This is a genomic window from Streptomyces fragilis (assembly GCF_003112515.1).
Taxonomy (GTDB): Bacteria; Actinomycetota; Actinomycetes; order Streptomycetales; family Streptomycetaceae; genus Streptomyces; species Streptomyces fragilis.
The window spans coordinates 57,672-283,375 of sequence record NZ_BEVZ01000005.1; the positions used below are offsets into that span (position 1 = coordinate 57,672).

Here is a 225,704-nt window from a genome sequence, read left to right on the forward strand (position 1 = left end):
GGCGGGTGTGGCCTCGGCCATCGGCAACGACGAGGTCGTCACCCAGGACACCGACGGCGGCACCTCCGAGGGTGGTGACAACGGTGGTGGCGACGCCGGCGGCGGTGACGTCGGCGGTGTCATCGCGGGCGGTGATGGCGGTGACGACGGCGGCGTGATCGCGGGCGTGATCGCCGGCGGCGACGGCGGTGGCGACGTCGGTGGCGGCGACGTCGGCGGTGGCGACGTGGGCGGCGGCGACGTCGGTGGCGGTGACGTCGGCGGTGGCGACGTGGGCGGCGGCGATGTCGGTGGCGGTGACGTCGGCGGTGGCGACGTGGGCGGCGGTGACGTCGGCGGTGGCGATGTCGGCGGCGGTGACGGCGGCAACGGCAACGGTGGCGGTAACGGTGGCAACGGCGGCGGCAACGGCAACGGTGGCGGCAACGGCGGCCCCGAGGGTCCCGGCCCCAACACCGGCGGCGAGGAGCCCCAGGGCGGCGACGGCAACCTCGTCGACACCGGCTCCGACTCCACCACCCCGCAGGGCGGCGGCGACGAGCTCGCCGAGACCGGCGCCGCGGAGACCTCGTTCCTGCTGATCGGCGCCGCGACGATGATCGCCGGCGGCATCGGCTTCCGGTTCCTCCCGCGCCTGATGGAGGGCCGCGGCGGCGCCGCCGCCTGAGCGGACCGGCCGGCCTGACGGGCTGACGAACGAAGGGCGGGGCGGGACGGCACCAGCCGTCCCGCCCCGCCCCTTGTCGTCCGCTCCAGGGAACGTCCCGCTCACGCCGGGCGCACAGGGCCCCGCAGGCCCTCTCAGCGCGCCAGCAGGGCCGCCGCCGTGGCCAGCACCACCAGGAGGACCAGCAGCGCCCCCGGCGTCAGTCCGCCGAACGGCTGCTGCTGCATCCGCTCGCGGTTGGCGCGGCAGACAGGGCAGCGCCCCTCGGCGACCGGCGCCGCGCAGTTGGCGCACACCAATCGGTCATAGGTCATGCGCTCGCCCTCCTCGCACCGCTTCCGCCTTGCCCAACGTTCACGGGAACGATGCTGTTCCCTCTTCCACTGTGCCAGGTCCGGGGCGAGAGGGCGCTGCCACTACCCCCGCATCCCCTCCACAAACCTTCCCCGCCCCGGCCCGGCGCGGGGGAGGTACCCCCACCAATGCGACGACAAAAGGGGCAAGGTGCGCGCAACCAGGTCCGGCGACTGCGGCCGGTACCCGCATTCGCGTATGGTCACGCACATCTACCCCCGGCGACTCGTGGTGTTTCCGTGATCCGATTCGACAACGTCACCAAGGTCTACCCCAAGCAGAACCGCCCCGCCCTGAGGGACATCACCCTCGAGGTCGAGCGCGGCGAGTTCGTGTTCCTGGTGGGCTCCTCAGGCTCCGGAAAGTCCACCTTCCTGAGGCTGATCCTCCGCGAGGAGCGGGCCACCCAGGGACAGGTCCACGTGCTGGGCAAGGACCTCGCACGGCTTTCCAACTGGAAGGTGCCCCAGATGCGCCGCCAGCTGGGGAACGTGTTCCAGGACTTCCGTCTCCTGCCGAACAAGACGGTCGGCGAGAACGTCGCCTTCGCACAGGAGGTGATCGGCAAGTCCCGCGGCGAGATCCGCAAGTCCGTCCCCCAGGTGCTCGACCTGGTCGGTCTGGGCGGCAAGGAGGACCGCATGCCGGGCGAGCTGTCCGGCGGTGAGCAGCAGCGTGTGGCGATCGCCAGGGCCTTCGTCAACCGGCCCAAGCTGCTCATCTGCGACGAGCCCACCGGCAACCTGGACCCGCAGACCTCCGTCGGCATCATGAAGCTGCTCGACCGGATCAACCGGACGGGCACCACCGTGGTCATGGCGACGCACGACCAGAACATCGTGGACCAGATGCGCAAGCGCGTCATCGAGCTGGAGAAGGGCCGCCTCGTGCGCGACCAGGCACGCGGCGTCTACGGATACCAGCACTGATCCCCGTCCACGGAAAGGCCTGACAAGAGCCATGCGGCTTCAGTTCGTCATGTCGGAGATCCGTGTGGGTCTCCGCCGCAACCTCACGATGACCTTCGCGGTCGTCGTGTCCGTCGCCCTCTCGCTCACCCTGCTCGGCGGCGCCATCCTGCTGCGCGACCAGGTGAGCGCCATGAAGGGCTACTGGTACGACAAGGTCAACGTCTCGATCTTCCTCTGCAACAAGAGCGACGCCGAGTCGGACCCGAACTGCGCCAAGGGCGCCGTCACCGCCGACCAGAAGAAGCAGATCGTCGCCGACCTCGACGAGATGAAGATCGTCGACGACGTGGTGCACGAGTCGCAGGACGACGCGTACAAGCACTACAAGGAGCAGTTCGGCGACTCCCCGCTGGCGGCCACCCTCACGCCGGACCAGATGCAGGAGTCCTACCGCATCAAGCTGACCGACCCGGAGAAGTACGAGGTCATCGCCACGGCCTTCGACGGGCGTGAGGGCGTGCAGTCGGTGCAGGACCAGAAGGGCATCCTGGACAACCTCTTCACCATGCTCGGCATGCTCTCCACGGCCGCGCTGGCGCTGATGGCCGTGATGCTGGTGGTCGCGATGCTGCTGATCGTCAACACGGTGCGCGTCTCGGCGTTCAGCCGCCGCCGCGAGACCGGGATCATGCGCCTGGTCGGCGCCTCCGGCTTCTACATCCAGGCGCCGTTCATCATGGAGGCCGCGGTCGCCGGTCTGATCGGCGGCGCGCTCGCCTGCGTCTTCCTGGTGCTCGGCCGGTTCTTCACCATCGACAGCGGCATGGCGCTCTCCGAGCGGCTCACGCTGATCAACTTCGTCGGCTGGGACGCCCTCCTGACGAAGCTTCCGCTGATCCTGGCCATCAGCTTCCTGATGCCCGCGCTGGCCGCCTTCTTCGCCCTGCGCAAGTACCTGAAGGTGTGACGCATCCCAAGAGGGCCGCAGGGGCAACCGCCCCTGCGGCCCTCTCGCGTTGTCCTAGACTCCCCCTCATGTCAGGCCCCGACCCGTTCTGTCAGACCCGCACCACCCGCCCCATTCGTCGCGGGGCGGCCCTGACGTCGCTGGCCCTCGCGGGCGTCCTGGTGACGTCCGCGGCCGGGGGGGCCTTCTCCGACGGGCAGGGCGAGGCGCAGGCCGCCACCCGGATCGGGGACCTCGCATCCCCGCGGGGCGACGCCGCCGACGCGGCCCGGGAGGCCGCCGCCGAGGCGCTGGTCGACGGCAAGTCCCCCGAGGAGGCCGCGGAGCGCGCCGTCAGCCGCAGCGGGGACCGCTGGGGGGCCGTGTACACGCCCGGGGAGTACCAGGAGTTCGAGGAGGCGCTGGACGGCCGTTACACCGGCATCGGCGTCTGGGCGGCCAGGGAGCGGGACGGCGACGTGACGCTCACCCGGGTACGCGACGGGTCGCCCGCCGACCGGGCCGGGCTGCGCGCCGGGGACCGGGTGCTGGCTGTCGACGGCAGGCCCACGGCGGGCGTGCCGGTCACCGAGGTGCTGGCCCGGCTGCGCGGCGCCACGCCCGGCGAGGAGCCGCAGGACGCCGGCAGCACGCTGCGGATCGGCCTCGAGCGCGACGGGCGGCGGTGGACGGAGACCCTGCGCCGGGCCCGCCTGTCCATCGACCCGGTCACCGTGCGGCGGACCGCCGGCGGGGCGACGCTGATCAGGGTGAGCGCCTTCACCAAGGGCGCCGGCGACAGGGTCCGCGCGGCCGCCGTGGAGTCCCCCGGCGGCATACTGCTCGACCTGCGGGGCAACTCCGGCGGCCTGGTCACCGAGGCCGTGGACGCCGCCTCCGCCTTCCTCGACGGGGGCCTGGTCGCCACCTACGACCTGCGGGGCGAGCAGCGGGCGCTGCACGCCGAGCGGGGCGGCAGCACCTCGCGTCCCCTGGTGGTGCTGGTCGACTCCGGGACCATGAGCGCCGCCGAGATGGTCACCGGGGCCCTGCAGGACCGGGGGCGCGCGGTGGTCGTCGGCTCCCGCACCTTCGGCAAGGGCGCCGTGCAGATGCCCACCGAGCTGCCCGGCGGCTCGGTGGCCGAGCTGACCGTGGGCCACTACCGCACGCCCTCGGGCCGCGGCGTGGACGGCGAGGGCATCGTGCCCGACCTGGCGGCCGGGCAGAACGCCGAGCAGCGGGCCGAGAAGGTATTGACTGGCCTCGGGGGCCCCTCGTAGTGCGAAAATGGGCGGCACTATGGCCAAGGAAAAAGGGCGCAAGCTCATCGCGCAGAACAAGAAGGCGCGGCACGACTACCTCGTCATCGACACCTACGAGGCCGGACTGGTCCTGACCGGGACGGAGGTGAAGTCGCTGCGCCAGGGGCGGGCGTCCCTGGTCGACGGCTTCGTCCAGCTCGACGGCGGCGAGGCGTGGCTGCACAACGTGCACGTGCCCGAGTACAGCCAGGGCACCTGGACCAACCACTCGGCGCGCCGCAAGCGGAAGCTGCTGCTGCACCGGGAGGAGATCGACAAGCTCGCCGCGAAGTCGCAGGAGACCGGTCACACGATCGTGCCGCTCGCCCTGTACTTCAAGGACGGCCGGGCGAAGGTCGAGATCGCACTGGCGAAGGGCAAGAAGGAGTACGACAAGCGCCAGACGCTGCGGGAGAAGCAGGACCGCCGCGAGACCGAGCGGGCGATCTCGGCGGTGCGCCGCAAGCAGCGGGCGTGACGCCGGCGTGACCTGGCTCTCCTCGCGGCGCCGCGTCGGCGTCGCCTCGCGGGGAACAAGGTGGCGTCCGGCGGCGTTGCTCAGTACGATGGCACTTGCCTCCCCACGCGGGGGGCGACGATTGAAAAAACAACATGGGGATGATCGGTTTCGACAGCGGCTGTCGAAGCAGGGGAAGCGTGTCGAGGAAGCGGCCATGATCTCGTAAACCACAGGCCGAAAAAAATAATCGCCAATTCCAAGCGCGATATCTCCCAGAGCCAGCTCGCTCTCGCCGCCTGATCTTCAGGTAGCGTGAAGCAGCTCTCTACTTAGGGGAGTGTCAGCCCGGGGGTGTTCCCGACCCGGATCCTGGCATCAGCTAGGGGACTAAACCTTGATCCCGGTCACGGGGTGAAGAGGGAAACCAAACAGTGACTGAGCCCGTCGGAGACTTGTCCGCGTGATCTCCGGGGCCGAGAAAAGCGAAGCGGACTGCACACGGAGAAGCCCTGGTTCCGCACCGTTGGACGCGGGTTCGATTCCCGCCATCTCCACCACCCCATGAGCGAGGCCCTCGACCGGACAAGGTCGGGGGCTTTCGTGCGTTCCGGCGCGTCGCCGTCAACCGGCGGTACGCTGCCCCACGTGAGGGGGGACCGCCGCGGATCCGCGGGCGCCGGCCGAACGCCGGCGACCAGCGTAGGACGCACACGCCGTCGGAAGGGATGCATCGTGAGTGCTCAGCCTGTCGAGTACTTCGCACCGGTCGACCCCTGGGCCATGTTGGCGCACCTCGATCGTGATCCTGCCCTGGAGTGCTGGCGTGCCGAGCTCGTCGAAGGGCAGATCTCCTTGACCCCGCCTCCTGTGCCGGAACATGAGCGCATCGTCACCGCGGTGACCAAGCAGCTGGCCCGGAACGATCCGGACGATGTGCTCACCTACTGGTCCGGCGGCACCGGTCTGCGTATCGGGCCCGGAACGGGCTTGAAGCCGGACATCGTCGTCACCGACGAGGACGCCTTCTGCGACAGTCGGGCCGAGTACAGCCCCGTCGAGGGTGAGCCGATCCATATGGTCATCGAGGTGACCTCACCGAGCACTCGGGAGCGGGACCACAGGGACAAGATGCGCGCCTACGCTGACGCCCGCATCCCGTACTACCTGATCATCGACCGCCAGGAGCGGATCTGCCGGCTGTACCGGCTGGCACCGGACGCGGACAGTTACGGGCCTCCGCACGGCAAGGCGGACTTCGGTGAGGCTCTGCCGTTGCCCGAACCGCTCGGGTTTCTCCTGGACACGTCACGGTTCGCGTGAGCATCGGCGAAAGGGCGGCGCCCCCGGCGTGGTGCCCGGGGCGCCGCCCTGGGTGCGGCCGGGGTCATCGCTGGGGATCCGCGTTGAACTTGGCGGTGGCCCAGAAGTAGCCGAGGACGGCGAGGCCGGCGCACCAGGCGACGGCGAGCCAGCCGTTGTGGCCGATCCCGGTGCCGAGGAGCGAGCATCGTCCGCGCGGCCGAGCAGGCCCGCGACATCCTCAACACGAAGCCCGGGACGACGGCCCCGGCGTCGCGGGGTGCGGAGGACTGAGCGCGCACGGGTGGGAGCGCACCGGCCGGGCGGGGGTCGGGTCGCCGCCCGGCCGGGCGCGGTCGGGGGCCGCCTAGGCCGCGGGCCAGGCCGGACCGGCCGGACCGGCCGGACCCGCCGGGTCGGTGTCGCGGCGGCCGGTGAGGAGCGCGTCCGCGGTGCGCCAGGCGGTGGGGGAGAGCAGGGGGCGCAACCGCAGCAGGAGCGCCATGAGTTCGGCCCCGCGTCGGGCGCGGATGAGCGGGTCCACCCAGGCGAGGTCGAGCTCGTCGGCGGCGATCAGTTCCGCCAGGTCCCGCCGCTGGGCGAGGGAGAGTGAGCGGGTCCGGCCGGTGAAGCGCTCGACGTAACGGCCCGAGGGATGGGTGAGCGTCGGGTAGGTCGCCGCCCGGTCGCAGACCCCGTAGAGGTGGACCAGGGACTCGGCCTCCGGGCCGATCACCAGGGCGAGTTCCGCACGCCGGGCCAGGCCCAGCACGGCCGGGGCGAACGCCTCGGTGCCGTAGGCGGCGTGGCACAGCCCCGCCAGCTGCAGCTCGGGCCGCGCGCCCCAGAGCACGAGCAGCGAGCGGACCCGGACCAGGTGCTGCAGGAGCGTGCCGCCCGGGTGGGCGATGGCGTCGGCGCCCAGGCGGCGTAACAGTACGACGGCCCGGTCGGCCGCCGGTGGGGGAGCGGGCACGGTGGCGTGTCCTTTCGGCGGGGAGGGTCGGGTCGGCACCCGCGCGCGTACACGAGGCTGCCCGCCGGCCGTCGTGGACCGGTCGGGTGCCGGAGGATGCGCGGGTTGCCGCCCGGGGCTGCCCTTCGCCACGATCGTGATGCCTGGGGGCGAGGCAGGTCAATCCTTGGGTTTGCTTCCCAAGTCCCAGTGCCCGCTTGGGGGTTGCTAGCGTGTCACGCGTGACTCTCGACGACCTGCGGGTGTTCGTGGCGGTGTGCCGGGCCGGTTCGCTCAGCGCGGTGGCCCGCGAACTGGGCTGTACGCAGTCCGCGGTGAGCCAGCACGTGAAGCGGCTGGAGAAGGAGACCCGCGTCAGCCTGCTGGAACGCCAGCCGCGCGGCGTGGTGCCCACCGCCGCCGGGCGCATCCTGTGGGACGCCGCCTCCGACGGTCTCGCCGGCCTGGACCTGGCGCTGCGCCGCCTGGGCGACCTGGTGGACGGGGAGAGCGGCGCGGTCCGGGTGACCACCGGCGGCACCACCGTGCGCCACTTCATGGCCGACGCCATCGTCGACTTCCGCCACCGCTACCCCCGCGTCAGCCTGGAGTTCCAGACCGAGACCTCCAGCCGCCGCTGCTTCGACGCGCTGCTGTCCAGCAACCTGGACCTGGCGTGGATCACCATCGGCGAACCGGTCCGCGGCATCGAGCAGCGGCCCGCGATCGACCTGCCCTGGGTGCTCGCGGTCCGGGAGGGCGACCCGCTGGCCGGGCGGGACAGCGTCCGCGTCGCGGACCTCGCCGACCTCCGCCTGGTGCGGCTGCCGCCCAACTCCACCTCCGGCGGGCAGCTCGACGTGGCGTTCGCCGGGTCGGGCCTGCGCGCCGGGCCGGGCACCAGCGTGGCCGACTGGGACACCGCGCTGCTGCTGGCCGAACTGGGGCTGGGGCACGCGGTGGTCCCCGAGCTGCCGGGCATGCGCGAGCCGGGTGCCGGCGGCGCGGGCGTCGACGGAGGCACCGGGGCGGGCGGGCCGCTGCGGCTGGTGCCGATACCCGAGCTGCCGCCGCTGCAGGTGGGCTGGGCGGTGCGGCGCTGGGACGCGTTGCCGCCACTGGCGCGGATCTTCGCCGACACGGTCGTCCGGGCGCTGACCGCCTGACCGCCAGATCGCCTGACGGCCAGATCGCCGGATCGCCTGACCGCCGGAGGGCACCCTCTCACCTCAACGGGTGAGGGGGTGGCCGGAGTGCCGTCGTGTCCTTCGCTGATCCGGGTGACGGGTGCGGTCGTCCGCGGCCCGTTTTCCACAGGCCAGTTCCGGCCTGATGACGAGATTCGAACGGCGGTCGACTCCGGTCGGATGGAGGGCGTGGAGCGGGTTCGCCGCCCGTCACGGAGCGTGATGCTGTCGCTACTAGGCCGGATGTGTTCGCGGGTGTCGTCTGCTGATCGGGGCGGCGCGAAGCGGTGCAGATCGTATGGCGGTTTTCGGACATCGAACGTCGTTCGAGTGGCCCGGCAACCCCCTGGGAGGTCAGTAATCTCCTGGTCCGGGAGCAGTGTGATAGAGGGGCGCGGGTCCGGAGGGGGTCGATTCCGGCCGGGGTAGCACCGATGCACCCGGGGACGTCTGCCCGGCCCGCCTGCCCTGGTTGGGGGGAAGTGCGTGCAACTCAGGAATTGGCGCGAGGACATCCGTGCCGGCCGCTCGGCGTTGCTGTCACGGCCGTGGGAGTCCGCGGACCGTGCCGGCCACACCCATGACCCGAACGAGGTCACCGTGCGGCTCGACGGCGTGGGCCGGGAGATCGAGGAGGAGCTCGAGGCGGTCGGGCCGCCGAACGGGGTGGCGGGCGCGGGCGAGGCGGCGGAGGGGCCGGTGTTCGTCGACGAGTCCGGCCGCCGCAGCCGGCGCTACCGGCGCATCGGCATCGGCGTCGGGGTGGCCTGCGCGGTGTACGCGGTGGTCATCGCGGCGACGCTGCTGTCCGGGAACTCCAACGCCCCGTGGATGCCGTTGCCCGGGCGCGAGCAGGGGCAGGGGAGCGGCGCGGACAGCGCGGTGACCGGGCCGCTGCCGGCCGACCGGGCGGGACAGCCGGGGGCGCCCGCGCGGATGCCCGGCGGGGGGCCGAGCGCGTCCGCGGCCACGGACGGGGCGTCGCCCTCCGCGGGCGGCGCGTCCGGGCAGCCGGTGGACGACCGCAAGGCCGCGGGGGACGACGCGGACGAGGAGGTCCGGGGGGCGGGCGGCGGGGGGACCAAGCCGACGCCGGCACAGCCGAGTTCGGTGCCGGATCCCGGGCCGGGGGATCAGCCGGAGCCCGATCCCGGGCCCACGGCGGGACCTGATCCGTCGCCCGCGGCGAGTGAGCCGCCGGTGCCGGACCCCACGGAGAGCGCGGCCCCGGGGGACACCACCACGGTCGCCGCGGCTCCGGCCGCGGACGCCCCCTACCCCCAGGCCTGACGCCTCGCCCACCCCGCACAGGAACCCGCACCGCGGCGCAGGGGTGGGCCCGGTGGACAGCACTGTTCATCCCCAGGGCCCGCCCCCTCCCCAAGGGCTCACGTCACGTTGAGCGCCCGTCCCGCGAGAACGTGCCGCCCTGCGCCCACCCGTGCCGCCCCAGCGGCACGGGTGGGCGGCAGGACCGCGGCGCCGTCGGCCTCGGGTCAGCCGCCCCGCGAGGAAGCGCAGCAGCCGCTCGTCGACCAGGCACCGCGGACGGACGCGAGGCGGAGCCCCCGCAGGCCTGTCGCGTGCAACAACGTCCCGGCACAGAGAAAGCCCCGTACACACCATGGCGACACCACCCGGCCCCCGCGCCGGCTCACCCGTCCGCGTCCCGTGCCCAGGAGGGGCGGACGGCGACCCGCCCACCCGCCCGGTGCCGGCGTACCACCCACCGGCCGACGCCGCGAGCGCCCCCGGCGGCCCCGGCGCCCTCGAGATATCCGGCGGCGAACCCGGCCCCGCCCCCCGCGGCGGGAAGCCCCGCCTGCCGAAACAGCCGCCGCAGAAGAAGAGGCGGCGGCCCCGCCGCCTCCCCCTGCGCTACCTGCTGCCGTCCCTGATCCTCGTCGCCCTGTCGGCGATGCTGATGCTCCGCGGGTACGTGAACAGCGAGATCCTCGCCGACCACCGCGTCCGCCCGCCCGGGGCCACCGGCGACGTGCCGCAGGACATCCTGTCGGGCGGCCCCGTCGTGGACACCCGCGACGGCCGCATCGGCACGCTGCGGGTGCCCGACCGCCGACTGGTGCTGACCTTCGACGACGGCCCGGACCCCGAGTGGACCCCGAAGGTCCTCGACGTGCTCAAGAAGCACGACGCCCACGCCGTCTTCTTCGTCACCGGCACGATGGCCTCCCGGCACCCCGACCTCGTCGCCCGCATGGTGGCCGAGGGCCACGAGATCGGCGTGCACACCTTCAACCACCCCGACCTCTCCTACCAGAGCCCCGAACGCATCGACTGGGAGCTGTCGCAGACCCAGACCGCGCTGGCCGGCGCCGCCGGCATCCGCACCTCGCTGTTCCGACCGCCGTACTCGTCGTTCGCCGACGCCATGGACGACAACAGCTGGCCGGTGACCCGGCACATCGGGGAACGCGGCTACCTGACCGTCCTCAACAACACCGACAGCGAGGACTGGAAGCGCCCCGGCGTCGACGAGATCGTCCGCCGGGCCACCCCGCAGCAGGGGGCGGGAGCCATCGTGCTGATGCACGACTCGGGCGGCGACCGCAGCCAGACGGTGGCCGCGCTGGACCGGATGCTCCCCGCGCTCGAGCGCGAGGGCTACGCGTTCCACAACCTCTCCGAGGCGCTGGACGGGCCGAGCGCCCACACCCGGGTCCTCGGCGCCGAGCTGTGGAAGGGCAAGGCATGGGTGTGGCTGGTGCAGGCCTCCGAGTCGGTCACCACCGTGCTGGTGGCCGGCCTGGTGGTGATCGGCGCCCTGGTCATCGGCCGGTTCGCGCTGATGCTGCTGCTGTCCGCGCTGCACGTCCGCCGGGTGCGCCGACGCGGCGGCCGGTGGGGCGAGCGGCCGGTGACCGAACCGGTGACGGTGCTGGTCCCGGCGTACAACGAGGCCAAGTGCATCGAGAACACGGTCCGTTCGCTGATGGAGAGCGAGCACCCCGTCGAGGTGCTCGTCATCGACGACGGCTCCTGCGACGGCACCGCCGACATCGTGGAGGCGATGGACCTGCCGGACGTCCGGGTGGTCCGGCAGGCCAACGCCGGCAAGCCCGCCGCGCTCAACCGCGGCATCGCGCACGCGAGCCACGACATCATCGTGATGATGGACGGCGACACCGTCTTCGAGGCGGCCACCGTGCGCGAGCTGGTCCAGCCGTTCGCCGACCCGGGTGTCGGGGCGGTGGCCGGCAACGCCAAGGTCGGCAACCGGGACTCGCTGATCGGGGCCTGGCAGCACATCGAGTACGTGATGGGGTTCAACCTGGACCGCCGCATGTACGACGTGCTGCGCTGCATGCCGACCATCCCCGGCGCGGTCGGGGCGTTCCGGCGCACCGCGCTGGAGCGGGTCGGCGGGATGAGCGAGGACACCCTCGCCGAGGACACCGACATCACCATGGCGATCCACCGCGACGGCTGGCGGGTCGTGTACGCGGAGAACGCGCGGGCGTGGACCGAGGCGCCCGAGTCGGTGCAGCAGCTGTGGTCGCAGCGCTACCGGTGGTCGTACGGGACCATGCAGGCCATCTGGAAGCACCGCGGCGCGATCCTCGACAAGGGTTCCTCCGGGCGGTTCGGCAGGGTCGGGCTGCCGCTGGTGTCGCTCTTCATGGTGCTGGCGCCGCTGCTGGCCCCGCTCTTCGACGTGTTCCTGGTCTACGGGCTCGTGTTCGGCCCGACCGGGGCGACGGTCGGCGCCTGGCTGGGCGTGCTGGGCGTCCAGGCGGTCTGCGCGGCCTACGCGTTCCGGCTGGACAAGGAACCCGTGCGGCACCTGGTCTCGCTGCCGCTGCAGCAGATCCTCTACCGGCAGCTGATGTACGTGGTCCTGCTGCAGTCCTGGATCACGGCGCTGACCGGCGGACGTCTGCGGTGGCAGAAGCTGCGCCGGACCGGCGCGGTCGAGGCGGCGCCCACGGCCGGCACGGGCGCACGGGGGGCGGCGGCATGAGCACCGGGACGACGGACGCCACGCCGTTCGAGGCGCCCCCCGCGGACAGCGGGACCGGGCCGTCCGGCGGCGCCCCGCGCGGCGGGGGCCGGGACCGCTACCTCGACCTGCTGCGGGCCCTGGCACTGCTGCGGGTGATGGTCTACCACGTCTTCGGGTGGGCCTGGCTGACGGTCCTGTTCCCCTCCATGGGCGTGATGTTCGCCCTGGCCGGCGCGCTGACCGCGCGGTCCCTGCAGCGGCCGGGCGGCTCGGCGCGCACGGTCGTCGGGTCACGCGTGCGCCGCCTGCTGCCGCCGCTGTGGGCCTTCTCCGCGGTCCTGCTCGGCGTGCTGTTCCTCGGCTTCGGCTGGCGCCCCGAGGGGGCGTGGGGCTGGGCCGGGATGCTCGACTACCTGGTGCCGGTGGGCGCCCCGCCCTACCCGGAGCAGGTGGGCTCGGAGTCCGGGCTGCTGGACGCGACCTGGGTGATGGAGGGCGCCGGCCCGCTCTGGTACCTCCGCGCCTACCTGTGGTTCGTGGTGGCCTCCCCGCTCCTGCTGCGGCTCTTCCGCCGCGCCCCCTGGCCCACGCTGCTCGCGCCGCTCGCCCTGACCGGCGTGTTCGGCACGGGACTCGTCGCGATCCCCGGCGAAACCGGGGAGGCGGTCAAGGACTTCTGCGTCTACGGCGGTTGCTGGATCCTCGGCTTCGCCCACGAGAACGGGGCACTCGCCCGGGTGCCGCGGTACGTCAGCGTCTCCGCCGCCTCCACGCTGATGGCCCTCGGCCTGTGGTGGGCCTCCGGGCACCAGGGCGAGGACCGCTGGGACCTCAACGACATCGCACCGGCGCAGGCGCTGTGGTCGTTCGGCTTCGTGGTGGTCCTGCTGGTGTACGCGCCGGTGTGGACGGAACTGCCCGGGCGGCTGCGGCGCTGGGACGGCCTGGTCACCCTCGCCAACAACCGCGCGGTCACTGTGTACCTCTGGCACAACCTGCTGATCACCCTGACCTTCCCCCTGCTCGGCCTGCTCGGGGTGGGCGACGCGTGGTCGCTGCCGGGGTCCTTCCTCCTGCTGCTGCCGCTGCTGGCCCTCACCGTCCTCGCCTTCGGCTGGGTCGAGGACGTCGCGGCGGGCCGCCGGGTCCGCCCCTGGCCGACGGGGCGGACCCGGCGCCGCTCGGCCGTGCCCTGAGGACCCGGCGCCCGGGAGGTCCGCGGCCCTCGCCCGCCCGCGGACCTCTCAGGCGTCGCGCCCGCGAGGTGAGTGCAACGTTCCACCGCGGTCACCGGCACGCGCCGGGGACCGAAACGCGCGCTGCCTAGCGTCGGTGACGTCAGTCGGTGAGCCACCGTGGAGGCGTCATGCGCACAGCCCCCGTCGCGGACAAGAGGTCCGGCAGCAAGAGGTCCGGTCGCTGGATCGAGCACTGGGACCCGGAGGACGAGACGTTCTGGAAGGAGAAGGGCGAGCGGGTCGCCCGGCGGAACCTCGCCTTCTCCGTGCTCTCCGAGCACATCGGGTTCTCCGTCTGGACGCTCTGGTCCGTGCTGGTCCTCTTCATGGGCCCGGAGTACGGCCTGACCCCGGCCGACAAGTTCCTGCTGACCTCGATGGTCACCCTGGTCGGTGCGGTCGTCCGGGTGCCGTACACCTTCGCGGTCGCCGTCTTCGGCGGGCGGAACTGGACGGTGATCTCCGCGAGCATGCTGCTGATCCCCACCGTCGCCGCCTTCACGGTGATGGAGCCGGGAACCTCCTTCTCCACCTTCCTCCTGGTCGGCCTGCTGGCCGGCGTCGGCGGCGGCAACTTCGCCTCCAGCATGACCAACATCAACGCCTTCTTCCCGCTCCGCAGGAAGGGCTGGGCGCTCGGCCTCAACGCGGGCGGCGGCAACATCGGCGTGCCGGTGATCCAGCTGGCCGCGCTCGCCGTCATCGGCGCGGGCGGCGGCCCCCGCCTGCTGCTGGGCGTCTACATCCCGCTGATCCTGGTCGCCGCGGCCCTCTCCTGGAGGTACATGGACAACATCGCCTCGGTCCGCAACGACACCGGCGCGGCCCTCGACGCGGCCAGGGACGGCCACACCTGGATCATGGCGGTCCTCTACATCGGCACCTTCGGCTCGTTCATCGGGTACAGCTTCGCCTTCGGCATGGTGCTGCAGACCCAGTTCGGCAGGACTCCGCTGGAGGCCGCCGGAGTGACCTTCATCGGCCCGCTGCTCGGCTCGCTGATCCGGCCCGTCGGCGGCCGGCTCGCCGACCGGTTCGGCGGGGCGCGCATCACCCTGTGGAACTTCGCCGCCATGGCCGCCGCCACCGTGGTCCTCGTGCTGGCCGGCCGGGCCGGCTCGCTCACCCCGTTCACCTGCGCCTTCGTGGTGCTGTTCGTGCTGACGGGACTGGGCAACGGATCGACGTTCAAGATGATCCCGGGCATCTTCCACCGCAAGGCGCTGGCCCGCGGGCTGCGCGGCGAGGCCGCGGACGCCTACGGCCGGCGGCTCTCCGGCGCCTCCATGGGACTGATCGGCGCGGTCGGCGCGCTCGGCGGCGTGGGCATCAACCTGGCGTTCCGCCAGTCGTTCATGACCTCCGGCTCGGGCACCGGAGCGTTCCTCGCCTTCCTCGCGGTCTACGCGGTGTGCATCCTCGTCACCTGGGCGGTATACCTTCGGCGTCCGGCCGCCTCCGCCCGGACGGAGGCCGGCACCCAGGTGGACGGCGAGGCGAAGCCGCAGCTCAGCTACGCCGAGGTGTGACGTAACGGCGCCGAAATGAGGAAGATCCGAGCCTGTCACGCACCGTTGACAGGCTCGGATCCGTGCGCGGCCCGTCGGCGGCGCCACGGGGACTCGACAGCGGGACGAGAGCGGGACGAGAGCCGGATGGAAGACCAGGAACAGCAGCAGCCCGAGGGCGCCCACGGCCCGCTGGCCGGCTTCACCGTCGGCGTGACGGCGGCCCGCCGCGCCGAGGAGCTCGGCGCGCTCCTCCAGCGCCGCGGGGCGAACGTGGTCCACGCCCCCGCCCTGCGCATCGTGCCGCTCTCCGACGACGGCGAACTCCTCGCGGCCACCAAGGAACTGCTGCGCCGCGCCCCCGACCTGGTGGTCGCCACCACCGCCATCGGCTTCCGCGGCTGGGTGGAGGCCGCCGAGGGCTGGGGCCTGGGCGGCGACCTGCTGGAGGTCCTCGGCACCGTCCGCATCCTGGCCCGCGGACCCAAGGTCAAGGGCGCCGTGCGGGCCGCCGGGCTCACCGAGGAGTGGTCGCCCGCCTCGGAGTCGATGGCCGAGGTCCTCGACCGGCTGCTGACCGAGGGCGTCGAGGGGCGCCGCGTCGGCATCCAGCTGCACGGCGAACCGCTGCCCGGCTTCGTCGAGGCGCTGCGGGAGGCCGGGGCCGAGGTGGTCGGGGTGCCCGTCTACCGGTGGATGCCGCCGGAGGACCTCGGCCCCGTCGACCGGCTGCTCGACGCCGCGCTGGCCCGCACCCTGGACGCCGTCACCTTCACCAGCGCGCCCGCCGCCGCGTCCCTGCTCGCCCGGGCCGAGGCGCGCGGGCAGCTCCCCGCCCTGCTCGAGGCGTTCGCCCACGACGTGCTGCCGGCATGCGTCGGCCCGGTCACCGCGCTGCCGCTGCACGCCCACGGCGTCGACACCGTCCAGCCCGAGCGGTTCCGGCTCGGCCCGCTGGTCCAGCTGCTGTGCCAGGACCTCCCGGCCCGCGCCCGCGTCCTGCCGCTCGCCGGGCACCGCGTCGAGATCCGCGGCCACGCCGTCCTGGTCGACGGCGAGCTGCGGCCCGTCCCCCCGGCCGGCATGGCGCTGCTGCGCGCGCTCTCCCGCCGCCCCGGCTGGGTGGTCTCCCGCGCGGACCTGCTGCGCGCGCTGCCGGGAGCGGGCCGCGACGAGCACGCCGTGGAGACCGCGATGGCCCGGCTGCGCACCGCCCTGGGCGCCCCCAAGCTCATCCAGACCGTCGTCAAGCGCGGCTACCGTCTCGCCCTGGACCCCGCGGCGGACACCAAGTACGCGAATTGATCCAGGTCGCGTACTGTTGACGGCCGCCAGTACGCATGAATGGGGACACCGGTGGCCGCTCAGGCACAAAAGGGGAACGCGGTCGACACGGCTCGCAGCACGACCAGCGAGAGTGACGGCGACGCGGCGGGGGACTCCGCCAGAGAACGCGAGATCGCCCTCGAGCAGGAACATCTCGACCGCGTGTACGTCCGCCTCGAGGAGAAGATCTCCGAGGCGGAGTTCCTCATGCGGGACGCCGCCCGCAAGGGGCACGTCGGCACGCCCGGCGCGCTCGCCGAGCGCGACGCACAGGTCTTCCGGGCCGGTGTCCACCTCAACCGGCTCAACAACGAGTACGAGGACTTCCTCTTCGGCCGCATCGACATGCTGCTGGGCAAGGACGGCAAGAAGGGCCCCGACGGCGCCTACACCTCCGTCGAGCCCGCCGACGAGGCGATCCGCGAGGACGACACCGCGGACATCGCCGAGACCCTGCACATCGGGCGGATCGGCGTCCTCGACGAGGACTACGCGCCGCTGGTCATCGACTGGCGCGCCCCGGCCGCGGCCCCGTTCTACCGCGCCACCCCCGTCGACCCGGGCCGGGTGGTGCGCCGCCGCGTCATCCGCTCCCGCAACCGCAAGGTGCTCGGCGTCGAGGACGACCTGATGCGCCCGCAGATCACCGCGTACCTCGACGGCCGCGAGCTGGCCGTCATCGGCGACGGCGCGCTGATGGCCGCGCTGGGCCGCTCCCGCGGGCACACCATGCGCGACATCGTCTCCTCCATCCAGGCCGAGCAGGACCAGGTGATCCGGGCCCCCGCCGCCTCCGTCACCTACGTGGAGGGCGGACCCGGCACCGGCAAGACCGCCGTCGCCCTGCACCGCGCCGCCTACCTGCTCTACCAGGACCGGCGGCGCTACGCGGGCGGCATCCTGATCGTCTCCCCGACGCCGCTGCTGGTCGCCTACACCGAGGGCGTGCTGCCCTCGCTGGGCGAGGAGGGCCAGGTCGCCGTCCGCGCGATCGGCTCGCTCGTCGACGGCGTCGAGGCCACCGCGCACGACTCCCCGTCCACCGCCCGCGTCAAGGGCTCCTACCGGATGCTCAAGGTGCTGCGGAAGGCCGCCCGCGGCGCCCTCGAACTGGGCCCCGGCGGCAACGGCGGGACCCCGTGCCCCGAGCGGCTGCGGGTGGTCGCCTTCAACCGCCGCCTGGAGCTGGAGGCCGGCGAGCTGGAACAGATCCGCCGCACCGCCCTCGGCGGCACCGCCCCGGTCAACCTGCTGCGCCCGCGCGCCCGCAAGCTGCTGCTCGACGCGCTCTGGCAGAAGTCCGGCGCCGGCTCCCGGCACAGCGACCCGGAGCTCGCCGCCGAACTGCGCTCCTCCTTCGACGAGGACGTCACCACCGAGGACCCGTTCGTCGAGTTCCTCGACGCCTGGTGGCCCGAGCTCACCCCGCGCGCGGTGCTCACCGCCATGGCCGACGAGCGGCGCCTGGGCCGCTGGGCGCGCCGCGTCCTGACCCCCGGCGAGGTGCGCAAGGTCGCCAGGTCGCTGCGCCGCGACGGGCTGACGGTCCACGACATCGCCCTGCTCGACGAGCTGGAGGCGGTGCTCGGCACGCCCGTGCGCCCGCGCCGCAAGCGCGAGCTCGACCCGCTGGACCAGCTCACCGGCCTCGAGGAGCTGATGCCGCAGCGCGAGGAGACCCAGCGCGAGCGGGCCGAACGGCTCGCCAAGGAGCGGGTGGAGTACGCGCACGTCATCGTCGACGAGGCCCAGGACCTGACGCCGCTGCAGTGGCGGATGGTGGGGCGGCGCGGGCGGCACGCGACCTGGACGGTGGTCGGGGACCCGGCGCAGTCCTCCTGGTCCGACCCCGACGAGGCCGCCCAGGCCCGCGACGAGGCGCTGGGCACCCGGCCCCGGCGGCGGTTCACCCTCACCGTCAACTACCGCAACCCCTCCGAGATCGCGGAGCTGGCCGCCCGGGTGCTGGCGCTGGCCATGCCCGGCGCCGAGGCGCCCACCGCCGTCCGCTCCACCGGGGTCCGGCCGCGGTTCGCGGTGGCCGACGGCGGCTTCGGCCCCACCGTGCGGGCCGAGGCGGAGCGGCAGCTGGCGCTGGTCGACGGCACGGTGGGCGTGGTCGTGGCGATGAACCGCCGGGAGGAGGCCGCCCGTTGGCTGCAGGGCCTGGGGGACCGGGTGGTCGCTCTGGGCAGCCTGGAGGCCAAGGGCCTGGAGTACGACGCCACCGTGGTCGTCTCCCCGGCGGAGATCGCCGACGAGTCGCCGGCCGGCCTGCGCGTCCTGTACGTGGCCCTCACCCGCGCCACCCAGCAGCTCACGGTCGTCTCGGGGGAACGCGACGACCCCGACGCGGACGGCGTCCCGGACCTCCTGCGCGACTGACCGCCCGCGCCGGGCGCGCGCGGTCCCGGCGAACGGCAGGAGGCCCGGACCGCGAGCGCGGTCCGGGCCTCCTGGCGTGTGCGGGCGTCAGCTGCCGGAGCCCGCGCGGCGGTTGCGGATCACGATCGCGCCGCCGGCCGCCAGCAGCAGCGCCGCGGCGAAGGCGAGGCCGACCGTCGAACCGGCGCCGGTCTCGGCCAGGTCGCCCTCGACGGGCGCGGGCGAGGCGGTCGCCTGCTCCGTCGGCTGCCCGGTCGGGGCCTCGGTCGGCTGCCCGGTGGCGCCGCCCTCGGTGCCGCCGCCCGGCTGCTCGTCGCAGCCCGCGTCCTCGTCGCCGTCCGTCCCGGTGCCCGTGCACGGCGGCGTCTGGCAGTCCTGCCCGTCACCCGAGCCGCCCTGCTGCTCCTCGCACGGCTGCTCCTCCCCGGGGTTCTCCTGCCCAGGGTTCTCCTCGCCCGGGTTCTCCTCGCCCGGGTTCTCCTCACCCGGGTTCTCCTCGCCCGGCTGCTCCGGGGCGGAGGAGGCGGGGCAGGTGTGGGAGAGGTTGAAGTACTTCACGTCCGCGCCCTCGGTCTCGGCGACGGCCGCGACCAGCTTCGCGCCCGGCTCGGAGGCGGCGTAGGCGTGCTTGTCGCTCGGCGGGCCGAAGTCGGTGATCACCTGCTCGCCACCGCGCTCGAAGGTGACCGTCAGCTTGGTGAAGACGGTGTCGTTGCCCGGCAGCACGAAGTGCCAGCCGTCCTTGTCGGCGGGAACGGTCCTGCATTCGCCGTTCTCGAAGCCCTTGGCGGTGACCGGCAGGTCCTGGCGGATCTGCTCGGTGTGGTTCTCCGCACCGGTGGCAGCGGCGGGGACGGCCGCGCCGGCGAGCAGGAGGGTCGCCGCGAGGGGAAGCGCGGAGGCCCAACGGGGAAGTGAGCGGTGAGACATGGGGGCACCTCTGGCACAGAAGCGGAATGAGTGTGGCCGAGAGGGTGAGCTTCCTGTTCGCAAGTGATCACGGTCAAGCAGCGAAAGGATCAGTTGACGGCATTGTCCCGCTTTGGTCCGTGCAACGATTGGGTAACGGTGGGTTTACGGGCCGTCCGATGATCGTTCGCCCTCGCGGCAGAAAACCGCCGCGGGGGAATGGCGTGGCCGGAAGGGTTTGTTAGCCTGGAACGTGACACCGGCCCGATCCAAGCCCCCGGGCCCAACCTTCGTCGCTACGAGCGACCACTTGCCGCGAGGCGAGCATGGCGGGTCGGTGTCACCTCTCCACTTCAGGGAATCAGGGACCCATGTCACCCACGGGCGGCATGGGTCCTCGTCGTTCCCGGACGCGGCCTTTCCGGCGCCTTCCGGGTGAACTGTGACGAACCTCCCCCGACTAACGCCTACTCGTCGGTAGGTGCGACGATCGGACGGCAGATTCGATTCCGCCACCGCCCGCCGCCCGCCTCCGGCGACGACGCCCGGCCCCGCGGCGGCAGCGGCGGCCGCACCTGCGGCGAACAGCGACAACAGCAGTACACGCAGTACACGCGAAAGCAGAGGAACTCCGCCATGGCAACGGCGCCCAGCGTCTCCTACTCGATGACCATCCGGCTGGAGGTGCCCGCGAGCGGAACCGCCGTGTCGCAGCTCACCACCGCCGTGGAGTCCTCCGGAGGCTCGGTCACCGGCCTCGACGTCACCGCCTCGGGCCACGAGAAGCTCCGGATCGACGTCACGATCGCCGCCACCTCCACCGCGCACGCCGACGAGATCGTCGAGAACCTGCGCACCATCGAGGGCGTCACGCTGGGCAAGGTCTCCGACCGTACGTTCCTCATGCACCTCGGCGGCAAGATCGAGATGGCGTCGAAGCACCCCATTCGCAACCGTGACGACCTGTCCATGGTGTACACGCCGGGCGTGGCCCGGGTGTGCATGGCCATCGCGGAGAACCCCGAGGACGCCCGCCGTCTGACCATCAAGCGCAACGCGGTCGCCGTGGTCACCGACGGCTCGGCCGTGCTGGGCCTCGGCAACATCGGCCCCAAGGCCGCCCTGCCGGTGATGGAGGGCAAGGCCGCCCTCTTCAAGCGCTTCGCGGGCATCGACGCCTGGCCGATCTGCCTGGACACCCAGGACTCCGACGCCATCGTCGAGATCGTCAAGGCGATCGCCCCCGGCTTCGCCGGCATCAACCTGGAGGACATCTCCGCCCCGCGCTGCTTCGAGATCGAGGCCCGCCTGCGCGAGGCGCTGGACATCCCGGTCTTCCACGACGACCAGCACGGCACCGCCATCGTCGTGCTGGCGGCGCTCACCAACGCGCTGCGGGTGGTCGGCAAGTCCATCGGCGACGTCCGCGTCGTCATGTCCGGCGCCGGCGCGGCCGGCACCGCCATCCTGAAGCTGCTGCTGGCGGCCGGCGTGAAGAACGCCGTGGTCGCCGACATCCACGGCGTGGTGCACGCCGGCCGGCACGACCTGGTCGACGCCGAGCCCGGCTCGGCCCTGCGCTGGATCGCCGACAACACCAACCCGGAGAACCTGACCGGCACCCTCAAGGAGGCCGTGCGCGGCGCGGACGTCTTCATCGGCGTCTCCGCCCCGAACGTCCTTGACGGCGCCGACGTGGCCGCGATGGCCGACGACGCGGTCGTCTTCGCGCTCGCGAACCCGGACCCGGAGGTCGACCCGGCGGTGGCCCGGCAGACCGCCGCGGTGGTCGCCACCGGCCGCTCCGACTTCCCGAACCAGATCAACAACGTGCTGGTCTTCCCCGGCGTCTTCCGCGGCCTGCTGGACGCGCAGTCCCGCACGGTCGACACCGGCATGATGCTGGCCGCCGCGACGGCGCTGGCCGACGTCGTCACCGAGGACGAGCTCAACGCGAACTACATCGTCCCGAGCGTCTTCAACGACAAGGTCGCCGGAGCGGTCGCCGGGGCGGTCCGCCGCGCCGCCGAGTCCGTCCAGGGCTGACCCGCCCGGGTCCCGCCGCGCCCTGCCGCGCCCGTCCGGCGGGGCGGGGCGGGCGCTGTCGGAGGCAGGACGTAACGTGAGGGGACATCGCGGCCGGAGCTGCCGCGTGCGGTGGCCACGCCACGCGTACGTGTGACTCCCCGCCGTGTTCGTCGGTGCCGGATTGGCTTTAGCGCCGCAGGTGGGGGCAGGATGCCTCTCTGGGCGCGAGGGTCCGACCATGGACCCGGGTGCATGGGGCTCTCCGGTGACCCTGGCAGCATCGGCTTCGCTGTGCCCGACATGCGGCCTGGCCGCGTGGCCCGCCTCAACGGCAAGAAGAAACACGGGAGTAAGAACATGAACCGCAGTGAGCTGGTGGCCGCGCTGGCCGACCGCGCCGAGGTGACCCGCAAGGACGCCGACGCCGTTCTGGCCGCGTTCGCCGAGGTTGTCGGCGACATCGTCGCCAAGGGCGACGAGAAGGTCACGATCCCCGGCTTCCTGACCTTCGAGCGCACCCACCGTGCCGCTCGCACCGCCCGCAACCCGCAGACCGGTGAGCCGATCCAGATTCCGGCCGGCTACAGCGTGAAGGTCTCCGCGGGCAGCAAGCTGAAGGAAGCCGCCAAGGGCAAGTGACCCGGCCGGCTCAGGCAGCGTGAAGGGCGGCCACCCCCGAGGGGGTGGCCGCCCTTCTGCGTGTGCGCAGGACCCCTGGGGGCCCGCCGGCTCAGCCGAGGGGCTTGCCGGGGAGCTCCACCTTGGCGCCCAGGGCGACGAGCTTGTCCATGAAGTTCTCGTAGCCGCGGTTGATCAGCTCGATGCCGTGGACCTTGGAGGTGCCCTCCGCGGCCAGCGCGGCGATCAGGTACGAGAACCCGCCCCGCAGGTCGGGGATCACCAGGTCGGCGCCCTGCAGCCGCGTCGGGCCCGAGACCACCGCGGAGTGCAGGAAGTTGCGCTGCCCGAACCGGCAGTGCGAGCCGCCCAGGCACTCGCGGTAGAGCTGGATGTGCGCGCCCATCTGGTTCAGGGCGGAGGTGAAGCCCAGACGGGACTCGTACACCGTCTCGTGGATGATCGACAGGCCCGTGGCCTGCGTCAGGGCGACCACCAGGGGCTGCTGCCAGTCGGTCTGGAAACCGGGGTGGACGTCCGTCTCGAGCGCGATCGACTTCAGCTCGCCGCCGGGGTGCCAGAAGCGGATGCCCTCGTCGTCGATCTCGAAGGCGCCGCCGACCTTCCGGTAGGTGTTGAGGAAGGTCATCATCGACCGCTGCTGCGCGCCGCGGACGTAGATGTTGCCGCGCGTGGCGAGCGCCGCCGAGGCCCAGGAGGCCGCTTCCAGACGGTCCGGCAGGGCGCGGTGGGTGTAGCCGCCCAGCTCGTCGACACCGGTGATCCGGATGGTCCGGTCGGTGTCCATCGCGATGATCGCGCCCATCTTCTGCAGCACGCAGATGAGGTCCTCGATCTCCGGCTCGACCGCCGCGTTGGAGAGCTCGGTCACGCCCTCGGCCAGCACGGCCGTCAGCAGCACCTGCTCGGTGGCGCCCACCGACGGGTAGGGCAGCCGGATCTTGGTGCCGCGCAGCCGCTGCGGGGCCTCCAGGTACTGGCCGTCGGCCCGCTTCTCGATGCGCGCGCCGAACTGCCGCAGCACCTCGAAGTGGAAGTCGATCGGCCGGCCGCCGATGTCGCAGCCGCCCAGGCCCGGGATGAACGCGTGGCCCAGGCGGTGCAGCAGGGGGCCGCACAGCAGGATCGGGATGCGGGAGGAGCCGGCGTGCGCGTCGATGTCGGCGACGTTCGCGCTCTCCACGTGGGACGGGTCCATGACCAGCTCGCCCGGCTCCTCGCCGGGACGGACCGTCACGCCGTGCAGCTGCAGCAGGCCCCGCACGACGCGGACGTCGCGGATGTCGGGGACGTTGCGCAGCCGGCTCGGGCCGGACCCGAGGAGGGCGGCGACCATGGCCTTCGGCACGAGGTTCTTCGCACCGCGGACACGGATCTCGCCCTCCAGCGGGGTGCCGCCATGGACAAGGAGTACGTCGTCAGAGCCGTTGACGGTCATGAATCTCGCGTTCCGATCGGATGGGCAGGGGGCCGGAAGGCCGTTTCTGGGGCGCGTCCGGAGAGCTAGCGTAATGGCCGTCCGCCGCGTTGACGGAAGTCACGGGCCCGGGAGCCCGCCCCGGCCCCCCGCCGGACGATCGGCCGCCGTCACACGGGTGAACGGTGGGGAACGGGGCGCGCACACGGCGTCACCGCGACGCGTCGTTCACCCTGGTACCCCCTGCGGAGCTTCCCAGGCCGGCCGGATGCGCCATCATGGCGGGCATGACCGAGGTGTCCTCGCTCACAGGCCGGCTGCTCGTCGCGACGCCCGCGCTGGCGGACCCCCACTTCGCGCGCGCCGTGGTGCTCCTGCTCGACCACGACGGCCAGGGCTCGCTGGGCGTGGTGCTCAACCGGCCGACGCCCCTCGGGGTGGCCGACGTCCTGGACGACTGGGCGCGGTACGCGGGGGAGCCGCCGGTCGTCTTCCAGGGCGGGCCGGTCCAGCTCGACTCCGCGCTGGGCGTCGCCGTGGTCCCCGGCGGCGAGGGCCCGCCGGGCTGGCGGCGGGTGCACGGCGCCATCGGCCTGGTCGACCTGGAGACGCCGCCCGAGGTGCTGGGCGCGGCGCTCGGCTCGCTGCGGATCTTCGCCGGGTACGCCGGGTGGGGCCCGGGGCAGCTGGAGGACGAACTGACCGAGGGCGCCTGGTACGTGGTCGAGTCCGAGCCGGGGGACGTCTCCGCGCCCGCCCCCGAGCGGCTGTGGCGCGACGTGCTGCGCCGCCAGCGGGGCGAGCTGGCGATGATCGCCACGTACCCGGACGACCCCTCGCTCAACTGACCGCCCCGGGCCCGCCCGCGGGCGGCGTCCGGCCCTGCCGCCACCGGCTCCCGTCCCGGTACTCTTGGCACCCATGAGCACTCTCGAGCCCGAGCGCGGCACCGGCACCGGCACGCTGGTCGAACCGACCCCGAAGACGTCGCACGGCGACGGCGACCACGAGCGCTTCGCCCACTACGTCCAGAAGGACAAGATCATGGCGAGCGCGCTGGACGGCACGCCCGTCGTGGCGCTCTGCGGCAAGGTCTGGGTACCGGGGCGCGACCCGAAGAAGTACCCGGTGTGCCCCATGTGCAAGGAGATCTACGAGTCCATGGGCGCCGGCGGCGACGACCAGGGCGGCAAGGGCGGCGGCAAGGGCGGCAAGTAGCCGGATCCCGTCGCGTCGGCCCCGCCGCATGACCACCGCCGGCCTCGTGCCGCTCCCCGTGACCGCCGGTCTCCCCGGCGGTCACGGCTGTGTGCTGGAGCAGGACACCACCCTGTGGGCGGCGCCCGGCACCGAGCACGTCGCCCACTGGCTGCGCTCCGTCCTGGGCGCCGTGTACGCGCTGCCCCTGCCGCCCGGACCCGCCGGCCGCGGCGTGCGCCTGCTGCTCGACGACGCCCTCGCGCCCGAGGCGTACCGGCTGCGGGCCGGCGCGGACACCGGCGTGGAGATCACCGGCGGCTCCCCGGCCGGCGTGTTCTGGGGCGCCCAGACGCTGCGCCAGCTGCTCGGGCCCGACGCCTTCCGCCGCGCCCCCGTGCACCCGGGCCGGGCCGCCGAGGTGCCGGCCGTGCGGATCGAGGACGCCCCCCGCTTCCGCTGGCGCGGGCTCCTGCTCGACGTGGCCCGGCACTTCATGCCCAAGGACGGCGTGCTGCGGATCGTCGACCTGATGGCCACCCACAAGCTGAACGTCCTGCACCTGCACCTCACCGACGACCAGGGCTGGCGGATCCAGATCCACCGCCACCCCCGGCTCACCGAGGCCGGCGCCTGGCGTCCGCGCACCAAGCTGGGCCACCGCGCCTCCCCGCTGTGGGACGAGCGCCCGCACGGCGGCTTCTACACCCAGGACGACCTGCGGGAGATCGTCGCCTACGCGGCGGCGCGGCACGTGAGCGTCGTGCCCGAGATCGACCTGCCCGGCCACTCGCAGGCCGCCATCGCCGCCTACCCCGAGCTGGGCAACACGGACGTGGTCGACACCGCCGCCCTCGGGGTGTGGGACACCTGGGGCATCAGCCCGAACGTCCTCGCCCCCACCGAACGGGTGCTGCGCTTCTACGAGGAGGTGCTGGAGGAGGTCCTGGAGATCTTCCCGTCGCCCTTCGTGCACCTCGGCGGCGACGAGTGCCCCAAGGAGCAGTGGCGCGCCTCCGCGGTGGCGCAGGCGCGGATCCGCGAGCTGGGCGTCGGCGACGAGGACGGCCTGCAGGCGTGGTTCATGGGCCACTTCGCGCGGTGGCTGGCCGCGCGGGGCCGGCGGATGACCGGCTGGGACGAGATCCTCGACGGCGGCCGCCCGCTGCCGCCCGGAGTCGTCGTGTCGTCCTGGCGGGGCTACGAGGGCGGTCTCGCGGCGGCCCGGGCCGGCCACGACGTGGTCGTCTGCCCCGAGCAGCACGTGTACCTCGACCACCGCCAGGCGCCGGGTGACGACGAACCGGTGCCGCTCGGGTTCGTCCGTACGGTGGAGGACGTCCACGCCTTCGACCCGGCGCCCGGCGAACTCGCCGCGTACCCGGAGCGGATCCTGGGGGCGCAGGCCAACCTGTGGACCGAGGTCGTCGAGGACGGCCGGCGGGCCGACTACCAGCTGTTCCCGCGGCTCGCGGCCTTCGCCGAGGTCGTCTGGTCCGCCGACCGGCCCGACTTCCCCGCGCGGCTCGCCGCCCACCTGCCCCGCCTGGCCGCCTTCGGCGTCGAACACCGCCCCGCCGCGGGCCCCCACCCCTGGCAGCGCCGGCCGGGCCTGGCCGGACGCCCCCTGCCGGGGCCGTGACCCGCCGCCCCACGGGCTGAACCCGCGCACCGCGCGCCCGCCGCCGCTTCCTCCCCCCGGGCGGCATGCCCGGCAAAGGAGCGGGGGGTGGCGACAGGTGGGCACGGGGATGTGCCAGAGTTGCCACGTCCGCCCTGTCAGCACGTACCGTACGGCCATACGCCGTGGAACAGGCACAAGGCGGTTCCAGGCCGGGGGAAGCGGGAAGGGGCAAGCCGGTTTGACCACGCACACACCGCACGCGCCGCAGGCGGTCACCCTGCCCGCGTCGCTGGACGAGGCCGTGGACGCGCTCGCCGCCACGCCCACCGCCGTCCCCGTCGCCGGCGGCACCGACCTGATGGCCGCGGTCAACTCCGGCCGCCTGCGTCCCTCCGCCCTCGTCGGCCTCGGGCGCATCGCCGAGATCCGCGGCTGGCAGTACCAGGACGGCCACGCGCTGCTCGGCGCCGGCCTCACCCACGCCCGCATGGGACGCCCCGACTTCGCCGCGCTGATCCCCGGCCTGGCCGCCGCCGCCCGCACGGCCGGACCGCCGCAGATCCGCAACGCCGGCACCCTCGGCGGCAACATCGCCTCCGCCGCGCCCACCGGCGACGCGCTGCCGGTGCTGGCCGCGCTGGAGGCCACGGTGATCGTCGCCGGCCCCGGCGGCGCCCGCCGCGAGGTGCCCGTCTCCCACCTGCTGGCCGGCGTGGAGATGCTCCGCGGCGGCGAACTGATCGGCTACGTCCGGGTCCCGCTGCTGCACGCCCCGCAGGTGTTCCTCAAGGCGACCGGGCGCACCGGCCCCGGCCGGGCCACCGCCTCCGTCGCCCTGGTCCTCGACCCGGCGCGCCGCTCGGTGCGCTGCGCGGTCGGGGCCGTCGCCCCGATGCCGCTGCGCCCGCTGGAGGCCGAGCAGTGGATCGCCGGCCTCATCGACTGGGACGACAACCGGGCCCTGGTCCCGGACGCCGTCACCGCCTTCGGCGACTACGTGGCAGCTGCCTGCATCCCCGACCCGGCACCCGCCGAGGACGGCTCCGTGCAGCAGCTGCCGCCCGCCGTCCTGCACCTGCGGCGCACCGTCGCCGCGCTGGCCCGGCGAGCACTGGGGAGGGCTCTGTCGTGACCGACGACCAGCACGAGGGGAACGGGGCCCAGAGCGGCCCGAGCCGCTGGGACCCGCTGCCCCAGGGCGAGTACGACGACGGCGCCACCGCCTTCGTGCAGCTGCCCGAGGGCGGCATCGACGCGCTGCTCGCCGCCCCCGGCCAGGGCTTCGTGCCGCCGCGCATAACGGCCGTCCCGCACGCCGCGGACACCGCCGACCCGGCCGCGCCGACGCCGCCCGCCGCCTGGCACCAGCCGGACGCCGCCGCGCCGCACCAGGCCGCCGCGGCGCCGCAGAGCCAGGAGATCCCCGCCCAGTGGTCCGACGCCGCGGGCTACCCGGACGCCGGCCACCAGTGGGGGCAGACCGAGAAGCCCTACGACACCGGCGCGTGGAACACCGCCCACGCCGCCGGCGCCTGGGAGTCCGACCACGCCCAGGCGTGGGTCCCGCCGCAGCACTCCGAGGACGCCTCGGAGCGGCTGCCGCAGGCCCCCGGGCACGAGGACGCCGGCGCCGCCCTGCCCGACGAGGTCCCCGGCGAGGCGCCCGGACCCGAGGGTCCCGAGGGCGGCGAGGACGCCGAGCCGGCCGGGGCCGTGGGCGTCGCCGAGCCCGTCCCGGCCGACGCGCCCGCCCAGGACACCGGCGCCGACGCCGAGCCGCCCCTGCACGCCCCGCTCCACGACGACCACCCCCTCGCCTCCTACGTGCTGCGCGTCAACGGCGTGGACCGCCCCGTCACCGACGCGTGGCTCGGCGAGTCGCTGCTCTACGTGCTGCGCGAGCGGCTCGGCCTGGCCGGCGCCAAGGACGGCTGCTCGCAGGGCGAGTGCGGCGCCTGCAACGTGCAGGTGGACGGCCGGCTGGTCGCCTCCTGCCTGGTGCCCGCCGTGACCACGGCCGGCAGCGAGGTGCGCACCGTCGAGGGACTGCCGGACGAGACCGGGCAGCCCTCCGACGTGCAGCGCGCGCTGGCCCGCTGCGGGGCCGTGCAGTGCGGGTTCTGCATCCCCGGCATGGCGATGACCGTGCACGACCTGCTCGAACGCAACCCCGCGCCGACCCGCCTGGACGCCCGCACCGCGCTCAGCGGCAACCTGTGCCGCTGCTCCGGCTACGGCGGCGTGCTGGACGCCGTGGAGGAGGTCGTGGCCGAGCGCCGCGCCCGGCAGGAGGCCGAGGAGACCGGTGAGGCGGGCGACGAGGCCCGTCACCACGACGGCGCGGCCGCCGCGCCCGCCGCCGTGTACGAGGACGCCGAGGACGGAGGCCACGCGTGAGCTACGACACCGTCGCCGTCGACGCCGACGGGGGAGCCCCCTTCCACGGCATCGGCGCGTCCGTGCCCCGTGACGACGTCGACGCCAAGACGGCCGGCACCTTCGCCTACGCCGCCGACCTGTGGGCCGAGGGCCTGCTGTGGGCCGCCGTGCTCCGCTCCCCGCACCCGCACGCGCGGATCCTGTCCGTCGACACCACGCACGCCCGCGAGATGCCCGGCGTGCACGCCGTGATCACCGCCGAGGACGTGCCCGGCGAGGCGCTGCACGGGCGGGGCAGGGGCGACCGCCCGGTCTTCGCCTCCGACGTCGTGCGCCACCACGGCGAGGCGATCGCCGCCGTCGCCGCCGACCACCCGGACACCGCGCGGATGGCCGCCGCCGCGGTGATCGTCGAGTACGAGCTCCTGGAACCGGTCACCGACCCCGAGCACGCCTTCGAGGCCGAGCCGCTGCACCCCGACGGCAACCTGCTGCGGCACATCCCGCTGCGCCGCGGCGACCCGGAGGCCACCGGGGAGATCGTCGTCGAGGGCACCTACCGGATCGGCCGTCAGGACCCCGCACCCATCGGTGCGGAGGCCGGTCTGGCCGTGCCGCGGCCGGACGGCGGCGTCGAGTTCTACGTCGGCTCCACCGACCCGCACGCCCACCGCGACGCGGCCGCCGCCTGCTTCGGCCTGGAGCCGGAGCGGGTCAGGGTCGTGGTCACCGGCGTGCCCGGCGCGGACGCCGACCGCGAGGACCCCGCCTTCCTGCTGCCGCTGGGCCTGCTCGCGCTGCGCACCGGCTGCCCGGTCAAGCTCGCGGCGAGCCGCGAGGACTCCTTCCTCGGCCACACCCACCGCCACCCGACGCTGCTGCGTTACCGGCACCACGCCGACGGGCAGGGGCGGCTGGTCAAGGTGGAGGCGCAGATCCTGCTGGACGGCGGCGCCTACGCGGACTCCTCCGCCGAGGCGCTGGCCGCCGCGGTCTCCTTCGCCTGCGGCCCGTACGTGGTGCCCAACGCGTTCGTCGAGGGCTGGGCGGTGCGCACCAACAACCCGCCGTCCGGGTACGTCCGCGGCGAGGGCGCGATGCAGGTGTGCGCCGCGTACGAGGCGCAGATGGACAAGGTGGCCCGCAAGCTGGGCGCCGACCCGGCCGAGGTGCGCGCCAGGAACGTGCTCGCCACCGGCGACGTGCTGCCCACCGGGCAGACCGTGACCTGCCCCGCGCCGGTCGCCGAGCTGCTGGCCGCGGTGCGGGAGGCGCCGATGCCGGAGCTGCCCAAGGACACCCCGGTCGAGGAGTGGCTGCTGCCGGGCGGCCCCGAGGGCCCCGGCGACCCGTCCGCGGTGCGGCGCGGGGTCGGCTACGGGCTCGGCATGGTGCACCTGCTGGGCGCGGAGGGCTCCGACGAGGTCGCCACCGCGACCGTGAAGATCAAGGACGGCGTGGGCACGGTGCTGTGCGCCGCGGTCGAGTACGGGCAGGGCTTCGCCACGCTGGCCCGGCAGATCGTGCAGGAGGTGCTGGGCCTGGAGGACGTGGTCGTCGCCCCCGTCGACACCGACCAGCCGCCGGCCGGCGCGGGCAGCCGGGGCCGCCACACCTGGGTCTCGGCGGGTGCCGTCGAGCGCGCCGCGAAGATGGTCCGCACCCAGCTGCTGCAGCCGCTGGCCGACACGTTCGGCATGTCCGCGGAGCTCCTGCAGATCGCCGAGGGGAAGATCACCTCCTACGACGGGCTGCTGTCGACCACGGTGGTCGAGGCGCTGGCGGGCAAGGAACTCTGGGCCACCGCCCAGTGCCGCCCCCACCCGACGGAGCCGCTGGACGCGGACGGGCAGGGCGACGCCTACGTCGGTCTTGCCTTCTGCGCGGTGCGGGCGGTCGTCGACGTGGACGTCGAGGTCGGCGCGGTGCGGGTGGTCGAGCTGGCGGTCGCGCAGGACGTGGGGCGGGTGCTGAACCCGGCGCAGGCGCGGGCCCGGATCGAGGCCGGCCTCACCCAGGGCGTGGGCATCGCCCTCACAGAGAACCTCCGCACCCAGCGGGGGCTGGTCCGCCACCCCGACCTCGGCGGGTACGCGCTGCCGACCGCGCTGGACGCGCCGGACGTCCGGCTGGTCCGGCTGGTCGAGGAACGGGACGTGGTCGCCCCGTTCGGCGCCAAGTCCGTCTCCACCGTCCCGGTGGTCACGGCCCCGGCGGCGATCGCCTCCGCCGTCCGCGCCGCCACCGGCCGCCTCGTCAACCGCCTCCCCATCCGCCCCCAGGCCGCCGTCGTCACGGGACAGTAGGGCCGGCGCCCTCCGGGGGCGGGGGGCTCACCCGGCCCCCTCACGGGGGGCGGACGCACCGCGCCCCGCCGGGCACGGGGCCGGGCGGGGCGCGAGCTGGTGGAGACCGCGGCGGGATTCGAACCCGCGTGCCTGGAGTTGCAGTCCAGTCCCTGAGCCACTCGGGCACGCGGTCCTGTGTGGCGACGGGTACGACGCTACGGCCCCCCGGGACGCGTCCTCAAGGCATCCGGCCCCGTGCAACACGACTGCCACACGGCGTTCATGAACCGCCGTCGCGGACGGCACGGCGGACGCGGGGGAGGTACAGGAGCCACTGTCGCCCGCGCCCCTTACAGTGGCGGCATGACCAGCCGTCCCCGCCCTCTCGGCCCGTCGCGCGGCAGCGGCGGCGACGCCGCCCAGGGCCCCGCCAAGGGCCGCCCCACGGAAGACGCCGGCGCCGCCCCGGACCCGCTCGACGCCCGGCCCGAGGAGTCGGTGCTCGGCCGCTCCCACCGCGCCCTCAGCATCGGCATCGTCTCCGTCGTCCTGCTGATCGCTTTCGAGGCGACCGCCGTCGGCACCGCGATGCCGGTCGCCGCGCGCGAGCTGGACGGCGTGGCGCTGTACGCCTTCGCGTTCTCCGCGTTCTTCACCACCAGCCTCTTCGGCATGGTGGTGTCCGGTCAGTGGGCCGACCGCCGCGGCCCGCTCGGCCCCGTGGCCCTCGGCATCGCCGCGTTCGGCGCGGGCCTGGTGGTGTCGGGGCTGGCCCGGACGATGTGGGTCTTCGTGCTCGGCCGCGCCGTGCAGGGCCTCGGCGGCGGCCTGGTGATCGTCGCGCTGTACGTGGTGATCCGCCGCGCCTACCCCGAGCGGCTGCGCCCCGCCATCATGGCGGCGTTCGCGGCGAGCTGGGTGGTCCCCTCGGTGGTCGGTCCGCTCGCCTCCGGCGCGGTCACCGAACACCTCGGCTGGCGCTACGTGTTCCTCGGCATCCCGGTGATCGTGCTGCTGCCGCTCGCGCTGGCGCTGCCGGAGATCCGCCGGCGCGCGTCGGGACCGGCCGGTGAGGAGACCACCGCGGACCCCCGCCGCATCCGCCTCGCCCTCGCCGTCTCCCTCGGCGCGGGCCTGTTCCAGTACGCGGCGCAGGACCTGCGGTGGATCTCCCTGCTGCCCGCCGCGCTGGGCGTGGCCCTGCTGGTACCGGCCGTGCGCGGACTGCTGCCGCCCGGCACCTGGCGTTCGGCGCGCGGCCTGCCCTCCGTGGTGCTGCTGCGGGGCGTGGCGTCCGGGGCGTTCATCGGCGCGGAGTCGTTCATCCCGCTGATGCTGGTCACCGAGCGGGGGCTGACGCCCACCTGGGCCGGGTACTCGCTGGCGGCCGGCGGCATCACCTGGGCCACCGGTTCCTGGGTACAGTCCCGGCCCCGCCTGCAGCCGCACCGCGAGCGGCTGGTGACCCTCGGCATGACGCTGGTCGTGCTCGCCATCGCCGGTGTGCCCGCCGTGCTGATCGACGCCGTGCCCGCCTGGACGGTGGCCGCGGTGTGGGCGGTCGGCTGCTTCGGCATGGGCCTGGTGATCGCCTCCACCAGCGTCCTGCTGCTGAAGCTGTCCCCGCCGCACGAGGCCGGCGTGAACTCCGCCGCCCTGCAGATCTCCGACGGTCTGGCCAACGCGCTGCTCCTCGCCGTGGCCGGCGCCGCCTTCGCCGCCCTCGGCGGCGGCTCCGTCGCCGCGCACGCCGCCTCGGCCTCCGGCGGCTCCCACCCGGCCGCGTTCGCCGTCGTCTTCGCCCTCGCCGCCCTGCTCGCCCTCGGCGGCATCCAGGTCACCCGCCGCCTGCGGACGGAGGGGTAGGCCGGGCAGGAGACGTGACAGGGATGATCCGCGCCCCGACATCGACGCGGGTGAACGCCTGGTCGTCGCGGTGTCGACCGGGCACATGGACGAGCTCAAGGACATCGCCCTGGCACTGGAGCACCTCAGGGACGAGGGCCCGGCCGCCGACGCGGTGTGAGGTCGGTCCCATCCGGGGTAGGCGCGGTGTGCTAGCGGCGGGGAGGCAGCCGCGCCGCCGATAAGGTTGCTCGGTCGTCCTCGCGTAACCGATCCCCTGAACCGGAGACCGTGACTACTTCCGCCGGATACAGCGTCCCCGCCCCTTCCCACCACCTGTCGCCCGCCTTCCCCGGCCGCGCCCCCTGGGGCACGGCGGGCAAGCTGCGCGCCTGGCAGCAGGGGGCTCTGCAGAAGTACATCGAGGAGCAGCCCCGCGACTTCCTCGCGGTGGCCACTCCCGGCGCGGGCAAGACGACCTTCGCGCTCACCCTCGCCTCCTGGCTGCTGCACCACCACGTGGTCCAGCAGGTCACCGTGGTGGCGCCCACCGAGCACCTGAAGAAGCAGTGGGCCGAGGCCGCCGCCCGGATAGGGATCAAGCTCGACCCCGAGTACAGCGCGGGCCCGCTGGGCCGCGAGTACCACGGCGTGGCCGTCACCTACGCCGGCGTCGGCGTGCGCCCCATGCTGCACCGCAACCGCGTCGAGCAGCGCAAGACCCTGGTGATCCTCGACGAGATCCACCACGCCGGCGACTCCAAGTCCTGGGGCGAGGCCTGCCTGGAGGCGTTCGAGCCGGCCACCCGCCGGCTCGCGCTGACCGGTACGCCCTTCCGGTCCGACACCAACCCCATCCCCTTCGTCACGTACGAGGAGGGCAACGACGGCATCCGCCGCTCCTCCGCCGACTACACCTACGGCTACGGGTCCGCCCTCGGCGACGGCGTCGTCCGTCCGGTGATCTTCCTGTCCTACAGCGGCAACATGCGCTGGCGGACCAAGGCCGGCGACGAGATCGAGGCGCGGCTCGGCGAGCCGATGACCAAGGACGCGGTCAGCCAGGCCTGGCGCACCGCGCTCGACCCCAAGGGCGAGTGGATGCCCGCCGTGCTGCGCGCCGCCGACCAGCGGCTCACCGAGGTCCGCAAGGGCATCCCCGACGCGGGCGCGCTGGTGATCGCCTCCGACCAGGAGTCGGCCCGCGCCTACGCCAAGCTGATCCGCGACATCACCGGCGAGAAGGCCACGCTGGTGCTGTCCGACGACAGCGGCGCCTCGCAGCGCATCGACGACTTCAGCGCGAGCGAGGAGAGGTGGATGGTCGCCGTCCGCATGGTGTCCGAGGGCGTCGACGTCCCGCGCCTGGCGGTCGGCGTGTACGCCACCACCATCTCCACTCCGCTGTTCTTCGCCCAGGCCGTGGGCCGCTTCGTGCGCTCCCGGCGCCGCGGCGAGACCGCGTCCGTCTTCCTGCCGACCGTGCCGGACCTGCTGACCTTCGCCAACGAGATGGAGAAGGAACGCGACCACGCCCTCGACCGGCCCAAGAAGCACGGCGAGGAGGACCCGTACGCGGAGTCCGAGAAGGAGATGGCCGAGGCCAACAAGGAGCAGGACGAGGACACCGGCGAGCAGGACATGCTGCCCTTCGAGGCGCTGGAGTCCGACGCGGTGTTCGACCGCGTGCTGTACGACGGGGCCGAGTTCGGGATGCAGGCGCACCCGGGCAGCGAGGAGGAGCAGGACTACCTCGGCATCCCCGGGCTGCTCGAGCCGGACCAGGTCCAGCTGCTCCTGCAGAAGCGGCAGCAGCGGCAGATCGCGCACAGCAAGCGCAAGCCGCCGGAGGAGGCGGACCTGCTGGAGCTGCCCGCGGACCGGCGGCCGGTGGTCAGCCACAAGGAGATGATGGAGCTGCGGCGGCAGCTCAACAACCTGGTCGGCGCCTACGTGCACCAGAGCGGGAAGCCGCACGGGGTGATCCACACGGAGCTGCGCCGGGTGTGCGGCGGGCCGCCGGCCGCGGAGGCCACGGCCGGTCAGCTCCACGCCCGCATCGCCAAGGTCCAGGAGTGGGCCACCCGCATGCGCTGACCGTGTTCAGCGGGTCCGGAGAGGACCGTGCCGCGAGGACGGGACGGTCAGCCCAGGGCCTCGGCCACTTCGCGGGCCGCCTCGACGACGCGGGGGCCCACGCGCTCGGGCACCGCGTCGGAGAGCATGACGACCCCGACGCTGCCCTCGACCCCCGTGACCCCCAGCAGCGGCGCCGCCGCCGCACACGCCCCGCCGTCGCCCTCGCCCCGCACGAGGGTGAACCCGGGGTCCGCCTCGTGGCGCGCGGCGAGGATCGCCCGGCCCGCGGCGCCCTGGTCGAGGCGGTGCCGGTGCCCGGGCCGGTGGGCCACGTGGAAGTCCGTCCAGGTCGGCTCCGCCACCGCGACGGTCAGCGCCTCCGCGCCGTCGACCAGGGTGAGGTGGGCGGTCGCCCCGATGTCCTCGGCGAGCGACCGCAGCGCCGGCAGCGCCGCCTCGCGGACCAGCGGGTGGACCTGGCGGCCCAGTCGCAGCACGCCCAGACCCACCCGGGCCCGCCCGCCGAGGTCACGGCGTATCAGCGAGTGCTGCTCGAGCGTGGCGAGCAGGCGGTACACCACCGTCCGGTTGACCCCGAGCCGCTGGGAGAGCTCGGTGACGGTCAGCCCGTGATCGGTGTCCGCGAGGAGCTTGAGGACACGCAGTCCTCTGTCGAGGGTCTGGGAGGTCTCCGCGGTCACGACACCCACTCCTTCGGTGGTGAGGTCGGCGGCCGGCGCCGGCAGGCGTGCATCACGCGCCGGGGCGACGCTGCCACGGGCCGTGTTCGTGGCGCGAGATTAGCGAAGGCGGTCCGCTGAGCGGAAGATGCCGTCCAGAATCCGGGCAGGACACGAAGCACCCTCCGGCGGCGCGAGGGTTCCCCGACCGGCGGGCCGCTGCGACCCTGGCCTCATGAGCCGTGACCCCCTGATCAGCGACCTGATCGCCCGACTACTGGACGGCCTTCCCGAGGACGCCGTCCTGACCGACCCCGACGTCACCGCCTCCTACTCGCACGACATGGCCAGCTTCTGCCCGGCGGGCGAACCCGCCGTCGTGGTCCTGCCGCGCACCACCGAACAGGTCCAGCACGTGATGCGCACCGCCACCGAGCTGCGCGTGCCCGTCGTGCCGCAGGGCGCCCGGTCCGGGCTGTCCGGCGCCGCCAACGCCAGCGACGGCTGCATCGTCCTGTCGCTGATCAGGATGGACCGCGTCCTGGAGATCAACGCCGTCGACCGCTACGCCGTCGTCGAGCCCGGCGTGATCAACGCCGACCTGTCCCGCGCGGTCGAGGAGAAGGGGCTGTGCTACCCGCCGGATCCGTCGAGTTGGGAGATGTGCACCATCGGCGGCAACATCGGCACCGCCTCCGGCGGCCTGTGCTGCGTCAAGTACGGCGTCACGGCCGAGTACGTCCTCGGGCTGAAGGTGGTCCTGGCCGATGGCCGGCTGCTCACCACCGGCCGCCGCACCGCCAAGGGGGTCGCCGGGTACGATCTGACCCGCCTGTTCGTCGGCTCCGAGGGATCGCTGGGCGTGGTGGTCGAGGCGGTCCTCGCGCTCAAACCCAAGCCGCCCCGGCAGCTGGTGCTGGCCGCCGAGTTCGGCTCGGCCGCGGCGGCCGGCGACGCCGTCTGCCGGATCATGGAGGGCGGCCACGTGCCCTCGCTGCTGGAGCTGATGGACCGCACCACCCTCAAGGCCGTCAACGACCTTGCCAGGATGGGCCTGCCGGAGGAGACCGAGGCGCTGCTGCTCGCCGCGTTCGACACCGCCGACCCCGCCGCCGACCTGGCCGCGGTCGGCGCCCTGTGCGAGGCGGCCGGCGCCACCCAGGTGATCCCCGCCGACACCCCCGCCGAGTCCGAACTCCTGCTCAAGGCACGCCGGTTGAGCCTGATCGCGCTGGAGGCGGTGAAGGGCGCCACGATGATCGACGACGTGTGCGTACCCCGCTCGCGGCTCACCGAGATGCTGGAGGGCGTCGAGCGGATCGCCGCCAAGTTCCAGCTGACCATCGGCGTCTGCGCCCACGCGGGCGACGGCAACACCCACCCCACCGTCTGCTTCGACGCCGCCGACCCCGAGGAGTCCCGGCGCGCCCGGGAGTCGTTCGACGAGATCATGGCCCTGGGCCTGGAACTGGGCGGCACCATCACCGGCGAGCACGGGGTCGGCATCCTCAAGAAGGAGTGGCTGGCCCGCGAGGCCGGGCCGGTGGCCATGGAACTCCAGCGGGCGGTGAAGGACGCCTTCGACCCGCTCGGGCTGCTGAACCCCGGCAAGCTGTTCTGACGCCGGCCGTTCCGATGCCGGCTGTTCTGATGCCGGCTGTTCCGGCACCGGGGCCGCCCGCTCCCGAAGCGCACGGCGCCTCACTCCAGGGCGAGCAGCTCGGCCAGCGGGCCGTCCAGGTCGAGCAGCTCGCCCTCCCGCCCACGGGGCACCATCCGCAGGGTGTGCGCCAGCCAGTCGGCCACCTCCCCGGCGGGCGCCTCCAGCAGCGCGTCCCCGCACGGCGAGGACAGCGCCAGCAGCATCACCGGCGCGCCGCCCTCCACGCCGTGCCCCGGCCACACCCGCACGTCCCCCGGCCCGCAGGCCCGGAACCGGCCCTCCACCAGCAGGTCACGGGCGAACGACCAGTGCACCGGCCGGTCGGCGCCGCAGTGGAAGTCGACGTGCACGGCGAACGGGTCGTCGGTGGCGTACCGCAGCCGCGCGGTGACCGGCGCGTGCCGCTCCGCCGACACGATCAGCTTCATGGTCAGCTCTCGTTCCACCACGGTCCGCATGATGGGGCTCCTCTCCAGGCGGCTGTGCGTCTTCGTGGAAGGAGAGGGCCGTGCGCCCCGGGCATTACGCGACTCGCGGAGGTTTTTTTCCGCCGTGCCCCCGCGGTGCCGCCTCCCCGCCCTTCCTCACGTCCCAAGGGACCACCGATCCGGGTGAACCCGCAGCGAAGATCAACCCGTTCGGGGCTCGTACGGCCGGACGGGCAGTGCCGGGTGCGCCGTTCTGGTATGTGTGGGGAACCCGATTCGAAATCCCGAGCAGATACCGGACACGACGGACATGAGTGCGCCCACCCCGGCCCCCGGTGACGACACGCCCCGCGAGGGTTACTACCCGGACCCGTCCATCCCCGGATACGTCCGGTACTGGAACGGCTCGGCCTGGGTGCCGGGCACCAGCCGCCCGGCCCCGACGGACGGACGGCCGCTGCCCCCGCCGCCCGGCGTGTCGCCCCAGGCGGCCGCCCGCCCCGCGGCGCCCGCTCCGGCGCCCGGCCCTGCTCCGGCCCCGCCCGCCTCGCCCGGCGCCGACCGGCCCTCCGGCGACTCCGGGCGGCCGGCCGCTCCCCTTCCGTCGCCGTCCCCGGCGCCCGCGCCCGCCGTCTCGCCGCCGGTGGTGCCGCAGTCGTTCGGGGCGGTGGACGAGACGGGGCCCCAGTTCCTGGACACGAGCGACGAAATCGTCACCGAGATGGCGCCCGAGACGGGCCGCACCCCGGTGGTCCCTTCGCCCACCCCGGCCCCCGGGCCGCCCCCGGCGCCCGTGACCTCGCAGCCGTCACAGCCGTCGCACCTGGACGGCGGCAACTCCGCGCCCCCGGCGGGCGGTTCGGGCTGGGACGCGGTGCGGGCCGGCTCGGCCGAGCGGCCGCGTCCGGTCTCGTGGGGCTCGGCCGGGCAGGAGACGCCCGACCCGCGCTCGGTCGCGGACCAGCAGTCCGAGCAGCGGCCCTCGCAGGAGGGCACCATGGTGTTCCGGACCCGCCCCGCGGCCGAGCAGTCGCCCGCCGGCCCCCAGGGCCCGCAGCAGGCGGCGGCCCCGGTGCCCGCCCCGGCCCCGGCCCCGGTTCCCGCACCCGCACCGGCACCCGCATCGGCTCCCATCCCGGCGTCGTCTCCGTGGCCGCAGCAGTCCGGGCACCTCGCGGGCGACCAGGCCGCCGCGCAGGCCGCCGCCGCGCAGGCCGCCGCGGCCCAGGCGGCGCTCGCCCGGGCGTCCGCCGCGCACGCCGCCGCGCAGGCGACTCCGCAGGCGGCCGCGCAGGGCCCGGCGGCCCCGTGGAAGCCCGTGCAGGAGGACCCGTTCACCGCCGCCGCCCGGCGTCAGGCCTCCGCCCGTCCCGCGCCGCTGGGCAGCCGGGTCGCGGCCCGGCTGATCGACCTGGTGCTGGTCGGCGCGGTCACGGCGGCCGCGGCGGTCCCGCTGGGCATGCGGGCGTGGGAGCACGTGCAGGACAAGCTGGAGGCGGCGCGGCTCTCCGGGGAGAAGGTCACCGTCTGGCTGGTCGACGGCACCACCGGCGTCCAGCTCGGCATCGTCCTCGCCGTGCTGGTGGTCGCGGGCGTGCTCCTGGAGGTGCTGCCGACCTCCCGGACCGGGCGTACGCCGGGCAAGAAGCTGCTCGGGCTCCAGGTCCGCGACATCGAGGGGCACGAGCCCCCGTCCTTCGGCACGGCACTGCTGCGCTGGGCGGTCGGGACGATCCCCACGCTGCTGGTCGTCGGTGTGATCGGCCACCTGTGGGCCCTCTTCGACCGTCCCTGGCGGCAGGCATGGCACGACAAGGCCGCGCACACCTTCGTCGCCGGCCGCTGACGCGGAAGGGGCGCCCCGCCGAATCGGCGGAGCGCCCCCTCGTCGGGCGGTGTGCGGCGGTCAGAGGTTGCCGCGGCGGGCCTGCTCGCGCTCGATGGCCTCGAAGAGAGCCTTGAAGTTGCCCTTGCCGAAGCCCATGGAGCCGTGCCGCTCGATCATCTCGAAGAAGACGGTCGGCTTGTCCTGCACCGGCTTGGTGAAGATCTGCAGCAGGTAGCCGTCCTCGTCGCGGTCCACCAGGATCTTCAGCTCGCGCAGCGTCTCCACCGGCACCCGGGTCTCGCCGGCCCACTCGCCGAGGGTGTCGTAGTAGGAGTCCGGGGTGTCGAGGAACTCGACGCCGGCCGCCCGCATGGTGCGCACGGTGCGCACGATGTCGTTGGTGTTGAGCGCGATGTGCTGGACGCCCGGACCGCCGTAGAACTCGAGGTACTCGTCGATCTGCGACTTCTTCTTCGCGATCGCCGGCTCGTTGATCGGGAACTTCACCTTCAGCGTGCCGTCCGCGACCACCTTGGACATCAGGGCGGAGTACTCGGTGGCGATGTCGTCGCCGATGAACTCCTTCATGTTGGTGAAGCCCATGACCCGGCGGTAGAACTCGGTCCACTCGTCCATCCGGCCGAGCTCCACGTTGCCCACGCAGTGGTCGATCGCCTGGAAGGTGCGCTCCGCCGGCGGCTCCACGATCGGCCGGGCCACCTGGTAGCCGGGCAGGTACGGGCCCTCGTAGCCGCGGCGCTCGACCAGCGTGTGGCGGGTCTCGCCGTAGGTGGCGATCGCGGCGATCACGACGGTGCCGTGCTCGTCCTTCATCTCGTACGGCTCGGCGACCGAACGGGCGCCGTGCTCGATGGCGTAGGCGTAGGCCGCCCGGGCGTCCGGGACCTCCAGGGCGAGGTCGACGACGCCGTCGCCGTGCTCGGCGACGTGGCGCTCCAGGAAGCGGCCCCAGTCGGTGGCCGGCTTGATCACCGAGGTGAACACGAAGCGGGCGGAGCCGTTCTCCAGGACGTAGCTGGCCGTCTCCCGGGAGCCGTTCTCCGGTCCGGAGTAGGCCACCAGGCGCATGCCGAAGGCGGTCGAGTAGTAGTGGGCGGCCTGCTTGGCGTTGCCCACCGCGAAGACGACCGCGTCCATTCCCTTGACCGGGAAGGGGTCGGCCTGCCGGGCGGTGTCAGGAACGTGGTGTGTGGTCTGCGTCATGTGGGCAGGGTCACCCGCGACCGCAAGGTGCGCAATCCATGGCTTTTTCGCTGCGCAGGTTGCACAGTCGTAGGGCCGTGACGGCGGCGTATCTGTACAGGATGACCATCGGTGGGGGCGTCCCATGGGGATCGACAGGCTGGACGGGCGGATCATCGCGCTGCTCGCGCGGGAGCCGCGGCTGGGCGTGCTGGAGATGTCGCGCCGGCTCGGTGTGGCCCGCGGCACCGTGCAGGCGCGGCTGGACCGGCTGCTGGCGCGGGGCGTGATCCGCGGCTTCGGGCCCGACGTGGACCCGGCCGCGCTGGGCTATCCGGTGACCGCGTTCGCCACGCTGCAGATCCGGCAGGGGAGCGGGGCGGCCGTGCGGGCGCACCTGGCCTCCGTCCCGGAGGTCCTGGAACTGCACACCACCACCGGCAGCGGCGACATGCTCTGCCGGCTGGTCGCACGGTCCAACGCGGACCTGCAGCGGGTGATCGACCTGGTCGTCGGCTTCGACGGCATCGTCCGCGCGTCCACCGCCATCGTCATGGAGAACGCGGTGCCGCTGCGGGTGATACCCCTCGTCGAACAGGCGGCCCAGCTGCCGCCCCCGGCCGCCACCGGGGCTCCCGCCGAGGCCCTGGTGTGACCGGACCGGACCGGGCCGGGCGACGGCGGATGCCGGCCCGGACGGGCCGGCGTCGGTGTCGGGCGGGCCGGGGCCGGCGGCGGGCGTCAGCCTGGAGCGGGCCGGGACCGGGGCCGGCGTCGGGGGCGCCGGCCCGGATGGGTCGAAACCGGCGGCGGGCGTCAGCAGGAGGGGACGGAGCCCTTGCCGGTGCGCAGCGCCTCGAGCGCGGTGATCGCGCCCTTCAGGCTGGTCACGGGTACCAGGCGCAGCCCCTCCGGGCGCTCGGCGAGGGCATCGCCGCACTCGGCCCGGGGCACCAGGAACACCGTCGCCCCGTCACGGACGGCCGCGCGGGTCTTCAGGGACACGCCGCCGACCGGGCCCACCGCGCCGTCGGGCGCGATGGTGCCGGTACCGGCGACCACCGTGTCGCCCGCCAGGTCGGTGCCCAGCTTCTCCACGATGCCCAGCGAGAACAGCAGCCCCGCGCTCGGCCCGCCGACGTCCGCGAGCCGCAGCGTCACCTTCACGTCCTTCGGGTCGCGCCCGAGGTACCCGAGGGCGGCCTCGGTCGCGTCGTCCTGGGACTGCCGCATCTGCTCGGTGTTGTACTTCTCGATCTCCTCGACGTCGTCCCCGCTCGGGTAGACGGCGTCGGTCGGCATCACGGCCTCGTCGGTGCGGAACCACCCGTCCACGACGTCCGCGAGCCGCACGTCGGCGTCCGGCCCGGTCGCCTCGATCGTCGTCATCCGCAGCTGTCCGTCCACCGGCACGGCGCGGACACCGGGGCCCTCGACGGTGATCACCGGTTTGCCGTCACGCTCGCCGAGCACGTTCGCGGTCAAGCCCGGCCGTGCCACCGTGAACGGAAGCGGGGCGAGCGCCGCGACCGCGACCAGCGCGGCGGCGGGCAGGGCGCAGAGGGCGACGGCCTGGGGGCGCGAGAGGCGAGAGAGCACGGGGTCAATCTAACGGTGCGCACCCCTCCCCCGGACGGACCCCTGCCGGATGCGAGCACCCCGCGGGCGCGGTCGACTCGCCCCATGAGCAGCGACGCCCCGCCCCCGCCGCCCCCGGACGACGACGACCCGTTCCGCAAGCGCCCGCCCTCCGGCGGCGGCGCCCCGGGCACGGGCGACGCCGCGGGCAACGCCGGCGCAGCGCCCGGCCCCGGCAGCCCGTACGGCCGGCCCGGCGGCCCGGAAGGTGCGGGAGGCCCCGGCGGCCCGGAAGGCCCCGGCGGGCCCCGCGGCCCGTACGACCCGCCCGGCGGCCCCGAGGGCCCCGGCGGCGCGCACCCGCAGGGCAACGCCGGCCCCGGCAGCCCGTACGACCCGGGCGGCCCCGCCTCACCCGGCGGCCCGCACGGCCAGTACGGGCCCACGGGCGCGTACGGCCCCGGCGGCCCGTACTCGGGAGGCACGGCCCCCGACCCGCTCGCCGGCATGCCGCCGCTGGCCGACAGCCTGCGCCGCGTCGCGGCCCGGATCATCGACCTGGTCCTCGTCGGCGTGGTCGTCGGCCTGCTGGCCTGGGCGTTCGACGTCGACGAGTACGAGTTCGACACCGACCGCGTGGACGCCGCCAAGTTCTGGATCCGCGACATCATCATCGCGGTTCTCTACGTCGCCTACGACACCATCATGATCGCGCGCAACGGGCAGACCCTCGGCAAGAAGCTGCTCAAGCTGCGCGTCGCCAACCTCGACGACGGCAGCACCCCCTCCATGGCCACCTCGCTGCTGCGCGCGGCCGTGCTCTGGGTGCCGTTCGCCTTCTGCTGCGCCTGCCTGTGGATCGCGATCACGGGCGGCTGGAGCTTCTTCGACAAGCCCTACAAGCAGGGCCTGCACGACAAGGCCGCCAAGACGGTGGTGGTCAGCACCGAACCGAACGGCTGACGCGAATCCGGTGACGGCCCGTCAGCGCCGCGCGGGCTCCCGCCGCGCGGCGTCCGCCGTGTCCGAGGTGGCCGGAACCCGCTCCTGACCGCCGCGCCCGGCCGGCCCGGAGGCCACCGCGGCGAGCACGCCCAGGGCGAGCGAGAGGATCGCGACCAGCGCGACGGCGAGGACCGAACTCGCACCGCTGAGCGCCAGCAGGGCGACCGTGCACAGCACCGCCGCGCCGGTGCCACGGACCAGCTGCGCGGTGGACGGGGTCACGGGGGGAGTCACGGGCGGACGGGCCATGGCAATCGTGTCCTCGGTGCGTAGGTGGGCGACGGTCTGTGCCGGGAACCGCGGAGACCGCGCCTCCCGAAGGGCAGGGCACGGCTTCTGTCCGGCACATGCCCGAGCCATCTGCCGGACAAGCGCGCCACCGTCCGGCGACGGGTGCACCGGGGGGCGCACGCAGGCACGCGCAGGGCACGGCAAGCGCCCCGCCCTTCCCGACCGAGCGACCGCTTACACGAAGTGCTCACGACAAGTCAAGGTCTGGTTTTTCCACGGAACCTCCGGTCAAATGTTCTCACTTGACACACGCGTATCTACGCGCGCAGCTCCTGCCTGCCTGGAATCGCAGGACCAGTACTTCCGTACTCAGGACATCTCTCATGTGCGCGCGGACGCGGGGGAGGAATTCAAGTGGCATCCAGATGGGCGCTTCGGGCGGCCGCTACTGCCGTCGTCATCACGACGGCCGGAGCCGGTCTCTCGACCTTCGCTGTGGCACAGCCCGCCGAGGGCACCGCTGTCACCGCGAAGACGGGCTCGCCGACCAAGGGCGAGAACCGGGAACACAACTTCGAAGGCCCCCTGACCGACAGTCAGGAGGCCAAGCGCGACGAGGCCATCAACCAGGTCCTCGCCGGCGAGGCCACGGCCGAGAAGAAGAACGGCTCCAAGGTCGTCGAGCTCAAGGGCAGGAACAAGCACCGCGGAAGCAAGTACGTCGAGCTGGGCCGGGAGAAGACCGACAAGATCTTCACCATCCTGGTCGAGTTCGGGGACCAGGTGGACCCCCGCTACGGCGGCACCCCCGGCCCGCTGCACAACAAGATCGCCCAGCCGGACCGGTCGAAGGACAACTCGACCGAGTGGCAGGCCGACTACAACCAGAAGCACTTCGAGGACCTGTACTTCGGTGAGGGCGAGTCCCTCAAGACGTACTACGAGAAGCAGTCCTCCGGTCGCTACTCGGTCGACGGCGAGGTCTCCGACTGGGTCAAGGTGCCCTACAACGAGGCCCGCTACGGCTCGAACCTCTGTGACCCCTGCGCGTGGAACGCGGTGCAGGACGGTCTGAACGCCTGGTTCGCGTCGGAGACCGCGAAGGGCGCCACGTCCGCCGAGCTCAAGTCCCGCCTGGCCGAGTACGACCAGTGGGACCGCTACGACTTCGACGGCGACGGCAACTTCAACGAGGCCGACGGCTACGTCGACCACTTCCAGATCGTGCACGCCGGTGAGGACGAGTCCGCCGGTGGCGGAGCCCAGGGCGAGGACGCCATCTGGGCCCACCGCTGGTACGCGTTCGGCACCGACGCCGGCCGCAGCGGCCCGGAGGGCAACAAGCTCGGCGGCACCCAGATCGGTGACACCGGCATCTGGGTCGGCGACTACACCATCCAGCCGGAGAACGGCGGCCTCGGTGTCTTCGCCCACGAGTACGGCCACGACCTCGGTCTGCCGGACCACTACGACACCCAGGGCGGCGAGAACTCCACGGGGTTCTGGACGCTGATGTCCTCGGGTTCGTGGCTGGGCACCGGTGACGGCCAGATCGGCAACCTCCCCGGCGACATGAACGCCTGGGACAAGCTGCAGCTGGGCTGGCTGGACTACAAGCTGGTCGACTCCAAGAAGGCCTCGTCGACCAAGCTGGGCGTGCAGTCCTACAACACCAAGGACAAGCAGGCGCTGATCGTCGAGCTGCCCGAGAAGAACGTCACCACCGAGGTCTTCACGCCCGCCCAGGGCGAGAAGCAGTGGTGGAGCGGCAAGGGCGACGACCTGCGCAACACGCTCACCCGTAGCGTCGACCTGACCGGCAAGACGTCGGCCAAGCTGTCCTTCGAGGGTCAGTACGACATCGAGCAGGACTACGACTACGGCTACGTCGAGGTCTCCACGGACGGCGGCGCCAACTTCACGGCGATCGACGGCACCGTCGAGGGCCAGCCGATCCCGCGTGACGGCAGCGGCGCCCCGGCGCTGACCGGTGTCGTCGACACGAACTCGACCTTCGAGTTCCCGCTGGACGCGTACGCCGGCAAGCAGATCCAGGTCCGCTTCCGCTACGCCACCGACGGTGGCCTGTCCCGTCCGGGTCTGGTCGCCGACAGCATCGTCATCACGGCGGACGGCGCGGCGGTCTTCTCCGACGACGCCGAGACCGAGGTGGCCGGCTGGACCGCCAACGGCTTCACCCGTGTGGGCTCCAGCTTCACCGACAGCTACCCGCAGTACTACATCGTCGAGAACCGTCGTCACGTCGGCTACGACAAGCAGCTGAAGACGGGCCCGTACAACTTCGGCTTCTCGACGACCCGTCCCGACTGGGTCGAGCACTACGCGTACCAGACCGGCATGCTGGTCTGGAAGTGGGACACCTCCCAGGCGGACAACAACACCAGCCAGCACCCGGGCACCGGCCTGATCCTCCCGATCGACGCCCACCCGGCCCCGCTGCGCTGGAAGGACGGCACCCTCATGCGGAACCGCATCCAGGCCTACGACTCTCCGTTCGGCCTGACGCGGACCACCGGCATGACCCTGCACAAGGCCGATGTCGCCACCGTCGTCCCGTCCCTGCCCGGCGTGCCGGTCTTCGACGACACCAAGGACGACTACTACGACGAGGCCAACAAGCTGGCGGGTGTCAAGGTCGACAGCACCAACACCCGGATCCAGCTCGTGAAGCAGTCCCACGACGGCTCCACGATCACGGTCCAGGTCGGTCCCGCGCGCCGGTAGTGCGTACCAAGTGATCTAGGCCACATCGCATCACCGCAGGTCGGACAGCGTTCGGCGGCGTTCCCCTGGCGGGGCGCCGCCGGACGTGTTCAGATGCCTCCCATCGAAATTTTCGACGTCGACGGGAGGCATCGTCATGTCCTCAGGATTCGTCCGGCTGCCGAGCGGCAGTGTGGTGGTCGCGCTGACGCTGCCCCGGCCCGACGAGCCGGGGGGCCGCGGGAGGGACCGGGACCGGGTGCGGGTGCTGGTGCACGCGCGGAACCGGGCGCGGGCGCTCACCCGGCTGCGCAACCTGGGGCTGCGGGCGGTGTACCTGCGGGGCAACGTGGCGCCGCCCACCCCCGACGAGGTGACGGCGGTCCTGCACCACCCCGACGGCCTCATATGGCGCGCGGCCCCGGCCCCCCGCGGCGGTCAGTACCACCCCTGGCACCCCATCCGCACCCTCGTGGGCCGCCCCGCGGCCTGGGCCTGACCCGCAGGCCCCGCACCCCTCGGGGCCCGCACCCCGCAGGGCCCGCCCCCCTCGGGGGCCGCGCCCCGCAGGCCCCCTGACCCGCAGGCCCCGCGCCCCGGCGGGCGTCAGCCGCCCGCGACGACCGGCTCGCCCGTGAGGTCCACCCCGGCCAGCCGGAGCTCCTCCAGGGCGCGGTCGGTGGTGGCGCGGGTGACACCCGCCGTCAGCGGGAGCAGGACACGGGTGCGCAGGCCCGCCTTCACCGCGTCCAGGGCCGTCGCCCGCACGCAGTGGTCGGTGGCGATGCCGACGACGTCGACCTCCTCGACGTCCCGTGCCCGCAGCCACTCCGCGAGCCCCACGCCGTTCTCGTCGGCCCCCTCGAACCCGCTGTACGCGGCCGCGTAGGCGCCCTTGTCGAAGACCGCGTCCACCGCCCCCGAGGCGACCGCGGGCGTGAAGTTCGGGTGGAAGCCCACGCCCTCGGTCCCCGCCACGCAGTGCGCCGGCCAGGAGTGCACGAAGTCCGGGTCGTCCGCGAAGTGCCCGCCCGGCGCGACGTGGTGGTCGCGCGTGGCCACCACGTGCTGGTACGCCCCCGCCTGGCCCGCCTGACCGATCAGCTCCGTGATCGCCGCGGCGACGTCCGCGCCGCCGGACACCGCGAGGCTGCCGCCCTCGCAGAAGTCGTTCTGCACGTCCACCACGATCAACGCTCGACGCATCGCCCCGTACCAACCCTTCGCCCTGCCAGAGGGAGACAACTGGAAACCATTGGAAAGAACCGGAAAAGCTTCACGCACCGACGGCTGCTGCATACCCGTCCACCGGCACCGCCGCACGTCGTCACACGGCGTACTCCGTCGGAATGACGGGTTCCCCCCGCGACAGCTGGGTCGCGGACATCGGCAGCGAGGCCCGGGCCGCCGCGTGCCGCTCGCGCGCCGCCTCCAGCGGCTCCCGCCCCACGACCTCGCCCCCGCGCACCAGCTCCACCAGCAGCTGCGAGGCGGCCAGCTCCTCGGGGACCTCCCCGGTGCCGATCACCTCCGCCTCCGCCACCCCGTACGCGTCGTAGCGGCGCGCGGCCCACTTGCGCCCGCCCAGCGTCTGCTTGCCGCCGCCGGAACGCTTCGCCACCGGCTCCAGCGGGGCGTCGGCGTCCGCGGAGGCCGCACGGGCCACCAGCTTGTAGACCATCGACGCCGTCGGGTGCCCCGACCCGGTGACCAGCTGCGTGCCCACGCCGTACGCGTCCACCGGCGCGGCGGCCAGCGAGGCGATGGCGTACTCGTCCAGGTCGGAGGTCACCACGATCCGGGTGCCCTCCGCGCCCAGCGTGTCCAGCTGCTGGCGCACCCGGTGCGCCACCAGGAGCAGGTCACCGGAGTCGATGCGCACCGCGCCCAGCTCAGGACCCGCCACCTCCACCGCCAGGGCGACCGCCTCGGCGACGTCGTAGGTGTCCACCAGCAGCGTGGTGCCCCGCCCCAGCGAGTCGACCTGCGCGGTGAAGGCGTCCCGCTCCGAGTCGTGGACCAGCGTGAAGGCGTGCGCGCTGGTGCCGATGGTGGGGATGTCGTAGCGGAAGCCGGCCGCCAGGTCCGAGGTGGAGGAGAAACCGCCGACGTAGGCCGCCCGCGAGGCGGCGACCGCCGCCAGCTCGTGCGTACGGCGCGCGCCCATCTCCATCAGCGGCCGGTCCCCGGCCGCCGAGGCCATCCGGGAGGCCGCGGCGGCGATCGCGGAGTCGTGGTTGAGGATCGACAGGATCACCGTCTCCAGCAGCACGCACTCGGCGAAGCTGCCCTCCACCCGCAGGATCGGGGAGCCGGGGAAGTAGACCTCGCCCTCGGGGTAGCCCCAGATGTCGCCCCCGAAGCGGTAGTCCGCCAGCCAGTCCAGCGTCGCGTCGTCGACCACCCGGCGCTCCCGCAGGAAGGCCAGCTGCGCCTCGTCGAAGCGGAAGTTGCGCACCGCGTCCAGCACCCGGCCGGTGCCGCAGACCACGCCGTAGCGGCGGCCCGAGGGCAGGCGGCGGGTGAAGACCTCGAAGACGGAACGCCGCTCGGCCGTCCCACCCTTCAGGGCCGCCTGCAGCATGGTCAGTTCGTAGTGGTCCGTGAAGAGCGCCGTCGACGGCACGTCGACCGGCAGCCCGAGCTCCGCTGTGTTCATGGGCCTGATGCTACCCCCATCTCGTCAATTTGACGATTAGTGTTCGGTGACGCCCTCGCGCCGCCCCGGGACCCGGTCCGTGCGGGTACCCAGCTGGGGTGGCAGCATGGTTCTTGTGACGTCACCCGCTCCCGCGCCCATGGAAACCGAACGCACCGAGTCGGCGGAGGAGACCTTCGCCGTACCCGAGCCGGACGTCCCCTGGGTCACGATCGTCCACAACGACCCGGTCAACCTGATGAGCTACGTGACCTACGTCTTCCAGACGTACTTCGGCTATTCGAAGGACAAGGCCACCAAGCTGATGATGGACGTCCACCACAAGGGCAGGGCGGTGGTCTCCAGCGGTTCCCGCGAGGAGATGGAGCGCGACGTGCAGGCCATGCACGGCTACGGTCTGTGGGCCACCCTCCAGCAGGACCGCCGGTAGCCCCCTGCCGCGCGACCGGACCGACCGCCCGCCGAGCCGAAAAGATCTGTCACCGACATGCCCGGAACCTTCGAACCGCTCCCCGGCGGCGGCGCGGCCGTCGCACTCGACGACGTCGAGATCTCGATCATCCGCTCGCTGGCCGCCCAGCTCCTGGAACTCATCGGCCCCGGCCCCGCCGAGGACGCCTCCGCCGACCCGCTCGCCGAACTCTTCGCCGACGGCCCCAGCGAGCCGCCCGCCGACCCGGTGCTGCGCCGCCTCTTCCCGGACGCCTACACAGACCCGGCCCGGTTCCCGGACACCGCCGAACAGGCCGAGGAGGCGAAGGCCTACTCCTCGGAGTTCCGCCGCTACACCGAGAACGACCTGCGGGCCGGCAAGCGCGAGGACGCCCTCGCGGTGATCCGCTCCCTCGACGAGCTGACGATCGGCGGCGGTGGTGGTGACGGCGACGGCGCGGGAGATGACGGCGCGGGCGGCGGTGTGCTGAAGCTGACGCCCGAGCGGTCGGTCCAGTGGCTGAGGACGCTCAACGACATCCGCCTCGCCATCGCCTCGCGCCTCGACATCACCGACGAGGAGGACAGCGACATCCTCTACCGCCTCCCGGACACCGACGAACGCAAGCCCCTGGTGATGGCCTACCTGTGGCTCGGCGGGCTGCAGGAGAGCCTCGTCGAGACCCTGATGCCCCAGTGAGCCCGCGGTGACCCGGCGCGGACGGTGTGTAGGGGAGCCGTAAGGATCGCGTAAGGAGTCTCGCGAGCCGTTGTCCGAGGTTCGGTAAACGGACAGCAAAATCCGATTTCCGGACACCGCAAATCGGTCATATCTGGAATATTTCACCGCCGCGTTGTGGAGTTGCCCACAGCGCGGCGGTCCGCTTCTCCGTACCTTTGAGCCAACTTTCTCGTTCCCGCGGGCCACACCCATGTCCGCCGGGAACGGCGCCACCAGGCCGACCGACCGTCGGCAGGCAGGAAAAAACTCCCCCATGCCCCCTCGGGGCACGTACTGCCCGGCCCGCCCACCGGCGTCGAAGACGACGCGCGACGGGCCGGTTTCTTGGAGAAAGGCGCACCAACATGACCTCTCCGCAGGTCGCGAAGACGAACGACAGCAGTGAGGCCGTGCACGGCGACGCCCCCGAGGAGGGGTACGAGCGAGGGCTCGGCAGCCGTCAGGTCCAGATGATCGCCATCGGCGGCGCCATCGGCGTCGGCCTGTTCCTGGGAGCCGGGGCGAACATCGCCAAGGCCGGCCCCTCCCTCATCCTGATGTACGCCCTCGCCGGCGTGATCATCTTCTTCATCATGCGGGCCCTCGGTGAGCTGCTGCTCTACCGTCCCGTCTCCGGCTCCTTCGCGGAGTACTCCCGCGAGTTCGTCGGCCCGTTCGCCGGCTACTTCACCGGCTGGACCTACTGGCTGATGTGGGTGGTCACCGGCATGGCCGAGCTCACGGCCGCCGCCATCTACATCCACTACTGGTTCCCCGGCATCCCGCAGTGGGTCTCGGCGCTGGTCTTCCTGGTCGTCCTCTTCGGCGCCAACCTGATCTCCGTCAAGCTCTTCGGCGAGATCGAGTTCTGGTTCTCCATGGTCAAGGTCACCGCCATCATCGGCATGATCGTGATCGGTCTCGGTGTGCTGACCTTCGGCTTCAGCGCCGCCGGCGACACCGCCCAGGTCTCCAACCTGTGGGCCTTCGACGGCTTCTTCCCCAACGGCATCGGCTCCTCGCTGATGACCCTGCAGGGCGTCATGTTCGCCTACCTGGCCGTCGAACTGGTCGGCGTCACCGCCGGTGAGTCGGAGAACCCCGAGAAGACGCTGCCCAAGGCGATCAACACCCTGCCCTGGCGCATCGCCCTCTTCTACGTGGGCGCCCTGACCGTCATCCTGTGCGTCGTCAAGTGGACCGAGTTCGCGCCCGACGTGAGCCCGTTCGTCGCCGCCTTCGCGAAGATCGGCATCCCGGCCGGCGCCGCCATCGTCAACTTCGTGGTGCTCACCGCGGCCCTGTCCTCCTGCAACTCCGGCATGTACTCCACCGGCCGCATGCTGCGCACCCTGGCGGACAACGGCGAGGCCCCCAAGGTCTTCAACAAGCTGTCCTCCACCAAGACCCCGGCCGTCGGCATCGCCGTCTCGGTGCTGCTGATGGGCATCGGCGTGGTCCTGAACTACGTCGTCCCCGAGAAGGCCTTCGGCTACGTCACCTCCGTCGCCACCGCGGCCGGCATCTGGACCTGGCTGATGATCTGCGTCAGCCACGTGCTCTACCGCCGCGCCGTCGCCGCGGGCCGGGTGCGCGCCTCCTCCTTCCCCGCCCCGGGCGGCTCGGTCTGCAGCTGGATCGCCATCGCCTTCCTGCTGATGGTGACCGTGATGATCGCGCTCAGCCCGGACTCCCGGATCTGCCTCTACGTGATGGCCGGCTGGGCCGTCGCGCTCGGCATCGGCTGGCTGGTCCTCAAGTCCCGCAACCCCGAGGTGACCCGCCGCGCCGAGCCCGTGCTCGACCAGGCCGGCTGACCCTCCGCACCACCGGGACGGCCCAGCCGCCCCACCGGCACCGGCACACCCGGTCCCGCATACCGGCCCCGCCGTCTCGCCACGCGAGAAGCGGGGCCGGTCCGCGTTCCAGTACGACATATCCTGCCGCCATGCTGACCATCACCCAGGCCCTCGTTGACCAGATCGTCGAGCACGCCCGCCGGGACCACCCCGACGAGGCGTGCGGCGTCGTCGCCGGCCCGGTGGGCTCCGGCCGGCCGGAGCGGTTCATCCCCATGCTCAACGCCGCCCGCTCGCCCACCTTCTACGAGTTCGACAGCCAGGACCTGCTGAAGCTGTACCGGGACATGGACGACCGCGACGAGGAACCGGTCGTCATCTACCACTCCCACACCGCCACCGAGGCCTACCCCTCGCGCACCGACATCTCCTACGCCAACGAGCCCGGCGCCCACTACGTGCTGGTCTCCACGGCCGACGCCGACGGCCTCGGCGACTTCCAGTTCCGGTCCTACCGGATCGTCGACGGCGAGGTCACCGAGGAGCCCGTCCAGGTCGTGGACGCCTACCCGGCCGCCTGACCTGCGAATTCGCCCGCACCGTCGCACGATGTCCGCATACTGGCCGGATCGACCGCACAGCGAGACGCGGCGTCGGTCCGCTCTCCGGGAATCGATACGATGACCGCATGGTTCTCCACGACGTGAGCGAGACGACGCCGGGCATCCTGCTCGTGGCGCGGCTGCACGTCGACCTGTGCCGCCTCAACAGCGCCCTCTGTCCGCGCTGACCGCGCGCGGCCGTCCCCGGGCGGCCAGGAAGGCCCCCGGCCCGGGGCGCCGCCCGACCAGCCACGGGCCGCCGCCCCCGACAGCCACCCGCAGCACAGCCATCCCGCCACACCACCACCGACAGGAGCCCTGACATGGCCATCGAGGTCCGCATCCCCACCATCCTCCGCCAGTACACCGACGGACAGAAGGCCGTCGAGGGCACCGGCGACACCCTCGGCGCCCTCATCACGGACCTCGAGTCCCGCCACCCCGGCATCCAGGCCCGCATCGTCGACGGCGAGCAGCTGCGCCGCTTCGTCAACGTCTACCTGAACGACGAGGACGTCCGCTTCCTCGAGGGCATCGACACCAAGCTCACCGACGGCGACAACGTCACCATCCTCCCGGCCGTGGCCGGCGGAATGGTCTGAGCGGCCGGGCCGGCGCAGACATGCGTTACGACTCCCCGATCGCCGCGGTGGGCAACACCCCCCTGGTGCGCCTGCCGCGGCTTTCCCCGTCCGAGAACGTCCGCATCTGGGCGAAGCTCGAGGACCGCAACCCGACCGGCTCGATCAAGGACCGCCCCGCGCTCCACATGATCGAACAGGCCGAGAAGGACGGACGCCTCACCCCCGGGTGCACCATCCTGGAGCCCACCTCGGGCAACACCGGCATCTCGCTCGCCATGGCGGCCAAGCTCAAGGGCTACCGCATGGTGTGCGTCATGCCGGAGAACACCTCCCAGGAACGCCGCGACCTGCTGGGCATGTGGGGCGCCGAGATCATCCCCAGCCCCGCCGCCGGCGGCTCCAACACGGCCGTGCGGATGGCCAAGGAACTCGCCGCCCAGCACCCCGACTGGGTGATGCTCTACCAGTACGGCAACCCGGACAACGCCGGCGCCCACTACGCGACCACCGGCCCGGAGATCCTCGACGACCTGCCGTCGATCACCCACTTCGTCGCCGGCCTCGGCACCACCGGAACCCTCATGGGCGTCGGCCGCTACCTGCGCGAACACAAGCCCGACGTGAAGATCGTCGCCGCCGAGCCGCGCTACGACGACCTGGTCTACGGCCTGCGCAACCTCGACGAGGGCTTCGTCCCCGAGCTCTACGACGCCTCCGTGCTCACCACCCGCTACTCGGTCGGCTCCGAGGACGCCGTCGTGCGCACCCGCGAGCTGCTCCAGTCCGAGGGCATCTTCGCCGGCGTCTCCACCGGAGCCGCCCTGCACGCCGCGATCGGCGTCGGCAGGAAGGCCCTCCAGGCCGGCGAGGACGCCGACATCGTCTTCGTCGTCGCCGACGGCGGCTGGAAGTACCTGTCGACCGGCGTCTACACCGCGGCCACCAGCGAAGAGGCCGTCGCCACCCTCCACGGGCAGCTCTGGGCCTGACCCCGGCGCACCCGTCCGCGGGCCCACCACGGCACTCGCGACGCACCTGTCACACGGCGGCCGGCGCCCCTCCCGAGGGGGCGCCGGCCGCCGTCGTGCGCCCCCACGCGCCCCACGTGCCCCACGACCAGCCGAACCGGTGACAAGGCAGGTGAGTTCCCCCACAACGGAGCCTCGGCGAGGAGCCAGGGACGCCCCGGCGGCTTAGTCTCGACGGACCGCGCGAGCCCTGTCGTCCCACCGCTCGCCCGACCCACGGCTCGTCCGTCCGCCCGTCCGCCAACGGAGGTTCCCGCTCCATGAAGCTCACCGTCGTCGGCTGCTCGGGGTCGTTCCCCTCCACGGAATCGGCCTGCTCGAGCTACCTCGTCGAGGCCGACGGCTTCCGGCTGCTCCTCGACATGGGCAACGGCGCCCTCGGCGAGCTGCAGCGACACATCGACCTCTACGACCTGGACGCCATCTTCCTCAGCCACCTGCACGCCGACCACTGCATCGACATGTGCGCCTACTTCGTCGTCCGGTACTACCGGCCCGACGGCGGCCGCTGCGCGCCCATCCCGGTCTTCGGCCCCGAGGGCACCGAACACCACCTCACCACCGCGCACGCCGACACTCCCTCGGCCAGCTCGATGAGCGAGGTCTTCGACTTCCACACCGTCAAGCCGGGCACCTTCGAGATCGGCCCCTTCACCGTCCACACCGAGCTGATGGCACACCCCGTCGAGGCGTACGGCATCCGCCTCGAGCACGACGGCAGGTCACTCACCTACTCCGGCGACACCGGACCCCTCCCCGCGCTCGAAGAGCTCGCCCGCGACACCGACCTCTTCCTCTGCGAGGCCGCCTTCGACGCCGACCGCGACCAGATCCCCGACCTGCACCTCAACGGCACCCAGGCCGGCGAGGTCGCCGCCCGCGCCGGCGCCCGCAGGCTCGTCCTCACCCACATCGCGCCCTGGACCGACCCGCAGTCCAACCTGGACTGCGCCGTCGCCGCCTACCGGGGCCCGGTCGAACTGGCCCGCGCCGGAGCGGTCTACGAGATCTGACCGCCCCGCCGCGGGCGACCGACGGCACGTCAGGGCGAGCAGACCTTCGCCAGCTCGCCGGACGCGTCGGTGATCGGAGAGACGTCCGGCGTCGCGTCACCCGACTCCACCGCCTTGCGGACCTCCGCGACCCCGGCCTGCAGGTCGTCCACCGCCTTCGCGACGTCCGCGTCACCCGTCGAGTCGTCCAGCTCGCCCAGGTTCTGGTCGATCGCGGTCAGCGACTCCTCCAGCTGCGTCGGATCGTTGCCCGCCGTCTCCACCGCCTGCTGCAGGTCGGCCACGCTGTCGGATATGGCCGCCGCCGTCCGCGCGCAGTCCACAGCTGTGGACAACGCGTCGCACCCCGTGGCCAGCAGCGCGGCAGCCGCCACCGCGGCCACTACCGCCGGAACCCTCTTCGCGGCACGCGCCGCCCGAGCAGACATGGAAACCGGTCCTCCTGTCGTGGGGGGCCGGAGCGCACGACGGCCGCCGTGCGTCCCCGAAAGGAAAGACGCACGGCGGCACGCCGGAGTTCCTTGCCAAGAAACCCTAAAGAGTGGTTTCGAGCGCTGCCCGCTGCGCCGTGGCCAGGTCGCCGCAGCCGGCCACCGCCAGGTCCAGCAGCGCGTTCAGCTCCTCACGGGCGAACGGCTCCGCCTCCGCGGTGCCCTGCACCTCGACGAAACGCCCGTCACCGGTGCACACCACGTTCATGTCCGTCTCGGCGCGCACGTCCTCCTCGTAACAGAGGTCCAGCAGCGGCACCCCGCCCACGATGCCCACCGACACCGCCGACACCGTCCCGGTCAGCGGCTGCCGCCCGGCCTTCACCAGCTTCCTGCCCTGCGCCCACGCCACCGCGTCCGCCAGCGCCACGTACGCACCCGTGATCGCCGCGGTCCGCGTGCCGCCGTCGGCCTGCAGCACGTCGCAGTCCAGCACGATCGTGTTCTCGCCCAGCGCCTTGTAGTCGATCACCGCGCGCAGCGAACGGCCGATCAGCCGGCTGATCTCGTGCGTCCGCCCGCCGATGCGACCCCGCACCGCCTCGCGGTCCCCACGGGTGTTCGTGGAACGCGGCAGCATCGAGTACTCGGCGGTGACCCAACCCTCGCCGCTGCCCTTGCGCCAGCGCGGCACGCCCTCGGTCACCGAGGCGGTGCAGAACACCTTCGTGTCGCCGAAGGAGACGAGGACGGAGCCCTCCGCGTGCTTGCTCCACCCCCGCTCGATGGTCACCGGGCGGAGCTGGTCGGGGGTACGGCCGTCGATACGAGACATGTGCCCGAGCCTATCCGCCCCGCGCCCGTGGCCCCGACGGACGGCGGGATACTGGACCCCATGACCCGCATCGTCCTCGCCACCCGCAACGCCGGGAAGATCACCGAACTCCGCGCCATCCTCGCCGAGGCGGGCCTCACCCACGAACTCGTCGGCGCCGAGGAGTTCCCCGAGGTCCCCGACGTCAAGGAGACCGGCGTCACCTTCGCCGAGAACGCCCTCCTCAAGGCCCACGCGCTGGCCCGGGCCACCGGTCTCCCCGCGGTCGCCGACGACTCCGGCCTCTGCGTCGACGTCCTCGGCGGCGCGCCCGGCATCTTCTCCGCCCGCTGGGCCGGCCGTCACGGCGACGACCTCGCGAACCTCGAGCTGCTGCTGGCCCAGCTCTCCGACATCGCCGAGGAGCACCGGGGGGCCCACTTCGCCTGCGCCGCCGCGCTCGCCCTCCCGGACGGCACCGAACGCGTCGTCGAGGGCCGCCTCGAGGGCACCCTCCGCCACACCCCGTCGGGCTCCCACGGCTTCGGCTACGACCCGATCCTCCAGCCCTTCGGCGAGACCCGCACCTGCGCGGAGCTGACCCCCGCGGAGAAGAACGCGATCAGCCACCGGGGCAAGGCGTTCCGGGAACTCGTACCGGTGGTCCGGGAGCTGCTGGGCTGAGGGCACGCCAGAGAGGGCGTCGCGCAGGTGGATGCGACGCCCTCTCGTCCAGTGGGCCCGGTGGGACTCGAACCCACGACACACCGGACCTAAACCGGCGCCCTCTTGCCAGCTGGGGTACGGGCCCACAGCCGCACACACTCTACTGCGTTTCGTTCCGCGTCGATCAGTCCGCTCCGCATCTGAGGCCCTTGCACCATGTCGGGGTCAACGCGTGGCAATTGGGGCACAGCAGCCGCAGATTCTCCCGACGGTCGTCACGTCGGTCGCCGTTGATGTGGTCGATCTCCAAGGTCATGGGTCTGCCTTGCCACTGGGCCCCGGTGCCGCACCGAGCGCACTGCCCAGGAACACCGATCTCCGCGAGGGCTCGGCGCAACATGCGAGTCTTCGTACGGTGTGCGTTGTCGTGCACCACCAGGACGTCCTCAGCCGATCGTCGAGCCCTCTGCTTGCCTCGTTGATGTGCCTGCCCCAGGAAGTGACCGGTGGACAGCTCCGCCTCCTGGATCCAGGTGCGGAGCCGCCGACGCGTGGTGGTGGAGTCGCGCAGACCGAGGCGGCGCAGCACATCCGCGACGGAGACTGCCCCGGCCACGGCGGCTGCCAGTGCTTCGGCTTCTGGTCGCACGATTGCCGCAGTCGGCGCAGCGCAAGTGCGAGGTGACGCCGAGCCGCCGCATGCGGACGCGTAGGTACTCGCGGCTTCCGCTCCGCCGGTCCACCCCCAGTCGCTCCAGCGCTTCCGTCAGCGTCCGCGACGCCCCCGCCGCCTCCCGCAGCGCCTCGTCACTGATCCTGGCCGTCGGCATGGCCGCCTCCTCCGTCCCGGCCGTGCGTTCGCACGGCTCGCACGGACCAACGAACCGGTTATCGGACGGTTACGTCCGATGGGCGAACATTCGTCACCCGGGCCGCCTACAGGCGGGCCGTGCCGTTGGTCTCCAGGGCCGTGAGGTCGAAGGTCTGGGCCATGCGGCGGTAGCCGGCGTCGTTGAGGTGGAGGTGGTCGCCGCTGTCGTACTGCTCGGCGAGGCGGCGCGGTGCGTAGGGGTCGCGCAGGGCCTTGTCGAAGTCGACGACCGCGTCGAAGACGCCGCCGGCGCGGATCTCGGTGTTGACCGCCTGACGGGCCGTCTCGCGGACCCCGTCGTAGCCCAGGTGGCCCTCGAACGGCATGAGCGTCGCCCCGACGACCGGGATGCCCCGGGCGTGCGCGCGGGAGACCAGGGTGCGCAGGCCCGCCGTGATGGCGGCGGGGTCGGGGGTGCCGTCGGGGTCGCGGAGGATGTCGTTGATGCCGAGGACGACGACGATCGCCTTGGTGTTGGGGCGGGAGAGCGCGTCGCGCTGGAAGCGGTTGAGGCCGCTGGGGCTGTCGGCGGGGCGGCCGACGCCGTCGGTGAGGAGCTGGTTGCCGCTGAGGCCCGCGTTGGCGATGCCGTAGCGGTCGCCGAGGCGGCCGGCCAGCACGTCGGTCCAGCGGCGGTCGGCGTCGGGGGTGGAGGTGACGCCGTCGGTGAGCGAGTCGCCGATGACCACGATCGTGCCCCGGGCGTCCTTGTCGAGGACGTCGAGGGCGGTGACGTACCGCCAGAAGGGGGTGCGCTCGGTGTAGGCGAGACCCTGCGGGTCGAGCGCGTGGTCGCCGGTGGCCAGGTAGGAGGTCTGGCGGGCGTGCCGGTGGTAGGTGACCGGGCCGGAGGGGGTGGGGGAGTACGTGGTGACGAGCAGGTCGGACGCGGCGGGCACGCGCAGGGCGACGGCGTCGCTGACGACCTGGCCGCCGGGCGGGACGGTGACCGCGCGGGCGCCGGAGAAGGTCAGCGGGCGCAGCGTCTCGGGGAGGGCTTCGGCGGTGTTGTCGTCGGCGGCCACGGCGACCGAGGCGGAGGTGATGTGCAGCGGCTGCTGCCCGTAGTAATTGGAGAGGGTCACCCGGGCGGCGGTACCGCCGACGCTGGTGTGCACGACATTGCGGATGGAGCGTCCGGCGAGTCCGGTGCGTTCGGTGCGGGGTTCGGCGCCGGAGGGCACGGCCGCCCAGCTGCCGACCCAGGCGCCGGTGGAGGCGGGGGCGGCCGGCTTGTGGGGGGTGCGGTCGGCGGGGAGGCTGGTGTCGCGGGCCTCGGTGCGGGCACTCGCCTCGCGTGCCGCGAGGTATATGCCGGTACTGACGGCGATTATCAGGGCGGTGAAGGCCGCCAGCAGGGCGCAAGCGTGACGCCTGGTCATGCGGGGCACGACTCCTCGGGCTGTGGAACGACGGAACGGTCGGGACGGCGGCGGGTGCGGGTCATCCCCGGCGGCTTTCCGCGCGTCCTCGTGAACAGGACGTCGGGAACGTTTGTTCCGTTCCCGGAGTCGGTCAGAAGGGACGTTTCTTTCCTGACGGGGCATGCGACACAGGTGGACGGGCGACGAATGGGACAGAAGGACGAGAACGGCGGGTACCCCGTTGACGCCGGTGACACCGGCGTCGTCGGCGGTGTCGGCGCCGGCGGCGACACGGGCGGTGACGACGGGCGGGGAACCGCGGGGCAGGGCGAGCATGCCCCGCCGCCGGAGGGCGGCAATCGCGGCGTCCCCCGTTCGGCCGCACGCCCCATGGATGGTTTCACCCTCGCCGACGAGGAGCGTCAGCGGGGGGTCCGTCGGATGAAGGCCCTGGCCACCGGGCTGTTGCTGCTGGTGGCGGTGATCTACGCGCTGGCCACCTGGGCGGAGCACCAGGGTGCGGGCGCCTGGGCGGGTTATGTCGCGGCGGCCGCCGAGGCGGGCATGGTGGGTGCGCTGGCCGACTGGTTCGCGGTGACCGCGCTGTTCCGGCATCCGCTGGGGCTGCCCATCCCGCACACCGCGATCATCCCGACCAAGAAGGACCAGCTCGGGGAGTCCCTGGGCGAGTTCGTGGGGGAGAACTTCCTCTCCGCGGACGTGGTGCGGACCCGGCTGCGCGCGGTGGGGATCGGCAACCGGCTGGGGACGTGGCTGGCGGAGCCGGAGCACGCCGACCGGGTGACGGCCGAACTGGCGACGGCGCTGCGGGGCGCACTGACGGTGCTGAAGGACCGTGACGTCCAGGACGTGGTGGGCGAGGCCGTCACCCGGCGGGCGGAGGCCGCCGAGGTGGCGCCGGTGCTGGGCCGGACGCTGGAGCGGGTGGTCGCGGCCCACGGCCACCGGCGGACGGTGGATCTGGTGGTGGCGCGGGCGCACGACTGGCTGGAGCTGCACAGCGACCGCGTGATGAACGCGGTGCAGGGCGGTGCGCCGGGCTGGACGCCGCGGTTCGTGGACCGGAAGGTCGGTGAGCGGGTCTTCAAGGAGCTGCTGCGGTTCGTGACCGAGATGCGGGACATGCCGACGCATCCGGCGCGTGACGCGCTGGACCGGTTCCTCGCCGATTTCGCCTCCGACCTGCAGTCGGACACCGGGACGCGGGCGCGGGTGGAGCGGCTGAAGTCGGAGGTGCTGGGCCGTGACGAGGTGCAGGACCTGATCGCCTCGGCCTGGTCGGCGGTGCGCCGGATGATGGTGGAGGCGTCGGAGGACGAGCAGAGCCGGCTGCGGCTGCGGGTGCGGGCGGGGCTGCTGTCGCTGGGTGCGCGGATGAAGGCGGACCGGCGGCTGCAGGAGAAGGTCGACGGCTGGGTGGAGGGCGCGGTGACCTATGTGGTCACCACCTACCGGAGCGAGATCACCGCGCTGATCACGGACACGGTGGCCGGCTGGGACGCGCAGCACACGACGCGGAAGATCGAGGCGCACATCGGCCGGGACCTCCAGTTCATCCGCATCAACGGCACGGTCGTCGGCTCGTTGGCCGGGCTGCTGATCCACACGGTTTCGCGCATGCTGGGGGCATAGCCGTAACGGGCGGGGCAACAGGGAGTGGGACCGCCGCTCGCTCGACGGAGAGGGAGACCACGCGATGGCAGTTTCCGCGACACCCGAGCCTTCGGAGATCCCGGAGGAGACAGGCACCGTCACGACGGCCGTTCCGGCGAGACTGGACCGGCTGCCGTGGTCCCGCTGGCACTGGATGATCGTCATCGGTCTCGGCACGGTGTGGATCCTGGACGGCCTCGAGGTCACCACGGTGGGCAACATCGCCGGCCGGCTGGCCGAGGAGGGCAGTGGACTGCCCATCAGTTCGGCCCAGGTCACCGGCATGGCGGCGGCGCTGTACGTCGCCGGCGCGTGCAGCGGTGCGCTGTTCTTCGGCTGGCTGACCGACCGGTTCGGCCGCAAGAAGCTGTTCATCACGACGCTCGCGGTGTATCTGGCGGCGACCGCCCTGACGGCTGTCTCGTTCGACGTGTGGTGGTTCTTCCTCTTCCGCTTCCTGACCGGTTTCGGCATCGGCGGCGAGTACGCGGCGATCAACTCGGCCATCGACGAGCTGATCCCGTCGGAGTACCGGGGCCGGGTCGACCTGATCATCAACGGCAGCTACTGGCTCGGCGCCATCGGCGGCGCGCTGCTGTCCATCGTGATGCTGGACACCGACATCTTCGCGGCCAACATCGGATGGCGTCTCACCTTCGCGCTCGGTGTGGTCCTGGGCCTGGTGATCCTGCTGGTGCGGCGGAACGTCCCGGAGAGTCCACGGTGGCAGTTCATCCACGGCCGCGGTGAGGAGGCGGAGAAACTCGTCTCCGACGTCGAGCGGCAGGTGGAGGAGGAGAAGGGCCGCAAGCTCCCGCCGCCGGCCGGTGAGATCACCATCCACCAGCGCAAGTCCATCGGCTTCGGTCTGATCGCGAAGACGGTGTTCACCAAGTACCCGCGGCGCACGGTGCTGGGCCTGGCCCTGTTCATCGGGCAGGCGTTCCTCTACAACGCGATCACCTTCGGCTTCGGCGCGATCCTCACCAAGTTCTTCGACGTGCAGGTCGGCCACACCGGTTACTACTTCGCGGTCATCGCGGCCGGCAACTTCCTCGGCCCGCTGCTGCTCGGCAAGCTGTTCGACACGGTCGGCCGCCGGATCATGATCTCGTCGACGTACATCCTGTCGGGCCTGCTGCTGTTCGTCACGGCGTGGCTGTTCAGCCAGGAGGTGCTGACGGCGACGACGCTGACGGCGTGCTGGTGCGTGGTGCTGTTCTTCGCCTCGGCGGGTGCGAGCAGCGCCTACCTGACGGTGTCGGAGATCTTCCCGATGGAGACGCGGGCGATGGCGATCGCCTTCTTCTACGCGGTGGGTACGGCGGCGGGCGGCATCGCCGGTCCGCTGATCTTCGCGGACCTCACGGAGTCCGGGGTGATCGGGGAGACGGTGCTGGCGTTCCAGATCGGTGCGGCGCTAATGTGCGCGGCGGGCCTCGTCGCGGTGTTCCTCGCGGTCAAGGCGGAGCGGCGGAGTCTGGAGGACATCGCCACGCCGCTCTCCTCCGTCAAGACGCCCACCCCCGCTCCCTGATCCCGCCTTCCTCCCGCTCCTCTCCCCCTCCCTCCCCGCAGCCGTGCCGCTGATCTCCTCGCGGCACGGCTGCGTCGTGTCGTGGGCGCCGGGACGCAGCGGATCGCCCCGCGGTACGGCTGCCGCAGGGGGGCGGGGGCGTGCGGGTTCAGGACGGGGGGAGCTGCCGCTTCCTGGCGCCCTTGGGCCGCTTGGTGCGGACGCCCACGCCGCCCCAGAAGGCGAAGCCGGTGACGACGACGCGGGGCGCGTCGGGGGAGTAGGAGCCGTCGTCGCCCCGGGCGTCGTGGTCGAAGCCGCCCATGAACCCGGTGCCGCGCATCACGACCTCGACCCCGGGCGGGACGATGATCTCCACCCCGCCCATCAGGGCGACGCAGTTGATGACGATCTCGTGGCCCGCGAAGTACGCCTCGCGGAGGTCGATGACGCCGCCGCCCATCACGGCCACCGCGTCGAACCGCCGTGGCGCGACCCAGTGACCCACCCGCTGGAAGCCGGCCATGACGGCGATCCCCCGGTCGGAGGAACCCCGTCCGCCGGTGATCCGCGACGACCAGTCCGGCTCCGCCCCGGCGGCCCGCGCGGGCGGCTTCGTCACGGGGACGGCCGGTCCGCCCGGTGCGGGCAGGTCCCGGGTGACCGGCTCCAGCTCGCCGTAGGTCTTCGCCGCGTACACGACGTCCAGCCGCTCCTGGAACTCGTCCATGTCCAGCCGCCCCTCGGCGAGGGCGTCCCGGAGCCGTTCCGCGACCCTCTCGCGGTCGGCGTCCCCCGCCCGGAGTTCGGGCAGCGGCACCTCCCGGCGCCCGCCCCGCCCTGCCTCGTCCCGCTCCACCCGCTCGTCCCGCTCGTTCGACGCGTCGGCCATGCCGCGCAGCATACGAGTTCGGGACGTCCCCGGTAACGCCGTCCCGGCAGGAGGTGCCGGGACCGGGTGGCTCAGCCGCACCGACACAGCCCAGTCCTGCGGGCGCACATCGGTCATACCGGTACATAGTGAGCACATGGGGTATCGGCTGAACGCGGAGGAACGGAGCCGGAGCACGCGATGAAGAACGACCGCAGGAAAAAGCCGGTGCAGGGCTGGCGGCATCCGGCAGCGCCCGCCGCACCATCGGGAGGCGCCGGGGGCGAGCCGGGTGCGGAGGGCGGCAGCGGTGACGCCCCGGGCCCCGCCGCCCCGGGACCCGCCGCTCCCGGCCGCGCCGCCCCCGGCCGCGCCGCCCCCGGGCGCAAGGGCTGGCGCCGTGCCCTCCCCACCTGGCGCTTCACCCTCCTCGGCATGGTCGCCGTCATCCTGCTCTGCGCGGGCGCCCTGACCGTCGGTTATTACCTGGTCAAGATCCCCCGCGCCAACGCCCTGGCCACCATGCAGAGCAACGTCTTCCTCTACGCGGACGGCTCACGGCTGGCCCGCGACGGCGACGTCAACCGGGAGAGCGTCCGGCTCTCGCAGGTGTCCTCGGCCGCGCGGCACGCCGTGCTCGCCGCCGAGGACCGCGACTTCTACGACGGCTCCGGGGTGGACCCGCAGGCGATGGTCCGCGGGGCCTGGAACACCGTCACCGGCAAGGGCCGGCAGTCCGGTTCCACCATCACCCAGCAGTACGTCAAGAACTACTACCTGGGCCAGGAGCAGACGCTCACCCGCAAGGCCAAGGAGTTCTTCATCGCGATCAAGCTGGACCGGGAGAAGGCGAAGGACGACATCCTCGAGGGCTACCTGAACACCAGCTACTTCGGCCGCAACACCTACGGCATCCAGGCCGCCGCCCAGGCCTACTACGGCATCGACGCCTCGGAGCTGAACGCCGCGCAGGGCGCCTACCTGGCCGCGCTGCTCAACTCCCCGAACGCCTACGACGTCGACGCCTACCCGGAGAACCGGAAGAAGGCCCTGGTGCGCTGGCGGTACGTGCTGGACGGCATGGTCAAGGAGGGCTGGCTGACCCCGAAGCAGCGCGCCTCCCTGGAGTTCCCCGCCCCCCGGCCCAACCGGATCAACACCGCCCTGTCGGGTCAGCGCGGCTACGTCGTCAACGCGGTGAAGGCGTACCTGGCGGAGCACGACATCCTCGACGAGGCCGCGCTCGACGGCGGCGGCTACCGGATCTGGACCACGCTGCGCAAGCCGGCCCAGGACGCCCTGGTGGAGGCGGTCGAGGAGGAGGTCCTGGAGAACCTGGAGCCGAAGGCCCGGGAAGCCGACCGGAACGTGCGGGCCGGGGCCGCGGCGATCGACCCGCGCACCGGGAAGGTCGTCGCCATGTACGGGGGCACCGACTACCTGAAGCAGTACACCAACAACGCCACCCGCCGGGACTTCCAGGTGGGTTCGACGTTCAAGCCGTTCGTGCTGGCCGCCGCCCTCGAACAGGGGGCGCGCACCCAGGACGGGCGGCCGATCACCCCGCAGACGATGTACGACGGCACCAGCAAGCGGGTGGTCGAGGGCTGGCCGGGGGCGCGGTACACCCCGGAGAACGAGGACGGGCAGGACTACGGGGAGATCACCGTCAGCGAGGCCACCGACAAGTCGGTGAACGCGGTGTACGCCCAGATGGCGGTGGACGTGGGCCCCGACCGCGTGCACCGCACGGCGGTGCGGCTGGGGCTCCCGGAGCGCACCCCGGACCTGATCGCCTCCCCGTCGATGGCGCTGGGCACGGCCACGGCGAGCGTGCTGGACATGACGCAGGCCTACGCGACCCTCGCGGACCACGGGCGGTACCGGCCGTACACGCTGATCGAGAAGATCACCCGCAACGGTTCGCAGACGCTCTCGCTGCCGGAGCGCGAGTCCTCGCAGGCGGTCAGCCGGGTCGCGGCGGACACGACGACGTCGGTGCTGCGGGGCGTGGTGTCCGGCGGCACCGCCACGGCCGCGCTGGCGGCGGGGCGGCCGGCGGCCGGCAAGACCGGCACGGCCGAGGAGGACACGGCGGCCTGGTTCGCCGGGTTCACGCCCGAACTGGCCGCGGTGGTCGCGGTGATGGGGCAGGACCCGGACACGGCGGCGCACAAGCCGCTGTACGGGGCGATGGGGCTCGGGCGGATCAACGGCGGCGGCGCGCCGGCGGAGGTGTGGGCGGCGTTCGTCAAGGACGCGCTGAAGGGGCGGAAGGCGACCGCCTTCGACCTGCAGGTGCGCACCGGCAGCGGCAACCTCAAGCTGCCCTACGCGGTGCCGAGCGACGGCGCGTCGGCCTCGCCGTCGGGAGAGCCTTCGGAGGAGGGGGCGTTCGAGTCCGAGGGCGACTTCGAGCAGGACGGTTCCTCCGAGGGCGGTGCGGAGGGCGCGGAGGGCGCGGAGCACGGCCCGCAGCAGGGCGTCGAGGGGGCGGGCGGCCCCGACGCGGAGCCAGGAGCCGACGGGGCGGGCGGCGGGGCGGTGCTGCCGTCGCCCGGGCGCGAGCCGCAGCCGGGGGAGTCAGCCTCCGCCGAGGACGCCCCCGTCGACGGCCGGCCGCCGGGCAGGCCCGCGCCGTGGCCGGGCGAAGGGCCGATCCCCCCGCCGCACGGTCAGTTCCCCTGGCCGCCGCGGTTCATGTCCTGAGCGGCCGCCCGCCGGCCGAACGGACCGGAGGGGCCGGACCGCGGTCACGGTCCGGCCCCTCCGGGTGGTGCGAGGCGACGCGCCTAGAGATACAGGCCCGTGGTGTCCTCCGTGCCCTCGAAGCGGTCCGCGGCGACCGCGTGCAGGTCGCGTTCCCGCATGAGCACGTAGGTCATGCCCCGGACCTCGACCTCGGCCCGGTCCTCCGGGTCGTACAGGACGCGGTCCCCCGGCTCGACGGTGCGGACGTTCTGCCCCACCGCGACGACCTCCGCCCACGCGAGGCGCCGGCCGACCGCCGCCGTCGCGGGGATCAGGATGCCGCCGCCCGAGCGGCGCTCACCCTCCGAGTTGTCCTGACGCACCAGCACGCGGTCGTGCAGCATCCGGATCGGAAGCTTGTCGTGCTCGGTGTCGCTCACAGTTCTGTTGACGCTCACGGTCCGAACCTACCTGGCCGGGGCCCCTCGCCTCTCGCGCGGGTGGCGCTCTCAGCGGCGGCGCCGGCCGCGCCTGCCGCGCGAGCCGCCGGAGCTCCGGGTGCCGCTGAGCACCAGCAGGCCGACCACGCCGACCGCGACGAGCGCCACCGGCACGATCCGGTCCATCCGCGGCGAGCCGTCCTCGTCGACGAAACGTCCCCGCACCTCGGTCATCGTCCGGTTGACGCTGACGTAGGCCCGTCCGAGGGTCTGGTCGACCTGGCTGCGCGCCTTGGCCTTGGCGTCGTCCACCATCGTCCTGGGGTGCATCCGCACCCCGATCTCCTCGAGCGTCTCCGCCAGCTGAGCGCGGCGGCGCTCGATGTCCGCCTTGATCTGCGCCGGTGTCCTGGTGTCCGGGCTGTCCGCCACCGTGCCGCCTCCGTGATCGTTTCGCCGTCGGATGTCCGTCGGGCGTACCGTACGTCGTCCTGCGTTCCGTGGTGCTGTGCACCAGTCTGTCAGCTCGGGGGCCGGCCGCACGGGCACGCCCCCCGGTTACGCTCGTACGCGCCCACCCGGTGACGAGTGACCAAGGAGCCCCACCCGATGTCCGAGCGACTTCAGCCCGGCGACACCGCCCCCGCCTTCACCCTTCCCGACGCCGACGGGAACGAGGTCTCGCTGGCCGACTACGCGGGCCGCAAGGTCATCGTGTACTTCTACCCCGCCGCGCTTACCCCCGGCTGTACCAAGCAGGCGTGCGACTTCACCGACAACCTCGAGCTGCTCGCCGGCGCGGGCTACGACGTCGTCGGCGTCTCGCCGGACAAGCCGGAGAAGCTGGCGAAGTTCCGCGACAAGGAGTCGCTGAAGGTCACCCTGCTGGCCGACCCGGACAAGAAGGTCCTGGAGGCGTACGGGGCGTTCGGCGAGAAGAAGCTGTACGGCAAGACGGTCGTCGGGGTCATCCGGTCCACGGTCGTGGTGGACGCCGACGGGACCGTCGAGCGGGCGCTGTACAACGTGAAGGCCACCGGGCACGTGGCCAAGATCATCCGCGACCTCGGCGTCTGAGGCGCCGGCAGCCGGGCAGCCCCGGGCGGCCGGGGGCGGTGATCCGCCCCCGGCCCCTCGGTGGACCCGGGCCGGTGGGGGTCCCGGCCCCGCGGAAGGGCGCCGACCGCCGCGGCGGGCTCAGGCCCCGCGCCGACCGCCGCGCCGGGCTCAGGCCCCGCGCCGGTCGGCGAGCGCGGGCTCAGGCCCCCCGCCGGTCGGCGAGCGCCCAGGAGGCCGCCGCGACGCCCGCCGACACCGTCAGCACGGACGGCCACGCGCCCAGTCGCCCGGCCAGGGGGTGCGAGCCCGCGAAGGCGGCCAGGTACGCCGTCGTCAGCCCCGCGGCCACCGGGCCGCCCGCCTGGCGCTTCCACCGGGCCGCCGCCGCGGCGCCGGCCGCGGCCAGCACCACCCCGCCCAGCTCGCGCCGCTTCGTGCCGCGGGCCACGCCGAACCCGCCGACCAGCCCGGCCGCCGCCACCAGTCCCGTGGGCACCTTCGCCGCCATCACGTCCTCCTCGCCTCGCCTTGCCGCGCCTTGTCGTGCCGCGCCGCGCCTCGCACGGACGGATCTCTCCCGCCCATCCTGTCACCGGCGGCCCAGGACCTCGCAGGACACCCGAAGTTGAGTCCAGGCTTGTCAATTTTCCGGACCGGAGCTATATAAGAAGACATCAGGGCATCGCACCCAGGAACCGCACGAAGGGAGTGACCGTGATGCTCATGCGCACCGATCCGTTCCGCGAGTTCGACCGCCTCACCCAGCAGGTCCTCGGGAACACGGGAGTGCTGAACCGGCCGGTCGCCATGCAGATGGACGCCTACCGCGTGGGCGACGACCTGGTCGTCCAGGTGGACCTCCCCGGGGTGGACCCGGAGACCGTCGACCTCGACGTCGAGCGCAACGTCCTCTCCATCCGCGCCGAGCGGCGCAGCCCCGCCCCGGAGGACGCCGAAGTGATCGTCGCCGAGCGCCAGTCCGGCACGTTCAGCAGGCAGCTCTTCCTCGGCGACACGCTGGACACCGAGCGGATCGACGCCTCCTACGACGCGGGCGTCCTCACGCTGCGCATCCCGGTGGCCGACCACGCCAAGCCGCGGAAGATCCGCATCAGCGGAGGCGACGGCGGCGGCCGCAAGGCCATCAGCCGCTGACCGCCCGCGGTGCCGCCGCCGTCACGCCATGCACACGGTGTGAACGGAGGTGTACGTGCCGCGAAGGCGGGCATACGAGCCGCAGCACCGGGCCGGGACAGGCCGCCCCGGCCCGGCAGTCATCTGACGGGAGCTGAAGAGGAGCAGTCCCCTTGACCATTCCCATGATCTCGAGCGACGCCACCACCGACGCCGCCACCGCACCCGCCGCCGTCAGCACCGCTCCCGTTCCCGAGCCCCGCCAGGAGCCGGCGACCGGAACGTCCTGGGACGACCTGGTCGCCAAGGTCCGCGAGGCCGGGCTCTACCCGACCGTGGAGCAGGCCGAGCGGGTCACCCGCGCCGTGCTCGCGGCGCTGGGAGAGCACGTCGTCGGTGACGAGCGGGTCGACCTGGCGCGGGCGCTGCCCGAGGAGGCGGCGCGCATCGTCGCCGCCCAGGTTCCCGCCCACCACGTCCCGGCCGCCGCGGAGTTCGTCAACGAGCTGTCCCGCCGGCTGCCGAACGCCACGCACGCCACGGCGCGTTGGGACACCACGTCGGTCCTCGGGGTGCTCCCCGAGCTGATCGGCGACGACCTGACGCACCGGCTCCTCGCCCAGCTCCCGTCCGGCTACGCCCTGCTGTTCGGCCAGGCGGAGCTCGTCCGCGCCGCCTGACGGTCCTCGCCGTGCCCGGGAGCCGCGTGGACGGCCAGGCTCCCGGCTCCTAGGCGAACCGGTAGTCCCGGGCCAGCACCCGCCGGTACGAGGTGCGCCACCTGGCCCGGTACCACCGGACCTCCCGTCGCAGTTCCGGCCCGCCCGGGCCGGGGACCAGCAGCGCCACCGCGCAGGCCCCGGCGGGGGCGGGCGCGCAGTCGAGCGGGACGCGCCAGGTGCGGTCCGGGCCCGCGGTGAAGACCGCCTCGGCGCCGGGTCCGCGGAAGTCGGCTGCGCCCTGGGCGACGTCGGCGTAGAAGAGCAGCCGCTCGAAGCGGTCCGCCCGGCCGAGTGCGACGTCGACGGCGGTGCCGTCGTCGGTGAGGGCGACGAACGGCCAGGCGTCGAGGGACCCCGAGGCCCCCGCCGCGCCCGCGACGCGGTCCCCGCCTGCCCGGGACGGCGGACGCACCACGCCGGTGCGGCCGTCGCGGGTGCGCACCAGGCAGCCGGGGGCCACTCCGGCGCCCGCCAGCCGGTCGGCGGGGCGCAAGGTCATGCGCAGCACGCCCCGGGCCCCGGTGCGGGCGGTCGGGGCCGTCCCGGTGAGCGTCACGGGTCCGCTGCCGGCGGCCTTGAACAGGGCCGGAGTCAGCCGGATGGCCTTGCGCGGCGCGCGCCTGTCTGCTCCGTCCATGCCTCCCCCGGACAACCCTGGCCGGTCCCCCGGGGACCGGCCTGCCTCACCTGTGGTGTCCATCATGCCTTCCGGCTCCCGCCGCGCGTACGCGGGTGCCGCGGCGGGAGCGCGGGGTGCGGGGGGCGTGCGCGCCGGACGGGCCGGGTCGGACGGTCGGGCCGGGACGGTCGGCGGTCGGCGGGCGGTCAGGCGGGCGGTCAGCAGGGCGTTCGGGCCGGCCGGGCGGTGCGGGACGTGCGGTCGGCCGGCCGGAGCGTCCGGCCGGGTCAGCCGAGGAGCCGGTCCATCTGTTCGGCGGCCTCCCGCATGCCCTCGGCCATGCCCATGTCGGACATCTGGTGCATCTCCTGCTCGTTGCGGAACGTCGAGGAGAGCTCCATGCGGGTGCCGGAACCGGCCGTTCCGCGCCGGGTGAGGCTGACCCGCATGCCGATCCGCGGCGAGTCGGGGAGCGGCTCGCCGTGGTCGTCGGCGAACCCGTCGGTGAACTCCAGGCGGGTCGGCGGCGCCACCGAGTCGACCTTCCACCAGCCGTGCGGCTGGTCCCCCTCGGGGCCGGTCATGTGGTAGCCGACCGTCCCGCCGGGGTTGAGGTCGAACTCGTCCACGGTGGCCGGGTAGGACGGCGGGCCCCACCACCGCTCCAGCTTCCGCGGGTCGGCCCACAGCTGCCACACCCGCTCCACGGGGGCGTCGAAATCGGCGGCCAGGGTCAGCTCGAGCTGGTCGAAGTCCTCGTTGACGCTGGTGACGGTCATGATTCCCAGTCCTTCGGCGCGGGACGCGGACAGAGGTGCTCCTCCCAGCAAAACCCCGTGCCCACGCCCCCGCCACTCGATCACCGGCCCGGCGTCAGCCCCGTCCGGCGGCCCGCCCGTGCCGCTCCGGCGGGCCGTCGATCTCGTCGCGCACGAAGTCGCGGAGCCAGGCCCGGAACTCCGGCCCCAGGTCCTCGCGCTCGCTGGCGAGCCGCACGATGGCGCGCAGGTAGTCGCCCCGGTCGCCGGTGTCGTAGCGGCGGCCGGAGAAGACGACGCCGTGCACGGGACCGCACGCCTTCTCGTCCGCGGCCTGCATCTGCAGGGCGTCGGTCAGCTGGATCTCGCCGCCGCGGCCGGGCTCGGTGCGGCGCAGCACGCCGAAGATGCCCGGGTGCAGGACGTAGCGGCCGATGACCGCGTAGTTCGACGGGGCGTCACCCGGCGCCGGCTTCTCGACCAGGCCGGTCACCCGGACGACGTCGCCGTCCTCGGTGGCCTGCACGGCGGCGCACCCGTAGAGGTGGCTCTGCGAGGGGTCCACCTCCATCAGCGCGACCACGCTGCCGCCGTGGCGGGCCTGCACGTCGATCATGCGGGAGAGCAGCGGGTCGCGCGGGTCGATCAGGTCGTCACCGAGGAGGACCGCGAACGGCTCGTCGCCGACGTGCGGGGCGGCGCAGAGCACCGCGTGGCCGAGGCCCCGGGGGTCGCCCTGACGGACGTAGTGGATGGCCGCCAGGTCGGTGGACTCCCGCACCCGGGCGAGCCGGCCGGCGTCGCCCTTGCGTTCCAGGGCCGACTCCAGTTCGTAGTTGCGGTCGAAGTGGTCCTCCAGCGGGCGCTTGTTGCGGCCCGTGATCATGAGGACGTCGTCGAGCCCGGCGGAGACGGCCTCCTCGACCACGTACTGGATGGCCGGCTTGTCGACGACCGGGAGCATCTCCTTGGGCGTCGCCTTGGTGGCCGGCAGGAACCGCGTGCCGAGCCCGGCCGCGGGAATGACCGCCTTGGTGATGGCGGACCTCATGGATGTCATGGGTGCGGTGGGTCCTCGGTGAGTGGGGAGCCGCCCCCCGTTGCGGGTGCCCGCGGTGGACGGGGGAGCGGACGGACGGCGGGACGGACGACGGGCCGGCCCTCAGGCGGTGGCGCTCCGGTCGGCGGGGACCAGGTCCTCGCCGCCGGTGGACTGACGCGGGATGACGGGGAGGGCGGCGGCGTCCGGGGCCGGTGCCGGGGTGCGCTCGGCGAGGGGAAGGACCGCCGGGGCCGCCTCCTGGCCGAGGAACACCTTCCGCACCACCCGCTCGGCGGCGTTGCCGTCGTCGAACTGGACGAACCGCTCCCGGAAGGCGGCCCGCAGCGCCGCGGCCCGCTCGCCCTTCCAGGCGCCGGAACGCAGCACCTCGATCAGTTCGTCCTCACTGGTCGCCGTGGCGCCCGGCGTCTCGCCCGGCCGCTGCGACAGCAGGTCGAAGTACACGCCGCGCGCCTTCGCGTAGACCTCCCAGTCGTCGACGTAGGAGATGATCGGCCGGTCCAGGCAGGCGTAGTCGAACATGATCGACGAGTAGTCGGTGATCAGGGCGTCGGCCGCCAGGCAGAGGTCCTCCACCACCGGGTACGCCGAGACGTCCTTGATCAGCCCGCGGTCCTGGAGCTGCTGCAGCCGCGGGTCCCGGCCGTAGAAGTAGTGGGTGCGCACCAGGACGACGTGGTCCTCGCCGAGCTCGCGGGTGAGGCGTTCGAGGTCCAGCCGGGGCACGAAGCCCTTCTGGTAGTCGCGGACCGTCGGGCAGTACAGGATCGCCGTGCGGCCCTCCTCGATGCCCAGTTCGGCGCGGATCCGGGCGACGTCGGCGGCCGTGGAGCGGAAGTAGACGTCGTTGCGCGGGTAGCCGCTGTCCACGTTCTCGAAGGAGCAGGGGTAGACCCGCTCCCAGATCTCCGTGGAGTGCCGGTTGGAGCTCAGGCTCCAGTCCCAGCGGTCGCAGCGCTCCAGCATCTTGCCGAAGCTCATGTTCTTCGCGGCGGCCGGGAAGCGCTGCTGGTCGATGCCCATCTGCTTCAGCGGGGTGCCGTGGTGGGTCTGCAGGTGCACCTGACCGGGCCGCTTGACGATCTCGTCGGGGAAGTTGACGTTGTTGACGAGGTACTTGGCCCGGGCCATGACCTCCCAGTAGCGCGGCGAGCGGGCCACCACGAAGTCCACCCCCTCCGGCACGGTGTGCTCGGCGCCGGCGCGTATCACCCACACGCCGCGCAGGTGGGGCGCGAGCTCCCGCGCCTTCTCGTGAATCGCCTTGGGGTTGCAGCTGACGCCGCGGTTCCAGTAGGCGCTGTAGACCACGAGGTTCTCGTCGATCGGCCGGCGCAGGTGCATCCGGTACAGCTGGTCGTACGCCTTGCGGCCCAGGCCGACGCGGGCCTTGGCGGCCCGCTTGCGCAGGTGGTTGCGGGCGTCGGCGACGGTCCGGGCGGCCACCAGCGCCGGGTAGGAACCGCGTGCCAGCAGGTCGAAGCGCACGCCGAGGGACCCCTGCGGCCTGACGTAGCCGGCCGGCTTGAAGCGGTGGAAGTGCGCGGAGGCCCGCCGGAAGAACTCGGCCCGGTCCCGCGGGTGGATGCGCTCCTCGCGGAAGAGGAGGAACAGGTAGTGGTCGATCACCCGCTCGAAGATCAGCGGGCGCACCGGGTCCAGGTGCGGGCGCTCGTCGAGGAAGGCGAACAGCCGCTCGTACTGCTCGAAGACGGCGAAGTGCTGACGGCCCGGCGTGCGCAGCGAGTTGCCCTTGCGGCGCTGCCGGTACTCCACGCACACCTGCGGCAGGCAGGCGATCCGCTCGGCGCTCAGCATGGTCCGGTAGACCATGAGGGCGTCCTCGTAGATGCCGTCGGTGAAGGAGAACCCGCCCTCGAGGTAGAACTCCCGGCGGTAGAGCCGGTTCCACACCACGGTGAACATGGTGAGGAACTGGGGCCGTTCCAGGGCGGTGAAGACGTCGGGCCCGGCCTCGGCGAGCATCTCGCGGGCGGCGCTGCCCTGCACCCGGTTCCACCAGTAGGTGCGGACGTGGTCGACCAGCAGGATGTCCGGGTCGGCGGTCTGCTCCAGCCGCTCGGCGACCGCCGCGAGGGCGCCGTCGGCCAGGGTGTCGTCGCTGTCCAGGAAGAAGATGTAGTCGCCCCGGGCCTGACGGACGCCCAGGTCACGGGCCTTGCCGATGCCCTGGTTCTCCTCCAGGTGCAGGGGCCGCACCCGGCTGTCGCGGGCCGCGTACTCGTCCAGGATCAGGCCGCAGGAGTCCGGTGAACGGTCGTCGACGGCGATGATCTCGAAGTCGGTGAACGACTGCCCGAGTACCGAGTCCAGGCAGGCGCGGAGATACCCCTGCACCCGGTACACGGGTATGACGAGGCTGATGCGCGGGCTGTTCGGGGTCGTGCCTGTCTGGCCGAGGCTCATGCGGGTCTTCCTGGGGTCGAAGTGCTGGTGGTCCCTGCCCCGGGCGCCCGGCGGGGCAAGGAGGGTCCGAGGCACACGACGTCCCCCGGACAGGCGCATTTCCGGTCCTACGTGAACAGATCGCTGACCCTGGGTGAACGTTGTACGCACTTCGCGGATGTGACGCAGGCCACCACGGCGGCCGGCGGCGGGGCCGTGACGGACCCGCTTCCGGCCCTACGCCCTGTCGCGGGGCGCCCCGGGCACGGCCTGCTGGAGCGTCCTGGTCATGAAGACGCTGAGGGGGTCCTCGGTGTAGCCGGCGAACGGCCCGCACGGGGTGAACCCGTGCCGGGCGTACAGCCGCCGGGCCGCGGCGAAGTAGTCCTCGACGCCGGTCTCCAGGCTCAGCCGCGTCCAGCCCCGCCGCACGGCCAGGCCGGTCAGGTGCTCCAGGACGGCCGAGGCGACGCCGCGGCCGCGGGCCGCCGCCGTGGTGCGCATCGACTTCAGCTCCCCGTGGCCGGCTTCGACCTCCTTCAGCGCCCCGCAGCCGAGCAGGACGCCCTCCGCGGTGCGCGCGGTCACGAAGACGATGCCGTCGCCGGCGAGCGTCCGGTGGTCCAGGGCGTGCACCGACTCCGGCGGGCTGGTCGCGTACATGTCCTGCAGGTGCTCGTCGAGCAGCGCGGCGACGTCCTCCCGCAGGGGCGAGTCGGCGGCGATCACGAGGGTGGAGGCGGTTGTCATCCGGCCATGTTCGCAGGTCCATGAGGTGCGGGGCCGGGGCCGTTCACCAGGACCGGCCCGGCGGCTCCTCGAACCGCGTGCCGGGCGCGCCGTGTCCACGGGTGCTCGGGTGGAGGCGGGCGGCCTCCAGCAGACGCGCCGCCCCGCGCACGGCGGCCGTGTGCGGGGCGGGGACGACGTCCAGCAGGGCGTGCAGCCGGGCGGCGAGACGGTACGTGAGCTCCGGCCGCAGCGCGCCGCCGCCGGCCAGCAGCACGCCGCGGGCCAGCGCCCCGGGTACCAGCGAGGCGGCGTCCTGCCGGATCGTGGCGGTCACCATCCTGGTCACCGCGTTCACGATGTCCTCCGGCGCGGCGGCGCCGAGGTCACCGGTGCCCAGGCCGACGCGGCGGGCGTCGGCCACCGCGCCGTCGTCCAGCAGCACCACCTCGGTGAGGTGTGCGCCGATGTCCACCACCAGCAACGGCCGGGACAGGTCGGCCCCGGCCGCCACCGCGACCGCACGGGCGGCCGGTACGGTCAGCACGCTCCGCGGCCGCAGCACCGCCACGGCGGAACGGGCGGCCGCCCGGTGGGAGGGCGAGGCCAGGGCCGGCGTGGTGAGCACCACCACCGGGCGGGCCGTGCGGGGCAGCCGGTGCTCGAGCAGCCCGCGCAGGATGCGCGCGCAGCCGGCTTCGTCGACGACCGCGCCGCGGTGCACCGGGCGGCCGCCGGCGGCGGGGCCCGCACCGGGGGTGTCGCCCGGGCCGGCGGCGACGCCGGGCCCGGGGCCCCGGTCGGGGCGGGCGACGGTGGGCACGTCGAGGACGGTGCCCTGTCCGGCCGTCCAGGCCCGGGTCCGCGCGCTGCCCAGGTCCAGCGCGACGCCGCACAGGTCCGTACGCGGCGCCCCGAACCGGCCGCGGACCGGGCCGAGGCCCGCGCCGTCGAGCCGCTCCACGGTCACCGGCCCCCGGCGCGGGCGGGACCCGTGAGGTCCGCCGGACCCGCCGGACCCGCCGGTCGCGCCTGGTCCGCCGGGTGCGCGGGGTGTGCCAGGTGCGCGGCGTGCGCGGGGTGAGCCGGGGGTATCGGACTCCCCGGGCCGGCTGGGCGCGTCGGATCCCCCGGACGCACCGGACCTGCCGTGTCCGCCGTGGGGCCCGTGGCGGTGGCCGTGGCCGTGGCCGGGCGGCGGTCGGTGGCGCGCAGGCGCTGGCAGGGGGCGCAGTAGCGGGCCTGCGGCACGACCCGCAGCCGCTTCCGGTCGACGGGGAGCCAGCACCGGTGGCAGATGCCGTAGCGGCCCTCGTCCATGCGCCGCAGCGCCGCCTCGACGTCCGCGAGGACCATGCGCGCCGGGGCCACGGCGCCGGGGCCCTCACCCGCCGGGCGCCTGCGGTGGAACCGGAGCTGCTCGTCGAGGGCGGCCCGCAGGCCGGCCAGGTCCTGCGGGGTCAGGTGCTGCGGGGTCAGGTGCCGCGCGGTACGGTCACCGGCGTCGGCGGTCGGGGAGTTCACCACTTCACCTCTGATGGCACGGGCCCGCACCCGGCCGCGCTGACTGCGCGCGGCCGGCGACGGGCCGAGGAGAGAGACGGGCGCGGGCGTCGGTCAGGCGCTGCGGCGGCAGCCGACGCAGTGGTGGGTGTACGGGAGGATCTCCAGCCGTTCCTCGGGGATGGCCTCGCCGCAGCGCAGGCACGTTCCGTAGGTGCCGTCGTCGAGGCGGGCGAAGGCGTCCTCGATCTCCCGCAGCACCTTGGTGACCGCTTCCTTCTGGGTGGACATCAGGTGGTCGTCCACGGTCTGGCCGCTGCCGGTGAGGGACCGCAGCTGGGCCAGCCGGCTGCCGCGCTCGTGCTCGAGGCGCTGCCGGATCTCGTGCGAGCCGGGGCGCTGCGGGCGGAGTTCGGGAGGGGCGGCGTCGAAGGCCATGGGGTGTCCTTTCCAGCGGGTCCGGCGGACCGGACGGTTGCGGCGGGAAGCCGTGGATCTGCCCTGCGCGAAGGCCGAGCAACGGCGCTCGGCCCGCGCCGGGGAGGGCCCGACGGCAGGGGACGTCGGGCCCTCGACGACGGGGCCGAGTGCCTGGGTCCGGCGGCCGTGGGGGCCGGGGACGCTCTCCACCCTGGCCGCTCGCGCGCCTGGCGGACATCGGCCGCACGCCCCATTTCCGCCTGTCGCGCCCCACCCCGCCATGGGGTCCGCGACCCCCGCCGAATGGGTTCCGTGACCCATCGACGCCGGCCGCGCGGACCGGCAGGCTGGAGGACGGCCCCGGTCGGCCCGTCCCGGAGTGGGCCGACCGGAGAGCCGCTGCGCGTCCGGGGACCGCGATGCCCGAGAGTGGTGCGCGACGCATCGCTGAAGGAGGCGTGACCCGGTGTCCCTGTTCTGGCGGATCTTCCTGCTGAACGCCGTCGTGCTCGGCGCGGCGACGTCGCTGCTGCTGTGGGCCCCGGTGACCGTGTCCGTGCCGGTGCTGCTGACCGAGGCGGTGATCCTGGTCGTCGGCCTGGCGGTCATGCTGGTCGCCAACGCCGCGCTGATCCGCTGGGGGCTGGCCCCGCTGGCCCGGCTCACCCGCCGGATGACCACCGTCGACCTGCTGCGCCCCGGGCAGCGGCTGCCCGAGTACGGCACCGGCGAGGTCGCCGACGTCATCCGCACCTTCAACGCCATGCTGGACCGCTTGGAGCACGAGCGGGTGGCCAGCAGCGCCCGCGTGCTGAACGCCCAGGAGTCCGAGCGCCGCCGCATCGCCCAGGAACTGCACGACGAGGTGGGGCAGAGCATGACGGCGATCCTGCTCGCCCTCAAACGGGTCGCCGACAGGGCCGACCCGCCGCTGCGGGAGGAACTGGCGCTGATCCAGGAGGCCACCCGCGCCGGCCTCGACGAGATCCGGCGGCTGCTGCGGCGGCTGCGGCCCGGCGTCCTGGAGGACCTCGGCCTGGTCAGCGCCCTCACCTCGCTGGCGGGGGACTTCGCCACCCACACCGGCCTGGTGGTGCGCCGCGAGTTCGACGCCGACCTGCCGCCGCTGGACCCCGGGACCGAACTGGTCGTCTACCGCGTCGCCCAGGAGAGCCTGACCAACGCGGCCCGCCACGCCGACGCCGAGACCGTCGTGGTGCGGCTGCGGAGGGTCGCGGACGCCGTCGAACTGTCGGTCACCGACGACGGCCGCGGCATCCGGCGGCTGGCCGAGGGCGCCGGCATCCGGGGCATGCGCGAGCGGGCCCTGCTGGTCGGCGGCTCGCTGGAGGTCGCCGCCGGGCCCTCGGGCGAGGGGACGACGGTGCGGCTGACCGTGCCCGTCCCGGTCCCGTCCCCGTCGCCCGGCTCGCCCGCCGGGGGGCCGTTCCCGCTCCCCGCGCCGGGCGGGCTGCCCGGGATACTCCGGCCGCCGCCGGGCGGCACGGATCCGGCGCCCGCCGCGCCGGCGCCCTCGCGGCGAGCATCGTCCACGGACACGGACACGGCCCGCACCGCCCGGGCGTCCAGCGGCGGGGTGCGCACCGCCCCGGGGCCCGCGGACCCGGCGTCCACCGACGCGGCGTCCGCGGACCCGGCGTCCACCGGCGCGGCGTCCGCGGACCCGGCGACCACCGGTGCGGCGTCCAGTGACTCCGCGTTCGGTGACGCTCCGTTCGCCGAGGGGCCGTTCGCCGACGTGCCGTTCGCGGACGGGCCGTTCGCCGACGATCCGTTCCTTGACGGCGTGTTCGCCGACGAGCCCTCCAAGGACGACCCGACGGCCGACACCCCGGTGGCCTGGCCCCCCGCGCCGGAGCCGTCCGCCGCCGCACGACCCGCGGCAGCCGAAGCGGAGGCCGCCTCCGGTGAGGCGGCCGGACCCGACACCACCCGGCCGGACGCCGCCGGACCCGATCCCACCCGGCCGGACGCCGCCCGACCCGACGCCCAGGACACCTGAGATGCACGACGACCACGCCACCCCGGCCCCCACCGGCCCCGCCGAGACCCCCGGCACGCCCCGAACGCGGCCCACCCGGATCCTCCTCGCCGACGACCACGCCCTGGTGCGGCGCGGCGTGCGGCTGATCCTCGACCAGGAACCCGACCTGGAGGTGGTCGCCGAGGCGGGCGACGGTGCCGAAGCGGTGGAGCAGGCCCGTGCCCACGAGGTGGACCTGGCCGTGCTGGACATCGCGATGCCCCGGATGACCGGGCTGCAGGCCGCCCGCGAACTGGCCGCCCTCAAGCCGGACCTGCGGATCCTCATGCTCACCATGCACGACAACGAGCAGTACTTCTTCCAGGCCCTCAAGGCCGGGGCTTCGGGCTACGTGCTGAAGTCCGTCGCCGACCGGGACCTGGTCGCCGCCTGCCGCGCCGCGGTCCGTGACGAGCCCTTCCTCTACCCCGGCGCGGTGACCGCCCTCATCCGCCACTACCTCGACCGCGTCCGGCAGGGCGAGGAGGCCCCGGCCCAGATCCTCACCCCGCGGGAGGAGGAGGTCCTGAAGCTGGTCGCGGAGGGCCACTCCTCCAAGGAGATCGCCGAGCTGCTGTTCATCAGCGTCAAGACGGTGCAGCGTCACCGGGCCAACCTGCTGAGCAAGCTCGGGCTGCGCGACCGGCTCGAACTCACCCGCTACGCCATCCGCGCCGGACTCGTCGAGCCCTGACCCCCGGGGCTCCGGAACAACTCCCGGGCCGGAGCCCCGGGTCCGCCCCGTCGCCACCGGCGACCGCCCGCCGACAACCCGCCGACCGCCCGCCGTTCCGATACCGGCGGACGCCTGCTCACCGGAACGACCGGAACGCCCGGAAAGGGGGAACGGCACCATGCACCAGCCCGCACGGCCCGAGCCCTCACGACACCGGCCCGCACCGCACCGCGGTCGCCGCGCCCCGGCGTTCCCCCTGCTCACCGCCCTGCTGCTCGCGCTCCTCGCCGTGCTGGCCCCCGGCGACCCGCGGGCGCTCCCGTTCCCGCACCCGCACGCGTTCCCGCAGTCCGCCCCCGCCGGTGTCGCGGCGGCCGGACCGGTGGCCGCCCACGGCACCGTCCCGCACGCCGGGGACCCGTGTGCCGCCGGGTGCCTCACCCCCACGGCGGTCCGGCCGCAGCTTCCCGTCGACCATCCGCCACACCCGGGCCAGCCGGCCGTCCCGCCCACCGGGACCGCGCCCGCTCCGCCCGCCCTCGCGCGGGCCGGCGTCCGGCCGGCCGACCGGCTCCCCGCCCCCGCCGAAGCCCTCCCGCACCGCGGACGGTCGCCCCCCTCCGGCGTCTGACCGTCCCAGCCCACCCTCGTTTCCTCACGTGCCGCGGCCGCGCCGGCCGTCGCCGCGGCATGCCCTGCCGGAGGCCCCGTTGTCCAGAACGTCACGAACGTCCAAGACCCCCAGAACGTCGAGAACGTCGCGCGCCACCCGTGTGAGGGCGTTGATCGCCCTCGTCGTGGTGGCCCTGTCCGTCCTCGTCACCCTCACCGTGCCGGTCCGTCTCGGACTCGACCTGCGCGGTGGCACCCAGATCGTGCTGGAGACCCGTTCCACCTCCGCCGTCGAGGCGGACCGCGAGACCACCGACCGCACCCTCGAGGTGCTGCGCGGGCGCGTCGACGCGCTCGGCGTGGCCGAACCGACCCTGCAGCGTTCGGGGGACCGGCGGATCGTCGTCGAACTGCCCGGCGTGCAGGACCCCGAGGAGGCCGCCGAGGTCCTGGGCCGCACCGCCCAGCTCACCTTCCACCCGGTGCGCGCCGTCGAGGAGTCCGCCGCCGCGAAGGCCTCCGCGAAGGACCTGGCCGAGGGGGAGCGCGTGCTGCCCGGGGAGTCCGGCGAGCACCTGCGTGTCGGACCCGCCGCCCTCACGGGTGGCGACGTGGACACCGCCGACGCCCGTCACGACGCGCAGACCGGCGCCGGCTGGCACGTCACGCTCGACTTCGACCGTGCCGGAAGCGACCGCTGGGCCAGGCTCACCGGGGAGGCGGCCTGCGCCGCGCCCGGCGATCCCGCCCGCCGCGTGGCCATCGTCCTGGACGACCGGGTCGTCTCCTCCCCGCAGGTCGACCCCTCCGTCGGCTGCGGCGACGGCATCACCGGCGGCAACACCCAGATCACCGGATCCTTCACCGGCGAGGAGGCCGGCCAACTGGCGATGCTGATCAACGGCGGCGCGCTCCCCGTGCCGCTGGAGACCGTCGAGCAGCACACCGTCGGCCCCACCCTGGGCGCCCGCGCCATCGAGGCCAGTGCCTGGGCGGCGGCCATCGGCACCGCGCTGACCGCCCTGTTCATCATCCGGGCCTACCGCCTGCTGGGCGTCCTGGCCGTCGTCGCGCTGCTCTGCTACGGCCTGATCTCGTACGCCGCCCTGGCCGCGCTCGGCGCCACCCTCACCCTGCCGGGACTGGCCGGTTTCGTGCTCGCCATCGGCATGGCGGTGGACGCCAACGTCCTCGTCTTCGAGCGTGCCCGCGAGGAACACGCCGTCCGCGCCAGGCCCGGACTGCGCTCCGCCCTGGCCGCCGGCTTCCGCAACGCCTTCAGCGCGATCGCCGACTCCAACGTGACGACGCTGATTGCCGCCGGGCTGCTCTTCCTGCTGGCGTCCGGCCCGGTCCGCGGATTCGGCGTCACCCTGGGCATCGGTGTGCTCGCCTCCATGGTCAGCGCCCTGGTGGTCACCCGGGTGCTCGCCGACTTCGCCGTCTCCCGGCGGTGGGTGCGCCGCCGCCCGGGAGTCACCGGCATCGCCACCGCCGGGCGGGTCCGCACCGCCCTCGCCCGCCGCAACATCCACCTGATGCGCCGCCCGCGCCGCTGGCTCGCCGCCTCCGCCGCCGTGCTGGTGCTGGCCGGGTCGGGCATCGCGGTGCGCGGCGTCGACCTCGGCATCGACTTCACCGGAGGCCGGCTCCTGCAGTACGCCACGACGCACCCCGTCGACCCGGAGCGGGCCCGGGCCGCCCTCGCCGACGCCGGGTTCCCGCAGGCCGTCGTCCAGTCGACGGGCGACGACGGCCTGACGGTGCGCACCGAGCGGCTGACCGACGACGAGACCGACACCGTCACCCGCACCATCGCCGACGAGGCGGGCGAGGGCGGCGGCGCCGAGAAGGTGCGCGACGAGTTGATCGGCCCGAGCCTGGGGGAGGAGCTGCGCCGCAACGCCCTGATCGCGCTCGGCGTCGCCCTGGGCGCGCAGCTCCTCTACCTCGCCGCCCGGTTCCGCGGCCGGTTCGGCGCGGCGGCGGTCGGCGCCCTGGCACACGACGTGGTCGTGCTGGTCGGCGTCTTCGCCTGGCTCGGCAAGCCGGTCGACGGCGTCTTCCTGGCCGCGCTGCTCACCGTCATCGGCTACTCGGTCAACGACTCCGTCGTCGTCTTCGACCGGGTCCGCGAACTGCTGCGCGGCGGTGGCGGGAAGGAGGGGCGGGCGATCCGGCAGCTGCCGGACCTGGTGAACACGGCCGTCCTGCAGACGCTGCCCCGGACCGTCAACACGGGCATGGGCGCCGTCCTCATCCTCGCCGCCCTCGCGGTGCTCGGCGGCGACACGCTCACCGACTTCGCCCTCGCCACCCTGATCGGCGTCGTGGTCGGCACGTACTCCTCCGTCTTCGTGGCCTCACCGCTGGCGCTGGAGGTGAACCCCCGGACCGCCACCGGCCACCCGGGACGCCGCCCGGCACGTCGTCCGGCGCGGCGCGGGACGGCGCAGCCCGCACGGCGGTGACCCGCAGCGGCCCGGCCGGGGCCCCCACCCCGACCGGGCCGCCCGCACCCGCACCCGTGCCGACGGGGCCGCACCCGCACCTGTGCCGGCGGGGGCTGCCCGCACCCGCACCTGTCCCGACGGGACCGCACCCGCACCTGTCCCGACGGGACCGGACCCGCACCTGTCCCGACGGGGCCGCCCGCACCCGTGCCGGTCGGCGTGCTGCCCGCACCCGCACCCACCGGATCTCCGGCGCCCGGGCCGGCGCGGCCCCCGGGCCCGCTCAGTCCGTCGCCGGGTCCGGTGCCGGCAGCACCCCGACGCCCTCGCGCCGTTCGAAGATCAGGTGCGTCTCCGTCTGCCGCACCACCCGGTGCACGGTGACGTGCAGGAGGACGAAGTCCCGCAGCGCCTCCGCGTCCGCCACCGCGACGTGCAGGTAGAAATCGTCCGCCCCGGCCACGTGGAACACCTGGATGACCCCGGGGGTCTTCACCAGGCTCGCGTACAGCCGGTTCACGTGCTCCGCGTTGTGCCGTTCCAGCCGCACCTTGATCAGTGCCTGCAGCGGGTGTCCGAGCGCCGCGAGGTCGAGCCGCAGCGTCGTCCCCTCCACGACCCCGCGCTCGCGCAGCGCCCGCACCCGGTAGGCGCAGGTCGACTCGGCGAGGCCCAGACGGCGGGCCAGGGCCTTGTTGGTCAGCTCGGGGTCCGCGGCCAGCAGGCCGACGATCCGGCGGTCCAGCTCGTCGAGAAGCGGCCGCTGCTCTCGTTTTTTCAACGAATTCCCCAGGACGACGGGCGGCCGATCTCACCGGTGACGTCCAATGTCGCCGGGCTCGTTGCCGATTCTGCAGCGATCATGCGTCCTTCCTGTTCCTGGTGCAACGCTCCCGCCATGGGCATCTCTCCTGAGCGCTTCGAGACGCTGGCCGTCCACGCCGGACGCGCGGACCTGACCGAGCTGGGCGTGCACGCGCCTCCGATCGACCTGTCCTCCACCAACCCGCTCCCGGACATCGAGCGGGGCGGCGACTCCTACGAGTCGATGGCCACCGGGGGCCGCCCGCTGCCCGACGGCGGCGCGGTCTACCAGCGCCTGTGGAACCCCACCGTCGCCCGCTTCGAAACCGCCCTCGCCGACCTCGAACAGGCCGAGGCGGCGGTCGCCTTCGCCTCCGGCATGGCCGCCACCACCGCCGCGATCCTCGCCATGACCGGTGAGAGCGGCAAGCGCCACATCGTGGCCGTCCGCCCGCTGTACGGCGGCACCGACCACCTGCTCGCCTCCGGCCTGCTCGGCGTGGAGGCCACCTTCTGCGGCCCCTCCGAGGTGGCCGGCGCCCTCGCCGCCCGCCCCGACACGGCCCTCGTCCTCCTCGAGACGCCCGCCAACCCCACCCTCGACCTGGTCGACATCGCGGGTGTCGTGCGGCAGGCCGGCGCGGTCCCGGTGATGGTCGACAACACCTTCGCCACGCCGGTGCTGCAGAACCCCGTCACGCTGGGCGCCTCGCTCGTCCTGCACAGCGCCACCAAGTACCTCGGCGGGCACGGCGACGTCATCGGCGGCGTCATCGCCTGCGACGAGACCACCGCCGAGGCGCTGCGCAGGGTCCGCGCGATCACCGGCGCCCTGCTGCACCCGCTGGCCGGCTACCTGCTCCACCGCGGCCTGGCCACCCTGCCCACCCGGGTCCGCGCCCAGCAGGAGACCGCCCGCGAGCTGGCCTCCTGGCTCGGCGGCCACCCGGCCGTGGAGCGCGTCTTCTTCCCCGACCTGGACTCCGCCGTGCTGGCGGACGGCCGCACCGGCTCGCTGCGCCACCAGATGCGCGGCCCCGGCGCGATGATCTCCGTCGCCCTGCGCGGCGGCTACGAGGCGGCCAAGCGGCTGACCTCCTCGCTCTCGCTGTTCACCCACGCCGTCTCGCTCGGCGGCGTCGACTCCCTGGTCCAGCACCCGGCCGCGCTCACCCACCGCCCGGTCGCGCCGGAGGCGCGCCCCTCGGCCAACGTGGTGCGCCTGTCCATCGGCCTGGAGCACGTCGACGACCTGATCGCCGACCTCGAGACGGCCCTCGCGCCGGCCGCGGACCCCACCGTCCCCTCGGTCACCCCCGCGGTCCTCCCGCTCTCCGCCCACGCCGCCCACGCCACCGAACCGGCGACGGCGCCGGTGAGCTGACACCCCCGGAACCACGGCGGCGGGGCATCTCGGGAGGGGAATGCCCCGCCGCCGTGCGTGCGGCCCCGGTGCCGGTCCGGCGGGCGCCCGCTGCCTGGACGGCGGCGCGCTGCCTCACCGGCGGCGATCCCGTCTGCTTCATCCAGCCACGTGCGCCGGTGACGGCCTGTCGGACCGGGCCGGGCCGCGCCGGGCCGCATCGGTCAGGGCCGCGCCGGGCCGCATCGGTCAGGGCCGCGCCGGGCCGCGTCGGGCTGGCCGGGCCACGTTGGGCCGCACCGGGCCGCATCGGACCGGGCCGCATCGGGCCGCGTCGGGCTGGCCGGGCCACGTCGGGCCGAGCCGGGCCGCATCGGACAGGGCCGCGCCGAGCCGCGTCGACCGTTGCCGCGGCCGTCGACGCGGCCCCGGCAACGGTCCCCGGCGGTTCCGGGGCGTCACGCGGCCCTCAGCCGTTCCCGCCCCCGGTGACCAGCAGCGCCACCAACGTGGCGACCAGCGCCAGGACACCGCCGAAGGCCAGCAGCAGCGAGGGCGCACGCAGGTCACCGGCGGGCTGCTCGGCGGACCGCGGAGGCGTCCCGGGCGGGCGCACGATCCCGTCCGGGGTCTCCCGCGCCGCCTCCCAGCCCTCGACGCAGGCCTCGACGCACTCCCCGCACGTCGCCTGCTCCGGGTCCTGCGCCCGCGGCGTCCCCACATCGATGGGCGCGTCGCACACGGCGACCACGTCTCCCTCGAGCGCGATGTGCACCACCGGTTCCCGCATACATCCGTCCCCTCCTCGCACGGCGCCCGACGGGCCGGCGTGCGCCCGCGCGGGAACCCCCACCCCCGAAACGATCGTCCGCGCGTCACTCTCACACGGCCCCCGGCCACCCGGCCAGACCGTGGCCGTCACCAACAGAGGTCTGGACCGGTGAGGGAGGGGCCGTCGGCGTGCGGCGTGAGCCGGCTGGAGTATTGTCCGCCTGTTCGAGGAGGGGTGTAATGAGCGGCTACGGGCAGTCGACCGACAGCAACTGGAAGCTGACCTACGACGAGGGCGGGGTCCTCGCGGGCCGGTGGTGGAAGTGGGCCATGTCCGCGCCCGACGACCGCAGCCCGGTCAGCGACACGACGGGTGAGCACGCCGACTGGAAGCAGCCGAAGGACCTCTGGTTTCTCGCGGGCACGTACGGCGGCCGTGTGGTGCGGCGCTGCACGGTGCCCGCGGCCCGGCCGCTGTTCTTCCCCGTCATCAACATGCAGTACGCCATGCGGTACGAGAAGAGCATCCAGCGGATGACGGTGGCCAGGGCCACCGCCGCGCTCAACGGCATCCCGATCGACCTGCGCGAGTTCGCCGGGCCGTTCCGCACGGGGCTGACCCGCCGGTACGCGTGGGGCGTCTGGGGCGCCATCGCCCCGCTGACCCCGGGCGAGTACGTCCTGGAGATCAAGGGCGCGTCCGCGGGCGGGTTCTGGGTCGACACGACCTACCACCTGGACGTCCGGGCCGCCTGAGCCCGCACCCGGCTCAGGCGGCGGACGTCACCGGGGGCCGCAGGCCGAGCCACTGCTCGGCGTCCCACGCCTCGAACCGCTCCACCTCGCCGAAGCCCAGCTTCTCCGCGAGGCGCATCGAGGCGACGTTGGCGGACCGGGTGGTGAGCACCACCGGCTCACCGGGGAGCTCTCCGTCCAGCCAGTCGAGCGCCGCCGCGCAGGCCTCGGTGGCGTACCCGCGCCCCCAGGCCCGCGGCAGGAAGAGATAGCCGAGATCGGCCTTCCCCGCCGCGGCCGGGCGCCGGTGCCCCGTCGCCCTCCTGAGCAGGACGCAGCCGATCATCTCCCCGTCGAGCTCGGCCACGAAGCTCCCGGCCCGCTGCTCCGGCACCTCGGGCAGCTCACGTTCGAGCTCGCCACGGTCGCGAGGGCCGCCCAGGTACGTGTGCACCTCCGGCGACGCCAGCAGTTCGACGAACACCGCGCGGTCCCGGCCCTCGGACGCCCGGAGCACCAGCCGTTCGGTCCGGATCGGTGCGGGCGGCCACGTGACGGATCCCAGTTCCGCGTCCATGCGAGCAGGCTAACAGGGGCTGCAAACAGTCCAGTTGACCTTCGCCGAGACGGGTGCCTCCCGCTTCACCGGGCACTCGGCCGACCGGGTGCCGTGACGACGACCTCGTGCGGACCGCGCCGTTGGGGGCTGCCAGGCGCGCACAGGCACGGCACCGTCGGTGCGCGGGGGGCGTGGAGGCGCCGCCGTGCGGGCTACAGGGTGGTGGCGGCGCGCACCAGCCCCGCGACCGCCGTCGAACGGCTGTGGGGGGGCCAGGCGATCACCGTGGTGACGCGGGGGGCGTCGAGGACGGGCACGGCGGCCAGGTCCTCGCGCAGGCCGGTGCGGCCCGACTCGGGGACGACGGCGCAGGCGCGGCCGAGGGCGATGAGCTGGGTGAGCTGCGTATGGTCGCGCACCTGCGGACCAGGGCCGTCCGGGAAGGACCCGTCGGGCCGCGGCCAACGCGGCAGGGGCAGATCGGGGAGGCCGGTGACCTCGTCGAGGCGCAGATGGGGGCGGACGGCCAGGGGGTGACCGGCCGGGAGGATCACGACCTGCCCCTCGGTGTGCAGGTCCTCGGTGTCGAAGCCGGCGGTGTCGTCGAACGGCCGGTGCAGCAGGGCGACATCGGCCCGGCCGTCGCGCAGCACCCCCGCCTGCTCGCCCGGCCCGCACAGCAGCACGTCCACGGCGACGGCGCCGGGTTCGGCGGCGTGGACGTCCAGGAGCTTCGCCAGGAGTTCGCCCGAGGCGCCCGCCTTCGCGGCCAGGACCACCGAGGGGTGCCCGGCCGCGGTGAGGGCGGCACGGCGGGTCCGCCGCTCGGCGGCCTCGACGGCGTCCAGCGCCGCCCGCGCCTCCCGCAGCAGCACCGCCCCGGCCCCGGTCAGGGAGACTCCCCGGCTCCCGCGCTCCAGGAGGGCGGCGCCCAGGCGCCGCTCCAGCGCACCGATCGCCCGCGACAGCGGAGGCTGGGCGATCCCGAGCCGCAACGCGGCCCGCCCGAAGTGCAACTCCTCGGCGACCGCGACGAAGTACCGCAGCTCACGTGTCTCCACCCCGCCAGCGTAACGGGACCGACCAGCGGCGATACCCCAGCGGTATCGCCGCCCACCCGATCGGTCTTGGACGCCCCGCCCGGCCCGGGAGCAGCATCGAGGCCATGAGTGAGGACAACGACGTGAACCGGAACAAGGTCGCCCTGGTGACCGGGGCCAACAAGGGCATCGGCTACGAGATCGCCGCCGGGCTCGGCGCGCTCGGCTGGACCGTCGGGGTCGGCGCGCGGAACGAGGAGCGGCGCGAGGCCGCCGTGGAGAAGCTGCGCGCCGACGGGATCGACGCGTTCGGCGTGCCGCTGGACGTGACCGACGACGCGAGCGCGGCGGGCGCGGCCCGGCTGATCGAGGAACGGACCGGGAGGCTCGACGCCCTGGTCAACAACGCGGGCATCACCGGCGGCGGCCCTCAGGAACCCACCGTCGTCGACCTGGACCGGGTGCGGGCGGTCGTGGAGACCAACGTGATCGGCGTCATCCGCGTCACCAACGCCCTGCTGCCGCTGCTGCGCCGCTCGCCCTCGCCGCGGATCGTCAACGTCTCCAGCGGCGTCGGCTCCCTCACGCTGCAGTCCACGCCCGGCGCCGACACGGGCCCGATCGCCGTCGCCTACGCACCGTCGAAGACGTTCCTCAACGCCGTCACGGTGCAGTACGCCAAGGAACTGGCCGACACGAACATCCTGGTCAACGCCGTCTGCCCCGGCTTCACCGCCACCGACCTCAACGGCTTCCGGGGCGTGCGCACCCCGCAGCAGGGCGCGGCCTCCGCGATCCGGCTGGCGACCGTACCGGACGACGGGCCGCGGGGCCGTTTCTTCAACGACGACGGCGAGCTCCCGTGGTGAGGTGAGAACGCGTCCCTCCGACCACCCCGGCGGTCAGTCGTCCAGCCGCACCGGCATCAGGATCGAGAAGGCGTCCTCGGTGTCGGTCCGGCGGACGGCCATGGGCGCCGTCGGGCCGCCGAACTCCAGGACCAGCCGATCGGGTTCACCGGCCGCGGCGAGCGCCTGCAGCAGGAACGCCCGGTTGACGCCGACGTGGTCCTCCCCGCCCTCGACAGCCGTCCCGTCCTCCCCGCCGTCCCCCTCCCCGCGGACGCGGACCGTGCCGTCGTCCGCGACCTCCAGCACGGTGACGTCGAAGGCGACCCCGTCCTGCTCGCGCACCTCGCCCACCCGCACGGGCCCGCTCTCCACCGCCTCCCGCAGCTCCGCGACATCGACGACGACGCGGCGGCCCTCCGGCAGACGGACGAGGCGGCGGTAGTCGGGGAACTCGTGGTCGAGGAGCGGCCCGGCGACCTGACGGCCCCCCGCCTCCAGGAGCACGCGGTCACCGTCCACCGTGAGATGGGCGGACGCGTCGTCGCCGAGCAGCGCCCGCATCGCGTCGACCAGCGGCGACGGCACGACGGCCTGCACGCGCGGTCCGCCGTGCCCCGCGGTACCGGCCTGCGCGAGGGCCATCCGGTACCGGTCGGTGGCCACGACGCGCAGCACGTCGCCCTCGAGGTCGAACAGGAGCCCGCCGAGCATGGGCAGCTCCGGGTCGGCGCCGGCGGCGAAGCGGACCGCGTCCACCGCGGCGGCCAGCTCGGGGGCGGGGACGGTCAGGCGGACGGCGTCGGCAATGGCCGTGGTCATGGGTTTCTCCCTGTCGTCGAGGAGTGCTCGGAGCGCGGAGAGCTCCCTGCGGGCGTCGGACAGCCCCCGCTCGAGGCGGCGCAGGTGCGCCTGCAGCAGCCTGCGCACCAGGCCGGTGTCCGCACCGGACCAGCCGGCCAGCACCAGCCGGATGTCCGCCAGCGGCATCCCCGCCCGGCGCAGCCGGGCCAGCAACCGGGACTCCTCCACCTGTTCCGGCGCGTACCAGCGGTAGCCGCTCACCGGATCCACCCAGGCCGGAACCAGCACCCCCGCACGGTCGTAGAACCGCAGGGCACTGACGCTCAGCCCGCTGTCCCGGGCCATCTCCCCGATGCTGCGCATGTCGCTCTCCACACCCATGACCCTGGCCCCTCGACCATGTCGAGGGTCAACCGCGGCCGGCCACACCCGCCGATCAGCACCGCCTCGCCGAGTACCCGGCCCGGGGACGGCGAACGGAGATCAGCTTCCCCGTCACGGCGCCGCGCGTCGAGCACCCGCGACGTCAGCGCAGCGCCGCACGCGTCGCCGCCATGGCCCAGACCCCGGCCACGGTGAACACCCCCGCCACACTCCACCCGAGCACGCCCATCGGGTTGAGCCCGAGGACGTTGTACGCCACCAGCACGTACGGGATCGACAGCACCATCCACCCGCCCAGCAACGGGAACAGCCGCAGCCCGAGCACCGCCACCCACGCCAGGCCCAGCAGCACCCAGCCGAGGATCAGCCACCCCGCGGACGCCAGCTCCGTGGTGGTGAAGAACCGCTCGACGTGACCGCCGGCCGTCATCCGCACCACGTCGCCCCGCCACAGCCGTAGTTCGGCCCGGTCCCCACGCTCCACGTCGTCGTAGAAGGCCTTCCCGACGCCCAGACTCTCGGTCCGCTCCCCGAAGCGGACGCGCGCGGTGTAGTTGGTGGTGCACGACTGGGAGCCGTTGGAGTCCGTGGTGCACGACACGCTCTTGCCCAGGCCCAGGACCTCGCCCGTGACCTCGGCGACGCAGTCCTCGGCCGTCCGCCACGACGTGCCGACGGGACACGTGGGGGCCCTCCACTGCCGGGCCACGGCGTACGCGGTGTCCCCGATGTGGTCGACGCACAGGAACAGCCCCGGCACCGCCACCGCGAGCATCAGCACCCGTACCACCGCGAGGAGCGCCCTCTCCTGCTCCCGGCTCAGATTCCGGAACCGGCGTCCGCCGCGTAAGTACACCCTGACGACACCCCCCCGACCGCCTCGTCCCGGCCCACCAGCGTCTGCCATTCCGCAGGCTGAGGCAATGGCCGTGACACCGGTTGACCGGTTCCCCCGCGCACGACGGCCAGCACCCGCCCCCCCGGGGCCTGCCGGCGCGGGGGCCGAGCGCGATGCTGAGGCTGCCCAGGTGCTGCTGCCCTGGTGCGAGGGCCAGGTCCGCCGGTGCGTCGGCCGTGACCGCCGCCCGTCCCCTCAGAACCGCGAACCGCGGGTGCGGTGACGCTCCCGTCGACTGCCGGCCGCGGCCGGCGGGCGCTCCGGCCCGGTAGCCACGGGGTTTCCCTCCCCGGGACGTGCGGCGGTGGGGCGACCACTCAGACCGACCTGAGTATCCGTGCTCAGGCCGCGCCGGCCCCGGGCGGCGAGGATGGGTACAGCGGAGCGGAGCAACGGCGCACCGCCTGCCGCACCAGTTCCATCTGCTGCGTTCTCAACGGGGGTTCCACCATGTCTCGTCGCACTGTCGTCCTGTCCGCACTCACCGCGGCACTGCTCGTCGGCGGCGCCGGCGCGTTCGCCGTCGCCCGCACCGCGGACGAGCCGCCCGTCCTCTCGGAGAGCGGGGTCCGCTACACCGCCCCCACGGCGAAGCGGGACGGCGGCCTCGTCTTCGTCACGGACGTCACCGCGTCCTCCGGTGTGAAGAGCCTCAAGGTGCTGGCCTGGCCGGAGGACGGCCCGTTCAGCAAGGACGAGCTGACCGCCGCGGACATGGCCGAGGTCGAGTCCGCCGACTGCGTCGACACCGAGGGCGGCACCGACAGCGACACCGTCGTCTGCACCTACGACGCCCCCATGACCGCCAAGGACCTCGCCGAGTCCCCCCGCGGCACCTGGCACGTCGCCACCCTCGCCACGGCCGAGGACGGCACCACCACCTTCGCCGACCGGACGGCCACCTTCACGGTGAAGTGACGCCCACGTGAGCGCCGGCCGGCGGCGAGGTGCGTGCCCGGGGCAGGACGATGCCCTGTTCCTGCGCCGCCGGCCCGGGGCGGAGGGTCCAGGGCACCTGCCCGGTGGTGGTCAGCCATCCGTGCGACGTCAGGCGGCCCACGACGAAGGCGCGGAGCTGGGGACGCTTGGGCACGTCCCAGCCCAGCCCCGTGAACATCTGCTTGAACGACGGCCCGTGTCCGTGCTCCGCCCGGAAGGCGACGGTGAACTCGGCGGCCTCCCGCCCCCGGTCCGGCCGGGCTTCCTTCCACTTGCCGTAGAGGGCCTCGATGCCGTGGCGGAACACCACCGGCTCGGCGGGGACCATGAACGCCTCCGCGACCCGCTCCCGGCGAAGAGCGCACCGGGCGCACCCCTCGACACTCTCCACGTGCCGCCGCAGCGCGGGAGTCCCCGCGTCCTTCCAGGCCTCCCACGCCTCCTCGGTGAAGAGGTAGCCCCGGGCCTTCGTGGGGTCCTTGCTCTCCTCCTCCTCGTACGGGCGCAGCCCGCACAGGTGCCGCACCCGCGGGTCCAACAGGTATTGCCCGTCCGGGAGTTCGGCGAGGAAGCCCCGGTCCAGCAGTTCGAGCAGGAAGGGCCGGCACGCCGCGGGGAGGTGCGGCGGGACCGCCACGGGGAGCTCGGGGTCGCCGTGGGCGGCGAGGAACAGGGCGGCCAGCCGTCCGGCGGGCGGGAGCTTCTTGACCGGCTTGGCGGACAGCGTCCGCGACGTCCACCCGGACACGCGCGACCGCTTGTCCTTCCCGAACGGCAGGGGGTGGTCCGGCGCCGTGCGACTCATTTCGGGGATCACGACGGTGCCGGCGGGGGCGGCCGGATCGTTGTCGAAGACGGCGTCGTCCAGCTCCCAGCCGAGGGCGCGCAGCGCGTCGACGGCGGCCGGGGCGTCACCGAGACGCAGCGTGGCCAGGTCCATGCCGGTGATGTGACCGGTACCGCCGCGCGCAGACCGGATGGCCGCCACGACGGCCAGGAGCTGCGCGTCGGGCCCGGGCAGCGGCAGCGCGCTCACGTAGCGCAGCAGCGTCCGCGCCGCCTCGCCCTGCCGGGCGGTCAGGAGAAAGGGCACGGGCTGGGGCACGGGCGGGGCCTTGTCGGCCGGGACGGTCGTCGTCTTGCTGGAACTGGCGGAGGGCTGTGACACAACACGTCCAACGCCGTTCGTCGCCCGGGGTTACCGTCCAGGCGCGCGGCACGCCGTCACCGACCTCAACCCCTTCGGGGTCGAGCGGTCAGTTCCACAGGTCTTCCCCCCGGGCACCTCACGTCCGTGCAGATGTCGTGGGTCGTCGCAGTGGTGATGGTGAGGGAACCAGGTGCCGAGGTCGGTGCAGTCGGTGCGCGGGTGGCGTCGATCCAGATGAAGGGCCGCCGGCAGCTCCAGGCCACGCCCCTGCGAGGCGGTCCCGGCCGAAGCGGCCGGGTCCGCCCGTGACAACATCGGCCGACTACAGGTGACACCCGGAAAGACCCCCATGCCCACAGTGTTCAAAGCGATCGGCGTCATCCTCCTCCTGCCGTTCGTCCTCGCCTTTCTCCTCGTGCGCGCCGCCTGGAGGAAGGACGCCAAGCTCGGCATCGTGACGCTCGTACTCGTCGTAGGCGTCTTCGGAGCGGCTGCCGCGAACAGTGACGACGGTGACCGCCAAGCCACCGCCGCTGTCGGCGAAGCAGCGAGCCCGCAGCCGGACCCGTATGCCCTCGTGACCGTCCCGGATTTCCACGGGAACGGCCTCGCAGAGGCGACCGCGGCGGCCGAGGAGCTGGGCTGGAAGTCGGTCGCGGTCGAGGACGCCACCTTGGACCACCGGTCGGTCAGCCCGGATGCCACCGGGTGGCGGGTCTGCTTCCAGCAGCCTTCCGCCGACAGGCGCGTGCTGCCGAAGTACCAAGAGGTCACCCTGTACGCGGTCCCGGAGGCTGAGGAGTGTCCGAAATACCGGGGCGGGTTCCGTCGCGTGACGATGCCGGACCTGATCGGTGAGCAGCTCGACGACGCCACCCGCCAGCTCTCCGCCCTCGGCCTGGACCGTGTGCGCCATTTCCACGCCCACACCGGCAAGGAGCTCCCCGACGCCGAGCAGGAGCAGGCGGACTGGCGGATCTGCCGCCAGGAGCCGACACCGTCCGTGACGGTCGAGACCTTCAACCAGGTCGAACTCTGGCTGATCAGCGACGGCAAGCCGTGCACCGCACCGAGTCCAGAACCGAAGCCCAAGCCGAAGCCGAAGCCCGAACCGAAGCCGGACTACGGCTCCACCTCCGGCGGCGCCAGCGGCGGCTCGTCGACCTCGGGCGGTTCGAGTGGCGGCTCCTCCAGCACGTCCGGCGGCAGCACGGGTGGCGGCAGCACGTCCGGTGGCGGCACATCCGGTGGGCGGACGGGCGTCGGCTTCGGCCAGTTCTGCTCACCCGTCGGCGCCACCGCGACAACCGCCGACGGCCGCCCGGCCAAGTGCTTCATGGGCCGCGACGGCCAGGCCCGGTGGGGTTACAACTCCGGCTGAGCGCCGCTGCGCAAAGTCCCGCCCGTAGCCGCTTAGTAGTCACGACATGATTGGTTGTGACTGCCGCCAGTGTTACTCCCGCATGCCATGCTGACCGCCATCACGCGCGACGTTTGCTTCTGTCGGTCTTGCAAGAGGTCACAGGGCCGGGTCCCGCCGCGTGAGCGGCGGGACCCGGGACTGCTTCGTTCGAGACCCTGTCGGGGTCGTCTGCTACACCTGTGCCAAATGGGGAGCAGTGTCAGAGGAGTCAAGGTGTCCCTTCACGCCGATGTGTCAGAACCCGTGGAGGGTATCTACGAGCGGCTCATCACGCTCCGGGTGAGTCAGCAGCTCGAGAAGCTGGCGGAGATGGGCTGGCGGCCCATTACGGCAGAAGTCGGCCATGAGTCCGTTCCCCACGTGCTCGCCCGGCACGTTGCGGAGAGCGTCCATCGGCTGCTCCAAGACCTCGCCCCGGACGATCGCGTCCACGCCGCCAACCACATCCTCGATGCGATCAGCACCCTCGACGGCGCTCGTGAGTGGGTCGATCAGGTTATCCCCGGGCCACGCCAACTCCTCGCCGTGGCCCGCCAGGAGGCGGCTGGCGTCTACGCCTTGCGCCCGGGCATCCCGCTCTCCGACGCGGCGCTACTCACTAACTCTCCCGGCGAGCCCAGCCTCGGCTTCGAATTGAGGGCCGAGCTGGCCACCGCTGACCGCGTCGACCTGCTCTGCGCCTTCGTGAAGTGGCACGGCCTCCGGATCATCGAGCAGTCTCTGAATGCCGCGCACGAGCGCGGGATCCCGATCCGCGTCATCACGACGACCTACATCGGCGCCACCGAACGACGTGCCCTCGACCGCCTGGTGCGCGAGTTCGGCGCAGAGGTCAGAGTCAACTACGAGACGCGCTCCACCCGGCTGCATGCCAAGGCCTGGCTCTTCCGTCGCCACAGTGGTTACGACACCGCGTACGTCGGCAGCTCGAACCTCTCCAAGGCCGCTCTCCTCGACGGCCTTGAGTGGAACGTCCGCCTCTCCAGCGTGGCCACCCCCGAGGCCCTCCGCAAGTTCGAGGCGACCTTCGACGCCTACTGGGACGACACGGCCTTCGAACCGTACGACCCCGACCATGACGGCGACCGCCTGCAGGAAGCACTCGCCATCGCTGGAGGGGCGTCCGCGTCCGACCAGGCCATGCGACGGATCACCCTCTCAGGCTTGGAGGTGCGCCCCTACCCGCACCAGCGGGACATGTTGGAGCGCCTGGAAGTCGAGCGTGAAGTCCACGACCGGCACCGCAACCTCCTGGTCGCCGCCACCGGCACGGGGAAGACCGTCATGGCCGCGCTCGACTACAGGCAACTCCGCAAGAGGATCGGCCGCGACCTGCGCCTTCTCTTCGTGGCGCACCGCAAGGAGATACTGCAGCAGTCGGTGCGCACCTACCAGGACGTCCTGGTCGACCCGAACTTCGGGGAGGAGCTGTACAGCGGTGAAATCCCGGAGCGCTGGACACACGTCTTCGGCAGCGTCCAGTCCCTCAACGCCCGGACCCTCGACCGCCTGGCTCCCGATCACTTCGATGTGATCGTGATCGACGAGTTCCACCACGGCACCTCACCGACCTACCGAAAGATCATCGACCACTTCCAGCCGATGGAACTGCTCGGCCTCACCGCGACGCCCGAGCGGATGGACGGTAGGAACGTCCAGGACGAGTTCTTCGACGGCCGGATCGCCGCCGAGATGCGACTCTGGGAGGCGCTGGAGAACAACCTCCTCAGCCCGTTCCACTACTTCGGCATCAGTGACAACACCGACCTCAGCGCCATCGAGTGGAAGCGCGGCGCCTACGACACCGACGCCTTGAGCAACGTGTTCACCGGCAATGACGCGCGGGCGCGCCTCATCGTCCGGGCGGTGCAGGAAAAGATCGCGGATCCGCTGACCATGCGGGCACTCGGCTTTTGTGTCTCCGTGGCGCACGCGCACTTCATGGCCGGTTTCTTCCGTGAAGCGGGCTTCAACGCAGTGGCTCTCTCCGGACAGACCCCGCCGGATGAACGTAGGAAGGCCCTAGTCGATCTCCGCGCCGGCAGTCTTCAGGTGATCTTCTCCGTGGACCTCTTCAACGAGGGCCTCGACATCCCCGACGTCGACACGCTGCTCCTCCTGCGTCCCACCTCCAGCGCAACCGTCTTCCTCCAGCAGTTCGGCCGCGGCCTGCGCCGCTCGGAGGGCAAAGCGGTCTTGACCGTCCTGGACTTCATCGGACAGCACCGCAAGGAGTTCCGCTTCGAGAACCAGTTCCGCGCGCTGACGAACCTGACCCGCAAGCGCCTCTTGGAACACATAGAGGAGGGCTTTCCGCAGCTCCCCTCCGGCTGCGAGATCATCCTGGAGGAGAAGGCCAAGAAGCGGATCATCGCGAACATAAGGGACCAGATCGGCGTCAACGTCACGGTCCTGGCTCGTGAAGTCGCGCAGTACAAGGAGACCTCGCTCGGTGGTTACTTGGAGGAGAGCGGCCGAGAGCTCAAGGAGATCTACCGCGGCAACGGGAACTCCTGGACCGGGCTCCTTCGCCGCGCACATCTCCTCTCCGGGGAGGCGCCGGAGAACGAGGCCCTGCTTCTCCGCCGCATCCCGTCCTTCCTGCACGTTGACGACCCGCTGCGGGTGCGTGAGTACACCCGCATGCTCGAGGACGACGCCCCGTCGTACGACGATCTCGACGAGCAGGGCAAGGCGTACGCCCGGATGCTCTTCTTTCAGCTCTGGCCCAGTGGCGGCTTCACACGCAAGGGCTTCGGCAGCTACGACGAGGGATTCGCCGTCCTGCGCGAGCACCGAGCCGTCCGGAACGAGTTGATGCAGGTCTTGGCACACAACCTGGAGCACACAGAGCATGTGCCGATCCCGCTGCTGGGCATCGGCGGTAATACTCCCATCCCGCTCACCGTGCACGCGTCGTACAGCCGGGAGGAGATCCTGCCCGCACTCGGCCAGTCGGAGGTCGGAGGCTTCGTGCCGAGCGATTTCCGTGAGGGCGTGAAGTGGTGCGAATCGGTGAAGACGGATGCCCTACTCATCACGCTGGAGAAGGACGAGAAGGATTTCTCTCCGCAGACGCGGTACCGCGACTACGCGATCAACGAGAAGCGGTTCCACTGGGAATCCCAAAATCAGACGTCGGAGACCTCGAACACGGGCATTCGCTATCAGAAGCACGTGGAGATGGGAACGAACGTCCTGCTCTTCGTCCGCCGCTACAAGAGCACCGACATCGGCGGGGCCCAGCCATGGATGCTCCTCGGGCCGGCTGAGTACGTGACGCACGTCGGAAGCAAGCCGATGGCGGTCACCTGGGACCTTCAGCATGAGATCCCGGCGGACGTCTGGAGCTATTCCACGATCAAGGCCGGATAACCTGTCGGACGCCCTCCTCCGCAAGCGTGTGCGTGACCCTGCTCCTGGGGGGTGTGAAGAGGGCTCGCTCGGCCAAGTGGCAACGCAACAGCGCCTTGGCCCGAACGACTTTCAGGCTCACGACATGGCCGCCATCGGCGTGTAGTCCCGTGGGCAACTCACACGGGACACCTCTCCGTGGTCCTGGGTGCGGGGTGACGCCGGCGCTCTCAAAAGATGTCCGTTGAAGGCATTCGCCGACTCCGTGCGGGAGATCAGGTCCCTGCCGGGAAATGCACCCGGTCGATAATCGGAATATTCCGGGAAATTCGCCCATATGGCAAAGGGTTGGCAGTATGGCCTCACAAGCCGCGCAGGAGCGCGGACACGGGTGACCCCGGCAGTGCTACCAACACCCCGGGGTCCGGCATCAGGAGCAGTCACTCCCCATGCAGATTCATCGTATCCCGGTGCATGACCGGGACTTCGTGATCATCGCCAACAAGGCAATCCAGGACCGGCGGCTGTCCCACACCGCGCGGGGGATTCTCGCGCTGGTCCTGTCCCTCCCGAACGGCATCGGGGAGAACGTCAGGACCCTGAGCGACGACTATCCGCAGGGCAGGGGTGCAGTCGCCAAGGCCGTCGCGGAGCTGCGGAAGCTCGGGTACTGGGTGACGAGCACGCGCCGTGACCCGGAGACCGGGCTGATCCGCTCCAGCGTGGACGTGTACGAGTTGCCCGGCCTCGTCGGGGCCGCGGCGCTTCCCGTTCGGACCCCGGCCCCCGCCGCGTCGCCGTTTCCCTCCCGTCCGGGAACCGGTGACGTGGCCACCGGGGACGCGGGAACGTCCCCTTGCGGGGAAAAGGAACAGGAAAAGGACGGGGGAAAGCCCTCCCTGATCCCCTGGCGGCGACGGAGCCGCAAGCCGGACTGGGAAACCGGGCGGGCTTCGGCGGCAGCGGACGCCGGGGTGAAGGCCGCGGCGGCCACAGAGGAGGAAGGGGCGGGCGAGCAAGTCGCGAGCGGGGTGGCGGCGGCGGCCGGGGCGGCCCAGGCGACGCGGGAGGCGGAGGCCGCGCGGATCCTGCGGCGGCTGGAAGCCGTGGATCCGCGGTTGCGGCTCGGTGAGCGGCAGGTCCACGAGCTCGTTCCCGCCGTGTGCCGGTGGCTGGGGCGTGGAGCCACCGTCGCGGAGATCACCGAAGCGCTGACGCAGGGCCTGCCGTCGAAGCTCTACAGCGCGAGGCGCATCCTCGCCGACCGCCTGGAGCGCAAGCTCCCCGCGCCCAGGAGGCGGTGGAAGAGCTATGCCGAGTGCGGCAGCCCCGGGTGCGGCAGCCTTCTGCCCGAGGGGCAGGAGGCGGGTATCTGCGCGGGGTGCGCGGTCGGAAGCGTCGAGTACTTCGCGATCGACTGCGCCACCGGCGTCGTGACGGATCACGCGGCGGATGTCGTGCTGGCGGACGGGGTGCCGGGGAAAGCGCCTGGTGACGCCACGCTCGGTGGCGCCACTCGGGACTCGTGGCCGGCGATTCCCCACGCGGCGGGGCGGGTCGCCGAGCTGCGGGCTCTGCTCCGAGGGGCCGCGGTCCGGTCAGGGACGTGACTCGTCGCCCGGTGCCGGCGGAGCCCCGGGCGTGAAGCGGCGCCCCTGCGGGCGCAGGGGTGGCGTTTGGCTGATGAGGGGTGGCGTACGCGGGCGGAACGTTCCGCAATTTGATGATCACATTGCGTGTTCGATCAGTGGGCCTCCATGCTGTCATTCCACCCCCCGGCGAATCCGTGTTCGGTTCGCCGGGATGGATTCCCTTGCCCGCCCGAACTCGGAAGTAAGCGATGTCTGTACGGCAACTCCCCCTGGCCGCGGCGCTGTTGGTGACGTTGGCTTGGAGCACGGTGATGGTCCTTCTGGATCAGGCCGCCCTGGCGGCCGCAGTCGTCCCCGCTCTGCTGCAGTTGGCGGGGACGTGGCTTGTCGTACGGGACGGAGCCCGGCGCTCGCGCGAGCCCCGGGCCGAGGCCGGCGGGCCGGAGTGGCAGAAGGAGCACAGCAGTTGAGCAAGTCATCTCCTCCGGAGCCGGACGAGCCGCCCCAGCCGCGGCGCAGGCCCGGTCCGGAGCTGGGTCAGATCGTCCCCCGGGTGGTCGGCGCCCACCGGTCCTTGCTGCTGGTCATGCGCGAGCGCCACCGGCTCGACGGGCGCAGTCTCGGCGACCTCAAGGCGCTCACCGGTCAGCAGACGTCGAAGATCTCCGAGCTGCTCAGGGGAGTAGGGCCCTATCCCCGCTGGGACAACACGGAACCGCTGGTGGAGGCCATGCGACTCCCCCGCACTCCCCTCCTTCGCCTCTGGCGCCAGGGTGCTCTGGAGGCGGAGCGGAAGGCGGCGTGGATCAAGGGCAACAAGGGCGCCGAGGACGACGGGGAGACCGATCTGCCGGTGAGCCTGCAGGGCATGCGACGCCTGCACGGCGCGGCGTACCTCGCGTACGCCGAGATCTTCCTGCACCCCGAGGCCGCCGCGGAAGTCATGGAGCGGACCTTCCACGTCCTGTGGGCGCGGGAGCACGTGATGCTCTCCAGCGACAGCGCGCCGCGCTTCGCCTGGGCGGTGTTCAGGGAGCAGGTCATGGAACGCGCGGACGAGCGAGTGGCCCTTCCCGAGGCCGCGCTGCGGACGGCGTCCCTCCACGAGCCCGGTACGTCACCCGGCGACGAGTGGCTGCTGATGGCCCACCAGGTGAACCTCTTCACGGCGCTGCGGGGGCTCGCCGCCCGCCACGCGGACGTGCTGCTCCTGCGGCACGTGCTCGGGCTGAGCACGGAGAGGACCGCTCTCGTGCTCGGCACGCACCCGGGGATGGTCAGAGTCTGGCAGCGTCAGGCGGAGTCCCGTCTCGAGGCCGACCCCGGTTTGAGAAGCCTGATCGAAGGGATGACGCGATGAGCCGTGCCCACCAGTTGTTCGCCGGAGCCCGGATGGTGGCTTGGGAGCGGGTGCCACGGGATGTCGTGCCGTACAGCGAGGGGTGGCGCAGCCCCCGGACGCCCCTGGACCGCGAGGAACGGGAGAGGGAGCGGCAGGCCGGCCGACGGCTCGCCGCCCTCTGTGAGGTGGTGTTGGACCACCACGCGGAAACCGGACTGCGCTCCTTCGTCACGGACCGGCTCCCGGATCCCCTCGGTGGCCTGCTCGTCGGTTGCGCGCTGCAGTTGGCGGACGACGAGGATGGCGCCCGCGCCTGGTGGCGGTACGCGGCGGCCGCGGAGGACGAACTGTCCCCGTACTGCCTCCACTTGCAGCATCAGAAGTACGGGGAACGGGAAGCGGCGGCGTGGTGGCTGGCGCGGAGCGAGGTGGACCGGTGGACCATGCGCGGGAAACTCGCGCAGGGGTCGCGTCACAGCTTCGGCAACGTCACCTTTCCCGGCCATCTGCTGCTTCTCGCCGCGGGGGTCCGGACGGAGGGGCGGCCGGCGCGCGCCGCGCTGGTGGAGGCGCTGTGCGAGTACATCCCGGCTGCCGTGGTCGACGGCCACGCGGAGCACCTGGAGCTTGATCTCCCGTTGCCGGAACCGGGGTTCGCCGACCGGATACGGGGTCTGCTGGCCACTGCTGCCGCTCGGGGACGCACATGCCCGCCCTCGGGGGAGGGGAGTCGCGGGCGACTGCCCAGGCGTCCCCGCAGGAGTCCCGCCGAGGCGTGAGGGAAGCGTGCCGGGCGCCGAGGTTGTCACCGGCGGTGAGTCAGGTGAACTCGTGGCTGCCCGGTCTGTCGGCGCTGTCTCTCACCTCGAACCGCTTACCGCCGACCGTCAGCGTCCACGTGTGCGGCTGACCACGCGGCTCGTGAGAATCCTCCTGTCGTGGGAGCGGCGCCACCGGGGTGCACGGTCAGTTCCGCGCAGCCGTTGACCGCCGTCGGCGTCTTCCGACCCCGGGGTGGGACCGGCCGTACGCCTGGGTGGGCGTTGGTCATCGTGCAAGACCGGAGTGACTCAGCCGGCTGACGGCGCCGGGGAGGCCTCGCCCCGCGTGAAGGCGTGACTTCGCTCCACCTTCGCGACGTGCAGCGTGTAGCTCTCGTACCACTCGGCGCGACCACGCTGCTGTGCCGCATGGTGCTCGGCGTCGGAGCGCCACCGGGTGAGGGCGTCGGCGTCGCGGAAGTACCCGACGGTGATGCTCAGCCCGCCGGGGGTCTTCGCGTGGTCCATGCCCAGGAAGCCGGGGACATCCTTGACCAGCTCCTCCATGCGCGCGCTGGTCTCGGCGTACCCGGTTTCGTTCTCGGTGCGCACCGAGGTGAAGACGGCTACGTAGTAGGGGGGTTCGTATGCCTCGACGGGGGTGACGGGGGCGTCCTGGTGATCGCTCATGCCGTCACGCTAGGACCGGACGCCCCCGTCATCCAGCGTCTTTCCGCAACGGGAGGGGGAAGGGATCCGAGTCTTTACCAAGGCCAGGGCCCTACCGGTGGATGACGGACCGGACACTGCCCGCCGGGCTGCCGGACCACGAGGGGGAGCGCCGAGAGGTGGGCCGGACCGCACGGGGTGTCGTGGAGGAGTTCTTCGGGCTCTCGCTGCCCGCGGAGAGAATCGTGAGCGGTGAGCTGCTGGCGTCCCGCCGGAGCCGGCGGCGTGAAAGGCTTCGTGCACCCTGCGCACGCTGTCGGCGGAGACTGTTAGCTTCCCTCCCCGTGACGGAGCAGACAGAGCATCAGGACGAGACGAAGGCGGCCTACGACGAGGTCGTCGAGTTGTATGCGTCGTTGTTCGCGGACCGGATGGAGACGCAGCCGTTCGCGCGGAACATGATCGCGACCTTCGCCGAGCTGGTGCGCGGCACCGGTAACCTCCGCACGGCCGACGTGGGCTGCGGTCCCGGGCACCTGACGGCCATGCTGCACGAGCTGGGTCTGGACGCCTTCGGGATCGACCTCTCCCCGGGCATGGTCGACCACGCGCGGCGGGCTCATCCGGAGCTCCGGTTCGAGGAGGCGCGGATGGAGGTCCTGCCGGTCGAGGACGGTGCGCTCGGGGGCGTGCTGGCCCACTACTCGATGATCCACACGCCGCCCGAGGAATTGCCCGCAGTGCTCGCCGAGCAGGTACGGGTGCTGGCCCCTGGGGGCTTGCTGCTCGTCTCATTCTTCGGGACGGGGAGCGTCGCCGGGAGCGGGAGCGGGAGCGGGGTCGGGGGCGGCAGCGGGAGCGGCAGCCGGAAGGGGGGCGGGGGCGTGCCCGGGACGGACAGGGCGCAGCCGGTGCGCTTCGACCACAAGGTGACGCCCGCCTGGGCCTGGCCGGCGGACCGGTTCGCCGAGCTGCTGACCGGCGCGGGGCTGGTCGACTACGCCCGGCTGGTCCACGACCCGGCCTCCGAGCGCGGCTTCCTCGACTGCCACCTGCTGGCCCGCCGCCCCTGAGGCCCCTGTCGGCCGCCGCCCCGAAGTGTGCCGGGCCGGGTGACGGCCGTGCGTTTCGTCGACGTCCCGGTGGATGCCGGCCCCGGTCGCCGTTGGTCCACGCAAGCGGGCGGGCGCGCCGCCGGAGGCGCCGCCACCCGTAGCGCGCACCGCCAGGCGGTGCTTTCCCTTCCCTGAGTCATGGTCAGGTCAGGACGGCCGAGGGTAGCGTCGGCACGTCGATTCCCAGGAAGCTCCCTCCCGTCGGGAGGACTTCCCGCCCGTCCCCAGGAGCCCACGATGAAGAGCGAGCTTCAGCTGATCCGCGACGCCGACGACCTGGCCGTCATCGGCGATCCGACGGCTGTCGAGCGCTTCCTCGTCTCCGAGAGCCTGCCGTCCAGGGATCTGGGACTGCAGCGGCTGGGGCCGGCCCTGCTCGCCGCCTCCGAGGCCGCGCAAATGGCCTCCGAGATCGCCGCCAACTCGGGCCGCTGGGTGAAGTTGACCAAGCAGTCGGCGGAGGCGATCCAGAAGTACGGGCTGCGGACCAGCTCGAAGTCGGGGCTCGCGACAGGTGTCCTGAAGGGGGACAAGGGCCAGATCAGAGGCTTCGTCGAGTTCGTCCAAGGCCCTGGAGCGCTGCTGACCAACCCGGCCCTGTTGTCCGGCGCCGCGGGGATCATGGCGCAGGTCGCGCGGCAGCAGGCCATGGACGAGATCACCGACTACCTCGCGGCCATCGATGAGAAGGTCGACGACGTGCTGCGGGCGCAGAAGGACGCCGCGCTGGCGGGCATGATCGGCGCGGACTTCGTCATCGAGGAGGCCATGACCGTCCGCGAGGCCGTGGGCCGGGTCTCCGAGGTCACCTGGTCCAAGGTGCAGGCGACGTCGACGACCGTCGCGACGACGCAGGCGTACGCGCTGCGGCAGCTCGACGGGCTGGCGCAGAAGGTGGAGCACAAGGCGAAGATCGGCGAGCTCGCGAAGGCGACCAGGGAGATCGAGCCCAAGGTGCGGGAGTGGCTGGCCGTCCTGGCTCGCTGCTGCCAGCTCCACGACGCGATCTCCGTGCTGGAGCTCGATCGCGTGCTCGACGCGTCGCCCGAGGAGCTCGACCGGCACCGGCTCGGCCTGCGGGCCGCCCGGCAGAAGCGGCTGGACCACATCGCCCGCTGCACCGAGCACCTGCTGGGCCGCATGAACGCGGCCGCCGGCACGGCCAACGCCAAGGTCCTGCTGCACCCGACCACGTCCCGGGCCGTCGTGCATTCCAGCAACCACGTCGCGACCTCCGTCGTGGACTTCCAGGGCCGGCTCGGGATCGAGGGCGGTCAGGAATCGCTCAAGGCCCGACGGTGGGTGGAGGCGGCCGCCGAGGTGCGCGACAAGGCCCTCGCCGTGGGCGCGGAGGGCGTCGATGTCGCCCTGCGCGTCGGCAACGAGACGTTCGGCAGGGCCCGGACGGTCACGGGCAAGCTCTCCAGCGGCATCGCCGAACGGGCACAGCGGCTGCGCGGCGAGGACGAGTCGCGGGACGGCGCGGGGGCGAACGGGGAGCCGCGGAGCGATGCGGCGCGGGCAGAGGAGCCGCAGGCCGAGGGGGCGCGGGCTGAGGAGCCGCAGGCCGCGGAGGCGCACGACCTGGCCGTGCGGGGCGGGGAGGCGCTGGGCGACGAGGCGGGGGCCGAGGAGTGCGGCGGGCGGACCGGGCTGTCCGCTCGGGTGCGCGAGGCGGCCCGGCTCCGGCAGGAGCACGACGACGCCGACTTCCCCGCCGACCTGCGGGGGGTGGCGCTGGGGGGCATCGACATGGTGCTGCTCGACGCGGAGACCGCGCTCTGCGTCCATGCCTGGATCGACAACGAAGGCGCTCTCGGCCTGAAGCTGGAACGCATCCTGCGGGCCTGCGCCGAAGACCTGGACGTCGTGATCCCGAAGATCACCGATTCGTCGGGCCGCGCGTACTACGAGCGCCTGCGCACGCTCGCTCTGCTCGCGTCGGGTGACACCGAGGACACCGAGGACGCCCAGGACGCCGAGGACGCCCAGGACACCCAGTAGGCCCGCCGAGGACCGGCCGGCCGTCCCGTGTGGCTGGGTAGGCTGCCGCCGTGTCGGTGGGGGAGTTGTCCCCCGCCGGTCCCAAGGTGTGGGCCGGCTGCCAGGGGCCGGGGCAGTGACGAGGGCTGGAAGGGAGTGGTGGGATCGTGTGGCCACGGGTGAACGGCATGCGGGCGCTGGAACTCGGTACGGTCGGTGAGATGCGGGAGCGGCTCAACGCTCTGGTTCTGGCCGGGAGGAAGACCGCCACCACCGGGCTGCTGGCCGAGTACGTGGAGGAGACCGAGGGCCTGGAGTTCGTGGGTGAGCGTCTGGCGCTCGTCGGGAACGACGGTGACCACGTCGCCACGATCGAGATCACCGGAGTGGAGCAGGCTCCTTTCGGCCAGGTCACGTGGGAGCACGCCGCCGCGGAGGGCGAGGGCGACCGGTCGCTGGATGAATGGCGGGCCGGGCACCGGCGCTTCTGGGAAGGCATCGGCACGCCGGTGCGGGACGACACGCCGCTGGTGTGCCTGCGCTTCCGGCTCGTCACGTCGGCGTAGTGCCTGGTGGCGTCCACGCTCCACAGCCACGCGCGCGTGGTGGGTGAGCCGCGCCACCCGCAGGGCGACCCGGCACGAAGCGTGCGAGCGCCCGGTCTTGCGTCACCGACCTCACGCGAAGTCGTACACCGACCACCCGGTGAGCACCCGGTACCCGAGGCGCCGGTACAGCGCGTTGCTGCTCGGGTTGCCGGCGTCCGCGAACAGGACGACGTCCCGCGCGCCCGCGGCCAGGGCGGTGCGGGTGACCGCGGCGGTCACGGCGGCCGCGTAGCCGTGTCCGCGCAGGTGGGCGGGGGTGTACACGACGTCGATCTGGATCTGGCCGCCGATCAGCGGGTTCATACCGGCGACGGAGACGGGGACGCCGTCGGGGGTCTCCCAGAGGGTGTAGCGCTTGTCGGCGTAGCGGGTGGCCGGCCAGGTGGCGGCGTCGACGGTGACGTCCTCGCCGACGGCCTCGGCGAACTCGGCGCACCAGCGCACGGTTTCCTCGAGGTCGGCGCCGCTGTCACCGAGGAGGCGGGCCCGCCCGTGCGGGTGCGGCCGGGGCGGGGTGAGGGCGTGCAGGCCGTACAGGTTGAGCCGGGTGTCGCGGAGCTTCGGCGTCGCGCCGGTGTGCCGCTGCCACGCGGCGGCGAAGGCGGCGGCGGTGGCGTGGTCGGCGCTCACGCGGGGAAGCACGTGGCCTTCGGCGGCCAGACGGACGGCGAGGGAGTCGGCCTCCTCGGGGGTGAGGGGGGAGAGGCCGAGGCCGCCCAGGCGGTAGAAGGTGCCGCGCACCTCGCCCGCCCGCACCAGGGTGCCGAAGGAGGGGGCGTCCGCGCCGAACGCTCCGGCCCCGCGGCGGCGGACGCGTTCGGCCCAGGTCAGCTGCATGACGTGACGGCCGGGACGGGAGCGGAGGAAGCCGCCGGCCCGGGCGAGGAAGCCGTCGACGTCGTCGGTGAGGTGCCAGTCGTCCGGGTGCATGCCTCATGATCCCCCGGGTGCCGGAGCGAGCGGAACAAGGCACTGGACCTGGTGTCCGGACCGGGCGACCACGCTGCGATGAAGTCGCTGACGATCGTCGCGGGCGACGCGACCAACCCCCAGGCCAAGGGCCCGAAGATCATCGCGCACGTCCGCAACGACCTCGGTGGATGGGGCAAGGGCTTCGTCCTGGCGGTCTCGCGCCGCTGGCCGGAACCGGAGCGGGCCTACCGCCGTTGGCACCAGGAGCGGGCCGGCAACGACTTCGCTCCGGGGGCGGTGCAGTTGGTGCGGGTCCGGCCTGACGTCCAGGTCGCCAACATGGTCGGACCGCGCGGCATCCGGACCGGCGGCGGCGGTCCGCCCATCCGCTACGACGCCCTCGAGCGCTGCCTGAACGCGCTGGCCGGGCACGCCCTCGCCCACCAGGCGTCCGTGCACATGCCCCGCATCGGCTGCGGCCTCGCGGGCGGCCGGTGGGAGCGCGTCGAGCCTCTCGTCGTCAATGCTTTGTGTGCCCGGGACATCGACGTCACCGTCTATGACTACGGCTGAGAGGACGTCACACCGTGCGGCGACCTCTGTGGGCCGACCACTTCCGGGCGCAGTACGCGCTCATCTCGATCCGGGACCTCGGGACCACGGACAATCCGGTGGCCGGAACGGGGGAGGAGGAGGTCGTCTTCTCTCCCGGCAAGGTCTACGTGGCCACGCGTCCCGACGTCGACGGGGACGTCCGGGTCGAGCTGTGGGCGGAGGAGCCCGATGCCCTACGCGGTCGAGAAGTACTGAACGCCGTGATGGAGTTCGAGTCCGGCATCGTGTGCGTCGCCGACCCGGTGGACCCGGACGGTGAAACGGTCCGGCTTCCCCGTGCGGGACGGTGGAGGACGCGCGTACGCGTGCAGGGCGAACCGCGTCCGCACACCGTTTCCGTCTTCCTGCGGCAGGAGGACGGCGGGCACTCCGCCTGAGGGGTACCGGGCGGACCCGGCCTGGTCACGGCCGCAGGGCGTAGAACCGCATCGGGGAGTTCGGCCGGAAGCCGATCCGCGGGTAGACGGGCGCGCCGGCCTCGGTGGCGTGCAGGGTGGCACGGGTGAGGCCGGTGGCGCGGGCGCCCTCGTGGAGGGCCTTGCGGGCGACGGCCTCGCCGTAACCGCGGCGCTGGTACTCGGGGGCCGTGGCCACCAGGGCGACGAACAGGCGACCGTCCGCCTCGACGGCCGCCGCGCAGGTCACCGGGACGCCGTCGCGCAGGCCGAGGTAGGCGAAGACCTCCGTCGTCCACAACGTGGAGCCCACGATGCCGTCGCGTCCGGCGGCCAGGTCGAAGCCGTACGCACGGGAGTTGAGGTCCGCGTAGGCCGTCAACTGGTCGTCGGTGGTGACGCGGAGGAAGGTGAGGTCGGGGTGCTTCGGCTCGGGGAGGGGCAGCAGGTCTCCGGCCATGCCGGTGCCGGGGAACGCGTACTGCAGGCCGGCCCGGTCCGCCGCCGGGGAGAGCTCCTCGCGGGCTCCGTCGGCGAGCAGATCCTCGAACAGCCACAGGAACCCGGGCTGTTCCTTGGTCCGCATCACCTCCGCCGCCTCCCGCAGGCGTTCCTCGAGGAGCGCCGCGTCCACGCCGACCTCGGTGAGGGTGACGGCGTTCCAGAACGGGAACCGGCAGTCCGCCCACCGGACGGCGAGCCCCGGCAGGTCACGCACGTCCGCGTCGGGAGTGCGGTCGAGCACCATGGCGCGCCACACGGTGCGGAGTTGCTGCATCGATTCGATCGCGTCCGCCAGATCCGTCATGTCACGGCAACCCTTCGCCTAGGAGGTCGGGCACTCGGCAGGTTATGGCCCGGGCGCGGCCACGGACAGCCCACTGCCCACCGCCCACCGGTACAACGCCCCGACCGCCCACGGGGCCACGGGGCTACGGGGCTACGGGCGGGGATCGTCGCGGCGGCGCACTGGCGCACTGGTGCGCCGACGCACCGGAGGCGCACGCCTGGCCGTGCGGCGGGGCCGGCCCGCGGGGGCGGAAACCGGTCGACGGGGGCGGCCGCGGTGTTCGACCATGCGTGCATGCCCCTGACCGACACCCTCGCCCGGGTCGACGCGGACCTGGCCGCCGGCCGGATACCCGTCGCACGCCAACGACTGCGCGGGCTGGTGTCCTCCTACCCGGACGACCTGGCCCTCCGCCGCCGTCTGGCGGAGGTGTACCGGCTGTACGGGGAGCCCGCCGAGGCGGGCCGGTGGATGTACCTCGAGCAGGACCGGGACGCCGCCGAGACCGCCGCGTTCGAGGCGAGGCACCGCACCGCCCTGCGGCGGATGCGGGCGCTGGCCTGGCGGGCGCCGGAGTCCCGGGCCGCGACGGCCTTCGCCCGTGCGCAACTGGCCGCGGTGCGGAAGCAGTGCTCCCACGAGCTGGGGCGTCCGGTCGACTGGGACGCGGTGCCGTCCCCGGGCGAGGCGGACGGCACCGCGAGCGAGGGCAGCGGCGTCGGCGGCGCCCTGGCCGGGATCGGGTGCCTGGTGGCGGTCCTCGGGTTCCTCGCCATCTGGGTGAACGGGCTGGTCGACCTGTTCGACTGAGCCCCCACACGCGCGGCGGCCAGGGCGAGTTGAGTAACCCCGCGCCCGGTGATGAGTAGCGGTACTCAGGAGGAGCGGGCCCTCCCGGAGCGACAGTTGAGGCACAGCGAACGACCGGACACGAAAACGGGGGAAGTCATGCGCGTGGGCCTCAGGAACAACAAGGGCAAGGGTGACGGCGGCGTGGGGAACGGTTCGGCCGGCGGGGGCCGCCGCGGACGAGTGGTGGCCGCTCTGGTGGGCGTGGCGGCGGCGGTGGCCCTGACCGCGTGCTCCGGCCTCGGGTACGAGGAGAACATCTGCAGCGACGGCGAGTACCCGGTGCTGGCCGTGGGCGACACCGGCAGCGCCTGCGTCACCAACGGCGAGGAGCCGCCGAAGGGGATGGCCCGGTACCCCGAGGGCAAGGTGCCGAAGAAGGTCGACGACAAGTGGGACACGTACTGGCGCACCCACATGCTCGACAAGGACGGCAACGTCGTCGAGGTGCCGTAGCCCCGGGGCCGGGGCCGGGGTGGGTGCCAGGGCTGGTACCGGGGTGCGGGGACGGCGAAGACCCAGGTCAGGTGCGTGGGGCGGTGCGGGCGGAGGGGCGGTCAGGCGGCCCCGTCGCGGCACCGCCCCGCCTTGCGTCGCAGGGCCTCGCGGCTTCGCAGGCGGCCGCACCCGCTCGGCCGTGTTTGTTTCCGGGGGCTCGTCGCGCGGTACGCGGGGTGGGTGAGAGGGCCGGTGGCACCGCCCTGGGCGGCGGCGGCCGGTCCGTCGAGAGCCTGCGAGGGGTCGATCCATGGTGGTGCCCGGGACCATGCGCGCGGTGCGGATCACGCGGCACGGAGGGCCGGAGGTGCTGGAGTCCGCGGAGGTGGCCGTGCCCGCGCCGCGTGCCGGGGACGTGCTGGTCCACGTCGCGGCGGTGGCGCTGAACAACACGGACCTGTGGACCCGCGACGGTGCGTACGGCCGCCCCGGCGCCCCGAGGGCGCTGTCGGGCTGGCGGGGCCCGATCGACTTCCCGCGGATCCAGGGCGCCGACGTCACCGGACGGGTCGTGGCGGTGGGGCCCGGCGTGGACGAGGGGATGGTCGGACGCCGGGTGGTCGTGGACCCCGCCGTCTACGACACCGAAGGGCCCGACGCCAACCCGGTGGGCCTGATGGGCAGTGAACGCGACGGCGGCTACGCCGAGTACGTGACCGCACCGGCGGAGCGGGCGCACGACGTGACCGCCTCCCCGCTCACCGACGACCAGCTCGCCGCCCTGCCGACCGCCTACGGCACGGCGCTGGGCATGGTCGAGAGGGGCCGGCTGCGGAAGGGGGAGACCGCCCTGGTGTCGGGGGCGTCCGGCGGCGTCGGGCTGGCGCTGGTGCAGATCGCGCGGGCGCGGGGCGCGCGGGTGCTCGCCCTCAGCAGCGTGTACAAGTTCGACGCGGTACGCCGGGCCGGCGCGCACGACGTCGTCGACCGGGCCGAGGACATCGACCAGCAGGTGCGCGCACTCGCACCGGAGGGCGTCGACGTCGCCCTCGACGTGGTGGCCGGCGACCTGCTGGGCGACGGGCTGCCGTGGCTGTGCGAAGGGGGCCGGTGGGTGGTGGCCGGGGCGCTCGGCGGCTACGACGTGGTCTTCGACGTACGCCGGCTGTACCTGCACAACGCGCAGGTGATCGGTTCGGCGATGCACACGCCCAGGCTGTTCGACCAGCTCATGGAGATGGCCCGCGGCGGTGAGGTCGAGCCCGTGATCGCCGGTGTGCTCCCGCTGGATCAGGCCGCGCGGGCGCAGGAGGAACTGGCCCGCAGGGGGCACGTGGGGAAACTCGTGCTCCACCCGTGACGGTGGGTGGGACCGGCGGCGCCGCGGCCGCCGGGCCCGGGACCCGATCGGTGTCCCGTATGAGAACGATCGTTCTTGACTGATCGTTCTCGAACCTCCTAGGATCACCGGCATGGGAAGACCTCGTGCCTTCGACACCGACCAGGCCGTCGCCGCCGCGGCCGTCCTCTTCGCCGCCCACGGCTTCGAGGGCACCTCGGTCGACGACCTCGTCTCCGCCACCGGCGTCCACCGGGGGAGCCTGTACAAGGTGTTCGGCTCCAAGCGGAGCCTGCACCTGACCACCCTGCGTGCCCACCTCGAGGGGGAGATCCGGCCGGCCGTCGAGGCCGTCGCCGGGATCACCGATCCCGGGCAGGCGCTGGAGACGGCCGTCGCCCGGTTCGACGACGGTCCCGCCGCCGGCCTCCTGCTCCTCGCCGCCGCCGAGCGCGCGCCGCACGACCCAGAGGTGGCCGCCCTCGTCGAGGAAGGCGTCACCGCGCTGGAGGGCGCGCTGCGCCCCAGTCACGGCGACGACGCCCCCCAGCTCGCCTCCACCGTTCTCGGTGCCCGTCTGCGCCTGCGGGCCCGGCCGGCCGACCCCAAGGAGTACTGACATGGCCCTGATCTCCATCGACCGTGAGAGAAACCTGCTGATCGCAGAGATGCAGGGTCTCGACAAGCTCTGGGCGCTCAAGAGCCGCCTGGAGATCCCCCTCGCGCACGTGCGGGGCGCCACCCACGACCCCGGCATCGCGCACGAGCCGAAGGGCGTCCGGGTCGGCGGCACGCACCTGCCGGGTGTCATCACGGCCGGCCGGTTCCGCCGCGACGGGGAGTGGGTGTTCTGGGACGTGAAGAACCCCGAGAAGACGGTCGTCGTCGAACTCGCGGACGAGGAGTCGTACGACCGCCTGGTCGTGGAGGTCGAGGACCCGCGGGCGGCCGTCGCACTCATCGAGGGCGCCCTCGCCCGCGACGCCTGAGGTCCGCGCAGGACCCGGGCCCGCGGGCCTGGGCATCCTGCCCCGCGGTTCTCGTTACGTGACCACACCCGAGCGGGCCGACCGACAGCACCGCAGCGCCGGACCGGTGGACCTGCTGATCACGGCGGTCGCGGAGCTGTCCGGGCTCACGTTGCTGCACTGCGACCGTGACTTCGAGGCGCTCGCCGCGCACACCGGACAGCGCACCGTGATGCTCCTGGACCGCTCCGCGCCCTGACCCGGTGACCCGGGAGGCCCGTGTCGGCCCGTCCCGACCCGTGTCGGCCCGGCCCGCACCGTGTCAGCCCTTGCGGCCGCTGCGTCGGGCGACACCGGCCAGCAGGGAGAGGGCCGCCACGACGGACACGGCCCAGGGGGCGCCGTTGTCGTGGGTGTGCGGGTCGAGGAACATGCCGGCGGCCGCCAGCGCCAGGAGGACACCCGTGCACAGGGCACCGGTGCCCGCGGGCATGGGTGCCGCGGTGCGCCACCGGCGGCGGGGGAGCCAGAGGCGGAGCAGGTCGGCGGTGAGGGCCAGGGCGGTGAGCCGCGTGCCGACGGCGAACCAGAGCGGGGCGCCGCCCTCCTGGGGCTCGCCGGCCCCGAGAACCGACGTCAGGCCGAAGAAGACGATCGGGACCAGCCAGCCGAGGCCCGCACGGACCCCGGCGACCGGGACGGCGTCCGGGGCGGTGGCCGGAAGGGCGGCGGACGCCTCCGGTGCGGCCATGGGTGAGGGCGAGGGCCGATGTGCGGGCTTGGTCAGATCGACGGCGGGCCACCCCACCAGCCGCTCCCCAGCCTCCCCGGCCTCCCCGGTCGCTCCAGTAGCCCCGCTCTCCCCGGTCGCCGTGGCCGCCGAAAGCGGCGCGGACGGCGCCGGCTGTGCGGACCGCACGGACGGCACCGTCGGCAGCGGGCGCAGGGCGCGGGACTCCGCGCGGCGGGTCCGGCGGCCCACGTCTCCGAACCGGGCGATGTGCGCCCCCAGTTCGGTCTGGAGGGCGAGCAACCGCTCGGCCAGCGCGTCGAACTCGGCGCGGCGTTCCGCGGCGCGGTCCGCGGCCGCACGGTGGGCGGCGTCGAGGCGGCCGAGGTGTTCCGAGTGCACGCGCGCGGCCTCCCGGCGTTCCGCCTCGGCGGCCCTCGGCAGCTCCGCCAGTTCCCGTTGGAGACGGACGCGTTCCGCCTCGACGATCTCGGCGATGCGGTGCCGTTCATCCGCGGGGAGCTCCCGGGGCGCCTGCGCCTCGGCACGGGCGACCGCGGCCTGCCGCCAGGCCATCAGCGGGCGGCCCCGGTGCTCGCCGATGCCGTTGATGTGCACCCGGCCGCCCGACGCGCGGTGGATGTACAGGACCTCGCCGCCCTTCCCGCCCGGTGCCCTGCCCCAGCTCACCCGGGTGAAGTCGGCCGCGGTGCTGATGCCCCGCTCGGCCAGGGCGCGGACCAGCCCCGCCCCGATGCCGTTGACCTCGCCCGCCGCCAGGCGCGTGCCGGCGAGGGAGCGGCGGACCGACTCGCGGCGCAGCACCTCCAGGGCCTGCCGCTCCTGCCGCTCGCGACGAGGGGCGAGCCGTCCCAGCCGGCGGTGCAGGGACTCCTCCTTGCGCGCCCGGCGTTCGGCGGCGCGCTGCGACACCCTGCCGTGCGCCGCCGCGGCACGGCTGCGTTCACGGGCCTCACGGGCGAGCCGCCGGAGGTCGGCGCGCTCGAACGCGTCCCTACCCTCCAGCAACCGGCGCGCCGCGCGGACGGAGCCGACGAGGCGGCGCCGTTCCGCGCGGACCTCCGCCGGTGCGGGGGCCAAGGGCGCCGACGTGGCGGCGGCAGGGGTGGGGACGACGTGCTGGGGGGTGGTGCTGCTGGACAAGGGCGGCGCTCTTCCGGCTCTGCGAATTTCCTCTGCGGCGCCGGCGCCGAAGGGACCGGACGGCGGCGTCCAGCTACAGGGACGGCTGAGAAAGAGAAAGGTTGTACGCCGAAATAAAATCGATATCCGGCGCCTGTGCGACTGGTGGGACAACTGAGAAGGGAAAAGGTTGTACGGCCCCATCCGCTTGTGACGGGATTTCATCATTCAGTGGCAAGGACGGCCGAGAAGGCGCAAGGTTGTAGGGCGATCCCTGTGACAAACCCCGCCCTGACGGAAGGTGAACTTCGGGTGGCCGGCACGTCGTGGATTGCTACAGTCCGAATTCCCCCACGGGGCGTGATCTTGATTTCGCCTGATCGAGCGGGGTGGTCGTCGGGTCGCCGACGGCGCGGGTTGCCATTCGGAGAAACGTCCTGTGTGACGAGGAGTTATGAGCCAACTGTCGCTGAAAGCCGTGCAGCATCTCACCTGTAAGAAGAGGGACGCCTGGTGGACGGTGTTTCTCGTCGACCCGCTGGCGACCCGCCTGCTGCTGGTCATGGCGAAATTCCGGTTCATCACACCCAACGGGGTGACCTGGGCCGCCCTCGTCCTCGGTCTGGTGTCGGCCGGGTTCTTCCTGGCCGCGGACCCGGTCTCGCTGGTCGTCGGCGCGATCGTCTACCACTTCAGCTTCGTGCTCGACTGCGTCGACGGAAAGCTGGCGCGGCTGAAGAACAACGGCTCGCTGTTCGGCGGCTGGCTGGACTACGTCTTCGACCGCGTCCGCGTGCTGGCCTGTGCCTTCGGGCTGATGGGCGGCCAGTACCTGCGCACCGGTGAGGGGATATACCTCTGCGCGGGACTGCTCGTGGTCTTCCTGGACAGCCTCCGGTACCTGGACGCGCTGCAGATCTACAAGATGCGCGCGGGGATGCGCGGCAGGATCAGGAAGACGCTGAAGGCGCGACGTGCCGCCGAGGCCCGGGCGGAGGCCGCCGCGACGGCCCTCGCCGCGGCGGAGCTGGGCGAGGACGTCGCCGACACGCTGGCCGCCGCGGCGGCCACCGGTCCCGGGGCCGCCTCGGACGAGAACGTCGTCTTCATGGAGGACCTGCTCCGCGAGGGCGAGGCCGAAGGGGAGGACGAGTCCGAGGCGCGTGCCGCGGAACTGCGGGCGGGGATGCTCACCGCGAGCAGCCGGCAGGTCATCGACCTCCACACCGGTTTCCACGCCAAGTTCCCCTGGTACAGCCGTGTCCGCCGGGCGCTGGTGACCCGGCGGGTCCGGCCGCACCTGGTCAGCGGCATCGAGTTCCAGATGTTCGTCTTCATCGTGGGCCCGCTGATCGGTCAGCTCCTGTGGACCACGGCGGTGGCGGCGGTGCTGATGCTGTCCTTCGAGCTGCTGATCATGTACAAGTTCTGGCTCTCCACCAAGGACTTCAACCGGGTGATGGCCGAGCTGGCCCCCGGCGCGAACAGCGACGCCGGCATGATCGTGCCGGAGGCGTACAAGAACTACGTGCCGCCGGCGCCGGTCCTGGCGAACGGCGACGGGTCCGCCGCGCTGCCGGTGCTGCCGCTGCAGCAGGACCGCTTGGAGAAGTCGCCGACCTCGGCGTCCTGACCCGGCGGACCTCGCAGGGGCGGGGGGCGGCCCCGCCCCTGCGGCAGCCCCGGTGGCCGCGGGGCCTACGACTGCGGTGCCGATGACCGCGGTGCCGGGGAGACGGGAGTGTCGGCCCCGCTCGGCTCTGGCCGCCTGGACGGCGCGGGGCCGACGTGACGATCCCACCAGCGCGCGCCGCCCCGCGCACGTCCGCGGGGCCGTCCGGGCGACACGCCGGCCGGGCCCGTCAGCAGGTGACCGTGCGCTCGTAGGCCCCGGTGATCGACTCGTGCGCGTAGATCACGGAAGCTCCCGGCGTCAGCGCGTAGCAGGGACTGTCACCGGCGTTGTCCACCACGACCCGGACCCGCATCGCGTTCGCGCACTCGTTGGCGAGGTCGACGTCGAACCCCTCGTGGGTGGGGTTGACGTAGGGCTGCACGCAGGCCGGTGCGGTGCGGGTGGCGGCCTCGGCCGGGTCTGCGGGCCGCAGGGCGGCGGCGGTGGCTCCGACGGTGAGGGTGGCGGCGGCGACCACGGCGGTCAGCCGTACGGGGCGCTCGCGGGGCTGCGTACGGGACATGGGCACTCTCGCTTCCTGGGAGGCGGTCGAGGTGGCTCCATCCTCCGGCCGCCCCCGGACGGCGGCATCCGCGCTGGGCGGAACGGGTGACAAGCACGCGTCCGACCTGCGGCGACGCGTCCACCCTCGGCGGCTCTCGCGGCGACGCGCCGCACCCCCGGGGCCGTCGCGTCGCCGGACGCGGGGCCCGCGGGGGTGCGGGGCGGAGAAGACGTGACGCCGGCTTCGTCGGCGACGTCACGGGACAGCGGGTCGACCACGTGCGGCCGGCTGAACGGGCGCGGTCGGCCGACCGGGTGCAGCGGGCTGCACAGGCGGTACGGGCAGGGCCCGTGGCGCAGGCACAGGCAGGCAGGACCTGTGGAGCGGCCGGAGACCGTCAGTCGTCGTGACCGGCGTTGGCGGTGCCGTAGTTGCCCTCCTCGGAGGTCCACTGGGTGCCGGAGAAGATGTTCGGCGAGTGGTCGTCGTCGTGGGCGACGGCGGTCCCGGCGCCGAGGCCGGCGGCGGCGAGGGCGAAGGCGGCCAGAACGGTGGCGGTGGCGCGGCGAACGCGCATGGTTCCTCCTCAGGGTTCGGTCCCCGGACGCGGAACGGTCGGGCGGGTTTTCGCGTCCGGTGGACCCATGGCACCAGCCGGAAGCCGTCCGGAGCCGTCACCGGCCCCGTGTCGCGCGCGCCGTTCACCCATCGGACCCATTCCGGGGTGCGGCCGGGCCCTCGGTGTGCCTGACCGCGCCTCGCAGCGAGCCCCCGCCTCACATCCCTCCGCGCCCTCCACGCCCGCTGTCCTCGGCAGCACCTGGGCGGCGACGGAGGCGAGCCCCGGTTACGGACGGCTCCGAGGACGCCGACCCCGGGTGTGAGTAGTTGAGGTACAGGAAATCCCGGGAGCCGCGGCGGGGCGGCCTCGTCCGCGTGGCTCAGGTGTCCTGCGGCGGTGGCTCGGTGGCGCGGTGGTAGCGCTCGGCGAGTGCACGCACGAGTTCGACGAGTTCCGCGGGTTCGGTCACGGTGAAGTCGAGGCCGAGCAGGCCGAGGTGGACGGCGAGCGCCTCGATGCTGTCCGCGCCGGTGTTCAGCAGGCAGCTGGTGTCGTCGATCAGCGTGATGGTGCCGATGGCTGTGTTGATCCGGTCGGCGAGCTGTTCGGCCGGTGCGTGTACGACGACCTGGGCCCGGTACCGCCAGCCGGCCGACGACACGCCCCGGCGTACCTGGTCGACGGCTTCCTCGGGGAGGTCGCGGGGGGTGAATCGGGGACCGGTCGGGGTGCGTGGGTGGAGCCGGTCCACCCGGAACGTCCGCCAGTCGCTCCGCTCGACGTCGAACGCGACGAGGTACCACCGTCGTCCCCAGTTGACCAGCCGGTACGGTTCGACCTCGCGCCGGCTCTGGGAGCCGTCGTGGCTTCGGTAGTCGCATCGCAGGCGCTCGTGGTCCCGGCAGGCGGCGGCGAGGGCGCTCAGCGTGTCGGCGTCCACCCGCGGGCCCAGGTCGTCCCGTGGTACCGCGACGGCGTACTGCTGGAGGGCGTTGACGCGGCGCCGGAGTCGGGCCGGCAGCACCTGCTCCAGTTTGGCCAGTGCGCGTAGCGAGGTTTCCTCGACCCCGGTGATGGTGCCGGCGGCGGTGCGGAGCCCGATCGCCACCGCGACCGCCTCCTCGTCGTCGAGCAGCAGGGGCGGCAGTGCGGCGCCGGCGCCGAGTCGGTAGCCGCCCATCGGGCCTCGGCTGCCGTGCACCGGATAGCCGAGGTTTCGCAGGCGTTCCACGTCGTTGCGGACGGTGCGGGTGCTGACCGACAGCCGTTCGGCCAGTTCGGTGCCGGTCCACTCGCGGGGCGTCTGGAGCAGCGAGAGCAGGCGCAGCAGCCGCGCCGAGGTTTCCAACATTTCTCGGAGTCCGCCAGAGCATTAGGAACGGGTCTTACCTAAATGGATCTTACGCTGACGACCATGACGAACGACAGCACGATCGCCCCGTTCTGGATCGACATCCCCCAGGCCGACCTCGACGATCTCCAGCAGCGGCTGGCGCGGACCCGGTGGGCGGAGGAACTGCCCGCGGGCGAGTCGGCGCCGGCCGGCCCGGTGCCGCCCGGCTGGGAGTACGGCGTCCCGGTGGGCTACGTCAAGCAGCTGGTCGAGCGGTGGCGCACCAGCTACGACTGGCGGGCCTGGGAGGCGAAGCTGAACGCGTACCCGCAGTTCACCACTGAGATCGACGGCCAGAACATTCACTTCCTGCACGTGCGGTCGCCGGAGCCGGACGCGACACCGCTGATCCTGACCCACGGCTGGCCGACCTCGGTGGTCGAGTGGCTGGACGTGATCGGCCCGCTCACCGACCCGCGGGCCCACGGCGGCGACCCGGCGGACGCGTTCCACCTGGTCATTCCGTCGGTGCCGGGCTTCGGCTTCTCCGGGCCGACCCGGGAGCGTGGCTGGGACCGGTACCGGGTGGCCCGGGCCTGGGCCGAGCTGATGCGCCGGCTCGGATACGACCGGTACGGCGCGGCCGGCAACGACGGCGGGTCGCTGATCTCGCCCGAGGTGGGCCGGGTCGACCCCGAGCACGTCTGCGGCGTGCACGTGACGCAAGTCTTCTCGTTCCCGTCGGGTGACCCCGCCGAGCTGGCCGGTCTGTCCGAGGAGGAGCGCGGCAAGCTCGCGTTCGCCGAGTGGTTCACCCAGAACCGGGGCGCGCACGACAAGCTCCAGTCCACCGAGCCGCAGAATCTGGCGCACGCCCTGGCCGACTCCCCGGCCGGCCTGCTGGGCTGGCACGCGCAGCTGCTCGGCGCTTCGCTCGACCCGGATTTCGTCCTCGCGAACGTGATGATCTACTGGCTGACCGACACGGCCGCCTCAGCCGCCCGGTTCTACTACGAGGACGCGGCGGCGGCCCCCGTACAACAGAAGTCGAACGGCCGGGGCACCTCCGTGCCCGAGCCGACCACCGTGCCCCTCGGCCTGGCCAACTTCGCCTGGGACTTCCAGTCCATCCGGCCGTTCGCCGACCGCGACCACAAGAACATCCTGTCCTGGAACGTCTATGACCGGGGCAGCCACTTCGCCGCGCACGACGCCCCCGACCTGCTCGTCGACGACATCCGGCAGTTCTTCGACACGGTTCGGTGATCCGCCGCCGGTTGCCGGCGGAGCCGCTCAGACCCCCATGTATGCGCACGAAGGGAAACCCCATGTATCTCGTCATCGGTGCCACGGCTCACTTCGGACGTCAGGCGGTGGAGGAGTTGGTCGCCGCGGGTGCCCCGGTGCGGGCGCTGACCCGTACGCCGGAGCGGGCCGGGCTCCCGGAGGAAGTCGACGTGGTCCGGGGTGATCTGACCAAGCCCGAGACGCTGCCGGCGGCGCTGGCCGGCGTCGAGGCCGCCTTCCTGGTTCTGCAGTACGGGACGGATGTCGCTCCGCTGCTGGCGGCCGCGGGCCGAGCCGGGGTGCGGCGGCTGGTGTTCCTGTCCTCGGGGGCGGTCGTCCCGGGCGCCGAGCGGCAGCCCGACGTGATCGCCCAGTACCACCGCGACGTCGAGCGGGCCGTCGAGGCGTCCGGAATCGAGTGGACGTTCCTGCGGCTGCTCTTCCCCGCCATCAACTCGTTGACGTTCGCGATGCAGCTCCAGGGCGGTGACGTCATTCGCGCGCCGTACGCCGAAGCGGCCTTCAGCGCCGTGCACGAAAGGGATGTCGCCGAGGTGGCCACGCAGATCCTGATCGGCGGCGGGCACGCGGGGCGGGTCTACGACCTGACCGGCCCCGAGTCGCTGACCCAGACACAGCAGGTCCGCATCCTCGGCGAGACGCTGGGGCGCCCGCTCACCGTCGAGGACCTCGACCCGGAGCCTGTGCTGGAGCAGATGAGCCAGTTCATGGACCCCGAGTTCCTGGCCGCGCTGTTCGCTCTCATGGCGCAGGCGGTCGGCAAGCCCGCGCCGGTCAACGACGTCATCGAGCAGATCACCGGGCACCCCGCGCGGACCTACGCCCGGTGGGCCGCGGATCACCGGGCCGACTTCGGCGGCTGATCAACGAGGCCGGGGCGGCATCCGCCGCCCCGGCCGTGTGGACGGAGAGGACGGCACGGTGGCACAGGTGCTGGGGCGACGGGAGTTGGAGAGAGCCCTGCTGGCCCGTCAGTGGCTGCTGGAACGGGCCGACGCGACCGCCGAGGAGGCGGTCACCTGGCTGGTCGGCCGTCCTGCCGGCGATCGACGGGGAGGTCGTCGCCCTGCTCCGGCAGGCGCGCGAGGTCGCCTCCGTCGCCCTGGTCACCAACGCGACCACCCGGTTGGAGCGGGACCTGGAACGGCAAGGACTCGACGGCCTCGCCGACGTGGTGGTCAACACCGCCCGGATCGGCGTGGCGAAGCCCGACCCGCGCGTCGTCCGCCATGCCGCCGAACGCCTCGGCGTCCCGGTCGGGCGCTGTCTGTTCGTCGACGACACGGAAGCCGACGTGCCGGCCGCCCAGGAGATCGGGATGACCGCGCTGCACCATCGGCGGGTCGACGACCTGCGCACGGCACCCGCACCGCTGCTCCGCCACGGCGGAGCGCGCTGAACCCGTCGTGCGGCCGAGGGAGCGCCGACTCCGCGTGCCGACTTCACGTGCTCCCGCCGACGCCCCCTCCCGGGCCGGAAACGGTGACCTGATCCCCCGCAGGGGCGGGGCCCACGGAGGGCTCCGTCACCGTCCGGCGTCCGCGCGGGGCGCGCGTCGGCGTGGTCAGGACGGCGAGACAGGCGACGACCAGCAGGATGCCGGCCCAGCCCAGCGACGGCAGGCGTTCGCCGACCACCAGGACGGCCAGCAGCGCCGCGACCGCGGGCTCAAGGAGGGAGAGCGTGGTCGCGGTGCTCGCCGGCACGTGGGCGAGACCCCGGCCGAAGAGGACGTAACCCAGGAACATGGGGACCAGCGCCATGTACGCGCCGACCGCGGCGTTGGACCAGGAGGCGAGCAACGGTGCGCCGGTGACCAGCAGGACCGGCATCAGCAGCAGCCCGCCCACGCCGAAGACGGCTCCCATCGCCGCCCCGGAGGTGACGCCGCCGCTGATCAGACGGTGGGCGGTCCAGGAGTACAGGGCGTAGGTGAGGCCGGCGGCCAGGCCGAGGGCGACGCCGAGCAGCGTCGCCCCGGTGGAGCCCGCCCCCGCGCGGCCGGACCCGGGGTCGGCGGCCTGGACGGCGCAGAGCAGGACCGTGCCGGACAGGCCCAGCGCGGCCGCACCCGTCCAACGGCGGGTCAGGCGGCGACCGTCGGCGACCCGTTCGATCAGGGCCGAGGCGAGCGGGGCGGAACCGATCGACACCACCGTGCCGACGGCGACCCCGGCCAGGTGCATGGAGGTGTAGAAGGCCAGCGGGTAGGCCCCGACCGACAGCGCCCCGAGCAGCACCACACCCGTGTGGGCGCGCAGACGCGCGGACTCCCGGCGGATGCGCGGTGCGGCGGCCAGCGCCTGGAGCAGGCCGCCCAGGCCCATCGCGACGGCGCCGATCGCCAGTGGCCCCACCGCCGGGGCGAAGGTGGCTGCGGTGCCGGTGGTGCCCCACAGCACCGACGCCAGGAGGACGCACACCGCGCCGACCCTCGCCGAGCGGACCACGCCCGGGGAAGGGTTGTCGACCCTTCCCGGGGAACGGTCGTCGGCCACGCCCGGGGAACCGCCGCCGAGGTCTCCGGGCCGGCTCACAGTCGGTCCAGCAGGTCGGACGCCATCGCCCTGGCCCGTTCCAGCCGGGTGCCGGCGCCTTCCAGGCCGGCCCGGGCCATCGCGCCCTCCAGCAGGAAGGACAGGTGCTCCGCCGTCGCCCGCGCCCGCTCCGGACGGCCGGGGAGCAGCTCGTCGAGGTGCCTGGCGAGCAGGTCCTCGACCTCCTCCTTGTGCCGGCGCACCACCTCCCGGCCCTCGTCCCCGGCGGGCAGCTCGGCGGCCGCGTTCAGCAGACCGCAACCGCGGAAGCCCCGCTCGTAGGCGAAGGCGGCGTGGTCGGCGTAGGCGTCGAAGACCGCGAGGACCCGGCCGCGCGCGTCGTGGGCCGCCTCGAGCCTCTGCCGGTAGAGACCGAGCCACTCCTCGTGGCGGGCGTCGAGGTAGGCCATCACCAGGTCGGCCTTGGAGGAGAAGTTGTTGTACAGGCTCATCTTCGCCACGCCCGCCTCGGCGGTGATCGTGTCGATGCCGGTCGCCGCCACGCCGTCCGCGTAGAAACGGCGGGCCGCGGCGGCCAGCAGCCGCTCCCGGGCGGCCCCGCGCCGCCTGCCGGGGCGTGCGGTCTCCACCGGTCCGGTGCTCTCGCCCATCCGGCTCTCCCTCCTGGAATTAGGTAGGTCAGTCTACCTAGCGAACGGCACTGCGGTGCAGCCGCTTCTCGGGGCGCCTCCCGCCGGGGCTCACGTGACGGACCCGCCCACGGTCGACGTGCCGGTACGCCCCGGGCCTGCCCGGCCACAGGGGGCTCACCGCGCACGCCCGGGGCGCGTGGCGCGCGTGAGCTCCTGCCGTTCGGGTGGCTCCACCCGGCCCGGGCTTCCCCGGCCCGCCCCGCGCTGCCGATGCTGCGGACAGGCCGGCGCGCGGGGCGCCCGGCGCGGAGTCGGGAGTGGGAGCGCGCGGTGGAAGGCGGAAGCACGGTGGCGACGGGGAAGGCGGGGACAACGACGGTGAAGACGGCGGCGTCGACGGCGGCGGCGGGGACGCGAGGAACGCGCGGGAGCCGGTGGGCGCGTTGGATGCGGGGGACGTGCGGGGCGGCGGTCGTTCTGGCCGCGGCGGCGGGGACGCCGGGCGCGGCGGGGGCGTCGACCGGGGCGCGGCCCGAGGTGACCCTGGTGTTCGACAAGAATCCGAAGCACCCGGACCGGTCCACCCTGATCCTCCGTCGCGGTGGCGAGCGGCAGGCCCGTTACCGGGCGGGCTCGGGCGACGGGAGCACCGACGACTGCGCCGCCGGGCGGGGGTGGCTGCCGGACGGGGAGTGGCGCATCGTCCTGAAGGACCGGCGGTTCAAGGGCGGCAAGGTCCGCGGCTACGGGATCCAGCTGGGTGACATGAGGTGCGCCGGGGGCGGGGCGGTGCGGACCGGCATGTTCGTCCACTCCGAGATGCACCGCGACGGCGGTCAGGGGGACACCGAGCCGCGCCGCTGGGACGGGGAGGCCGACTACCTCTCCGACGGATGCGTGAAGCTGCGGCCGGACGACATCAAGGACCTCTTCCGCAGGCTCGACGCGCTCGGCTGGCCGGAGCGGCTGCACGTGGTCCCGTGACGGGAACGGGCGCGCCCCGGGGGAGCGCGCCCGTGTGCCGGTGCGGCGGCAGGCGGCAGCGGTCAGCTGTGGAAGCTGATGTACCCGTTGCCGTCGCCGTCGTTCCCGGACTTGCTGTACGCGTGGACGTCCGAGAAGGAGCCGGACGGCTTGTACAGGTAGATGGTGTCGCGGTCGTTGTTCCACATGAAGTTGCAGTTGTCGCGGTAGACCACGTTCTTGGCGTCCGAGTCCGTGCCGTTGCCGCCGCGCAGGCGGACGTAGTCGCCGGGCTGCAGCGAGTGGGACGCGGTGAAGGTGAACGTGTTGCCGGTCGCGTCCTCCACGACGTAACCCCGCAGGTTGATCGTCGCGGTCTTCGAGTAGTTCTTCAGCGTCAGGTACTCCTGGCTGGTGTTGCCCGACGAGCAGCTGTTGCGGTCGGCGCCCGGGGCGTCGTACTGGGCGCCCCGGATCTTGAGCGCGGACTGGTACTCGGCGGCCTGCGCCGGAGCGGCGGTCAGAACACCCAGGGCGACGGTGGAGACGGCGGCCAACAGGGCCGCGCCGGCGGTGGACTTGCGCATGAGGATTCCCCCCTCGGTCGTGCGGGTGAAGCGAGGGGGGAAGTCTACGTCGGTGAATATTGTGTGACGAGGTTATGAATGTTTTGGTTCGGTCACGAGCGCCGGCCGTGACAGGAGTGGTACTGGCTCCCCGACCCGCACCAGCACGCCGCGGTGGGCTCCGGCGGCCAGGGCAGGGCCCGTCCCCGGGCGGCGAGGGTGGTGGCGTACTGCGGGAGCAGCGTGGCGTCCTCGGGGGAGGCGGCCTCCGAGGCGGCGAAGGCCTCGTAGGAGGGGACGGTGCCGGAGACGATGCCCAGGTTGGGGGTGCCGGAGGCGGCGAGCTCGCGCAGGCTGGCCTCTATCGCGGCCACGTGGTCGGCGTGGGACGGATACTCCGCCGACAGCCCCGGGTAGGCGGCCAGCAGTTCGTTCAGCTCCTGCTCCGGCCAGTGCAGCACCGCCACCGGGAACGGGCGGGAGATCTCGCGGCGGAAGGCGCCCAGCTCGGCCCGCAGACGGGCGATCTCGGCGGCCAGCTCGCCCGGGTCGGAGGAGCCGAGGGACCAGACCCGCTTGGGGTCGTGCAGCTCGTCCAGGCGGACGGCCGAGGAGGAGTCGTGCAGGCGGTCGGCCAGCGAGTCCCAGGCGTCGTGGTCCGCGCCGAGCATGCGGCGCACCCGGTGCCGGCCGTAGAGGAGCGGGCGGGTCGCGGACGTGGGCTCCTGGGAGTCGCCGATCAGCAGCCGGGCCCCGTCGGTGAACGTCTCCTCGGCGAGCACCAGCTCGTCGTGGGTCTCCAGGGCCTCCGCGACGACGAGCCACGCCTCCGGCGTCCGCGGCGCCGCGGCCCGCACGCCGTCGATGATCGCGCGGGCCTCCGCGACGTGGTCGTACTGCCACAGGTTGGACGCCTTCAGCGCGCGGACCAGGTGCGGGTCGTCCAGCTCGGCCGGCGCGGCGAGCAGCCGGTCGTAGAGGGCAGTGGCCGCGGGGCGGTCGCCGCCCAGCTCGCGGTGCGCGGCGGCCCGCAGCAGCAGGGCTTCGGCGTCCGCCGGGTAGAGAGCGGCGGCGCGCTCCAGGCGGGCCGCTTCTTCGGTGTGGTCGACGGCGTTCTCTGCAGGCATGTCGGGACGCATGTCCTCACGGTAGCGCCGGGGTCCGACGCGGTGGGGGGAGTGGGGTCACGGTGTCGGCAGCGTCACGGTGCGGGGGGCGCGGATCGTGCTCGCACGCCACCCGGCGGCCGCAGGGAGCCGCCGGGTGGCGTGGGTGTGGGGGTGGAGCGGTCCGGAGCAGGCGCCCGGGCGGGGAGCCGTACCCGGGTCGGGTCCGGGCGCCTGCCGATCGGTGGACGTCAGAAGTAGGTGACGTCCAGGACACCGCGCTCGAACTCGTACTGGACGTAGGCGCGGCCGTGGTGGCTGTCGCGGTAGACGACGTCGCCGCGCGAGCCGCGGACGCGGTCCGCAGTGTCGCGGATGTACCTGTCCAGGCAGCGGTTCTCGCGCAGGTCGACCTTGTAGCCGTTCGCGTGGGTGTAGCGGCTGCGGCGGTCGCCCCAGTCGTTGCCGACCTCGGTGCCGTTGACGACGACCACGTTGCAGCGGCTGTCGCGCTTGAGCTTCACCAGGCCGCGGACGGTGTCCTCCTGGATGCCCTGGTAGCTGGTGCAGCGGGAGCGGTTGACGTTGTGGCAGTCGCCCGGCGAGACGCGGCGCACGCCCGCACGGTCGAGGACGCGGTCCGCCTGCCGGTCGCTGAGGCGCTCACCGGGCCGCGAGGACACGGAGTCGGCCGCGGCCGGGGCGGCGGAGGCGACCGGGGCGAAGGCCGTCAGACCGCCGGCCAGGGCGGTGGCGAGGAGGGCGGCGACGGCCCCCCTGCGCCGGCGGGCCGGTGTGGCGGAGGAGGCGGCCTCGGTGGCCGGGGCGAGCTGCTCGGTGGCGTTACGCACGGATGCGGGTCCTTTCGGCTGCCGTCGTGTCGCGTCGTGGATCGCTGACGACGGTGGTTTCACCCGGCCGAAGACGCTCGACCGGGTGGCTTGGACGTCTCAACCCTGCCCCGGCAAATCCGGCCAGTTCTATACTTCCGGCGGGTCAGTTGATTCATGCACAAATCGGCTTCTATGCACGCGGCTGACCAGCGATCATGCATGGAGGCGTGGGGGAGGCGCATCAAATGCGTGAGGAATCCGGCGGGAGTTGTGAGGGATTCGCGGAGGGTGGGACCGCGGCGCGGCTGAAGCTGGCGGCGCTGCTGCGGAGTTGGTGGCAGGAGGATCCGGGCCGGGCCACGCAGTCGTCGCTGGCGCGGAAGCTGGGCGAGCGGGGGGTGAAGACCAGTCAGGAGATGCTGTCGCGGTACCTGCACCGCACCCGGCCCACCGTGGCCCGGCGGGACGTCATCCGGGCGCTGCACGCGGTGCTGGAGCGGGCGGACGCGGAGCTGGCGGAGGCGCTGGAACTCCACGCGGCGGCGCGGGGGGACGACGTGGGCTCCGCCCCCGCGGGTGCGGGCGGAGCCGCCGGCCCACCGGTGGACCAGGGGACCGGGGCGCGGGTGGGCGCGGGTGCGGACCGCGGCTCGGCCGGAGGTTCCGGGGCGGGAGGCGGCGCGGGGGCGGTCGGTGCCTCCGGTGGCGTGAGCGGGGGAAGAGGGGAGCGGTCGTCCTCGGCCTCGGCTTCGGCCCCGGTCCCGGTCCTGGCCCCGGTCCCGGTTTCCACCCCGGCCGCGGCCGCGATCCCTGCCCCGACCCCGGCCTCGGCTTCGGCCGCGATGCCGGCCCCGGCCCCCGTCTCCGTAGGCGCAGGGGCGAGTGCGTCCGCGGCTGCCGGGGAGGGGACCGGGGTCGGCATCGGCACCCCGGTCGTGCCGGCGGTCGGGGTGCTCGGCCGCGTTCCGCTCACCGTGCCGCGCCCCCGGACGGGGGCCGGGGTGGTGACCGGGCCGGCGTCCGCGGCCGCCCCGGTGGCCGGGGCGGCACCCGTCTCCGTGGTGACCGAGCAGGACCTGCGGTGGCGGCGGTGGTCGGCGGCGGTCACCGCCGCGGCGGCCGCGGCGGCGGGGATGGTGCTGACCGCCGCCGTGACGCTGGGGGACGCACAGGACACCCGGCTGCAGGCGCCGCCGGTGTGCCCGGTCGCCCCGACCAGCCCGGCCCCGCCTCAGCCGAGCTGAGCCCTCGACGCCCGGCCGGGCCCCCGGGCTCGGGGCCGGGCCGGACTGCAGCGGACCGGGCCGGGCCTCGGGGCCGCGCCCGGGCCCGGGCGTCGGGGCGGGTCAGTCGAGGGTGAGGCCCAGGAAGCGTTCCAGCGCCTCGACGACCAGGGCGTGGTCCTGCGCCTGCGGGAGCCCGGAGACGGTGACCGCGCCGATCACGCCGACCCCGTCGACCCGCAGCGGGAACGAACCGCCGTGCGCCGCGTAGACGTCCGGGTCGAGGCGGGAGGACTCGTCGAAGTTCTGGCCCTTGGCCCGGAACCGGGTGCCGACCAGGAAGGAGGCGTGCCCGTACCGCATCACCACACGCCGCTTGCGGTCGATCCACGCGTCGTTCTCCGGCGCGGACCCCTCCAGCGCCGCGTGGAAGAGCTGCTGGCCGGCGCGGTGGATGTCGATCGCGACCGGGGCCTGCCGCTCACGGGCCAGCGCCACCAGCAGGGAGCCCAGCTCCCAGGCGTCCTCGTTGCTGAAGCGGGGGAGGACCAGGCGGCGTTCCTGCGCCTCGAGCTCCTCGACGGTGGGGGAGAGTTCCGGAGTCATCCTGGTCATGCCGGCTTCACCGTCCCGCCGTCACGGGCGGACCGCGCCGCCGCCTCCAGCACCGCCAGCGCGTCCGCCGCCTCCAGCGCCGTCACCGGGTTGCGCCCGCCGCCGCTCACCGCGGCGGCCACCGCGCGGTAGTACGAGGGGTAGTCGCCGGGCAGCGTGGGCACCGGCTCGCCGCCGCCCGTCAGCGGGGACTCGCCCGCGCCGATCGCACCCCACATCTCCTGGGGCTCGTGGCCCCACCGCTCGCCCTCCGCGGCCGGGCGCAGGCCCTCGCGCAGGGCGTTCTCCTGCGGGTCCAGGCCGTACTTCACGTAACCCGCCTTCGAGCCGAGCACCCGGAAGCGCGGGCCGAGCTGCGCGGTCGTCGCCGAGGCGTACAGGTGGGAGCGGACGCCACCGGTGTGGGTGACGGCGATGAAGACGTCGTCGTCGACCTGTGCGCCCTGGCGGCGGGTGTCGACCTCCGCGTAGACGTACTCGGCCGGGCCGAACAGGTGCAGCGCCTGGTCCACGACGTGGCTGCCGAGGTCGTACAGGAGTCCGCCGAGCTCCGCCGGGTCGGCCGACTCGCGCCAGCCGCCCTTCGGCTGGGGACGCCAGCGCTCGAAGCGGGACTCGAACCGCTGGACCTCGCCCAGCGCGCCGTCGTCGAGCAGCTTGCGCAGGGTGAGGAAGTCGCCGTCCCAGCGGCGGTTCTGGAACACGGACAGCAGCAGACCCCGCTCCTCGGCCAGCGCGGCCAGTTCGCGGGCCTCGGCGGCGGTGCCGGCGACCGGCTTGTCCACGACCACGTGAAGACCCTGGCGCAGTGCCTCGGTGGCCAGCGGGACGTGCGTCCGGTTGGGGGAGGCGACGACCACCAGGTCCAGCTCGCCGGCGCGGGGCCACAGCTCGTCCGCCGAGGCGGCGATGTGCACGTCGGGGTACTCGGCGCGGGCCTGTGCGGCCCGCTCGGGGTTGGAGGTGACCACGGTGTCGAGGGTCAGGCCCTCGGCGGCGGCGATCATCGGCGCGTGGAACACGGACCCGGCCAGGCCGTAGCCGACCAGGGCGACCCGCAGTGGTGCAGTAGTCATACGAACACTCTGGCACGGAGGGTTCCCGTGCTGGTCCGGGCGGGGGGTCCCGTACGGCCGTTCGGGTGGTGCGGCAGCGTGTCGGGGATCGTGGGCGCGGGGCGGGGAAGTTCACCCGGCATGCGACGGTGGGCGGCTGCCGTGGCTCTGGCCGCGGCCGCGGTGGGCTCGGCGGCGTCGGCGGGGGAGGCCCCGGCGGCGGCCGGGGGCCTCACGGCGCCCGCCGCGGGGCAGCGGTGCGAGGGGGTGGGGAAGGGGAAGCGGGACTTCCCCGTGGTGGCCCGGCTGCGGGGGCCGCGGGTGTACCGGGCCGGTGACGTGCCGCAGGCGTGGACGCTGGAGCTGACGAACCGGTCGGCGCGGGCGTGCGCGGGGCTGCATCCGGTGGTGGTGCTCACCGACGAGCGGCGCGCGCTGCTGCCCGCGCAGGCGGCGCTGTTCTTCTTCGACGGCGAGCGGCCCCGGGCGGTCGACTTCGAGGGCACGGAACGCGACGAGCTGGTGGGCGTGTTCGGCGAGGACGGGAAGCGGCGCAAGGGCGGCTTCGAGGGGTTCACGGTGAACGCCCGTCAGACCCTGCGGGTGCGCGTGCTGCTGGCGGTCGCCCCCGACGCCCGTGCCAACGAGGTGGCCGCGGAGGCGGTCGTGGTGCGGCGCACCGGGCGGGGCGGGACGGACGGGGAGTGGGTGGGGCGCTCCGAGGACCCCTACCGGTTCCGCATCGGCGCGGCGGCCGCACCCCACGTGCGCGGCGCCTCCGGCCCCTCGGCCGAACGCGACCCCGCCTTCCCCTGGGCGCCCCTCGCCGCCGGCACGCTCGGAATCTCCCTCACCGCCGCCGCGGCCTGGACCCTCCGCCGCCACCGCTCCTGACACCGCCCCGGGCCCCTCCGCACCGGCCGCCCCGACGGGGTCTCGGGGCCGCGGACGCACCAGGGCCGAACGGGCGTGTCCGCAGGTCGGACAGGTGCGGGCCGGGGGGAATACGGGACGCCGGGACCTGGCTGGGGGTGGCAGGGGGCGCATAGGCTGGGGCCCCTGTGGCAGGAGAGGTTCAGGAGGCTGTGGATGTCCGAGCGCAAGCCCATCGAGTCGTGGCTCACGGACATGGACGGTGTGCTCATCCATGAGGGCGTCCCGATCCCCGGTGCCGAGGAGTTCATCAAGCGGCTGAAGGACAAGGACCGCCCGTTCCTGGTCCTCACCAACAACTCCATCTACACGCCCCGCGACCTGCAGGCCCGCCTGCGCAGGATGGGCCTGGACGTGCCGGTGGAGAACATCTGGACCTCCGCGCTGGCCACCGCCCAGTTCCTCGACGACCAGCGCCCCGGCGGCACCGCCTACGCGATCGGCGAGGCCGGCCTGACCACCGCCCTGCACGACATCGGCTACGTGCTCACCGACCACGACCCCGACTACGTCGTCCTCGGCGAGACCCGCACCTACTCCTTCGAGGCGATGACCAAGGCCGTCCGGCTGATCAACGCCGGCGCGCGGTTCATCGCCACCAACCCCGACGAGACCGGCCCCTCCACCGAGGGCCCGCTGCCCGCCACCGGCTCGGTGGCCGCGCTGATCACCCGGGCCACCGGCAAGCAGCCGTACTTCGCCGGCAAGCCCAACCCGCTGATGATGCGCACCGGCCTCAACCGCCTCGGCGCGCACTCGGAGAGCTCCGCGATGATCGGCGACCGGATGGACACCGACGTGCTGGCCGGCATGGAGGCCGGGCTGCGCACCTTCCTGGTGCTCACCGGTTCGACCGGCAAGGACCAGGTGGAGAACTACCCGTTCCGCCCCTCGGAGGTCGTCACCTCGATCGCGGACATCGTCGACCTCGTCTGAGGCCGCCGCCCCGCGCGCTGCTCCGAACGGGCGGCGCGCACCCGTTCGTTCGTGGCATACCCGGCCCGCCCCCGATGCGGGAGGCGTGGTCCGGGGGAGCCTCCTGGTAACGGGAGGTTCGTGATGGGTGCACTACGTACGACGCTCAGCTGTGCGGGCGCCGCGGCGGCCGTCGCGCTCACCCCGGTGACCGGAGCCTTCCTCGCGGAGGACGGTGACGTGGCCGTGGCCCCGGTCGCGCCGCGTCCCGGCACCGACGTACGGGTGACCGTGAGCGGCTGCGGCGGCCGCACCGGCACCGCCGCGTCCGACGCCTTCGTGGCCGAGGTCAGGCTGACCGGCACCGGGACCGACGGCGCGCTCACCGGCGAGACCCGCGTCCGCACCGGTGTCAGGCCGGGCGCCTACCGGGTGCGGGTGCGCTGCGACGGCGTGCCCGAACGCTTGACCGAGGTGCGGGTGGCCGACGCCCGCGGCGACGCCGTCGTCCCGGGCCGCCCCGCCTCGCCGACCGCCCCGGTCCCGGCCGGCGGCGGAGGGCTCGCCCGCGCGGAGGCCGAGGCGAGGGCCCGCGCGGAGGCCGAGGCGGAGGCCGCCGCCCCGGGTGCCGCGCAGACGGTCACCGGAGTGGTGCTGGCCGGGGTGGCCGCCGCCGTGGTGGTGTTCCTGCCGCGGACCGCAAGGACCGCCCGGACCGCCCGGAGGCGACGTGCGGAGCGACGATGACGGCCCGCGGATCACGCCTGCTGCCCGCCCTGGCCTGGCTGACGCTGTTCGCGGCGACGCTCGCCTGGGCCGCCGAACTCACGGACGTCGACCCGCCCCCCGGGGAGCGCCGGCACGCCCCGGCGCACGCCGCCCCGCCCGCCGCTCCCGGCCCGGGCGTACGACTGCCGCCCGCCCGCCGGCCGCTGCCCGCGGCCGAGCCCCGGCGGATCGACGTGCCGTCCCTCGGGCTGAGCGCTCCCGTGGTGCCCCGGCCGCTCGACCCCTCGGGGGCGCCCGGAACTCCCCCCATGGAGATGGCGGGCGCGGTCGGCTGGTGGCAGCGGGGCCCCGCCCCCGGAGCCGCGGGCCCGGCCCTGCTGGCCGGCCACCGGGACACCGGCAGCCGGGCCGCCGTCTTCCACCGGCTCGGCGACCTGCGGCCCGGCGACGCCATCGACGTCTACCGCAGCGACGGGCGGGCGGCCCGCTTCACCGTGGAGGAGGTGCGGACCCTGCGCCGTGCCGCCTTCGACGCCCGCCTCGCCTACGGACCACGCCGGTCCGGCCGCGCGGAACTGCGGCTGATCACCTGCGCCGGGGCCTGGGACGAGGCGGCGCGGGCCTACACGGCCAATGTGGTGGTCTCCGCCTATCTCACCGGATCGGGTGGACGATGATCCGGAACTTCCGTGTTGTCACCTCACGTTGCATTCGCGTGGGTGACAACTGAAATGTCAGGACTGAGAATGAGGACGACAGTGCGCCCAGGGGGGACAGCGAGGGGGGAACGGATGGACGCCATCAGGCGGGCCGGGGTCGGCAGACGGCTCTGTGCGGCGGCGCTCGGCACGGCGCTGCTGCTCACCGCCGTGGGCTGCTCCGACGACAAGGAGGAGCGCCAGCAGAAGCACAGGGAGCGTGGCGCGCCGCCCGCGAACGGGGCGCCCTTCTGGGTCAACCCGGACGGCAACGCGGCACGGCAGGTCCAGGCCTACGAACAGCAGGGCCGGAAGGCCGAGGCCGAGGCGATCCGGCGGATAGCGGAACAGCCGGTGGGGGAGTGGATCGGCACCGAGAACCCGGAGGGCGAGGCCCGCGGGCTCACCGAGGCCGCCGTCGCGGACGGCCGCAGGGCGCTGCTGGTGCTCTACAACATCCCGCACCGCGACTGCGGCAACTACAGCGGCGGCGGCGCCGCGGACGGCGACGCCTACCGGGCCTGGCTGGAGGGCGTGATCCGCGGCATCGGCGACCGCCCGGCGACGGTGGTCCTCGAACCCGACGCCGTGCTGCACCTCGTCGACGGGTGCACGCCCGCCGAGTTCCACGAGGAGCGGTACGCGCTGCTCGGGGAGGCGGTGGGCCGGCTCAAGCAGCTGGAGAACACCCGGGTGTACGTGGACGCCGGGAACGCGGGCTGGGGCCGGCCGGAGCAGATCTGGGAGCCGCTGCGGCGGGCCGGGGTGGAGAACGCCGACGGCTTCGCGGTCAACGTCTCCAACTTCTACTCCACCGAGGACTCCATCGCCTACGGCAGGACGCTCTCCGAGAAGGTCGGCGGCAAGCACTTCGTCATCGACACCAGCCGCAACGGCAACGGGCCCTACCAGGAGGGCGACCCGGGTGAGCGGTGGTGCAACCCGCCGGGCCGCGCGCTGGGCGAGAGGCCGACGACCCGGACGGCGGACCCGCTGGTCGACGCCTACGTGTGGGCCAAGCGGCCCGGGGAGTCCGACGGCACCTGCAAGGGCGGCCCCAAGGCCGGCGAATGGTGGCCGGAGTACGCCCTGGAGCTGGCGCGGGCCTCCCGGTGACGGCGACGGTGGCGGTGACGCCGGCGTCGGGCTGACGTTCGCGGGGGGCGGTCCGGTGACCCGGACCGCCCCCCGCCCGGGCGGAGTCAGGAGACCTTCACCCACCGTGCCGTCGCGGGAACCCCGTCCCGGTCGGTGAAGAAGAGCATGTACCAGCCCGGCTGGACCAGGTTCCGGCTGCCCGGAACGGTCACCGTGACCTCACCGGGCTCGCCGGCCCCGCCCGACGGCTTCTTCAGGCCGAGGGCGATCGAGCGCTGGTCCACGTCCGTGACGTGGGTGGAGGCGCTGGGCCGGATCAGCCGCGCGGTCGCGAGACGGCCGGCGTCCGGCGAGCGGAAGGTGGCCTCGCCGCCCCGGCGGAGGGCCCCGGGGCCGTCCTCCACCACCGGCCGCCCGCCCCGGAACAGGTACGGCGGGGTGTAGATCTCGATGCGCTGCTCGAACACACCCGGCCTGGAGTTGGCCGGGTCGGCGAAGAGCGGGTCGGAGCCGAAGAACATCACCCGCCCGTCGGGCAGCAGCAGCGAGCCGGAATGGTAGTTGCGGCCCACCAGGGGGTCGGCGACCCGGCGGAAGGAGTTCTGCTCCGGGTCGTACAGGCGCGCCTCGAGGATGTCGGAACCGGACCGCCCCCGGTAGTCCTGCGAGCCACCGGACACCAGCACGGTGTCGTCCGGCAGGATCGACGACTGCGGGTACCGGGTGCCGCGCCCGAGCGACGGGCCGTCCGTGAAGCGCGGCTTCTCCGCCCTCAGGTCGACCAGCCGCGTCCGCCGACTCGACCGGCGCGACTCGCCGATGCCGCCTCCGCCGATCACCAGGTACTTCTCCTCCTGGGCGGGCGGCAGCAGCACGGTGCCGGAGGTCTCCAGCCGGTCCGGGTCGCTCATCCCGGGGATCCGGGTGAACCGGCCGGTCTCCACGTCCCAGATCCCCGGGTCGCGGCCCACGTCGGCGGGACCGTAACCGGCGTTGGAGCCCGAGTAGAACAGCTTGCCGTTCCGCATGAGGAACAGGGCCGGGTAGGTCGGGAACTGACGCTCCTTCGCCGTGTACGACCACTTCCTGGTCCGCGGGTCGTACACCTCGTTCCTGCCCGGCACCAGCTGGCCGACCTCGTCCAGGCCGGAGACGGACAGCACCTTGCCGTCGGAGAGCGTGGTGAGCGTGGGGTACCAGCGCGCCTCGTTCATCGGGTCGACCTTCACGTACCGCTCGGCCACCGGGTCGAACTCGTAGGCGTCGCGGATCCCCTGGAAGTCCCGCTTGTCCAGCGCCAGCTTCTGCGCGATGCCGTAGGTGTTGCGGGCGTCCGCGCCCTCGAGGCCCTCGATGCGGTAGTTGTCCTCGGCGCCGGTCTGGTAGCGGGTGCCGCTCCGGGCCGCCTCGACGTACACGCGGCCGAGGCCGGCGTCGTTGCCGAGGAACCTGCCGGTCGCCGGGTCGAACCTCTTGGTGGCGCGGGAGACCAGCACCGGGTCCTGGGCGACGAAGGTCCTGCCGTTCTTCTTCCCGGTGAAGCGGGTCCCCGCCTTGACGGTGATCGGCTTGTCGGGGTTCTCGTTGTGGACGACCATCAGGCCGCCCGCCTTGGTGACGTCGCCCTTCAGCCGCTCGTAGCGCTGGGTGCCGCCCGCGACGAGCAGGTTGCCGTCGGCGAGCTGGGTGTGGCCGGTGCAGAACAGGTCGCTGGGGGTGGGGACCTTCGCGATCGTCCCCTTCACCGGGTCCCAGACACGGGTGTCGAAGCGCCTGGTGTCGAAGTTCCTCCGGTCGTTCCCGGAACCGGCGACCAGCAGCACCTTGCCGGTGCGGAGCAGGGCGGCGTGGATGGTGTTCTGACGGTACCCGTCCGGGAACTCGACGATCTCCCAGCGGCCGTTGGCCGCCTTGTATTCGGGGCGGTCGATGGCGTAGGCGTGGTACTTCTCTGTGCCGAAGCGGTACAGCCAGGGGCCGTTGGCGCCGGCCAGTGCCAGCACCACGGCGATCACCAGGGCGATGCGGCGGGCCTTGCGCCGCGAGGGGCTCGTCCGACGAGGCGTCATCCCCGCGAGCCCCCTTCGCCGGCGCGCGCCTCACGGGTGTCCGCGGGTGCGGCCCCCGCGGGCTTCGCGTTCGCGGGTACGGCGTCCTTGGACTCGGCGTCCGCGGGTGCGGCGTCCCTCCGCTCTGCATCCGTGGGCTCCGCGTTCGCGGGCTCGACGTCGGCGGGCTCGGCGTTCCTCGGCTCCCCGTCCGCGGGCTCCGCGTCGGCGGGTACGGCGTCCCTCCGCTCTGCATCCGTGGGCTCCGCGTTCGCGGGCTCGACGTCGGCGGGCTCGGCGTTCCTCCGTTCCGCGTCCGCGGGCTCCGCGTCCGGGGGCTCAACGTCGGCGCGTACGGCGTCCCTCGGCTCCGCGTCGGCGGGTACGGCGTCCCTGGGTTCGGTGGTCACGGGCTCGGCACCTACCGGCTTCGCGTCCGCGGGCTCGGGGGCCGCGTGCTCGGCGGGTGGGGACTCGGGCCAGCGCTGGGTGGTGGCGGTGTCCGAGGGCCCGGTGCCGGTGGTCGCGGCGTCGGCGGGCTCGGGCCAGAGCTGCTCGGGTCCGGTGGCCGCGGGCGCGGCGTCCTCGGGCTCGGCCGGCGCGGGCCCGGTGGCGCCCGGGAGCGGGGCGGCGGAGACCGCCGCGGGACGGGTGTCGTCGAGTGGGGGCAGGGTCAGGGTGGCGGGGGAGTCGGAAGCCCAGCTCGGGCGGCGCCCGGTCCGCGACGGCACGTGCTCCTGGGCGGAACCGGCGCCGGCCACGGACGGCGCCGCGGCCACCTGGGAGGGCGTCGACGGCCCCACCCCCACGGAGGCCGGGACCTGCGTCGGCATCGGACGGGCGTGCGCACCCGCCGCCACCGGCGGACGGACACCGGACCACACGGGCGTGCCGTGCGGCGGCGTGATCCGGGACGCGCCTCCCCCGGGGACCGCAGCCCGCGCCGGGACCTGCCCCACGGCCGCCCGCCCCCGACGCTCCGCCCGCAGCGTGAGGCGCCACACGATGATCGGCGTCGCGGTGATCAGCAGGGCCAGGGAGGCCCAGACCACCATCGCCGGATGCGCGTGCCCCTGCCAGAACCCGGCCCCGATCGCACCGCCGAAGACCGCGATGAAGAAGAGGTGGATCCGGAAGGTCCCGAGGAGTGTGTCGGGGCTCGCCGAGTCGCCCTTGGGGGTCACCACGAACCGGCTCCTGCGCCGCAGCACCGCGTCCAGCAGCGACCGTGCGTAGACCGGCGCCGACAGCGCGGACATCACCATGCCCGCGACCCCGCCCGACCCCTCCGGCTCGTGCGGCGAGACGTTGTGCCGCCGGTTCCACACGTACAGCCCGATCTGCAGCGCCGACGCGTTGCCGTACAGCATCAGCCAGACCACCGGGTCGATGTCGACGCCCGAGGCGCCCAGGCCCATGAAGAGCGCGCAGCTCAGCGCCGCGAGGATCCAGTTCAGCGCGGAGATCGGATAGAAGATGATCATCATCGTGTAGTTGAGGAGCTTGCCCGGCGGCAGGGACCAGAAGCCCTTCGCGTACTGCTTGAGGATCGTCTCGTAGGTGCCCCGGGACCACCGCAGCTGCTGGGTGAAGAAGTCGGTCCAGGAGTTCGGCCCCTCGCCGACCGCCAGCACGTCCGGCGTGTACACCGATCTCCACCTGCGGCCGGTGGCCGGATTGCGGTGGCGGTGGATCTCGAAGCCGGTCGCCATGTCCTCGGTGATCGAGTCGTACAGTCCGCCGATCTGCCGCAGCGCGGAGATCCGCACCGCGTTGGACGTGCCGACGAACATCGGCGCGCCGTACCGGTTGCCGGCCCGCTGGATCAGGGCGTGGAAGAGGAACTGCTGCGACTCGGCGGCCTTGGTCACGAAGGTGTCGTAGTTGCCGTACACCTGCGGGCCGATGACGAAGCCGACGTCCGGGTCGCGGAAGAAGCCCAGCATCCGCTCCAGGTAGTTCGGCAGCGGCACGTGGTCGGTGTCGACGGAGGCGAAGAAGTCGTAACCGTCGCCGTGCGCGTCCAGCCACGCGTTGTAGTTGCCGTGCTTGGTCCTCGCGCGGTGCGGGCCCTTCGCCTGGTTCCACCTCTCGACGCCCTTGCGGGAGAAGTGACGCACGCCGAGCCGGGCGCACACCGCCTTGACCTCCGGGTCGTCGCCCTCGTCGAGCAGCCAGACGTGCATCACGCCCCGGTGGCGGATGCGCACGGCCGCCTCCAGGGTCTTCGTCACCATCGCCAGCGGCTCCTTGCCCGGCACGAACGAGGTGAGGAACGCGACGCGCGTCCCCGTCTGCGGCACCACCGGCACGGGATCCCGGGCGACGAGGGTGGCGTGCGCGTTGGAGAGCACGTTGGCGCAGCGGAAGAGCTCGATCAGCCCGATCGACACCAGCATCACGACGTCCAGCGCCGGCAGGAGGTCGAACGTCGGGTAGTCGCGCCGCGTCCAGTGCGCGGGCTGGAGCAGCCAGACGAGCAGCCCCACCGACAGGAGCGGGGCCGCGACCAGCATCAACGACACCCGGATGCGGTGCGGCTCCTGCGAGAGCAGCGAGCGGTAGCGGACCGTGTACGGCCGGGACGGGTCGGGGCGGGTGAGCGGCCCCGCGAGCCGGCTGTAGTGCTCGTAGTCGTAGGCCGGCAGGTTCCGCCGCAGCCGGCGGAAGACGCCGGTGGTGGTGGTCGTGCCGGCCGGCGGAGTGTGGCCGGCGGCCGCCGGCCCGTGGTGCGGCGGTGCCGCCGTTCTGTTCAGCGGCGTGGTCGTGGACGCGCCGAAGTCCTGCGCGGCGCCTGTCGGCGTCGACGTCATGAAGTCATCCCCCCGCACGCGCACGGCGGTGCCGCGACGCGTGTCCGTTGCGTTGTCGTACGTCCCCCTGGCCGGCTGCTGTGACGCCCCCCGGCGTCTTCGTCCGGTACGGGGCCCCACCCCCGTCCGCGCGGCGGCAACCGGACGCCGCGCTCCCCCGAACCGCCGCGTGCCCGCGGCGACTTGTGTCCAAGAGTTCTACGGCTTTCCGCATGATCGCAAGACGCGAAACGCGGTCTTAACCGGTCATACGAGCCTAATGGGGCGGTCAGGGGTGAGGGTGGGGCAAGTGGGGTGTGCGCGCGCCCCCTCGTGCCGCCGTGCTCCCCGGACGCTCCGGGCGTCCCCGGACATTTCGCACGGGTGCGGGCACAGCAAAAGGCCCCCGCTTGCGCGAGGGCCTCGTCGTGCGCCGCCAGGGACTCGAACCCCGGACCCGCTGATTAAGAGTCAGCTGCTCTAACCAACTGAGCTAGCGGCGCCTGCTGACAGAGAAAACTCTACCCCACCTGGCGGGGTGCTCCCGACCACCCCACCTGCCTCTTTCGTCCCGTGGAGTGGGCGCGTACATCATTCGGACCGTCAACATGCGGTCCACGCCCGGGGTTGCGAGACTGGCGAACGTACACAAGGGCGGACATTTCCTACGAAATGTGAGGCAGATCGCATGACTGAGCCGGCCTTCGAGGAGTTCGACCCCGCCGGAGAATGCGACTGCGCCGGCTGCGTCCACTGGCGGCGGGCGATGCCGGGCGCCGCGGGGGGAGCGTCGGGCGCCGCGCGACACCCGGCGGGGGCGGCGCGGGTCGTCACGGTCACCGCGGCGGCGGCCACGGCCATGACCGCGGCCCCGGTGACCGCCGAGGCCGTCGCCCCGGCTGTCGACCAGGGGGCGCCCGTGGCGGCTGCCATGGAGGGCCCGGGCGGTTCCGCTGCCCAGGAGGCGGGAGCCACCGAGGCGGTGGCGGAGGCCGCGACCGGGTACGGGGTCGCGCCGGGGATGACCGCGGCGGTGGGCGCGGAGCAGTCCGCGGACGGGCCGGGGCAGCGGGACGGCGGGTCGGAGGCCGTCGCGAAGACCGGCGACGCGGAACGACCGGCTTCGGAGGGCGAAGCCACCGAGGCCGCGCAGGGCGGCGGTGCGTCAGCGGTGGTCGCGGCGGCGGAGACGGTGCCGCACGCCCCGGCCGTTCCGGAGGAGGCCCCGCAGGCTGACGGCGACAGCGACGGCGGTGCGACCGCGGTGGTCGCGGATGCGGGGGGCACGTCGCGCGCCCCGGGTGCTCAGGGCGAAGACCCCCAGGTGGGGGACCTGGCGGGCGGTGGCGCAGCAACGGCGGTCGCGGAGGCGGAGGCGACGCCGCACGCCCCGGGTGCCGAAGGCGGAGTCCCGCGGGTGGGGGATGCGGCGGGCGGCGGCGGACCGGTGGTGGCCGGGGGCGGTGAGGTCACTCCTCGTGGTCAGGTTCCGCGCGACGAGGCCGCCGGCGCGACCGGGGCGACCGGGGCCACGCCGGCCTCCGAAGTGCGGGAGGAGGAGGTCGCGCAGGCCGTGGCACGGGAGGGCGGCGGCGTCCGGCCCCCGAGCGGGCAGGGAGCGGTGGCGCGGACCGGGAGCGCGGGCGTACGGGCGGTGGCGGCTCCGCGGAGCGGGGGAGTACGGGTCGCGCCCGCGCGGGAGGAGGGGGCACCCTCGGCGGGCGCGCGGGACCGGGCGGTCCTGCGGCCGGCCTCGCGCGGGGAGATCATCGAACGGGCCCGGCGGTGGACCGAGGCCGGCGTCCCGTACGACATGGAACGCACCTGGGCCGACGGCTACCGCCAGGACTGCTCCGGCTTCGTGTCGATGGCCTGGGACCTCCCCGGCAACGCCTGGACCGGCAACCTCGAGGACTACGCCGTGCGGATCTCCCAGGAGGAGCTCAGCCCCGGCGACATCCTGCTGCACCACGACTCCGCCGACCCGGAGACCGGCTCCCACGTCGTCATCTTCGGCGGCTGGACCGACTACACCCACACCCGTTACGTCGCCTACGAGCAGACCCGTCCGCACGCCGTGCGCCGGGTGCTCGACTACCCGTACCCGGTCGACGGCGACCGTTACGTCCCGTACCGCTACCGGGCGCTCGCCCCCGGCGAGGGCTCCGGCGGCGACTCGGGCGAGGAGGCCGCCTTCCCGGGCCGCGCCTCCTTCGGCCCCGGTGCCACCAACGCGCACGTCACCCGCCTGGGCCGGATGCTCGTCGAACGCGGCGGTGCCCGGTTCTACGCCGACGGTCCCGGCGCCCGCTGGGGCGACGCCGACCGCAGGGCGGTCCAGGCGTTCCAGCGCGCCCAGGGCTGGGTGGGCAAGGCGGCCGACGGGCTCCCGGGGCCCCAGACCTGGCGGCTGCTGGTCACCGGGCGCGGCCGTGACATCCCACCGGCGGGGACGCCCTCCTCGCACGGCGTCACCGGCTATCCCGGCCGGGCCGCGTTCCGTCCGGGGGCGAGGAACGCCTACGTCACGCAGCTGGGGCAGCAGCTGGTGAAGAAGGGGTACGGCCGCCACTACACCGACGGCCCGGGCCCCGAGTGGACGGACGCCGACCGCAGGGCGGTCCAGGCGTTCCAGCGCGCCCAGGGCTGGCGCGGCGGCGCGGCCGACGGCTACCCCGGCCCGGAAACCTGGCGCCGGCTCTTCTCCTGACCCACCGAAACGACGAAGCGACACGCACCGGCGCGACGGCACGGACACGACGCACACGGGCCTGACGGCACGGGCACGACGCGCACGGGCCTGACGGCACGGACACGACGCACACGGGCCTGACGGCACGGACACGACGCACACGGGCCTGACGGCACGGACACGACGCACACGGGCCTGACGGCACGGACACGACGCACACGGGCCTGACGGCACGGGCACGACGCGCACGGGCCTGACGGCACGGGCACGACACGCACCGGCCTGACGGCACGGGCACGACACGCACGGGCACGACACGCACCGGCACGGCAACACCGGCACGACGGCACCAGCACGACAGCACCGGAACGAGGGCGACTGGCATGACAGCGACGACCGACGAGATCCCGGCCGCGGGACCCGACCCCGAGCCCGCCGCCGGGCCCGCCACCCCCGGCGGGCCCCCGCCCCTCCCCGCGGCGGCGCCCCCCGCACCCTCCCCACCCGCGATCCCCGCAGCCGCACAGGCCACGGCACCGGTGGCACCGGCACAGGCACCGGTCACGACACCCGCCCCCGCACCCGCGACCACCACCACCGTCGTGGCCGCCGCACTGCCCGCCGCCCACCCCGCGCCGGTGGCCGCCCGCCCGCAGGGACGGTTGATCCAGAACGAGGCCACCACCGAGATCCCCGTCCACCTCCTCTTCCGCGACGACACCACGACCGGGGCGCAGCCCGCCGTGGTCGCCCGCGTGGAGACCACCGGAACCGCCGCGGCCCTCGGGGCGGCCGGTACCGGGGCGGCCAGCGCCGGAGCGGCGGCCGCGGCGGGCGCCGCCGGAGCCATCGGCCCGCAGCGCCCGCCGCGCCCGGCCCGGCGGCGTCCCGCCCCGCTCCCCGCGGTGGCCGCCGACGTCGACCCGGCGCTGGAGGAGCGGCCCGGCCGCGCCGTGCCCGGCGCGCTCGGGGTGCTGGCCGGAACGGCAGGGCTGGCCGGCGGGGTGCTGACCACCTGGTGGGCCGGCGTGGTGCCGCCGGCCGCGCTGGAGGTCGCCGGCCTGCCCGTCGCGGACGCCGGGACGGCCGGGTTCGGTCTCGGCCGGTGGGCCGCCTGGACCGGGTCCGCCGCCCTCGGCCTGTTCGGCTTCGGCGGCCTGGCGCGCGGCAACACCGGCTGCGCCTGGGTGCTGGGCATGTTCGGCCGCTACCGCGGCACCGTCCGCCGCACCGGCCTGCTCTGGGTCAACCCGCTGCTGCTGCGCCGCAGGGTCGACGTCCGGCTGCGGCACTGGCGCAGCGAGCCGTTGTGCGCGAGCGACCCCAACGGGGTGGCGCTGCGGGTGCGGACGCTGGTGGTGTGGCGGGTCAAGGACACCGCCCGGGCGGTGCACGCGGTTGCGGATCATGAGGAGTACCTGCGCCGCTGCGTGGAGGCGGCACTGGCCCGGATCCCGGTGGACCCGCCGATGGAGCCGGCCGACGAACGCCCCGGCGAGGACGGGGACGAGCCGGGCCTGGAGGAGGCGCTGACCGGTCAGGTCGCCGCCGACGCCAAGGCGGTCGGACTCGAGGTGTTCGCGGTGCGGCCGATCCGCGTCGAGTACGCCCCCGAGGTGGCCGCGGTCATGCAGCGGCGGCGGATCGCCGCCCTCGACGCCCGGCAGCGGGCCGGGGTGCTCAGCGCGGTGGTGGACTCCGTCGAGGACACCGTCAACCGGCTCACCCTGCGCGGGCTGGTGGAGCTCGACGACTACGAGCGCAAGGTCCTGGTGAAGGACCTGACCGTCGCCTTCTGCGCGGGACGGGGTGAGGCCGCGCCCTGACCGCCGGCCCGGCCCGCCGCCCGGCTCCGGGAGTTGGAGGATCCGCACATTCCGAAAGAGCGGCCGAGATTGGTATGGACATGTCTAGATCACGCTTCTACTTTGAGACTTGGTCTAGACCTTCACCGCACCATCAGCTCGATTCAGTTCGATGTTCGATTCAGCTCGGTTCAGCTCGTACGGCTCAGGACCCCCCACCCCCAGGGAGCGTCGTCATGCGCAAAACCACGAAGTTGTACGCGGCCTCGGTCGGTCTGGCCACCGTGGGAGCCCTGGTGCTCTCCACCGGTGGCGCCAGCGGCCACGGCTACACGGACCTGCCCGTCAGCCGGCAGAAGCTCTGTCAGAACGGCACCGTGACGAACTGCGGCTCCATCCAGTGGGAGCCGCAGAGCGTCGAGGGCCCCAAGGGCTTCCCGGCCGCCGGACCCGCCGACGGAGACATCTGCTCGGCGGGCCACTCCACCTTCAACCAGCTCGACCAGCCCAAGACGCCTTCGGGCGCCGCCTGGCCGGCCACCAAGGTCACGTCGGGGCAGAGCTACACCTTCCGGTGGCAGTTCACCGCCCGGCACGCGACGACCGACTTCCGCTACTACATCACCAAGCCCGGCTGGAACCAGAGCCACCCGCTGGCCCGGTCGGACCTCAACCTGACGCCGTTCCTCACGGTGCCGTACAACAACCAGCAGCCGCCGCAGACGCTCTCGCACAGCGGCACGCTGCCGGGCGGGCTCAGCGGCCGGCACGTGATCGTCGCGGTATGGACGGTCGCCGACACCGCGAACGCCTTCTACGCCTGCTCGGACGTCACCTTCTGACCGAGGTGACCGGATGACCAGGTGACCCGCCCCGGGTCCCCGTGAACACCGAAGGGCCCCTCGCCGAGGCGAGGGGCCCTTCTTCTGTGCGCCGCCAGGGACTCGAACCCCGGACCCGCTGATTAAGAGTCAGCTGCTCTAACCAACTGAGCTAGCGGCGCGTGACTCCCGCCGTCCGCTTCCGCGGCCGGCGACGAAGAAAATACTACCTGGTCCTCCGGGGTGCTCCTGACCAATTTCCGCCGGTCGTGATCCGATCACGCTCGATCACACGCCGATCACACGCCGCTCGTACCCGATCACGCACCGATGGACAGCGACAGCATCACCGGCGTCGCCTCCCGGTGGAGCTTGTCGGCGGCGCTGCGCAGCCGGTGCGCCTGGCTCACCGGCATGGACAGCGCGAGGCTGGTCACCCGGGCGCCCGAGGAGATCGGGACCGCCGCGCAGACCGTGCCCACCGCGTACTCCTGGATGTCCAGCATCGGCGCGGTGGGCGGCTGCGCCTCCAGGTGGGACAGCAGCAGCCGCTCGCTGGTGATGGTGCGCGAGGTCAGGCGGGCCATCCGGTGCCGGGAGAGGTGGTCGCGGCGGCCGTCCCGGTCGAGCTGCCCCAGCAGGCTCTTGCCCACGGCACTCGCGTGGGCCGCCCAGCGGAAGTCCACCCACTCGTTGACCGCCGGGGTCTCGGGGCCGGCGGCGTACTGGGTGAGCTGCACCTCGCCGTCGACGTAACGGCTGAGGTAGACCGCCGCCCCGACGTCCTCGCGCAGCCGGTTCAGGGTGCGCTGCAGCTTCGCGCGCAGTGCCCGGTCCCGCCCGTCCACCGAGGTGAGGCGTGCGAAGGTGTCGCCGACGGCGTAGGCGCCGTCGGGCATGCGCAGGACGAAGCCCTCCCGCCTCAGCATCCGCAGCAGCGTGGTCAGGCGCCGCGGTGCGAGGTCGAGCTGAAGGCCGAGTTCTGCGTCGGTGATTCCGGCGGGATGCCGCTCCACCAGGTCCAGGACCCTGAGGGCCTCCTGGACCGTGTGGCGCGGCGCGGCCGGTTCGTTCAGCGCCACGGTTTCCCCCTGCGCCAGCGTGTTCGGGCCGTTCCCCGCTCCCGTCGGAGCGGGGCCGATCGACCTGTTTCACGATACCGGTGCGTAGCTATTCGGACAGGGCCTTCCGGTCCTGCCGCGATCTCCTCGCCGTGCTTTCGCAGGTGGCATATGCCAGGGGAACGCACCAGTTTCCGAACGGCGTGACGGCAGGCCGACGGGGCGCGACCTCGGACGACCTCAGACCTGCACCAGCGGCTCACGGGTGAAGAGGGCGCCCAGTTCCGGGGCGTTCACCCGGCGGTCGGTCAGGCGCAGGGCCTCCCAGGCCGACACCTGGTTCGCGGTGAGCACCGGCTTGCCCACCGCCGCCTCCAGCGCCGGCAGCGAGGAGACCGTGTGCAGCGCGCTGTCCGGAACCAGTACGGCGTCCGCCTCCGGATGGTCGGCCGCCAGCACCAGCTCGTGCACCCGGTCGGGGCCCCACGACGCCACGTCCGACGCCGTGACCGCGCCCGCGCCCCGCACCGAGACGGTCCGGACACCCGCCCCTTCCTCCAGGAAGGCGACGAACAGCTCGGCCACGTCCTCCGGATAGGTGGCCGCCACCGCCACCCGCCGCGCGCCCACCTCGCGCACCGCGTGCACGAAGGCGAACGACGCCGAGGAGGCCGGCATCCCCGCGGCGACCGCCAGCGACCGCACCTGCTCGCGCGAGGCCTCCCAGCCGTCAACGAAACTGCCCGCCGTGTTCACCCAGACCACGGCCTCCGCGCCCGACAGCCGCAGCTGCTCGCAGGCGTCGGCCAGCGGCCCCGGCGCGCCCGTCTCCCGCAGGACATCCACCCGCCGCACGTCCTCACCGCGCTCGGTGTGGACCACGTCGACCCGGATGTCGCTGCCGATCAGCTGCTCGATGCGGGGATAGTCGTCCTCGGCCGAATGGCCCGGGTAGATGAATCCGAGTGCGGTCATGTCCAGCCTCTCCGTCACCTTCACGTGCACCGGCACCGTCGTTCCGGTCCTGTCCGGGTACCCAGCACCGCCCGGGAAACCGATCGGATTAGGCCATCGAAGCTCGGGTAGGCGCGCCGCCATGTCTTCACCTCCCTTCAAGAAGGAAAGACCACTCACCCGGCGGAGCCTGCTGGCCGCGGGGGCCGCCGCGGCCACCGCACTCGGCGTCTCCGCGTGCAGCCGGGTCCCGGCCGAGGACGGGAAACAGGGCGGTGACCTGCTGGAACGCCTGCGCGCGCTGGGCGTGGTGCGGGTCGGGATAGCCGGCGAAATACCCTTCGGCTACATCGACAAGGACGGGAACCTCACCGGTGAGGCCCCCGAACTGGCGCGGGTGATCTTCAAGCGCCTGGGGGTCGACTCCGTCCAGCCGGTGCCGACCGAATTCGGCTCCCTGATCCCCGGCCTCAACTCCCAGCAGTTCGACGTCGTCGCCGCCGGCATGTACGTCAACAAGGAACGCTGCGCACAGGTGATCTTCGCCGACCCCGACTACCAGATGCTCGACTCCTTCGTCGTCCGCAAGGGCAACCCGATGGGGCTGCGCACCTACCGGGACGTCGTCGCGAAGAAGGCGAAGTTCGCCACCGGGACCGGCTACGCCGAGATCGAGTACGCGATCGAGGCGGGCATCCCGGAGAGCGAGATCCTGATCGTGCCCGACCAGGTGGCCGGACTGAACGCCGTCGAGTCCGGACGCGCCGACGTGTTCGCGGGCACCGCCGTCACCACCCGCGAAGTGGTCAAGAAGTCGGGCAAGGCCGAGGCGACCGAGCCGTTCGCCCCGGTCGTGGACGGCAAGCCGCGCATCGACGGCGGCGCCTTCGCCTTCCGGCCCACCGAGACCCGGCTGCGCGACGCCTTCAACACCGAGCTCCACAAGATGAAGAAGAGCGGCGAGCTGCTGCGCCTCCTGCGGCCCTTCGGCTTCACCGAGTCGGAGATGACCGACCTGACCGCGAAGGAGCTGTGCGCCCGATGAACAGCTCGATGACCTCAGGGCTCTGGGAGCTGGTGCTGAACGGCGTCTGGATCACCGTCCAGCTGCTGGTGCTCAGCGCCCTCCTCGCCACCGCCGTCGCCTTCGTGGCCGGCATCGCCCGCACCCACCGGCTGTGGATCGTCCGCTTCCTGGCGGGCTTCTACACCGAGGTGTTCCGCGGCACCTCCGCGCTGATCATGATGTTCTGGGTCTTCTTCGTGATGCCCACCGCCTTCGGCCGGCAGCTGGTCCCGCTGTGGGCCGGCACCCTCGCCCTGGGCCTGACCTACGGCGCGTACGGCGCCGAGGTGGTCCGCGGCGCGATCGCCGCCGTGCCCCAGGCGCAGCGTGAAGCGGGCATCGCGCTCAGCCTCACCCCCTGGCAGCGCATGCGGCTGGTCCTGCTGCCGCAGGCCGTGCCCGAGATGATCCCGCCGTTCTCCAACCTCCTGGTCGAACTGCTCAAGGGCACCGCCCTGGTGTCGATCATGGGCATGGGCGACCTGGCGTTCAGCGGCAACCTGATCCGGCTGGCCCTCCAGGAGAGCACCGAGATCTACACGTACATCCTGATCATCTACTTCGTCCTCGCCTTCCTGCTGACCCGGGTCATGCGCGGCCTGGAGAAGAACCTCAAGGTCCGCACCGGCAGGACCGTGCGGACGGCCACCCCCGAGGCCACGGCCGGCTCGAAGGCGGGTGCTGCCGCGTGAACTGGGACTGGAACGCCGTCGCGGACTTCATGCCGCACTTCTGGGACGGCCTGCTGGTCACCCTGCAGGCGCTGGTGCTGGGGTCCCTGCTGTCCTTCACCCTCGGTCTGGTGTGGACCCTGCTGATGAGGGTCCCGAGCCGCTGGGTGCGCTGGCCCGTCGGTGTGTTCACCGAGTTCGTCCGGAACACGCCGCTGCTGGTGCAGCTCTTCTTCCTCTTCTACGTCCTGCCCGAGTGGGGCCTGACCCTCTCCGCCCTCACCATGGGCGTCATCGGTCTGGGCCTGCACTACTCGACCTACACCATGCAGGTCTACCGTGCCGGCATCGAAGGCGTGCCGGCCGGCCAGTGGGAGGCTGCCAAGGCGCTCAACCTGCCGCTGCGCCGCACCTGGACCGCGGTGATCCTGCCGCAGGCCGTGCGGCGCGTGGTGCCGGCGCTGGGCAACTACGTGATCTCGATGCTCAAGGACACGCCGCTGCTGATGACCGTCACCGTCCTGGAGATGCTCGGCGAGGCGCGGCTCTTCTCGCAGAACGCCTTCCGGTTCACCGAGCCGGTGACGGTGATCGGCGTGGCCTTCATCGTCATCTCCTACCTCGCCTCCCTCCTCCTGCGATCCCTGGAGCGACGTCTTGTCTGACACCCTCCCCACCCCTGATTCCCGGACCCCGACGCCCCCCTCGCCCACCGGCGAGCTGATCCGGTTCGACCAGGTCAGCAAGCGGTTCGGCGAGAACACGGTGCTGGACCGGCTGGACTTCTCCGTGGAGGCCGGCAAGCACGTCACCCTGATCGGCCCGTCCGGCTCCGGCAAGACCACCATCCTGCGGATGCTGATGACGCTGACCCGGCCGGACGAGGGCACCATCACCGTCGACGGCAGGCGGCTGTATCCGGCCAAGCGCCGGGAGGTCGCCGAGGTCCGCAGGAACATCGGCATGGTGTTCCAGCAGTTCAACCTCTTCCCCAACATGAAGGTGCTGCGCAACGTCACCGAGGCGCCGGTCACCGTCCTCGGTCTGTCGAAGGACGAGGCCGAGGCGCGGGCCCGTGAGCTCCTGGAGCTGGTCGGGCTCGCCGACAAGTGCGACGTGTACCCCTCGCAGCTCTCCGGCGGCCAGCAGCAGCGCGTCGCCATCGCGCGGGCGCTGGCGATGCGGCCGCAGGTGCTGCTGCTCGACGAGGTGACCTCGGCGCTCGACCCCGAGCTGGTCGCCGGTGTGCTGGACGTGCTGCGCGACATCGCGCGGTCCACCGACATCACCATGCTGTGCGTCACCCACGAGATGAACTTCGCGCGCGACATCTCCGACGACGTGCTGATGTTCGACGGCGGCCGGGTCATCGAGTCCGGCCCGCCGGAGCGGATGTTCGAGGACCCGACCCACGAGCGGACCCGGGAGTTCCTGGGCGCGGTGCTCTGACGGCACGCGGTGCGCGGCGGGACGGCGCGGTGCGGTGCGGGGCGGTGGCGGAATACGCCACCGCCCCGCCGCGTTGTCGCCCAGCGCACGGTAAGCGGTGAAAAGGGAGTACGACGGTGACAGTGACGGACCGGACCGACGACGACATCCGCGGCACGGCGCACGGCGGCGCCCCCGTCCCCCTCTCCGTCCTCGACCTGGTCACCGTCGGCGCGGGGTACACCTCCAGCGACGCGCTGGCCACCTCGGTGCGGATCGCGCAGCTCGCGGAGTCCCGCGGGTTCCACCGGTACTGGGTGGCCGAGCACCACTCGATGCCCGGCGTCGCGTCCAGCTCGCCGGCCGTGATCCTCGCCTACCTGGCCGCGCGGACCGGCCGGATCCGGCTGGGTTCCGGCGGCGTGATGCTGCCCAACCACGCCCCGCTGGTGATCGCCGAGCAGTTCGGCACGCTGGAGGCCATGGCGCCGGGCCGCGTCGACCTCGGCCTCGGCCGGGCGCCCGGCACCGACGGCGCCACCGCGGCGGCGCTGCGGCGCACGGACCGGCTGAACGAGGGCGCCGACGACTTCCCGCAGCAGCTGGCCGAACTGCTGCGCTTCCTGGACGACGACTTCCCCGACGGGCACCCGTACGCGCGGATCCACGCCGTACCGGGGCCGGTGCAGGGGTCGTCCGCGGGGGGTGTGCAGTCGGCACACCGGCCGCCGGTGTGGCTGCTCGGGTCCTCCGGCTTCTCCGCGCAGCTCGCGGGCACCCTGGGGCTGCCGTTCGCCTTCGCCCACCACTTCTCGGCGCGGAACACGATCCCGGCGCTGGACCTGTACCGGCAGTCGTTCAGGCCCTCCGCAGACCTCGACGCGCCGTACGCGCTGATCGGCGTGGCGGCGCTGGCCGCGGACGAGGAGAGCGAGGCGCGGCGCCAGGTGCGGGCCGCCGCGCTGAACATGCTGCGCCTGCGCACCGGGCGGCCCGGGCTGGTCCCCACGCCGGAGGAGGCGGAGGCCCACCCCTGGACCGAGGCGGAGACGGAGTTCGTGAACAGCTGGAACGCGAACGTGGTGCACGGCACGGGGGAGCAGGTGCGGGCCGGGCTGGACGCGCTGCGGGAGCGGACCGGGGCGGACGAGCTGATGCTCACGGCCAACGCGCACGGCCCCGACGTCCGCGTCCGCTCCTACGAACTCATCGCCGACGCCTACGGCCTCCCCACCGCCTAGCCTCCCGTCCCCCCCGGGGCCGCGCCGCCCGGCGCGGCCCCCGCACGGGTGCGCGGGCCCCGGGAAGCGGGGGCCAGAGGTGGGGGTTGCGGGGGGCGGGACAATGGATGGCGGTGACCACGAACGAACGCGAGGAACGGAGACCCGCATGGCGGAGCACACGCCGCGCAACACCAACCCGCGGCTACGCCCCGCGCCCCTGCTCTTCGAGCCGGCGGCCGCCGCCGCCGACCCCGAGCACTTCTTCGACCTGGAGTCGATCGAGGACCCCAAGGCGCTGCTGACCCGGGCGACGGAACTCACCCACGCGTTCCGCGCCGCGGCCGACCGCGCCGTCGAGTACCAGGCGATGGCCGCCGCCCAGCTCGCCGACCCCCGCCGCTTCGACCGGCTCTCCGCCGCCGACATCGCGGCCCGCGCGGAGTGGACCGAGGACTACGCTGTCAAGATGGTCGAGTTCGGCCGTGACCTGCTCAGCGGCATCGAGGACGCCCCCGGACCCGCCGGCCACCGCGGCTCGCCCGGCCCCACGTAGCAGGCCCGGGGCCTCCCGCGGGCCCCTCGTGGACCACCCGCGCATATCGATTTCTCGTCACCCGGATCGGGGTGCTAATGTCTACGACGTCAGCAGGCGCCGCTAGCTCAGTTGGTTAGAGCAGCTGACTCTTAATCAGCGGGTCCGGGGTTCGAGTCCCTGGCGGCGCACCGACACCGGAGGCCCGGTTCACGGAAACGTGGACCGGGCCTCCGGCGTTCCAGTGGGCCTGCGGTGGTCCAGGGGCCCCGGGTGTCTCAGTGGGCCTCCAGCGAGGCGGGGACCTCCGCCCCCGGCGCCGGGGTGATCTGCACCGTCCACGCCCCGGACGCCGTGCGCCCTTCCACCCGGACCCGCACGTCGTCCCCGGGCACGGTGAAGGTCTCCCCGGCCTCCACCGGCGCGTCGGCCAGTGGCGGGTACACGGACCGGTCGGGGCAGGCCGAGGTGCCGGGGTGGGAGTCCACCACCTCCACCGGGCCCTCGCCCGAGTCGGTGCCGCCGTTGACCCGGTACACCAGCACGCCCTCCGAGCAGGTGGTGGCGTCGTTGCCGACGGGGCCGCGCGCCTCGAAGGCCAGCACGCTGTCCGGCCCGGTCCGCACCACCGCCAGCTTGGTGCCCCCGCCCAGCCCGAAGTAGGGCATCGCCGCCGAACCGGCGGCCCCGGCGCCCACGCCGCCGCCCACCGCCCCGAACGCGTCGGCGGCCGCCGCACCGGCCGCGGCCCCGGGAGTCCCGGCCGCCCCCGCCGTCCCGCCCGTCTCCCGGCCGGTGTCGCCGCCCACCCCCAGCGGCTCCAGGGTGAGCCGGGTGGGGCCCCGCACGCAGCTGATCTGCCCGGAGTCGAGCCACCCCAGCTTCCACTTGTGCCAGCCGAGGAGGTCCGGCGCCAGCCCGAACTGGCTTCCCATGAGGTCCCAGTCGCCCACGTGGGTGTCCCAGTCGCCCTTGCCGTCCCGGGGCCGGTGGTACAGGTCCGGCAGGTCCAGCACATGACCGGTCTCGTGGGCCAGCACCAGCCGGTCCGGCGGATGCCGCTCGAAGACGGTCACCACCCGCCGCAGGTCCGTGCCGTCGGCGCGCAGCGGCCGGGAGAGGTTGACGACCTTGGTGGCGTCCGCGTTCACACCCGGCGCGTCCGGGTCGGCGACCAGGTACACGATGTCGTACCGGGAGAAGTCGACGACCGGGTCGGAGACGGAGAGCGCGTCCTCGAGGTACGCGGCGCGCTGGGCGGAGCTCCAGTCGCGCTCCATCGCGTACTCGGTGGACGCACGCGGCATTCTCAGCCATGTCCGCACCGGGTCCGGCCGGACGCTGAACCTTCCGTACGAGGCCCGCTGGAAGTACTCGTTGGTGAGGGGGAAATGGTCGGCCATCAATTGCCGGGGAGTGGTGAGCGGCTCCGAGTCTGGGAAGGAAAGAAACACCATCACCGCGTCGAGGGGCCGGGTCGGACGGGGGTAATGGGCGTTCCAGGTGTCGAGCCCTTCGGAGTGATGGGCGGAGGTGCGCTCCAGCGCACACGGTTCGAGGCTGGTCCCGGCGGCGGAGGGGTGGGCGACGATGGACGTCGCGGCGAGTGCGGACAGGGTGGTGGCCACCGCCGCCGAGGTGCGCATGCCCGGACGGCGGCGGAACCCCTTGGCGAAGGGGACTGGACACGGCACGGCTACCTCCGGGCGCGATTTCCGGGACACCGCACCCAGACTGTGTGATGGTGTGCAGAGATGCCCTGTTCGTCTGGCCCGGAAGGGTGAGGGACGACCTGCGCATCCCGGCGCCCCGGCCGGGACTCGAACTGAGCTTCGGTCACGGAACGTCACAACTGATCGGCCGGCAAAACGACGTGTCCATTTCTGGACGCAAGCGATCCGCGGCTGGGGTGGTTTGCCCCGGTGCGGAAATGGACGGCTGGAAGGGCCCGTGGGCTGCCTCTATGATCGGCACACTTTCCCGACCCTTCCTGAACCGGACTACCCATACGAAGATCGAGTGCACTGCGGGAGCAAGCGGTGAGCGGAACGTCCGAAGGTCCGGCTGCTCCGGATCGCATGGACCAGACCGTCACGGAGCGTGGCGCGGAGCCCTCGGCGCCCGCGGCGCCCTCATCGTCCTCAGGGGGCGCGGCATCACCCGGCCCTGCCGCCGGACCGAAGCCGTCCTCCCCGCGGGGCGGCTCCGCCCGCGACGCCGCCACCGGCGGTGACGCCAGTGGTGACGCCGCGCGGGGCCGGACGCCGGACGCCGTGCGGACGCCCGCAGCGGGCGGCGACGCGCTGCTCGCCCTCGACCCCGCCTACCGGTCCGCCTTCACGGCGGCGCCGCTGGCCATGGCGGTGGTCGCCCCGGACGGCCTGGTGGTGGGCGCCAACGCGACCCTCGCCCGGCTCCTCGGCGCGCCCCGCCCCGACACGCTGGCCGGCAGGGTCGCCGCCGACCTGGTGGACCTGGCGGCCGACCCGCGCACCTGGCAGGCGTACCGGGAGGTGCTGCGCGGCCGGCAGGCGGTGCTGCGCTGCACCCGTCGGCTCAAGCACCCCGACGGGCACTCCCTCTGGGCCCAGGTCACCGTGACCCCGCTGACCGGCGGCGAACAGGGCGTGCTGCTCTCCGTCGCCGACATCTCCGCCCGCCGCGAGCTCCAGGCCCGGCTGCGTCACCTCCAGATGCACGACCCGGTCACCCGGCTGCCCAACCGCAGCCTCTTCTTCGAGCGGCTGACCACCGCCCTGGAGACCGCCCTGACCTCGGACGTCGGCACCGGCCGGGTCGGGCTGTGCTACCTGGACCTCGACGGCTTCAAGGCGATCAACGACACCCTCGGCCACCGGGTGGGCGACCGGCTGCTGGCCGCGGTGGCCGAGCGGCTCACCCGGTGCGCCGACGAGGCCGGCTACAACCGCACCGGCGTGCCGCTGGTGGCGCGGCTCGGCGGCGACGAGTTCGCGCTGCTGGTGGAGGACTCCGCCGGCACCGAACAGCTCGCCGACCTGGCCGAGGCCGTCCTCACCGCCCTGCAGGCGCCCTTCGACCTCTCCGGTCAGCGGCTCTCCGTCTCCGCCTCCATCGGCGTCGTCGAGCGGCACGCCGAGGGCACCACGGCGACCGGGCTGATGCAGGCCGCCGACACCACGCTCTACTGGGCGAAGGCCGACGGGAAGTCGCGCTGGACCCTCTTCGACCCCGAGCGCAACGCGCACCGGATGACCCGGCAGGCCCTGGTCTCCACGCTGCGGCCCGGCATCGAGCGGGAGGAGTTCGTCCTCCAGTACCAGCCGCTGGTCGGGATGTCCGACGGGCGGCTGCGCGGGGTGGAGGCGCTGGTGCGGTGGGACCACCCCCAGTTCGGGATGCTCTCGCCGAACCGGTTCGTGGGGCTGGCCGAGGAGGACGGGTCCATCGTGCCGCTGGGGCGGTGGATCCTGCGGACCGCCTGCCGGCAGGCCCGGCGGTGGCAGCTCGACCACCCGGGCGAGCCGCCCCTGTTCGTCAGCGTCAACGTGGCGGTGCGGCAGGTCTGGGACTCCGACCTGGTGTCGGACGTGGCGCGGATCCTCGCGGAGTGCGAGCTCGACCCAGGGCTGCTGCAGCTGGAACTCACCGAGTCGGCCCTGATGGGGTCCGCGGGCCGCCCGATCAAGGCGCTCCAGGCCCTCAGCGACATGGGCGTGCGGATCGCCATCGACGACTTCGGCACCGGGTACTCCAACCTCGCCTACCTGAGCCGGCTCCCGGTGTCGGTCCTGAAGCTCGACGGGTCGTTCGTCCGGGGCTTCCAGTACGAGGACGGCGCCGGGAGCGGGGCCGGGGCCGCGGGGGAGGGCGGGCGGTCCGCGCCGAACGCGGCGGACGAGGTGATCGTCGAGGCGATGGTGCAGCTCGCCCACCGGCTGGGACTCAGCGTCACCGCCGAGGGCGTGGAGACGGCGGCACAGGCCGCCCGGCTGCGCCGCATCGGCTGCGACACCGGCCAGGGCTGGCTCTACAGCCGCCCCGTGCCCCCCGACGACATCGTCGCCCTCCTCACCCAGGACGCCCCGGTCCTCTGACCGCCCCCGCGCCCCGTCACCGTTTCCGTTCCCGTCCTCGTCGTTCCACGCCGCCAAGCCGACGGCTACGCCGTCTGCGGCTGCAGCGCCCTGAGGTGGGCGGCGGTCTCGGCGTCGGCGGGGAGGAACGTCTCGATCGCCAGCTCGGAGACGGTCACGTCCATCGGCGTGTTGAAGGTGCTGATGGAGGAGACGAAGGACAGCACCCGCCCGCGGTGCTCGATCCGCAGGGGCAGGGCGAAGTACGCGTTCGCCGGCCCGCTCTCCGCCGGTCCGTCCTCCGACGGCCGCCCGGTGTGGTGCACGCCCGACCGGGTCGCCTCGTCCTCGGGGAGCGCCGGAGCCGACGGGTAGGCGGCCACCTCCTCGTACAGGGCGCGCAGGGAGTCCGAACGCAGATGGGCGATCTGCCGCTCCATCTGGGCGAGCAGGTGCCCGCGCCACTCCGCCAGGTTCCGGATCCTGGGAGCCATGCCCTGCGGGTGCAGGGTGAGCCGCATGGCGTTCAGCGGGGGCGTGAGCAGGTGCTCCGGCACGCCCTCCAGCAGCATGAGGATCCCCTGGTTGGCGGCCAGCACGTTGTAGCAGCCGTCGACGACGACCGCCGGATAGGGGTCGTAGCCGCGCAGCAGCCGCTCGATGCCCTCCCGCAGCGCGCCCATCGCCGGGTCCTCCAGGGGTGTCTCCGTGTAGCGGGGGGCGTAACCGGCCGCCAGCAGCAGCCCGTTGCGGTCCCGGACGGGTATCTCCAGGTGCTCGGCGAGCCTGAGGAGCATGTCCTCGCTCGGGCGGGAGCGCCCGGTCTCGATGAAGCTGATGTGACGGGCCGAGGAGTCGGCGCGCAGCGCCAGCTCCAGCTGGCTGATCCGGCGCCGTTCGCGCCAGCCGCGCAACAGCGGTCCCACACCCGTGCCGAGGGAGGCAGTCGTCGTCATACGACGACGGTATCGCGGTCCCCCGGCGGCGTGCCGGACTCCGCCCGTCGGGTCCGGGGGCGATGTCGGGCGTCAGGGGCGCCAGGGGACGCGGTGTTCGGCGAGGTGGGAGAGGACCGCGTGGTTGGCCTCCCACCCGTCGGGGAACTTCACGGTGACTCCCAGCTGCACCGGCTCGGTGGACGGGTGGTCGTCGAGCAGGTCGGCCACCCCCGCCCGGCAGACGACGATGCAGGCGTGCCGGTGCCGCGACGCCAGGACGCACAGCCGCCCCGTCTCCAGGTGGAACGCCGTCGCGTCCGGGCGCCCCGACAGCGGGTGCAGCACCACCGTCACGTCGTACTCCCGCCCCTGCAGCCGGTTGGCGGTGTCGACGACGACGTCCCGCACCCCCAGCTCGGCCAGCGCCGCCCGCACCGCGGCCGCCTGGTCGCGGTGGGCCGTGCCGACCGCCACCCGGTCGGCGGTCAGCGGCACCGGGACGTCCGACCGCTCCGAGACAGCGGCCCCGCCCCGGTCCAGCAGCCGCCGCACCACCGTGGCGACCGCCCGCACCGCCTCCGGGTCGGTCCGCGGCGTCAGCCGGTGCGGCAGCTCCAGCAGCCCCCACCCCGAGTGCGCCGCCTCGTCGATCACCCGGTCAGGGCCCGACCCGTCCGACGGCACCGCGAACGACAGCCGCCGGTCGTCGTGACCGGTGCCGGCGCGGAACGGCGTGTACGGGTAGAACGCGGCGGACACCAGCGGGGCCGCCGACGCCGGGAGGCGCCACGACACCGGCAGCCGGTGCTGCGGCAGACCGGGGTTGTGGGCCAGCAGCGTGGAGACCGCCGAGGCGGACGGGTCGTACGACAGCCCCGCCCACTGCTCCGCGCCCACCACCGAGAACGGGTCCAGCTGACCGGGGTCGCCCACGAACAGCGCCCGGTCGAACAGCCCGGCCACCGTCAGCAGCGCGTCCGAGCGCATCTGGTACGCCTCGTCGACGATCGCCTGCTCCCAGTGCGCGTCGGAGGGCTTCACATGGCCCCACTTGGCCGCCGTGGAGATCACCACCGGCAGCCCCGCCAGCGCGGCCGCCTTGTCGGAGAGCAGGACGTTGTCCAGGCCCTCCAGCGCCTTGTCGTACGCGTCGGCGTCGCTGCTGTGCAGCCGGCCCACCGGCAGGTCGGGCCGCTTCTCGTGCAGCCGCAGCACCAGGTCGTCCACCTGCGCGTTGGTCTGCGCGACCACCATCAACGGACGGCCCGCGTCCGCCAGCTCCAGCGCCGCCCGCACCACCAGCGTCGACTTGCCGGCGCCGGGCGGGGAGTCCACCACCACGCCACGGTGGGCGCCCACCTTCGTGTCGCGCAGGATCGCCTCGGTGACCCGGGCGGCCTCCGCGCCGGGATCGAAGGCCGCGGCTCGGGCGGCCCCGACGGACGTCATCACAGCAGGTCCTCCTCGGTGACGGGATCGGCGGCGGGCAGCGGGGCCGGGTCCGAGGGCGGCCCGCCGTGCGTCCACGGGGTGTTCTCCGGGTCCGGCAGCTTGGGGCCGCCGCGCGGTTCGTGCTCGAAGAGCGTGAAGCAGAGCCGGTCGCCCTTCTCCGGGACCGAGCCGAGGGCCGGCTCCTTGCCCCGGCCCATCCTGTCCACGATCCGCAGGACGACCAGCAGCGGGCCCTCCGCGGAAACCTCCCCCGCGCCGCCCGCACCGCCGTCCTCCTCCTCGGCGGCGACGAACCGGGCCGTCTGCGGCTTGCCCTCCAGCGAACGGAAGACCTTCGCCTTCTCACCCAGGTGCGGCCGGTCCTCCGTGCGCACCGTGACCAGCGGGCGCGGAGAGGGACGCTTGGTCTCCGTGTACGTCATCGCCACCTCGACGACCTCGCCGACGAAGGCCTCCCCGGTCAGCCGCCGCGCGGCCAGCACCAGCGGGTCGTCCAGCGCCTCCTGGGCGTCCAGCTTCGCCTGCTCCCGCTCCCGGCGGGCCAGCTTCTGCGCCGCCGTGACCGCGTCGTCGATCCTCGGCTGCGGGGGCTCACCGGAGGCCACCCGGTCCCGGTGCGCGGTGAACGACCAGCGGTCGCCCGTCCAGCGGTCCGGGACCCGGGACGCCTCGGGCAGCGCGCGCAGCAGGTCCAGGCCGCGCCAGACGTTCTCCCAGGTGGGCAGCGTGCGTGAGCGGACCAGCTCGCCGATCTCCCGCTCCGCCTCGGACAGGTGCGCCAGCAGCGCGTCGGCGGCCACCCCGTCCTCGGCGGCGGCCAGCGCCGAACGGGCCCGGTCGTAACGCTCGATCGCGGGGGCCAGCAGCCGGTTGTCGAAGGCGGGGTCGGTGGCCGGACCGGCCGGCGGGCACAGCAGCTGGCCCTCGGGGTCCCGCCCCAGCTCGGCCCGCAGCGCCGCCTCGGCGCCGGTCAGACCCTCCTCCACGGGCGGGTCGATCCAGGCGAGCAGCGCCCCCAGGTGCTGGTCCTCCAGGCTGGACTGCCCGGTGGCCCAGTGCCGGGACAGCAGGTCGGTCATGGCGAGCAGCAGCGAGGAGCCCGGAACCCGGGCCCGCTCACCGAAGTGGGTGAGCCAGCGGCCCAGCAGCGGCACCCGCGGCGGCGCCGGGTACGCCGTCTCCGGGTCCTGGTCGGCGGTGCGGCGGAACCGGGTGGAGCGGCCCAGCAGCCGCAGGAACTCCACGCCCGCCCGGCTCGGCACGATCAGCTGCGGGGCGTCGGCGCACAGCTCCCGCTCCACCTTCACCTGCCGCCCCGTCTCCGGGTCGGCCTCCTTGCCCTCCACCAGTTCGACGTCGTCCGCGAAGGACTCCACGTACGGCAGCACCACGTCGGCCAGCTCGGCCAGGAAGGCGGACCGCAGGTCGCGGTCGCGGGGCTGCGGCACCACCAGCAGGCGCGGCGCGTCCCGGTCGCAGCCGACCAGCGCGCCCAGCGGGGCGCCGGCCTCGCCGGCCGTGGTCAACGGCACCACGACCAGCGGGCGCTCGGCGAGGTGCCGGTGCCGCACGGTGGCGGCCGGCTGGGCGCGGCCCGCGCGGATCGCCTCCAGCCGGGCCAGGGTCGTGATCAGCGACATGCCAGCGCCTCCTCCCGCAGCCGGGCCGCCCGGCGCAGCGCGGCGACCGCCGGGTCGGCGGCGTCCCCCGCCTCGCCGTGCGCGGCCGCCAGCACCGCTTCCACGGCGGCCAGCTCGCCCAGCTCGGCCCGCGCGGACCGGCCCAGCACCGTCACCGTGCCCTCGGCACGGGCCCGGGCCCGGCAGTGGAAGGCCAGCTCGCAGGTGGCCAGGCACTCCGGGGTGTACTCCGCGCGCACCGACTCGACCGTCTCGGCGAGCAGGTCGGCGGGCAGCTCGGGGGAGAAGCACGCGCCCGGCGCCAGACCCGCCGCGATCTCCTCGACCCGGGTCAGCCGGCCCAGCTGCCGGGCCGTCACCGCGCGCTGCTTGCGCACGTCCACGGCGGAGGCGGTGGGCAGGTTGGAGAAGTCCTTCGGGCAGACGAGGAGGATGCGGTGGCGCACCCGCGGCGGCGGATCGAGGCGCGCGGCCACGTCCTCCAGCGCCAGCACGTACACCGCGGCCTGGCGCGCCGCGGCGCCCACCTTCGCGGCGTCCGCGGAGCCGTCCAGCATGGGGAACGACTTGATCTCCACGACCGTCCAGGTGCCGTCCGGGTGGACCACGACCGCGTCCGGCTCGAGGAAGGCGGGGGTGCCGGCCACCTCGAGGGCCAGCATGGGATGGTCCAGGAGCGTCCAGGCGCCCTCCGCCTCGGCCGCGGCGGCGGCCTCGCGCAGGGCCAGCGCGGTGCGCCCGGCCCGGCCCTGCGGGCCCGTCGCGGCCAGGTCCGGCAGGCGGGCGCCGCCGGGCGGGGGCTCCGGGGCCGAGGGATCGAGCCGCTCGCGCACCAGCCGCAGCAGCTCGGCGCCCCCGTCGCCCTTCACCCGCGCCTCGAAGGCGTGGCCGCGGGTGAACGCGAACTGGGACTGGCCGAAGGGCGCGGGAGCGCCGAGCGCGCTCGCCAGCGCGGTCTTGTCCACGCCGGCGCCGTCCAGGATCGCGCGGCGTTCGCACCCCGGGTTGGCGGCCAGCGCGGCGAGGGCGCGGGCGTCCAGGGGCTTGGCCTGGACGCCGGGCCCCCGCAGCTCGGCCAGCCGCTGCCGCAGCGCGGGCGCGTCGCCGTACGGGGCCTCGCCCTGGCCCACGCGGTCCCCGCCGGGCCCGGGCGACTGGTTCGGCTCGGGGCCCGGACCGCCCCGACCGGGGCGCGGGCCGCTCAGGTATTCGCTCACCCGGGGAAGTCTGGCATCCGCCACCGACAACGCGGGGTGCGCGTGGGACACGAGGGGTTGTCGAGGCCGGACGACCGCATTGCGGGGGGTGGCGAAGGGGAGCGAATCGGCGGGACGGGGCGTCCGTCCGTGTCCACCGGGGGTTCACTGACGTTGAATCCCACGCTGCCGCTGAATTCGCCGCTGGGAATTCACGCCGTGAGCTACTGCCGGTTCTCGAGCTATTGAGGTCCTTGGAGGCCGAAAATGCAGAACAGCCGTCCGTCGGTGCGAGGCGACGTCGTGACCGTTCCCACGCGGCAAGGGCTCGAGGCGGTGGACATCCTGCGCCGCCACCACCTCGAGGCGGTGGGGCCCGTGCTGCACGACGACCGGGGCGGGACTCTGGGCTTCGTGGTGCCGACCGGCACGGCGGAGCGGTGGAACGTCCCCGGCAGCCGGTGCGTGCACCGGGCCGAGGGCACGGACTGGCTCCTGCCGCCCGCCCCCGACGGGCTCGCCACCGACCCCGTCGTGCTGCGCCGCGCCCTCAGCGAGGCCGCCCGCCTCATCGCCGCCGCCGACAGCTGCGAGTAGACCCCCCGGACCCGCACCCCGCCCCCGTCGCCCCCGCCCCGCGGTGGCCCTTCGGGCGGAGGCGACAATGGGCGTATGGGCAGGAAGACACGGGGCGGGACGGCCCCCGGGGTGACCGAGGAGGTCGACGGCGGGACGGCCGCGCTCGTGCCGGACCGGGACCGCCCCCGCGGCTGGACGCTGACGATCGACGGCGCGCCCCAGTCCCACGTGGACCTGGACGACCCCACGCACCTCGCGTTCACCTACCAGCGCCGCATCGGCCACGTGATCGACCTGGCCGCCCCGCAGGGCAGGCCGGTGACCGCACTCCACCTGGGCGGCGGCGCCTTCACCCTGGCGAGGTACGTCGCCGCGACCCGCCCCCGCTCCTCGCAGCAGGTCGTCGAACGCGACGGACGCCTCGTCCAGCTGGTGCGCCGGGAACTGCCCCTGGACCCCGCCGCCCGCATCCGGGTACGGACCGCGGACGCCCGCGAGGGCCTGGCCAAGGCCCCGGACGCCCGGGCCGACCTGATCGTCGCCGACGTCTTCGGCGGCGCCCGCACCCCCGCCCACCTCACCTCCGTGGAGTTCCTGGACGAGGTGCGCCGCGCCCTGGCGCCCGGCGGGCGGTACGTCGCCAACATCGCGGACGGCGCGCCCCTGACGTTCCTCCGGGGCCAGATCGCCACCGCGGCCGCCCGGTTCGCCGAACTCGCGCTGATCGCGGAACCCGCGGTGCTGCGCGGCAAGCGGTTCGGCAACGCCGTGCTCGTCGCCTCCGACGCGCCGCTCCCCGTCGCCGACCTGACCCGCCGCGCGGCCGGCGACCCGCACACCGCCCGGGTGGAGCACGGCCGGGCCCTGCTGGACTTCACCGGCGGCGCCGCCCCCGTCACCGACGCCACCGCCGTGGCCTCGCCCGCCCCGCCGGCCTCGGCGTTCACCTAGGGCCTGTCCGCCGGAAAGGCCCTGGCCCGCGACCGCCACCCCCGCGACCGCGCCCCCTGGGCCCGCGCCCCCTGGGCCCGCGACCCGTGAGCCCAGGACCGGGACGGCCACGGCAAAGCCCGCCTCCGGTGGCCTGGACGGCACCGGAGACGGGCTCCATCGCGCGGCCCGCGCCTCCGCCGGTGGCGGGGAGGAAGTGGGGCGAAGGCCCGGGCCGCACGTCACAAGGGCGGCCCGTCCCCTCGCGCGGGCCGCCCAAGCCGTCAGCCGGCGTCGACGACCGGCTCGGCGACGGCCTCGGCCGCCGGCTCGGCGGCCGGCTCGACCGCCAGCTCGACCGGAACGGCCACCGGCTCCACCGGCACCGCCACGGGCTCCACCACCGGATCGGCCAGCGTGCCGGTGCGCGCGGCCTGCGCGTACCACAGGGCGCTCGCCTTCGGGGTGCGCTCCAGCGTCTCGTAGTCCACGTAGACCATGCCGAACCGCTTCGAGTAGCCGTAGGCCCACTCGAAGTTGTCCATCAGCGACCACAGGTAGTACCCGCGCACGTCGGCGCCGTCGGCCATCGCCTGCCGCACCGTGGACAGGTGGGAGTGCAGGTAGGCGACCCGCTCCGGGTCCCGCACCTGACCGTCCACGTCCTTGACGTCGTCGTAGGCGGCGCCGTTCTCGGTGATGTAGATCGGCAGCCCGGGGACCTCGCGCTGGTAGCGCATGATCAGGTCGTACAGGCCGGTGTGGTCGACGGTCCAGCCCATGGCGGTCCGGTCGCCCGGGCTCTGGTGGAAGACGACGTCCTCCGCGCCGGGCCACGGCGAGAAGTCGCCCGTGCCGTGCGCGTCCGTGGCGGGGCCGTCCTCGGGCGCGGTGCCGGCGTGGCCGACCGTGGCCGGGGTGTAGTAGTTCAGGCCGAGCGCGTCCAGCGGCTGGTGGATCAGCTTGAGGTCGCCGTCCTCGACGAAGGACCAGTCGGTCACCGAGGCGGTCGCCTGGAAGAGCGTCTCGGGGTAGGCGCCGTGCAGCATCGGACCGTGGAAGACGCCGTTGGCGAGGTCGTCGATCCGGCGGGCCGCCTCGAGGTTGCGCGGGTCGTCGGAGACGGTGCGCACCACGTGCGAGTTGAGCGCCACGGCGACCGTGTTGCGGGCCGGCATCACCGAGCGGAGCGCCGAGGTGCCCAGGCCGTGGGCCAGGTTCAGGGTGTGGGCGGCGCGCAGGGCGAGCTCGCCGTCGGTGCGGCCGGGGGCGTGGACGCCGGAGCTGTAGCCCAGGAAGGCGCTGCACCAGGGCTCGTTCAGGGTGATCCACCGCTCGACGCGGTCACCGAGGGCCTCGCCGACGATCGCCGCGTACTCGGCGAACCGGTAGGCGGTCTCGCGCGCCGGCCAGCCGCCCGCGTCCTCGAGCTCCTGCGGGAGGTCCCAGTGGTAGAGCGTGACGGCGGGGGCGATGCCCTTGTCGAGCAGCTCGTCCACCAGGCGGCGGTAGAAGTCCAGGCCCTTCTGGACGGCCGGGCCGCGGCCGGTGGGCTGGACGCGCGGCCAGGCGATGGAGAAGCGGTAGGAGTTCAGGTTCAGGTCCGCCATGAGGGCGACGTCGTCGCGGTACCGGTGGTAGTGGTCCACCGCGACGTCGCCGTGCTCACCCTCGTGGGTCTTGCCGGGGGTATGGCTGAAGGTGTCCCAGATGGAGGGGGTGCGGCCGTCCTCGCGGACCGCTCCTTCGATCTGGTAGGAGGATGTGGCCGATCCCCAGAGGAAGTTGGGGGGGAAGGAGACCTGAGCGGAATCGGGCATGGAAGCGCTCCCATGAAGTGGTCACGGCGGGACCGTGGGCGGATGGGGGGAAGGGAAGGGCGGGGGAGCGGGGCCGGCCGCTCGTGGACGCGACCGGCCCCGCAGCGCGTCAGCCCTTGACGGCGCCCTGCATGATGCCGCCCACGATCTGCTTGCCGAAGATCACGAAGACGAGCAGCAGCGGCAGCGTGCCGAGCAGTGCACCGGCCATGATGAGGGCCTGGTCCGGGGTGTAGCCGCGGCCGAGTCCGGCCAGCGCCACCTGCACGGTCGGACTGCCGTGCTGGGTCAGGACGAGGAACGGCCACAGGAAGTCGTTCCAGGTCTCCACGAACTTCAGCATCGCCAGCACCGCCATGGCGGGCCGGGCGATCGGGAACACGATGTGCCACAGGATGCGCCAGGTGCTCGCGCCGTCCACCCGGCCCGCCTCGATCAGTTCGTCGGGCAGTGCCTGGATGAGGTACTGGCGCATGAAGAACACGCCGAACGCGTTGACCAGCGAGGGCAGCAGCACTGCCTGGAGCTGGTCGGACCAGTCGAGCTTGGCCACCATCATGTACAGCGGGATCACGCTGAGCTGCGGCGGCACCATCATGGTGCCGATCACGACCAGCAGCAGCGCGTTGCTTCCCTTGAAGCGGAGCTTGGCGAAGGCGAAGCCGGCCATCGTCGACAGGAAGCAGATGGTCAGCGCCGAGGTGCCGGCCACGAAGGTGGTGTTGATGAAGGCTTCACCGAGGTTGCCGTCCTTCCACGCCACCTCCGCCTTGTCGAAGAGGTTGGCGCCGAACCAGAACGGCGGGGGCGACTGGGCCAGCCGGGTGTTGTCACGGGAGGCCGCGACAGCCGTCCAGAACAGCGGGAACAGCGATCCCAGCGTGAACAGCGCGAGGATCACATAGGTGAGCGGTCCGGCATGGAACTGGCCGCCCGCCCGGGCGGACCGCGGTCTGCGGCTCCGGGAGGACTTGACGCCCGGCGTCTTCTCGGGCGCCGGTTGCTGCGGCGGGGTCAGGGTCGTCGTCACGGCCGGGTCTCCTTAACTACTGGTGCGCAGCCGGCGCGAGATGACGGAGTTCACCAGACCGATCACGATCAGGATCGCGAACATCGTCCAGGCGATCGCCGAGGCGCGGCCCAGGTGCTGGTTCACCCAGCCCTGCTCGTACAGGTACAGGCCGAGGGTCTGGAAGTCGTGCTCCGAGCCGCCGGAGGCGCCCTTGCTGGCGTCGAACAGCAGAGCCTCGCCGAAGATCTGGGTGGCGCCGATGGTGGAGACCACGACGGTGAACAGGATCGTCGGGCGCAGCGAGGGCAGGGTCACGTGGAAGAACTGCCGCCACCGGGAGGCGCCGTCGAGCGCGGCCGACTCATAGAGGTCGTGCGGGATCGCCTGCATGGCGGCCAGGTAGATCAGGGCGTTGTAGCCGGTCCACCGCCAGATGACGATGGTGGAGACGGCGATCTTCGAGGCCCAGCCCGCCTGCCAGTCGACCGGGTTGATGCCGAGGAAGTCCAGCGCCCAGTTGATCATGCCGTAGTCACGGCCGAAGAGGAGGACGAAGACCAGCGTCGCCGCGGCCACCGAGGTGGCGTACGGGGCGAGCATGGAGACCCGCCAGAAGGTGGAGCCGCGCAGCTTGTAGTTGAGGAGGTGGGCGATGCCCATCGCCATGGCGAGCTGCGGGACCGTCGAGACGATGCCGATGAACAGCGTGTTGCGGGCCGCGTTCCAGAAGAACTCGTCGTCGAAGATCCGGGTGAAGTTCTTCAGGCCGGCCCACTCCATGTCGGTGGGCGCGGTCAGCTCCACCGAGTGGAGCGAAGCCCAGCCGGTGTAGAGGAGCGGGAACAGACCGAAGGCGATGAACAGGAGGAAGAACGGGGCGACGAAGGCGTACGGGCTCCAGCGCAGGTCCCGCTGCCAGCGGCGGGACAGCTTGGCGCGCTGTCGCTCGTCCTCCGGGGCGCTGCCGACCGGACGTGAACCGGCCGGGGCCGCGCCCCCCTTGACGGGGGGCGCGGCGATGGAGTGCCGGGAAGGCATACCGGTCACTTCTCCAGGTTGTTGTCGATGGTCTTGATCGCGTTGCTCCAGGCCTGCGCGGCGGACTTGCCCTTCGTCACCAGGATCACGCCGTTGTCGGTCAGACCCTGCTGGATGATCTGGTCCTTCGGGCCGATCACCTGGACCGGGGAGGTCTTGGCGGCGTCACCGAAGATCTCGCCGATCGGGGCGTCGCCGGTCATCTTGTTCTTCGCGGCGCGGACCTGCTCGCCCTCGTAGGTGGCCGGGGCGCTCGGGAAGGAACCACGCTTGGCGAAGAGCGTCGCCTGCTGCTCCGGGGCGGTCAGCCAGGCGGCGAGCTTGGCGGCCTCCTCGGCGTTCTTGCCGGCCTTCGGGACGGCCAGGAAGGAACCGCCCCAGTTGCCGGCCTTGGGGGCCTTGGCGACGTCCCACTTGCCCGCGGACGAGGCCTCGGACTTGCTCTCGATGTAGCCGAGCATCCACGGCGGGCAGGACATCGCCGCGAACTTGCCCTTGGCGATGGTCGTGTCCCAGGCGGGCTGGAACTGGACCTGCTTGCCGATCAGTCCCTCGGAGGCCGCGTCGGCCGTGAGGTCGAAGGCGTCCTTGACGGCGGGGTTGGTCTTGTAGATGACCTCACCCTCGGCGTTGTAGAACTTCTCGGTCTCGCTGGACAGAACGGCGTTCAGCAGGCCGCCGGGGGAGTCCATGAAGGTGACGCCCTTGGGGGCGTTCTTCTTGAAGTCACGGCCGACGTCGATGAACTTCGCCCAGTCGCCCTCCCACAGCTTCGCGAGCTCCTCGCGGTCGGTGGGCAGGCCCGCCTGCTCGAAGATGTCCTTGCGGTAGCAGATCGCCATCGGGCCGACGTCGGTGCCGAGCGCGACCGTCTTGCCGTCCTTGGTGGTGCCCTGCGCCCACTTCGACTCGAGGAAGTCGGCCTTCTTGCCGTACTTGGAGAGGTCGACCAGCTTGTCGGCCTGGGTGGAGGTGATCTCGGCGATGTTGCCGACCTCCACACCCTGGATGTCCTGGAGACCGCTGTTCTGGGTCAGGTGGCTGAGGAGCGCCGGGTAGTAGTTCTCGTTGCGCTCGGTCACCGTCTCCTTGATCTGGATGTCGGGGTTCTGCTTCATGTACTCGTCGTACAGCCCCGCCTCCTTGAAGCCGAACGTGCCGAACAGCCCGACGGTGATGGTGGTCTTGCCGTCGCTGTTGCCGGACGAGGCGGCGTCCTCGTCCTTGCCGTCGTCGGCGCAGCCGGCCAGCAGTCCGGCGCCGAGCGCCGCGACCGTTGCGAGAACCACTGCCCTGTGGCGGGCGGTTCGAATGGCGCGCATGGTCGTCCCTCCTGATTGCCCTGAACGTGCCGACCCCCCGGGCCAAAGGTCACTGGCGACCTCTGATCTTCTTGCTGCGGCGCGGGCGGGGAACGCGTGGGTTGGGTTTGGGTCAGGTACCGTGAGAGCGCGTGGGAGCGCTCCCAGAAGTGATGTGTTGAAGAGTCCCGGGTCACGGCGGGGGTGTCAAGGGAAGTGACGCCTGGATCTTGCCGGGGTTATCAGGGTGTTACCGAATGGGGAGAACCCGGTCAACGCGCGGCATCGGGAGGATACTTGGTGCCTCACCGTGTAGCTCCGCGCGTAGAACCCCGCCCCACCAGGGGCGCGGACGCGTGAAGGTGGGCCGCCCCCGTACGACATGGCGGTGGCCGGACCCGGGAAGGCCCGGGACGGCTGTTAGATTCCAGGACCGGTACGAACAGGAGGCGGCGGATGGCGAGCCACGGACGAGGCCGAAGCGGCGGGCGACCCACCCTTGAGGAGGTCGCTGCCCGGGCGGGCGTCGGCCGCGGCACGGTCTCGCGCGTGATCAACGGCTCGCCCAGTGTCAGCGAGGCCACCCGCGCCGCCGTGGAGGCGGCCGTCGCCGAGCTCGGCTACGTGCCCAACACGGCGGCCCGCGCGCTGGCCGCCAACCGGACCGACGCCATCGCCCTGGTCGTCCCGGAGTCGGAGACCCGCTTCTTCGCCGAGCCGTACTTCTCCGACATGCTGCGGGGCGTCGGCACCGCCCTCACGGACACCGAGATGCAGCTCCTGCTCATATTCGCGGGCAGCGACCGCGAACGGCAGCGCCTGGCCCAGTACCTGGCCGCGCACCGGGTGGACGGCGTGCTGCTGGTGTCGGTGCACGCCGACGACCCGCTGCCCGACATGATCGCCGAGCTGGGCATCCCCGCCGTGATCAGCGGTCCCCGCAGCGCCGACGAGCCGCTGGCCTCGGTCGACTCCGACAACCACGGCGGCGGCCGCTCGGCCACCGCCCACCTGATCGAGCGGGGGCGCCGCCGGATCGCCCACATCACCGGCCGCCTCGACGTGTACGGCGCCCAGCGCCGCACCGAGGGGTACCGCACCGCCCTGGCGGAGGCCGGCATCGCGGAGGACGAGGGGCTGGTCGAGCCCGGCGACTTCAGCGAGGAGGGCGGCCGCCGCGCCATGGCGGCCCTGCTGGAACGCCGGCCCGACCTGGACGCCGTCTTCGCCGCCTCCGACGTCACCGCGGCCGGCGCCCGCCAGGTGCTGCGGGAGGCCGGGCGGAGCATCCCCGACGACGTGGCCCTGGTCGGGTACGACGACTCGGCCATCGCCCGCCACATGGACCCGCCGCTGACCAGCGTCCGGCAGCCCATAACGGAGATGGGCCGGGTCATGACCGACCTGCTGCTGGAGGAGACGGCCGCCCGCGAACCGCGGCAGCGGATGCTGTCGGGGATTCGCCGCCCGCAGACGGTGCTGGCCACGCAGCTCGTGCGGCGCCAGTCGGCCTGAAGGGCGCCGAGTGCTCCGAAAGGGCTCCGGGGGCCTGGGGCCCAAGGGGCAGAAGGGGCGCGTGAGGCGTCCTGGGATGTTCGAAGCTTCATGCCGCGGACACGTCAGGGCGTCTCGTCGTGTTCATGTCTTGAATGCCGTAAGGACGGTGGACGTTTCCCTCCGGCTCTCCGCCCGCCTGGAAAGGCTCTCGCGCAGGGTCGGTGACGGGACTTGAACTCAGCCCTCGACATGACCGGGCCGAGGGCCGTCACGGAGCCGTCGGCGGCGCCGTGACGGCAGTGGGGCAGCGGGGAACTAGGCTTGGCCGCCCGGGAAGTGGGACGGCGGAGCCGGAAGGCGGCGGTGATGGACGGTGTCCGGTGGCTCGCCGGGGACGACGCGGTGGATCTCGGGTACTGGGTCCTGTTCGCACGCGGGTTGACCGCGGCCGAGGCGCTGACGCGCATGGGGCTCGACGCCGCATCAGGAGCTCTGCTCACCCGGGAGGAGGCTCAGGACGTCGCGGACGAGTCGGACACGGTCGTGGTCCGCGCCGGGACGAGCGCCGGGTGGGCGTACGCGTTCGTCGAAGGGGGACCGGCCGGGACGGATCCGCTCGAAGCCGTGCGGCGGCTGTCGGCCGGTACGGAGGCCGTGGACGTGTGGCGGACGGTGAACGCCGACCAGTCGCTCGGCCACGCGGTGGACGGGCGACTGGTGTGCCGGTTCGAGCCCGGGCGCGAGCACGAACGAGTGGGCTCCGACCCCGGCCGTCCGGACGGAGCGATGCGGCGGGCGGGCCTCCTGCTGCCCGACGGGAGCGCCCCGCACGTACAGGGCATCACCGTGGACCGGACGGAGCTACGGACCCTGGCGCTGGCCGAGTCGGAGTTCGGCCTCGACCTGCCGCGCCGGGAGGTCCTGGAGGGGCGACTGCTGTCCGCGGCGCTGCCGGACTGACGGCGGTCCCCCGGGTGGGGCGGGCCCGGTGGCCGGACGGGGCGGGGCGGGATCCAGAACCTTCCACCGGCCACCTGCGTGACAAGGAGAAGAGGCCGCCTTCCTGCTCGTGCAGGGAGACGGCCTCTTCGAGAGGGTGAGTGACGGGACTTGAACCCGCGACATCCTGGACCACAACCAGGTGCTCTGCCAGCTGAGCTACACCCACCATGACCGGCGGTTCGGTACCTTGCGGTTTCTTTCCGACCGGCCGAGAAAAAGTGTACAGGGTCGGAAGGGGTGCTCGCGCCGCCCTTTTCCGGCGCCCCCCGCCGAGGGGCGCCGGGCGGATCAGCCGCCGGAGACGACGTGCTTGGCGGCGATGGTGCGGGCGGTGGCGGAGTCCGGCCCGGGCTGGGGGACGAAGACCGCCTCCCGGTAGTAGCGCAGCTCCGCGATGGACTCCCGGATGTCCGCCAGGGCCCGGTGGTTGCCGGCCTTCTCCGGGGCGTTGAAGTACGCCTGCGGGTACCAGCGGCGCGCCAGCTCCTTCACCGAGGAGACGTCGACGATCCGGTAGTGCATGAAGGACTCCAGCGTCGGCATGTCGCGCAGCAGGAAGCCGCGGTCGGTGCCGACGGAGTTCCCGCACAGCGGGGACCTGCCGGGGTCCTTCACGTGCTCGCGGATGTAGGAGAGGACCCGCTCCTCGGCGTCGGCCAGGGTGGTGCCGCCGGCGAGCTCGGTCAGCAGACCGGACGCGGTGTGCATCTGGCGCACCACCTCCGGCATCGTCTCCAGGGCCGAGTCCGGCGGACGGATGACGATGTCCACCCCCTCGCCGAGCACGTTCAGCTCGGAGTCGGTGACGAGGGCGGCCACCTCGATGAGAGCGTCGTCGGACAGCGAGAGGCCGGTCATCTCGCAGTCGATCCACACCATGCGATCGTTCATACGTCCACCCTACGGGGCGGGGCGGTGACCGTACGCGCTGCCGTACGAGCCGGTGTGCGCACGGGGGCGTACCCGCGGGTGCTCCGGACCGCGCCGGCCGGGGCGGGACGCGGGGGCGCGGCCTCTCGTGCGCCGATGAGGTGCCCCCGCCCGTGCGTCGGGGCCGCGCCCCGAAGGCCGTGCCCGTCCGGTGCCGGGCGGTGGGCGCCGGGTGCGCGAAAGCCGGGTGCGCGAAAGGGGCGCGCCGTGGCGCGCCCCTTTCGGATCCTTCCGCCTCGCGGGCCGGCCTCGCCGGCCCCGTCGGTCAGCGGCGGCCGGGCAGCGTGGGCCGCGGGAGGACCTCGCCGTTCTCCGCGGGCCGCCGGGACTGGGAGGGCACGCCCGGCGCCCCGGACAGCGGAGCCGGGTCCGCCGACAGCGGCTGGGCGCCCTGACCCTGCTGCGGCACACCGGCGGACGGCCCGTGCTCCCCGGCCACGCTCTGCTCGGCCTGCGGACGCCGGGCCCGGTACGCGGCCCGGTAGGCCGCCGGGGAGGCCCCCAGCTGGCGCCGGAAGTGCCCGCGCAGGGCCACCGGCGAGCGGAAGCCGCACCGGCCGGCGACCTCGTCGACCGAATAGTCGGAGGTCTCCAGCAGCCGCTGCGCCTGGAGCACCCGCTGGGTGATCAGCCACTGCAGCGGCGCGCTCCCGGTCAGCGAGCGGAACCGCCGGTCGAAGGTGCGCCGCGACATGTAGGCGCGTGCCGCCAGCTGCTCGACGTCGAACTGCTCGTGCAGGTGCTCCAGCGCCCAGGCGACGACCTCGGCCAGCGGGTCGGCGCCGATCTCCTCGGGTAAAGACCTGTCGAGGTAGCGCTCCTGCGCCGCCCCGCCTCCCGCTCCGCCCGTGTGCCCGGTGCCGCCGCCCCTGCGGGGCGGCACGACCAGGCGGCGGGCCAGCGCGTTGGCCGCCTCGTTCCCGTGGTCCGAGCGGACGATGTGCAGGCACAGGTCGATCCCGGCGCCGGTTCCGGCCGAGGTCAGCACGTCGCCGTCGTCGACGAAGAGCTCCCGCGGGTCGACGTGGACCGACGGGTAGCGCTTGGCCAGCGTGGGCGCGTACATCCAGTGCGTGGTCGCCGGACGCCCGTCCAGCAGGCCGGCCGCGGCCAGCACGAACGCCCCGGTGCACAGGCCGACGATGCGGGCCCCCTCCTCGTGCGCCCGGCGCAGCACGTCGAGTGCCTGCTCGGGGGGCGGGGAGGTGATCGAACGCCACGCGGGCACCACCACGGTGCCGGCCCGGCCGATCGCGTCGAGGCCGTGCGGTGCGGAGAGCTCCAGGCCCCCCGTGGTGCGCAGCGGTCCCTCTTCGCCGGCGCACACCAGCAGCCGGTATCGCGGTACGCCGGCGTCCTGCCGGTCGATCCCGAACACCGAGAGCGGGATGGAGCTCTCGAAGATCGGTCCGCCGCTGAACAGCAGCACCGCGACGATCTCCTTGCGGCGCCGGCCGGACAGCTTTCTGACGGCTGAGTCCGGCACGGCGGTGGAGTCGTGGCTCATCCTGCTAAGCCCCCCTCGGTGGTCGCGGCGCCTCTCACTGGACGGGTCTCTCGCTCCAGCACGTTTCCCCTCGGTCCCGAACGAAATCCCCCGCCGGACGGACGACAGTCAAGATCGAATCTACTGTGTCCGGCGTTGCCGGGAAGCCCAGTTGGACAAGCGCCGGAATGTCGACATGGCAACTTGGCGTAAAGCATTCGATCACGAAGGGTCGCGACGCGGGAGGGGGCGGAGAAGCGCGCCGCGCGCCGGTGGCCAATCCGCGTAGGGCGCCCAAGTCGGTCCGCACCCTTTTTGCCCTGGTGGAACGGCGGTTGGGGGGACGTTTCGGCACGGGTGTGCCGTGGCCGGGAAGTTGGCTGAAAATGTGCGGCGGCCGGAACGGAAACCGGTCAGTCGCAAGGGGGTGCGCGACAGGCGGCCCGATGTGCCTCCGTGCGCCCCGCGTGCCCCGTGGCGCACGTGACCTGTGGTGGGCGTGTGACACCGCGCCCTCCGTGCGGTGGCGTGTCGTCGTGCCCCGCCCCGCTTTCGGGGTGCGCCCCGGATCCGTCCTCGGTGTGCCGTGGCGCGGAACCGCCGTCGACCACGGGCGACGGGCCGCCGAGGTGAGCGGCCCCGTGTCACCCGCCCGGCCCGCGGTCCGCCGACGTCGCGGGTGCCGGCGGGCACCGGCAGTGCGGGTGGCGGCGCCGTGGTGGGCGGCGGCCGGGGCGCCGGCGCCCGGAGCCGCCCGGCGGGCTCCGGACAGGGCCGCGCGGCCGGGCCGGACGGCCGCCGAACCGCCTGTACGGCGCAGCCAACATTGCGCGGGAGGCGTCGGCTCATGCATGCTCCGGAGAATCCCGGCGGGCCCACGCGGAGCGGGCGGCCGGGTGAAGCCTTGCCGCCGGCACCTGCCGGTACCCGCCTGGACCTGCGGATCTCTCCCTGGAGACGGCAGAAAAAGGGCCTGGGAACGCTTGCCGCCGTACCCTGAAGGGTATGGGCCCGGGAAGATGGATCCCGGACACAGCTCCGCCGCTCACGTCGCCTCAACGAGGATCATTACGCCGAGACAGCCATGGCCGGTCACGAATACACCGATCCAGCGGACCGCAAGCGGCCGGTCGCCGAACCGACGGCGGCCGATCCCCTCGCGGCGGACGAGCTGCGCCCCCATCCCTGCGACCCCGCCTTCAAGCACGGGGTGGTCGTCGGTTTCGACGGCTCGACGTCCAGTGAGCGCGCCCTCGCCTACGCGGTGGGCATGGCGGCCCGGTCCAGATCGGGACTGATCATCGTGCACGTCGCCAACCGTCTGCCCACCACGGTGTGGGCCGGCTGCGAGCCCCCGGTCTTCGTGGACGTGCCGGACCACCGCACCGAGGTCCTCGGCCTGGAGCTCGCCTGCTCGGACTTCCTCGCCGAGGTGCCGTGGATCCTGGTCGAGCGCGGCGGGGACATCTGCCACGAACTGGAGGAGGTCGGCCGGGAGTACGAGGCCGACGCCATCGTCGTGGGCTCGACGCACGGTCTGCTCAGCCGCGTCTTCGGTTCGGTCGCCGGCCGGCTGGCCAAGCGGGCGCAGCGGCCCGTGGTCGTCATCCCCTGAGCGTGTTCCTCCGCGTCACCTGACCGCTCGCCTGATCGTTCGCCCGACCGCTCGGCCGCCTTCGGTGAGCGTTCGGCCGTCCCCTGACCGCTCGTCCGCCCTGGGGCTCTCCGTCCGGAACGCCGGTCGCATCCGCGGCAGTTCGCCGCCGTTCTCGCCAACACCACTGACCGCACGCGCAGTTGTGTACACCCGTGCGCAAGCTACCGGCGCGTACGGCGTGTTCGGCGTCGTCACGAGGGAATGACACCGACACGGATACCGGCTGCCGGCCGCCGTGGGGTGACGGCCACCGCAAACGGCAGCCAGGGCCGGGGGATTCGGGCGGCTCCGGCCCGTGGGAAAGGAACGGTCCCTGTGCATGGTGGCGCACAGGGACCGTTTCGCCGTCCGGGGGCGGGCCGACGGGCGTCGGCTACTCGACGGTGACCGACTTCGCCAGGTTGCGCGGCTTGTCGATGTCCCGGCCCAGCGCCAGCGCCGTGTGGTACGCGAGCAGCTGCAGCGGGATGCCCATCAGGATCGGGTCCAGCTCGTCCTCGTTCTTCGGGACGACGACGGTCCGGTCGGCCTTCTCCTGCTCCCGGTGCGCGACCGCGAGGATCTTGCCGCTGCGGGCCTTGATCTCCTCGAGGGCGGCGCGGTTCTTCTCCAGCAGGTCGTCGTCCGGCACGATCGCGACGGTCGGCAGGGCGGGCTCGATCAGGGCCAGCGGGCCGTGCTTGAGCTCGGAGGCCGGGTAGGCCTCGGCGTGGATGTACGAGACCTCCTTGAGCTTCAGCGAGGCCTCGCGGGCCACCGGGTAGCCCCGGACGCGGCCGATGAAGAGCATGGAGCGGGCGTCGGCGAACTCCTGCGCCAGCTCCTTGATCTCGTCCTCCGTCTTGAGGATCTCGTTGATCTGCTCCGGCAGGCGGCGCAGACCGGCGATGATCCGCTTGCCGTCGGCGACGGACAGGTCTCGGGTGCGGCCCAGGTGCAGGGCGAGCAGCGCGAAGGCCACCGTGGTGTTGGTGAAGCACTTGGTGGAGACCACGCAGACCTCGGGGCCGGCGTGCACGTAGATGCCGCCGTCCGACTCGCGGGCGATGGCGGAGCCCACCACGTTGACCACGCCGAGGACGCGGGCGCCCTTGCGCTTGAGCTCCTGCACCGCGGCGAGCACGTCGTAGGTCTCGCCGGACTGGGAGACGGCGATGTACAGCGTGTCGGGGTCCACGACCGCGTTGCGGTAGCGGAACTCGGAGGCCGGCTCGGCGTCCGCGGGGATGCGGGCCAGCTCCTCGATCATCTGCGCGCCGATCATGCCGGCGTGGTACGAGGTGCCGCAGCCGAGGATCTTCACGCGGCGGATCTGGCGCGCCTCGCGGGCGTCCAGGTTCAGGCCGCCCAGGTGCACGGTGGAGAACCGGTCGTCGATGCGGCCGCGCAGCACGCGGTCCACGGCGTCGGCCTGCTCGTGGATCTCCTTGTGCATGTACGTGTCGTGGCCGCCCATGTCGTAGGAGGCGGCCTCCCACTCGACGGTGGTCGGCTCGGCGGCGGTGCGGGTGCCCTCGGTGGTGTAGGTGCGGAAGTCGTCCGCGGTGAGGGTGGCCATCTCGCCGTCGTCCAGGGTGACGATCTGGCGGGTGTGGGTGACCAGCGCGGCGATGTCCGAGGCGACGAACATCTCCTTCTCGCCTATGCCGAGCACGACGGGCGAGCCGTTGCGGGCGACGACGATCCGGTCCGGGAAGTCGGCGTGCAGCACGGCGATGCCGTAGGTGCCCTCGATCAGGCGGACCGCCTGGCGGACCTTGTCCTCCAGGGTGGTGGCCGGGGAGCGCGCGATGAGGTGGGTGAGCACCTCGGTGTCGGTCTCCGAGAGGAACTCGACGCCCTCGGCCTCCAGCTTGCGGCGCAGGTCCGAGGCGTTGTCGATGATGCCGTTGTGGACGACGGCGACCTTCTCGTCGGCGGAGAGGTGCGGGTGCGCGTTCACGTCGGAGGGCGCGCCGTGGGTGGCCCAGCGGGTGTGGGCGATGCCCGCCGTGCCCTTGAAGCGGGCCGGCACCTTCGCCTCCAGCTCACGGACACGACCCTTGGCCTTGACCATCTTCAGCCCGCCCTTGGGGGCCGTGACGGCGATGCCGGCAGAGTCGTAGCCGCGGTACTCGAGGCGCGCGAGGCCCTCGAGGAGCAGCGGGGCGATGTCACGCTTGCCGATGTAACCGACAATTCCGCACATGTGGTGTGGTTTCCTCAGCCATAGACGATGCGGCGGAGCTGACGGAGCGAGAGCTCCGGCGGCGCCACCGCGCGGTACTGGAGGTCCGCCGAGATCTTCGTGAAGATCTCCGCGTTCACCAGGCCCTGGGCCTGGAGCTCGCGGTGGCGGCGACGGACGTAGTCCTCGGTCGTCTCGTCGAAGTAGGCGAGAACGTCCTGGATCACCCGCACGGCCTCGCCCCGCGTCAGCGAGGAGGACCGCGTCAGGTGATCGACGAGTTCGTCGTGCATGCCTGATCCTCCGATACGGCGAGCGGCGTCCGCAACAATTCTGCCCGATATCGGGCAGGATCCTGGCGTTCGGGTGTGCGAGACCACAGGACGGTGCGCGAGGGGATTGTCGCGCCTCCCGGGTGGGGAGTAGTGGTCCAGACCTTCTAGCGGCGCAACGAGTGAACGGAAGGGGACGACCGTGGCGGGACAACGGCACACGGCCTTACGGCTGGCGGCCTCGCTGCTGCTCCTGACGGCGGCCGCCGGAGGGGCCGCCCGGGCCGCGCCCTCGGAGCGGACGGCCGGCCCCGGCGGGGCCGGCGCGCCGGCCGGGGGGTTCGGCGCGCTGATCCCGGCGCCGGTCTCGGCCGAGCCGGGCGGCGCCCCGTACCGGATCACCCCCGGCACGGCGATCCGGGTCGAGGACAGTCCCGAGGTGCGCGCGATCGGCGTCTACCTCGCGGAACTGCTGCGGCCCTCCACCGGCTACCGCCTCCCGGTCACCGGCGGTGGCGGTGGCGGCGACGAGGACGGGGCCGCGGGTGCGTCGCGTGGCGGCGGCGACGAGGACGGGGCCGGGGGCGTCCGGCTGCGGCTCGCGGACGGTCCCTGGGGCGAGGAGGGCTACCGGCTCACCAGCGGCCCCTCGGGGGTGACGCTGACGGCCGCGCGGCCCGCCGGGCTGTTCCGCGGCGTGCAGACCCTGCGTCAGCTGCTGCCGCCGGAGGCGGAGGCCGGCCGGGTGCGCCCCGGACCGTGGCAGGTGCCCGGCGGCGTGGTCGAGGACCGTCCGCGCTACGCCTACCGCGGCGTGCACCTGGACGTGGCGCGGCACTTCTTCACCGTCGAGCAGGTCAAGCGGTTCATCGACCGGATCGCGCTGTACAAGGTCAACACGCTGCACCTGCACCTCACCGACGACCAGGGCTGGCGGCTGGCGATCGACTCCTGGCCCCAGCTCACCGCCGTCGGCGGAGCCACCGAGGTCGGCGGCACGCCCGGCGGGTACTACACGAAGGACCAGTACCGGGAGATCGTCGCCCACGCGGCGTCCCGCTACCTGGAGGTCGTCCCGGAGATCGACCTGCCCGGCCACACCAACGCGGCGCTCACCTCCTACGCGGAGCTCAACTGCGACGGCGTCGCGCCGCCCGCGTACACCGGGATCAAGGTGGGCTTCTCCTCGCTGTGCGTCGGCAAGGAGGTCACCTACGACTTCGTGGAGGACGTGATCCGCGAGGTGGCCGAGCTCACCCCGGGCCGGTACCTCCACATCGGCGGGGACGAGGCGCACTCCACCCCGCACGAGGACTACGTCGCCTTCATGGCGAGGGTGCAGCCCCTGGTCGCCGAGTACGGCAAGACGGTGATCGGCTGGCACCAGCTCACCGCGGCGGAGCCCGCGCCGGGCGCGCTGGCGCAGTACTGGGGCTACGACGAAACCGAGGAGGAGGAGCGGGCCCGGGTGGCGGAGGCGGCCCGCGCCGGCACCGGGATCATCCTGTCGCCGGCCGACCGGGCGTACCTGGACATGAAGTACACCGCCGGGACGCCGCTCGGACTCGACTGGGCCGGGCCGGTGGAGGTCCGGCGGTCCTACGACTGGGACCCGGCCACCTACCTGGCGTCCTCCGGCGTGCCGGAGGACGCGGTGCGGGGAGTCGAGGCGCCGCTGTGGACGGAGACGCTGAGCACCCCGCGGGAGCTGGAGTTCATGGCGTTCCCCCGGCTGCCGGGCATCGCCGAACTGGGCTGGTCGCCGGCGGACGCCCACGACTGGGAGGCATACCGGGTGCGGCTGGCCGCGCAGGCGCCGCGGTGGGACGTGATGGGGCTGGAGTACTACCGCTCACCGGAGGTGCCGTGGCCGTCCGGTGACGTCGGGGAGCCCGAGAGGCCCGGGGAGTCCGGGGAGCCCGGGGAGCCCGCGGGGGTCGCCGCGTCGGGGTGACCGCCGGACGGCCGCCCGGCTGCCGGGCTGCCAGAGGCATGCGGTCCGTCGTCGCCGGTGCACCACTGCCCGCCGGCGCGCCACTGCCCGTCGGTGGGCCGCTGCCCGCGGGTAGGCCGCTGCCCGCGGGTGGGCCGCTGCGCGTCGGTGGGCCGCTGCCCGGCGGCGGACGCGCGGGAGCCCCCGGAGGACCGTCTCCGGGGGCTCCCGCGGCTGCCGGGGGGAGGCAGCGGGTCAGGCCACCTTCTTGGCGTTCTCGATGGCCTCGGCGAGGTCGTTCAGCAGCGGAGTGCACTTGTCGTAGGACAGGATCGGCTCCGGCGAACGGGCGATGACCTGGCCGGCCTTGACGGCGGGCAGCTTCTTCCAGGTCGCCTCGGTGATGTCGGCCGGCTGGATGGCCTGGGCCCGGTCGTCCATGATGATCACGTCGGCCTTGTACTTGTCGACGTTCTCCCAGCTCAGGCTCTCGAACCAGCCGCCGCTCTCCTTGACGGCCTTCGCGTCCGGCTCGACGATGTTCACGCCGAGGGCCTTGTAGTACTCGAGGTCGATCGAGAGGTTGTGGGTGGAGACGTAGAAGAGGTCGGGGGAGGCGGAACCGGCCAGGACGCGGATCTCCGGGCGGGCCTTCGCGGCGGCCTTGAGGCGCGCGGCGGCCTGCTCGAACTTCTTCTTCGCCTCGACGACCTTGGCGGCCTTCATGTCCGCGCCCAGCGACTCGGCCAGCGCGGCCATGCGCTCCAGGGACTTGGTCATCTGCACGTCGAAGACGGAGACGCCCACGCTCGGGGCGAACTTGGCGATCTGGTCCGCGGACTCCTCCGGCACGTACCAGAGGGTGCCCGCGCCGTCGAACATGGTGGAGACCAGGAGATCGGGCTTGAGAGCGGCGTACTTCTCGACGCTGAACTCGCCCCAGACGTTGCCGATGACCTCGACCTTGGAGACGTCCATGTCGCCGGCCTGCACGTCCGGCTTGCCGCCCTCGGCGGTGGTCGGGCCGAAGACGCCCTTGACCTGGACGCCGTAGTCGTACAGCGCGGCGCCCACGCCCGTGAAGGCCACGATGTTCTGCGGCGCCTTGTCCAGCTTCACCGTGGTGCCGCGGTCGTCCGTGAAGGACCACGGGCCCGAGGCGGCGGCCTTGCCCTTGTCCGCGCCGTCCTTCGCCGGCTGGTCGTCGCCGCACGCGGCGAGGACGGCACCGAGCCCGAGGGCGCCGCCGGCTGCCAGGATGCCGCGGCGGGTGGGGAGGGAGGGACGGACGTGACGCATGGGTGACTGCTTTCGAACAGGGCGGACAGCCGCCGGACGATTCGAGGCAAGGTTAGCCTTACCTTCATTGGCTTTGTCCAGGGGGTGGCGGTGTGTGTTTCCGGAAGTTGCCCGTGCCCGCCCCGGCAACCGGCCCGCCCCGACACTGCCGGGTCCGGACACTGCGGGCCGCCCCGCGGGGATGCGATCATGCGCGGCACGGGGGTTGTGACCCGTGGAGCGGTACGGGGCCGACGATCTGACGGATGATCCGACGATCCGACGGTTCCGGTGGAGCGGACGCGAGGGCTCAGGGGGGCGGGCGCGTGGTCACGTTGCCGAGGCAGGGCGAACGGTCGCGGGCGGAACGGCACATGCTGGTCTGCGGCGACGACGGGCTGGCCCCGCGACTGGCCGCCGAGCTGCGGGAGGTCTACCGGCAGCGGGTGGTCCTGGTGGTGCCGGGGGAGCGGACCGAGGACGCCGGGACCCTGGCCGCCACCGTCTCCCGTGCCGCCGCGCTCCTGGGCCGCTGGGGCCAGGGACCGCTGCAGCAGGGGCCCGACGACTCCCAGCCGGGGCTGAGCACGCCGGTGCTGGAGATGTACGCCCCCCGCCCGGGCGCGGACGTGCTCACCGAGGCGGGCGTGGAGCGCGCCGCCGCGATCGCCCTGCTCTACGAGGACGACGAGACCAACCTGCGCGCGGCCCTCGCCGCCCGCCGCCTCAACCCCTCGGTCCGGCTGGTGGTGCGGATGTACAACCGCAAGCTCGGCGAGTACATGGAGGAACTCCTCGACCAGGCGGCCCTGATGGCACGACCCGGACTGGACCGGGCCACCCTGGAGGCCTCCACCACCGTCCTCTCCGACGCCGACACCGCCGCCCCCGCCCTCGCCGCCACCGCCGTGGCCGACACGCGCCGCGTGGTGCAGGCCGACGGTCTGCTGCTGCGCGCCGCCGAGCGCACCCCGCCACGGACGGGGGAGACCGCCGACCCCGGCCTGTGCACACTCGCCCTGCTCTCCTCCACCACCGCCGACCCCGCGGGCGCCGAGGGGTCCGACGCCAGCGGTCCGCAGGGCCCGCGCCTGCTGCCCGACGACGCCGAGGTACGGGCGGCCACCGGGCGCGGCACGGTGGTGCTGGACGCGGTCCGCCGCACCGGCCCCGCCCTGCCGCCGCGCCGGCTGGCCCGGCGCGGGGCGCCGCTGTCCCGGCTGTTCTCCCGGCGGCTGCGCTGGGCGACGGCCGGCGTGGTCGCCTCCGTGCTGGCGCTGGCCGTCGCCACCACCGTGCTCACCGACCTGGGGTTCCTGTCGGCGACCTACGTCTCCCTGCTCGACCTCCTCGGCATCGGCGACCCGGCGACGGGCCAGTCGGCGGCCCGCCAGATCCTGCAGCTGCTCTCCGGACTGGTCGGCCTCGCCCTGCTGCCGCTGCTGGTGGCGGCCGGACTGGAGGCGCTCGGCACCTTCCGCGGGGCCGGGGCGCTGCGGCGGCCGCCGCGCGGGCTCTCCGGACACATCGTGCTGCTCGGCCTCGGCCGGGTCGGCACCCGGGTGCTGTCACGGCTGCGGGAGCTGGACATGCCGGTGGTCTGCGTGGAGCAGTCCGCCGAGGCGCGGGGCGTGCCGCTGGCCCGGGACCTCGGGGTGCCGGTCGTGCTGGGCGACGTCACCGAGGCGGGAGTGCTGGCGGAGGCCAAGATCCACCGGGCGGCGGCGCTGCTGGCGCTGACCAGCTCCGACACCACCAACCTGGAGACGACGCTGGCGGCCCGCTCGATCGCGCCCGAGCTGCGGGTCGCGCTGCGGCTGTACGACGACGAGTTCGCCACCGTCGTCTACCGCACGCTGCGGGCCGCGTACCCGCGGGCCGTCACCCGCAGCCGGAGCGTCAGCCACCTCTCCGCTCCCGCGTTCGCGGCGGCGATGATGGGACGTCAGGTGCTGGGGGCGATCTCCATCGAGCGCAAGGTGCTGCTCTTCGCGGCGCTGGTGGTCGGCGGGCACCCGCAGTTCGAGGGGCGCACGGTGGCCGAGGCGTTCCGCGCGGGGGCGTGGCGGGTCATCGCCCTGGACACCCGGCGGCCCGAGGCCCGCCGCCCCGACCTGGCCCGCGAGGCCCCCTCGGACGGTCCGCAACTGCTCTGGGACCTCCACCCGGGGTACGTCCTCCGGCCCGACGACCGCATAGTCCTGGCCGTCACCCGCCGCGGCTACGCGGAGATCCTGAGCACCACCCGGAGTGCGGCGGGCTGAACGCGCCGCCGGACCGGGGCGCTCCGGACGAGGGCACGCCGGGCTGGGGCGTGCCGGGCTGGGGCGCGCCGGCCACCCTGCGGGAGGCGGGGCGAGGGCGTGCGTGCGCCCCGGAGGGTGCCGTCCACGCGGACGGGCCGTGCCCGGGGGTCGCAGGGTCGCTGCGACCCCCGGGTTGGGGGGCGAGCCGTCAGACGCGGTGGCCGGTCAGCCCGAGAGGCCCATCTCGCGCGCGATCAGCATCCGCTGGACCTCGCTGGTGCCCTCGCCGATCTCCAGGATCTTGGAGTCGCGCCACATGCGGGCCACCGGGTACTCGTTCATGAAGCCGTACCCGCCGTGGATCTGCGTGGCCTCCCGCGCGTTGTCCACGGCCACCGTCGAGGAGTACAGCTTGGCGATGGCCGCCTCCTTCTTGAAGGGCTGCCCCGCGACCATCCGCGCCGCCGCGTCGTGCCAGGCGAGACGGGCGGTGTGCGCCTTCATCTCCATGTCGGCGATCTTGAACTGGATGGCCTGGTTCGCGCCGATCGGGCGGCCGAACGCCTGCCGCTCCTGGGCGTACTTCACCGACTCGTCCACGCACCCCTGCGCCAGGCCCGTGGCGAGTGCGGCGATCGCGATCCGGCCCTCGTCGAGGATCCGCAGGAACTGGGCGTAACCGCGGCCCTCCTGGCCCACCAGGTTGGCGGCCGGGACCCGGACGTCGGAGAAGGAGAGCTCCCGGGTGTCCGAGGCGTTCCAGCCGACCTTGGAGTACGGGGCGGCCACGGTGAACCCCGGGGTGCCGGAGGGCACGATGATCGCGGAGATCTCCGGCCGGCCGTCCGCCTTGCGGCCGGTGACGGCGGTGACCGTGACCAGGCCCGTGATGTCGGTGCCGGAGTTGGTGATGAAGCACTTGGAGCCGTTGATCACCCACTCGTTCGTGGCCTCGTCGAGACGCGCCGTGGTGCGGGTGGCGCCCGCGTCGGAACCGCCCTCGGGCTCGGTCAGGCCGAATGCGCCCAGCATCTCGCCGGAGCACAGGCGCGGCAGCCACTCCCGCTTCTGCTCCTCGGTGCCGAAGAGGTGGATCGGCATGGCGCCGAGCGAGACGCCGGCCTCCAGGGTGATGGCGACCGAGGAGTCGACCCGGGCCAGCTCCTCCAGGGCGACGCCGAGGGCGAAGTAGTCGCCGCCCATGCCGCCGTACTCCTCGGGGAAGGGCAGACCGAACAGGCCCATGCGGCCCATCTCGCGGACGATCTCGTAGGGGAACTCGTGCCGCTCGTAGAAGTCGCCGATCTTCGGGGCGACCACGTCGTGGGCGAACTCCTCGACGGTGCGGCGCAGCTCCTCCAGCTCCGGGCTGAGGCGGCGGTCCATGGGGGTGGCGGTGGTGGCGGTCATCGCGTCACTGCTCCTGGTGGGAGAGGGCTCGGACGGTGCGGGACGGGCTGGGCCGGCCCAGTTGTTCGGCCATCCACACGCTCGTGGCGGTGAGACGGCCGAGGTCGACCCCGGTCTCGATGCCGAGGCCCTGGAGCATCCACACCAGGTCCTCGGTCGCGAGGTTGCCGGTGGCGGACTTCGCGTAGGGGCAGCCGCCGAGGCCTCCGGCGGAGGCGTCGACGGTGGTGACACCGTGCTGGAGCGCGGCCAGGGTGTTGGCCAGGGCCTGGCCGTAGGTGTCGTGGAAGTGGACGCCGGTCGCCTCGACGGCGACACCGGCCTCCTTCAGCGCCGTGAGCACGGCGGCGACGTGACCGGCGGTGGCGACGCCGATGGTGTCGCCCAGGCTCAGCTCGTCGGCTCCCATGTCCATCAGCGCCCGGCAGACCTGCACGGCCTGCCCGACGGGGACGGGGCCCTCCCAGGGGTCGCCGAAGACCATCGAGACGTAGGCCCGGATCCGCAGCCCTTCACCCTTGGCACGGGCGGCGACCGGCTCGAACATGGCGAGCGACTCGTCGACCGTGCGGTTCAGGTTGGCCTTGGCGAAGGACTCGGTGGCGCTGGCGAACAGCGCCACCGTGCGCGCGCCGAGCGCCAGCGCCCGGTCCAGGCCGCGCTCGTTGGGCACCAGCACGGGCAGCTCCACCGGCAGGTCGCGGACCATCGGGAACAGTTCCTCGGCGTCCGCCAGCTGCGGCACCCACTTCGGGTGCACGAAGCTGGTGGCCTCGACGGTGGACAGCCCCGCCCCGGCGAGGCGGCGGACGAACTCCGCCTTCACCTCGGTGGGGACCGTCGCCTTCTCGTTCTGCAGGCCGTCGCGGGCGCCCACCTCGTAGATCCGCACCCGGGCGGGCAGCCCTTCGGCGGGCACCCGCATGGGCAGGGCGCCCGGACCGGACGTCGCGTCGGCGGTCATGCCGCGCCCTCCTTGTCCTCACCGGGCGTGCTCGCTGCCTCGTCGGGGGTGATCACGGCGAGCACCTGGTCCATGGCGACCGCCGTGCCGGGAGTGACGTCAAGCTCGGCGACCGTGCCGGAGTGCGGGGCGGAGATGACGTGCTCCATCTTCATCGCCTCCACCACGAGCAGGCTCTGCCCGGCCTCCACCCGGTCGCCGACGGCGGCCTTGACCACCGTGACCGTGCCCGGCATGGGCGCGGTCAGCGAGTCGGCGCCCGCACGGGCCGCGCCGGTCAGCGAGGCCGCCACCGGGTCGTGGTCGCGTACCTGCCAGGCGTCGCCCTCCCGGCCGAGCCAGTCGCCGGCCCGGTGGAAGGTGTGGCGGACGCCGTCCAGGACGACCGAGACACTGTCCGGGCCGACCTCGTGGTGGGCGGCGCCGGCCCGCACGGTGTGGGTGACCGGGTCCAGCCCGGGGACCTGGAGCGGGAAGCCGAGCGGCCGGTGGGCCTCCGGGCCGCCGATCCGCCAGCCGCTGGGCACGGCGAACGGGTCCGTCCAGCCGCCCTCGGTAGGCGCGGGCGCCAGCTCGGCGAGCCGGACGGCGGCCGCCGCCTCGTACACCTCGGCCGGGACCCCTTCGGGGACCAGCGCGTCGGCCTCACGCTCCACCAGCCCGGTGTCCATCTCGCCGGACACCACGTCGGGGTGGGCCAGCAGACGGCGCAGGAACCCGGCGTTGGTCGGCACGCCCAGGACGACCGTGTCCGCGAGGGCGGCGCGCAGGCGGCGCAGGGCGGTGGCCCGGTCCGGGCCGTGGGCGATCACCTTGGCCAGCATCGGGTCGTAGAGGCTGCCCACCTCGGAGCCCTCGGCCAGGCCGGAGTCGGTGCGCACGCCCGGGCCGGACGGCTCGCGCAGCAGCAGGACCCGGCCGCCGGAGGGCAGGAAGCCGCGGGAGGGGTCCTCCGCGCAGATCCGGGCCTCCACCGCGTGGCCGGTGAGGGTGACGTCCTCCTGCGTGAACGGCAGCGGCTCGCCGGCCGCCACCCGCAGCTGCCACTCCACCAGGTCCAGGCCGCCCCCACCGATGGACACGGCCAGCTCCGTCACCGGGTGCTCGACCTGCAGGCGGGTGTTCATCTCCATGAAGTAGTAGGAGGAGGGGTCCTTGCCCGGGACGATGAACTCCACCGTGCCCGCGCCGACGTAGCCGCAGGACCGGGCCGCCTGCACGGCGGCCTCGCCCATCGACGCCCGGGTCCCCTCGTCGAGCAGGACGCTGGGCGCCTCCTCGACGATCTTCTGGTGCCGCCGCTGGAGCGAGCACTCGCGCTCGCCCAGGTGCAGGACGTTGCCGTGGGCGTCGGCCAGCACCTGGATCTCGATGTGCCGGGGGCGGTCGATCCAGCGCTCCACCAGCAGCGTGTCGTCGCCGAAGGAGGCACGGGCCTCCCGGCGCGCCGCGGCGATCTCCTCGGCCAGCGCGGACTCCTCGCGGACCAGACGCATGCCCTTGCCGCCGCCGCCCGCACTGGGCTTGAGCAGCACCGGCATGCCGATCTCCCGGGCGGCCGCCGCCAGCTCGTCGTCGCTCAGGCCGCTGCCGCTGGAGCCCGGAACCACCGGGACACCGGCCGCGCGGACCGTCTCCTTGGCGCGGATCTTGTCGCCCATCAGGTCGATCGCCGAGGCGGGCGGACCGAGGAAGACCAGCCCCGCCTCGGCGCAGGCCTGCGCGAAGGCGGCGTTCTCCGCGAGGAAGCCGTATCCCGGGTGCACGGCCTGCGCGCCGGTGCGCGCCGCGGCCTCCAGGATGCGGTCGACGCGCAGGTAGCTCTCGCCGGCCGGGGCCGGGCCGATCCGCACCGCCGTGTCGGCCGCGCGGACGTGCGGCGCCTCGGCGTCGGCGTCGGAGAAGACGGCGACCGAGCGGATGCCCAGCTCGCGCAGCGTACGGATCACCCGCACCGCGATCTCGCCGCGGTTGGCGACCAGCACCGTGTCGAACATGCCCTGCCCTGCCTCGGACCGCTTCGTCTCGAGCTCTGTCGTCTTGATGCGTGCCACGTGTCCCACCCCTTACATCCGGAAGATGCCGAACTTCGGCTCGCCCAGCGGGGCGTTGCCGCAGGCGGTCAGGGCCAGGCCCAGGACCTGCCGGGTGTCCAGCGGGTCGATCACGCCGTCGTCCCACAGGCGCGCCGTCGCGTAGTAGGCGCTGCCCTGCTCCTCGTACTGGGCGCGGACCGGGGCCTTGAAGGACTCCTCCTCCTCGGCCGGCCACTCCTCGCCGCGCGCCTCGATCTGGTCCCGCTTGACGGTGGCCAGCACCGAGGCGGCCTGCTCGCCGCCCATCACGGAGATCTTGGCGTTGGGCCACATCCACATGAACCGCGGCGAATAGGCACGCCCGCACATGGAGTAGTTGCCCGCGCCGTAGGACCCGCCGACCACCACCGTCAGCTTGGGGACCCGGGTGCAGGCCACCGCCGTGACCATCTTGGCGCCGTGCTTGGCGATGCCGCCCGCCTCGTAGTCCCGGCCCACCATGAAGCCGGAGATGTTCTGCAGGAACACCAGCGGGATGCCGCGCTGGTCGCACAGCTCGATGAAGTGCGCGCCCTTCTGGGCGGACTCGGCGAACAGGATGCCGTTGTTGGCGACGATGCCGACCGGGTGGCCGTGGATCCGGGCGAAACCGGTGACCAGGGTCTGCCCGAACTCCGACTTGAACTCCGCGAACTTCGAGCCGTCGACGATCCGGGCGATGATCTCGCGGGCGTCGTAGGGCGTGCGGGAGTCGACCGGCACCGCCCCGTAGAGCCCGGACGGGTCCACCTTCGGCTCGACGGGGGTGACGGCCTTCCACGGCAGCTCCCGGCGGGCGGGCAGCGTGGAGACGATGGTGCGCACGATGCGCAGCGCGTGCGCGTCGTCCTCGGCGAGGTGGTCGGTGACGCCGGAGGTGCGGGAGTGCACCTCGCCGCCGCCGAGCTCCTCGGCCGTCACCACCTCCCCGGTGGCCGCCTTCACCAGCGGCGGCCCGCCCAGGAAGATCGTGCCCTGGTCGCGGACGATGACCGCCTCGTCGCTCATCGCCGGGACGTACGCGCCGCCGGCCGTGCAGGAGCCCATCACGGAGGCGATCTGCGGGATGCCGGCCGCGGACATCCGCGCCTGGTTGTAGAAGATGCGGCCGAAGTGCTCCCGGTCGGGGAAGACCTCGTCCTGCATCGGCAGGAAGGCGCCGCCGGAGTCGACCAGGTAGACGCACGGGAGGCGGTTCTCCAGCGCGACCTCCTGGGCGCGCAGGTGCTTCTTCACCGTCATCGGGTAGTAGGTGCCGCCCTTGACCGTGGCGTCGTTGGCCACGACCACGCACTCGCGGCCGCTCACCCGGCCGATGCCGGCGATCACTCCCGCGGCGGGCGCCTGCCCGCCGTACAGCCCGTCCGCGGCCAGCGGAGCCAGCTCCAGGAACGGCGAGCCGGGGTCGAGCAGCGTGTCGACCCTCTCGCGCGGCAGCAGCTTGCCGCGCGCGGTGTGCCGCGCGCGAGCCCTCTCGCCCCCGCCCAGGCGGGCCGCGGCCAGCTTGGCGCGCAGCTCCTCCACCAGGGCGCGGTGGGCCGCCTCGTTGGCCCTCCAGGCGTCCGAGGCGGGATCCGCCGCGCTCTTCAGCTCCGGTGCGTCGTCCATCTACGAGCTCCTCAGGTTAGCGCTCGTTAACCGATTTCCTTCAGGTTAACGAGCGCTAACCGCCCTGTCTACAATTGATGGCATGGCCACCAGGACGGATGCCTCGACCCGCCGTGAGCAGATCCTCAAGGAGGCCGCGCGGCTCTTCGCCGAACGCGGCTTCCACGGCGTCGGCGTCGACGAGATAGGCGCTGCCGTGGGCATCAGCGGTCCCGGCCTGTACCGGCACTTCCCCGGCAAGGACGCGATGCTCGCGGAGCTGCTGGTGGGCATCAGCGGTCAGCTCCTCACGGGGGGCAGGCGGCGGGTGGCCGAGGCCGGGACGGAGTCCCGGGGCGGCGGCCCCGGGGCGGTCCTCGACTCACTGATCGAGGGGCACATCGACTTCGCGCTCGACGACCGCCCGCTGATCACCCTGCACGACCGTGAGCTGGACCGCCTGCGGGACAGCGACCGCAAGATGGTGCGGCAGCTGCAGCGGCAGTACGTCGAGCTGTGGGTGGAGGTCGTCCGGGAGGTCCACCCCGAGCTCGCCGAGCCGCCCGCGCGGGCGGCGGTGCACGCGGTGTTCGGCCTGCTCAACTCCACGCCTCACCTGAGCCGCCCCAGGCTGCCCAACCGCGCGGCCACCGCCACGCTGCTGCACGCCATGGCGCGCGGCGCGTTCGCCTCCGCCGCCGAGGCCGCCGCCCGGGCCTGAGCCTCCGCGGCGGGCCTTCGCGCCCGCATCCGTCCACGTCACCCCTCGCGCCCCGCGGGGGGTGACGTGCGTTACGGGCCCGTTCGGCCGTGCATCTCTGGACGAGTGTCCTACTCGCCGGTACGGTAAAGGCTGAGCAAGCGCTTAGCTAGATCGTGCTGCTCGGAAGCGACAACCAGCCAGGACGAAGGCGGAGGTGGCGGCGGTGCGCCGTACGGTGTTCAACGAGGATCACGAGGCGTTCCGGGAGACCCTGCGCGCCTTCATCGAGGCCGAGGTCGTCCCGGTCTTCGACGACTGGTTCCAGGCGGGCATCGTGCCCCGCGAGTTCTACTACAAGCTCGCCGAGCTCGGCGTCTTCGGCATCAACGTCGACGAGGAGTACGGCGGCGCCGGCCTGGAGACCCACAAGTTCGAGGCCATCCAGTACGAGGAGACCGCCCGCGCGGGCGTCAACTTCGGCGGCTCCGGCGTGCACGTGCTGCTCGCCCTGCCGTACATCAAGATGCTGGCCACCGAGGACCAGAAGAAGCGCTGGCTGCCGAAGTTCGTCTCCGCCGAGGAGATGTGGGCCATCGCGATGACCGAGCCGGGCACCGGCTCCGACCTCGCCGGCATGAAGACCACCGCCAAGCTCTCCGAGGACGGCACCCACTACGTCCTCAACGGCGCCAAGACCTTCATCACCGGCGGCGTGCACGCCGACCGTGTGATCGTCTGCGCCCGCACCGCCCCGGCGACCCCCGAGGACCGCCGCCACGGCATCTCCCTCTTCGCCGTCGACACGAAGTCCGAGGGCTACTCGATCGGCCGCAAGCTGGACAAGCTCGGCCTGCGTACCTCCGACACCGCCGAGCTCGCGTTCGTCGACGTCAAGGTCCCGGCCGAGGACCTGATGGGCGAGGAGAACAAGGGCTTCTACTACCTCGGCAAGAACCTGGCCTCCGAGCGCTGGGGCATCGCCTTCGGCGCCTACGCCCAGGCCAAGGCCGCGGTGGAGTTCGCCAAGAAGTACACCCAGGACCGCACGGTCTTCGGCCAGCCGGTCGCCGCCTTCCAGAACACCAAGTTCGAACTGGCCGCCTGCAAGGCCGAGGTGGACGCGGCCGAGGCCGTCGCCGACCGCGCCCTGGAGGCCCTGGACGCCGGTGAGCTGACCGCCGCCGAGGCCGCCTCCGCCAAGCTGTTCTGCACCGAGGTCGCGCACCGCGTGATCGACCGCTGCCTGCAGCTGCACGGCGGCTACGGCTACATGAACGAGTACCCGATCGCCCGCCTGTACGCGGACAACCGGGTGAACCGCATCTACGGCGGCACCAGCGAGATCATGAAGACGATCATCGCCAAGGACATGGGTCTGTAGAGGGACCCGTACCTTCCGCACATGAGCAAGGCACTGCAGTCGCTGCTCGATCTGCTCGACCTCGAGCGGATCGAGCGCGACATCTTCCGCGGTCGCTCCCGGTTCGCCGTCGTCCCCCGGGTCTTCGGGGGACAGGTGGCGGCCCAGGCGCTGATCGCCGCGGGACGCACCGTCCCCGCCGACCGGTTCGCGCACTCGCTGCACGCGTACTTCCTGGTGGCCGGGGACCCGGGCGCCCCGATCGTCTACGAGGTGGACCGGATCCGCGACGGCCGGTCCTTCACCACCCGGCGCGTGGTCGCCGTCCAGCACGGCCGGCCGATCTTCCACCTCTCCGCCTCCTTCCAGGCGTACGAGGAGGGGCTGGACCACCAGGCGCCGATGCCCGAGGTCCCCGACCCGGAGACGCTGCCGACGTTCGAGCAGATGATGCCGCGGCACGCCGAGGCCTACGCCTCGCCGGACATGCTGGAGCGGATGCTGGCCGCGCGCGCCGCCGTGGACCTGCGGTACGTCAACACGCCGCCGTGGGGCAGTGTGGGCGAGCCCCGGGAGCCCCGCTCCCAGGTGTGGTTCCGCACGGCGGGCAAGCTCGACGGGCCGCTCGACGACCCGCTGATGCACGTCTGCCTCGCGACCTACGTCTCCGACATGACGCTGCTGGACTCGGTGCTGCTCGCCCACGGGCGCGGCGGCTGGGCCGTCGGTGACGTGGTGGGCGCCTCCCTCGACCACGCCATGTGGTTCCACCGCCCCTTCCGGGCCGACGAGTGGCTGCTCTACGACCAGGAGTCGCCGTCCGCCTCCGGGGGTCGTGGGCTGGGGCAGGCGCGGATCTACACCCAGGACGGCCGCCTCGCCATCTCCGTCATCCAGGAGGGCGTGGTCCGGGTCCCCCGGGAGAGCTGAGGGACGCCGGCCCGCCGCCCTGTCCCGCACGCCGCATGCCCGCACACCCGCATGCCCGCACACCCGCATGCCCGCGTGCCTGCGTGAGAAGTGCGGAGCCCGGGGAACGCTCGACCCATGACGGATTCCCCGGGCGGCCGGCGGCCGGACGACGCGCGGCCCGACGACGGACGGCGTGGCGACGCGCGTGGCGACGACGCGCGGGCCGACGACGCGCGGAGCGACGACGTGAGGCCGGACGCGCTCCGGCCGGACGGGACGTTCGCGGAGGACGGACACCTCGCGGCCGGCGGCCCGGGGAAGGGCGGGCCGGCCGAGGGCGACGGGGACAGCACCTTCACCGTGCTGGTCGCCGCCGGGGCCAACCTGGGCATCGCCCTGGCCAAGGCGGTGGCCGGCGCCATCAGCGGGTCGAGCGCCATGCTCTCCGAGGCCGCCCACTCCGTCGCCGACACCGTCACCGAGGTCCTCCTGCTGGTCGCCCTGCGCCGCAGCGCGCACCCCGCCGACGAGGACCACCCCCTGGGACACGGCGCGGAACGGTACGTCTGGGCGCTGCTCGCCGCGGTGGCCACCTTCGTCGGCGGCGCCGTCTTCTCCTTCTACGACGGCGTGCACACGCTGGTGAAGGGGGAGGAACTCGGGGACCCGCTGATCTCGTACATCGTGCTCGCGGTGGCGTTCGTCCTGGAGGGCATCTCCCTGCGGACCGGACTGCGGCAGTCGCGCGGCGAGGCCCGGCGGCACGGGACGAGCTTCGAGCGATACCTGCGCCACACCCCGGACACCGCGGTGAAGGCCGTGGTGATGGAGGACTCCGCCGCCCTGATCGGCCTGGCGCTGGCCGCCCTCGGCCTGCTGGGCGGGCAGCTCACCGGTTCGGGCGTGTGGGACGGTGTGGCCTCGCTGCTGATCGGTGTGCTGCTGCTCTACGTGGCCTGGGTGCTCGGCCGGTCCAACGTCGAACTGCTGGTGGGCCGCCCGCTGCCGCGTCCGGTACGGGAGCGGATCCGGGCGGAGCTGCGGGCGGTGCCCCACATCGAGGAGGTGCTGGAGCTCACCACCCTGGTGCAGGGCCCGCGGGAGGCGCTGGTGGCGGCCAAGGTGGACTTCCGTGACGTCTCCAGCGCCGCCGAGGTCGAGCAGGCATGCGACCTCGCGGAACAGCGGCTGCGGGAGACGTTCCCGGTCATCGGCCGGGTCTACCTGGACCCCACCCCGGGGCGGCGTCAGCCCTCGTAGAGCCCCGCCTCGCTGAGCAGGTAGGCGGTCATCGGGTCGTAGTACCGAGGGCTGTGGACATGGTCGTCGAGCGGCACGGCCACCTGGAGCGTGCCCTCGGCCTCCGCCACGAACAGCGCGGGATCGTTGCAGTCCGCGTAGCCCACCGCGTCCACGCCGTGCTGGGCCGCGGCGCCCGCCCAGCCGTGGTCGGCGACCACCAGGTCGGGCAGCGGGCGGCCGTCCTCACCCAGGGCGAAGAGAATGGCCCGCATCGGCTCGCCCGAGTGGGTGTGCCAGAGGTTGGCGCCACGCTCCACCACGGCGACGTCGGCGAACTGCACCACCCGGCCCTCCACGGTCCCCAGGTCCTCGGGGATCACCATGACCTCGCAGCCCGCCGCGCGCAGCGCGGCCGCGGTCGCCCGGTGCACGTCCAGCAGGCCCCCGGGGTGGCCGGTGGCCAGCAGAACCCGCTGCCGGTCCTCCGCCGCCTTCCGCAGCCGTGCCGCCATCCGCTCGAGGCCGGACACCGTCAGCTCCGGGTCGATCGTGTCCTGCCCGACCCGGTGCGCCGGGTCGTCGTCCACCCCGACCCGCTCCGCCATCACGGCCAGCACGTCCTGCTCGTCGGCCCAGCGGTCGCCGAACTCCAGGCCGAACCAGTAGTAGCGGTCGCCGTTGGCCAGGGCACGGTAGTGGGACAGGTTGTTCTCGCGGGGCGTGGCGACGTCCCCCGCGATACGGGTACGCACGAGGTGGTCGATCAGCTCGTCACGGCTGGGCGTCGGGGTCCCGGGTATCGGCATGTCACCCATTCTGATGGAGGTCGCGCCGGACGTCCCGCTGATTGTCCACAGGCGTCGAACCCGCGTCCGAGACCTGTGCCACGGTCGCCGTATGTCGACGGCACCAGCTCGTCCGAGCCCGGCCCGGTCCCGGACGGCCGTCAGCGTGGCGAGCCGGCCGGGCACGGGCCGATTGTTGCGGAGGGATGAAATCCGATCCGGCCGTCGTTGGTGCCTGGAGGAAGATCAGAACCGACGGAGGGCACCCCGAGTGACGGAGCGGCGACAGGAGAACGGACCCGGCTGGGCACGCCGGCTGGCGGCGTACGCCTGGCGGCATCCGAAGGACGTGATCCTCGCCCTCGGCTCGTCCCTGGCCGGCATGGCGGTCATGGCACTCATCCCGCTGATCACCAAGGTGATCATCGACGACGTGATCGGCGACCGGTCCCGCGAGATGGCGCACTGGGCGACCCTGCTGGTCGGCGCCGCGTTCGTCGTCTACGTGATGACCTACATCCGCCGCTACTACGGCGGACGCCTCGCCCTTGACGTGCAGCACGAACTGCGCACCGACATGTACCGCACCATCACCCGCCTCGACGGCCGCCGCCAGGACGAGCTGTCCACCGGCCAGGTGGTCGGGCGGGCGACCAGCGACCTCCAGCTGATCCAGGGCCTGCTCTTCATGCTGCCGATGACGATCGGCAACATCCTGCTCTTCCTCATCTCCCTGGGCATCATGGCCGCCCTCTCGCTGCCGCTCACCGCCGTCGCGGTCGCCGTCGCCCCCGCCCTGTGGTGGATCGCCCGCCGCAGCCGCGCCAAGCTGCACCCGGCCACCTGGTACGCCCAGGCGCAGGCCGCCGCCGTGGCCGGAGTGGTCGACGGCGCCGTCACCGGCGTCCGCGTGGTCAAGGGCTTCGGCCAGGAGGAGCAGGAGACCGGCAAGCTCCGCGCCGTCGGCCGCCGCCTCTTCGCCGGACGGCTGCGCACCATCAAGCTCAACGCCACCTACACCCCCGCCCTGCAGGCCGTGCCCGCCCTCGGACAGGTCGCCATGCTGGCCCTCGGCGGCTGGCTCGCGGTCGAGGGGCACATCACGCTGGGCACCTTCGTCGCCTTCTCCGCCTACCTGGCCCAGCTGGTCTCGCCGGTCCGCATGCTCGCCATGGTGCTCACCGTCGGCCAGCAGGCACGGGCGGGCACCGAACGCGTGCTGGAGCTGATCGACACCGAGCCGAGCTTCCGGGACGGCGCCGCCGAGCTGCCCGCCGACGCGCCCGCCACCGTCGAGTTCGAGGACGTCTCCTTCTCCTACAACGACACCCGTCCCGTCCTGGACGGCCTGTCGTTCACCATCCGCCCCGGCGAGACGCTGGCCGTGGTCGGCTCCTCCGGCTCCGGCAAGTCCACGGTCTCGCTGCTGCTGCCCCGCTTCTACGACGTCACCGGCGGCAGCGTCCGCGTCGGCGGCCGCGACGTGCGGGATCTGACCCTGCGGTCGCTGCGTGCCGCGATCGGCATGGTGCCGGAGGACTCCTTCCTCTTCTCCGAGTCGGTCCGCGACAACATCGCCTACGGCCGTCCCGAGGCCACCGACGCGGAGATCGAGCGGGCCGCCCGCGCCGCACAGGCCCACGACTTCATCACCGCGCTGCCCGAGGGCTACGCCACCAAGGTCGGCGAGCACGGCCTCACCCTCTCCGGCGGCCAGCGCCAGCGCCTCGCGCTGGCCCGCGCCATCCTCACCGACCCGCGCCTGCTGGTCCTCGACGACGCCACCTCCGCCGTCGACGCCCGCGTCGAGCACGAGATCCACGAGGCCCTGCAACACGTGATGCGGGGCCGCACGACCCTGCTCATCGCCCACCGCCGCTCCACCCTCAACCTCGCCGACCGGATCGCCGTCCTCGACGGCGGCCGCCTCGCCGACGTCGGCACCCACGAGGAGCTCAGCGCGCGCTGCGCCCTCTACCGCGGCCTGCTCACCGACCCCGACGAGCTCGGCGGAGTCTCCCCGGGCCACGTCGGGGCAGCCGCCGGCCGGTCCGGCGACGACGGCGCCGACACCACCGTCCGCGACGAACTGGACGCGGAGTACTGCGCCGAGCGCGGCATCACCCCCCGCCTGTGGACCGGCGACCGCGAGCCGCGCGATCCCGCCCTGGAGGGCATGCCCGCCACACCGGAGCTGCTGGCCAAGGTCGACGCGCTGCCGCCGGCCACCGACACCCCGGACGTCGACGAGGCGCGCGCCGTCCGGCCGGAGAAGGACTACAACCTCCGCCGTCTGCTGCGCGGCTTCGGCGGGGCGCTCACGGTCAGCCTGCTGCTGGTCGCCGTCGACGCCGGCATGGGCCTGCTGCTGCCGGTCCTGATCCGCAACGGCATCGACGACGGCGTCCAGCGGGTCGCCCTCGGAGGCGTGTGGACGGCCTCACTGATCGCGCTGGCGGTGGTGCTCACGCAGTGGGCGGCCCAGGTGGGCGAGATGCGGATGACCGGGCGGACCGGCGAGCGGGTGCTGTACGCGCTCCGGCTGAAGATCTTCGCCCAGCTCCAGCGGCTCGGCCTGGACTACTACGAGCGGGAGCTCACCGGCCGGATCATGACGCGGATGACCACGGACGTGGACGCGCTGGCGACCTTCCTGCAGACCGGCCTGGTCACCGCGTTCGTCTCGGTGGTCACCTTCTTCGGCATCATGGCCGCGCTGCTGGTGCTCGACGTCGAGCTGGCGCTGATCGTCTTCGCGACGCTGCCGCCGCTGATCGTCTCCACGTACTTCTTCCGCCGGGCGAGCGTGAAGGCGTACGAGCTGGCCCGCGAGCGGGTCTCCACGGTCAACGCCGACCTCCAGGAGTCGGTCGCCGGGCTGCGCATCCTGCAGGCGTTCGGCCGGGAGGGATCCGGCGGCGAGCGGTTCACCGCCCGCAGCGACCTGTACCGCCGGGCCAGGATCCGCGGACAGTGGCTGATCTCGGTGTACTTCCCGTTCGTGCAGTTCCTCGCCACGGTCGCCTCGGCGGCCGTCCTGTGGGCGGGCGCCGGACGGATCGCCGCGGGCACCCTGACGGCGGGCGCGCTGGTCGCCTACCTCCTCTACATCGACCTGTTCTTCGCGCCGGTGCAGCAGCTCTCGCAGGTCTTCGACGGCTACCAGCAGGCCACGGTCTCCCTGGGCCGGGTGCAGGAGCTGCTGCGGGAGCCGACCTCCACCGAGGAGGCGGACAAGCCGGTCCCGGTGCGGCGGCTCGAAGGGGAGATCGTCTTCGAGGACGTCCACTTCGCGTACGGCGCGGAGGACGCCGGCATGAAGGAGGCCGGTGTGAAGGAAGCCGGCATGCACGAGACCGTCGTGCACGAGGCCGGCGAGGGGCCGGGCGAGGGCTCCGGCGGCGGGAACGCGCTGACCGGCATCGACCTGCGGATCCCGGCCGGGCAGACGGTGGCCTTCGTCGGCGAGACCGGCGCCGGGAAGTCCACGCTGGTCAAGCTGGTCGCCCGCTACTACGACCCGGTCCGCGGGCGGGTCACCGCAGACGGCCGGGACCTGCGCGAGCTGGACCTCACCGGGTACCGGCGCCGGCTGGGCGTGGTGCCTCAGGAGGCCTACCTCTTCCCCGGCACGGTGCGCGACGCCATCGCCTACGGCCGGCCGGACGCGACCGACGCCGAGGTCGAGGCGGCGGCGCGTGCGGTCGGCGCGCACGAGATGATCGCGACGCTGGAGGGCGGCTACCTGCACGAGGTCGCCGAGCGGGGGCGGAACCTTTCCGCGGGCCAGCGGCAGCTGATCGCACTGGCCCGGGCGGAGCTGGTGGACCCCGACGTGCTGCTGCTCGACGAGGCCACGGCGGCGCTGGACCTCGCCACGGAGGCGGCGGTCAACGCGGCCACCGAGAAGCTGGCCGGCCGCCGCACCACCCTGGTGGTGGCCCACCGGCTCACCACCGCGGCGCGCGCGGACCGGGTGATCGTCATGGACCACGGCCGCGTCGCCGAGGACGGCACCCACGACGAGCTGCTCGCCCGGGGCGGCCGTTACGCCGCCCTCTGGCAGACCTTCATCGGCGCCCCCGAGCCGGCCGCCGACCTCCGGTGACCAGGAGGGGCCAGGGTTCGCGTGACGTCAGGAGCCGTTCGGACCTCGCGCCGAGGACGCGTACGCCGCGGGGGAGACGCCGACACAGGCGGTGAAGTCGCGGGTGAAGTGCGCCTGGTCGGCGTAGCCCAGTTCGGCGGCGAGGTCGGACCAGTTCTGCGGTGAGGCGGCCGCCCGGGCGGCCGCCTCCTGCATGCGGGTCCGCCGGATCACCCACTTGGGGCCGACACCGACGTACTGGGCGAACAGCCGCTGCAGCCGGCGCACGCTCATGCCGGCGATCGCGGCCAGGTGGCCGGTCCGGAGCACGGCTGGGTCGTCGCCGATCACGCCGACCAGCCGGGCCGCCGTGTCGATCTCGGGGTCGGGCGTGGGCCGCACGTCACGCAGGAGGCCGGCCGCGAGGAGAAGCGCGGCCGGCACCCCCGGCTCGGCGGCGACGGCGTCCGCGACGGCCCGCGCCCTCGTGCCGAAGACCTCCTCGGCGTCCAGGACCCGGTCGGTGAGGGTGGACACCGGGGCGTCGAGGAACGGCCGGAAGCCGCCGGGACGGAAGCGCAGGCCGACTGCCCGGCCGGTGCCGGAGATCTCCTGGGTGGAGGTACCGGTGACGACGCCGGTGATCCGGGCCTGCCCGCCGGTGGTGAAGGTCAGGTGGACCACCGGGTGGGTGAGCACCCGCTGCCGGTGCGGCTCCGCCAGGTTCCAGTGGAGGATCCAGAACCCGTCCAGGAACGGGGCCAGATCCGGCGGAGCCGGTTCCTGCGTGAGCCGGAACCGTTCGGCCGCGGTCCGCGGATCCAGGATGGCGCGTCGTCGCGTTTGTTCAATACCCGTCATCGTCCCCCTGTCTACCCTGCCTGACGACACGTGGAGAAGGGACGACATGGAGACGAGATTCCTGATGACCCGGGCCGCCGCGGTGGCGGTGGACATCGTCCGGGGGATCGGGCCGGACGCGCTCGACCTGCCCACACCGTGTCCGGGGATGCGGACCGGCGTGCTGGTGAACCACCTGATCGAGTTCACAGGCGAACCGGCGCAGGCCGCCGGACGCAAGCAGCCCCCGTCGGCGCGGGACGACACGGTGCGGGGCCAGAGGGACGACACGGTGCGGGACCACACGGCACGGGACCACACGGCGCGGGCGCGCGACCTCACCGCGGAGCCGGACCGGGCCGAGGAGTTCGCCTTGCAGGCGGCGGAGACCGCCGCCGTCTGGAGCACTCCCGAGGCATGGACCGGCGAGACGGCGCTGGCGGGGACCGCGCGGATGCCCGCCCGCTTCATCGGGGGGATCGTGCGCGGCGAGTGGCTGCTGCACGGCTGGGACCTGGCGGTGGCCACCGGGCAGGAGGCGGCCGTGGACGAGGAACTCGCCGCGGCGCTGTACGAGGACATCGCGGGCAAGGCCGACATGGCGCGGAAGTACGGGGTGTTCGGGCCGGAGGTCGCCGTGGCGCCGACCGCACCGCTGTTCCACCGTGCTCTGGGGCTGGCCGGCCGTGATCCCGCGTGGCGGCGCCCGGCCGGCCGCAGGTGAGCAGACAGGCCGGGGCCGCGGGGGACGCCGAGCCGATGCCGCGTCACCAGCGGGCCGGTGGTGCTCCGGCGTGCGTACAGGCCTGGTGATGCAGCGGTGGCGCGGGTAGGTTCGGGCCACCTATGACTCCCAGGGGAGGGTGCATGCGCAAGGCGCTCACAGGGGCGATGGCACTCGGCGTGCTGATGGGCACACTGAGCACGGCCGGGACGGCCACCGCCGTCCAGCCCGACGCCACCGACACCACCACCGCGGCCACGGCGGCCCAGGCCGCCGCCTCCGTGGACATCCTGGACCGGCTGCTCTCGATACCCGGGATGAGCCTGATCCAGGAGAAGCCGTACACCGGCTACCGCTTCTTCGTGCTCAACTACACCCAGCCGGTGGACCACCGTGACCCGTCCAAGGGCACGTTCCAGCAGCGCATCACCGTGCTGCACAAGGACGTCTCCCGCCCGACGGTCTTCTACACCGGCGGCTACAGCGTCTCCACCAACCCGAGCCGCCGCGAGCCGACCCAGATCGTCGACGGCAACCAGATCTCCATGGAGTACCGGTTCTTCTCGCCGTCCCGCCCGGACCCGGCCGACTGGTCGGACCTGGACATCTGGCAGGCGGCCAGCGACCAGCACCGCATCTTCAAGGCGCTGAAGCCGATCTACCGGGAGAACTGGCTCTCCACCGGTGGTTCCAAGGGCGGCATGACCGCCACCTACTTCGAGCGCTTCTACCCGCGCGACATGGACGGCGTGGTCGCCTACGTCGCCCCCAACGACGTGGTGAACAAGGAGGACTCCGCCTACGACGCGTTCTTCGCCCGCGTCGGCACCAAGGAGTGCCGCGACCGCCTGAACGGCGTGCAGCGCGAGGCGCTGGTCCGTCGCGACGCGCTGATGAAGCGTTACGAGGCCGCCGCCGCGGAGAACGGCTGGACCTTCGACACCATCGGCTCCATGGACCGCGCCTACGAGGCCGTCGTGCTGGACTACGTGTGGGGCTTCTGGCAGTACAGCACCCTCGCCGACTGCGAGTCGATCCCGGCGGACGCGGCGAACGCCACCGACGAGGAGATCTGGGACTCGGTCGACACGATCTCCGGGTTCAGCTTCTACACCGACCAGGGCCTGAGCCCGTACACGCCGTACTACTACCAGGCCGGCACCCAGCTGGGCGCGCCCACGATCACCTTCCCGTACATCGAGGACGAGCTGATCCGCTACAGCTACCAGCCGCCGCGGAACTTCGTCCCGCGCTCCATCCCGATGCGGTTCCAGCCGTCGGCGATGCGCGACGTGGACAACTGGGTGCGCAAGAACGCCCGCCAGATGCTTTTCGTCTACGGGCAGAACGACCCGTGGGGCGCCGAGCCGTTCCACCTGAGCAAGGGCGCCAAGGACTCCTACGTGCTGACCGCGCCGGGGATGAACCACGGTGCCAACGTGGCCGGTCTGGTGCCCGAGGAGAAGGCGCTCGCCACCGCGCGCATCCTCGAGTGGGCCGGTGTCGCCCCGGCCTCCGTCCAGGCGGACCCGTCCAAGGCGAAGCCGCTCGCGAAGTGGGACGCCAAGCTGGACAAGCGGGACGTGGAGCGGGAGCCCACCCTGCGTCCGTGACGCCGCCCGGCTGAAGGGTCCGACCCCGCGTGGTGCGGGTCCCGTACCCCGGTCCCGCATGCCGCGGGGCCGGGGTACGGTCACACCTTCCGCGCGCACCCCACCGGCAGGCCTCCGCCCAGCCGCACGTAGAGCGCCGTGGAGGACGGGCACCGGTCGCGGTCCACGACCGCCCGGGTCACCTCGAACTCCGGCCTCCTCCCGCCCCTCGCGTCGCAGGCGGTCTCGCGGACCTCGCCCCGGCCGGTGGCGTAGAGGCAGTCGCCGACCACCGTGTGCGGGCCGCCCCCGCCTCCCGGGTCGCCCGGGTGCGGCGGCTGGAGGTTGCGCATGCAGGCGTAACCCTGCGGGGTGATGCCGTCGCCGTCCTCGTCCGAGGCGGAGTGCCGGTCGCTGACGTGCAGCACGAAGTCGGTGTCGGGCGGACAGCGCGGGCCGTCGGCAGGCCGCCCCGCGCGCCGCGCGGTCACCTTGGCCACCGCCCGTTCGCTGGTGCACGCCACCTCGCCGAAGCTCCGGGTTCCCGAGGTGCTGCACTCGCCGGCCGCCAGGAACACCGGGCCCTCCCCGGCGGCCGCGACCGTCGGCGACGAGCGGGCCTCCACCCGTCCGTCGCCCGGTCCCCCGGCCCCGGTTCCCGCCCCGGCCGGCGCGGACGGCGCGCAGCCCGCCGCCGTCAGGGCGCCGAACAGCAGCGCGCCCGCCACCCGCGCAGCACGACCTCGCATCGGTCCACCCCCCGACGACGCAGCCTGCCCCGCGCGGAGCGGGCCGCGCCAGGCGTTCCGGAGGAAATGGGCCGCCCGGAGCGCGTGCCGCGATGCCGGTCGCAGAGCACGTACGGCACATGACGGTCGGCCCGCTACGTCCCCCCGGCCAGGTACTCGCCGGTCTGCCGGGGGTGCCGCTGACGGACGCCACACCCGCCGGCCCTCCTCCGGCTTGCCGCGCCCACCCGCTCGCCCGGCGGCGGTGCCGGGGTCCGTCCGCCCCTGGGCCGGCCCCGGCACCGCCGTCCCTCAGTAGCCCAGCCCGTACCCGATCGGGAAGAGCACCTGGTCCGGGGCGTCCGCCCGCTGCACCGGCACCGGCAGCTTCCCCTTGGGCGAGACCTGGCCGGCGATGACCCGCGCCGCGGCCCGCACCTCGGTGTCCGTCCAGGAGTAGGAGGCCAGCACCGCCGGCACGCCGTCCAGGTGCGCCACGTCGTACGGGTTGCGCACCGCCACCACGACGACCGGCTTCCCGGTCTCCTGCAGCCGCCGCACCAGCGTCTTCTGCGCGCTGCTCGCCGTCACGTTGTACGTGGCGACCACCACCGCGTCCGCGTCGGCGGCCGCCGCGACCGCGCCCGCGACGACGGTGGCGGAGGGGGCGGTCCCGGTGGTGCGGGCCGTGGTGGTGAAGCCGAACTCGGCGAGCGCCTCGGCGATCACCTTGGTGGTGGGGCCGTCCGACAGGGAGGGGGAGGCGGGATCGGGGCCGACCACCAGCAGCCGGCGGTGGCGGCGCCGGTTCAGCGGCAGCAGGCCGCCCTCGTTGACCAGCAGCGTGGTCGTGTGGTCGGCGATCCGCTCGGCCGCCTTGTAGTGGGCGCCGGTGCCCACCGCCCGGTCGACGCCGTGGTGGGTGACGTACGGGTCCTCGAAGAGGCCGAGCTTCGCCTTGAGGCGGAGGATCCGCAGGATCGATTCCTCGAGCCGGGACTCGGTCAGCTCGCCGGTCCGGACCGCGTCCAGCACCGCGTTCCACGAGACGTCCAGGTCCGGCGGGTTGAGCAGCTGGTCGACGCCGGCCTGGACGGCCATCACCGCCACCCGCGCGTCGCCGTACTTGGTCCGCACGCCCTGCATGCCCAGGGAGTCGGTGACCACCACGCCGTCGTAGCCGAGTTCCTCGCGCAGGATGCCGGTGAGGATCGGCCGGGAGAGGGTGGCCGGGTCGCCGGACGGGTCCAGCGCGGGGACCATCAGGTGGGCCGTCATGATGGAGTCGATCCCGGCCCGGATGGCCGCCCGGAACGGCGGGGCGTCCACGGCCTCCCACTCCTCGCGGCTGTGGGTGATGATCGGGAAGCCGTAGTGGCTGTCGACGGCGGTGTCGCCGTGGCCGGGGAAGTGCTTGGCGGTGGCCGCCACACCGGAGTTCTGGTAGCCGACCACCTCGGCGGCGGCCAGCCGGGCCGCGGCCTGCGGGTCGGCGCCCAGCGAGCGCACGCCGATCACCGGGTTGGCCGGGTTGACGTTCACGTCGCAGACGGTGGAGTAGTTCTGCCGGATGCCCAGCGCGGCAAGCTCCGCGCCGGCCACCCGGCCCAGCGCCTTGGCGTCGGACCTGGATCCGCTCGCGCCCAGCGCCATCGCGCCCGGCAGCAGGGTGGCCGGCTTGCCGACCCGGGCCACGATGCCGTGCTCCTGGTCGGTGGCGATCAGCATCGGCAGCCCTCGCGGCAGGTCGAGGGAGGCCTTCTGGATGCCGTTGGAGAGGTCCGCGATCTGGTGGGGGTCGCGGGTGTTGTGGGCCCAGGCGAAGTAGATGATGCCGCCGAGCCGGTACTTCTCGATCAGTTCGGCCGCGGTGCGGACGCCGATCTCCTTGAGGTTGGCGTCGATGTCGGCCTGGTCCGGGGCGGTCGCCGAGTGGCCGTAGACCCGCATCACGAAGAGCTGGCCGACCTTCTCCTCCAGCGTCATCCCGGAGATGAGGGACCGCAGTCGCTCGTCGTCCACGGGCGCCGGGTCGTCGGCGGCGAGTGCGGGGGTGCCGGCCGCCAGGGCCGCGGCGATGCCCGCGGTGGCGGCGAGGACGGTGCGTCGTGAGGGCCGGGTCCTGCCCGAAGCGGTGTTTCCGGAACTACCCGTGCTGGAGTCGCGCACGTGCGCCCCTTCCTTGGATGAAGGCCTTGGATGAAGGAAACTTCCGAGGGGTCACGAATATCGGGGAAGTTTCTTTCGGTCAAGGGTCGCGGCACGACCGGTGCCCGTACGGCGGGGCGGACGCGGGCCCGCGCGGCGTTCGCGGGCGTGAGGCCGGGCCTTCCGGCGGGCCGGGCACGGCGCGGAAGAGGACCTGGTGGACCGTCACCGGGTCCCCGGCCCGGTGGTCCGTCACCGGCGCGCAGGAGGGGGCGGCGCCGGTGACGGCCGGGCTGCCGGTCCGCGGGCGGGGAGGGAGGGGAAACCGGCCCCCACAGGTGGCCGGCCGGCCGCTCCGCGGTGACTGCTCCGGCAGTGCGGCCCTTGGACGCGCCACCGCCGCTCACGGTTCCCCGGACAGGCCCCGCCATCGCGACCGCAGGGTCCGCACCGTCTCCGTGACGGCCGGACGCCGGGCCGCCTCCTGGCGCCACACCGCGTACAGCCGCCGCACCGGCACCGGTTCCATCGGCACCGTCACCACCTCGTCGGGCAGCGGCCCCCGGCCGAGCCGGGGGATCACCGCCACCCCCAGCCCGGCCGCCACCAGCGCCACCAGCGTCGGGTTCTCGTCGGCGGTGTGGACGACCCGCGGCTCGTGCCCGGCCGACCGCATGGTCCGCACCAGCCAGTCGTGGCAGACCCGCCCCGGCGGCTGGCAGACCCAGTCCTCCCCGGCCAGTTCCGCGCCCCGCACCCCGCGCCGGGCGGCCAGCGGGTGCCCGCGCGGGACCAGCAGGTCGCTGTGGTCCTCGCCGATCCGCTGCCGGGCCAGCCCCGGCGGGAGCGCCATCGGGGCCACGTCCCAGTCGTGCGTCACCGCCATGTCGACGGCGCCCCTGGCCACCATCCCCACCGACAGGTGCGGGTCCACCTCGCTGAGCCGCAGGTCCAGTGTCCGGTGCCGCGCCGCCAGTTCGGCGAGCACCCCCGGCATCAGCCCGCGCGCGGCCGAGGGGAAGGCGGCGACCGTCAGCCGGCCCGACGGTTCCCCGCGCCGCTCCTCCAGCGCCGCCTCCGCCCGCTCCACCAGGCCCAGCAGCTCCCGCGCCGTCTCGGCCAGCTGACGGGCGTCCTCGGTGAGCCGCACGCCCCGGCCCTGCCGCTCCAGGAGCACCGTGCGGGTCTCGCGTTCCAGCTTCGCGATCTGCTGGGACACCGCGGAGGGCGTGTAACCCAGCGACTCCGCCGCCGCGTTGACGGTTCCGTGCACGGCGACGGCGTGCAGAGCGCGCAAGCGCTGCAGGTCCAGCACGGTGCGGCCCCCTCTCGATTCAGCCTCGTCGATTCAGCATCGCTACATCCACCCGTGCAGCAATCATCGCTGGTGCTTCACGGTGCCGGCGACGGATGCTCGACGCATGCGACCTACTCATCTCCTGCTGGCCGTGTGCGTGGCGGCCACCTGGGGCGTCAACTTCGTGGTGATCGAGGTCGGCCTCGACCACTTCCCGCCCCTCCTGCTGTCCGCGCTGCGGTTCCTCCTCGCCGCCCTGCCGGCCGTCTTCCTGGTGGGACGGCCGAAGGTGGCCTGGAAGTGGATCGTGGGCGTCGGCATCGCCCTGGGCGTGGCCAAGTTCGGGCTGGTCTTCGTCGGCATGGACCAGGGCATGCCCGCCGGGCTCACCTCGCTGGTCCTGCAGATCCAGGCCGTCTTCACCGCGCTGTTCGCCTTCGCCGTGCTCGGCGAGCGGCTCACGGGGCTGCGGGTCGCGGGCATGGCGGTCGCGGTCGCCGGCATAGCGGTCGCCGCCGTGGACGAGGGGACGACGGGACCGCTGCACGCCTTCGCCCTGGTGATCCTCGGCGGCGCCTGCTGGGGCGTCTCCAACGTCCTCACCCGCAAGGCGTCCCCGCCGGACGCGCTCAACTTCATGGTCTGGGTGAGCACCGTCCCCGTGCTGCCCCTGCTGGCGCTCTCGCTGCTCACCGAGGGCGCCGGACGCGACCTGGCCGCCCTGCGCGGTCTCGACCTGGAGGGCGTCGGGGTGATCCTGTTCATCGCCTGGGTCAGCACCGTCTTCGGCTTCGGCGCCTGGGGCTGGCTGATCAAGAGGTACCCGGCCTCGACGGTGGCCCCGTTCTCGCTGCTGGTGCCGGTCTTCGGGATGGCCTCCGCCTGGCTCCTGCTGGACGAGGCGGTGAGCCCGCTGCGCTGGGTGGCCGCCGCGCTGCTGGTCACCGGCGTCGCCATGACCTCCCTCGTCCGCCCGGGCCGAAGCCGCGTCGTCGCCGGCGGGGCGGGTGGTGCAGACTCCACGGCGGACGCACCGACGAAGGAGGACCCGGATGACCTTCCGGCTGACCGCCCCACCGCTGGAGGGCTCACGGGTACGGCTGGAGCCGCTGCACCCGCGGCACGCGGCTGACCTGGCCCTCGCGGCGGAGGAGGACCGGTCCACCTTCGCCTACACCTGGGTGCCCCGGGCGGACGAGGTCCCGGACTACATCGCCACCCAGCGGGGGCGCGCCGCGGAGGGGACGGTCGCGCCCTACGCGCAGATCTCCCTGGCCACCGGCCGCGCCGTCGGCTGCACCTCCTTCTGCACGCCGCGCGCCTGGCGCACGTCCGGGCGGCTGGACGCGGTCGAGGTGGGCTGGACCTGGCTGGGCCGCTCGGCACAGGGCACCGGCGTCAACACCGAGGCCAAACTGCTGCTGTTCCGGCAGGCCTTCGAGGGCTGGGGCGTCGGCCGGGTGGACCTGATGACCGACGCCCGCAACGTCCGGTCCCGAGCGGCGATGGAACGGGTGGGGGCCCGGCCCGAGGGAGTGCTGCGCGGCTGGGGCGTCTCCCGGGTCCCGGGGGAGGAGGGCCGGCTGCGCGACACGGCGGTCCACGCGGTCCTCGCGGAGGACTGGACCGAGGTTCGCGAGAAACTCGAAAAAATCTTGTCCGGCCGTACAACCTCGGCCCCACCTCGCCGGTCTTAGTCGGCGTCAGGAGTTCTGGAGGGGGATCCGGGGGGATCGCACAGCTTCTGGCGGGGGGAGAACCGAAGGGCCCGGTCCACAGGACCGGGCCCTTCGTCGCGCGTGCTCTCCGGGTGAGCCCCGGTCGGCTAGAAGAACACCCCGCAGCGCAGGAGGACGTTGGCGTACGGCGCCGCCTCCCCGGTGCGGACCACCAGGCGGGCGTCCCGCGAACGCAGCTTGAGCTCCTCGTGGGGGACGAGACGCAGCCCGGGCAGCCCGGCCAGCAGCGCGGCGGCCGCCGGATTGGCGTCCCGCACCTCGCAAGCCGCGACGGCGCCCTCCACGACCAGCTCCTCCAGCAGCCCGTCCAGCACCTCCGCGAAGGACGGCACCCCGGCGCGGAACGCCAGGTCCACCACCCGCGGACCCGCCGGGATGGGCATGCCCGCGTCGCAGACCAGCACCTCGTCGGTGTGGCCCAGTTCGGCCAGTGCGCCCGCCAGGTGGCGGTTGAGGATCCCGGACCGCTTCACAGCGCCGCGACCTCCTCGGCCGTCGGGTAGGACGCCTGGGCGCCCTCCCGGGTGACCGCCGCCGCGCCGACCCGGGCCGCGTAGGCGGCCGCCGCCGGCAGGGACTCGCCGAGCCCCAGCCGCCAGGCCAGTGCCGCGGTGAACGCGTCACCCGCTCCGGTGGTGTCCACGGCGTCGACCCTCACCGACGGCACCCGGGTGACCTCCACGCCCGGCGGCGCGGACTCCGCCGCCTCCGCGCCCTCCGCCGAGCCCGCGCGCCCCGCCGCCGACGGGTCCCCCGAGCCCGCGCGCCCCGCCGCCTCGGCGGTCACCGCGCCCTCAGCGCCCAGGGTGACCACCACCGAGCGCGGCCCCAGCGCCAGCAGCGCCCGGGCCCACTCCTCGGGGGAGTCGCCCAGCGGGCCACCGCCCGCGATGACCCGCGCCTCGTGCTCGTTGACGATCAACGGGTCGCAGGCCGCCAGCAGTTCCGCGGACAGCTCCCGCGGCGGCGACGGGTTCAGCACGAACCGCGTCCCGGGCGCCAGCAGGCGCACCGCCTCGGTCACCGTCTCCAACGGGATCTCCAGCTGCGCGGAGACCACCGGCGCCGACCGCAGCACCCGCTCGGCCGCCCGCGCGTCCTCGGGCGCCAGCCGCCCGTTGGCGCCGGGCGACACCACGATGCTGTTGTCGCCCGACGGGTCCACGGTGATCAGCGCGACGCCGGTGGGCGCCCCGCCGGCCGCCACCGCGGCGGTGTCCACGCCCGAGGAGGACAGCGAGTCCAGCAGCAGCCGCCCGTGCGGGTCGTCGCCCACCCGTGCCACCAGGGCCGTGCGCGCCCCGAGCCGGGCGGCGGCGACCGCCTGGTTGGCGCCCTTGCCGCCCGGGTGGACCGCGAGGTCCGAGCCGAGCACGGTCTCACCGGCGGCTGGCCGCCGCTCGACACCGATCACCAGGTCGGCGTTGGCCGAACCGACGACCACCAGGTCGTAGTCGAACATCACTGTCTCCCTCGTCTTCCTCACCCGGATTGTCGGCATCCGGACCGTCGGCGTGCGGACCGTCGGCGTGCGAACCGTCGGGGTGCGGACCGTCGGCATCCGGACCGTCGGCGTGTGAACCGTCAGCCGCCGAACGAGCCGACGTTCTCCTTGGTGACGACCTTCACCGGCACCTTGACCAGGTCCTTGAGGTCCTTGCCCTCGGCCGCGTCCAGCGCGTTGCGGACGGCGATCCTCCCCAGCTCGGTGGGCTGCTGGGCGACCGAGGCGTAGAGGGTGCCCGCCTCGACGGCCTTCAGGCCGTCCGGGGTGCCGTCGAAGCCCACGACCTGCACGTCCTTGCCCGCCCGGGAGCCGAGGGCCTTCGCGGCGCCGAGCGCCATCTCGTCGTTCTCGGCGAACACGCCCTGCACGTCGGGGTGTGCCTGGAGCAGGTTGGTCATGACGTCCAGACCCTTGGTGCGGTCGAAGTCGGCGGGCTGCTTGGCGACCACCTCGATGCCCGGGAACTCCTTGAGCCCTTCGGCGAAACCCTGGCCACGCTCACGGCTGGCGGAGGTGCCCGCCTGGCCCTGCAGGATCACGATGGAGCCCTTGCCGCCCAGTTTCTCGCCCAGCGCGCGGGCCGCCATCCGGCCGCCCTCGACGTTGTCGGACGCCACCAGCGCGTCGATCCGTGCCTTGTTGACGCCGCGGTCCACGGCCACCACCGGGATGTCCGCCTTGTTGGCGGAGCGCACGGAGGGGCCCGCCGCGTCGGAGTCCACCGGGTTGACCACGATGGTGGACAGGCCGGAGCTGGTGAAGTTCTGCAGCTGGTTGGCCTGCTGGGAGGCGTCGTTCTGCGCGTCGGTGACGGTCAGGTCCACGCCCAGCTTCTTCGCCTCCTGCTCCGCGCCCTGGCGGATCTGCACGAAGAACGGGTTGTTCAGGGTGGACAGCGACAGGCCCACCTTCCGCTTGGCGGCCGCGTCGGAGCCGTTGTGCAGGAAGGACAGGGAGGCCACCACCGCGACCGCGACCACGGCGGCCAGCAGGTAGGTCAGCGCCTGCTTGCCGCGGTTCCCGCCGCCGCCCGCCGGGGAGGCGGCCGCCGGGGTGGCGCCGGCCTTGCGGCGGACGGTGTCCAGCAGGACGGCGAGGGCGATGACCACGCCGATCACGACCTGCTGCCAGAAGGCGGAGACCGAGAGCAGGTTGAGGCCGTTGCGCAGCACGGCGAGGATCAGCGCGCCGATGAGCGTGCCGGAGGCCTTGCCGACACCGCCGGCCAGCGAGGCGCCGCCGATGACGACCGCGGCGATCGCGTCCAGCTCGTAGCCCTGCGCGGCCTGCGGCTGCGCGGAGGACAGGCGGGAGGCCAGCACGATGCCCGCCGCTGCGGCGAACAGACCGGACAGGGCGTAGATCGCCAGCTTCTGCTTCTTGACCTTCAGGCCGGACAGCCGCGCGGCCTCCTCGTTGCCGCCGATGGCGTACATGGAGCGGCCGATGTAGGTGCGGCCCAGGATCAGCGCCGTGATCAGGCCGAGGACGACCATGACCAGGACCGGCACCGGCAGCCAGCCGCCGAGGGTGTCGCCGAGGTGCGCGACCGACTCCGGGAACGGGATCGGGCTGCCCTGCGAGATCACCAGCGACAGGCCGCGCGCGATCGACAGCATCGCCAGGGTGGCGATGAACGGCGGCAGCTTCCCGTAGGAGATCAGCACGCCGTTGACGAAGCCGCAGGCCAGGCCGGTGGCGACGGCCAGGAGCACGGCGATCCAGACCGGCACGCCCTCGGAGGTCGCCGACCAGGCCAGCACGGTCGCCGACAGCGCGGCCACCGAGCCCACCGACAGGTCGATGCCCGCCGAGACGATCACGAAGGTGACGCCGAACGCCAGGATGGCGGTGACCGCCGCCTGGACGCCGATGTTCAGCAGGTTGTCCGCGGTCAGGAAGTCGCCGGAGAGCGCCGACATGGCGACCACCAGGACGATCAGCGCGGTCAGCGCGCCGTTGTCGAGCAGGATGCGGCGCAGGCCGCCGGCGCCACTCGCGCCCGCCCCGCTCTTGAGCGTGTCAGTGGCCACGGCTGGCCTTCCCTTCCTTGTTCTCGCCGGTTCCGGCGGTTGTGGCGGTTGTGGCGGTTCCGGTGTCTCCGGTTTCCTCGCCGGTGGTGTGCGTGGACTGCGTGGAGACGGCGAGGGCCATCACCGCGTCCTGGGTCGCCTGATCGGCGGGCAGTTCGCCCGCGATCCGGCCCTGGGCCATCACCAGCACCCGGTCGCTCATGCCGAGCACCTCGGGCAGGTCGCTGGAGACCATCAGGACCGCCGCTCCGGCGGCCGTGAGTTCGTTGACGAGCTGGTAGATCTCGACCTTGGCGCCCACGTCGATGCCGCGGGTCGGCTCGTCGAGGATCAGCACCCGGGTGTCCGCGAGCAGCCACTTGCCGATGACGACCTTCTGCTGGTTGCCGCCGGACAGGGTGCGCACCTGCTGGTCGAGGCCGGCCATGCGGACGCCGAGCTGCTCGGCGATCCGCCCGGCGGCCCGCCGCTGGCCCTTGCGGTCCACCAGCCCGGCCTTCGTCGACGAGCGGAGGGTCACCAGGCCGAGGTTCTCCGCCACGGAGGCGTCGAGCACCAGGCCCTGGCCCTTGCGGTCCTCGGGGATCAGCCCGATCCCGGCGTCCAGCGCGGCGTTGACGTCGTGGCGGCGCAGGTCCTTCCCGGCCACCGTCACCGTGCCCGCGTCGTAGGGGTCGGCGCCGAACACGGCGCGCACCACCTCGGTGCGGCCCGCGCCGACCAGGCCGGCGATGCCGACGACCTCGCCGGCCCGGACCTCGAAGGACACGTCGTGGAAGACGCCGTCCCGGGTCAGCCCCTCCACCCGCAGCAGCGGCTCGCCGGCCTCCGCGCGCTCGCGCGGGTACTGCTGCTCGATGGAGCGGCCCACCATCAGGCGGACCAGCTCGTCCTCCGGGGCGGAGGCCGGGACCTGGCCGACGCTGCGGCCGTCACGGATGACGGTGACGCGGTCGCCGAGGGCGGCGATCTCCTCCAGGTGGTGGGTGATGAAGACGACGCCCACGCCGTCCTCGCGCAGCCGGCGGACGATCGAGAAGAGCTTCTCGACCTCCTCCGAGGTGAGCACCGCGGTCGGCTCGTCCATGATCAGGACCCGGGCGTCCAGGCTGAGGGCCTTGGCGATCTCCACCATCTGCAGGCGGGCGATGCCGAGTTCACGCACCCGGGCGCGCGGCGAGACCGGCACCCCCACGCGTCCCAGCAACTCGGCGGCCTCCGCCTCCATGCGGCGGCGGTCGATCAGCCCGAACCGGCGGGGCTGACGGCCCAGGAAGATGTTCTCGGCCACGGTCAGGTCCGGGACCAGGTTGAACTCCTGGTAGATGGTGGCGATGCCGAGCTTCTCGGCGTCCTGCGCGCTGCCGATCGTCACCTCACGGCCGTCGACCAGGATGCGGCCCTCGTCCGGGCGGTGGGCGCCGGAGAGCGTCTTGATCAGCGTGCTCTTGCCCGCGCCGTTCTCGCCGAGCAGCACGTGGACCTCGCCGCGCCGCAGGTCGAAGTCGACGCCGTCGAGCGCCACCACGCCGGGGAAGGCCTTGCGCACGCCTTCGATGCGCAGCAACTCGTCCGTGTCGCTCACGGGTTGCTCCTCTTCTGGGGTTCGGTCCCGTTCCCGGGGCGGGGCCCGTTCTCGGGAGGGGTCCCGCCGCCCTCGCGGCCCTCGCCGCACGAGCGGCGGACCACGAGACGGGCGGGAAGGGTGACGGACCGGGCGGCCCGGCCCTCGATGCGGTCGACCAGGGCGCGCACGGCCGCACGGCCGAGCTCTCCGGTCGGCTGGGCGATCGCGGTGACCGGGGGGTCGGTGTGCACGAACCAGGGGATGTCGTCGAACGCCGCCAGCGCGATGTCGTGCGGGACCCGCAGGCCGCGCGAGCGCACGGCGTCCAGGGCGCCGAGCGCCATCAGGTTGTCGGCGGCGAACACGGCCTCGGGCGGTTCGGACAGGTCCAGGAACCGCTCGGTGGCGCGCCGGCCGCTCTCGGCCTGGAAGTCGCCCTGGCCGATGTAGGCGTCGGGCAGCTCCAGACCGTGCGCGGCGAGCGCCTCGCGGAACGCCTCGACCCGCTCGCTGCCGGTGGTGGTGGCCGCGGGGCCCGCGATGATGGCGAGCCGCCGGTGACCGAGGCGGTGGAGATGGGCGACCAGCTCCCGCACGGCGTCCCGGCCGTCGGAGCGGACCACGGGGACGTCCACGTCGTCGGCGCCGGGGATCCACCGGTCCACGAAGACGACCGGGGTCCCGGCCCGCGCGGTGTCCAGCAGCAGGGGGGTGCCGCCGTCGGTGGGGGAGACCAGCAGGCCGTCGATCCGGCGGTCCCGCAGGGTGCGGATGTGGTGGTCCTGCAGGTCGGGGCGCTCGTCGGCGTTGCCGATGATCACGCTGTAGCCGAGGGAGCGCGCCTCCTCCTCCACGGCCCGGGCGAGCTCGGTGAAGTAAGGGTTCAGCACGTCGCTGATCACCAGCCCGAGGGTGCGGGTCTGGTCGGTGCGCAACGACCGGGCGACGGCGTTGGGGCGGTACCCGAGCTCCTCGACCGCGGCCAGCACCCGGGAGCGGGCGTCCTCGCTCACCGAGGGGTGACGGTTGAGCGCGCGCGACACGGTGGCGACGGAGACTCCGGCGCGGGCCGCGACGTCCTTGATGCCAGGCATCAGCGGTTCCACCTCCTTGTGGAAACGTTTACACGGTTGATTGGAAACGATTACACGGCCGGCTGGCAAGGGTCTGGCGCTGGTTGTGACGTACCTCGCTCGCATGAGCGGATCGATTGCGGCAACGTCCGCCACCTGCCGGCTACTCGCGAGTAGCATCGCTTCACACCGTTCTGAGGAGACCCCGATGTCCCGCTCGCCCCTCGCCCTGGCCGCCCTCCTCGCCACCGCCGGCGCCGCCCACTTCGCCCGCCCCCGCGTCTTCGACGGGATCGTCCCGCGCGGCCTCCCCGGCTCCGCCCGCGCCTGGACCTACGCCAGCGGCGCGGCCGAACTCGCCCTGGCCGCCGGCCTCGCGGCGCCCCGCACCCGGCGGACCGCGGCCCTGGCGACCGCCGCCTTCCTCGTCGGCGTCTTCCCGGCGAACGTGAAGATGGCCCGGGACTGGAGCCGCCGGCCCGCCCCGATGAAGGCCGTCGCCTACGGCCGGCTGCCCCTGCAGGTTCCCCTGGTCCTGTGGGCGCGCGACGTCGCCCGCAAGAGCTGACCGCCCCTCACCCGGGTTTTCCACAGGCCCGCGGCGTTGTCGCCGCCCGGCGGTAACGTCGGAGCATGGCAACTCCGCCCGCGCGCAAGCTCGCCACCCTCGAGGGCGTGCTCGAACGCGTCACCTACGCCAACGAGGAGAACGGCTACACCGTGGCCCGGGTCGACACCGGCCGCGGCTCGGGCCCGGGCGAGCTGCTCACGGTCGTCGGGGCGCTGCTCGGCGCCCAGGTCGGGGAGTCGCTGCGGATGGAGGGCCGCTGGGGCTCCCACCCCCAGTACGGCAAGCAGTTCCACGTCGAGAACTACACGACCGTCCTGCCCGCCACGGTCCAGGGCATCCGCCGCTACCTCGGATCCGGCCTGGTCAAGGGCATCGGGCCGGTCTTCGCCGACCGCATCACCCGCCACTTCGGGACGGACACCCTCACCATCATCGAGGAGTCGCCGCAGCGCCTGATCGAGGTCCCCGGCCTCGGCCCCAAGCGGACGAAGCGGATCACCGCCGCCTGGGAGGAGCAGAAGGCGATCAAGGAGGTCATGCTCTTCCTCCAGACCGTCGAGGTGTCGACCTCCATCGCCGTGCGCATCTACAAGAAGTACGGCGACGCCTCCATCTCGGTCGTGAAGAACCAGCCCTACCGCCTGGCCTCCGACGTCTGGGGCATCGGCTTCCTCACCGCCGACAAGATCGCCCAGTCCGTCGGCATACCGCACGACAGTCCTGAGCGGGTGAAGGCCGGGCTCCAGTACGCGCTCTCCCAGTCCGCCGACCAGGGCCACTGCTTCCTCCCCGAGGAGCGCCTGATCGCCGACGCCGTCAAGCTGCTCCAGGTGGACACCGGTCTGGTCATCGAGTGCCTCGCCGAGCTCGCCGAGCCCGGGCCGGACGGCGAGGAGCCCGGAGTGGTCCGCGAGAGGGTCCCCGGGCCGGACGACGGCGGCAGCCCGGTCACCGGCGTCTACCTGGTCCCCTTCCACCGGGCCGAACAGGCGCTGGCCTCCCGTCTGCTGCGGCTGCTGCGCGCCGACGACGACCGGATGCCCTGGTTCCGTGACGTGGACTGGGACCGGGCGCTGGGCTGGCTGCGCACCCGCACCGGAGCCGAGCTGGCGCCGGAGCAGGAGGCCGCGGTGAAGCTGGCCCTCACCGAGAAGGCCGCCGTGCTCACCGGCGGGCCCGGCTGCGGCAAGTCGTTCACGGTCCGCTCGATCGTGGAGCTGGCCCGCGCCAAGCGCGCCAAGGTGGTGCTGGCCGCGCCCACCGGCCGGGCCGCCAAGCGGCTCGCCGAGCTGACCGGCGCCGAGGCCTCCACGGTCCACCGGCTGCTGGAGCTCAAGCCCGGCGGGGACGCCGCCTACGACCAGGACCGCCCGCTGGACGCGGACCTGGTGGTGGTCGACGAGGCGTCCATGCTGGACCTGCTGCTCGCCAACAAGCTGGTCAAGGCCGTCGCGCCCGGCGCCCACCTGCTGTTCGTGGGTGACGTGGACCAGTTGCCCAGCGTCGGCGCCGGCGAGGTGCTGCGCGACCTGCTGGCGGACGGCAGCCCCGTCCCGGCGGTGCGCCTGACCAAGGTCTTCCGCCAGGCGCAGCAGTCCGGCGTGGTCACCAACGCGCACCGGATCAACGCCGGGCACCACCCTGTCACCGACGGGCTCAAGGACTTCTTCCTGTTCGTGGAGGAGGACACCGAGGAGGCCGGCCGCCTCACCGTCGACGTGGCCGCCCGGCGGCTGCCCGCCCGCTTCGGCCTCGACCCCCGCCGCGACGTGCAGGTACTCGCCCCCATGCACCGCGGCCCGGCGGGCGCCGGCGCGCTCAACGGCCTGCTGCAGCAGGCGGTCACCCCGGCCCGCCCGGACCTGCCCGAGAAGAGGTTCGGCGGCCGGGTCTTCCGTGTGGGGGACAAAGTCACACAGATCCGCAACAATTATGAAAAAGGGAAGAACGGGGTCTTCAACGGCACGGTCGGTGTCGTCACCTCGCTCGACCCCGACGAGCAGCGGCTGACGGTGCTCACCGACGAGGACGAGGAGGTTCCCTACGACTTCGACGAGCTCGACGAGCTGGCCCACGCCTACGCGGTGACCATCCACCGCTCGCAGGGCAGCGAGTACCCGGCCGTGGTGATTCCGGTGACCACGGGCGCGTGGATGATGCTCCAGCGCAACCTGCTCTACACGGCGGTGACCCGGGCCAAGAGGCTGGTCGTGCTCGTTGGCTCCCGCAAAGCCATCGGACAGGCGGTGCGCACCGTCTCGGCGGGGCGGCGCTGCACGGCGCTGGACCACCGGCTTTCCGGGGCGGGGCGGCTCCCGGGACCCCGCCCGCCGGTGTGAGGATTCGTTTCGATAAAAATGATCGATCAAATGGGTCGCAAAGGTCACAGTGGCCTTCCGCAACCGGCCCGCGACGGGCAGGATGAACAGGTTGACGGCACTGAGTGCCGCCGATGGGCCCGATGGTCGACCCCGAGTGCACTCGCCAGAGCCAGTTGGGGGAAGGTAGAGGCGGTCAGGGCACCTCGAAGATGAGGACTAGGTCGGTGAGGGAAGACGTGAGCGACAACTCTGTAGTACTGCGGTACGGCGACGGCGAGTACACCTACCCGGTGGTCGACAGCACCGTCGGCGACAAGGGCTTCGACATCGCGAAGCTCCGGGCTCAGACCGGTCTGGTGACCCTGGACAGCGGCTACGGCAACACCGCCGCGTACAAATCCGCGATCACCTATCTGGACGGTGAGCAGGGCATCCTGCGTTACCGCGGTTACCCGATCGAGCAGCTGGCCGAGCGGTCGACCTTCCTGGAGGTCGCCTACCTGCTGATCAACGGCGAACTTCCGACGGTCGACGAGCTCACCGTCTTCAAGAACGAGATCACGCAGCACACCCTGCTGCACGAGGACGTCAAGAACTTCTTCCGCGGCTTCCCGCGGGACGCCCACCCGATGGCGATGCTGTCCTCGGTGGTCTCGGCGCTGTCCAGCTTCTACCAGGACAGCCACAACCCGTTCGACGAGAAGCAGCGGCACCTCTCCACGATCCGCCTCCTCGCCAAGCTCCCGACGATCGCGGCGCACGCGTACAAGAAGTCGGTCGGCCACCCGTTCGTCTACCCGCGCAACGACCTCGGCTACGTCGAGAACTTCCTGCGCATGACGTTCTCCGTGCCGGCCGAGGAGTACGAGCTGGACCCGGTCGTGGTCTCGGCGCTCGACAAGCTGCTGATCCTGCACGCGGACCACGAGCAGAACTGCTCGACCTCCACGGTTCGCCTGGTCGGCTCCTCGCAGGCCAACATGTTCGCCTCCATCTCGGCGGGCATCAGCGCGCTGTGGGGCCCGCTGCACGGTGGCGCCAACCAGTCGGTGCTGGAGATGCTCGAGGGCATCCAGGCCAACGGCGGCGACGTCGACTCCTTCATCCGCAAGGTGAAGAACAAGGAGGACGGCGTCCGCCTGATGGGCTTCGGCCACCGGGTGTACAAGTCCTTCGACCCGCGCGCCAAGATCATCAAGGCCGCGGCCCACGACGTGCTCTCGGCGCTCGGCAAGTCCGACGAGCTGCTGGACATCGCGCTGAAGCTCGAGGAGCACGCGCTGTCCGACGAGTACTTCGTCTCCCGCAACCTGTACCCGAACGTGGACTTCTACACGGGTCTCATCTACCGGGCGATGGGCTTCCCGACCGAGATGTTCACCGTGCTGTTCGCGCTGGGCCGCCTGCCGGGCTGGATCGCGCAGTGGCACGAGATGATCAAGGAGCCGGGTTCCCGCATCGGCCGCCCGCGCCAGATCTACACGGGCATCGTCGAGCGCGACTTCGTCCCGGTGGAGGAGCGCGGCTGACCCGCCGCCCCCCGAACGTCACTGGAGCCGCCCCGGTCCACTCCACCGGGGCGGCTCCGGCGCGTCCGGGGGCCCCTCGTGCGCGGTGGGAAAAGACGAAGGGCGCCCTGCCGCCGGTCCCCCCACGGGCCGACGCACAGGGCGCCCTTCTGTGCCCCGGTGCGGATTCCCCCCACGGGATCCGGGCCCGGGCGTCTGCGGGCAGCGCCTGAAACGCTGTGTGCGCCGCCAGGGCGGCACGCGTGGTGCGGTCTGCCGGGACCCGTACCGTCGGGAGGGCCGCTCAAAGCTCCCCGGTCGCACGTGCCCCGGCAACGCAGCTCCGGAGGCGTCCCCCAAGACGTCTCCGCAGATGCCGGTCACACCCCCCAAGATGCTTCCGGCACCGCCAACTTAGACCTTCGAACGCGCTGAAGGGTTACGTTGACATCACTGTGATCTGCATCTCCCGCGGTCTCCTGTCCGCGGCGGTAGTCCGGCGAAACGAGCCGGTCAGCGACGCATGAAGATGGCGCGCGAGACTTGTGAAGAGCTTATGTGAGGAACGGGTGGCAGATCCAGAGGACGACGGATTTGCCGCAAGCGGTTTTTCGGTCAGGCGGACGGGCCGCCTGACCAGGACTGCGATCCGGTCGGGCGGCCCGGGCGGCCGGTCGTACGGCCGCTCGTGCGGACGGTCACGCCGGGGACCGTCCGGGGGCGCCGGGGAAAGGCGCCCCCGGACGGCTCAGCGGAAGCCGCGCAGCCGCAGGCTGTTGCTGACCACGAACACCGACGAGAAGGCCATCGCGCCACCGGCGATCACCGGGTTCAGCAGCCCCGCCGCCGCCAGCGGCAGCGCCGCCACGTTGTAGCCGAAGGCCCAGAACAGGTTGCCCTTGATGGTGGCCAGGGTCCGCCGGGAGAGCCGGATCGCGTCCGCCGCCACCCGCAGGTCCCCGCGGACCAGCGTGAGGTCGCTCGCCTCGATCGCCGCGTCGGTGCCCGTGCCCATGGCCAGGCCCAGGTCCGCCGCCGCCAGCGCCGCCGCGTCGTTGACGCCGTCGCCGACCATGGCCACCGTGCGGCCCTCCGCCTGGAGCCGGCGCACCGCCTCGACCTTGTCCTCGGGCAGGACCTCCGCGACGACGTCCGCCTCGTCGATGCCCACCGAGCGGGCCACCGAGACGGCCGCCCGCCGGTTGTCACCGGTCAGCAGCACCGGGCGCAGTCCCAGGCGGCGCAGCGCGGCCACCGCCTCCGCGCTGGTCGGCTTCACCGTGTCGGCGACCGCCAGGACCCCGCGCGGCGCGCCGTCCCAGGAGACCACCACGGCGGTGCGCCCGGCGTCCTCCGCGGCGTCCTTGGCCCGCGCCAGGGACTCGGGCAGCTCCGGGGCCGCCCCGTCCGCCGTGAGCCGGCCGACGATCACCTCACGCCCCTCGACGCGGCCGCGCACGCCCCGGCCGGGCAGGTTGACGAAGTCCTCCACGGCCGGCAGCGGGCCCACCCGCTCCTCGGCGCCGGCGGCCACCGCCCGCGCCACCGGATGCTCGGAGGCGTGCTCCACCGCGCCCGCGAGGCGCAGCAGTTCCGCCTCCTCGACGCCCTCGGCGGCGTGGGCCTCGTGCAGCGTCATCGAGCCGGTGGTGACCGTGCCGGTCTTGTCGAGCACCACGGTGTCCACCCGGCGGGTCGACTCCAGGACCTCGGGGCCCTTGATCAGGATGCCGAGCTGGGCGCCCCGCCCGGTGCCGACCATCAGGGCGGTGGGCGTCGCCAGGCCGAGCGCGCAGGGGCAGGCGATGATCAGCACCGCCACCGCCGCGGTGAACGCCGCCGTGACGTCGCCGTCGGCCAGCAGCCAGCCGACGAGGGTGCCCAGCGCGATCAGCAGCACCACCGGGACGAAGATCCCCGATATCCGGTCGGCCAGCCGCTGCACCTCGGCCTTGCCGTTCTGCGCCTCCTCGACCAGCTCGGCCATCCGGGCCAGCCGGGTGTCGGAGCCCACCCGGGTGGCCTCCACGACGATCCGTCCGCCCGCGTTGACGGTCGCCCCGGTGACCGCGTCGCCCACCGAGACGTCCACCGGGGCCGACTCGCCGGTCAGCAGCGAGGCGTCCACGGCGGAGGATCCCTCCACCACCACGCCGTCGGTGGCGACCTTCTCGCCCGGGCGCACCACGAACCGGTCGCCGACCGCCAGCGCGTCGACCGGGATCCTGGTCTCGCGGCCGTCACGGAGCACGGCGACGTCCTTGGCCCCGAGTTCCATCAGCGCCCGCAGCGCCGCCCCGGCGCGCCGCTTGGAGCGCGCCTCCAGCCAGCGGCCCAGCAGGATCAGCGCCGTGACCCCGGCGGCGACCTCCAGGTAGAGCGTCGCGGAGGCGTCGCCGCGGGAGACGGTCAGGGAGAACTCGTGCCGCATGCCGGGCATCCCGGCGTGGCCCAGGAACAGCGCCCACAGCGACCAGCCGAAGGCGGCCAGGGTGCCCAGCGAGACGAGCGTGTCCATGGTGGCCGCGCCGTGCCGGGCGTTGGTCCAGGCGGCGCGGTGGAAGGGCAGGGCCCCCCACACCACGACCGGGGCGGCCAGGGTGAGGGAGAGCCACTGCCAGTTGTCGAACTGCAGCGCCGGGATCATCGCCAGGAGCACCACGGGCAGCCCGAGGACCGCGGAGACCGTGAACCGGGTTCGCAGCGCCGTCACCTCGGGGTCGTCGTCCCCCTCGGCGTGCTTCCCGGTGCGGGCGCCCGGGCCGGCGGTCTCCGCGGGCGCCGGCGGGGGAGGAGGCTCCGCCGTGTACCCGGTCCGCACCACGGTGTCGACCAGGTCCTCCACCGATACCCCCTCGGGGTAGGAGACCCGGGCTTTCTCGGTGGCGTAGTTGACCGTGGCCTCCACGCCCTCCATCCGGTTGAGCTTCTTCTCGACGCGGGCGGCGCACGAGGCGCAGGTCATGCCGCCGATCAGCAGCTCGACCTCGGAGCGGGGCGCGTCCGCGACCGGGTCCGCCGCCCCGGTCGTGGTGACGGTGCTGGACATTCGGGCCTCCTGGGCGATGACGGGTGACGCGGGGGGTGCGACGTCGTGCCGCGGGCGTGCCGCGGACGGGCGGCGTCGCCTGCCGCGGACGGTCAGGCGCGGCCGGCGTACTCGAAGCCGGCCTCGTCGACGGCGGCGCGGACCGCCTCCTCCTCCAGCGGGGCGGCCGAGACCACGGTGACCTCCCCGGCCGAGGCGACGGCCTTGACCGACTCCACGCCCGGGATGCGGGAGAGCTCGCCGGAGACCGAGCCCTCGCAGTGGCCGCAGCTCATGCCGGTGACCTTGTAGACGGCGGTGACGGTTCCCTGGGTGTCGGTCGACTGGGTCATGTCGTTACTCCTGATCGGTGGGATGGCGTTGTCGCCCTCTGGTACCCAGACTATACCCCCTGGGGGTATGTGCCAAAGGAGGCTGCCCGGCGGGGCGCGCCGACGGCCGCGGGTCCGCCCCGGCGCGGGGTGTCGACGCCGGGCCGTGGAGGCACACACTGTGTCGGGAGCGTTCCTGGCCCGGTCCCGGTGAGACGGTCGGTCCGGCGAGCTGTCGACTGCGAAGGAGTCCTGGCATGACGAAGACCCTCCACCACTGGATCGGCGGCAGGACCGTCGAGGGGACCTCCGGGAGCCACGGTCCGGTCACCGACCCCGCCACCGGCGCCGTCACCACCCGGGTCGCCTTCGCCGGCGTGGAGGAGGTGGACGCGGCGGTCGCCGCCGCCGAGGCGGCGTTCGCCGACTGGGGCCGCTCCTCGCTGGCCGCCCGCACCGCGATCCTGTTCAGGTTCCGCGCCCTGGTGGACGCCCACCGCGACGAGCTCGCCCGGCTGATCACCGCCGAGCACGGCAAGGTGCACTCCGACGCCCTCGGCGAGGTCGCCCGGGGCCTGGAGATCGTCGAGCTGGCCTGCGGGATCCCGGTCCAGCTCAAGGGCGAGCTGTCCACCGAGGTGGCGAGCCGGGTGGACGTGGCCGCGATCCGGCGGCCGCTGGGCGTGGTCGCCGGCATCACGCCGTTCAACTTCCCCGCCATGGTGCCGATGTGGATGTTCCCCCTGGCCGTCGCCTGCGGGAACACCTTCGTGCTCAAGCCCTCGGAGAAGGACCCCTCGGCCGCGAACCTGCTCGCCTCGCTGCTCGCGGAGGCCGGCCTGCCGGACGGGGTGTTCAACGTGGTGCACGGGGACCGGGTGGCCGTCGACCGGCTGCTGGAGCACCCGGACGTCCGGGCGGTCTCCTTCGTGGGCTCCACGCCCGTCGCCCGGCACGTCCACACCACCGCCGCGGCCCACGGCAAGCGCGTCCAGGCGCTCGGCGGGGCCAAGAACCACATGCTGGTGCTGCCCGACGCCGACCTGGACGCCGCCGCCGACGCCGCGGTCTCCGCCGCCTACGGCTCGGCGGGGGAGCGGTGCATGGCGATCTCGGCGGTGGTCGCGGTCGGGGCGATCGGCGACGAGCTGGTGCGCCGGATCCGTGAGCGCGCCGAGAAGGTCGTGATCGGCCCCGGCCACGACCCCGTCTCCGAGATGGGCCCGCTGATCACCCGCGCCCACCGGGACCGCGTGGCCTCGTACGTGCGGGGCGCCGCCGCGCAGGGGGCCGAGGTGGTCCTGGACGGCACCGGCTTCACCGTCGAGGGGTACGAGGGCGGACACTGGATCGGCATCTCGCTGCTGGACCGGGTGCCGGTCACCGCCGACGCGTACCGTGACGAGATCTTCGGCCCGGTGCTGTGCGTGCTGCGGGCCGAGACCTACGAGGAGGGGCTGGCGCTCGTCAACGCCTCACCGTTCGGCAACGGCGCGGCGATCTTCACCCGTGACGGCGGGGCGGCGCGGCGCTTCCAGATGGAGGTGGAGGCCGGGATGGTGGGGGTGAACGTCCCGATCCCGGTGCCGGTCGGGTACCACTCGTTCGGCGGGTGGAAGGACTCGCTCTTCGGCGACCACCACATCTACGGCAACGACGGCACGCGCTTCTACACCCGGGGCAAGGTCGTCACCACCCGCTGGCCCGACCCGGCCGACACCCCTCCGGGCGTGGACCTCGGCTTCCCCCGCAACCACTGACGCGACCGCTGACCCCGCCGCCGTCCGCGGCCCGCCCCCGTCCGCCCCCGGCAGGGCGGGGGCCTCACGGTCAGTGCGCCGCCGCGGCCGTGCCGGAAGGAAGGGGGAGAGCGGCGCCCGCGCCCCCCGGGCCCTCGGAGCTGACGCCCGGAACCTCCGCCTCCGCGGGCCCCGCGCCGCCCGGCGCGACCCCCGCCGCATACGTGACCATCAGGGCGGCGACCGTGCACCCCACCCATGCCGCGGTGTACCGCAGCTTCATGCGCCCCACCTCACGCCGACGACCGGACGAACCGGCACACCCAGAACGGACGGACGACCTCCGGACCGGTCGGCCTCGCCCCCGGTGCCGCCGACCCCGGACCCGACTCTACTGGCCGCCACCGACAGGCCCGCAGTCGGTTTTCCGCCACCCCGCATCTTCCCGGCGGCTTCACGCCGGACCCGTTGACTCTTTTTTACGCGCGAGTAAGTTAGCGGCCCGACACCCCGAAACGCCGGACCCGGGAGCGCACATGGGCGTACGCAGCGAGATGAAGCGGGCACGGCGGAGCATGGGAGGCCGAGCCGCCACCGTCGAGACCGTCCGGGACGAGCGGGGTGTCGTGCGCGAGGCGCGCACCCCGGCGCTGGCCGCGCCGCCCGAGCACGGCAGCATCGCCGACCTGCCGTTCACCAACGCCGCCGAGGCCCCGGACGCCGTGGTGCTCCGCCGCCGCGGCGACGACGGCGCCTGGACGCCGGTGACGGCGGAGCAGTTCGCCCGCGAGGTGACCGCCGTCGCCAAGGGCCTGATCGCGGCGGGCCTCGAACCCGGCGGCGGCGTGGCCGTGATGTCGCGGACCCGCTACGAGTGGACCCTGCTGGACTTCGCGGTCTGGGCGGCCGGCGGGCGCACCGTCCCCGTCTACCCGACCTCGGCCCCGGAGCAGGTGGAGTGGATCCTCGCCGACTCCGGCGCCCGCTTCGTCGTCGTGGAGAGCGCCGAACTCGCCGCCGTCGTCCTGCGGGGGACCCACGCGGAGCAGCCGCGGCTGTGGGAGCTCGACGGGGGAGGCGTCGCCGAACTCGTCGCACTCGGCGGGGAGACGCCCGACGCGGCGGTGGCCGAACGCCGCGCCGCGCTCGGCCCGGACAGCGTCGCCACCCTCTGCTACACCTCGGGCACCACCGGGCGCCCCAAGGGCTGCGTCCTCACCCACGCCAACCTGCACGCCGAGGCCGCCAACACCGTCGAACTCCTGCACCCGGTGTTCAAGGCCGCCACCGGCCGGGCGGCCTCCACCCTGCTCTTCCTGCCGCTGGCGCACATCCTCGGACGGACCATCCAGATCGCCTGCCAGATGGCCCGGATAGAACTGGGGCACTGCCCCAGCATCAAGCCCGACGAACTGCGTCCCCTGTTCCGGGAGTTCCGGCCCACCTTCCTGGTCGGCGTGCCGTACCTGTTCGAGAAGATCCGTGACACCGGGCGGGCCACCGCCGAGAAGATCGGCCGCGGCGCGTCCTTCGACCGCGCCGAACGCCTCGGAGTCCGCTTCGCCGAGGCCCACCTGCGCCGTTTCCTCGGACAGGGCGACGGGCCCGGCCTCGCCCTGCGGGCCGGCTGGGCGCTCTACGACCTGCTGGTCTACCGCCGCATCCGCAAGGAACTCGGCGGCCGGCTGCGGTACGCCATCAGCGGCGGCTCCCCGCTCGACCGCGAGCTCAACCTGTTCTTCTACGCGGCCGGCGTCCTGGTCTACGAGGGGTACGGCCTCACCGAGACCACCGCCGCCGCCACCGTGGTCCCGCCGCTCGAGCCGCGCCCGGGCACCGTCGGGCGTCCCGTCCCCGGCACGGCGGTCCGGATCGCCGAGGACGGGGAGGTGCTGGTCAAGGGCGGCATCGTCTTCGGCTCGTACTGGAACAACCCGGAGGCGACCGACGCCGTCCTGCGCGACGGGTGGTTCGCCACCGGTGACCTCGGCGCGCTGGACGAGGGCGGCTACCTGACCATCACCGGCCGCAAGAAGGACCTGATCGTCACCTCCGGCGGCAAGAACGTGGCCCCGGCGGTGCTGGAGGACCGGATGCGCAGCCGGCCGCCGGTCGGCCAGTGCATGGTGGTCGGCGACAACCGGCCGTTCGTGGGCGCGCTGGTCACCCTGGACCCGGAGGCCGTCGCCCACTGGCTCCAGGTGCGGGGCAGGCCGGCCGACACGCCGATGTCCGAGGTGATCCGGGACGAGCGGATCCGGGCCGAGGTGCAGAAGGCCGTCGACCACGCCAACCGGGCGGTCTCCCGTGCGGAGTCAGTGCGCTCGTTCGTCCTCGTCGAGGGGGAGTGGACCGAGGAGAACGGGCTGCTCACCCCGTCCCTCAAGGTCAAGCGGCACGCGGTCGCGGAGGCGTACGCGGAGCGGATCGAGGAGCTGTACCGCAGGACGACCTGAGTACGTGATGACTTGTCACATTATACCTGGCATTCGGGTGAATTCCCGGATCGAGTGCCCTGTGGAGTTTCCTCCCGGCGATCACCTCGTTCTACTTCTCGGCAGGTCATGGTGCGAGCCGCTCGTGAGCTCGCTCGGTTCCGGCCGACACAGGGGCATGACCGTTGAGAAGGGAAACTTCATGAAGAAGAGCATTGCTGTCGTCGCGGGCGCCCTGATGGCGGCTTCCATCGCCGCTCCGGCCTTCGCCGACGCCGAGGCCGAGGGCCAGGCCGTCGGCTCCCCGGGTGTGCTCTCCGGCAACGTCATCCAGGTGCCGGTCGAGGTCGCGCTGAACCTGTGCGGCAACACCATCAACGTCATCGGCCTGCTGAACCCCGCCATCGGCAACTTCTGCAGCATCAACTGACGTACCGGCCACTCGGCTGTACCCGGGCCGGCTCCCACGTGCCCTCGGGGTATGCCGGAGCCGGCCCTCCCCGATTCTCCGAGCAGGAAGATCATCAGTAGTGCGACAGTCTCTGAGCAGGGGCGCGGTCATGGCCGCAGCCGCAACCGGCCTCCTCGCCGCCTACGGCGCCCCGGCCTTCGCCGACTCCGAGGCGGAGGCGCAGGCCGCGAACTCCCCCGGTGTCGTGTCCGGCAACGTGATCCAGGTGCCGGTCAACATCCCGGTGAACGTCTGCGGCAACACGATCGACGTCATCGCCCTCCTCAACCCCGCGATCGGCAACACCTGCCTGACCGACGTCGAGGCGGACGACGAGGGCGACCGCGGGAACCCGGGCGGCGGTCACCACCCGCACAACCCGCACCACCCGAACAACCCGCCCGGCTACGGCCACGAGGAGCCTCCGGGCGGTGGCCACGAGCAGCCTCCTGGCGGTGGCCACGAGCAGCCTCCGGGCGGCGGTCACGAGCAGCCTCCGGGCGGCGGTCACGAGCAGCCTCCGGGTGGCGACGACGACAAGCCTCCGGCCTCCGGTCAGGAGAACCCGCCCACCGACGGCCAGAAGCCGCCGGCGGACGACCGCACGGTGCCGCCCGCCCCGGGGCCGCACGGCGGCGACGGGCCGCAGCTGGCCGAGACCGGTGCCGCCGGGACCGCCGCTGCGGCCGCCGCGGCTGCCGCGCTCATCGGTGCCGGCGCCCTGCTGTACCGCCGCGGACGCGTCGGCGCCTGCTGACCCGCCCCACGGCTCGCCGCCGGCCGTCCTTCCGTCATTCCCGCGGAGGGACGGCCGGTCCGCGTAGGGGGCCATTTTTCGGCCGGGTGCGTGCCGGCGGGGTTTCCCCGAGCGATGTGGCTCGTTGGGCACGGAGAGTCGAAAGCCCGTCGCGGCGGCCGCGTCGTCGGTCAGCCGCGGCACGAAAGGAACACGATGAAGTCTCTGAAGGCAGCCGCCGTCCTCGTCGGTTCGCTGGCCGCCGCGGCCGGTGTCTCCGGGACCGCCTCCGCCGCAGAGGAGCCCGCCTCCCCGCTGGGTTCGGTCACCGAGCTCGCGGGTCCGCTGATGCCGATCCAGCACCAGAGCGGTGAGACCCTGCTCGACACCGAGTCCGAGGGCTCCCCGCTCAACGCGGTCAACGGCATGACGGAGCAGCTGAACAAGAACGGCGGCGGACTGCTCGGCGGGCTTCCCGTCGGCGGCTGACGCCGCCGGGAGCTCGTCGGCCGGGCCGGATCCGCCGGAAGGGCGGAGCCGGCCCGCGCCTGTTCTCCCGTCCGTCACCCCTTCCGTCCGTCGTCCCTCCCGTGCCGCCCGCCCGGCCGGGAGATTCCGCGCGTCATCACCCAGGATCTGCTGGAGAACCACGATGTCCGTCCTGAGGAGCCGGCGGGGCGCGCTGCGCTTCCTGCTGGCGACGGCGTTCGCCGCCGTGACCGCACCGGTCGTCGCTGCGGCCGCCTCCCGGCCGCAGGCCGTCCCCTCCCCGGCTCCGTCCCCGGCCGGGGACGGGCCGCACGCGCACCGGTATCGTCCCGGCGCCCTCGGGGCGCCGGGCGCTGCAGCCGAAGCCGTGTTCGACGAGGTCTACCGGGGTCGCCGGATCCGCGGCTTCCGCGGTCGCACCCGCGGCACCTCCTCCGGGGCGGCCGCGGACTGGCACGTCACGCTGGACGACCAGCCGCTGCACCTGATGCGCCGGGCCGACGGCTCGTACCTGAGCATGGTCGACCACTACGGCTCGTATCCCACGCCCAGGGAGGCGGCCCGTGCCGCCGTGGACCAGTTGAGTCCCGGGGAGCGGCTCAGCGGTCTGTCCCACGGGTCCGACGGTGGCACCGGGGTTCCCGCGGCCGGCGGTGCCGCGGGAGAGGGAAGAGGGCATGACGTACACGCGTAAGAACGTCAGCAGACTCACCACCGGGGAGCGCCGCCGGTTCGTCGGGGCGGTCCTCGAGCTCAAGCGCCGCGGCGAGTACGACCGGTTCGTGCTGACGCACATCGAGCACTTCGCCCCGGACGGCGAGAGCGGTCTGCGCGCCGCCCACATGACCCCGTCCTTCCTGCCCTGGCACCGCCTGTTCCTGCTGGAGTTCGAGGAGGCGCTGCAGCGGATCGACCCCGCCGTGACGCTGCCCTACTGGGACTGGACCAGGAACCGCAGCGCCGCCGGGACGCCGTGGACCGACGACCTGCTGGGCGGCAACGGCAGGC

The 225,704-nt window shown here is 73.3% G+C and carries 194 protein-coding genes, 6 tRNA genes, 1 other RNA gene and 5 pseudogenes (2 of these 206 cut by a window edge); 118 read left to right on the plus strand and 88 right to left on the minus strand.

Translation table 11 applies throughout. The annotated features are described in order from the left end of the window. Positions 1 to 667, plus strand: the 3' portion of a protein-coding gene (locus Sfr03f_RS18635) for an LPXTG cell wall anchor domain-containing protein (RefSeq protein ID WP_108955107.1). 77 nt of this gene lie to the left of the window's left edge; the window shows 667 of its 744 coding nt (coding positions 78–744); the start codon falls outside the window, past its left edge; it ends in the stop codon at positions 665 to 667. A 134-nt stretch (positions 668 to 801) separates the two neighbouring features. On the opposite strand, the gene Sfr03f_RS18640 is transcribed toward Sfr03f_RS18635, so the two are convergent. Further along, positions 802 to 981 carry a hypothetical protein gene (locus tag Sfr03f_RS18640; RefSeq protein WP_108955108.1) on the minus strand — a complete coding sequence of 60 codons (180 nt, stop codon included), beginning with the start codon at positions 979 to 981 and terminating at the stop codon, positions 802 to 804. Between the two features lie 279 nt (positions 982 to 1,260). Here Sfr03f_RS18640 and ftsE point away from each other — a divergent pair, with 279 nt between their 5' ends. The 6 genes from ftsE (at position 1,261) to Sfr03f_RS18670 (ending at position 5,962) form a co-directional block, all read left to right on the plus strand. Then, the gene (gene ftsE / locus Sfr03f_RS18645; protein ID WP_108955109.1) at positions 1,261 to 1,950 is read left to right on the plus strand and encodes a cell division ATP-binding protein FtsE; all 690 of its coding nucleotides are present in this window, start codon (positions 1,261 to 1,263) and stop codon (positions 1,948 to 1,950) included. A 31-nt stretch (positions 1,951 to 1,981) separates the two neighbouring features. After that, the gene (gene ftsX, locus Sfr03f_RS18650; RefSeq protein WP_108955110.1) at positions 1,982 to 2,899 is read left to right on the plus strand and encodes a permease-like cell division protein FtsX; all 918 of its coding nucleotides are present in this window, start codon (positions 1,982 to 1,984) and stop codon (positions 2,897 to 2,899) included. Between the two features lie 68 nt (positions 2,900 to 2,967). Further along, positions 2,968 to 4,161 carry a S41 family peptidase gene (locus Sfr03f_RS18655; RefSeq protein ID WP_108955111.1) on the plus strand — a complete coding sequence of 398 codons (1,194 nt, stop codon included), beginning with the start codon at positions 2,968 to 2,970 and terminating at the stop codon, positions 4,159 to 4,161. A 19-nt stretch (positions 4,162 to 4,180) separates the two neighbouring features. Next, on the plus strand, positions 4,181 to 4,660 hold the full coding sequence (gene smpB, locus Sfr03f_RS18660) for an SsrA-binding protein SmpB (protein WP_108955112.1): 480 nt from the start codon (positions 4,181 to 4,183) through the stop codon (positions 4,658 to 4,660). Positions 4,661 to 4,796: 136 nt separating this feature from the next. After that, positions 4,797 to 5,199: a transfer-messenger RNA gene (ssrA, locus tag Sfr03f_RS18665) on the plus strand. A 175-nt stretch (positions 5,200 to 5,374) separates the two neighbouring features. Next, complete coding sequence (locus Sfr03f_RS18670) at positions 5,375 to 5,962, plus strand: Uma2 family endonuclease (protein ID WP_159105674.1); 588 nt, start codon at positions 5,375 to 5,377, stop codon at positions 5,960 to 5,962. Between the two features lie 64 nt (positions 5,963 to 6,026). On the opposite strand, the pseudogene Sfr03f_RS31290 reads toward Sfr03f_RS18670, so the two are convergent. Beyond that, positions 6,027 to 6,170: pseudogene (locus Sfr03f_RS31290) on the minus strand (ABC transporter permease); the annotation flags it as partial. Positions 6,171 to 6,308: 138 nt separating this feature from the next. Next, positions 6,309 to 6,917, minus strand: a complete 609-nt coding sequence (locus tag Sfr03f_RS18680; protein WP_108955114.1) for a DUF6817 domain-containing protein — start codon at positions 6,915 to 6,917, stop codon at positions 6,309 to 6,311. 221 nt (positions 6,918 to 7,138) lie between these two features. Between Sfr03f_RS18680 and Sfr03f_RS18685 the strand changes: the two genes are divergently transcribed. The 7 genes from Sfr03f_RS18685 (at position 7,139) to Sfr03f_RS18715 (ending at position 18,504) form a co-directional block, all read left to right on the plus strand. Next, positions 7,139 to 8,062, plus strand: a complete 924-nt coding sequence (locus Sfr03f_RS18685; RefSeq protein WP_108955115.1) for a LysR family transcriptional regulator — start codon at positions 7,139 to 7,141, stop codon at positions 8,060 to 8,062. 507 nt (positions 8,063 to 8,569) lie between these two features. After that, the gene (locus Sfr03f_RS18690) at positions 8,570 to 9,373 is read left to right on the plus strand and encodes a hypothetical protein (RefSeq protein ID WP_159105675.1); all 804 of its coding nucleotides are present in this window, start codon (positions 8,570 to 8,572) and stop codon (positions 9,371 to 9,373) included. 628 nt (positions 9,374 to 10,001) lie between these two features. Then, positions 10,002 to 12,065 carry a bifunctional polysaccharide deacetylase/glycosyltransferase family 2 protein gene (locus Sfr03f_RS18695; protein WP_108955465.1) on the plus strand — a complete coding sequence of 688 codons (2,064 nt, stop codon included), beginning with the start codon at positions 10,002 to 10,004 and terminating at the stop codon, positions 12,063 to 12,065. Beyond that, on the plus strand, positions 12,062 to 13,243 hold the full coding sequence (locus Sfr03f_RS18700; RefSeq protein ID WP_108955466.1) for an acyltransferase family protein: 1,182 nt from the start codon (positions 12,062 to 12,064) through the stop codon (positions 13,241 to 13,243). The genes Sfr03f_RS18695 and Sfr03f_RS18700 overlap by 4 nt, the downstream gene beginning before the upstream one ends. A gap of 170 nt (positions 13,244 to 13,413) precedes the next feature. After that, positions 13,414 to 14,814, plus strand: coding sequence for a nitrate/nitrite transporter (locus tag Sfr03f_RS18705; protein WP_108955117.1), 1,401 nt, complete (start codon positions 13,414 to 13,416; stop codon positions 14,812 to 14,814). Positions 14,815 to 14,940: 126 nt separating this feature from the next. After that, a complete protein-coding gene (locus Sfr03f_RS18710; RefSeq protein WP_108955118.1) occupies positions 14,941 to 16,098 on the plus strand; it encodes a uroporphyrinogen-III synthase in 1,158 nt (385 codons plus the stop codon). 51 nt (positions 16,099 to 16,149) lie between these two features. Continuing rightward, positions 16,150 to 18,504: a HelD family protein gene (locus Sfr03f_RS18715; protein ID WP_245967642.1), complete on the plus strand. Its 2,355-nt coding sequence runs from the start codon at positions 16,150 to 16,152 to the stop codon at positions 18,502 to 18,504. A gap of 87 nt (positions 18,505 to 18,591) precedes the next feature. Here the strand turns inward: Sfr03f_RS18715 and Sfr03f_RS30805 are convergent, their stop codons facing one another. After that, a complete protein-coding gene (locus Sfr03f_RS30805; protein ID WP_108955120.1) occupies positions 18,592 to 19,434 on the minus strand; it encodes an LAVTG motif-containing sortase-dependent surface protein in 843 nt (280 codons plus the stop codon). Positions 19,435 to 20,049: 615 nt separating this feature from the next. Between Sfr03f_RS30805 and Sfr03f_RS18725 the strand changes: the two genes are divergently transcribed. Together Sfr03f_RS18725 and Sfr03f_RS18730 are read left to right on the plus strand one after the other, a co-directional pair. Further along, positions 20,050 to 21,459 (plus strand): NAD-dependent malic enzyme, encoded by a 1,410-nt coding sequence (locus Sfr03f_RS18725; protein WP_108955121.1) that lies wholly within the window; start codon positions 20,050 to 20,052, stop codon positions 21,457 to 21,459. A gap of 339 nt (positions 21,460 to 21,798) precedes the next feature. Beyond that, the gene (locus tag Sfr03f_RS18730; RefSeq protein ID WP_108955122.1) at positions 21,799 to 22,080 is read left to right on the plus strand and encodes an HU family DNA-binding protein; all 282 of its coding nucleotides are present in this window, start codon (positions 21,799 to 21,801) and stop codon (positions 22,078 to 22,080) included. Between the two features lie 91 nt (positions 22,081 to 22,171). Here Sfr03f_RS18730 and murA read toward each other — a convergent pair whose 3' ends face one another. Further along, positions 22,172 to 23,518, minus strand: coding sequence for a UDP-N-acetylglucosamine 1-carboxyvinyltransferase (gene murA, locus Sfr03f_RS18735; RefSeq protein WP_108955123.1), 1,347 nt, complete (start codon positions 23,516 to 23,518; stop codon positions 22,172 to 22,174). 266 nt (positions 23,519 to 23,784) lie between these two features. Between murA and Sfr03f_RS18740 the strand changes: the two genes are divergently transcribed. The 6 genes and pseudogenes from Sfr03f_RS18740 to Sfr03f_RS18765 all read left to right on the plus strand — a co-directional run bounded on the left by Sfr03f_RS18740 (position 23,785) and on the right by Sfr03f_RS18765 (position 31,003). Next, positions 23,785 to 24,345: a YqgE/AlgH family protein gene (locus Sfr03f_RS18740; RefSeq protein WP_170145113.1), complete on the plus strand. Its 561-nt coding sequence runs from the start codon at positions 23,785 to 23,787 to the stop codon at positions 24,343 to 24,345. A 73-nt stretch (positions 24,346 to 24,418) separates the two neighbouring features. Next, positions 24,419 to 24,715, plus strand: coding sequence for a DUF3039 domain-containing protein (locus Sfr03f_RS18745; RefSeq protein WP_170145114.1), 297 nt, complete (start codon positions 24,419 to 24,421; stop codon positions 24,713 to 24,715). A 28-nt stretch (positions 24,716 to 24,743) separates the two neighbouring features. Then, a complete protein-coding gene (locus tag Sfr03f_RS18750) occupies positions 24,744 to 26,336 on the plus strand; it encodes a beta-N-acetylhexosaminidase (RefSeq protein WP_108955126.1) in 1,593 nt (530 codons plus the stop codon). A 220-nt stretch (positions 26,337 to 26,556) separates the two neighbouring features. Next, on the plus strand, positions 26,557 to 27,450 hold the full coding sequence (locus tag Sfr03f_RS18755) for an FAD binding domain-containing protein (protein ID WP_108955127.1): 894 nt from the start codon (positions 26,557 to 26,559) through the stop codon (positions 27,448 to 27,450). A 452-nt stretch (positions 27,451 to 27,902) separates the two neighbouring features. Next, positions 27,903 to 28,715: pseudogene (locus Sfr03f_RS31810) on the plus strand ((2Fe-2S)-binding protein); the annotation flags it as partial. Beyond that, on the plus strand, positions 28,712 to 31,003 hold the full coding sequence (locus tag Sfr03f_RS18765; RefSeq protein ID WP_245967643.1) for a xanthine dehydrogenase family protein molybdopterin-binding subunit: 2,292 nt from the start codon (positions 28,712 to 28,714) through the stop codon (positions 31,001 to 31,003). The pseudogene Sfr03f_RS31810 and the gene Sfr03f_RS18765, both read left to right, overlap by 4 nt. Positions 31,004 to 31,103: 100 nt before the next feature. On the opposite strand, the gene Sfr03f_RS18770 is transcribed toward Sfr03f_RS18765, so the two are convergent. Next, positions 31,104 to 31,178 (minus strand) — tRNA-Cys (locus Sfr03f_RS18770). 170 nt (positions 31,179 to 31,348) lie between these two features. Between Sfr03f_RS18770 and Sfr03f_RS18775 the strand changes: the two genes are divergently transcribed. Both Sfr03f_RS18775 and Sfr03f_RS18780 read left to right on the plus strand, forming a co-directional pair. Further along, the gene (locus Sfr03f_RS18775) at positions 31,349 to 32,851 is read left to right on the plus strand and encodes an MFS transporter (protein WP_108955129.1); all 1,503 of its coding nucleotides are present in this window, start codon (positions 31,349 to 31,351) and stop codon (positions 32,849 to 32,851) included. Positions 32,852 to 33,121: 270 nt separating this feature from the next. Further along, positions 33,122 to 34,927, plus strand: coding sequence for a DEAD/DEAH box helicase (locus Sfr03f_RS18780; protein ID WP_108955130.1), 1,806 nt, complete (start codon positions 33,122 to 33,124; stop codon positions 34,925 to 34,927). A gap of 47 nt (positions 34,928 to 34,974) precedes the next feature. Here the strand turns inward: Sfr03f_RS18780 and Sfr03f_RS18785 are convergent, their stop codons facing one another. Continuing rightward, a complete protein-coding gene (locus Sfr03f_RS18785; RefSeq protein WP_108955131.1) occupies positions 34,975 to 35,610 on the minus strand; it encodes an IclR family transcriptional regulator in 636 nt (211 codons plus the stop codon). Between the two features lie 214 nt (positions 35,611 to 35,824). Here Sfr03f_RS18785 and Sfr03f_RS18790 point away from each other — a divergent pair, with 214 nt between their 5' ends. Further along, the gene (locus tag Sfr03f_RS18790) at positions 35,825 to 37,210 is read left to right on the plus strand and encodes an FAD-binding oxidoreductase (RefSeq protein ID WP_108955132.1); all 1,386 of its coding nucleotides are present in this window, start codon (positions 35,825 to 35,827) and stop codon (positions 37,208 to 37,210) included. An 80-nt stretch (positions 37,211 to 37,290) separates the two neighbouring features. Here the strand turns inward: Sfr03f_RS18790 and Sfr03f_RS18795 are convergent, their stop codons facing one another. After that, positions 37,291 to 37,713 (minus strand): SsgA family sporulation/cell division regulator, encoded by a 423-nt coding sequence (locus tag Sfr03f_RS18795; protein ID WP_108955133.1) that lies wholly within the window; start codon positions 37,711 to 37,713, stop codon positions 37,291 to 37,293. A 277-nt stretch (positions 37,714 to 37,990) separates the two neighbouring features. Between Sfr03f_RS18795 and Sfr03f_RS18800 the strand changes: the two genes are divergently transcribed. Beyond that, entirely contained in the window at positions 37,991 to 39,526 is a 1,536-nt protein-coding gene (locus Sfr03f_RS18800; RefSeq protein WP_108955134.1) for an RDD family protein, read from the plus strand. A 60-nt stretch (positions 39,527 to 39,586) separates the two neighbouring features. Here the strand turns inward: Sfr03f_RS18800 and hppD are convergent, their stop codons facing one another. Beyond that, positions 39,587 to 40,732 carry a 4-hydroxyphenylpyruvate dioxygenase gene (hppD, locus tag Sfr03f_RS18805; RefSeq protein ID WP_108955135.1) on the minus strand — a complete coding sequence of 382 codons (1,146 nt, stop codon included), beginning with the start codon at positions 40,730 to 40,732 and terminating at the stop codon, positions 39,587 to 39,589. Positions 40,733 to 40,856: 124 nt separating this feature from the next. Here hppD and Sfr03f_RS18810 point away from each other — a divergent pair, with 124 nt between their 5' ends. After that, the gene (locus Sfr03f_RS18810; RefSeq protein ID WP_108955136.1) at positions 40,857 to 41,366 is read left to right on the plus strand and encodes an Lrp/AsnC family transcriptional regulator; all 510 of its coding nucleotides are present in this window, start codon (positions 40,857 to 40,859) and stop codon (positions 41,364 to 41,366) included. Between the two features lie 161 nt (positions 41,367 to 41,527). Here Sfr03f_RS18810 and Sfr03f_RS18815 read toward each other — a convergent pair whose 3' ends face one another. Further along, a complete protein-coding gene (locus Sfr03f_RS18815) occupies positions 41,528 to 42,310 on the minus strand; it encodes a S16 family serine protease (RefSeq protein ID WP_108955137.1) in 783 nt (260 codons plus the stop codon). Positions 42,311 to 42,394: 84 nt separating this feature from the next. On the opposite strand from Sfr03f_RS18815, the gene Sfr03f_RS18820 reads away from it, so the two are divergent. After that, positions 42,395 to 43,252 carry an RDD family protein gene (locus tag Sfr03f_RS18820; RefSeq protein ID WP_108955138.1) on the plus strand — a complete coding sequence of 286 codons (858 nt, stop codon included), beginning with the start codon at positions 42,395 to 42,397 and terminating at the stop codon, positions 43,250 to 43,252. A 21-nt stretch (positions 43,253 to 43,273) separates the two neighbouring features. On the opposite strand, the gene Sfr03f_RS18825 is transcribed toward Sfr03f_RS18820, so the two are convergent. Further along, complete coding sequence (locus Sfr03f_RS18825; RefSeq protein ID WP_159105676.1) at positions 43,274 to 43,516, minus strand: hypothetical protein; 243 nt, start codon at positions 43,514 to 43,516, stop codon at positions 43,274 to 43,276. Positions 43,517 to 43,939: 423 nt separating this feature from the next. Between Sfr03f_RS18825 and Sfr03f_RS18830 the strand changes: the two genes are divergently transcribed. Together Sfr03f_RS18830 and Sfr03f_RS18835 are read left to right on the plus strand one after the other, a co-directional pair. Next, positions 43,940 to 46,270 carry an immune inhibitor A domain-containing protein gene (locus Sfr03f_RS18830; RefSeq protein ID WP_108955140.1) on the plus strand — a complete coding sequence of 777 codons (2,331 nt, stop codon included), beginning with the start codon at positions 43,940 to 43,942 and terminating at the stop codon, positions 46,268 to 46,270. A 136-nt stretch (positions 46,271 to 46,406) separates the two neighbouring features. After that, positions 46,407 to 46,748 (plus strand): hypothetical protein, encoded by a 342-nt coding sequence (locus Sfr03f_RS18835; RefSeq protein WP_108955141.1) that lies wholly within the window; start codon positions 46,407 to 46,409, stop codon positions 46,746 to 46,748. A 107-nt stretch (positions 46,749 to 46,855) separates the two neighbouring features. Here the strand turns inward: Sfr03f_RS18835 and Sfr03f_RS18840 are convergent, their stop codons facing one another. Together Sfr03f_RS18840 and Sfr03f_RS18845 are read right to left on the minus strand one after the other, a co-directional pair. Beyond that, positions 46,856 to 47,455, minus strand: coding sequence for an isochorismatase family protein (locus tag Sfr03f_RS18840; RefSeq protein WP_108955142.1), 600 nt, complete (start codon positions 47,453 to 47,455; stop codon positions 46,856 to 46,858). Between the two features lie 121 nt (positions 47,456 to 47,576). Next, on the minus strand, positions 47,577 to 48,908 hold the full coding sequence (locus tag Sfr03f_RS18845; protein ID WP_108955143.1) for a nicotinate phosphoribosyltransferase: 1,332 nt from the start codon (positions 48,906 to 48,908) through the stop codon (positions 47,577 to 47,579). A gap of 106 nt (positions 48,909 to 49,014) precedes the next feature. On the opposite strand from Sfr03f_RS18845, the gene clpS reads away from it, so the two are divergent. The 8 genes from clpS to Sfr03f_RS18880 all read left to right on the plus strand — a co-directional run bounded on the left by clpS (position 49,015) and on the right by Sfr03f_RS18880 (position 55,087). Beyond that, positions 49,015 to 49,338, plus strand: coding sequence for an ATP-dependent Clp protease adapter ClpS (gene clpS / locus Sfr03f_RS18850; protein WP_108955144.1), 324 nt, complete (start codon positions 49,015 to 49,017; stop codon positions 49,336 to 49,338). A 57-nt stretch (positions 49,339 to 49,395) separates the two neighbouring features. Next, positions 49,396 to 50,040, plus strand: a complete 645-nt coding sequence (locus Sfr03f_RS18855; protein ID WP_108955145.1) for a DUF2017 domain-containing protein — start codon at positions 49,396 to 49,398, stop codon at positions 50,038 to 50,040. 386 nt (positions 50,041 to 50,426) lie between these two features. Continuing rightward, positions 50,427 to 51,878, plus strand: a complete 1,452-nt coding sequence (locus Sfr03f_RS18860) for an amino acid permease (protein WP_108955146.1) — start codon at positions 50,427 to 50,429, stop codon at positions 51,876 to 51,878. 131 nt (positions 51,879 to 52,009) lie between these two features. After that, a complete protein-coding gene (locus Sfr03f_RS18865; RefSeq protein WP_108955147.1) occupies positions 52,010 to 52,441 on the plus strand; it encodes a M67 family metallopeptidase in 432 nt (143 codons plus the stop codon). 107 nt (positions 52,442 to 52,548) lie between these two features. Then, on the plus strand, positions 52,549 to 52,650 hold the full coding sequence (locus tag Sfr03f_RS31705) for a putative leader peptide (RefSeq protein ID WP_359289145.1): 102 nt from the start codon (positions 52,549 to 52,551) through the stop codon (positions 52,648 to 52,650). Between the two features lie 135 nt (positions 52,651 to 52,785). After that, positions 52,786 to 53,064 carry a MoaD/ThiS family protein gene (locus tag Sfr03f_RS18870; protein ID WP_108955148.1) on the plus strand — a complete coding sequence of 93 codons (279 nt, stop codon included), beginning with the start codon at positions 52,786 to 52,788 and terminating at the stop codon, positions 53,062 to 53,064. Positions 53,065 to 53,084: 20 nt separating this feature from the next. Then, complete coding sequence (locus tag Sfr03f_RS18875) at positions 53,085 to 54,035, plus strand: PLP-dependent cysteine synthase family protein (RefSeq protein ID WP_108955149.1); 951 nt, start codon at positions 53,085 to 53,087, stop codon at positions 54,033 to 54,035. A 299-nt stretch (positions 54,036 to 54,334) separates the two neighbouring features. Next, positions 54,335 to 55,087 (plus strand): MBL fold metallo-hydrolase, encoded by a 753-nt coding sequence (locus Sfr03f_RS18880; protein WP_108955150.1) that lies wholly within the window; start codon positions 54,335 to 54,337, stop codon positions 55,085 to 55,087. Between the two features lie 29 nt (positions 55,088 to 55,116). On the opposite strand, the gene Sfr03f_RS18885 is transcribed toward Sfr03f_RS18880, so the two are convergent. Next, complete coding sequence (locus Sfr03f_RS18885; RefSeq protein WP_108955151.1) at positions 55,117 to 55,515, minus strand: hypothetical protein; 399 nt, start codon at positions 55,513 to 55,515, stop codon at positions 55,117 to 55,119. Positions 55,516 to 55,621: 106 nt separating this feature from the next. Beyond that, complete coding sequence (gene rph / locus Sfr03f_RS18890) at positions 55,622 to 56,353, minus strand: ribonuclease PH (protein ID WP_108955152.1); 732 nt, start codon at positions 56,351 to 56,353, stop codon at positions 55,622 to 55,624. Between the two features lie 60 nt (positions 56,354 to 56,413). Here rph and rdgB point away from each other — a divergent pair, with 60 nt between their 5' ends. Continuing rightward, the gene (gene rdgB / locus Sfr03f_RS18895) at positions 56,414 to 57,016 is read left to right on the plus strand and encodes an RdgB/HAM1 family non-canonical purine NTP pyrophosphatase (protein WP_108955468.1); all 603 of its coding nucleotides are present in this window, start codon (positions 56,414 to 56,416) and stop codon (positions 57,014 to 57,016) included. 52 nt (positions 57,017 to 57,068) lie between these two features. Here rdgB and Sfr03f_RS18900 read toward each other — a convergent pair. The 3 genes from Sfr03f_RS18900 to Sfr03f_RS18915 all read right to left on the minus strand — a co-directional run bounded on the left by Sfr03f_RS18900 (position 57,069) and on the right by Sfr03f_RS18915 (position 59,251). After that, positions 57,069 to 57,143 (minus strand) — tRNA-Leu (locus Sfr03f_RS18900). 39 nt (positions 57,144 to 57,182) lie between these two features. Then, positions 57,183 to 57,398, minus strand: a complete 216-nt coding sequence (locus Sfr03f_RS31550; RefSeq protein ID WP_281262844.1) for an HNH endonuclease — start codon at positions 57,396 to 57,398, stop codon at positions 57,183 to 57,185. A gap of 536 nt (positions 57,399 to 57,934) precedes the next feature. After that, positions 57,935 to 59,251, minus strand: a complete 1,317-nt coding sequence (locus tag Sfr03f_RS18915) for an SGNH/GDSL hydrolase family protein (RefSeq protein WP_108955154.1) — start codon at positions 59,249 to 59,251, stop codon at positions 57,935 to 57,937. 372 nt (positions 59,252 to 59,623) lie between these two features. Between Sfr03f_RS18915 and Sfr03f_RS18920 the strand changes: the two genes are divergently transcribed. After that, the gene (locus tag Sfr03f_RS18920; RefSeq protein WP_108955469.1) at positions 59,624 to 60,886 is read left to right on the plus strand and encodes a DUF445 domain-containing protein; all 1,263 of its coding nucleotides are present in this window, start codon (positions 59,624 to 59,626) and stop codon (positions 60,884 to 60,886) included. A 64-nt stretch (positions 60,887 to 60,950) separates the two neighbouring features. Beyond that, positions 60,951 to 62,444 carry an MFS transporter gene (locus Sfr03f_RS18925; protein WP_108955155.1) on the plus strand — a complete coding sequence of 498 codons (1,494 nt, stop codon included), beginning with the start codon at positions 60,951 to 60,953 and terminating at the stop codon, positions 62,442 to 62,444. Between the two features lie 148 nt (positions 62,445 to 62,592). Here Sfr03f_RS18925 and Sfr03f_RS18930 read toward each other — a convergent pair whose 3' ends face one another. Next, entirely contained in the window at positions 62,593 to 63,243 is a 651-nt protein-coding gene (locus Sfr03f_RS18930) for a DUF1707 SHOCT-like domain-containing protein (protein ID WP_245967666.1), read from the minus strand. 252 nt (positions 63,244 to 63,495) lie between these two features. Here Sfr03f_RS18930 and Sfr03f_RS18935 point away from each other — a divergent pair, with 252 nt between their 5' ends. Beyond that, entirely contained in the window at positions 63,496 to 66,003 is a 2,508-nt protein-coding gene (locus Sfr03f_RS18935; RefSeq protein WP_108955156.1) for a transglycosylase domain-containing protein, read from the plus strand. A gap of 83 nt (positions 66,004 to 66,086) precedes the next feature. Here Sfr03f_RS18935 and Sfr03f_RS18940 read toward each other — a convergent pair whose 3' ends face one another. Both Sfr03f_RS18940 and Sfr03f_RS18945 read right to left on the minus strand, forming a co-directional pair. Continuing rightward, positions 66,087 to 66,389 carry a GroES family chaperonin gene (locus Sfr03f_RS18940; RefSeq protein WP_108955471.1) on the minus strand — a complete coding sequence of 101 codons (303 nt, stop codon included), beginning with the start codon at positions 66,387 to 66,389 and terminating at the stop codon, positions 66,087 to 66,089. A gap of 105 nt (positions 66,390 to 66,494) precedes the next feature. After that, entirely contained in the window at positions 66,495 to 66,857 is a 363-nt protein-coding gene (locus Sfr03f_RS18945) for a DUF3618 domain-containing protein (RefSeq protein ID WP_108955157.1), read from the minus strand. A gap of 177 nt (positions 66,858 to 67,034) precedes the next feature. Here Sfr03f_RS18945 and bcp point away from each other — a divergent pair, with 177 nt between their 5' ends. Further along, positions 67,035 to 67,502, plus strand: coding sequence for a thioredoxin-dependent thiol peroxidase (gene bcp, locus Sfr03f_RS18950; protein ID WP_108955158.1), 468 nt, complete (start codon positions 67,035 to 67,037; stop codon positions 67,500 to 67,502). Between the two features lie 181 nt (positions 67,503 to 67,683). Here bcp and Sfr03f_RS18955 read toward each other — a convergent pair whose 3' ends face one another. Beyond that, entirely contained in the window at positions 67,684 to 67,992 is a 309-nt protein-coding gene (locus tag Sfr03f_RS18955) for a hypothetical protein (protein WP_108955159.1), read from the minus strand. A gap of 209 nt (positions 67,993 to 68,201) precedes the next feature. Here Sfr03f_RS18955 and Sfr03f_RS18960 point away from each other — a divergent pair, with 209 nt between their 5' ends. Both Sfr03f_RS18960 and Sfr03f_RS18965 read left to right on the plus strand, forming a co-directional pair. Next, a complete protein-coding gene (locus Sfr03f_RS18960) occupies positions 68,202 to 68,639 on the plus strand; it encodes an Hsp20/alpha crystallin family protein (RefSeq protein ID WP_108955472.1) in 438 nt (145 codons plus the stop codon). Between the two features lie 158 nt (positions 68,640 to 68,797). Beyond that, complete coding sequence (locus tag Sfr03f_RS18965; RefSeq protein ID WP_372514255.1) at positions 68,798 to 69,298, plus strand: DUF2267 domain-containing protein; 501 nt, start codon at positions 68,798 to 68,800, stop codon at positions 69,296 to 69,298. 49 nt (positions 69,299 to 69,347) lie between these two features. Here Sfr03f_RS18965 and Sfr03f_RS18970 read toward each other — a convergent pair whose 3' ends face one another. The 8 genes from Sfr03f_RS18970 to Sfr03f_RS19005 all read right to left on the minus strand — a co-directional run bounded on the left by Sfr03f_RS18970 (position 69,348) and on the right by Sfr03f_RS19005 (position 76,856). Next, on the minus strand, positions 69,348 to 69,977 hold the full coding sequence (locus Sfr03f_RS18970; RefSeq protein ID WP_108955161.1) for a hypothetical protein: 630 nt from the start codon (positions 69,975 to 69,977) through the stop codon (positions 69,348 to 69,350). 269 nt (positions 69,978 to 70,246) lie between these two features. After that, positions 70,247 to 70,738, minus strand: a complete 492-nt coding sequence (locus tag Sfr03f_RS18975; protein ID WP_108955162.1) for an SRPBCC family protein — start codon at positions 70,736 to 70,738, stop codon at positions 70,247 to 70,249. A 94-nt stretch (positions 70,739 to 70,832) separates the two neighbouring features. Beyond that, a complete protein-coding gene (galU, locus tag Sfr03f_RS18980) occupies positions 70,833 to 71,768 on the minus strand; it encodes a UTP--glucose-1-phosphate uridylyltransferase GalU (protein WP_174721620.1) in 936 nt (311 codons plus the stop codon). Between the two features lie 111 nt (positions 71,769 to 71,879). After that, a complete protein-coding gene (locus Sfr03f_RS18985; RefSeq protein ID WP_108955164.1) occupies positions 71,880 to 74,207 on the minus strand; it encodes a bifunctional glycosyltransferase/CDP-glycerol:glycerophosphate glycerophosphotransferase in 2,328 nt (775 codons plus the stop codon). A 216-nt stretch (positions 74,208 to 74,423) separates the two neighbouring features. After that, complete coding sequence (locus tag Sfr03f_RS18990; RefSeq protein ID WP_108955165.1) at positions 74,424 to 74,936, minus strand: GNAT family N-acetyltransferase; 513 nt, start codon at positions 74,934 to 74,936, stop codon at positions 74,424 to 74,426. Between the two features lie 43 nt (positions 74,937 to 74,979). Continuing rightward, positions 74,980 to 75,813: a rod shape-determining protein gene (locus Sfr03f_RS18995; RefSeq protein WP_245967667.1), complete on the minus strand. Its 834-nt coding sequence runs from the start codon at positions 75,811 to 75,813 to the stop codon at positions 74,980 to 74,982. A 68-nt stretch (positions 75,814 to 75,881) separates the two neighbouring features. Further along, entirely contained in the window at positions 75,882 to 76,439 is a 558-nt protein-coding gene (locus Sfr03f_RS31710; RefSeq protein ID WP_308216736.1) for a TraR/DksA family transcriptional regulator, read from the minus strand. Positions 76,440 to 76,532: 93 nt separating this feature from the next. Next, positions 76,533 to 76,856, minus strand: coding sequence for a TraR/DksA family transcriptional regulator (locus tag Sfr03f_RS19005; protein WP_108955166.1), 324 nt, complete (start codon positions 76,854 to 76,856; stop codon positions 76,533 to 76,535). A gap of 448 nt (positions 76,857 to 77,304) precedes the next feature. On the opposite strand from Sfr03f_RS19005, the pseudogene Sfr03f_RS19010 reads away from it, so the two are divergent. The 4 genes and pseudogenes from Sfr03f_RS19010 to secD form a co-directional block, all read left to right on the plus strand. Continuing rightward, a pseudogene (locus Sfr03f_RS19010) lies at positions 77,305 to 78,258 on the plus strand (HAMP domain-containing sensor histidine kinase); the annotation flags it as partial. Positions 78,259 to 78,862: 604 nt separating this feature from the next. Next, entirely contained in the window at positions 78,863 to 79,576 is a 714-nt protein-coding gene (locus tag Sfr03f_RS19015) for a response regulator (protein ID WP_108955168.1), read from the plus strand. A 160-nt stretch (positions 79,577 to 79,736) separates the two neighbouring features. After that, entirely contained in the window at positions 79,737 to 80,189 is a 453-nt protein-coding gene (locus Sfr03f_RS30315) for a hypothetical protein (protein WP_159105677.1), read from the plus strand. Positions 80,190 to 80,331: 142 nt separating this feature from the next. Next, on the plus strand, positions 80,332 to 82,641 hold the full coding sequence (gene secD / locus Sfr03f_RS19025; protein WP_372514230.1) for a protein translocase subunit SecD: 2,310 nt from the start codon (positions 80,332 to 80,334) through the stop codon (positions 82,639 to 82,641). Between the two features lie 265 nt (positions 82,642 to 82,906). Here the strand turns inward: secD and Sfr03f_RS19030 are convergent, their stop codons facing one another. Further along, positions 82,907 to 83,404, minus strand: a complete 498-nt coding sequence (locus Sfr03f_RS19030; protein WP_108955171.1) for an Lrp/AsnC family transcriptional regulator — start codon at positions 83,402 to 83,404, stop codon at positions 82,907 to 82,909. 117 nt (positions 83,405 to 83,521) lie between these two features. Between Sfr03f_RS19030 and Sfr03f_RS19035 the strand changes: the two genes are divergently transcribed. Continuing rightward, positions 83,522 to 84,811, plus strand: coding sequence for a trans-sulfuration enzyme family protein (locus tag Sfr03f_RS19035; RefSeq protein WP_108955172.1), 1,290 nt, complete (start codon positions 83,522 to 83,524; stop codon positions 84,809 to 84,811). A gap of 448 nt (positions 84,812 to 85,259) precedes the next feature. On the opposite strand, the gene Sfr03f_RS19040 is transcribed toward Sfr03f_RS19035, so the two are convergent. Continuing rightward, positions 85,260 to 85,580 (minus strand): hypothetical protein, encoded by a 321-nt coding sequence (locus Sfr03f_RS19040; RefSeq protein ID WP_108955173.1) that lies wholly within the window; start codon positions 85,578 to 85,580, stop codon positions 85,260 to 85,262. Positions 85,581 to 85,801: 221 nt separating this feature from the next. On the opposite strand from Sfr03f_RS19040, the gene Sfr03f_RS19045 reads away from it, so the two are divergent. Continuing rightward, positions 85,802 to 86,317: a hypothetical protein gene (locus tag Sfr03f_RS19045; RefSeq protein ID WP_108955174.1), complete on the plus strand. Its 516-nt coding sequence runs from the start codon at positions 85,802 to 85,804 to the stop codon at positions 86,315 to 86,317. A gap of 13 nt (positions 86,318 to 86,330) precedes the next feature. Here Sfr03f_RS19045 and Sfr03f_RS19050 read toward each other — a convergent pair whose 3' ends face one another. Together Sfr03f_RS19050 and Sfr03f_RS19055 are read right to left on the minus strand one after the other, a co-directional pair. Further along, positions 86,331 to 86,873, minus strand: a complete 543-nt coding sequence (locus Sfr03f_RS19050) for a GNAT family N-acetyltransferase (RefSeq protein ID WP_108955175.1) — start codon at positions 86,871 to 86,873, stop codon at positions 86,331 to 86,333. 194 nt (positions 86,874 to 87,067) lie between these two features. Continuing rightward, on the minus strand, positions 87,068 to 87,916 hold the full coding sequence (locus Sfr03f_RS19055; protein ID WP_108955176.1) for a LysR family transcriptional regulator: 849 nt from the start codon (positions 87,914 to 87,916) through the stop codon (positions 87,068 to 87,070). A gap of 104 nt (positions 87,917 to 88,020) precedes the next feature. On the opposite strand from Sfr03f_RS19055, the gene Sfr03f_RS19060 reads away from it, so the two are divergent. Next, positions 88,021 to 88,764, plus strand: a complete 744-nt coding sequence (locus Sfr03f_RS19060) for an SDR family oxidoreductase (RefSeq protein ID WP_108955177.1) — start codon at positions 88,021 to 88,023, stop codon at positions 88,762 to 88,764. Positions 88,765 to 88,797: 33 nt separating this feature from the next. Here Sfr03f_RS19060 and Sfr03f_RS19065 read toward each other — a convergent pair whose 3' ends face one another. Next, entirely contained in the window at positions 88,798 to 89,910 is a 1,113-nt protein-coding gene (locus Sfr03f_RS19065; protein WP_108955474.1) for a DNA polymerase III subunit beta family protein, read from the minus strand. A gap of 163 nt (positions 89,911 to 90,073) precedes the next feature. Next, the gene (locus Sfr03f_RS19070) at positions 90,074 to 90,787 is read right to left on the minus strand and encodes a hypothetical protein (RefSeq protein WP_159105678.1); all 714 of its coding nucleotides are present in this window, start codon (positions 90,785 to 90,787) and stop codon (positions 90,074 to 90,076) included. Between the two features lie 492 nt (positions 90,788 to 91,279). On the opposite strand from Sfr03f_RS19070, the gene Sfr03f_RS19075 reads away from it, so the two are divergent. After that, entirely contained in the window at positions 91,280 to 91,747 is a 468-nt protein-coding gene (locus tag Sfr03f_RS19075) for a DUF5707 domain-containing protein (protein WP_108955179.1), read from the plus strand. Here the strand turns inward: Sfr03f_RS19075 and Sfr03f_RS19080 are convergent. After that, on the minus strand, positions 91,734 to 92,936 hold the full coding sequence (locus tag Sfr03f_RS19080; RefSeq protein WP_245967647.1) for a hypothetical protein: 1,203 nt from the start codon (positions 92,934 to 92,936) through the stop codon (positions 91,734 to 91,736). The two genes, Sfr03f_RS19075 and Sfr03f_RS19080, sit on opposite strands and share 14 nt — an antisense overlap. 310 nt (positions 92,937 to 93,246) lie before the next feature. On the opposite strand from Sfr03f_RS19080, the gene Sfr03f_RS19085 reads away from it, so the two are divergent. From Sfr03f_RS19085 to Sfr03f_RS19110, 6 genes are all read left to right on the plus strand, one after another. After that, positions 93,247 to 94,299, plus strand: coding sequence for a PASTA domain-containing protein (locus Sfr03f_RS19085; protein WP_159105679.1), 1,053 nt, complete (start codon positions 93,247 to 93,249; stop codon positions 94,297 to 94,299). Between the two features lie 228 nt (positions 94,300 to 94,527). Continuing rightward, entirely contained in the window at positions 94,528 to 97,716 is a 3,189-nt protein-coding gene (locus tag Sfr03f_RS19090; protein ID WP_108955181.1) for a DEAD/DEAH box helicase, read from the plus strand. Positions 97,717 to 98,144: 428 nt separating this feature from the next. Then, on the plus strand, positions 98,145 to 99,305 hold the full coding sequence (locus Sfr03f_RS19095) for a helix-turn-helix domain-containing protein (RefSeq protein WP_108955182.1): 1,161 nt from the start codon (positions 98,145 to 98,147) through the stop codon (positions 99,303 to 99,305). A 293-nt stretch (positions 99,306 to 99,598) separates the two neighbouring features. Further along, complete coding sequence (locus Sfr03f_RS19100; RefSeq protein WP_159105680.1) at positions 99,599 to 99,757, plus strand: hypothetical protein; 159 nt, start codon at positions 99,599 to 99,601, stop codon at positions 99,755 to 99,757. Beyond that, positions 99,754 to 100,647, plus strand: a complete 894-nt coding sequence (locus tag Sfr03f_RS19105) for a sigma factor-like helix-turn-helix DNA-binding protein (RefSeq protein WP_159105681.1) — start codon at positions 99,754 to 99,756, stop codon at positions 100,645 to 100,647. Before Sfr03f_RS19100 ends, Sfr03f_RS19105 begins: the two co-directional genes overlap by 4 nt. Then, complete coding sequence (locus Sfr03f_RS19110; protein ID WP_108955185.1) at positions 100,644 to 101,408, plus strand: hypothetical protein; 765 nt, start codon at positions 100,644 to 100,646, stop codon at positions 101,406 to 101,408. The genes Sfr03f_RS19105 and Sfr03f_RS19110 overlap by 4 nt, the downstream gene beginning before the upstream one ends. Positions 101,409 to 101,699: 291 nt before the next feature. Here the strand turns inward: Sfr03f_RS19110 and Sfr03f_RS19115 are convergent, their stop codons facing one another. Beyond that, on the minus strand, positions 101,700 to 102,080 hold the full coding sequence (locus Sfr03f_RS19115; RefSeq protein ID WP_108955186.1) for an antibiotic biosynthesis monooxygenase family protein: 381 nt from the start codon (positions 102,078 to 102,080) through the stop codon (positions 101,700 to 101,702). A 323-nt stretch (positions 102,081 to 102,403) separates the two neighbouring features. Between Sfr03f_RS19115 and Sfr03f_RS19120 the strand changes: the two genes are divergently transcribed. The 3 genes from Sfr03f_RS19120 (at position 102,404) to Sfr03f_RS19140 (ending at position 105,723) form a co-directional block, all read left to right on the plus strand. Beyond that, positions 102,404 to 103,132, plus strand: coding sequence for a class I SAM-dependent methyltransferase (locus Sfr03f_RS19120; RefSeq protein WP_108955187.1), 729 nt, complete (start codon positions 102,404 to 102,406; stop codon positions 103,130 to 103,132). A gap of 279 nt (positions 103,133 to 103,411) precedes the next feature. Then, a complete protein-coding gene (locus tag Sfr03f_RS19125) occupies positions 103,412 to 105,178 on the plus strand; it encodes a hypothetical protein (protein ID WP_308216737.1) in 1,767 nt (588 codons plus the stop codon). A gap of 146 nt (positions 105,179 to 105,324) precedes the next feature. Then, complete coding sequence (locus Sfr03f_RS19140) at positions 105,325 to 105,723, plus strand: ASCH domain-containing protein (protein WP_108955188.1); 399 nt, start codon at positions 105,325 to 105,327, stop codon at positions 105,721 to 105,723. 111 nt (positions 105,724 to 105,834) lie between these two features. Here Sfr03f_RS19140 and Sfr03f_RS19145 read toward each other — a convergent pair whose 3' ends face one another. Beyond that, entirely contained in the window at positions 105,835 to 106,695 is an 861-nt protein-coding gene (locus Sfr03f_RS19145; protein ID WP_108955189.1) for a GNAT family N-acetyltransferase, read from the minus strand. A gap of 78 nt (positions 106,696 to 106,773) precedes the next feature. Here Sfr03f_RS19145 and Sfr03f_RS19150 point away from each other — a divergent pair, with 78 nt between their 5' ends. Both Sfr03f_RS19150 and Sfr03f_RS19155 read left to right on the plus strand, forming a co-directional pair. Next, positions 106,774 to 107,250, plus strand: coding sequence for a macro domain-containing protein (locus Sfr03f_RS19150; RefSeq protein WP_108955190.1), 477 nt, complete (start codon positions 106,774 to 106,776; stop codon positions 107,248 to 107,250). Positions 107,251 to 107,264: 14 nt separating this feature from the next. Beyond that, a complete protein-coding gene (locus Sfr03f_RS19155; protein ID WP_108955191.1) occupies positions 107,265 to 107,669 on the plus strand; it encodes a hypothetical protein in 405 nt (134 codons plus the stop codon). Positions 107,670 to 107,694: 25 nt separating this feature from the next. Here Sfr03f_RS19155 and Sfr03f_RS19160 read toward each other — a convergent pair whose 3' ends face one another. Further along, positions 107,695 to 108,495 carry a GNAT family N-acetyltransferase gene (locus Sfr03f_RS19160; protein WP_108955192.1) on the minus strand — a complete coding sequence of 267 codons (801 nt, stop codon included), beginning with the start codon at positions 108,493 to 108,495 and terminating at the stop codon, positions 107,695 to 107,697. 276 nt (positions 108,496 to 108,771) lie between these two features. On the opposite strand from Sfr03f_RS19160, the gene Sfr03f_RS19165 reads away from it, so the two are divergent. The 6 genes and pseudogenes from Sfr03f_RS19165 to Sfr03f_RS19190 all read left to right on the plus strand — a co-directional run. After that, entirely contained in the window at positions 108,772 to 109,287 is a 516-nt protein-coding gene (locus tag Sfr03f_RS19165; RefSeq protein WP_108955476.1) for a DUF6584 family protein, read from the plus strand. A 138-nt stretch (positions 109,288 to 109,425) separates the two neighbouring features. Beyond that, complete coding sequence (locus Sfr03f_RS19170; protein WP_308216738.1) at positions 109,426 to 109,782, plus strand: SCO0607 family lipoprotein; 357 nt, start codon at positions 109,426 to 109,428, stop codon at positions 109,780 to 109,782. 292 nt (positions 109,783 to 110,074) lie between these two features. After that, positions 110,075 to 111,124 (plus strand): zinc-binding dehydrogenase, encoded by a 1,050-nt coding sequence (locus tag Sfr03f_RS19175; RefSeq protein WP_108955193.1) that lies wholly within the window; start codon positions 110,075 to 110,077, stop codon positions 111,122 to 111,124. Positions 111,125 to 111,236: 112 nt separating this feature from the next. Next, complete coding sequence (locus tag Sfr03f_RS19180) at positions 111,237 to 111,722, plus strand: TetR/AcrR family transcriptional regulator (protein ID WP_108955194.1); 486 nt, start codon at positions 111,237 to 111,239, stop codon at positions 111,720 to 111,722. Between the two features lies 1 nt (position 111,723). Continuing rightward, on the plus strand, positions 111,724 to 112,092 hold the full coding sequence (locus Sfr03f_RS19185) for a hypothetical protein (protein WP_108955195.1): 369 nt from the start codon (positions 111,724 to 111,726) through the stop codon (positions 112,090 to 112,092). Between the two features lie 85 nt (positions 112,093 to 112,177). Then, positions 112,178 to 112,330 (plus strand): annotated as a pseudogene (locus Sfr03f_RS19190) (PIN domain nuclease); the annotation flags it as partial. A 63-nt stretch (positions 112,331 to 112,393) separates the two neighbouring features. Here Sfr03f_RS19190 and Sfr03f_RS19195 read toward each other — a convergent pair. Beyond that, positions 112,394 to 113,965 carry a hypothetical protein gene (locus Sfr03f_RS19195; RefSeq protein WP_108955197.1) on the minus strand — a complete coding sequence of 524 codons (1,572 nt, stop codon included), beginning with the start codon at positions 113,963 to 113,965 and terminating at the stop codon, positions 112,394 to 112,396. Positions 113,966 to 114,398: 433 nt separating this feature from the next. Here Sfr03f_RS19195 and Sfr03f_RS19200 point away from each other — a divergent pair, with 433 nt between their 5' ends. Further along, on the plus strand, positions 114,399 to 115,577 hold the full coding sequence (locus Sfr03f_RS19200; protein WP_108955198.1) for a CDP-alcohol phosphatidyltransferase family protein: 1,179 nt from the start codon (positions 114,399 to 114,401) through the stop codon (positions 115,575 to 115,577). Between the two features lie 229 nt (positions 115,578 to 115,806). On the opposite strand, the gene Sfr03f_RS30320 is transcribed toward Sfr03f_RS19200, so the two are convergent. The 3 genes from Sfr03f_RS30320 to Sfr03f_RS19215 all read right to left on the minus strand — a co-directional run bounded on the left by Sfr03f_RS30320 (position 115,807) and on the right by Sfr03f_RS19215 (position 118,037). After that, positions 115,807 to 116,142 (minus strand): alpha-amylase inhibitor, encoded by a 336-nt coding sequence (locus tag Sfr03f_RS30320; RefSeq protein ID WP_159105682.1) that lies wholly within the window; start codon positions 116,140 to 116,142, stop codon positions 115,807 to 115,809. Between the two features lie 379 nt (positions 116,143 to 116,521). Then, positions 116,522 to 116,701, minus strand: coding sequence for a hypothetical protein (locus Sfr03f_RS19210; protein WP_108955199.1), 180 nt, complete (start codon positions 116,699 to 116,701; stop codon positions 116,522 to 116,524). Between the two features lie 364 nt (positions 116,702 to 117,065). After that, positions 117,066 to 118,037 carry a helix-turn-helix transcriptional regulator gene (locus Sfr03f_RS19215; protein ID WP_108955200.1) on the minus strand — a complete coding sequence of 324 codons (972 nt, stop codon included), beginning with the start codon at positions 118,035 to 118,037 and terminating at the stop codon, positions 117,066 to 117,068. Positions 118,038 to 118,100: 63 nt separating this feature from the next. On the opposite strand from Sfr03f_RS19215, the gene Sfr03f_RS19220 reads away from it, so the two are divergent. The 3 genes from Sfr03f_RS19220 to Sfr03f_RS30810 all read left to right on the plus strand — a co-directional run bounded on the left by Sfr03f_RS19220 (position 118,101) and on the right by Sfr03f_RS30810 (position 120,726). Further along, positions 118,101 to 119,285 (plus strand): epoxide hydrolase family protein, encoded by a 1,185-nt coding sequence (locus tag Sfr03f_RS19220; protein WP_108955201.1) that lies wholly within the window; start codon positions 118,101 to 118,103, stop codon positions 119,283 to 119,285. 62 nt (positions 119,286 to 119,347) lie between these two features. Beyond that, positions 119,348 to 120,190, plus strand: a complete 843-nt coding sequence (locus Sfr03f_RS19225) for an NAD(P)H-binding protein (RefSeq protein WP_108955202.1) — start codon at positions 119,348 to 119,350, stop codon at positions 120,188 to 120,190. 35 nt (positions 120,191 to 120,225) lie between these two features. Then, on the plus strand, positions 120,226 to 120,726 hold the full coding sequence (locus Sfr03f_RS30810; RefSeq protein ID WP_245967648.1) for an HAD family hydrolase: 501 nt from the start codon (positions 120,226 to 120,228) through the stop codon (positions 120,724 to 120,726). Positions 120,727 to 120,769: 43 nt separating this feature from the next. Here Sfr03f_RS30810 and Sfr03f_RS19235 read toward each other — a convergent pair whose 3' ends face one another. After that, positions 120,770 to 121,777 (minus strand): DMT family transporter, encoded by a 1,008-nt coding sequence (locus Sfr03f_RS19235; protein WP_170145123.1) that lies wholly within the window; start codon positions 121,775 to 121,777, stop codon positions 120,770 to 120,772. An 83-nt stretch (positions 121,778 to 121,860) separates the two neighbouring features. Then, positions 121,861 to 122,475: a TetR/AcrR family transcriptional regulator gene (locus tag Sfr03f_RS19240; protein ID WP_108955203.1), complete on the minus strand. Its 615-nt coding sequence runs from the start codon at positions 122,473 to 122,475 to the stop codon at positions 121,861 to 121,863. 528 nt (positions 122,476 to 123,003) lie between these two features. On the opposite strand from Sfr03f_RS19240, the gene Sfr03f_RS19245 reads away from it, so the two are divergent. After that, entirely contained in the window at positions 123,004 to 123,441 is a 438-nt protein-coding gene (locus tag Sfr03f_RS19245; protein WP_159105683.1) for a L,D-transpeptidase family protein, read from the plus strand. A 62-nt stretch (positions 123,442 to 123,503) separates the two neighbouring features. On the opposite strand, the gene Sfr03f_RS19250 is transcribed toward Sfr03f_RS19245, so the two are convergent. The 3 genes from Sfr03f_RS19250 to Sfr03f_RS19260 all read right to left on the minus strand — a co-directional run bounded on the left by Sfr03f_RS19250 (position 123,504) and on the right by Sfr03f_RS19260 (position 125,943). After that, the gene (locus Sfr03f_RS19250; protein WP_108955205.1) at positions 123,504 to 124,007 is read right to left on the minus strand and encodes a lamin tail domain-containing protein; all 504 of its coding nucleotides are present in this window, start codon (positions 124,005 to 124,007) and stop codon (positions 123,504 to 123,506) included. 92 nt (positions 124,008 to 124,099) lie between these two features. Continuing rightward, entirely contained in the window at positions 124,100 to 125,125 is a 1,026-nt protein-coding gene (locus Sfr03f_RS19255) for an SEC-C domain-containing protein (RefSeq protein ID WP_108955206.1), read from the minus strand. A gap of 218 nt (positions 125,126 to 125,343) precedes the next feature. Continuing rightward, positions 125,344 to 125,943, minus strand: a complete 600-nt coding sequence (locus Sfr03f_RS19260; RefSeq protein WP_108955207.1) for a hypothetical protein — start codon at positions 125,941 to 125,943, stop codon at positions 125,344 to 125,346. Between the two features lie 227 nt (positions 125,944 to 126,170). On the opposite strand from Sfr03f_RS19260, the gene Sfr03f_RS30325 reads away from it, so the two are divergent. After that, entirely contained in the window at positions 126,171 to 127,169 is a 999-nt protein-coding gene (locus Sfr03f_RS30325) for a hypothetical protein (RefSeq protein ID WP_159105684.1), read from the plus strand. A 102-nt stretch (positions 127,170 to 127,271) separates the two neighbouring features. Here Sfr03f_RS30325 and Sfr03f_RS19280 read toward each other — a convergent pair whose 3' ends face one another. Next, entirely contained in the window at positions 127,272 to 127,763 is a 492-nt protein-coding gene (locus Sfr03f_RS19280) for a heme-degrading domain-containing protein (RefSeq protein WP_170145115.1), read from the minus strand. Then, a complete protein-coding gene (locus tag Sfr03f_RS19285) occupies positions 127,760 to 128,839 on the minus strand; it encodes a Gfo/Idh/MocA family protein (protein ID WP_108955209.1) in 1,080 nt (359 codons plus the stop codon). The genes Sfr03f_RS19280 and Sfr03f_RS19285 overlap by 4 nt, the downstream gene beginning before the upstream one ends. Before the next feature lie 141 nt (positions 128,840 to 128,980). On the opposite strand from Sfr03f_RS19285, the gene Sfr03f_RS30330 reads away from it, so the two are divergent. The 5 genes from Sfr03f_RS30330 to Sfr03f_RS19310 all read left to right on the plus strand — a co-directional run bounded on the left by Sfr03f_RS30330 (position 128,981) and on the right by Sfr03f_RS19310 (position 133,209). Further along, the gene (locus Sfr03f_RS30330; protein WP_159105685.1) at positions 128,981 to 129,712 is read left to right on the plus strand and encodes a hypothetical protein; all 732 of its coding nucleotides are present in this window, start codon (positions 128,981 to 128,983) and stop codon (positions 129,710 to 129,712) included. Between the two features lie 195 nt (positions 129,713 to 129,907). Then, on the plus strand, positions 129,908 to 130,687 hold the full coding sequence (locus tag Sfr03f_RS19295; protein ID WP_108955211.1) for an HAD-IIA family hydrolase: 780 nt from the start codon (positions 129,908 to 129,910) through the stop codon (positions 130,685 to 130,687). 123 nt (positions 130,688 to 130,810) lie between these two features. Continuing rightward, positions 130,811 to 131,413 (plus strand): hypothetical protein, encoded by a 603-nt coding sequence (locus tag Sfr03f_RS19300; RefSeq protein ID WP_108955212.1) that lies wholly within the window; start codon positions 130,811 to 130,813, stop codon positions 131,411 to 131,413. Continuing rightward, positions 131,410 to 132,072, plus strand: a complete 663-nt coding sequence (locus Sfr03f_RS19305) for a class F sortase (protein WP_108955213.1) — start codon at positions 131,410 to 131,412, stop codon at positions 132,070 to 132,072. The genes Sfr03f_RS19300 and Sfr03f_RS19305 overlap by 4 nt, the downstream gene beginning before the upstream one ends. A gap of 114 nt (positions 132,073 to 132,186) precedes the next feature. Further along, positions 132,187 to 133,209 carry a glycoside hydrolase family 6 protein gene (locus tag Sfr03f_RS19310; RefSeq protein ID WP_108955214.1) on the plus strand — a complete coding sequence of 341 codons (1,023 nt, stop codon included), beginning with the start codon at positions 132,187 to 132,189 and terminating at the stop codon, positions 133,207 to 133,209. An 86-nt stretch (positions 133,210 to 133,295) separates the two neighbouring features. Here the strand turns inward: Sfr03f_RS19310 and glxA are convergent, their stop codons facing one another. The 3 genes and pseudogenes from glxA to Sfr03f_RS19325 form a co-directional block, all read right to left on the minus strand. Next, positions 133,296 to 135,260, minus strand: a complete 1,965-nt coding sequence (glxA, locus tag Sfr03f_RS19315) for a radical copper oxidase GlxA (protein WP_108955215.1) — start codon at positions 135,258 to 135,260, stop codon at positions 133,296 to 133,298. Positions 135,261 to 136,218: 958 nt separating this feature from the next. Further along, a pseudogene (locus Sfr03f_RS19320) lies at positions 136,219 to 138,052 on the minus strand (glycosyltransferase family 2 protein); the annotation flags it as partial. Positions 138,053 to 138,460: 408 nt separating this feature from the next. Next, a tRNA-Lys gene (locus Sfr03f_RS19325) sits at positions 138,461 to 138,534 on the minus strand. Positions 138,535 to 139,604: 1,070 nt separating this feature from the next. On the opposite strand from Sfr03f_RS19325, the gene Sfr03f_RS30950 reads away from it, so the two are divergent. From Sfr03f_RS30950 to Sfr03f_RS19340, 3 genes are all read left to right on the plus strand, one after another. Further along, on the plus strand, positions 139,605 to 140,741 hold the full coding sequence (locus Sfr03f_RS30950) for a peptidoglycan-binding protein (RefSeq protein ID WP_372514256.1): 1,137 nt from the start codon (positions 139,605 to 139,607) through the stop codon (positions 140,739 to 140,741). Between the two features lie 365 nt (positions 140,742 to 141,106). Continuing rightward, positions 141,107 to 142,549 (plus strand): SPFH domain-containing protein, encoded by a 1,443-nt coding sequence (locus Sfr03f_RS19335; RefSeq protein WP_108955216.1) that lies wholly within the window; start codon positions 141,107 to 141,109, stop codon positions 142,547 to 142,549. Between the two features lie 215 nt (positions 142,550 to 142,764). Continuing rightward, positions 142,765 to 143,370, plus strand: coding sequence for a lytic polysaccharide monooxygenase auxiliary activity family 9 protein (locus Sfr03f_RS19340; protein WP_108955217.1), 606 nt, complete (start codon positions 142,765 to 142,767; stop codon positions 143,368 to 143,370). Positions 143,371 to 143,457: 87 nt separating this feature from the next. Here the strand turns inward: Sfr03f_RS19340 and Sfr03f_RS19345 are convergent. From Sfr03f_RS19345 to Sfr03f_RS19355, 3 genes are all read right to left on the minus strand, one after another. After that, positions 143,458 to 143,531: transfer RNA gene (locus Sfr03f_RS19345), tRNA-Lys, on the minus strand. Between the two features lie 138 nt (positions 143,532 to 143,669). Then, positions 143,670 to 144,431 carry an IclR family transcriptional regulator domain-containing protein gene (locus Sfr03f_RS19350; RefSeq protein WP_108955218.1) on the minus strand — a complete coding sequence of 254 codons (762 nt, stop codon included), beginning with the start codon at positions 144,429 to 144,431 and terminating at the stop codon, positions 143,670 to 143,672. 219 nt (positions 144,432 to 144,650) lie between these two features. After that, a complete protein-coding gene (locus tag Sfr03f_RS19355) occupies positions 144,651 to 145,385 on the minus strand; it encodes a maleate cis-trans isomerase family protein (RefSeq protein WP_108955482.1) in 735 nt (244 codons plus the stop codon). A 121-nt stretch (positions 145,386 to 145,506) separates the two neighbouring features. On the opposite strand from Sfr03f_RS19355, the gene ehuB reads away from it, so the two are divergent. From ehuB to Sfr03f_RS19390, 7 genes are all read left to right on the plus strand, one after another. Next, on the plus strand, positions 145,507 to 146,409 hold the full coding sequence (ehuB, locus tag Sfr03f_RS19360) for an ectoine/hydroxyectoine ABC transporter substrate-binding protein EhuB (protein ID WP_108955219.1): 903 nt from the start codon (positions 145,507 to 145,509) through the stop codon (positions 146,407 to 146,409). 8 nt (positions 146,410 to 146,417) lie between these two features. Next, positions 146,418 to 147,122, plus strand: coding sequence for an ectoine/hydroxyectoine ABC transporter permease subunit EhuC (gene ehuC, locus Sfr03f_RS19365; RefSeq protein WP_108955483.1), 705 nt, complete (start codon positions 146,418 to 146,420; stop codon positions 147,120 to 147,122). Further along, positions 147,119 to 147,766 carry an ectoine/hydroxyectoine ABC transporter permease subunit EhuD gene (gene ehuD, locus Sfr03f_RS19370; protein ID WP_108955220.1) on the plus strand — a complete coding sequence of 216 codons (648 nt, stop codon included), beginning with the start codon at positions 147,119 to 147,121 and terminating at the stop codon, positions 147,764 to 147,766. The genes ehuC and ehuD overlap by 4 nt, the downstream gene beginning before the upstream one ends. Beyond that, a complete protein-coding gene (gene ehuA / locus Sfr03f_RS19375) occupies positions 147,759 to 148,550 on the plus strand; it encodes an ectoine/hydroxyectoine ABC transporter ATP-binding protein EhuA (RefSeq protein ID WP_108955221.1) in 792 nt (263 codons plus the stop codon). The genes ehuD and ehuA overlap by 8 nt, the downstream gene beginning before the upstream one ends. A 122-nt stretch (positions 148,551 to 148,672) precedes the next feature. Then, positions 148,673 to 149,770, plus strand: coding sequence for an LLM class flavin-dependent oxidoreductase (locus Sfr03f_RS19380; protein ID WP_108955222.1), 1,098 nt, complete (start codon positions 148,673 to 148,675; stop codon positions 149,768 to 149,770). A 148-nt stretch (positions 149,771 to 149,918) separates the two neighbouring features. Then, the gene (locus Sfr03f_RS19385) at positions 149,919 to 150,305 is read left to right on the plus strand and encodes a DUF8844 domain-containing protein (RefSeq protein WP_108955223.1); all 387 of its coding nucleotides are present in this window, start codon (positions 149,919 to 149,921) and stop codon (positions 150,303 to 150,305) included. Between the two features lie 96 nt (positions 150,306 to 150,401). Further along, positions 150,402 to 150,475, plus strand: a tRNA-Lys gene (locus tag Sfr03f_RS19390). An 87-nt stretch (positions 150,476 to 150,562) separates the two neighbouring features. Here the strand turns inward: Sfr03f_RS19390 and Sfr03f_RS19395 are convergent. Then, entirely contained in the window at positions 150,563 to 152,008 is a 1,446-nt protein-coding gene (locus Sfr03f_RS19395; RefSeq protein ID WP_372514235.1) for a M6 family metalloprotease domain-containing protein, read from the minus strand. Between the two features lie 354 nt (positions 152,009 to 152,362). Between Sfr03f_RS19395 and Sfr03f_RS19400 the strand changes: the two genes are divergently transcribed. Beyond that, positions 152,363 to 154,360, plus strand: a complete 1,998-nt coding sequence (locus tag Sfr03f_RS19400; RefSeq protein ID WP_245967649.1) for a putative bifunctional diguanylate cyclase/phosphodiesterase — start codon at positions 152,363 to 152,365, stop codon at positions 154,358 to 154,360. 65 nt (positions 154,361 to 154,425) lie between these two features. Here the strand turns inward: Sfr03f_RS19400 and Sfr03f_RS19405 are convergent, their stop codons facing one another. The 4 genes from Sfr03f_RS19405 to Sfr03f_RS19420 form a co-directional block, all read right to left on the minus strand. Continuing rightward, positions 154,426 to 155,295: a helix-turn-helix domain-containing protein gene (locus Sfr03f_RS19405; RefSeq protein ID WP_108955225.1), complete on the minus strand. Its 870-nt coding sequence runs from the start codon at positions 155,293 to 155,295 to the stop codon at positions 154,426 to 154,428. 72 nt (positions 155,296 to 155,367) lie between these two features. Beyond that, positions 155,368 to 156,726: an AAA domain-containing protein gene (locus Sfr03f_RS19410; RefSeq protein ID WP_108955226.1), complete on the minus strand. Its 1,359-nt coding sequence runs from the start codon at positions 156,724 to 156,726 to the stop codon at positions 155,368 to 155,370. After that, a complete protein-coding gene (locus Sfr03f_RS19415; protein WP_108955227.1) occupies positions 156,726 to 158,369 on the minus strand; it encodes a hypothetical protein in 1,644 nt (547 codons plus the stop codon). Before Sfr03f_RS19415 ends, Sfr03f_RS19410 begins: the two co-directional genes overlap by 1 nt. Continuing rightward, complete coding sequence (locus Sfr03f_RS19420) at positions 158,360 to 159,499, minus strand: hypothetical protein (RefSeq protein ID WP_108955228.1); 1,140 nt, start codon at positions 159,497 to 159,499, stop codon at positions 158,360 to 158,362. The genes Sfr03f_RS19415 and Sfr03f_RS19420 overlap by 10 nt, the downstream gene beginning before the upstream one ends. A gap of 333 nt (positions 159,500 to 159,832) precedes the next feature. Between Sfr03f_RS19420 and Sfr03f_RS19425 the strand changes: the two genes are divergently transcribed. Both Sfr03f_RS19425 and Sfr03f_RS19430 read left to right on the plus strand, forming a co-directional pair. Further along, positions 159,833 to 160,162: a hypothetical protein gene (locus tag Sfr03f_RS19425; protein ID WP_108955229.1), complete on the plus strand. Its 330-nt coding sequence runs from the start codon at positions 159,833 to 159,835 to the stop codon at positions 160,160 to 160,162. A 75-nt stretch (positions 160,163 to 160,237) separates the two neighbouring features. Then, positions 160,238 to 161,095: a spermidine synthase gene (locus tag Sfr03f_RS19430; protein ID WP_108955230.1), complete on the plus strand. Its 858-nt coding sequence runs from the start codon at positions 160,238 to 160,240 to the stop codon at positions 161,093 to 161,095. A 263-nt stretch (positions 161,096 to 161,358) separates the two neighbouring features. Here the strand turns inward: Sfr03f_RS19430 and Sfr03f_RS19435 are convergent, their stop codons facing one another. The 4 genes from Sfr03f_RS19435 to Sfr03f_RS19450 all read right to left on the minus strand — a co-directional run bounded on the left by Sfr03f_RS19435 (position 161,359) and on the right by Sfr03f_RS19450 (position 166,266). Beyond that, on the minus strand, positions 161,359 to 162,894 hold the full coding sequence (locus tag Sfr03f_RS19435; RefSeq protein ID WP_108955231.1) for a GH1 family beta-glucosidase: 1,536 nt from the start codon (positions 162,892 to 162,894) through the stop codon (positions 161,359 to 161,361). Positions 162,895 to 163,003: 109 nt separating this feature from the next. Next, the gene (locus Sfr03f_RS19440; protein WP_108955232.1) at positions 163,004 to 163,924 is read right to left on the minus strand and encodes a carbohydrate ABC transporter permease; all 921 of its coding nucleotides are present in this window, start codon (positions 163,922 to 163,924) and stop codon (positions 163,004 to 163,006) included. A 12-nt stretch (positions 163,925 to 163,936) separates the two neighbouring features. After that, positions 163,937 to 164,944: a carbohydrate ABC transporter permease gene (locus Sfr03f_RS19445; RefSeq protein WP_108955233.1), complete on the minus strand. Its 1,008-nt coding sequence runs from the start codon at positions 164,942 to 164,944 to the stop codon at positions 163,937 to 163,939. 5 nt (positions 164,945 to 164,949) lie between these two features. Next, complete coding sequence (locus Sfr03f_RS19450) at positions 164,950 to 166,266, minus strand: ABC transporter substrate-binding protein (RefSeq protein ID WP_108955234.1); 1,317 nt, start codon at positions 166,264 to 166,266, stop codon at positions 164,950 to 164,952. A gap of 435 nt (positions 166,267 to 166,701) precedes the next feature. On the opposite strand from Sfr03f_RS19450, the gene Sfr03f_RS19455 reads away from it, so the two are divergent. After that, positions 166,702 to 167,760 carry a LacI family DNA-binding transcriptional regulator gene (locus Sfr03f_RS19455; RefSeq protein ID WP_108955235.1) on the plus strand — a complete coding sequence of 353 codons (1,059 nt, stop codon included), beginning with the start codon at positions 166,702 to 166,704 and terminating at the stop codon, positions 167,758 to 167,760. 348 nt (positions 167,761 to 168,108) lie between these two features. After that, on the plus strand, positions 168,109 to 168,702 hold the full coding sequence (locus tag Sfr03f_RS19460) for a DUF6461 domain-containing protein (protein WP_108955236.1): 594 nt from the start codon (positions 168,109 to 168,111) through the stop codon (positions 168,700 to 168,702). Between the two features lie 135 nt (positions 168,703 to 168,837). Here Sfr03f_RS19460 and Sfr03f_RS19465 read toward each other — a convergent pair. The 3 genes from Sfr03f_RS19465 to Sfr03f_RS19475 form a co-directional block, all read right to left on the minus strand. After that, a tRNA-His gene (locus Sfr03f_RS19465) sits at positions 168,838 to 168,910 on the minus strand. Positions 168,911 to 169,032: 122 nt separating this feature from the next. Next, a complete protein-coding gene (orn, locus tag Sfr03f_RS19470) occupies positions 169,033 to 169,635 on the minus strand; it encodes an oligoribonuclease (protein WP_108955237.1) in 603 nt (200 codons plus the stop codon). Between the two features lie 304 nt (positions 169,636 to 169,939). After that, complete coding sequence (locus Sfr03f_RS19475; protein WP_108955238.1) at positions 169,940 to 171,181, minus strand: GlxA family transcriptional regulator; 1,242 nt, start codon at positions 171,179 to 171,181, stop codon at positions 169,940 to 169,942. Between the two features lie 1,063 nt (positions 171,182 to 172,244). On the opposite strand from Sfr03f_RS19475, the gene Sfr03f_RS19480 reads away from it, so the two are divergent. Further along, a complete protein-coding gene (locus Sfr03f_RS19480; RefSeq protein WP_108955239.1) occupies positions 172,245 to 172,775 on the plus strand; it encodes a universal stress protein in 531 nt (176 codons plus the stop codon). Positions 172,776 to 173,190: 415 nt separating this feature from the next. On the opposite strand, the gene glmS is transcribed toward Sfr03f_RS19480, so the two are convergent. Together glmS and Sfr03f_RS19490 are read right to left on the minus strand one after the other, a co-directional pair. Beyond that, a complete protein-coding gene (gene glmS, locus Sfr03f_RS19485) occupies positions 173,191 to 175,005 on the minus strand; it encodes a glutamine--fructose-6-phosphate transaminase (isomerizing) (protein WP_108955240.1) in 1,815 nt (604 codons plus the stop codon). A gap of 14 nt (positions 175,006 to 175,019) precedes the next feature. Continuing rightward, a complete protein-coding gene (locus Sfr03f_RS19490; RefSeq protein ID WP_108955241.1) occupies positions 175,020 to 175,277 on the minus strand; it encodes a hypothetical protein in 258 nt (85 codons plus the stop codon). 181 nt (positions 175,278 to 175,458) lie between these two features. On the opposite strand from Sfr03f_RS19490, the gene Sfr03f_RS19495 reads away from it, so the two are divergent. Further along, positions 175,459 to 177,210, plus strand: a complete 1,752-nt coding sequence (locus Sfr03f_RS19495) for a beta-N-acetylhexosaminidase (protein WP_108955242.1) — start codon at positions 175,459 to 175,461, stop codon at positions 177,208 to 177,210. Between the two features lie 234 nt (positions 177,211 to 177,444). On the opposite strand, the gene Sfr03f_RS19505 is transcribed toward Sfr03f_RS19495, so the two are convergent. Further along, a complete protein-coding gene (locus Sfr03f_RS19505; RefSeq protein ID WP_108955244.1) occupies positions 177,445 to 178,488 on the minus strand; it encodes an ABC transporter substrate-binding protein in 1,044 nt (347 codons plus the stop codon). Positions 178,489 to 178,841: 353 nt separating this feature from the next. Between Sfr03f_RS19505 and Sfr03f_RS19510 the strand changes: the two genes are divergently transcribed. Beyond that, the gene (locus Sfr03f_RS19510) at positions 178,842 to 180,731 is read left to right on the plus strand and encodes an NAD-binding protein (protein WP_108955245.1); all 1,890 of its coding nucleotides are present in this window, start codon (positions 178,842 to 178,844) and stop codon (positions 180,729 to 180,731) included. 207 nt (positions 180,732 to 180,938) lie between these two features. Here Sfr03f_RS19510 and Sfr03f_RS19515 read toward each other — a convergent pair whose 3' ends face one another. From Sfr03f_RS19515 to Sfr03f_RS19530, 4 genes are all read right to left on the minus strand, one after another. Next, positions 180,939 to 182,099 (minus strand): acyl-CoA dehydrogenase family protein, encoded by a 1,161-nt coding sequence (locus Sfr03f_RS19515; protein WP_108955485.1) that lies wholly within the window; start codon positions 182,097 to 182,099, stop codon positions 180,939 to 180,941. Positions 182,100 to 182,127: 28 nt separating this feature from the next. After that, positions 182,128 to 183,087, minus strand: coding sequence for a hydroxymethylglutaryl-CoA lyase (locus Sfr03f_RS19520; protein WP_108955246.1), 960 nt, complete (start codon positions 183,085 to 183,087; stop codon positions 182,128 to 182,130). Next, positions 183,084 to 185,084, minus strand: coding sequence for an ATP-binding protein (locus Sfr03f_RS19525; RefSeq protein ID WP_108955247.1), 2,001 nt, complete (start codon positions 185,082 to 185,084; stop codon positions 183,084 to 183,086). Before Sfr03f_RS19525 ends, Sfr03f_RS19520 begins: the two co-directional genes overlap by 4 nt. A gap of 69 nt (positions 185,085 to 185,153) precedes the next feature. Continuing rightward, the gene (locus Sfr03f_RS19530; RefSeq protein ID WP_108955248.1) at positions 185,154 to 186,770 is read right to left on the minus strand and encodes a carboxyl transferase domain-containing protein; all 1,617 of its coding nucleotides are present in this window, start codon (positions 186,768 to 186,770) and stop codon (positions 185,154 to 185,156) included. An 82-nt stretch (positions 186,771 to 186,852) separates the two neighbouring features. On the opposite strand from Sfr03f_RS19530, the gene Sfr03f_RS19535 reads away from it, so the two are divergent. The 4 genes from Sfr03f_RS19535 (at position 186,853) to Sfr03f_RS19550 (ending at position 190,984) form a co-directional block, all read left to right on the plus strand. Beyond that, the gene (locus Sfr03f_RS19535; protein WP_108955249.1) at positions 186,853 to 187,470 is read left to right on the plus strand and encodes an SACE_7040 family transcriptional regulator; all 618 of its coding nucleotides are present in this window, start codon (positions 186,853 to 186,855) and stop codon (positions 187,468 to 187,470) included. A 205-nt stretch (positions 187,471 to 187,675) separates the two neighbouring features. After that, a complete protein-coding gene (locus Sfr03f_RS19540) occupies positions 187,676 to 188,833 on the plus strand; it encodes an acyl-CoA dehydrogenase family protein (protein ID WP_108955486.1) in 1,158 nt (385 codons plus the stop codon). 21 nt (positions 188,834 to 188,854) lie between these two features. Beyond that, positions 188,855 to 189,742: an acyl-CoA thioesterase gene (locus tag Sfr03f_RS19545; RefSeq protein ID WP_108955250.1), complete on the plus strand. Its 888-nt coding sequence runs from the start codon at positions 188,855 to 188,857 to the stop codon at positions 189,740 to 189,742. Between the two features lie 117 nt (positions 189,743 to 189,859). After that, positions 189,860 to 190,984 carry a cation diffusion facilitator family transporter gene (locus Sfr03f_RS19550; RefSeq protein ID WP_245967650.1) on the plus strand — a complete coding sequence of 375 codons (1,125 nt, stop codon included), beginning with the start codon at positions 189,860 to 189,862 and terminating at the stop codon, positions 190,982 to 190,984. Here Sfr03f_RS19550 and Sfr03f_RS19555 read toward each other — a convergent pair. After that, positions 190,972 to 191,772 (minus strand): phosphatase, encoded by an 801-nt coding sequence (locus tag Sfr03f_RS19555; protein WP_108955488.1) that lies wholly within the window; start codon positions 191,770 to 191,772, stop codon positions 190,972 to 190,974. The genes Sfr03f_RS19550 and Sfr03f_RS19555 overlap by 13 nt on opposite strands. A 250-nt stretch (positions 191,773 to 192,022) precedes the next feature. Between Sfr03f_RS19555 and Sfr03f_RS19560 the strand changes: the two genes are divergently transcribed. Then, entirely contained in the window at positions 192,023 to 195,859 is a 3,837-nt protein-coding gene (locus Sfr03f_RS19560) for an ABC transporter ATP-binding protein (RefSeq protein ID WP_108955251.1), read from the plus strand. Positions 195,860 to 195,886: 27 nt separating this feature from the next. Here Sfr03f_RS19560 and Sfr03f_RS19565 read toward each other — a convergent pair whose 3' ends face one another. Next, positions 195,887 to 196,699 (minus strand): helix-turn-helix domain-containing protein, encoded by an 813-nt coding sequence (locus tag Sfr03f_RS19565; RefSeq protein WP_108955489.1) that lies wholly within the window; start codon positions 196,697 to 196,699, stop codon positions 195,887 to 195,889. A gap of 46 nt (positions 196,700 to 196,745) precedes the next feature. Between Sfr03f_RS19565 and Sfr03f_RS19570 the strand changes: the two genes are divergently transcribed. After that, positions 196,746 to 197,402, plus strand: coding sequence for a maleylpyruvate isomerase N-terminal domain-containing protein (locus tag Sfr03f_RS19570; RefSeq protein ID WP_159105686.1), 657 nt, complete (start codon positions 196,746 to 196,748; stop codon positions 197,400 to 197,402). A gap of 143 nt (positions 197,403 to 197,545) precedes the next feature. Continuing rightward, on the plus strand, positions 197,546 to 199,015 hold the full coding sequence (locus tag Sfr03f_RS19575) for a S28 family serine protease (RefSeq protein WP_108955252.1): 1,470 nt from the start codon (positions 197,546 to 197,548) through the stop codon (positions 199,013 to 199,015). Positions 199,016 to 199,095: 80 nt separating this feature from the next. On the opposite strand, the gene Sfr03f_RS19580 is transcribed toward Sfr03f_RS19575, so the two are convergent. From Sfr03f_RS19580 to Sfr03f_RS19590, 3 genes are all read right to left on the minus strand, one after another. Further along, on the minus strand, positions 199,096 to 199,743 hold the full coding sequence (locus tag Sfr03f_RS19580) for a hypothetical protein (protein WP_159105687.1): 648 nt from the start codon (positions 199,741 to 199,743) through the stop codon (positions 199,096 to 199,098). Between the two features lie 291 nt (positions 199,744 to 200,034). Then, positions 200,035 to 201,891, minus strand: a complete 1,857-nt coding sequence (locus Sfr03f_RS19585; protein WP_108955254.1) for a glycoside hydrolase family 3 protein — start codon at positions 201,889 to 201,891, stop codon at positions 200,035 to 200,037. A 382-nt stretch (positions 201,892 to 202,273) separates the two neighbouring features. Further along, a complete protein-coding gene (locus Sfr03f_RS19590; RefSeq protein ID WP_108955255.1) occupies positions 202,274 to 203,185 on the minus strand; it encodes a LysR family transcriptional regulator in 912 nt (303 codons plus the stop codon). A gap of 106 nt (positions 203,186 to 203,291) precedes the next feature. Here Sfr03f_RS19590 and Sfr03f_RS19595 point away from each other — a divergent pair, with 106 nt between their 5' ends. Both Sfr03f_RS19595 and Sfr03f_RS19600 read left to right on the plus strand, forming a co-directional pair. Beyond that, entirely contained in the window at positions 203,292 to 204,299 is a 1,008-nt protein-coding gene (locus tag Sfr03f_RS19595; protein WP_108955256.1) for an EamA family transporter, read from the plus strand. Then, positions 204,220 to 204,864, plus strand: a complete 645-nt coding sequence (locus Sfr03f_RS19600) for a GNAT family N-acetyltransferase (RefSeq protein ID WP_108955257.1) — start codon at positions 204,220 to 204,222, stop codon at positions 204,862 to 204,864. The genes Sfr03f_RS19595 and Sfr03f_RS19600 overlap by 80 nt, the downstream gene beginning before the upstream one ends. Before the next feature lie 128 nt (positions 204,865 to 204,992). Here the strand turns inward: Sfr03f_RS19600 and rbsD are convergent, their stop codons facing one another. From rbsD to Sfr03f_RS19625, 5 genes are all read right to left on the minus strand, one after another. Next, positions 204,993 to 205,379 carry a D-ribose pyranase gene (rbsD, locus tag Sfr03f_RS19605; RefSeq protein WP_108955258.1) on the minus strand — a complete coding sequence of 129 codons (387 nt, stop codon included), beginning with the start codon at positions 205,377 to 205,379 and terminating at the stop codon, positions 204,993 to 204,995. Then, the gene (locus Sfr03f_RS19610) at positions 205,376 to 206,368 is read right to left on the minus strand and encodes a ribokinase (protein WP_108955259.1); all 993 of its coding nucleotides are present in this window, start codon (positions 206,366 to 206,368) and stop codon (positions 205,376 to 205,378) included. Before Sfr03f_RS19610 ends, rbsD begins: the two co-directional genes overlap by 4 nt. A gap of 122 nt (positions 206,369 to 206,490) precedes the next feature. Then, complete coding sequence (locus Sfr03f_RS19615) at positions 206,491 to 208,446, minus strand: ABC transporter permease/substrate-binding protein (protein WP_108955260.1); 1,956 nt, start codon at positions 208,444 to 208,446, stop codon at positions 206,491 to 206,493. After that, positions 208,436 to 210,031, minus strand: a complete 1,596-nt coding sequence (locus Sfr03f_RS19620; protein WP_108955261.1) for a sugar ABC transporter ATP-binding protein — start codon at positions 210,029 to 210,031, stop codon at positions 208,436 to 208,438. Before Sfr03f_RS19620 ends, Sfr03f_RS19615 begins: the two co-directional genes overlap by 11 nt. Continuing rightward, positions 210,028 to 211,107 (minus strand): LacI family DNA-binding transcriptional regulator, encoded by a 1,080-nt coding sequence (locus tag Sfr03f_RS19625; RefSeq protein ID WP_108955262.1) that lies wholly within the window; start codon positions 211,105 to 211,107, stop codon positions 210,028 to 210,030. Before Sfr03f_RS19625 ends, Sfr03f_RS19620 begins: the two co-directional genes overlap by 4 nt. Positions 211,108 to 211,294: 187 nt before the next feature. Here Sfr03f_RS19625 and Sfr03f_RS19630 point away from each other — a divergent pair, with 187 nt between their 5' ends. From Sfr03f_RS19630 to Sfr03f_RS19640, 3 genes are all read left to right on the plus strand, one after another. Beyond that, a complete protein-coding gene (locus Sfr03f_RS19630) occupies positions 211,295 to 211,654 on the plus strand; it encodes a DoxX-related protein (protein ID WP_108955263.1) in 360 nt (119 codons plus the stop codon). 65 nt (positions 211,655 to 211,719) lie between these two features. Beyond that, a complete protein-coding gene (gene recD2 / locus Sfr03f_RS19635; RefSeq protein ID WP_108955264.1) occupies positions 211,720 to 213,996 on the plus strand; it encodes an SF1B family DNA helicase RecD2 in 2,277 nt (758 codons plus the stop codon). Between the two features lie 218 nt (positions 213,997 to 214,214). Further along, positions 214,215 to 215,507, plus strand: a complete 1,293-nt coding sequence (locus Sfr03f_RS19640) for a citrate synthase (RefSeq protein WP_108955265.1) — start codon at positions 214,215 to 214,217, stop codon at positions 215,505 to 215,507. Between the two features lie 727 nt (positions 215,508 to 216,234). Here the strand turns inward: Sfr03f_RS19640 and Sfr03f_RS19645 are convergent. Both Sfr03f_RS19645 and Sfr03f_RS19650 read right to left on the minus strand, forming a co-directional pair. Further along, positions 216,235 to 218,535 (minus strand): heavy metal translocating P-type ATPase, encoded by a 2,301-nt coding sequence (locus Sfr03f_RS19645; RefSeq protein WP_108955266.1) that lies wholly within the window; start codon positions 218,533 to 218,535, stop codon positions 216,235 to 216,237. A 92-nt stretch (positions 218,536 to 218,627) separates the two neighbouring features. After that, positions 218,628 to 218,867, minus strand: a complete 240-nt coding sequence (locus tag Sfr03f_RS19650) for a heavy-metal-associated domain-containing protein (RefSeq protein ID WP_108955267.1) — start codon at positions 218,865 to 218,867, stop codon at positions 218,628 to 218,630. Positions 218,868 to 219,103: 236 nt separating this feature from the next. Here Sfr03f_RS19650 and mmsA point away from each other — a divergent pair, with 236 nt between their 5' ends. The 7 genes from mmsA to Sfr03f_RS19690 all read left to right on the plus strand — a co-directional run. Then, entirely contained in the window at positions 219,104 to 220,606 is a 1,503-nt protein-coding gene (gene mmsA / locus Sfr03f_RS19655) for a CoA-acylating methylmalonate-semialdehyde dehydrogenase (RefSeq protein ID WP_108955268.1), read from the plus strand. A 515-nt stretch (positions 220,607 to 221,121) separates the two neighbouring features. Further along, positions 221,122 to 223,041, plus strand: a complete 1,920-nt coding sequence (locus tag Sfr03f_RS19665; RefSeq protein WP_108955270.1) for an AMP-dependent synthetase/ligase — start codon at positions 221,122 to 221,124, stop codon at positions 223,039 to 223,041. A 181-nt stretch (positions 223,042 to 223,222) separates the two neighbouring features. Next, positions 223,223 to 223,450, plus strand: a complete 228-nt coding sequence (locus Sfr03f_RS19670) for a chaplin (protein WP_108955271.1) — start codon at positions 223,223 to 223,225, stop codon at positions 223,448 to 223,450. 130 nt (positions 223,451 to 223,580) lie between these two features. Further along, positions 223,581 to 224,228: a chaplin gene (locus tag Sfr03f_RS19675; protein WP_170145116.1), complete on the plus strand. Its 648-nt coding sequence runs from the start codon at positions 223,581 to 223,583 to the stop codon at positions 224,226 to 224,228. 195 nt (positions 224,229 to 224,423) lie between these two features. Continuing rightward, the gene (locus Sfr03f_RS19680) at positions 224,424 to 224,696 is read left to right on the plus strand and encodes a hypothetical protein (RefSeq protein ID WP_108955273.1); all 273 of its coding nucleotides are present in this window, start codon (positions 224,424 to 224,426) and stop codon (positions 224,694 to 224,696) included. Between the two features lie 163 nt (positions 224,697 to 224,859). Further along, a complete protein-coding gene (locus tag Sfr03f_RS19685; protein WP_108955274.1) occupies positions 224,860 to 225,390 on the plus strand; it encodes a tyrosinase family oxidase copper chaperone in 531 nt (176 codons plus the stop codon). After that, positions 225,374 to 225,704, plus strand: partial view of a tyrosinase family protein gene (locus tag Sfr03f_RS19690; RefSeq protein WP_108955275.1) — the 5' portion only. The gene runs 533 nt beyond the window's last position; 331 of the gene's 864 nt are visible here — the first part of the coding sequence; its start codon is at positions 225,374 to 225,376; its stop codon lies off the right edge, out of view. Before Sfr03f_RS19685 ends, Sfr03f_RS19690 begins: the two co-directional genes overlap by 17 nt.

Excerpts from the sequence above, each read along its gene's own strand:
- Sfr03f_RS19250 (WP_108955205.1), bottom strand. The coding sequence starts at position 124,007 with ATGCGCAAGTCCACCGCCGGCGCGGCCCTGTTGGCCGCCGTCTCCACC.
- Sfr03f_RS19200 (WP_108955198.1), top strand. The coding sequence starts at position 114,399 with ATGAGCCAACTGTCGCTGAAAGCCGTGCAGCATCTCACCTGTAAGAAG.
- Sfr03f_RS18705 (WP_108955117.1), top strand. The coding sequence starts at position 13,414 with ATGCGCACAGCCCCCGTCGCGGACAAGAGGTCCGGCAGCAAGAGGTCC.
- Sfr03f_RS18655 (WP_108955111.1), top strand. The coding sequence starts at position 2,968 with ATGTCAGGCCCCGACCCGTTCTGTCAGACCCGCACCACCCGCCCCATT.
- Sfr03f_RS18960 (WP_108955472.1), top strand. The coding sequence starts at position 68,202 with ATGCTCATGCGCACCGATCCGTTCCGCGAGTTCGACCGCCTCACCCAG.
- Sfr03f_RS19005 (WP_108955166.1), bottom strand. The coding sequence starts at position 76,856 with ATGGCCTTCGACGCCGCCCCTCCCGAACTCCGCCCGCAGCGCCCCGGC.
- Sfr03f_RS19505 (WP_108955244.1), bottom strand. The coding sequence starts at position 178,488 with ATGCGTCACGTCCGTCCCTCCCTCCCCACCCGCCGCGGCATCCTGGCA.
- Sfr03f_RS19340 (WP_108955217.1), top strand. The coding sequence starts at position 142,765 with ATGCGCAAAACCACGAAGTTGTACGCGGCCTCGGTCGGTCTGGCCACC.
- Sfr03f_RS19445 (WP_108955233.1), bottom strand. The coding sequence starts at position 164,944 with ATGCCTTCCCGGCACTCCATCGCCGCGCCCCCCGTCAAGGGGGGCGCG.
- Sfr03f_RS19110 (WP_108955185.1), top strand. The coding sequence starts at position 100,644 with ATGAGCCGTGCCCACCAGTTGTTCGCCGGAGCCCGGATGGTGGCTTGG.
- Sfr03f_RS19060 (WP_108955177.1), top strand. The coding sequence starts at position 88,021 with ATGAGTGAGGACAACGACGTGAACCGGAACAAGGTCGCCCTGGTGACC.
- Sfr03f_RS19410 (WP_108955226.1), bottom strand. The coding sequence starts at position 156,726 with ATGACGTCCGTCGGGGCCGCCCGAGCCGCGGCCTTCGATCCCGGCGCG.
- Sfr03f_RS18640 (WP_108955108.1), bottom strand. The coding sequence starts at position 981 with ATGACCTATGACCGATTGGTGTGCGCCAACTGCGCGGCGCCGGTCGCC.
- ehuC (WP_108955483.1), top strand. The coding sequence starts at position 146,418 with ATGACCTCAGGGCTCTGGGAGCTGGTGCTGAACGGCGTCTGGATCACC.
- Sfr03f_RS19015 (WP_108955168.1), top strand. The coding sequence starts at position 78,863 with ATGCACGACGACCACGCCACCCCGGCCCCCACCGGCCCCGCCGAGACC.
- Sfr03f_RS19625 (WP_108955262.1), bottom strand. The coding sequence starts at position 211,107 with ATGCCTGGCATCAAGGACGTCGCGGCCCGCGCCGGAGTCTCCGTCGCC.
- Sfr03f_RS19335 (WP_108955216.1), top strand. The coding sequence starts at position 141,107 with ATGACAGCGACGACCGACGAGATCCCGGCCGCGGGACCCGACCCCGAG.
- Sfr03f_RS18870 (WP_108955148.1), top strand. The coding sequence starts at position 52,786 with ATGGCCATCGAGGTCCGCATCCCCACCATCCTCCGCCAGTACACCGAC.
- Sfr03f_RS30320 (WP_159105682.1), bottom strand. The coding sequence starts at position 116,142 with ATGTCCCGTACGCAGCCCCGCGAGCGCCCCGTACGGCTGACCGCCGTG.
- Sfr03f_RS19650 (WP_108955267.1), bottom strand. The coding sequence starts at position 218,867 with ATGACCCAGTCGACCGACACCCAGGGAACCGTCACCGCCGTCTACAAG.
- Sfr03f_RS18820 (WP_108955138.1), top strand. The coding sequence starts at position 42,395 with ATGAGCAGCGACGCCCCGCCCCCGCCGCCCCCGGACGACGACGACCCG.
- Sfr03f_RS18840 (WP_108955142.1), bottom strand. The coding sequence starts at position 47,455 with ATGCGTCGAGCGTTGATCGTGGTGGACGTGCAGAACGACTTCTGCGAG.
- Sfr03f_RS19530 (WP_108955248.1), bottom strand. The coding sequence starts at position 186,770 with ATGGACGACGCACCGGAGCTGAAGAGCGCGGCGGATCCCGCCTCGGAC.
- bcp (WP_108955158.1), top strand. The coding sequence starts at position 67,035 with ATGTCCGAGCGACTTCAGCCCGGCGACACCGCCCCCGCCTTCACCCTT.
- Sfr03f_RS19525 (WP_108955247.1), bottom strand. The coding sequence starts at position 185,084 with ATGTTCGACACGGTGCTGGTCGCCAACCGCGGCGAGATCGCGGTGCGG.
- rdgB (WP_108955468.1), top strand. The coding sequence starts at position 56,414 with ATGACCCGCATCGTCCTCGCCACCCGCAACGCCGGGAAGATCACCGAA.
- Sfr03f_RS18695 (WP_108955465.1), top strand. The coding sequence starts at position 10,002 with ATGCTGATGCTCCGCGGGTACGTGAACAGCGAGATCCTCGCCGACCAC.
- Sfr03f_RS19185 (WP_108955195.1), top strand. The coding sequence starts at position 111,724 with ATGGCCCTGATCTCCATCGACCGTGAGAGAAACCTGCTGATCGCAGAG.
- Sfr03f_RS18955 (WP_108955159.1), bottom strand. The coding sequence starts at position 67,992 with ATGGCGGCGAAGGTGCCCACGGGACTGGTGGCGGCGGCCGGGCTGGTC.
- rph (WP_108955152.1), bottom strand. The coding sequence starts at position 56,353 with ATGTCTCGTATCGACGGCCGTACCCCCGACCAGCTCCGCCCGGTGACC.
- Sfr03f_RS19100 (WP_159105680.1), top strand. The coding sequence starts at position 99,599 with ATGGTCCTTCTGGATCAGGCCGCCCTGGCGGCCGCAGTCGTCCCCGCT.
- Sfr03f_RS19610 (WP_108955259.1), bottom strand. The coding sequence starts at position 206,368 with ATGTTCGACTACGACCTGGTGGTCGTCGGTTCGGCCAACGCCGACCTG.
- Sfr03f_RS30315 (WP_159105677.1), top strand. The coding sequence starts at position 79,737 with ATGCACCAGCCCGCACGGCCCGAGCCCTCACGACACCGGCCCGCACCG.
- Sfr03f_RS19415 (WP_108955227.1), bottom strand. The coding sequence starts at position 158,369 with ATGTCGCTGATCACGACCCTGGCCCGGCTGGAGGCGATCCGCGCGGGC.
- Sfr03f_RS19675 (WP_170145116.1), top strand. The coding sequence starts at position 223,581 with ATGGCCGCAGCCGCAACCGGCCTCCTCGCCGCCTACGGCGCCCCGGCC.
- Sfr03f_RS19435 (WP_108955231.1), bottom strand. The coding sequence starts at position 162,894 with ATGCCCGATTCCGCTCAGGTCTCCTTCCCCCCCAACTTCCTCTGGGGA.
- Sfr03f_RS18940 (WP_108955471.1), bottom strand. The coding sequence starts at position 66,389 with ATGCTGCACGACCGCGTGCTGGTGCGTCAGGACAACTCGGAGGGTGAG.
- Sfr03f_RS18730 (WP_108955122.1), top strand. The coding sequence starts at position 21,799 with ATGAACCGCAGTGAGCTGGTGGCCGCGCTGGCCGACCGCGCCGAGGTG.
- Sfr03f_RS19480 (WP_108955239.1), top strand. The coding sequence starts at position 172,245 with ATGGCCGGTCACGAATACACCGATCCAGCGGACCGCAAGCGGCCGGTC.
- Sfr03f_RS18845 (WP_108955143.1), bottom strand. The coding sequence starts at position 48,908 with ATGAACACAGCGGAGCTCGGGCTGCCGGTCGACGTGCCGTCGACGGCG.
- Sfr03f_RS19595 (WP_108955256.1), top strand. The coding sequence starts at position 203,292 with ATGCGACCTACTCATCTCCTGCTGGCCGTGTGCGTGGCGGCCACCTGG.
- Sfr03f_RS30325 (WP_159105684.1), top strand. The coding sequence starts at position 126,171 with ATGCGTGAGGAATCCGGCGGGAGTTGTGAGGGATTCGCGGAGGGTGGG.
- Sfr03f_RS19555 (WP_108955488.1), bottom strand. The coding sequence starts at position 191,772 with ATGCCGATACCCGGGACCCCGACGCCCAGCCGTGACGAGCTGATCGAC.
- Sfr03f_RS19670 (WP_108955271.1), top strand. The coding sequence starts at position 223,223 with ATGAAGAAGAGCATTGCTGTCGTCGCGGGCGCCCTGATGGCGGCTTCC.
- Sfr03f_RS18860 (WP_108955146.1), top strand. The coding sequence starts at position 50,427 with ATGACCTCTCCGCAGGTCGCGAAGACGAACGACAGCAGTGAGGCCGTG.
- Sfr03f_RS18725 (WP_108955121.1), top strand. The coding sequence starts at position 20,050 with ATGGCAACGGCGCCCAGCGTCTCCTACTCGATGACCATCCGGCTGGAG.
- Sfr03f_RS19255 (WP_108955206.1), bottom strand. The coding sequence starts at position 125,125 with ATGCGTCCCGACATGCCTGCAGAGAACGCCGTCGACCACACCGAAGAA.
- Sfr03f_RS19305 (WP_108955213.1), top strand. The coding sequence starts at position 131,410 with ATGACGGCCCGCGGATCACGCCTGCTGCCCGCCCTGGCCTGGCTGACG.
- Sfr03f_RS19240 (WP_108955203.1), bottom strand. The coding sequence starts at position 122,475 with ATGGGCGAGAGCACCGGACCGGTGGAGACCGCACGCCCCGGCAGGCGG.
- Sfr03f_RS19600 (WP_108955257.1), top strand. The coding sequence starts at position 204,220 with ATGACCTTCCGGCTGACCGCCCCACCGCTGGAGGGCTCACGGGTACGG.
- Sfr03f_RS18775 (WP_108955129.1), top strand. The coding sequence starts at position 31,349 with ATGACCAGCCGTCCCCGCCCTCTCGGCCCGTCGCGCGGCAGCGGCGGC.
- Sfr03f_RS18750 (WP_108955126.1), top strand. The coding sequence starts at position 24,744 with ATGACCACCGCCGGCCTCGTGCCGCTCCCCGTGACCGCCGGTCTCCCC.
- Sfr03f_RS19400 (WP_245967649.1), top strand. The coding sequence starts at position 152,363 with ATGGACCAGACCGTCACGGAGCGTGGCGCGGAGCCCTCGGCGCCCGCG.
- Sfr03f_RS19665 (WP_108955270.1), top strand. The coding sequence starts at position 221,122 with ATGGGCGTACGCAGCGAGATGAAGCGGGCACGGCGGAGCATGGGAGGC.
- Sfr03f_RS19570 (WP_159105686.1), top strand. The coding sequence starts at position 196,746 with ATGGAGACGAGATTCCTGATGACCCGGGCCGCCGCGGTGGCGGTGGAC.
- Sfr03f_RS19095 (WP_108955182.1), top strand. The coding sequence starts at position 98,145 with ATGCAGATTCATCGTATCCCGGTGCATGACCGGGACTTCGTGATCATC.
- galU (WP_174721620.1), bottom strand. The coding sequence starts at position 71,768 with ATGAGGTCCGCCATCACCAAGGCGGTCATTCCCGCGGCCGGGCTCGGC.
- recD2 (WP_108955264.1), top strand. The coding sequence starts at position 211,720 with ATGGCAACTCCGCCCGCGCGCAAGCTCGCCACCCTCGAGGGCGTGCTC.
- Sfr03f_RS18985 (WP_108955164.1), bottom strand. The coding sequence starts at position 74,207 with ATGAGCCTCGGCCAGACAGGCACGACCCCGAACAGCCCGCGCATCAGC.
- Sfr03f_RS19225 (WP_108955202.1), top strand. The coding sequence starts at position 119,348 with ATGTATCTCGTCATCGGTGCCACGGCTCACTTCGGACGTCAGGCGGTG.
- Sfr03f_RS19180 (WP_108955194.1), top strand. The coding sequence starts at position 111,237 with ATGGGAAGACCTCGTGCCTTCGACACCGACCAGGCCGTCGCCGCCGCG.
- Sfr03f_RS19215 (WP_108955200.1), bottom strand. The coding sequence starts at position 118,037 with ATGTTGGAAACCTCGGCGCGGCTGCTGCGCCTGCTCTCGCTGCTCCAG.
- Sfr03f_RS19045 (WP_108955174.1), top strand. The coding sequence starts at position 85,802 with ATGAGCGGCTACGGGCAGTCGACCGACAGCAACTGGAAGCTGACCTAC.
- Sfr03f_RS19285 (WP_108955209.1), bottom strand. The coding sequence starts at position 128,839 with ATGACTACTGCACCACTGCGGGTCGCCCTGGTCGGCTACGGCCTGGCC.
- murA (WP_108955123.1), bottom strand. The coding sequence starts at position 23,518 with ATGACCGTCAACGGCTCTGACGACGTACTCCTTGTCCATGGCGGCACC.
- Sfr03f_RS18710 (WP_108955118.1), top strand. The coding sequence starts at position 14,941 with ATGGAAGACCAGGAACAGCAGCAGCCCGAGGGCGCCCACGGCCCGCTG.
- Sfr03f_RS19515 (WP_108955485.1), bottom strand. The coding sequence starts at position 182,099 with ATGGACCGCCGCCTCAGCCCGGAGCTGGAGGAGCTGCGCCGCACCGTC.
- Sfr03f_RS18835 (WP_108955141.1), top strand. The coding sequence starts at position 46,407 with ATGTCCTCAGGATTCGTCCGGCTGCCGAGCGGCAGTGTGGTGGTCGCG.
- hppD (WP_108955135.1), bottom strand. The coding sequence starts at position 40,732 with ATGACGCAGACCACACACCACGTTCCTGACACCGCCCGGCAGGCCGAC.
- mmsA (WP_108955268.1), top strand. The coding sequence starts at position 219,104 with ATGACGAAGACCCTCCACCACTGGATCGGCGGCAGGACCGTCGAGGGG.
- Sfr03f_RS19220 (WP_108955201.1), top strand. The coding sequence starts at position 118,101 with ATGACGAACGACAGCACGATCGCCCCGTTCTGGATCGACATCCCCCAG.
- Sfr03f_RS19385 (WP_108955223.1), top strand. The coding sequence starts at position 149,919 with ATGGCGGAGCACACGCCGCGCAACACCAACCCGCGGCTACGCCCCGCG.
- Sfr03f_RS19645 (WP_108955266.1), bottom strand. The coding sequence starts at position 218,535 with ATGTCCAGCACCGTCACCACGACCGGGGCGGCGGACCCGGTCGCGGAC.
- Sfr03f_RS19175 (WP_108955193.1), top strand. The coding sequence starts at position 110,075 with ATGGTGGTGCCCGGGACCATGCGCGCGGTGCGGATCACGCGGCACGGA.
- glxA (WP_108955215.1), bottom strand. The coding sequence starts at position 135,260 with ATGACGCCTCGTCGGACGAGCCCCTCGCGGCGCAAGGCCCGCCGCATC.
- Sfr03f_RS19145 (WP_108955189.1), bottom strand. The coding sequence starts at position 106,695 with ATGCACCCGGACGACTGGCACCTCACCGACGACGTCGACGGCTTCCTC.
- Sfr03f_RS19035 (WP_108955172.1), top strand. The coding sequence starts at position 83,522 with ATGGGCATCTCTCCTGAGCGCTTCGAGACGCTGGCCGTCCACGCCGGA.
- Sfr03f_RS18700 (WP_108955466.1), top strand. The coding sequence starts at position 12,062 with ATGAGCACCGGGACGACGGACGCCACGCCGTTCGAGGCGCCCCCCGCG.
- Sfr03f_RS19490 (WP_108955241.1), bottom strand. The coding sequence starts at position 175,277 with ATGCACGACGAACTCGTCGATCACCTGACGCGGTCCTCCTCGCTGACG.
- Sfr03f_RS19475 (WP_108955238.1), bottom strand. The coding sequence starts at position 171,181 with ATGAGCCACGACTCCACCGCCGTGCCGGACTCAGCCGTCAGAAAGCTG.
- Sfr03f_RS19575 (WP_108955252.1), top strand. The coding sequence starts at position 197,546 with ATGCGCAAGGCGCTCACAGGGGCGATGGCACTCGGCGTGCTGATGGGC.
- Sfr03f_RS19580 (WP_159105687.1), bottom strand. The coding sequence starts at position 199,743 with ATGCGAGGTCGTGCTGCGCGGGTGGCGGGCGCGCTGCTGTTCGGCGCC.
- Sfr03f_RS19545 (WP_108955250.1), top strand. The coding sequence starts at position 188,855 with ATGAGCAAGGCACTGCAGTCGCTGCTCGATCTGCTCGACCTCGAGCGG.
- smpB (WP_108955112.1), top strand. The coding sequence starts at position 4,181 with ATGGCCAAGGAAAAAGGGCGCAAGCTCATCGCGCAGAACAAGAAGGCG.
- Sfr03f_RS19125 (WP_308216737.1), top strand. The coding sequence starts at position 103,412 with ATGAAGAGCGAGCTTCAGCTGATCCGCGACGCCGACGACCTGGCCGTC.
- Sfr03f_RS18790 (WP_108955132.1), top strand. The coding sequence starts at position 35,825 with ATGAGCCGTGACCCCCTGATCAGCGACCTGATCGCCCGACTACTGGAC.
- Sfr03f_RS19630 (WP_108955263.1), top strand. The coding sequence starts at position 211,295 with ATGTCCCGCTCGCCCCTCGCCCTGGCCGCCCTCCTCGCCACCGCCGGC.
- Sfr03f_RS18740 (WP_170145113.1), top strand. The coding sequence starts at position 23,785 with ATGACCGAGGTGTCCTCGCTCACAGGCCGGCTGCTCGTCGCGACGCCC.
- Sfr03f_RS18970 (WP_108955161.1), bottom strand. The coding sequence starts at position 69,977 with ATGGACGGAGCAGACAGGCGCGCGCCGCGCAAGGCCATCCGGCTGACT.
- Sfr03f_RS19040 (WP_108955173.1), bottom strand. The coding sequence starts at position 85,580 with ATGCGGGAACCGGTGGTGCACATCGCGCTCGAGGGAGACGTGGTCGCC.
- Sfr03f_RS19425 (WP_108955229.1), top strand. The coding sequence starts at position 159,833 with ATGCAGAACAGCCGTCCGTCGGTGCGAGGCGACGTCGTGACCGTTCCC.
- Sfr03f_RS19355 (WP_108955482.1), bottom strand. The coding sequence starts at position 145,385 with ATGACCGCACTCGGATTCATCTACCCGGGCCATTCGGCCGAGGACGAC.
- Sfr03f_RS18885 (WP_108955151.1), bottom strand. The coding sequence starts at position 55,515 with ATGTCTGCTCGGGCGGCGCGTGCCGCGAAGAGGGTTCCGGCGGTAGTG.
- Sfr03f_RS18920 (WP_108955469.1), top strand. The coding sequence starts at position 59,624 with ATGGATGGTTTCACCCTCGCCGACGAGGAGCGTCAGCGGGGGGTCCGT.
- Sfr03f_RS18745 (WP_170145114.1), top strand. The coding sequence starts at position 24,419 with ATGAGCACTCTCGAGCCCGAGCGCGGCACCGGCACCGGCACGCTGGTC.
- Sfr03f_RS19160 (WP_108955192.1), bottom strand. The coding sequence starts at position 108,495 with ATGACGGATCTGGCGGACGCGATCGAATCGATGCAGCAACTCCGCACC.
- Sfr03f_RS18855 (WP_108955145.1), top strand. The coding sequence starts at position 49,396 with ATGCCCGGAACCTTCGAACCGCTCCCCGGCGGCGGCGCGGCCGTCGCA.
- Sfr03f_RS19535 (WP_108955249.1), top strand. The coding sequence starts at position 186,853 with ATGGCCACCAGGACGGATGCCTCGACCCGCCGTGAGCAGATCCTCAAG.
- Sfr03f_RS19520 (WP_108955246.1), bottom strand. The coding sequence starts at position 183,087 with ATGACCGCCGACGCGACGTCCGGTCCGGGCGCCCTGCCCATGCGGGTG.
- Sfr03f_RS19075 (WP_108955179.1), top strand. The coding sequence starts at position 91,280 with ATGTCTCGTCGCACTGTCGTCCTGTCCGCACTCACCGCGGCACTGCTC.
- Sfr03f_RS19170 (WP_308216738.1), top strand. The coding sequence starts at position 109,426 with ATGCGCGTGGGCCTCAGGAACAACAAGGGCAAGGGTGACGGCGGCGTG.
- Sfr03f_RS19115 (WP_108955186.1), bottom strand. The coding sequence starts at position 102,080 with ATGAGCGATCACCAGGACGCCCCCGTCACCCCCGTCGAGGCATACGAA.
- Sfr03f_RS19680 (WP_108955273.1), top strand. The coding sequence starts at position 224,424 with ATGAAGTCTCTGAAGGCAGCCGCCGTCCTCGTCGGTTCGCTGGCCGCC.
- Sfr03f_RS19565 (WP_108955489.1), bottom strand. The coding sequence starts at position 196,699 with ATGACGGGTATTGAACAAACGCGACGACGCGCCATCCTGGATCCGCGG.
- Sfr03f_RS19430 (WP_108955230.1), top strand. The coding sequence starts at position 160,238 with ATGGGCAGGAAGACACGGGGCGGGACGGCCCCCGGGGTGACCGAGGAG.
- Sfr03f_RS19090 (WP_108955181.1), top strand. The coding sequence starts at position 94,528 with ATGGGGAGCAGTGTCAGAGGAGTCAAGGTGTCCCTTCACGCCGATGTG.
- Sfr03f_RS18810 (WP_108955136.1), top strand. The coding sequence starts at position 40,857 with ATGGGGATCGACAGGCTGGACGGGCGGATCATCGCGCTGCTCGCGCGG.
- Sfr03f_RS19510 (WP_108955245.1), top strand. The coding sequence starts at position 178,842 with ATGCTGGTCTGCGGCGACGACGGGCTGGCCCCGCGACTGGCCGCCGAG.
- Sfr03f_RS19150 (WP_108955190.1), top strand. The coding sequence starts at position 106,774 with ATGAAGTCGCTGACGATCGTCGCGGGCGACGCGACCAACCCCCAGGCC.
- Sfr03f_RS19165 (WP_108955476.1), top strand. The coding sequence starts at position 108,772 with ATGCCCCTGACCGACACCCTCGCCCGGGTCGACGCGGACCTGGCCGCC.
- Sfr03f_RS31550 (WP_281262844.1), bottom strand. The coding sequence starts at position 57,398 with ATGTTGCGCCGAGCCCTCGCGGAGATCGGTGTTCCTGGGCAGTGCGCT.
- Sfr03f_RS19210 (WP_108955199.1), bottom strand. The coding sequence starts at position 116,701 with ATGCGCGTTCGCCGCGCCACCGCCACCGTTCTGGCCGCCTTCGCCCTC.
- Sfr03f_RS18935 (WP_108955156.1), top strand. The coding sequence starts at position 63,496 with ATGAAGAACGACCGCAGGAAAAAGCCGGTGCAGGGCTGGCGGCATCCG.
- Sfr03f_RS18915 (WP_108955154.1), bottom strand. The coding sequence starts at position 59,251 with ATGACCAGGCGTCACGCTTGCGCCCTGCTGGCGGCCTTCACCGCCCTG.
- clpS (WP_108955144.1), top strand. The coding sequence starts at position 49,015 with ATGGTTCTTGTGACGTCACCCGCTCCCGCGCCCATGGAAACCGAACGC.
- Sfr03f_RS18925 (WP_108955155.1), top strand. The coding sequence starts at position 60,951 with ATGGCAGTTTCCGCGACACCCGAGCCTTCGGAGATCCCGGAGGAGACA.
- Sfr03f_RS18975 (WP_108955162.1), bottom strand. The coding sequence starts at position 70,738 with ATGACCGTCACCAGCGTCAACGAGGACTTCGACCAGCTCGAGCTGACC.
- glmS (WP_108955240.1), bottom strand. The coding sequence starts at position 175,005 with ATGTGCGGAATTGTCGGTTACATCGGCAAGCGTGACATCGCCCCGCTG.
- Sfr03f_RS19455 (WP_108955235.1), top strand. The coding sequence starts at position 166,702 with ATGGCGAGCCACGGACGAGGCCGAAGCGGCGGGCGACCCACCCTTGAG.
- Sfr03f_RS18800 (WP_108955134.1), top strand. The coding sequence starts at position 37,991 with ATGAGTGCGCCCACCCCGGCCCCCGGTGACGACACGCCCCGCGAGGGT.
- Sfr03f_RS18875 (WP_108955149.1), top strand. The coding sequence starts at position 53,085 with ATGCGTTACGACTCCCCGATCGCCGCGGTGGGCAACACCCCCCTGGTG.
- Sfr03f_RS19280 (WP_170145115.1), bottom strand. The coding sequence starts at position 127,763 with ATGACCAGGATGACTCCGGAACTCTCCCCCACCGTCGAGGAGCTCGAG.
- ehuB (WP_108955219.1), top strand. The coding sequence starts at position 145,507 with ATGTCTTCACCTCCCTTCAAGAAGGAAAGACCACTCACCCGGCGGAGC.
- Sfr03f_RS19550 (WP_245967650.1), top strand. The coding sequence starts at position 189,860 with ATGACGGATTCCCCGGGCGGCCGGCGGCCGGACGACGCGCGGCCCGAC.
- Sfr03f_RS19295 (WP_108955211.1), top strand. The coding sequence starts at position 129,908 with ATGTCCGAGCGCAAGCCCATCGAGTCGTGGCTCACGGACATGGACGGT.
- Sfr03f_RS30805 (WP_108955120.1), bottom strand. The coding sequence starts at position 19,434 with ATGTCTCACCGCTCACTTCCCCGTTGGGCCTCCGCGCTTCCCCTCGCG.
- Sfr03f_RS19450 (WP_108955234.1), bottom strand. The coding sequence starts at position 166,266 with ATGCGCGCCATTCGAACCGCCCGCCACAGGGCAGTGGTTCTCGCAACG.
- orn (WP_108955237.1), bottom strand. The coding sequence starts at position 169,635 with ATGAACGATCGCATGGTGTGGATCGACTGCGAGATGACCGGCCTCTCG.
- Sfr03f_RS18880 (WP_108955150.1), top strand. The coding sequence starts at position 54,335 with ATGAAGCTCACCGTCGTCGGCTGCTCGGGGTCGTTCCCCTCCACGGAA.
- Sfr03f_RS19310 (WP_108955214.1), top strand. The coding sequence starts at position 132,187 with ATGGACGCCATCAGGCGGGCCGGGGTCGGCAGACGGCTCTGTGCGGCG.
- Sfr03f_RS19405 (WP_108955225.1), bottom strand. The coding sequence starts at position 155,295 with ATGACGACGACTGCCTCCCTCGGCACGGGTGTGGGACCGCTGTTGCGC.
- Sfr03f_RS31705 (WP_359289145.1), top strand. The coding sequence starts at position 52,549 with ATGGTTCTCCACGACGTGAGCGAGACGACGCCGGGCATCCTGCTCGTG.
- Sfr03f_RS19685 (WP_108955274.1), top strand. The coding sequence starts at position 224,860 with ATGTCCGTCCTGAGGAGCCGGCGGGGCGCGCTGCGCTTCCTGCTGGCG.
- Sfr03f_RS19460 (WP_108955236.1), top strand. The coding sequence starts at position 168,109 with ATGGACGGTGTCCGGTGGCTCGCCGGGGACGACGCGGTGGATCTCGGG.
- Sfr03f_RS19050 (WP_108955175.1), bottom strand. The coding sequence starts at position 86,873 with ATGGACGCGGAACTGGGATCCGTCACGTGGCCGCCCGCACCGATCCGG.
- Sfr03f_RS19065 (WP_108955474.1), bottom strand. The coding sequence starts at position 89,910 with ATGCGCAGCATCGGGGAGATGGCCCGGGACAGCGGGCTGAGCGTCAGT.
- Sfr03f_RS18990 (WP_108955165.1), bottom strand. The coding sequence starts at position 74,936 with ATGACAACCGCCTCCACCCTCGTGATCGCCGCCGACTCGCCCCTGCGG.
- Sfr03f_RS19300 (WP_108955212.1), top strand. The coding sequence starts at position 130,811 with ATGGGTGCACTACGTACGACGCTCAGCTGTGCGGGCGCCGCGGCGGCC.
- Sfr03f_RS18865 (WP_108955147.1), top strand. The coding sequence starts at position 52,010 with ATGCTGACCATCACCCAGGCCCTCGTTGACCAGATCGTCGAGCACGCC.
- ftsX (WP_108955110.1), top strand. The coding sequence starts at position 1,982 with ATGCGGCTTCAGTTCGTCATGTCGGAGATCCGTGTGGGTCTCCGCCGC.